This window comes from Paenibacillus sp. Y301 (assembly GCF_059445505.1).
Genome location: NZ_JCAIUL010000005.1, coordinates 173,015 through 339,685, shown reverse-complemented (window position 1 = coordinate 339,685; position 166,671 = coordinate 173,015). Strand labels below are relative to the sequence as shown.

Genomic DNA, 166,671 nt, shown 5'->3' with positions numbered 1-166,671 from the left:
ACCGTAAACGTATCCACAGTAAACTTGGTTATTTATCGCCGGTTCGCTTTGCTGCGCTCTTTCAAAAGAAGAAGAATGCATAATAAATTTCTTAACGGAGTGTCTACTTTCTTGACGGTGGTCCAGTATTCCAGCTAATTCGTTTGTATAGAGCCAAAGTGTCGGAGAATGGATGAGTTAATGGGAGAAACTCCAGTTAGAACGTGGGAAGTTGGGCTCTCGCGGAAAAGTAACAGGAGTATTGGAGGTTGTCCTCATATGAGGTGATGTATGTTCATCAGGATATAAGATTCCACCTCTGTTTGCATAAACCAGGTAGTTACTGTATCGTTTATGATGTTGGAGTAGCAGGTCTCGTCGTATGTATCCTGATAAGCCCTGTCGCATTTGGATTGGACATACTTCAATATATAGAATGAATAAATGACGTATGGGAAGTGAATAACAATGAATGGTCAACTAAGATCAACCATATCCGCAGGACTTGAAGTAGATATCGTACTGAAACAAGATCAACCAACGGGTAAGTTAACTAGAGGAATCGTTAAAGATATTCTTACGAATTCGCCGAAGCATCCTCATGGGATTAAAGTTCGTTTAACCAGTGGACAGGTTGGACGCGTGCAACATATTATCCAGAAATAACTAGGTAACGAATGAATATTTGTGAACATAACAATTACATTGATATCCGTGAACATAACAAAGGCAGATTAGAACTTGGTTAATCAAGTTCTAATCTGCCTTTGTCTTGTGCATTAAATGTGATGAGATGCTATTGCATCATCCCAAAACGTTCTAATTGATCCCACAAATTCTCTTCTATTAATATCTCTCGCTGCTTAGGACCGAGAAGATCGAAATGTGGAAACGTCGTTCGATTATGAATATATTTAGGTGGTAAGTCATGAGCGATACACCATTCCGATAGGCGATTTACATCCGCACAGCCTACTTTTGTAACGGTATTGAAATTTGGAAATCGAGGGTCGATCCAATAATGAGTCAGGTAGGCAATTTCGCCTCTGTTTACGGCAGCTTTCCACTGTAATAGTTCTTCTCTTTTTATACCAAATGCCATATCTGCTGTTCATCCCTATCTGTTTATTACTACTCATTATACATGGGTTGTATGTAAGATTCTATTTTGTATGTTCTAAGGTTCTAAAGATTCTAAAGATTCTAAAGATTCTCAAGGGTCTAAAGCTTCTGAGGTTCTATAGGTTCTAAATGCTCTAAATTCTCTAAATTCTCCAAAGACTCAAAGCTCCCACAAACATTTGTAACTTTATGAATATTATTCGCGTTATAAGGTAGATGAATTTAAGAAAGGGTAGGTGTATTCAATGTCATCATGGCATAAAAAGTGGACCAAAACAGGTATAGTATTGCTTGCTATACTAACCGTATTTCTTAACGTATTCTCCACAAATAGTACGGTATCTGCTGATAAGGCTGTCATCTCTATACAAAACTCTGTTAATAAATTAGAGGTTCCCCTGGTGATGCCAGCTTGGACTTTTACGGTAGACAAATCAACTAGTGTAAACTCAGACATGGCTCAACAAAAGGCTGTAGCTGAAGAAGGGAAAGTGTTCGCTTTCGTTAATAAAAAGTTGATTGCTGTAAATGCGGTCACAGGTAAGAAAATATGGTCATATGGTGCCCAACTGCAACCTATAATTATCTATCATCAGGGGATACTGATCGGGTTGACTCAAGATCATAAAATCTACGCGCTCGATGCCAAGTCTGGTCAGAAAAAATGGTTATCTTCCACCACAATCATGGGTGAAGGAACTCTTATACCTCGAAATGACACATTATATGTTCTCCAGTCCCAAACAACACATTCGATTGATCTGAAGACCGGAAAATTGAATTGGTCTGCAGATGAGCTATCTTCAGTGGGAGGTTCAGGAACGGATATCATAGAATCAGATGGGGTTGTGATTCGTTCTTTTGTGGTGCAAGGGGCACTATCCTATATTCAAACGGATGGGTTTGATCAACAAACGGGTAAGAAACGATGGGAGATTTCGCATCAGAGTTTCCCTATAGCCGTGAAAGATGGACTTATGTATTCGGTTTCTTATAATTACGCATTGGATACGAATACGATGTATGAGCGTCACCATATTATGAATGTATTTAATGTGAAAACAGGTGAAAAGAAGGGTGAGCGGATTTATAAATGGAAGCTCCCAGTTGATTATTATAATCCGGGTCTGCAAGGTGGAATGAACGGATCCATGTTCGTTGACGGCAATGATCTGTATGTATTTCAAGGTAACGTCATTGCGAAGTATGATTTCGCTAATTATAAGGTAGATGGTAAGCCCGTTCAGAAATGGAATGCTCCTTCTGAGGTCAAATCCCCATTACTGACACTTCATCAAGGAAGAATGTTCTTCCGAAGTTCATCTGATGTGCTTCTATCAGGGATGAAGCTTAATGATGGCCAACAGATTGGGTGGTACGGCGACAATCCGGCGGCACAAATTGATATCTATGGGAATGGGATATACAGAGCGCAGACAGATGGAGTGTTCTATGCGTATAATCTATTAACCACAAGTTCTGTATTGAGCGTGATAACAGGTTCTAGAAACTATGGACCTACTTTAAAGACGGGACAGATGGCTATCATCCAAGCAGAGGGTAAATTAATAGGAGTGACTATTCCAACCGCATTAAAGTAAGTAAGTCATTAAATAATGTCATAATAATATGTTTTGCGAGAGGAGAGGGGACAGAAACCTCTTCTTTTTTTACGTACTTCGTACTTGTGACAAACTATCCTATTTCAAATGTGAGAACGTTTCTAATCGACAAATAACTTGGGTATTCGACAACGAGGCTATGATATATTTACGGGTGCTTCTCTACAGCATTTATACGAATTAGGAGGAACATCCATTGAGTATTATTGAAGTGAGACAATTAACTAAGTCATTCCGACAAGCTGTGAAGGAACCTGGTTTGAAAGGGGCCTTGAAACATTTAGTAGTACCAAAATACATAGATAAAATAGCTGTAAAACCGCTGGATCTTACCATAGAAGCAGGAGAATCTGTCGCCTATGTTGGACCGAACGGGGCAGGTAAATCGACAACAATTAAGATGTTAACAGGCATTCTTGTGCCGACCTCTGGCACGATTGCCGTTAATGGTATTAATCCACATAAGAAAAGAATGGAGAACGCACAGCAGATTGGAGCGGTCTTCGGTCAACGGACACAGTTATGGTGGGATATTCCGATTGTAGAATCATTCTCGTTACTTAAGGATATTTATCAAATTCCTGAAGCTACATACAAATCGAATCTGGATCAGTTCATTGAGATGCTAGGAATGAATGAGTTCATTCATTTATCCGCTAGAAAACTTTCTCTGGGTCAACGTATGCGTGCTGATCTAGCTGCTTCTCTTCTACATAATCCACCGATTCTATATTTAGATGAGCCGACGATTGGATTGGATGTATCTGTCAAACAACGAATTCGCGAGTTTATCAAGAAAATTAATCAAGAGCAAAAAACGACAGTGATGCTTACTACACATGATCTGGGTGATATCGAAGATTTATGTAAAAGATTGATTATCATCGATCAAGGATCGATCATATATGACGGTACCTTAGAACAAGTGAAACGTCACTTTGCGAAAGATCGACGTATTTTTTTCCAAGTGACATCCCCTCGTCCGTTATTATTGGCAGAAATCTCAGAAATTCCAGAATTACAACTGGACGTCCTTAGTGAGTTAGAGTTCTCCATCTCATTTGATCGATACCAGTATACCGCGAGTGATATTGTCAGTCGGGTGATGAAGCATGGGGAAATACAGGATTTCCGGATGGAAGAGTCTGATATCGAACATGTCATTAAAGCGGTCTATGATGGGAATTTGGATTTAAATCAGACGTTGTAACTGTAAGGAGGACGTTAATTTCATGGTAAATATCAAAAAATATAAAAGTATCTCGAATCGTTCTCTACAAAATGTATTAGCCTATCGAACATCCTATATCATCACGGTTGCGTCTAATTTCGTGAACTTATTGGCTATTTATTTTCTATGGCAAGGTATTTATGGCGGACGAGCTGAGCTCGGAGGATACACATGGGACCAGATGAAGACGTATTTACTCGTGACTTTTCTAGCAAACTCAATTCTTTCCTGGTACTCCGAGACATCGGTATCTGGCAAAATACTAGACGGTAGTGTCGCAGCGGATTTACTGAAACCGATTGATTTTCAAAGTGCGAGATTTGCAGAAACATTAGGATCAAGTGTACTAGAAGGCGGAATGAGTGCCATCGTTATAGGTACATTCATGTTATTTACTCCGGGTGTCACGATCCCACATTCACCGTGGGTCTGGTTATTATTTCTCGTAAGTATGTTTGCTGCAATGATCGTGAAATTCGGCATCGTTTATTTAGCAGCTTTGCTATGTTTCTGGTCAACGGGTTCAATGGGGGTCGTATTAACTCGTATTGCGGTTACCAATTTACTATCGGGTGCTTTGGTACCGTTGGCATTCTTCCCAGGCTGGTTAGAGAACTTAGCGATGTTTCTTCCCTTTCAGAGTATTATTCATACACCAACGGTGATCTTCTTACAACAAACCGATAGTTATGAGATGCTGAAGCTGATCGGAGTTCAATGTTTGTGGGGATGTTTGTTATGGATGGCAGGTAAATGGATGTGGAGTTGGGCTGTTCGTCAAGTGACCATACATGGTGGTTAATAGGATAGATTACAGTCAACGCGCATATTTAACTTTTAAATACAGGTGAGATGGGGCGAGATCAGATGCAGCTTTCACGAATTCTTTTTTTGTATAAAAGAATGTATATCCAGCAACTCAAGTCAATCTTAGAGTATAACAAGGACTTCTACATATTGATGTGTTCGGCAGCCTTGACTCAGGCACTTGGTTTTATCTTCTTATGGGTCATTTATGATCGGATCCCAGATATCAATGGTTGGCAGTTCTGGGAAGTGGCATTTATGTATGCGATGATATTTCTAACAGAAGGCATTGCATCCTTATTCTTTGAAGGAACGTGGAGGATGGGTGGGCTTGTGAACCGAGGAGAGTTGGACCGATATTTATTGCGTCCTGTCCCGGTGATTTTGCAAATTTTCTGTACGGGAATTGGTATAAACGGCATGGGGAATTTACTTATTGGAAGTGTGATTGTGTGGCAAGCGTTTAGCCATGGTAATATAGATTGGTCCGTGGCCAAAGTAGGGATTATCCTTCTGCTCATGATCACAGCGATTATCATTCGTGTATCTATTAATCTAGCAGGCAATTCAGCAGCGTTCTGGACTCGAAATGCGGGAAATGCCTTCCCATTAATGGTGCATAGCTTAGCCGATATGGCTAAGTATCCGATTACCATATTTAATCAGGGAATACGTATCTTTATTACGACGTTCATTCCTTATGCATTTATTAGCTTCTATCCTGCTACCTATATTTTTGATAAAAGTGACTGGTACGGTTGGTGGATGTTAGCACCCGTAGTAGCTGTAATTAGTGCGTTCGCGGCATATGGCATATTCCGTGTGGGACTTTCACGATATGAAAGCACAGGGAATTAGAGCGATTTTGATGGATTTATGAATGCTTGCTTAAGATCTTGAATCCTTAGGGGGGAGGACTAATATCGATGAAATATATTCAACTAGTAAAGGAAATTATGGATTGTGCACAGGTTCGTAAGGACCTCGACCTTGTTCGGGAATTGAACCTTCCACAGAGTTGTATCGCTGCAGGATATGTACGAAATCGTGTATGGGATGCTCTGCATGGGTATGAGCATGAGACACCGTTGAATGATATGGATGTGATCTATTATGACCCTACAGATCTATCCGAGGAGAGGGACAAGTTTCTTAGCTTAACGTTGATTATGAAGGATAAGAAAGAGGGTTGGTCCGTGAAGAATCAAGCACGCATGCATCTACGGAATCATGTACCTCCTTACGATTCAACAAGTGACGCTATGAGTTGTTGGCTAGAGACAGCAACGGCTGTTGGAGTGTATCTTGATGGGTTAGATCATATACAGGTTATTTCTCCATTGGGTCTGGATGATCTATTTCAATTAAAGGTAAGGCAATCTCCAAGATACTTCGATACAGCTCATTTCATGAAAAGAGTGACAGAAAAGCAATGGCTGACACAATGGCCGAATCTTACTTTATGTGAATAATGAGATAGGAAAGTCATGGTGGAAGAGGTTGAGAAATTTGCCTCTTTTTTGTTGTTTTTGAATATCATTTTCATTAACTGTTAAATGTTGTTAGAATGATTAAAGGGAATTACCTCCTATCAGCGAAACTATATTAGTGATAAGGAGCATAAAAGGAAGGGAGCCGATTGATTTGAGTAAATTCACCAGATTGTTCAAAAGTGAAAAAAAGATGGTCGAAGCAAAGCCAAGTCTTGTGGTATCTTCTTTAGAAAAAAGACATATCGCTATATACTTAGATGAGCAACCACTTGTTGTCATAACAGGAGAGACTGCAGACGCTCGTCATTTACTTTCTAAGAGAATGAAAGAGCTATGTAGGAAGAGTGGGTATACGTTCCTGGAGGATACTTCAAGAGAAGAAATGACGGTCCTTACGAAAGACAATACATACAAACTAATAGTCGATTATTATTATGAAGTTCATGAAGGGGAAGTTAAGCTTCATATGAATGAAATGGTGATATTGTTTCCGCAAAAAGATAATAAAGTAGATTTTTCAAGTGCTCATCACTTTCTAAGTTCTACCTTTTTTCATAAACTATAACATGATGAAGAACATGTACAGAGCATGTTCTTTTTTGTTTTGATTCAGACAATATATGAGAAGTTCAATCACATAAGGTGCGTCTTAGTTGATATTCTCCATCAAACCCTTTAAAGTAACGTAATGGAGCTATTGTGATTTGAACCCATTTGCTGGAGGTATACACCATATGTTAATTAACGTGAAATCATATATTCACAAACCGGAAGTAGCAGAACTACTCTCTTACGCTGTTTTTCCAGATGATAAGTCCTTAAGAACTGCGGTACAACATTATGAGGAGACGGACTCATTGAAGTTGTATGGCTTTGAGGATGAGGAGCTATTAGTTGGATTAATCGGCTTTGAGATGGATGGGGATAGAGTCCTCACGGTTCACCATTTGGCTGTCTTGCCAGAGAATAGACTGAAGGGATATGGACGGGGAATATTCTTTGAGTTAATTAAAGCTCAGAAGCCATCTCAGATGATCGCAGAAACCGATGAGGATGCCGTAGACTTTTATCGTAATATTGGATTTGTGGTTATCAGTCTAGGTGAGACATATCCGGGTGTGGAACGATTTAGATGTATTTATGATGTTGAGGACGAAGACGAAGAATAATCATAGGATAGAAGAATTAGACCGAAGGAGAGTACTCTGGATGGTCTTTTTTTTTGTTCTGATAAGCCCTTTAGTTTAGATGTTTGTAAACGATTTTTCAGATTTTTTTCTGAAAAGGGGTGGAATCATTTATAAAAACGTTAATAAGTAATTTATATTCATAAATACATGAACTAATTAATATATATGTTTTCATAAACGTTATTTTATTTTGAAAGCGAATACATCTAGCGTGACTTGAATGATTATCTAGATGGCATTACACAATGTGATATCACAATTATTAGGAGGGTTATACATGAAACAAAAGTGGTTGATTGGGGTTATGGTTATCTCCATGTTGCTGTTTCTAGCGGGTTGTGGCAAGTCATCCAATAATGCGGGTGGGAAGACTTCAGTTCTAGATGGTGGAGCAGGCGAGACGGCAACTGAGCTATCCTATTGGACATTTGTAGAGTTACATGGACAACATTTTGAAGAGATGCTTAAGAAATGGAATACAGCCAACCCAGACCGTCAGATCAAGTTGAATGTTACTGTCATGCCTTATGATGATATGCATAATAAATTGTCCATTGCTGTTCAGACGGGTGTAGGTGCACCAGATATCGCAGATATTGAGCTTGGGAAATTTCCAGATTTTTTGGCAGGAACACCGCAGTTAGAAACGTTGAACGATGTAGCTGAGCAATATAAAGAATCGGTTGTCCAATCTCAATTGGATCTGTACAGCAAAGAAGGAAAACTCTATGGATTGTCCACTCATGTAGGAGCAACCGTCGCCTTTTATAATACCGAAATATTGGAGCAAGCAGGCGTCAATTATAAGGATATTGTGACATGGGGTGATTTTAAAAAAGCAGGGATCCAAGTATATGAAAAAACCGGGAAGTACATGGGTACAGCAGATACAAGTGCAGGATGGCAGGCTTCGTTGTTGCTAGCGCAACAAGGTGTTGATTTCGTAGATGATTCTGGGAAACCGAAAGTTAATTCAGAACAAATGATTAAAGCTATGAGCATGCTGAAAGATCTGCAAGAAAACAATGTTGTATCTACAATCGCCGGTGGCCAACCGGATACGGAAGAAGCGTATGGTGAATACAATGCGGGGAATTACGTTACAGCTTTCATGCCTTTGTGGCAGATGTCGAGATATACGAATTACATGGCTGATCTGCAGGGTAAGATTGCTTTAGCACCACTTCCGGTATTTGAAAAAGGAATGCCTAGATCATATGGTGGTGGCGGAACGGGGACTGTGGTGACCAAAACAGCTAAAGACGTTAAGTTGGCAAAAGAATTTACAGCGTATGCCAAATTATCACTAGATGCCAATATCGAAATATGGAACACGCTCGGGTTCGATCCGATCAATATGAGTGTGTGGGATATGAAAGATGTTACACATAATCCTGATAATCAGTTCGTGAAATATTTTGTGAATAATCCGTTTGATGTATTAAATGAAATTCGAGATGAAATCAAGTTGATTAAGTCCACATCCGTATCACCAACGATTAATAACGTTCTTAATACAGTTACATTCAATGAAATCTTTGAAGATGGTAAAGATATTACACAATCATTAAATGATGCCCAAGCGCAGATTGAGCAAGAGTTGAAATAACAGGATTGCAAAAAAAAAAAAAGGGGCTACTCTTAATCAGGGTAGCTATATTATAAAGGAGTAAGGTGATGATAAAAAGATTCCTATACTCACAGAAGGTCGCTCCTTACGTATTTGTGTTGCCTTTTATCATTATATTCATCGTATTCTGGGTATACCCTCTAGCGAATTCATTCCAAATGAGTTTTCAAAAAGTAACACTTGGTCAAGAAGCAAGTTGGATAGGTGTAGATAACTACACCAAATTGATGGGTGACAGCATTTTTTTTAAATCGGTTTATAACAGTGCCATATATATGATCTTGACATTGGTAGTTTTAATTCCATTTCCGATGCTCTTTGCAGTACTGATTAACAATAAATTCATGTGGGGTAGGGGATTGTTCAAATCGGCTTTTTTCTTTCCGGCCCTTACTTCAGTGGTTGTAGCTGGAACGATCTTCAGATTGATGTTTGGGGAAATGGAAGGGTCGATGATCAACAATATACTAGGTATATTCGGAATTGAGCCCACGAAATTTCTGAAGGGACAGGTGACAGGATTTATTGCGTTACTGTCGCTAGCCACTTGGAGGTGGACAGGTGTTAATATGCTCTATTTTCTATCAGGATTGAAGAATATACCGGATGAATATTATGAAGCTGCTTCTATTGACGGAGCATCCGCATTCCAGAAGTTCACGAGAATAACGATGCCTTTATTGAAACCTACCACAATCTATGTGCTAACGATCAGTATCTATGCCGGTCTATCGATGTTTATCGAGAGTATGATGCTGTGGAATGGAAATAACTCTCCCAAGAATATTGGACTTACCATCGTAGGTTATTTATATCGTCAAGGGATTGAGAAGAATAACCTGGGATATGCCGCAGCTGTGGGGATTGTACTATTGGTCATTACGATGATCATTAATCTAACACAACTATCCTTTAGTGGCATGTTTAAGAAGGAGGATTAATATGAAAAAGGAGAATGTAATTCGAATAATCCTCTTCATTTTCTTTGTAATTCTTAGTGTTCTGATTCTATTACCATTTTACGCAGTTACCATATCTTCTTTTAAGCCAGGTGAAGATTTGATCCGATATGGGCTTAACTTGAAGTTTGATCTATCCGTTATGAATTTCGATAACTTTAACTATTTATTTACGGGAAATCATTCGTACTTTACATGGTTTGTTAATTCGATTGTATTAACGGTTGTACAAGTAGCCTTGACGTTGATCGTAAGTGCTACAGTAGCTTATGGGTTTGCAGCATATGACTTTAAGGGCAAGAACTTTCTATTTATATGTGTCTTGCTAATCATGATGGTTCCTTTTGAGATATTGTTATTGCCTCTTTATACTTTGACCTACAAGCTGGGGTTGATGGACAGCTATGCTGCTATTATTCTACCGGGGATTGCGAATGCGGCAACGATTTTCTTTTTCAGACAATATTTAAGAGGAATTCCTAGAGAATTGATTTCAGCCGGTAGGGTAGATGGGGCTAGTGAATATGGAATCTATATTCGGTTGATTCTGCCTATTATGAAGCCGTCCTTTGCGGCTATGGCGATTCTAAATGGAATGAATAGTTGGAATAATTTCTTGTGGCCATTTATGGTTCTGAGCAGCGATACGAAATATACACTTCCGATAGGTTTGAAGACGTTACTTACGCCGTATGGGAACAATTATGATCTGCTTATCGTAGGATCGTTTTTTTCTATTCTGCCTATCTTTATTCTATTCGTAGCTTTCCAAAAGTACTTTATCGATGGCATGACAGCAGGTGCGGTGAAAGGATAAGTTGATCTGGATTTGTATGTATAGATATGTCTCGAGTAATTAAGGTGGCGACTTGAACAAAGGAGAAATCATATATGAGTACAAATAAGAACTATATCAATCCACTAGTTGAGCAACGAGCGGATCCATGGGTATATAAGCACACAGATGGTTACTATTATTTCACGGCTTCTGTGCCGGAATATGACCGGATCGAAGTGCGGAGAGCAACAACGATTCAGGAGTTACCTGAGGCACAGCCAGTAGTCGTATGGTATAAGCATGAGTTCGGCCCAATGAGTATCAATATATGGGCACCTGAAATTCACTTTATTGATGGTAAATGGTACATATATTTCGCAGCTACTCATACAACAGAGACGAAGGATGGGGTATTCGACCATCGTATGTATGTATTGGAGAATGAATCTTTCAACCCTTTGGAAGGAACGTGGAATGAGAAGGGACAAGTGATAACAGCTTGGGAATCCTTCGCTCTGGATGCGACTTCGTTTGAACATCAAGGTATCCAGTATTTCGTATGGGCGCAGAAGGATCCAAATATTCCAGGTAACTCTAATCTCTATATTTCAAAAATGTGTAATCCCTGGACATTAACGGGACCGCAGACTATGATCTCTACCCCCGAACATGCATGGGAGAATATCGGGTACAAGGTAAATGAGGGTCCAGCTATACTGAAACGTAACGGGAGCATATTCATCAGTTTCTCGTGTAGTGCAACTGACTTTAACTACTGCATGGGACTGTTGGTAGCGAATGAAGATACTGATCTATTGAACCCCTCGTCGTGGACCAAATTGCCAGATCCCGTATTCCAGACGAGTGAAGAGAATGGACAATATGGTCCAGGCCATAACAGCTTCACAGTCAATGAGGACGGAGAAGATGTGATCATCTACCATGCTCGTAATTATAAAGAAATCATAGGTGACCCTCTTTATGATCCAAACCGCCATACCCGTGCTCAAGTCTTCCATTGGAATGAGGATGGCTTCCCGGATTTTGGGGTGCCTGTTCGAGATGGGAATGAGGAATGAAATGAGGCATTAGATACAAAATCCCGGTGGAGAAGATCCCACCGGGATTTTGTAGTAATAGAACGATTGAAACTTAAATAAACAATCGAATAATATCATTTACCGTTTCGGGGTCATTAATTGATCTCCAAATAATCAATGTAAGCATCCCATGTTCCGTCATCCGCTGTTACAACGAGCTCAATCTCTTGATTTCCAGTGCCGTGGCTAACATTGTTTAGGGAATACACCGCAGGGCTGCTCCCACCGAAGTAAAAGGTACCCTTTGTCTGTCCACCGATTTTCAAGTCGACTCTGGCCATACTGGAGTTATTCGAAGCGCCGCGGAGTGAGAAATTATGGGTGCCGTTCGCGAAATACTGTGTGTATTTTACCAAGTCGTTGTTAGCGTATAACGCAACTCCTGAGAACGGAGAGCTGATATTTCCAGTGTACTGGCCGCTTTTGGTCATACTTTCGGCTTCCTTTTTGGTACCTGTACTTGGAGGATTTGTTCCTCCGTCTCCACCTCCGTCGTCAGGAGCGACTGCCCTTCCGGTACTCGGCGAGATCTTACCAGAACAAAAGCCGCGGCTCTTGAGATTCTGAGCGATCTGTGGGATCGCTTGGAGTGTAGTCTGATACTGATCATGCATCAGAATCACATCACCGTTTTGTAGTCTACCTGCAGCGGCTACGATCTGGGCGGTGGTGGCGCCATTCCAGTCCTGGGAGTCAACGTTCCATAACACTTCGGTAAGGCCATTTTGGGCCAAGATGGACTTCAAGGTCGCATTAGTCTCGCCATAAGGCGGACGGAATAGATTCGGTGTGGTTCCACTAGCTGACTGGATCGCCTGCTGCGTTCGTGTTATTTCTGAAGTTATTTGTGAGCTGCTCAGTGTAGTCAAGTGTGGGTGTGTATAGGAGTGGTTACCAATCCACATGTTAGCACTTACTTGGGCCTGTACCAGAGACGGGTTATTCTGCGCATTTTGCCCGAGATTGAACATCGTTGCTCGCAAACCTGACTGTTTCAGCGCATTGAGTAGATTAGTCGTGTTGCTGCTATTGGGGCCATCGTCGAACGTAAGACCTACGTAACCATTTGGGCAATTGGCATCGGCAGCATTAACGATAGGCATCATTGGACTAGAGAATAATGGACATAAGAGTGCCAAGGCAGCCACCCCTTTTACTAGAATTGATTTGAACATAAAATTATACCTCCTCTTAATAAATTGCCAGTATAGTTGCTCAGGTCACTCCGTACCGATTCAACTTTCTTTACTAGATTAGGTTGTAGGCAACATCTCCTTCCGAATATTCAAATTAAAAGAGCGCTTACAATAAATAACTGCTAACTCTACCTTTTCGTTGGTGAGAATAACTTGTGCAAGGTGAACAAAGTATAAATGATGCGAATATGAAAGTAAACTTCCAATTTAAACATTTTATAGTAGTTTTTAATCTTTGTTATTTTCAACTTTTAAATACAAAGATCTATACTTTTCACTGTATAATCTTTAATTTGTTAATGGATGAATAAGGAAAAATTTGATAAATTTATATTTGTAAACGCTTACAAGTAAAGTGTTAAAAGGAGGTGATGACGTTAGCGGTTGCCTAGTACAGGCAGCACAGCATTATAGTAACACTAAATGCAATTTAATTCATAAGGAGGACTGTTTAATGAAACCAAAGAGATTGAGGTTAATGGTCGCGATTTTAACTTGTTTTGCGCTTATATTACCTGCAGTAAGCGTACAGGCGGCAACAACGATCACCAGCAATTCAGTTGGCACCCATGAGGGCTACGATTATGAATTCTGGAAGGATAGCGGTAATGGAAGTATGACTCTCAATAGTGGTGGTGCGTTCAGTGCCGATTGGAATAATATTAATAATATTTTATTCCGTAAAGGCAAGAAATTTAACGAGACGCAGACACATCAGCAAATTGGGAACATATCCATAAACTATGGTGCCAACTACCAGCCAAACGGTAATTCATATTTGACTGTCTATGGGTGGGCGGTTGATCCACTCGTAGAATATTACATCGTCGATAGCTGGGGCAGTTGGCGTCCGCCAGGAGGAACGTCGAAAGGCACTATTAATGTAGACGGGGGTACTTATGATATATATGAGACTACCCGAGTAAACCAGCCATCTATAAAAGGTACTGCAACTTTTAAACAGTACTGGAGTGTTCGGACATCGAAACGCACAAGTGGTACCATATCTGTTAGCGAACATTTTAATGCGTGGGAGAGCAGAGGAATGTCGATGGGTAAGATGTATGAAGTCGCGCTTACGGTAGAAGGTTATCAAAGTAGTGGAACTGCTAATGTATATAGTAATACTCTAACTATCGGTGGTAGCTCAGGAGGAGGAGATGGTGGTACAACTCCCCCAAGTACGAAAAAAGAAGCCGAAAGTATGACCAAAAGCGGTCAGTACACCGGAAACATCAATTCCCCGTTCTCCGGAGTAGCTTTATACGCCAACAACGACTTGGTGAAATACACGCAAAATTTTGCGAGCGGCACGCATAATTTTTCACTCCGCGGCTCTTCGAATAATTCCAATATGGCTAGAGTCGACTTGAAAATTGGTGGGCAAACGAAGGGGACCTTTTACTTCGGCGGGAGCAATCCTGCGGTATATACTCTAAACAATGTTAGTCATGGTACAGGAAATCAAGAGATTGAGCTCGTTGTAACCGCGGATGACGGAACATGGGATGCATATATTGATTATTTGGAGATCAATTAATTTCCCAGAAGAGGTAAATGATCTTTGAGTTATTGATCTGAATTCATATCGTGTTTTCAAACAAAAGTCCGGGCGGAATTTTCTCTGCTCGGACTTTTGTGGTATCCCCGCAAGAAGATATACTGACTTTTCTTAATGAATTTCTTACTTTTGTTTATGTTTATTATCACTTATCTTTCCTATAATGAAAGCGTAGTCAAAGTTGAAGGAGGGTTGGTACATGTCACACAAAAAATGGATTTCGATGTTTATGATCGTTCTAGTACTGCTAGTATCTGCTTGTTCTAATGCTGCAAACAAAACAAACAAGGAGAGCGCATCACCGTCAACTACACCTGCATCAACCACAGCTGAGAGCACTCCACCTGATGAATCGGCCAAGTCAGTAGAACTTCGTATGTCTTGGTGGGGTTCAGATGAGAGACATGAAAAAACACTAAAAGCAATCGAACTATTCGAACAGAAAAATAACGGCATTAAGATTACAAGTGAATACTCAGGATTTGATGGGTATATGGATAAGCTGAACACTCAGATTGCTGCAGGTAATGCACCCGATTGGATCGAGCAATGGGTGATCCAATCCTGTTATTCTCTGCGCAAGATGCATCATGGGTAGAACCAATTAAGGGTGGTTCTGCTTACGTTACAGACGGCCCTTACACTTATCTATGCGATAATGGTACATTGTTATTATTATGGTCTAGTTTCAGGCATGGCAGGTATGCTCAAGGAATTGCTAGTTCGGCCGCCTCTGGTAACATACTTGGACCTTGGATTCAGGAGACTGCCCCTATTTTCGAGAACGATGGTGGTCATGGTATGATCTTCCGAACGTTTGATGGGAAAATGATGTTAGCGCTACATACTCCCAACGAAACACCGAACGAGCGCCCGGTGTTTATTAAGCTAGTAGAAGAGAACGGGCGAATAAGCGTACGGTGATACACCTATGAAGATGAAGAATAATTAGAAGTAAGTCGGGTTAAAGAGCAAGAATCGTCGAGTGTTGGATATGAATTTTATAATAAGATTGGCTGGTGATTGGAGTGAATATATGGATTACTCAAAAGATGTTTCTTACGCATTAAATTATATTGAGCAGAATTTGGAAGACGATTTATCATTGAAGTCCTTATCCCAAATCTCACTTTTGTCTCAATACCATTATCATAGAATATTCTTAGCTCATATGGGTACATCAATAATGAATTATATTCGAACTAGGAGAGTTGTTAGAGCATCTTATCAGTTAATTTTATCGGATAGTACAATTACTGATGTTGCATTTAATTCAGGATTTGAATGTATAGACACATTTACAAGAGTATTTAAAAGATTGTATGGAATTACTCCTTCTGAGTATCGTACTTTTCACTTGAAAAACAATAGTTATATTCAACAGGAGGTTCTATTAATGAGTGAGCAACAAATATTTAGTAAGTTAGAGAATTGTACCTTAGAAGAAAAGAGGGAATGTTTGAATGTGCTAGAAAGGGTAATTGATTTATCTAAAAAAGCACACAAACATGGCTTGCTATCGCTAGAAAGTGAACTGAATATCGGGCAAAGTTTATTTCTGAATAAGGGATTAGAACTACTATTAGCGGGAATAAAACCTAATCAACTAAAAGAGATCTTATGGAATTATGTTAAAGTTGGTAAGTATACTTCAAAGGAAGTCCTTGAAAGAATGATAGTACTTCATGGAATACTTCTCATTCAAAAGGGAGAATATCCTTGGATAATCAGAGAACAATTAAGTTCATTTTTTGGTGAATATTTTATTGGAGAGATCGATGATTGGTATGGTATTAATGAGAACAGAAGTAATCGTATTTTGGAATTCAAAGATAAAATAGGAGGCAAGAAACCTTTTTCAGATGAAACAACGATACTTGAAAAAGAAATTAAGCATATGGATGTAAGGTCGATCCAACGTCTAGTAAGAGAATTAGACATTATTATACTAGCATTTGCGATTGAAGGGACTAGTGGAGAAGTGAAGTTGAAATTAATGAATGGCCTTTCAAAGCAGAATCAACAGATTCTACTAGAAACGTTCGAACTACTTTCAGATATTTCAATAGCACAAATCGTTGATAGTCAAAAAGAAGTATTAAAAATCATTAAAGCATTACGATTAAGCAAAGATATTAAGTGAGTTAAGACTATACATAAAACACACAAGACATTTATGGATATGGAATCGAAGAAGAAAGGGTAGCGAATTAAATTCTTAGCATTACAACTACCCGAAAGAGTATATAATATTGACGACTTACCGTGGGTACCATTCGATGATGGGACGTACCATTTTGAACTCATTGAAGGTCGGACATCTTATAACACAGTGTTTCTACTGCGGGCATTCGCTCTTGATCGCCAAGAAGGATTTTCAAGGAGATGATTCATGCGATTCATTCAACCAGCTAAGTCTAACGACTCGTTCCCTTTGGTCACTTAAGCTGCTTGAACGTCAGGAATGCGCGAACGTTATGCGCCATTACCGGAATTATTAAAGATAATATTTAAGGAGATAATTTATGAAAGGTAAGATACTCTTATTATTTTTTATAACGATAGTGTTTTCATCTTGTCAAAATAGTAGTCAATCAACTACCTTGAACAGCGAAACTAAATCAATAATAAATTCTGAAATGCCTCCTGATGTAGTGAGTACAGGTAATGGAACAGAATCGAAAGAAATAACTGAAGGTCGATCAGTTCCTTCTAACAATGAAGTGTTATCCATGAGCATTGGGAACTATGATTTGACTGGAGATTTTTATGATGAAATGCTTCGAAATCCTATAGATCATGATTATGAAGTGGAATTTAATGAATTTCAAAATTCCAAAGAGATTATTACAACATTGGGATGGGGGGCGTTGGAAGGTAAATATACAGAGATTTGGGATAAAGAGTTGAATCAAATATATAAAAAGCTTCTTTCTAAATTGGATAGCGAACCAAGAGAAGCACTAATTGAATCGCAGAAAGAATGGTTACAGTATCACTTAAGGGAGACGAAGTTTGTTGAGAAGACATTTATTAATAATGGTTACCTTGGAACACAAGGATCGGTAAGCCTAGCTACGGTTATACGGGAGCGAATTAGAGAAAGAACAATGCAATTATTTGAATATCGATATTTGCTAGATGGTGAAGTTGAGTTTTTATACCAAAATAAAAAGTAGAGTTGGAATCTTGATCAAAGGTTTTTAGGTAATGCTTCGAAGACATTAACGGCGCATAACGCTGTATTCACGCTGCGGGGCTACCACCCTTTGGTTGTCAGATGTATAATCATGGAAGAACACTCAGACAACAAACGACCCAGCCTAAGATAAGAGCTATCTAAGGCTGGATCGTTTCGTGAATAAAGAACGTTATGTTCAAATCTTGCAAAGATATTAATTAAACTTGTTTACCTCTTCGTCTGAATAAGAACAAATCAGAATAAAGCTATTAGTTACGCTGACTTGGTTCTTCTAGATTTTCATAAAGATTAATGCGCCAATCGTTGCATTGCATAATGCTCTCTGGCGGGTATTCGAAGGAGCACTCGGTGACGAACGAGAAGTTGAGTTTCCTGCATATTGCGTTTGAGGCAGGATTATCGACTGACGGAAATGCATGAATGAACCTATGTTTCTGCTCAGCACTTGCACTTGTGAGAGCAGCCATTGTAGCGGCAGCTGCTATACCTCTGCCCTGGAAAGGCGGCAAGACACCCCAACCGATTTCATAAATGGTTTTCTCCTGCCAGATACGCTCCCAGTACCCAATGTTGCCGACCTTTTCGTTTTCAGGAAGTAGAATGATGGAGAACATACGTCCAGTCCCCTTCCCAGCAATCTCAAGGTACCGTTTATGGCGTGTAAGGACTTGTTCCTCGGTTTCCAGACCTCCCAGATGTTCTAGCATTTCCGGTATATTGAGACGATAAAGCAGAGCAAGGTCGGAATCTGACCAAGGATCAATTCGTACGTTAATTTGCATTGTTTCCTCCTGCGACTGGAATCACAAAACTTCTTATATATCAAGAAATGGAACGCGTGTTCGGTATATTGTATCATCATTTCCTTAATTTGTCTTGAGGATAATAAAAATTTGTATAAAAAGAGATCGGAACTGTATGCAAGGCTATAAAAAGGGAGTTTGAACTTGGTGATTTAACTACCTTGATTCAGGCGACACATCAACCAGCTAAGTCTGACGACTCGTTCCTTCGGTCACTTAAGCTGTTTGAACGTCAGGAATGCGAAACATTAGATGAAATCTTTAAAAATATATAGAATCAAAAGGAATATACCAATGACATATACTATGTACCACTATTTTGAGACTAATTTAGGACCTTTCAGAAACCTCTCAAAGCTGTCGATGGATGATGCAATAGAAATTTCCACAAAAATAAGAGAAGTGGGGGAAATATTTGCAAGCCAAAGAGCTGAAGACTATATGTTTGTGAGAAGGGACCTTGAACGACTTGCACGAGAAGCATTTATTAGTAAAGGGGGAAAGCCCATAAATAATTTTCCTCATTATATGACTTTAGAGTCCTGTGATTGGCTTGCCACATGGTATAAAAAACCTAGTAATATAACGATTGATTGGAATGATATTTCCCAAGAATTAATTAGTTTTACATATGGGGATTTATTTCCTACAATGAGGTATCAAGACGAGAAACCTTATCGTAAGCAAGTATATACAAAGAAAGAAATAGTAGAAGTGATCAAAGAGTTTGGAATGCCTCAAGTATGGAATAAGAATGGTGAGGGGCCAGAAAGATATATTGAAGTGCAAATATGGGATGAAGAGTTTATAAAGAAACGTTGTAAGTTGGACTGAGGATCGAAGACTTCATCGCGTTCGCTCCTCGGTCGCAAGAGGGATTTCGGAGAAGTGGAATCATGCAACACATCTAACCGACTAAATCTAATGGTCCGGACCTGCGGTTCTTAAGCCGTACGGATTCAGGAATATACAACATTATCAAAAGATATGCAGATCTAAATTAGAAGGGAAGTCAATTATAATGATCAGAGTCGATGTAGCTTACTCCCTAATTACTGATCCAACCAATTCCAAAATATTAATGGTCAGGAATGTAGATGAATCTAGTGACCGATGGTCACTTCCAGGCGGTACTGTTGAAAGAGAAGAATCATTAGATCAAGCAGCAATAAGGGAAGCTAAAGAAGAAACTGGACTAGATATTAAAGTTCATGGAATAGTGGCAGTAAATGAATGTGAATTTCCGAAAAAAGAAGAGCATGTATTATTTATAACATTTAAAGGTGAGGTAATCGGTGGGAATGAAGAAATAGTTAGACCTAATGAAATTTCTGAAATAGCTTGGATTGATATAGAGAAGGCTGAACAATTAATGCCTTACTATAAAGATGGATTAAGAAGATTAATAGATGGGCATGAAATAACATATTTTAACGAAGGTAATAAGTGATTTTGGCGTCGAGAACACACCAACGGGACCATGAATTTGCCTGGAAATCGCACACACGGTAGCCTGGTAAAGAGCTGTTCGGAGGTACGAAGAGCCCCGTTTAGATATTCGATTCTTTTTAGATTTGAAGGTTCCTGATTCGTGAACAGCTGAATCGGGGTATGAACAAAATGCGAGGGCATAAAACACTTTATGCGACGGGATCTATGTCCCAACAAAACATGCGTTTTCAGCCCAGTGTATCCTCCAGTATAAAGAAAAGTTCATCCCCGAGCCAGTCGGGTATGAACTGAGAATACCAACAAAATATTCCTAGGTCGTCGCTTACGCTCCTTGGTCGTCAGGAATGCCAAACATTAGCTGAAATCAACGAAATATTATTAATAAATCGAAAGGACTATTTTAATGAAAATGAATCAAATCCTTATAGAACCAGTTAATAAACATAATTGGGAAGTTGCAATCTCGATATCTTTACTGGAGACTCAAGTGAAACTTGTACCAACTGTTATCGAATCTCTTGCGTATGCTTACATTAAACCGTGGGATGAAGCTTTTGATCCATATATATTGTGTCAGGGTGATAAAACATTTGGATTTTTCTATTTATCCTATACACCAAATAGTACGAATAATTACTGGATCGGTGGCTTTCAGATAGATAAGGAATATCAAGGGATGGGATTAGGAATACAATCTCTTAAAAGAATACTAGAATTCATTCAGGAAATACATAAACAATGCGAAGTAATCTCTCTAACAATCGAAAAAAGTAACGATCATGCCAGAAAGCTTTACGAGAAATTAGGATTTGTAAATCAAGATAAAGAGAACCAAGATGGCGAGATTATATATAAATTAAAGTTGAAATAATACTAATAAGAATTTACTAGGTTAATCATAAAAAACACAAGCAAGACACCCATTTGCCTCTTAAGATTGTTATACCCACCTATCCATTCATTTTTCATGTTTGTTTCAATTCTCAAAATAATTTTACTCCCCTCGATATACATATTATTTTAAATAGAAGAAAACGATCATCGCGAACTTATCTAATGAAGGAAACATTAAAATTGATAGTAGATCATAAAAGGGATTCCGTCGTCTAGCGTGAATGTGTTCCTGACGACCACCATAAGGTGGATATGTCATTTGAATCTACTTCTTGAGATCCCTCTGATGGACCAAGGGGCTTAGCCCTGCAGTAGGAGAATGCTCTTTCGTTCAGAGAAAGGTAGTGAAAGAGTACTGAGAGATTTGATCTAAAATCTTCTATAGAATAATAAAATCCAAAAGAAATGGGGGAGAATTATGAATGCAATCACTGTATTTGTGTTCATACTCATAGGACTACAGTTCTCATTGGACAAAGTAATATTAGAGTCTAAACGTAAAATAAGCGATACTGAAGTTGGGTATTACTTTTGATAGCTTCAACATTTTTAACACCAATGAATAGGCCAAATCTAATTTTTGCTCTTTTGATGACATTCATTTGTGCTTATCGTGCCTTCATGGAATGGAAATATAATAAAGAGTCAAAAGGTTATATCGTTCAATTAGCTTTATTGATAGGATCAATTTTATTTACCATCATCGCTTTAGTTGTTGGTTAATTTTCTTAATTTAAGAGCGATTGAGATTAAAGGTTTATCATTTATGGACTTCCGTCTTAGCATAAAGTGATAAAAAAAGTAGGAATAAGAATTGATGTAGTGATTAATATACAGACACAGATACAGTTTAAATATATAATCCGTATAACTAAAGAATTTGAGATAAATGTGTAGGGAAATTCACAGAAATCAATAACTTCATCTAACATTGCATTATCACAGTGTGGTCACCAAGAGGACTCTTGTCGAAGTGATTTCAGGTGAACACATCCAACCAGCTAAGTGGAGAAGCCACCCGGACCTAAGGTTCTTAAGCCGATTGGACATCGGTAATGCGCGAACGCTAGACGAAATCTCTACAAGGAATAAAAAAGAATCAGGGGTTGAGTCAATAACTCAACCTTTGCACCTAGAAAATAAGTCGATCCTTGGATGCCAATGATATCAAAGGTTCTGCCATCGTACACACCACCTGTGGTTTGCCTGTGAAGATTGTCTTTGTGCGCAACAGGAATAAAAAACGGGAATGGCTTGCGATTTTGAGTACTGATGTAACGCTAGATGCTGCTGGAATCGTAAGAATCTACGGCATGCGCTGGAGTATTGAGACCGTTTTCAAAGTCACTAAAAGCTATTTGACATGAGTTTAATTCTCGAAATGTCGCAAGCGAAAACTAAGAAGAACAAAACAGCTGTTTTGGGTCAACTACAGGATTGGATCTCTAGTTTACCCAGCTATATCACGGGTTTGTTTAGAGATTTGAGCTGCGAAAGTTGAGCTGTGTAAATATTATATTTAATGTTGAAGGAGAGTAGATAATGAAGATAGATCGTAGATATCACTATGTTAACAAAGTAATCGCTTGTGTTCTGTCACTCGTATTGATAATTATGGCATTCGCGGTACCTGTCCACGCTGAGGTAGAGAGTATTGAGACTACGCCCTCCAGGATTCCGTTGTCATCGCTAGAGGGAACGATTGATTCTTATGTGGCCACGTATCAGAAGAATACCGCTGCTGTTTCGGTTGTGGCTATAAAGAACGGTGAGACTGTTGTTAATAAGGCATATGGCTTCGCAGATATTGAGCAACAGAGAAAGGCGGATACATCTACTGTTTTTGAATGGGGTTCAGCCTCTAAACTGTTGGTCTGGACTAGTGTGATGCAGCTTGTCGAGCAGGGGAAGCTTGATTTGGATACAAATATCCTGGAATATCTGCCAAAAGGATTATTAAAGAAGCTGGAATACGATGCTCCCATTACCCTCATGAACCTTATGCATCATAATGCGGGTTGGGAGGATAGACTGATCGACTTATGGTATTCATCTGAGAATGAAATTGTGGATTTAGGAGAGGCCTTGCAGAAATTTGAAGCGAGACAGATTTATGAGCCAGGGGACGTAGTGGCTTATTCGAACTTTGGTGTTGCTATGGCAGCTTACATCGTGGAAGTGCAAAGCGGACAACCCTTTTATGAATATGTAAATGAACATATATTTAAAGCGTTGAATATGAAAGACACTTCGATTCATCCGTCACAACAAGATCGTCCAGACGTAGTGTTAAGAAGAAATGAAATTCAAGGTTATACTACTAATTTGAAACTCATCCCCAAAAACAGAGTATACATGAGCTTTTATCCTGCAGGAGGGGCCATTGGCACAGCAGAAGATGCAGCAAAATTCCTTGCAGCTCTGATACCTGTTGATAGTAGCAATTTATTATTCACTAATAAGGATACGTTAAACGAAATGCTGTCAACAAGTTTATATTATGATGGAACATCTCAACCTCGAATTGCACATGGCCTCTTTGAGGTAGAGTACTGGGAATCTGCACTGGAGCACGGTGGAAATACGGCGGCATTTTCAAGTAAGTTTGTTTTTGACCCGGAATCCAAGTTTGGGTTAGTGGTGATGACAAATCAGCTAAATGAAATGGCTTATTGTGTTGGTCTTGTTAATAAAGTGTTTGGAAATAGTTTTAACACTAGTTCTGTTGCATCAGAGAATGGAGGATATTATCTGCCTGCACGACGGGTTACTTCCGGATTTTCTAAGGGATATTCGCTGTTAGGTTTGCAGAAGTATTCAACATTTGATCTTAGTAACTTTACAAATGTTGTTGAGAGTAATGGTACTATTGAGAAAGTTTCCATTCCGTATTATGACTATTTGCCCGTATCAAACATAACAATAAACTTGATCAAAGTATCCTTAATTTCTCTCGCAATAGCCATCATTTTAAATTTAAGAGCTGTGATTGGCTATTTAATTCGGTTATTAATTTACAAATCGAAAAAATGGGAAAAACCTGGCACTATGTTTGATAAATATCATGTTGCTATTAATATCGCAGGTCTGGCATTTATTCTGAATACTATCCTATTGTTCATGCGCGCATTAGGTTTCTCTTCCTATGCTTCATTACGCATCCATTTCATCTTAAACATAGTTTATATGATTCTTGCTGTAGCGTATCTGGTCATGCTTATCTACAAGATGAGAAAGCTAAGTTGGAGCAAAAAGCAAAAATCAGTATACATCATGTCTGGAATTTCGGCTTTATTGTTTGCTATTTTTATTGTGGAATGGGATTTGTATTTTTAGGAAAACGAATGACACTTCCAGTTATATAAGGTTTTTTTGAAGATTTGAGTTGCGAAAGTTGAGTTAATAAGTATCATGATCAATCTGAATAATCGATATATGTTGGCCCAAGTTTGTTGAAGTAGAAGAGTGTATTCTAATTCAAAAGAGTTTAGAAAGTACCTTCAGAAGGACTATAATTTGCAAAGAGATCCAATTGGCTAAGTGGAAGAGCAACGCAGACCTTCGGTCTTAAGCCGTCTAGACGTCGGTAATGCGCGAACGTTATCTGAAAGATCAGAAGATTGGAATCATATTTATTCAAGTACTTTAATCAATGGACATGAGAACTGCACGACTGCACAAAACATCTTGAGGTTTTTTTTATTAGTCCGAGAAGCCACCGGCATCTGATAACAATACATTTGTGCGTCGTCGCTAGTGCTCTTAGGTCGCCAAGAGGTTTTTCGGAGAGTTGGAATCAGGCAACACATTCAATCAGCTAAGTCTGACGACCCGGTACGGATATTATTGAAAGAAAGTATAGGAGAATGAAAATGAGAAAAGTAGTTGTGTCTGAGTTTGTCTCGTTGGATGGCGTCATGGAGAATCCGCAGTGGACGATCCAATTTCGTAGTGAGGAAACAAAGCAATTCAAGTTCGATGAACTGAAAGCAAGCGATGCTCTTCTGCTTGGTCGCGAAACATATGTAGATTTTGCAGCGGCTTGGCCTAATATGATTGAGCAAGAAAGGGAATATGGCCGGATGATGAATGGTTACCCCAAGCATGTGATTTCAACAACTCTGAAAAAAGTGGAATGGAACAATTCATCGCTGATCAAGGGCAATATCGTGGAGGAAATATCCAAGATGAAGCAGCAGCCTGGTAAGGATATCTTGGTATTTGGTAGCTGTAAGCTCGTTCAAACTCTAATCCAGCTTGATCTCATCGACGAATATCGACTCATGGTTTTCCCAGTTGTGCTTGGGAAGGGAAAGCGTCTCTTTGGAGAAGGGATCGATAAGAAAGTATTGAAACTGGCGGAAACAAAGACTTTCGGTTCAGGCGTAGTTGTTCTGACTTATCTTCCGGATAAGTGAGAATGATCAGGAAATTAACTAAGAGCTTGCGGGAAAACTGCCTAAATAAACCTATCCAGTAGAGAACGTTTTGTTGGATGTTAATTTCCAATTATGAACTCGAGAGTTTTAAAAGCTTGACCAGACGTCCGTCCACATTCCAAAGGCTTGGGCATGGTTTCCCTTCGAAGGGAGGTGAAGCCATGGAAATAAAAGATGCATTAACGATAATGTTCCTATTTGGGATGTTTATCCTTGCTCTTTTAACATCAATAATAACAACAAGAGAAAATAAAAACCCACCCATAGATTAAGAGCCTAAGGTGGGTTTTGGTTCCTGAACGACTTAGAAGGGAATATACCATCCAAGTCAATTGTACTGACCAAGTGTATCAGCACTTGGTCTTTATTAAAAATATAATAACACACTTAAAAACATGTATCCAAACAGAAAATGAAAAAAATAATAAATAATATTAAAGAAAGATATATCCCCATTATATAACATTACATATTTGCGTGGTCGCTACGCACCCTTGATCACCAAGAGGAATATCGTAGAAGTTGATATTGATGATTGATGGCATATCCAACCGACTAGGTGGCAGAACCACCCGGATCTACGGTTCTTAAGCTGTTTGGATGTTAGAAAAGCGCAATGTTTTCGGAAATCTGTACAAATAAGGAGATAAAGATGAATAAGAAACTTGTTTTGTTTCTTATTACAATAACTGTAACAACCGTAGCAATTGTTATATTTATGTATTTTTATCCCAAGAAGATTAATATTAATGCACAAGGTTTCAAATACCGTTTAGGAACTGAGCTTTTAGAGTCAGAAAAACATGTAAATGTAAATATTGAAGGAAAGTTATACAAAAGCATCTTCGGGGAAAGAAAATTTGAAGGTATTATAGACATAACGGGTGAAGAAATACCTGTTCCATTAGATCAGAGAAAACTAATTATATTAATTACAAATGAAGGTTGGGGTGCTATTAACTATCCGTATTTTAAATATAGAGAAGAGGATAATGCAACAGAAAGTTCTCATAATTATCAATATGGATCTCTAGTGATAGATAACGATTTCACTAAGGTAACAATATTAGTTTCGGATCAAAATCAATCAAAGGATAAGAGTGGTATTATTGGATGGAATTCAGAGAGTGGTCAAATGATAACAGCTCCAGCCAGTAGTAGAATTGAAGCAATTAGTATAACCAATGAGATAACAAAAAAATTTTTAAAAGGATTAAAACTAAAGTGATTAAAATAAGTGGTAGAAAAATCAGGATGGCACATCCGATAACAGCATAATCTCAACAAGATCAGTGTCAAAGATAGTTGTGGAGCATCCAGTATCCAAATGAGCAAAACGATTAATAGGAGACATTCGCTATACAAGTATTATTCATAATAATGATGATGTTGATTTCGGGAGTTACATCATCTTCCGAGTATAAATATTATAGTGCGGAGTGGCCATCCATGGCTCCAACCATTGTATCAAAGGATCGTCTAACAGTTGATTCAACCTATTATAACGAACATATCATAGAGCGTGGCGACATTATTGTATTTACTGACTCAATTAATGGATCGGACTTCGTAAAGAGAGTAGTAGGATTATCGGAAGATACAGTAAAGATAACTGATAATAAACTTTATGTTAATGATGTAATACAAGAAGAGAAATATACACAGGCTGAAATTAGAATGAGCTTTTGATAGTAAAAATCTAGTAATGACAAAAATATTAAAAGATACTAAAGATACTCACGTTGGATGTATGTACATTGAAGCAATGGAATAGTTGGTCTACATCAAGCACAGGTACCACAATTGTTCTTAGTTGTGAGTGGTGAAGGAATCGTTAAGGGTAAAGAGGATAAATAATTAATTATTAAGGCAGGATTTGCAGCATATTGGGAAGCAGAGGAATGGCATGAAACAAAAACAGAAAAAGGATTAACAGCTATTGTTATTGAAGGTAACTCATTAGAACTAATGAGGGAAGAGAAAGAATGGTTATAAACTAATTAATTCATCTCAAGGAGGTTTTGTATGAAGACCACTATTTATATGGTTAGACATGCCGAGTCACCATACAATGAAGGAAGCGAAAGGACAAGAGGACTTACCCCTAACGGTAAAATGAAAATTGAAAATGTAACAGAGATTTAAATAAATGAAGGAGTAGACATTATTATATCTAGTCCTTATGCTCGGGCTATTCTAAGTGTCGAGGGATTAGCTCAACAGTTAAACTTAGATATACATATATTTGAGGATCTCAGAGAACGACATTTTGCTGGAGAAGATTATAGGATTGATAATACAGAGTTATTGTCAATGATCCGAGAGAAATTTAATGAACCTGATTATTCTTTACCCGGAGGAGAGTCCAATACGGTTTGCCAGAATAGATCAGTCGCAGTGCTAACAAGCATATTGAAAGAATACGAAGGGAGAAAAATTGCTGTTGGAACGCACGGTCTTGTAATGACCTTGATGATGAATCATTTTGATTCAAATTATGGTTTAGATTTTTTAAATCAACTAAAGAAACCAGATATCTATAGAATGGAATTTGAAGATTCTAAATTGAAAGAAGTAACAAGATTATGGAATGATACCAACATAGAAGCCCACTTAAGATAAGAACTATCAAGGTGTCTGTCGTATATCTAATTAATATGAGGAGTAGAGGTGAGTCTATGAATAAAGGTCATTTTATAATCACGGGTACATCAAGAGGGATCGGTGAACAGTTAGCTAGAATGCTCCTTAATCAAGGTAATGTTGTTTATGGGATTTCACGTGGCGATTCTAATGGTTTAGATAAGTACAAGAATTACATTCATCATCATTTCGATCTGAGTAATATATTAGGAATCGAACGTATGTTGAAGGGGATTTTCAATCAAATGAACTTACATGATTCGGAAATGATATGCCTTATTAATAATGCTGCCATGCTCGAACCGTTAAAAACGATCGACAACTGTTGCGCTGAAGAGATGAATAAGAATATAGAAATTAGTCTAATTGCTCCTATGGTTATGACATCTTACTTTATAAAGCAATTCAATTCTGTCCCAATAAGGAAAAAGATAATTAACATTTCTTCCGGATCTGGGACATACCCAGCACCTGCCATGAGCGTGTATTGTACAGCAAAAGCTGGAATAAATATGTTTACTCAATGTATTGGAGCTGAGCAATCGAAACAACCATACCCCATAGAAATAATCGCTGTAGAACCAGGTATGGTGGAAACGGAATTACAAGTAACGGCCAGAGGAAAGAATGATCAAGATTTTGAAATGGCGAAGTTCTTTAGACAAGCACATGAAACAGGACAGTTACAATCAACAGAAGAGCTTGGGAAATACTTACTACATATTATTGATCAGAAGATGGAGTCGGGAAAGTTGATTCAAAGGCATATTAGCATATAGCGTATTAACCCTTTTGCACATCGAGGATAAAGAGACGGCATTAAATAATATTTACAATTCGCTTAAAATAACGGTTTATTTGTATTATCAGTTAGCAAAGATGATGACTGGTTTGACTATGGTGACAGGAGGATAAAGCTTTATCCTATGGAATTAGATGAATATGTTCATCTTTTTCAATCCGTTGGTTTTCAAATTCAATCGATTCAGGAAACGGAAGGTAAATATGCAACAATCATGATTGGGAAGAAATAATATAAGGATGTTAAGGAGAATTGATATGCAAATCGAGACTCAAAGATTAATCATTCGCGACTTTAATAAGGAAGATTGGATAGATGTACATAAATATGCTTCGCTCCATGAAGTGACTAAATTCATGATCTGGGGACCTAATAGCGAAGATGAGACCAAGATGTACATACAGGAACAACTTGAGAAGCAACAATCGGTCGACAGAAATGATTATGAATTTGCTGTAATTCTAAAGGAATCTAATGTACTTATTGGTGGATGCGGGATTTATATTAAACAGCATAATGCTGAGATTGGGTATAGTTTCAACCCCGAATATTGGGGGGGTGGATATGCCACAGAGGCATCACAAGCATTGCTACTCCTAGGTTTTGAAGAATTTAACGTTCATAGAATGTTTGCGACTTGTCGTCCTGGAAATGTACCTTCTGCAAATGTACTGAGAAGAATAGGAATGAAACAAGAAGGACATCTAAGAGAACATATGTGGTTTAAGGGAGCATTTCATGATTCCTTTTTATTCTCAATCATTGTCAGTGAATTTTCTGAAATCATATAACTTCATATACTGACTAGGGGTAGCTTGATCCTATAATCGGAAGAAGGTAGCTATATGAGAAAAGTATTGATACTTTTGTTCACAGTATTAGTGGTTATCACTTTGTTTATTGGTATAAATCATGCCCATAACAATGAACCAGATATATGGGGGTCCATTAATCATGTTGAATGGGATTATAACGATAGTTTCCCAGGCTCAGGTATGTATTTTTTTGAAGAAAACAATAAAAAGTATTGTATGTTTATGCTCTATGGAAGTGGAGTCTATGTCATGGCACACCACCAATCTGAAGTTAAGATCATAAATAATCAGGAAATAGAGATCGAAATTCCTAATCATTTTATTCATTTAGCGGAATCGATCATGAGAATTAATAAACATAGAGTTAGATTAAAACAAGGAAATTTGATTATGGATAAGAAGATTTACAAAGCTTCCGAAACACCCAATAACTATAAACATATTTTGAAGTGAATTAATGGTTTTTTTTAAAATGATAGAAGGTAGAGGGGATTTATATGAGTTTAGATGAAATTCTATGCTTCCACATCGTACACTCATTTATTTCATGAAGGCGTTAGAGCAGTAGTTGAAGAATATAATTATAAATATACAGGTTGTTACCAATGTGGGAAATGTAAAGATGCTTGGAGGGTTGTTCCAGAAATACTACAGTTACTTAAAAATCAGCATGAACATTACTTATCGAAACTATAACAATTAATGAATTTTACTCAATTAAAAGGATGTGCAAGTGTTGTCTATTAAAACAATTCCAACCGAAAATTTTCAAAATCATTTTAGTGCAGACTGTGAAAAGTGTTTTGGTATATGTTGTGTGGCACTACCCTATGCCAAATCTGCTGATTTTGCTTTTAACAAACAGGGTGGGACACCTTGTTCAAATCTGCAAGCTAATTATCGTTGTAGTATTCATGACAAACTAAGAGTAAATGGTTTCCGGGGCTGTACGGTATATGAATGCTTTGGGGCAGGACAAAAAGTTTCACAAACCACATATAACGGAAAAGATTGGCGAGATCATCCCGAGACGGCTAAGGAAATGTTCGATGTATTTCTCATCATGCAACAACTTCATGAAATGTTATGTTACTTACATGAAGCACTTCACATAGCGGACGCTAAGCCTATTAATAAAGATTTACAAAAAGCCTTAGAGGAAACAGAACAACTTACATATCAATCCCCTAGCGCTATATTAGACCTACATGTACCAACACACAGGGCAATTATAAATCATTTACTTCTAGAAACAAGTGAATTAGTCCGTGTACCATTTAAGGAGAACATCGAGTACTGGAACCAGAAGGGAATAGGTAAGGGGAAAGACCACATTGGAGCAAGTTTAAGAGGTGCTAATCTTAAGGGTGTCAATCTGAGAGGCGTTTTATTTATAGCTGCTGACCTCAGAGATGCTGACATGAGGATGACGGATCTGATTGGTGCAGATTTGAGAGATGCTGATCTATGTGGAGCTAATCTTAATGGAAGTATCTTTCTCACACAAGCACAAGTGAATTCGGCAAATGGCGATATAAATACGATATTACCAGCACATCTAAGTAGACCACATCATTGGGTTAAGGAACAACTGGATAGCCTAATCCTATCTAAGAACCAGAAATAACATGATTCATGGGATTTTTGAGCCCTGAAGAGATATTAAAGAAGCTAATGAATACATACAATACTACTATACTAAAGAAATGAGACAGTTTTCTGACCATATTTGGAGGTGTAGTATGATTAGAGTAGGGATCGTCGGGGGTACAGGGAAACTGGGAAGTGATATTATTAGATTGTTAATGGATCATAACGAAATAACATTAGGTGCCGTTATCGCTCGAAAGAACAACCCCTTCGTTGGGAAAGATATCGGTTCTATCATTGATAATCAGAATACGGATATTAGAATCCAGGATGATGTTCTTGGATCAAGAGAAAAATGTGATGTATATATTGATTGTACAAATGCGGATTCATTTATAAATAATTATGAGGCATATGTTCTTAGTAATAAACCCGTGATCATTGCAACTACAGGGTTTGATTCCAACCAGATGAGAAAGATTCATGAGCTTGCTGAATCGATTCCTGTTGTTATATGTCCTAACTTTTGTATCGGAGTATACAAATTCCTTAAATTAATCAGATTGGCAGCTATAGAGTATGGATTAAATGCAGATATTGATATTTTTGAGTATCATCATAAACATAAGAAAGATAAGCCAAGTGGAACTGCTATGGCCATAGCTTCTACAATAAGAGACACAGGGCGTGAAGAACACATTAATTTGCATAGCGTAAGGGCAGGAAACATTATTGGTGAGCACAGTATTTTGTTTACCAATGATAACGAAAGAATCGAGATTTCACATAAAATATATTCCCGAGAAGGCTTTTCAAGGGGAGTTATTGAGACCATTAAATGGATGATCCATCAAGAGGCCGGTTTGTTCGGGATCGAAGATATTATTAGATAAGATTCATACAGCGAAAGGGACACAAAAATGAGTGATATCCAATATAATATACAATTTGAAAAATTATGTAGTCTTTTGCAAATTGGAGATATAGTCGGTGTACCTGAAGCAATATCGGGTGGGTTCTTACATAGAATGTACGCTCTTGAGACCACCCTTGGAAAATATGCAATTAAAGCATTAAACCCTCATATCATGCTTAGACCTGTGGCACGACAGAACTTTATCAATTCAGAACGAATCGCTCATATCGTTGCAAATAATAGGAATATACCTGCTATCCCAGCTACAATAATTCATGGAGCTTGTATACAAGAGATAGATAACCAATGTTATCTTGTATTCGATTGGGTAGAAGGTAGAAGTCTAAAGCCTAATGAAATCAATAGAGTCCATTGCTTACACATAAGTGCTATTCTTGCTGAAATACATATGACGGATTTTATAGAATCAGGTATAACGATAGAATGCTCGGATCATGAACAACATACAGATTGGAACTACTATTTGCAAAAAGGACAAGAGAATCATGCGACGTGGGTTGATTTACTTCTCGAACATATGGACATGCTGTACGATTGGAATGTCCAAGCCAATCATGCAGCAAAAGTGCTGTCATCAGAACGTGTGATTAGCCATAGGGATTTGGATCCAAAAAATGTGATGTGGAATCAAGATAAGCCGATGATTATAGATTGGGAGGCGGCTGGCTATATAAATCCGATGCAGGATGTAATTGAAACAGCTATTTACTGGTCTGAAAATGAACGAGGAAACATTGATAAAGATAGATTTCTGGCTTTTATCGGTGGATATAAAGAGAGAAACGGAACAGTGCAAGCGAATTGGAGAATGGTCTTGGTACATGGTTTTTTAGGTAAATTAGGTTGGCTGGAGTATAATTTGAAACGGTCTTTATGGATTGAATGTACGGATCATCAAGAACAGCAGATGGGTACAGCCGAAGTAATAGCAACAATTCATGCGCTTAGACGGTATGCAGAGATGATTGATGAAATAGAAGTATGGTTGAACGTCGTCTAACATAATGTAAATACCGTTATTACGATGCTGGCTTGGGTACATGCGACATATATGTTACGATTCAAGAGACATGTATTCGTTGACCGGCCATTGAAGCACCATCTTTAGCATGTTAACAGATTGTCCCTAATGATATATAGAGAGCAGGTTTATAGTGAATGGCAGAAAATAGACAGCAGAGCTTTCGTTTCAGCGAAGCACCCATCTGGGATTTGCAACGGACGTATTTTGAAGAACAAGGAATGCAAGCGTGGAATAATGACCAGGTTCCGCAATATATCACGAGTAACCCCATGATTGCCAATGCCTACGCAGAAATGATATTTGGATTCCTTCAAGACTGTGCCGGAAGAGGCAACACTACAGACCCCGTTATCATTCTAGAACTAGGAGCGGGAGTAGGACGTCTTGCATTCCATGTATTGCATAAGTTGTGCGAGCTTAGAGATTATGCAGGTATTGCGTTACCCCCTTTCTGTTATGTGATGACAGATTTGGCTTCAAAAAATGTTGTTGGTTGGCAGAATCATCCTGCTCTACAATCTTTTGTTCAACAGGGAGTGCTGGATTTCGCACGTTTTGATGCCGTGCATGATACGGAGTTGAATCTGGTTGAATCCCATACAACGATCTCACCGGGTGATCTGAAGCAGCCGTTACTGATCGTCGCTAATTATTTTTTTGACAGTATTCCGCAAGAGCTGATCTATGTGGGTGATGGTAAGATTTTTGAATGCGATGTGTTAATTGAGTCCCCGGAGAATTCCGAGCTACTTAAGCCATCAGAAGCATTGGAACAAATGACACTGAGTTACGAGCATCGCCGGGCGCCTGAATACGAAGAAGATTCCTACTTGTATAAAGATGTGATTTCACTTTATCAACAGGAACTTGAGGATTCGCATATTCTATTTCCAGTGGCTGGATTGACATGCTTGGAGCGGCTGAATCAGCTATCACAGGCCGGATTCATGTTGCTTACAGCGGATAAAGGTGACCACCGATTAGATAACTGGAAGTTTGCAGAACCACCTCAGTTAATTCTACACGGTAGTTTCTCTTTGACGGCTAATTATCATGCTATTCAACATGTGTTTGAGCAACGAGGTGCACAGACACTCTTTACAACACATCATTATAAGAATATAAATGTGGGATGTATTCTCATGTTGAAAACACCAAATAGCTATACGAATACTCGATTGGCTTATCGTCGTTTTATCGAACGTTTTGGACCAGATGATTTCTTCACTATGAAAGAATGGGTAGATCAGCAATTCGAGACGATGGGATTGCAGCATATTTTGGCCTTTTGGCGTTTGGGTGGGTATGATGCGGAGTTCTTCATCCAGAGTACGAAATGGTTCTCGTCTCTGATGCTTGAAGCGAGCGATGAAGAGATGTTAGATATCCAAAAAGGTATACACATCATGTGGTCATCCTATTATGCGATGGAACAGCGTTATGATTTAGCTTTAGACGCAGGGTTACTGTTGTTTGAGATGGAGATGTACGAGGATGCGAAATTGTTCTTGGAAAGCTCACTTCATGCAGACGAAGATGAGCCCGTGCCAACGGTCTTATACTGTTTGGCAATATGTAGTTATGAGCTTGAGTTGGAAGAAGAAGCACTGGCATACACACGTGCAGCCCTTGTTCTGGAACCTGAGCATGAAGAGGCTTTAGCGTTACTGAAATGTTTTGAATGATGTAATACTATAATCAAGTAAAGGGGCTACGGCCCCTTATTGGTTAGAAGAATCCACTTGATTTATTGAATCAAAAAAGGATAATATAGTATTTCAATGTATAAAAAGTTCTTATAACAACGATAATTAAACATCTATGATAGTGCTAGGAGTGTTAATATGAAAGAATTAATTGATTGTCATCCCTTGAACTGGATCGAGGCCAATACGTTACAACCATTATCATATGAATCGGATAAATATGAGTATAAAACGGTAGAAGGTGCTATTCCGAGAGGGTTTCAAGCTTACTGTAAAATACTACACGCTATGTACATAGACGAAACTGTGAGTGATAAGAGTGAATTGTGGGACACTTATGAGGATGTGGAACCTACCCTTTCAAGGCGAATCTATTGGAGTGATATCTCCAAAGAACTAGGGATCCCACTGAAACCTGAGATCAATGGATTTACCTTTTGGTGTCATTTTAATAAGAATTGGCCAAGGTATCTTGTCAGTGCTGAAGTCGGTACGATGGATAGTGATTCTTTTGAACAACTTATTGAACTACTTCCCAATGATGAGAGCTGCTATTATTACTATCATTTATTGAAATCAGAGAGTTATCATCCTCGTCTATTTCGGGGGAATCTATCGGAAGTGAATCCATTGATCCAACAAGATGACCTAAGAGGAACTCCCACATATATATGGTCTGAAGACAAACATTGGTGCGTGTGTACGGACTATGATTTGGATTTCACGATTGTTGGTGGAACGGAAGAGTTAATCGAAGAAATTTGTGCAAATGAAACGTTGGAGACACTACGAGTTGAGCTTACGACTCGAATTGATTATAAGTCATATGTTGTATAAAAAAAGAGATCCGAAGATGGTTAGTCTTATATTTCAACGCTAAACGTTTCTTCGCCGCTAAAGGACGGCGAGGTCGTTTATGCTTGCTATCTTTTTTATTTGAAAGAAGCAAATCCTTCATCAGCCATTACAACACTTCCGTTAATTGCACTAGCTTCTGGCAGAGAGAGTAAATACACCGTATCTGCTATTTGTTCAGGTTGAGTTAATTTGTTACCCATGACTTTTTTCTTCATATCATTAATCATTCCTTGGTCTTTATATCCTTGAATAATGGGGGTATCAACAGCACCTGGTGATGCCAAGAATCCAAATACAGAAGCGGTATTAATGATAACACCTTTGATTCCAAGCTCACGCATTTTTTTACCTGCAGCAATGATACCATGGGCTACACCGTGCTGATTGACATTAATGACACAATTTAATGGCGGTTTCTTTTCTGATTCCACTTGCTCCACCTGTTATTACGGCTACTCTTTTTTCTGTTATTTGAGTTTCCTCCTTGTGAAATATAGTTATACTAGGTATGAAAGGTTACTTGCTAACTAATTAAAATTTTAACATTAACAAATCTTAAATAAAATTTAACTATATTTAATAAGTATTAAGTAATAATTAATACCAGGAGAATGCGATCTATGAATTTAGAACAGTTAGAGAATATCGTTGAAGTTGCAAAAATAGGCTCACTTACCAAAGCTGCGCAGAACCGTCATATCACGCTATCTGCTATAATATGGACCTGTTAATGTCTTATTTGTAAGCAATAATACTCGGGCGATTGAGAATGCAGTGGCAGGGGGTATAGCGATCACGATTGGTCTAGATTATTCCTTTCTAAAAACATCCGGAGTCACGCATCAAATTATGAAAACCATTGAACTTCGTTCTCCTGATTGCGATACGAAATACTTCGCGTCTGTGATACCCACGGGTAAACATGCTTCGCAGATTGCGCGAAGGTTTATCCATAGGCTTAAATATGAATTTGAGGAAGTCTTAAGAGGTTAACGTTCGTCAATCTAGCATTTGTGAGAATACAGAAGGAAAATATCAGAGTTTGTCGAAATACTTATGATGATAAAACCTCCTAAATATTCCTTTATATTTAAAAGTGAACATAAAAGATGAGTAGCTAGCTGCTTTATGTTTTTTTTGGAGAGGTAAATACGAAGGTCAGATTACTAGAAATGAATAACGAATCATATGTTGTAGGTGTAGGAGGTACGGAGGTCAGTGACTCAATGGCTCAGCTTACATAAGTAATAAAAATGGAGATGAATAACACATGGTTAATAATTTGATTATCGTGTTTGTGTTGACAATGATCATACATACGGCAGAAACCTTATCTTATTCTGTTCGATATGCAGGAGTCAAGATTAATAAAATCACGGTTGCATTAGCGTTAACAGGTATTATTGTACTGGTATCAAGAACGGCTAACTTAATACAGGCACCAATGACGGCTACATTCGTTGACTTTGCTAAGGCTAATCCTTCTTTTGACTTAATGCATAATTTAAGAATTATCATATTGGCTTCATCTGTAGGTACATTACTGGCTATTGTTCTATTTCCTACATTCGTTAATATTTTTGTTAGAGTTATTTCTAAACTTGAAGTTGCCGGTTCACTTCCGAGATTAATCTCGAGTGTGACGATAGGACAATTGAAAAATACGAAATACTATTTAAAAAAGCCTTCATTTAAAGTTCATCAATTCAGGTACTTAGGGATCCCCAAGAGGTTTTTACTTTTAAACGTGTTTGTAACCGCATTTTATACGATAGGTGTTTTGTCTTCATTATATGCCGCTCACCTATTGCCTGAATTAAGTACAACTGCTTCACAAGCCTCTGGGTTAATTAATGGAATTGCAACGATCATCCTGACTATATTTATTGACCCTCAGTTAGGACTCATCACGGATAAAGCACTACATAACGAGAAATCTAAAGATCAACTGGGCAAAATATATGTATTGTTAATGGTATCGCGATTCTTCGGGACCCTGTTGGCACAAGCATTTATCATACCCGCGGCTTATTTAATTAGTATGATCGTAAAGTTGATGTAATCGGAATAAATTAGTTAACAACGGGGATTGGGAGGTTCTAATGATGAGTAGACCGCAGATCGTACTTGATGTTGCAGGAGTATTAATTACTAATCTAACTCTCGCATGGCAAGAAATAGCTCATCAAGCTGGGATGACTCTTGGATCCTTAAGTGAGGTATTCAAGAGAGAAGTGCGTGAACCTTTATGGAAAGGAGAGATGACTGAGAGTGAGTTCTGGATATGGCTTACTAGCTATTGTCCAACATTGGATACTACATATGCACGAAGGTTGATTGATATACACATGGCTCCGCTACCTGCTTTTGAACAGTTAGTATATTGGAGCCAGATTGCAGACATCCATCTTCTTAGTAATCACAGAAAAGAATGGATAGATGATATATTGAAACCTATTAAACCTTATATTAAGAGCATCACTATTTCTAGTGAAGTAGGCTTGTGCAAACCAGATCCTTCAATATATACACTTGTAAGTTCTCAATTTGATAGTGATAGTCAACTCATCATTTATGTGGATGACCAAGAGAAAAACCTGGTGCCAGCAAATGACCTAGGCTGGATGACTTGCATTGCAGATGATGAGGGGTTATGGATCGATGAAATAACCACAATATTTGACGTGTCCGATTAAGGAGAGAGGTAAATGATAGATATTTCTGAAATACTTGAAACAGAACTAGTAAAGATTATTATTGGTGCCTCTTCACAATCGTATCCGGGTTGGATTCAGACACAAGAAAATGAACTGAATTTATTAGTAAGAGATGATTGGAATAGAAGCTTCGGAACAAGAAGAATTAACACCATTTTGTCTGAACATGTATGGGAACATTTAACCTATGACGAAGGCGTAGAAGCTGCACGGAATTGTTATGATTTCTTAGATGTTGGTGGATATATTCGTTGCGCTGTACCAGATGCCTACTTCCGTAATGAATGGTATCAAAATATAGTCCAGATTGGTGGTCCAGGACCGAAGGATCATCCCGCTGCTAGTCATAAGATTGTACATAACTATAAGACGTTAATGAGAATGTTCGAAGAGGTAGGGTTTGAAGTTCATTTACTTGAGTATTGTGATGAAGACGGTGAATTTCATTATCATGAATGGAATGCTGAGGAAGGCTTTATTTATAGATCATACAGGTTCGATCATAGAAACCAAGGGGGAGAACTAGGTTTTGTCTCGCTCATCGTAGATGCAAAGAAGCTAGTGTAAGTATTAGATATGCAGGAATCATCATTTAGTCCAATATGATTTCAGAACAACTCGAAATGTAACTTAATACCTTATATAACGTTATATCATTAGTGATTCCAAGTCAGTGGTCACGAAGAATATTTCTCATAGGAGGAGATCAACATGTCTAATTTTAATGGACCCCCTGGTTTTTTTAGTGGTGTACCTATCTTTTTCATCATCTTTGCAGGAATCATCATTTCTGGATTCGCTTATGTAATTATTAAAGGAGTTACGTCTTGGAGTACAAATAATGCTGCTGAAATAGTAACACAGAGATGTAAGGTTGTAGATAAGCGAACGGAGGTCTGGGGAGGATCAGGTGATTCCAGTGCCAGTACGAATTATTATATTACTTATGAATTTGAAGATCACACACGAAAGGAATTGCATGTTAGAGATAACTATTATGGATTAATCACTGTAGGAGATCAGGGTGAGTTAACCTATCAAGGAACTAGATTCAAGGAGTTCTTAAGACAAACTAATAACTGAAGAGGTGCGCTAAAATGAAGACTAAGAGCTTATTTTTCATTATTGCGTTCTTATTATGTACGAATAGCATTACCCTCTCGTTATTAACAAAGTCAGAACCATTCATTGAGGGAACACAAAGTAATACTCCTGAGTTCGAACTATATCAATTAGAGGGAAAAGGGACTAAGTGGGAAGTGGATAATTATAAGGTTATTAAAACTCCTAAGCAAATAATAAGAACCTCTGCAAGATTAGCATATCTGGGTGATGTTAAAGAAATAGAGCAATCCACCTATTATAGTGTTGATATTATTGAAGATCATAAGGTTGTCTATTCTAATACTGCTTCCGGTGAGGGTGGACCGGTCGGTGTAGTATTAAATATTGATGATATAGGATCTATAGAAAATGACTTGACAGAGTTCGATAAGAACATCAATCGAGGGACAATTGATAACACCCAATTAAAAATAACTTGGAAAGATAGTAAGGGGCATATCAATGAAGAGACGGTTAAACTGTCAATCATTGATGAGTTAATTGATGTTACCTCAGACCAAGGAAGTGGTTCCTAGTGTGTACAAGTTTTATGGTACATAAGGATAATACAATTATCGGAATGAATTTTGATATATCCAAAAGACCGATCAAGATGATATTACAGAAGAATAATCAATTCTTGATTCTTCAGTATGAGGATGGAGAGTTTCTTCCTGCGTTTGGATTCAATAATAGTGGTACGTTCATGAATTTATTAATGGTGGATCCGAACGAAGAAGGCAAGTATAGACGTGGCAAACATTGTGTTAATATCATGAAGTTATTTGATGAAGTTTTATCCGAAAAGATTGAATTATCTTCATTACATGAGTATCTACAGGATCATTCGATTGTGAATGTTCCTAATTTCAGTGTGCACAGTATGATTGCGGGGATGAATCGGAATTCTTTTATTATTGAGCCCGGTAGAAGCAATGTGAACATGAGTGAACTGGAACAGGACTTTATGGTATTAACCAATTTCTCCTTATCTGATCAGAGCCATGAGGATTATAGAGAAGTTATAGGACCTGGAAATGAACGTTATACACAAGCATATGAAACTATTCTGAGAAATAAAGAAACGTTTAATAAGGATGTTGGGTTCTCTGTACTAAAAAAAACAGCACAGCATGATGGTGAGTATCCTACTCAATTATCGGTTATATCAGTTCCTGCAGAAGGTCTCATTTATTTTACTTTAGACGGAGATTTTAATAAGACTTTTGAATTCTCATTCACTGATCTTCAGATCCGCACAAGTAAGGGATTCGTAAATTCGAAATATTGCACACTTACTAAAAAAGGAGTCCTACTTGAAGAACTTAAAGGATGGTAAAGGTTTAAGAAGGAGCTTAGCATAATGGGAGTTGGAGTTATCATCCTTATCGCAATCGATGATGATAAATTTATCCGATATACGGATAATTGGACCAATCGGTAAGAAAAGAGGCGGATTTTCGTTCGATTTATGAACGGAGGGTCGCCTTTCTTTAAGCTTTACTTTACGAAGTAGCGAAGAGAACGGAATTGTCCTGAAGAAGCGTTAGCGTTCGGCTACAAGATTTCCGTAGGAAATCTACATCGGAAGCATAATCTGACCATCGGATTTCAACTGATATTTGGGTTATACAATCAAGAAATCTGAGGGCAATAGCGATCGTAAGGACAATCCGTTATCGTAGCGGTAATTTTTAAAAAGGAGTGAAATCATGATCATTATGATTAACGGAGCTTTTGGTTCAGGAAAGACAACTACAGCGAATAAGCTTCTTCCATTGATTCCAAATAGTATGATGTTCGATCCAGAAGAAATTGGATACATGCTTCGAAATATTATTCCTGAAGCGATCCGATTAGATGTTGAGAGAACGGATGATTTTCAGGATATAGAATTATGGAGAGTTCTAACGGTACAAACAGCGGAGGCATTACAACATCAGTATAACAAGCACCTCATTGTGCCAATGACGATATATAAACCTCAGATTTTCGAATACATCGTTCATGGATTTCAGAGAATGGATAACCAAGTTCACCATTTCTTCCTTATGGCATCAGAAGATACTATACATAAAAGATTGACAGGGCGGGGAGATGAAGCCCATGGTTGGACCTTTCAGCAAACAGTCAAATGTGTGGAGGCTTTTAAAAATGCTAGATTTGAAGAACATATTATAACGGATGAAATGACGTCAGATGAAGTTGTGAATACCATTTTATTAAGGACGTTACCACAAATCGAAGAAAAATAGTTTGAATAATAGAATGCCATATATGTATATGTGTTTTCCAAAGAATATTGACAGAATTAGTGTTAATATTACATAAAGGGACAAAATATATGAAAATAAAGACTTTTTTATTAATATCTGTTATTGTAATGTTTGCTCTATTCATAGTTCTCAAGATAGGTAATCAGCCAAAGGATTCCATGGTAGAGTCCATAATCGACACAACAAAGGATAATCACTATGGAGACACCTTACAAATTCAAGGGAAATGAACTGCTCTATACGAATTTATAGTGAGTAAGTTGTCAGGTAGTTACGGTATATACACGAATTATTTGGATAGTGATCAGAATCCCAACATGGCTACTGGACACGAGGTATTAAGCGAGTCGGAAGGGTTAATGCTGCGTTATTATGTGATGACCCGACAGCAGGATGCTTTCGTTTAGGAATGGGCGCTCGTTGAACACAACCTCAATCTTTCATCAGGATTCAGTTATCGATATAGTCCCAAATGACTTACGAATTATTCGTGCGCTCTATGAAGCAGGGGTTGTTATGATATATTAACTTAACAACTCTGGAACAACTTCCACTTTCATCCGATCACATCCAGCAAATCTCCACGAATATGCTTGAAATTATACAGAATGGGTATTTGTCTGATAGCTTTCCACTATACGAGACTCGCTATCAATATGAGACAAACTCCTATAACTCAGAGAACATAAACACCGCTGAATCTTTACTTACTATACTTTCCCTTGCTGAAGTGAAGCAACAGAACCCATCGAGTATTCGGTATCTCAAAGAGCTTGTTAAAAAAGGTACATTATATGGCTAATACACCCGTGAGGGAACTCCAACAAATGATATTCAGTCCACTGCCATTTACGTTATTACATCGATGATCGGTTCTCAGATCGGAGATAAGGAACTTATGGTAATGGACTATATTTCAATGCGCCTGATTATGATAGTCAAATAGTACGGATGTTGTCTCGTCACAATCATTATTCATTGATTTGAATTTCTATAGTAAATATGGGTTCATATCTATTCTGGAATATTACATGGCGAGTCCAGACCAAGCGGGTAAATTGTTCGATCTTAGTGCGAAAAGTGCGTTTATTATCCGACCTCCTGCTATGGGGAATTACGAGAAATCGGTAGGTCATACTCCAGGGGAACAGACGACTTTCTTCTCAGGATATAGCCTATTGAAGAAAAGCATAACCCCTAGAACTTTTGGATTCATTGTCATTTGGATCGTTGTCATCATCGGTCTGTATAAACCAAGTTTTATTACAGCTTTAAAGGCAAAAAGAATAAGAGAGGCTAGTCGACTACCGTTTAGTCTTACATTTATTTTATTTGGTTTATCGGGCATATTGGTTTCGATTATTGGAGCTCATAGCAGATATCATCCGGCGTCGTTTGTTGCGTGGAGATCAAGAAGGTGAGGAATAACATGTTTCTCTCAGTAAAATGGAAAATGCTCGTTATAACCTTAGTTTTTATTATGGGGATTTCGTGTTCTAATGTACATGCATCTGAACAAGTGCCAAGTCGTGTCCTTCTTCTTTATGATAGTTTGGCGAAAGGTACATCCAAAGAGGGTAATATTGAGTCTATGCAAAGGTTGCTATCCTCCTTTGGATTACAAGTAACCCAATCGACGTTCGACACCTATAAACAGGGCTCTTTATCACGGTATACTAAGGTCATTGGAATTCGGAATTTGGATGAACTTACAGTGAATAACAAAGACTTTTTGGATGACTTTAAGACCTACGAAGGTGATTATCTCCATATAGGAACATCGGTACCTAGCAAAGTAGAAGATGAGCTGGATATTCAAACGGTAAGCGCTAGCGATCTTTATATTAAGCTCTCTATTGATCAATTCTCAGAATCAAGAATTCATCTGTTGAATGTTCCTTATATTTTAGAAGCTGAGGGAATGGCTTATGGTCGTATTACGTCTGATCATGGTGATGTTCATTCACCCTATGGGGTTCGAGGTGAGCGTTATGCATACATCCCTTACTATGAACAAGGTAACCTCAGTGAAGTTGCTATATCTTATATTATAAGGGATTGGTTAGATACCACGAAACAGGGACAAACATACCTTATATTCAAAGAAATCTATCCATTCTCAGATTTGAAATTGTTAGAGTCCATGGCGGATAAACTCTATGGAGCAGGAATCCCGTTTATGGTCAGTACTAGACCTGTATTTAGTAACACGGATTATCCGGCTATGTTGCGCTATATGGAAACGTTAAAGTATGTACAATCTCGGAACGGAAGTATCATCGTGAATACACCCGTTGTATCATCGATCACGAGTGATAATGGACCCGTTTTACAAGCTCAAATGGAGTCCTATGTAGATGTACTAGCAGATTATGGTGTTGTACCTTTAGGTATTGGTGCGGAAATGTACTGGTCTTATGATCAACTATATGCTGAATATGGTATGGGATTGTTCGATTCTTCCGTTCTATTTCCAAATGAGAATGTTATATATCGATCTCAGAGTGATTCATCGCAGTCCTTCCGGTCTTCTTTGTACAGTGTGCCGTTAGCTTTTCTGAAGCAATTAGACCATTCTGATAAAATACTGCCCAATCCTCCAATGGACTCCGTGATCACTTATGATTTCCCAGGCAATGAGGAACAGCAAAATCAGGTGGTTCAAGAACTCATAGATAGTTGGATCACGTTCTCCGACTATAAATACGGGAATCACAACGTTATTACACAGAAGAATAGTCTTTCATCAAATAGCGGTTTTCTGACTGTAAATGGTCATAGAGTAGATTTGAATGATGCATATAGCAATATTGATTCTGATTATACGTATACGGTTAAGGAAGAGCAAAGTTTTACGAAACTATTTAGTATTCAAAATAAAATTTTCATCGTGCTTATTGTTATAACGTTGATCATGTTCGGAGGGCTATTTATTATTGGCTATCGATTTTATTTACGTAAATACATCAACCAGAGGAGAGATTTATGACAATTGCAGATGTCTTAATGTTACTTTCTGTAATCTGTAGTTGATCTCTTTTACTCGTGAATGTGGCTCTCATTGTGGCTGGTTACCTTTACTATGTTCAATGTGAAGGTGAGGAGATTCCAGAATTCCTCGGTGAGATTCCTTTTGTCTCTATTATGGTACCTGCACACTATTCTGGATATAATGATCGGGATCTTTCTCTGTGTTGGGTTATTGAATACAGCGGTTGGTGTCTCGGTCACCTTTGTGATACTAAATCTATTCGGATGGAACTATTGGATATCGACATTTATGGGGAATTCGATCGGGGCGGTTGTTAGTTATTTTCTAAATAAACATTTTACGTTTAAAAGTAAGGTATCCAATAAAGAGAACATGTGGAAATTCGCAATCGTCATTCTATTATGTTATCTCGTGTCGTATTCTGTCAGCTATATTCTATTCGAATTCATGTTTGGGCAACTCATTCATAATAATGTCATTCATACCAATCTAACCGCTTTAGTTGGAGCGGGAATCTATACCATGATGAACTATTTTACGCAAAAGTATGTTGTGTTTAAAAGAAGTGATGATATATAATAAAACCGTTAATGCCCTGTCCTTGTAGCCTTTTGCGAGCTATCTGGTGGGGCATTATGTAATTTAAGAGATCAGAATCAACATCCTATTAAAATTATTTGAATAAGTATCTATCAATCAAGATTAAACCATGTTAATATAAATTGTGACAGCAATTACTAAATATGGTTATAAAACCTATTTATTGATTTCTCGACCTCTGACATTATTATTCTATTACAATCGCACTACCATAAATCCTTTACTCCTCTTGAAATTAGCTTTTCTCGCCATGAAAAACCTACTGAATCTTCACAGGTTATAGGTTGCCTCACTCATTTCACTCAAAATAAAGTCATTAATTATCATCTTTTGTAATACACTCTACTCTTCTTTTACATTTTACAATCATAACGTAGGTTAATAAACTAAAATTTGAATTTGGGATAATAATAGGGGCCTATAACAGGTTTGTTTTCGTTAATTGTAGATTCTTGAGAGGGGGTGATAAGAAAATTCGTTCAATTTGGAAGGAGGATAAGTGATGCACCTTTGAAAGTAATGATGTACATGATCATTGAGAAAGGAAGGAACGGATGGGTTTGAAAGCGGTTACTTGTCTTAAGAGGAATTATGTGGAAAGTACTCTAGTTTTGAAAATGCTCTATATTAATAATATGAAGGAGCTGAAGACATGACAAGTATATTTAGGAAGAAGTCTTTTAAGCTGTTTGTTCTCTTAACGTTCCTTATTGCGACTTGGGTACCTTTCGGAAGTGATAATAGTTATGCTGCTGAAGCCCATGTGGATAATCCTTTTGTTGGCGCAACACAATATATTAACCCTGACTATGCCAATCTGATTGACACTTCGATTGCGCAAGTTAATGATCCAGATCTTATTGCTAAAATGAACACCGTTAAAACTTACCCAACAGCCATTTGGTTAGACCGCATCGCGGCGATCTATGGTGGTGAGGCTAATGGTGGACGGAAAAGCTTAGAAGAAACATTGGATCATATCCTGACACAGAAACAAGGGAACACGCCGATCTCGGCAACCTTTGTTATCTATAATCTGCCAGGTCGCGATTGTCATGCATTGGCGTCGAATGGGGAACTCCCATTGACACAGGCTGCGTTGCAGACTTACAAGACGGATTATATTGATGTTATTGCGGATTTATTCGCTAAACCTAAATATGAAGGAATCCGAATCGTGACGGTCATCGAACCGGATTCCTTACCTAACCTAGTAACGAACTTAAGTACTCCTGCTTGTGGAGCAGCTAACTCGACGAACATCTATCGTGATGCTACTCGTTATGCACTTGATCAGTTACACGCAGTACCGAACGTATACACATACATGGACATGGGTCACTCTGGTTGGCTTGGATGGGATACGAATCTAGGACCATCTGTTGATCTGTTCACAACAGTCGTTGCTGGAACAACAGCAGGACTTAGTAGTGTAGATGGGTTCATTACGAATACAGCTAACACGACTCCAACGGTAGAACCGAACTTACCAGATGCAAGTCTGAGTATTGGGGGACAACCACTAAGATCTGCTAAGTATTATGAATGGAATCCATACTTTGATGAAGTAGACTTTACAGCAGCATTGTACGCTTCTTTTGTATCCAAGGGTTGGCCAAGTAGTACGGGCTTCTTGATTGACACTTCACGGAATGGATGGGGTGGTGTCAACCGACCAAGTACTGCAAGTGGAACTACGCCCACTGCGTATGCAGATTCCGGTCGTATCGATAAACGGTATCATCGTGGTAACTGGTGCAATGCAAGTGGTGCTGGTATGGGGATTCCACCAACCGTCGCACCAGCTGGGTATGCATCGTCACATCTTGATGCATTCGTATGGGTGAAACCACCTGGAGAATCCGATGGTTCTAGCTCTGCCATTCCTAACGATGAAGGTAAAGGCTTTGATAGAATGTGTGATCCTACGTTCACGAATGTGAATGGGACGTTGACTGGCGCATCAGCAAATGCTCCTGTATCCGGTCATTGGTTCCACAGTCAATTCGTTGAACTCGTTACCAATGCTTACCCGGTCATTCCAGCTAGCAATGGTGGCGGCACACCACAAATCCCTGCAGCACCAACAGGATTGGTTGCAACTGCAGGTGACGCTCAGGTGAGCATAAGTTGGGCAGCAACCACAGGAGCTACGAGTTACACGGTGAAACGTGCAACGACTAGTGGTGGGCCATACACAGATGTAGCAACGGCTGTAACCAGCACAAGTTATGTGGATACAGGATTAAGTANTGGGCAGCAACCACAGGAGCTACGAGTTACACGGTGAAACGTGCAACGACTAGTGGTGGGCCATACACAGATGTAGCAACGGCTGTAACCAGCACAAGTTATGTGGATACAGGATTAAGTAATGGCACGACGTATTATTATGTCGTAAGTGCAACGAATACGGCTGGTTCTAGTGTGAACTCAGCTCAAGTCAGTGCAGTACCTGCCTCACTTGTAACAGTCCCAGCAGCACCAACAGGATTGGTTGCAACTGCAGGTGACGCTCAGGTGAGCTTAAGTTGGGCAGCAACCACAGGAGCTACGAGTTACACGGTGAAACGTGCAACGACTAGTGGTGGGCCATACACAGATGTAGCAACGGCTGTAACCAGCACAAGTTATGTGGATACAGGATTAAGTAATGGCACGACGTATTATTATGTCGTAAGTGCAACGAATACAGCTGGTTCTAGTGTGGATTCTGCTCAGGTCAGTGCAGTACCTGAAGGTACAATTACTACATCTGATCTAGCTGTACAATACAGAACAAATAGCTCAAACAATGCAGGTAATACTATTCAAGCAAATTTCAATGTTAAGAACACAGGTACAACGGCTGTAAACTTAAGCGATTTGAAACTTCGTTATTACTTTACGAATGAAGGTAGTTCTGCACTTAGCTTCTGGTGTGATTGGGCACAAGTGGGTACTAGCAATATAAGTGGCACTTTCGCAACGATCACACCAGGTAGAACTGAGGCTGATACGTATCTGGAGATCTCATTTGGACCTTCGGCAGGATCTATTGCAGCTGGTGGCCAATCAGGAGATATTCAAGTTCGTGTGTCTAAGAATAACTGGTCTAACTTTGATTTCTCTGACGATTACTCATTTGACAGTACAAAAACATCGTATACGGACTGGAACAAGGTAACTTTGCACCAAGGTAGTACGCTTGTATGGGGTATTGAACCATAAAAGCATAAAAGATAAACAGAGCTAATGTGTCCGAGCGGATATGATCCACTCGGACATATCTGATGATAAAGGGGTACTGCATAATGGATTAGCGTATGCCGATATATATGTTATGTCATAGAATTAGGAGATGAGTGCATGTCTATATTGAAAAGACGCGCTAGGTGGCTACCAGTATTTCTGTCAGTAACCATGATGGTAGGACTGTTCTTGGTGTTAGGTGAAGATAAGAGCTATAGTGCTGCTACTTCAGGGTATTATCATACGTCGGGCAATCGTATTGTTGATTCGAATGAAGAGCCTGCCGTATTTAATGGCTTGAACTGGTTCGGATTTGAGACAGCTAATTATTCACCACATGGATTGTGGCAAAATTCACTTGACTCGTTCTTTGATACCATTGAGGATCATGGCTACAATCTGATTCGGTTACCTTATAGTAACCAAATGTTTGATGCGGGTTCTATGCCTGTAAGTCTTAACACGGTGACTAATGCAGACCTGATTGGACTTACTCCCATTCAATTAATGGATAGAGTTGTTAAAGAAGCTGGAGACCGTGGCATAAAAATTATACTTGATCGCCATCGTCCTGATTCTGGTGGTCAATCGGACCTGTGGTATACCGCTCAGTATTCAGAAGAACGTTGGATTAGTGATTGGGTGATGCTTGCGAATCGTTACGTTAATAACCCTACGGTTATTGGTGCAGATTTGCATAACGAACCACATGGAGCGGCAAGTTGGGGAACAAATAATGTAGCGACAGATTGGCGGCTTGCTGCAGAGAGAGCAGGAAATGCTATTCTTGCAGCTAATCCGAATTGGCTTATCCTTGTAGAAGGAATTGCTAGTAATGTGCAAGGGGAGAGCGGGAATTACTGGTGGGGCGGTAATTTGAAAGGAGTAAAGAATAACCCTGTAAGATTGAATGTTGCCAACAGAGTTGTCTATTCTCCACATGACTATGGACCTGGTGTTTCACCACAAACATGGTTTGAAGATGCTAATTTCCCGAATAACATGACAGCGATTTGGGATGAGTATTGGGGTTATATTCACAAACAAAATATAGCACCATTACTTATGGGCGAATTCGGTGGTCGCAATGTGGATACGGTTAGCAAGGAAGGGAAATGGCAGAACAAACTCGTTGATTATATCAAAGCTAATGACCTTTACTGGACATATTGGAGCTTGAATCCCAATAGTGGAGATACAGGTGGTCTGCTATTAGATGACTGGAATACGTGGAATGAGCCGAAGCAAACGATGCTTAGTCGTATTATGAAGCCATTATCAGATGGTGGAACGATACCAAATCCAACAATCCCAGTAGCACCCACCGGGTTAACGGCAACGGCTGGTCATACTAGTGTTAGTCTGAGTTGGACCGCTTCGAGTGGTGCAACAAGCTATATTGTAAAGCGTGCAACGACTAGTGGGGGACCATACATTAGTGTGGAGACCGGAATTACGGCGAATACTTATGTGAACACGGGATTAAGTAATGGAACGACGTATTATTACGTTGTAAATGCAGTAAACGCTGTAGGGCAGAGTACCCCTTCGTCACAGGTTAGCGCAACACCAGCGGAAGCTCCTGTTCCTACGAGTAATCTTGCGGTTCAGTATAAATTGAATAACGCTAGTGCTACAGGCAATACAATTAATGCTTCGTTTAATATTAAGAATAACGGAACATCTGCGGTGAATCTTAGTGATCTAAAGATTCGTTATTATTTAACAAAAGAAGGTGGGGCAACACCTACCTTCTGGTGCGATTGGGCGCAAGTGGGAACGAGTTCCATTAGTGGCTCATTCAGCACAATCAACCCTGCTAAGATAGGGGCTGACACATATTTAGAGATTGGCTTTAATCCTACAGCAGGTTCAATAGCAGCGAGTGGTCAAAGTGGTGATATTCAGATTCGCATCACCAAATCCGATTGGTCCAACTTCGACCAATTGAATGATTACTCGTTCGATTCTACTAAAACAGCGTATACGAACTGGAACAAAGTGACGTTGTTACAGAATGGTTCATTATCTTGGGGAATTGAACCCTAACCAGTGTTATCACCTTGAAAATGTCCGAACAGTGGTTATCTGTTCGGACATTTTTTAAAAATATAAGAATTTATAAGTATTTCTGCTTATAAATAGGATTATATTTCAACGCTAAACGTTTCATCGCCGCTAAAGGACGGCGAAGCCGTTTATGCTTGTATAGTAAGGTCATTGGACATGGATGAAGTAGGTGATATTATTCCTTATTCATGAAGGTTTGATAATAAGCTCTACGAAAATTCGTTGGTGTTATTCCTTCATACGCTTTAAATACTTTCATGAAATACTTCTCATCAGGTATACCGACTTCATGAGCGATTTGCTGTACCGTAAGGTTGCTTCGAGAAAGAAGCTCTTTCGCTTTTAATAGTTTTTGACGATGAATATACTCCTGTAGATTGATGCCGGTATGTTGCTTGAAGAAACGAGATAGATAGTCTCGATTATAGTTGAAATAGTTCGCCACATCCTGCACATTCAGCTTATCTCCACAGTGTACACGTGTCCACTCGATGATACTTGATATTTGATGCTCTTGTTTTCCTCCTGCTAGTACCCCTCGTATGTGTTGTAAAGCCTGTTCTGATACTTCAATCATCAATGATGTTAGTAAATAATGTGCGGCATAGGCATGATAATCGGGTGAGTTCGCTACGTGCATCAACTGACGAAATTGAATGTGAATTCGATCTATAATAGGTGGTGAGAAGAAGAAAGGGATATAGATGAATGGATTCTCATTTCTTGACGATGAATCTACAGAAGATTGTACTAGGCAGGTCTCTTGAATAACTTGCTCTTCATCGAGAATTTCTGTGGCCCCCTTAGCGTGGAAATGCACCCAATCAAAGGCTAGCCCAGGACGACATTCCTGATATCCTTTATGAGGACGAAAAGGTTCAAGGAGCATCGTATCACCTGGAGTGACTTCATGAGGGTTCTCCTCTTGCTGCATGTATAGCGTTTCTTTCATCCCGATAATGAACTCATAGGTATCTATTATTCGTTTAGAGTGAGTCCACGCATTAGGGGAAGTGAATTGACCTCCCCATGTGAATTGTAATGGATTTGAAATATTTATTTTAAGAAATTGCATGGATCAATGCCCCTCATATCATTATTAGGAAGGTCAGTATTATCTACCTAAAGTATTGCTGTGTCTACCGACAATGTCAATGTCTTTATGATAAGATCAAAGCATAAATGGATGAATTAATATGCAGTTTAACAACCTATATGATTCTAATACATGAAAAAGGATGTGGCTAGTTTTGAAATCTCCGTATACTTCTGTACCCTTAAAAAATGTAAGAATTGAAGACCTATTCTGGTCGCAATATGTACAGCTTGTTCGTGATGTCGTCATCCCCTATCAGTGGGATGCTCTGAATGATCGTATTGATGGTGCAGAACCAAGTTATGCCATACGTAATTTTCGGATTGCCGCGGGGAAAGAAGAAGGAGATTTCGGAGGTTTTGTGTTTCAGGATAGTGATCTAGCCAAATGGTTGGAAGCGGTAGGGTACTCGTTAACGATTCATCAGGATCCGTCTTTAGAAAGAATAGCAGACGAAGCTATTGAACTCATCGCAGATGCCCAACAGGAAGATGGATATATCAATACATATTTCACGATTAAAGCACCAGAGAAACGTTGGACTAATCTTACAGAATGTCACGAGCTGTATGTGGCGGGCCATATGATTGAAGCGGCTGTAGCTTATTATGAAGCGACGGGAAAACGTAGATTTCTAGATGTTGTTAGTCGATTCGCAGATTATATTATAAGTGTATTCGGGACAGATCCTGGTCAAATTCAGGGTTATGATGGACATCAAGAGATTGAGCTTGCGCTCGTGAAACTGTACAAAGTAACAGGACAAGAGAAGTATGTAAAGCTTAGTCAATACTTTTTGGATCAGAGGGGACAAGAACCACACTTTTTTATAGAAGAGTGGGAAGCTAGGGGCCGCCAATCATTCTGGGCAAGTCAAGATGGACCTTCATCTCAACCTAACCTGAAGTATCATCAGAGCTATGCACCTGTTCGCGAGCAAAAAGAAGCACATGGGCATGCCGTTAGAGCTGTATATATGTATACTGCAATGGCAGATATCGCAGTACAGACGGGTGACGAAGGGTTGCTTCAAGCATGCCGGAATCTGTGGGATAATATCGTTCATAAACAAATGTATATTACGGGAGGCATTGGATCTACTCACCATGGGGAAGCCTTCTCATTTGACTACGATCTTCCAAACGATACGATATACGCAGAGACCTGTGCCTCTATAGGTCTAATCTTCTTCGCTCAACGGATGCTACAGATTGAGCCTAATCGTGAGTATGCAGATGTGATAGAGAGAGCATTATACAATAATGTCATTGGGAGTATGTCAAAGGATGGGAAACATTACTTCTATGTTAATCCTTTAGAGGTCTGGCCAAAAGCATCGGAAGGGAATCCAGACAAACATCACGTCAAATCTGAGCGTCAAAAATGGTTCGGATGTTCTTGTTGCCCGCCCAACGTTGCACGATTAGTGTCATCATTAGGAGCGTATATGTATACGGTTAGTGATTCTGAGGTATACATTCATCAGTACATTGGTGGGGTAGCGAACGCTTCAGTTGGTGGACAGAACATAGAGATTCAACAAGAAACGAATTATCCGTGGGATGGTCGAATTAAGATTCAAGTGACCCCTGAGACGGAGGAACATTCATTTACATTAGGACTCCGTATTCCTGGTTGGTGTCAAAGTAGCAAGCTTTATATCAATGGAGAAGAGGAACGAATGATAGATTCGATGCGTGATGGATATGCTCTGATCAAGAGAACATGGCAAACCGGAGATGTCGTACACCTTGAATTGGCTATGGATATTCAACTTATTCAGTCCCATCCTGAGTTACGGGCTAATGCAGGCAAAGTTGCGATACAACGGGGACCATTGGTTTATTGTATTGAGGAAATAGATAATCAAGCCCCATTAGCAGCCATCACTCTTTTGACTGATCGTCCACTAACGATTCGTTTCGACCCGGATCTTCTTGGGGGAACGACAGTAATTGAAGGTGAAGCTTTACTAGATGAACAAGAACATTGGAGTAATGAATTGTATCGACCTTTCAAGTCTGAGTCTAATCCTGTGAAACTTCGTGCCGTACCCTATCATAGTTGGGGGAACCGCACTTCGGGTGAAATGTCCGTATGGATTCGTAGACAGTCATAGGTGGAAGATTCAATCCATGAGTACCTTTTATCTAGTAGGGTATAGCATGGTAATTATAGTTTATGGTCAATAGTCAGTAATACAAATACAGGTAGATCAAGATAGTTATCTTGGTCTGCCTATATTTGTGTTTGTATATGATTTGTTCTATTTTATTCTACGAGACCATGGACATTCTGCAGTTGCAGAACAGAATCAACATTCATAAACTATGGTAACCAGTTTTAATAGACATATTCAGGAGGTTGAATAATGTGGTATTCCATTACTCGGCGCTAGGAGATTCATTGACAGTTGGCTTCGGTGCATTACCGGGGAATGGATTTGTCCCTGTATATAGAGGGTTGTCGGAGCGTTATCTAGGAGCATTTATTGCTTATGACAATCTAGGTATCAATGGTTTAACTTCACAAGGTTTATACGACTATATAAGTAGAAACCCTTCTTTCAGACAATCCGTTACCGAGGCAGATATCATTTCAATATCCATTGGAGGTAATGATCTGATCCGGACAGCAAGGTCCTCGGGAGGAAATATATCAGCTCGTGAATTTAATCAAGCACTTGATAACTGTGAAGCCAACTTTGCCAAAATCATAAAAACGATTTACCAATTGAAGGGTAAATCGAATCGTCCCTATATCATCCGTGTAGTAGGACTATATAATCCTTTTCCTCAAATCGAAGCGGCATCCTATTATGTTCAGCAATATAATCGTTACTTAGAGAGTTACGTGAATGGTACATTTGCTGTTGCTAATATCTATGCTTCTTTCCGTGGTCGAGAAAGAATGTTGCTATCATTTGATCATCTCCACCCTAACGGACATGGATATAGTGTCATCGCAGAACAGTTATATCGGTTAGGGTATGGTTCTCTTGTTTAGAAAGTCTAACCTATTTTTCGGAAAATGCTTCGAACGGCCCATTTTCGTTCTTGGCGTTTTTTGTATTTAGGGAGTGAACGGTAAATTTCAATGGATTCACGGAAAGCATCGTTTGCTTCCTGTTTACGGCCCATTTCTTTATACATTACCCCTAATAGATACGAGGCTTCACAAGATGAGGAATGGATTTCTTGAAACTGTCTAACATATTGTTCTGCTTTTCTTTGATCGGTGTGCTGATATATTCCTGCTAAACGTAAGTAGGGTTGCCCATATTTCACGCGAGGATTAATAGCTAGTGCTTTAAGAATGTATTCTTCACCCTTTTGGACATGACCAAGTCGTAGATTGACCGTACCTAGATCATCCCAATATTCTGCGGAATGATCGAATTGTACCTGTATAGAATCAAGCAATTTGAGTGCTTCTTGGTATTTCTTGCGTTCGATGAGTAGTCGTGAAAGTTCATTCTTAGCTGTAACATCATTAGGATTCATTCGAATTTCTCCGCGAAGTGTAGAAATTTTCTTCATTCGTTTGTAAGGCTTCGTTAAGCTAGGAAAGACACCCACATAACGTCGATCCAATAAATAGACGACTGCTAGAATAATAATAATTGCTAGAATAGGATTGCCTATTATTCTCCACAACAACATAAACCCAATAAATTTAATCATATTAGCCTCCTAAGTTTACACAAAGTTATTCGTACATAAAGAACGTTATAGCTGTGTTAAAGCATTTCGTACACTTAAAATGTATTTTGACTGATCAAGTGGATCGACTCCCCGTCTAGGGCGAATCACATGGACATCGGAAGGGCATTCCTGATATCTAGCAAAAGAAGAAGACATGATTCCTCTTCCACCGGTCATGGAGCGAAGCTTCACAGGATATTCAAGCGAAGTAGCAACAGGCAAAATGCCTTCTACCATGAATCTTCCCTGAAGAATAGATGGGGGTTCAAATTCTGCCCTCATCTGAACGAGATCACTAAGAATTTTTCCACCATACTCTTCTGGTGTAGTAATTCTAAATTTTAACATGGGTTCAAGGAGATTTGTATCTGTATTGGCTAACCCATTCATAATTCCCATTGGAGTTGCCACTACGAAATCAAGTGGATGGGTATGCCACACGTGATGTTGTCCTTCCGTTAGCGTCACTTTTAGATCTGTAACTTCCCAGCCATGAAGACCTTGTCGTAGCGCCTCGGGAACTCGATGAGCTACTTCATTCTGATAGCGTATAAGAAGATCATCAGATCGAACTTGCGAATGATACACAAGGCCACTACCACGAGGAAGAGGCTCAATGTGGAAACGAAGAACTGCCCAACAAGGTTTAGGCATCGTATAGGCAATAAATCCTTCGCCAGATTGTTTGGGAGTCTCCTTATATATGACAGATGGCTGATCAAATATTACCTCAAGATCGAAACGACTCCTTAATAAACTTGATAGAATCTCTAATTGTATAGCCCCCATGACCTTAAGGTGAAGTTCTCGTTCTTCTTGGAGCCATTGTAGATCAAGTAATGGGTCTTCATCTGTTAACTCTTGTAGTGCTTCTACTAACTCAGGGAATCGGTGGTTATCTTGGATATGTACTTGAACGGTTAGTAATGGAATTGCTATTTCAGATAAGGGAGGTATACCTACAGAACTACCCAGAATATCACCTATTTTACTTTGAGTTAGTCCATATACCGCAGCTATATCTCCAGAGAATAGCTGTCCGAGATCCGTAGATTTTTGTCCCTCTACTTTTCGGATTTGTGTTATTTTCTCATGGAAATCTCTTGTGACGTTATGAATTAAATCCCTATTTTGAAGATAACCATTATAGATTCGAACATATGTAGCTCTTCCCATAGTCTTATCTCGTTCAATTTTATAGATGATTCCAGATAAAGGAGCTTCGTTATTTCCTGATGGTGATGGTAAATAATCGATGATGGTATCCATTAGTTCAGACACACCAATGGATTTCTGGGATGAGCCGAAGCAAAGAGGGAACAACTTTCCCTTCTTCGTGAGGGTCTGGAATTGCTCCTGTAGTTCTTCAATGGGGATATGGTCACCTTCGATATAACGCTCCATAAGTTGCTCATCTTGCTCTGCAATAGATGCTAGCACATGAGCTATATCGATTCCAAATTGCTGGGTATCTTGTACCGTATTCCATACGGGTAGGACACCTGAGAAATACTCGCCTTCACCTTGTGGTACCTGTAGTGGAACAACGGAGGGAGAAAGGAGTCGTGTAATTTGATTCATCACATCCTTGACGGATACCCCCAGACGATCCATTTTATTGACAAATAGAATGGTGGGTATACCAAGGGAAGTTAGCGCATGCCATATGGTTTCAGTCTGTGCTTGGATTCCTTCTGCCGCAGATATAATTAATATTGCGCCATCCATTACTCTTAATGAACGTTCCACTTCGGACAGGAAATCAACATGTCCTGGTGTATCTATTAGATTGATATTAACATCTCGCCAGATGAGAGAAGTGGAGGCAGCACGAACCGAGATTCCCCGTTGGCGTTCGATGTCTAAGTTGTCTGTTTGCGCCGTTCCAGTATCGACACTACCCAGCTTCCGAATCATGCCACTATGAAATAACATTTGTTCTGTTGTCGTTGTCTTTCCCGCATCCACATGAGCGAAAATACCGACGTTCCTCATTATTTGACTAGCCATGTATACATCCCCGTTGATTACAATTTATAGTTAATTTTATTAATTATATCACAGGGGTGGGAGTGTACGAACAGAATTTCGGTATATAATCTTCCCTTGGACCTGAACTCTTCCATTGGTATGATCAGGATTTGTTATTTTGTCCATGATTGTTTTCAATGCTAATTGTGCCATCTTCTCAATATCAACTTCTACCGTCGTAAGTTTAGGCGTGGTCAACGTCGCGTATATATCGTTATCAAACCCAACAACGGAAAAGTCCTCAGGAATGCGATAACCCAATGCATTTAATCTGTCGTATAAATTGTAAGCAACCTGATCGCAATTGCAGACAAACGCGGTTGGTGTTTCTTCAGGTATGACAATGTCGATGTACGTTCCACGTTCATCTCTATCATTAAGAATAAGGTTTGGGTCTAATACTAAACCATGTTCTAGCAGGGATTTATAGTAACCTAAGAACCGATCCTGAATGCTACTAGTGGAGTAAATGTTACCAACGTAAGCAATCCTCTTATGGTTATTTTGAATTAAATAGTTGGTGATTTCGTAGGCTCCATAGAAATTATCGCTGACGATTGAATCAATAGAAGAATGTTCATCATAAAAGTCTAAAAATATTTTGGGAAGATCCATGCTTTGGATCGTCTCAATATAAGGTTTACTGATCTGACCTAAGATAATGATGCCATCTACTTTTTTCTCATTATATATTCTAGGGTAACTAAGACTCTCTTCTTCATCACTGCTTAAGATATTCAATATCCCAAAATAGCCATATTGTTCGAGATGTAGAGAGATATGCTGATATACCCTCATGTAGAAGGAATGGGATATGCCAGTAAATCGTTCTGGGATCAATACACCTATATTATAAGATAGTCCATCTTTGATAGATTTGGCGGCAGTATTATAGCGATAACCCATTTCTTCAGCTAAATTTTTTATTTTGATTTTTAAATCATCGCTGACGCCTTCTTTATTGCTAAGTGCTTTAGACACCGTTACACTACTAACCCCAAGTTTCTTCGCTATATCTTTCATCGTAATGTTACTTTTCAACGTATTCACCTTCCTAATTTGCAATTCCTTTAGTTAGTTCAAGTTCATTTTACTAAGTTTGCTAAGTAATTCATACAACAATATTAACAAAGTTAATTAATTAACTTTACCGTTAACCTTATATTTTAACCATTAACAGCGTTATTCATTATATTATTAACCTTATAATGAATTGAAATACAAAGGAAAAATATTATTATATATACATACATATATGGCTATTTATCTACACTTTTATGAGTTTTTACTATGATTTGGAAAATAGTAATTGACTAGAAAGCGTATTCAATATAAGATAATTTTGTAGTTTATCGATAACTTAATTTTTATTGAGAGGGGTTAAGGTATGAGAAAAAGCAAACTGCTTGTGGGGTTAATGGCACTAGTACTTGTATTTACAACGGCTGCGGGTTGTTCGAAGAACAACAATGAGGGACAAAATGCAACAAAGAATGCAACCGGTAACAACGAAACAACGAAAGAAGATACGGACAAAAAGGTTTCTGGGGATATCACAGTTATCACACAGAGAACGGATATCGTTGATACAGTCTTCAAAGATTACGCTGCGGAGTTCAATAAGGAATATCCTGACGTGAAGGTTAATTTCCAAGCGTTGTCTGATTATGAAGGTCAGATTAAGATTCGTATGAACTCTGACGATTATGGTGACGTATTATTGTTACCTACAAGTATTCCACTAGCGGATACACCTCAATTCTTCGAGCCACTTGGAGAGTTGGAACAAATGAAGGCCCAGTACATTGGATTAGAAGAAAGATCAGTTGATGGGAAAACTTACGGAATTCCAATGACGGTGAATTTCTCGGGAATTCTTTATAACAAGAAGGTGTTTAATGACGCGGGTGTAACAACGACGCCAAGAACGCCAGATGAGTTCCAATCTGCTCTTCAAAAAATTAAAGACAAAGGTGATGCAGTTCCGTTGTATACCAACTATGCTGATAGCTGGCCTTTAACTCAATGGGAAGCTGTATTAACAACATCTGCCGGAAATGTTGATTATGTAAATGTGACACAGCCTAATACGGACGAAAACTTTGTACAAGGTCAACCACACTATGAGCTTTATAAAGTAATGTATGATGCTGCAAAGAATGGTCTAATTGAGAAGGATCCTACGACAACGAACTGGGAAGCATCTAAAGCCGATCTTGCTAATGGCAAAATCGGAGCTATGGTTCTTGGGTCATGGGCAATTGGTCAAGTGAAAGGCATTGCAAGTAATCCAGATGATATCGCATTTATGCCATTCCCTACGAATGCTAAAGAAGTGATTATGCCATTGGCTGATGACTATACTCTTGGAATAAGTGTTCATAGTAAGAATAAAGAAGCTGCAAAAGCATGGGTTGATTGGTTTATTAACAAATCTAGTTACCCTACAACAGAGGGTGGAGGTATGAGTCCTATCGTGGGTGCTGAACTTCCAACAACATTGAAACAATTCGAAGGTACCGATGTGAAATTCTTATTGCAGACTCCAGCTCAAGCAGGTCAAGAAGGCTTGGTTGATAAGATCGACAAGGATTCTGAAATTGGACTTTGGCAAGCTGACTTTAAGAAACGTATTATTGAAGCTGCCATTGGAAATAGAAGTGAATCTTATGATGATATTATGAAAGATTTGAACGATGCATGGGTGAAATCTCGCGCTAAAGCAACAAAATAGTTAGTAGATGATTGGATATCAAAAGAAGATAAGGGTGCACACCAGGGTGCGTATCCTTATCTTCCCAATATAGATAGAGGTATGACATATGGAGGTGTGAGATGTTCAGAAACCTTAGCTACAAGTCACAACGTATCATTATTATCTTGGCGTTCTCTATAATTCCTGTAGCTTTACTGTTTACATTAGCTTATCTACCTGTAATTAATATGTTCAAGTATAGCTTTACGAACTGGAATGGATACAGCAAACAGTTTGATTATGTAGGATTTGAAAACTATAAAACGATCTTTACTGATCCCAAATACTTCTCAGTATTTAAGGTCAGTTTATATTATTTCGTAGGTTCCTTTATACAATTAGGTTTAGCATTATATTTTGCTACGATATTAAGCTTTAACGTCCGTTTTAAGAACTTTTTTAAAGGGGTATTATTTTTTCCTTATCTATTAAATGGTGTTGCAATCGGGTTTATCTTCTTATTCTTCTTTAGACCAGATGGCACATTTGATACGTTACTTCAAGCTATTGGGCTTGCTGATCTAACGCAAGGATGGCTTCTCAATCCTAAAATTATTAACGTTTCATTAGCGGGTGCGTCCTTATGGAGATATATGGGTTTTAACCTTATTATTTTTCTAGGAGCCATCTCATCTATAGGTAAAGATGTCTATGAAGCCGCAGATATCGATGGGGCTAATCGATGGCATCAATTCCGCCATATTATTCTTCCGAGTATCAAGAAAATTGTTCAACTCAACATGATCCTTGCGATAAGTGGTGCAATCAGTGCATTTGATATTCCATATATCATGACGGGTGGTTCTAATGGTAGTAACACATTCGTAATACAAACCGTAGACGTGGCGTTTAAATATGGTAAATTGGGTCTGGCTTCTGCGATGGCGGTTGTCCTGCTCATTATCGTTATTATCGTTACGCTGCTTCAGAAGTTCTTGATTAAAGGGGAGGATTAAATATGTATAAACTCAAATATCGTGCGGCTAGCATATTTAAATACCTCACATTAGTATTGGGCGCATTTATGGCTCTAATGCCAATTGTAGTTGTATTCTTCGCCTCCTTGAAGACAGGAACGGAATATAGTTCTACAAGTCCGTTATCTCCCCCAGCCGATTGGTTGAACTTTGCCAATTACACGAAGGCATTTGTGAACGGTAAAATGCTTCTAGGCTTTGCTAATACCATCTTTATTTTAATTGTTTCTATAGTGGGAGCAACGTTAACAGGTTCAATGATTGCCTATGTATTAAGTAGATTTAAATTTCGTGGGAAAAAGTTGCTTATGGGTGCTTTCTTGTTAGCAACGTTGATTCCTAGTGTAACTACGCAAGTAGCAACATATCGGATTATTAACACATTTCATCTAGTAGATACGCGGTTTGCACCCATTCTGTTGTATTTAGGAACAGATATCATTGCGGTGTATATATTTCTACAGTTTCTGGATTCTATATCAGAATCACTGGATGAATCGGCCATGCTAGATGGTGCTTCATACTTCACCATTTTCTTTAAGATTATTCTACCTTTATTGGTCCCTGCAATTGTGACAGTTGTAATTATCAAAGGTGTCGGAATTTATAATGACTTTTATACGCCTTTCCTGTATATGCCGAGCGATAACTTACAAGTCATATCGACAGCCTTATTTAAATTCAAAGGACCATATGGTTCACAATGGGAAGTTATCTGTGCAGCAATTATGATCACTATTATACCGATTACACTCGTATTTGTTAGTTTACAGAAGTACATTTACAACGGTTTTGAAGGGTCAGTTAAGTAATCCATACTAATGAATTGAAAGGGGAATTGATATGAATAAAGTAAGAATTATTGGAGAAAATCTAGCAAATATGCCTTGGGAAGATAAACCAGAGGGAGCGGTGGGACCTGTATGGAGACATAGTGAGAACCCAATCGTGAAGAGAAACCCTGCTAAAGGAATTGCCCGAATATTCAATAGTGCCGTAGCTGCATACGAAGGTCGGTTTGTCGGTGTGTTTCGGGCTGAGACTATTAATGGTCGTCCTCATCTTCACTTAGGTTGGAGTGATGATGCCTTGAATTGGTCGATTGAAGAACAACGAATTGACTTTGTGAATGAAGAGGGACAACCTTTTCAACCTAATTATGCGTATGATCCTCGCTTGGTTAAAGTGGAGGATACATACTATATTATCTGGTGTACCGATTTCTACGGTGCTGCCATAGGGGTAGCGAAAACCGAAGAATTCAAAACATTCGTTCGTTTAGAAAATCCATTCTTACCGTTTAATCGTAATGGTGTACTATTTCCTAGAAAAATCAACGATAATTTCGTCATGCTGTCTCGTCCAAGTGATAGTGGGCATACACCATTTGGTGATGTGTTCCTAAGTGAAAGTCCTGATTTTGTATATTGGGGTAAACACCGTCATGTGATGAGTAGGGGTGGTCAAGGTTGGTGGCAATCTGTGAAAATTGGAGGAGGACCTGCTCCGATTGAAACGACGGAAGGTTGGCTTATGTTTTATCATGGTGTAACCGGAACATGTAACGGACTTGTTTATAGTATGGGTGCTGTCATATTAGATCTTGATGAACCATCTAAAGTGAAATATCGTTCTTCTAATTATGTGCTAACGCCTGAAGAATGGTATGAAGAACGTGGATTTGTTAGTAATGTTGTATTCCCATGTGCGACCTTACACGACGCAGAGACTGGGAAAATTGCTATTTACTACGGAGCAGCAGATACCTATGTTGGACTGGCTTATACGACCATAGATGAAATTGTTAAGTATGTTATCGATACGACAGAAGTCATCGGCGACGATGAGGAAATCGGCACAATTTAATAATCAACATGAAGAACGGGTGATTGTCTATTGATTACCCGTTTTTTTTGTTTTATTGATAGTAAAATAAAGGAATATATTATATATTATTCTTGTGGGTCTATATACATAGATATTTATGAAAAGAAAGTAGTGATCAGGATGGGTAGAAAGACAAAGTCAACAAAAGATGATACCAAAGTGGCTGGTAGAAAGTCTTGGTTACATGTCATATTAATGAAACCATCTGAGTCTGTAGGGGTTCGCTTATTTCTTATTTTTTTCATAGGTTCGATGATATTTGTCCTATCACTAGGTATTATATCCTATCAAATGTCCAAAGCAACAATCCAGAATAATGCTAAGATATCCAATCAACAGATGATCAATCAGACAGCGGAGAGACTTAACTTAATACTGAATAATTATGAAGAATCGATTGAGAAATCATTGTTCACCCCAGCGTTTAAGGATTGGGTTAGACAAGCATCTTTATCGAGTCTCGAAGATAACGAACGTGACCTATTGAAGAATAAATTATCTAATGAATTGGGCAACTGGGTATTTGCAAATAAAGGAGTATTAGGGGTCTATTTAATACCTTCTAATGATCAAGTGGTAAATATCGCAACAGGGACTACGGTAGACCATTTTTTAGATCATGTGAAAGAAAAAGATTGGTATAAGACTCTTCAAGAAGCGGGTAGTTCAACTTGGATGAGCGATGAGCTAAAGGTAGATGACGTGGAGAACTCTTCTGTGTTTCGATTTGCTAAATCGTTGTTTGGTAAGTCGGGATACATGATTGTAGTAGACTTCAAAACAAGCATAATTACAGCTGAGCTGGAAAAAATTGATTTAGGAGACAACACAGCCATCCAACTTGTCGCAACAGATAACCAATTAGTGGCCTTTTCAGGTGCTAACAAGAAACTTTCTACTGATTTGGTTGCTAAGGATGGGCAGGAAGATATGGGAAGCATACAAGCTAAAGATGCTAATGGGAATGCTGTACTAACCGTTTACAGTACGTTGGATAGTTCGGAGTGGAAGCTTCTAAGTATTGTTCCAATTGCCAATTTAGTAAAAGACGCAAAAAAAATATTGCTGACTACGTATATAACCGCAGCGATCGTTGCACTTATTGCTATACTAGTAGGCCTATGGATGGCTAGAGCGATATCCCGCCCATTAGGTTTAATGGGGAGTTTAATGAACGAAGCAGCTAAAGGTAACCTGAAAGTTAGAATGAAAGCCCAAAGTCGAGATGAAATTGGTAGATTGTCAATTTCATTTAATAGCATGATGGAACAAATCACGGCCTTGGTAAGCAAAACCAATCAGACGGCACAGGTAGTGCTTGAGACAGCAGGAGAACTTGGCGATGCATCTAGAAAGACAGCGATATCAGCACAAGAGATTGCAACAGCTACGGAGGAAATTGCTATTGGAGCTACCAAGTTAGCTGAGGAAGCAGAAGATGGAAATGAACTCACAGAGCAGATTTCTAGTCAAATGTGTCATGTTATGGCTACTAATCGTGAGATGGGAGAAGCTGTTCAAAATGTAAGTGAGTCAAGTGGACAAGGCATGATGCAGCTTGAAGAACTTCTGAAAGTAACGAATGCTACAGAAGAAATGACAGGGAAGTTAGTGGATAAGGCGATGGGTCTTAAGGAAACAGCATCATCTGTTATTAAGGTGTTAGATGTCATGCATGATATTACGAAACAGACGAATATATTGTCACTCAATGCTACAATCGAAGCAGCACGTGCAGGAGCGGCTGGTAAAGGGTTTATGGTGGTAGCTGATGAAATTCGGAAACTTGCTGAGCAATCCAGACAATCGATTGACATCGTGGGTCAGATTACAGATCAGATTATGAACGAAGTGAACGAGACGGTTATTGTTTTATCTGAAGTTACACCGATGTTCGGTCAGCAAGTGACAGCGGTGAAGGATACGAACCATATTTTTGCATCCGTACAAGATGAAATGATGAATTTGGTTAACCACCTTGAAGTTGTAACGGTATCCATTGAAGGCTTGAATCAATCTCAAGTGGTACTGACGGAAGCCATGGGTAACGTGAGTTCTGTAGCAGAAGAGTCTTCTGCAACATCCGAAGAAGTAGCATCACTTAGCAATGAACAACAGATCATCAGTGGGATACTCGTTACTCTCTCAGAGAATCTAGAGAATGCCTCCAATCAGCTTAAAGAAAAAATGGAGCAGTTCACGATTTGAGGATAAATTAGGATATCAATTATATAGAACTTATAGGGGCTGTTCCATAAGTACATTTTCATCATTCTCAATCAGTAAAAAAGTCAACAGAGTAGCGATTCTCCCATTATTGGAGGATCGCTACTCTGCGTTTTTGATCAATCGCGGCGTGTTTCAGTAGATTGTGGGTAAGTGAAAACCACCCGACCTAGCGTTACTTTTTCCATGCCATGAAGCAGTAATCTCCGCCGTAAATTTTGCAATTTGACGGGAAGAATAGATACGCTGGGTGTTGGTGTGAATGACTTGGGTAAGCATTTTAAGATGGTAGCTGTCCCTTCCACCACCGGAATAGGCTACGTCAAAGATCATCGTCCAGCCGATTTACGGCTGCATTGACGAGACGAACGAGGTGATTCTGTGGAATATCTTCTTCTAAATCCAGTTGGTCGAACTTCCATTTTGTCAAAAATGGGCAATTTTCTTTTATTACGGTTGAGAAGTTGCAAAAATATGCTTAAGGTAGCGCAGAGGACGGAACGATTTCGTAAAAGCGATAGCGGTACCGTCGTACCTAAAGATAATATGCTTCGTCAAATGAATGACCTCGAGCAGAACATAAATAAAGGCGATTTCCCATTCAATTCTGAATGAAAAGTCGCCTTTATTTTTGATTATTTGTTATTTCATTTCTAAAATCTGTACACCTCGACCTGCGATTTGGACCGAACCTTTAAGATCTGTCTCTGTAAGCAAATCACGAGCTTGAAGTTGTCCGAGTTCGAATGATTGCTCTGTTGCATTATGATTCATTACGAATAGATAATCTTGACCCTCTTTGGAACGACGACTCACTTCAACACCTGCAGGAGTCACTAGTAATGGTTCAATTCCTTTCGCATCACAAAGTGATTTCAGAAGGCCGTCAATGAAGCTATCTTCTGGATCAGATGCCACATACCATGCTTCACCTTTGCCAAATGAATTGCGAGTTAATACAGGCATGCCTTGATAGAAGTCTTCGCCATATTCAGCTAATACTTCAGCGCCTTCACTATGCAATAAATCGCATAACAAGCTACAGTTGTAATCGCCTTGAAGATCTCCAAGGGTATTGGTCATGACAATCTTGTTGCGTGCATCAGGGAATAGGGCATCAATTTCTTCTACCCAAATTCCTAACAACTTGCGAAGTTCACCTGGGTAACCACCTAAAGTAACCAAATCTGTTTCGTTAACAATTCCACTGAAGAATGTCGTTAAAAATGTACCCCCAGCTTGAACAAAGTCTTCTAGTTTCTTAGCTACACCTGGTTTAACCATGTATAGGACTGGTGAAATTACGATATCGTATTTGCTGAAGTCACTATCTACACTGATGATATCTGTAGAAATGTTACGACGGAAAAGAGCAGCGTAATATTTGTGAACTTGATCTACATAATTGAGTGCAATGGTAGGTCCGCTAGATTTCTCTACTGCCCACCAGTTCTCCCAATCGAATAGAATTCCAACTTTGGATTCTGTCACCGTATCTAATGTTTTATCTCCTAGTAATTGAAGTTCTCTACCTACTTCAGCTACTTCGCGGAATACACGAGTATTCTCATGACCGACATGTTCGATTACCGCACCATGGTATTTCTCACAAGCACCTGCAGAGCGACGCATTTGGAAGAACATGATTGTATCTGCACCATGAGCTACAGCTTGGTAACTCCACAAACGCATAATGCCTGGACGCTTGAGGGAGTTATAGGCTTGCCAATTCTGTTGGCTTGGTGTCTGTTCCATCAACATGAAGGGTTGTCCGTCTTTAAGTCCACGCATGAGGTCATGAGCCATCGCTGTGAAGCTTACAGGGGTATCAAGGCCTGGATAACTGTCCCATGAGATGATGTCCATGTATTTAGCCCACTTGAAGTAATCAAGAGGCTTGAAGAATCCCATTAGATTCGTTGTAATCATAGAATCTGGAATGACTGATTTGATCGCATCGTATTCCAAACGGTAGCAATCCAGAATTCCATCCGAGTTAAATCTAGAATAATCAAGTGAAATGCCTTGGAAGGTGGAATTGTTATTACCCCAATGCTCACTGAGGTTCGTTGGCGGAACTATTTCTTCCCAATCATAGAAAGTATGTCCCCAGAAGTTAGCATTCCAAGCCCGGTTAAGGTTCTCTATAGTACCATACTGTTCTTTCAACCATACACGGAATCCAGCTGCACAGTTATCGCAATAACATTCGCCACCATACTCATTGGATACATGCCATACGAGAATGGCAGGGTGATCCTTGTAACGCTCTGCTAATTTATGAGCAATACGTTCGGAGTATTTACGGTAAGTAGGACTGTTTGGACAAGAATTGTGACGTCCACCAAATTTCCGTTTATGTCCATCTGTATCTACGCGTAGAACGTCAGGATATTTGGTCGCCATCCAAGCGGGATGTGCTGCTGTACTTGTTGCTAAACAAACATAGACGCCACTGTTATATAGACTATCGATTAATTCGTCAAGCCATTCGAAGTTATATGTATCTTCATCAGGTTGATTAAGTGCCCAAGAGAATACATTAATCGTAGCAATGTCAATTCCAGCTAATTTAAACATGCGTAAATCTTCTACATGGGTTGCCTGATCGTATTGTTCAGGATTATAATCGCCGCCGTAGAACATTTTGGGTAGTTTATTACTGATCAAGTCCTTCACCTCTTCATATAAGAATAATACTATCTTATAGTATTTATATTCCCTTTAAAATATAATAAAAGGTATACCTTATATAACAATTCGGAACTTTAATGTTGTATTTTTGATGAATTGGAAAGGGGAATTGTATGCACGCTCAGCATCGTCGATTTTTTACCAACTTTAGAGAACGACAGCTACCACTATATATGGAAAGTATTGGATTCAATCAAGCGCAAGAGGACTTTAATAGACCTAGTGGTTATCCTTGTTATCACTGGTTGCAGACGGTTCGTGGAGAAGGTGAATTTACTTTTGGTGGAACCACATTATTATTGAAGGAACATTCAGGCGTTCTATTACTTCCAAATGAACCTCATGAATATAAGCCGACTATGAACACATGGGAGACAGTGTATATCACCTTTATGGGTTCACAAGCAAACGTAATCCTGTCCTCTCTAGGGTTGAATCAATCTTCCTTTTACCAGTGGGATCAGAAAAGTGAGTTGCAGAACTATGCTTCACGGGTATTAGATTCCATTGCTAGCGACCGGGAAGTATCTGAACTTGATGTGTCGGGAGATATCTATCGATTCCTCATCTTATTGAAGAAACATGGTCAAATTAATAATTTACCGTCCATTTCACATGCGATCGAGCGGCTTACACCAGTTCTCTCTTTAATGGAACGGAACTATGGTGATCCGAATCTAGGACTTGAACGTATGGGACTCGAGATAAGAATTAGTTCGCGTCATTTGAACACCATGTTTAAACAGAGTTTTGGTATGACAGCATATGCTTATTTAATTATGCTTCGAATTCGTAAAGCGAAGGAAAGAATGACAGGTGACTCTAGCGTTACAGTGAAGGATACAGCCCACTACGTCGGGTTTAGGGATGTTAGTCATTTTGTGGCGACATTTCGGCGAATTGAAGGAGTGACACCTGAGCAATACCGTACATTATACTAACTTATTGTCTTTATTATATTAGTTATAGACTGGGACAACTTCCCATATTAAAATGTAAGTGGTTTCATATAGAGAATAATATAATGATGATGATTAAGGAGAGGAATAAAAGATGAAGCTTACAAAGAATGATACGCTTTTATTTATTGGAGATTCAATTACGGATTGTGGACGCCAGTTTCCTGTAGGGGAAGGTGGATTTAATCAACTTGGGTATGGGTATGTAGCTCAAGTAGATGCATTATTGAATGCTGTTTATCCAGAGCTTATGATTCGTACGTTAAATACGGGCATAGGAGGAGATACAGTACGTCATTTGAAGACACGTTGGCAAAGTGATGTGCTAGATTTAAAGCCAGATTGGTTATCTATAATGATTGGGACGAATGATGTATGGCGTCAATTCGACCAAGCGTTAAATCCGAAGGAACACGTCTATCTTGATGAATATGAGAATACTCTTCGAGAACTTGTTCGAGATACATTGCCATTAGTGAAAGGACTAGTGTTGATGAGTCCTTATTATTTGGAACCTAATTTGAATGATCTCATGCGTGCCACGATGGATGTGTATGGTGGTATAGTGAAGAAAATTGCTGAAGAATTTGATGTTATATTTGTGAATACACAACAAGTATTCGATCAGTTATCTGAACACGTATATCTATCATCACTATCGACAAGCTGGGATCGTGTACACCCTGGTCAGAGAGGCCATATGACCCTAACACATGAATTTTTAAATGCTATAGGATTCTCATGGAATCGAGACAACAACTAAGGATTTGTTAAAAGGAGGTTATTACGTATGGAACCATTGAAAGTCGTTGTTCCTACAAATGCTACATTAGGAGAAGGTCCAAGTTGGGACGCAGAAGGGAATAGATTGTTGTGGGTGGATATCGAGAGTCATCAATTACATATCTATTATCCTGATTCGGGAGAAAATGTTACTTATGAAGTGGGGCAGTTAATTGGTGCTGTTGTTCCTTATCGTGAAGATGAGGTTATTGTAGCATTATATGAAGGTTTTCATAAATATCGGTTATCTACAGGAGAACTTACATTTATTGTTAACCCTGAACAGGATCACCCTAACAATCGATTTAATGACGGGAAATGCGATCCGTTTGGCCGATTCTGGGCAGGGACGATGAGTCTTGAAGATCAGAAGAACCGTGGGTCGCTTTACTGTCTAGATCATGACTCATCCATTCGTAAGGTATTATCTAATGTGTCAACGTCGAATGGATTAGGATGGAGTCCAGATGGTTCAGTAATGTATTATATTGACACACCGACTAGTCAAGTAGATGCCTTTGATTATGATGGAATTACGGGTTCGATCAGTAACCGCCGAGTAGCATTTAAGATGCCAGAAGATGCTGGCTTCCCGGATGGAATGACAGTGGATTCGGAAGGAATGCTGTGGATTGCAGAGTGGGATGGAGGAAGGGTGGGACGTTGGAATCCACATACGGGTGATCTTTTAGATACCATTGAGGTACCGGCTGGTCATGTGACTTCATGTGTATTTGGCGGTAGTGATTTGGAAGATCTATACATCACAACAGCCTGCGCCGGAATGAAAGATGAAGATATGGAAGCGCAACCTCTATCCGGAAATCTTTTTCGAGTCCATACAGGTATTAAAGGCCAACCAACAGTTCCTTTCAAACAAATATGAAAGATCTTATTCTAAACGACGGTATGAAAAAGATTATATAATGACCTCTTGTGTCCGATAAATATCTTGAGGTGATTATATTGGCTAAGAAAGGACAAGTATTTAGTTCTTATAGTCTGGATACGAAGAAAAAGGCTGTAGATATGCGTCTTCAAGGTATGACCAAGAAAGAGGTCGCTGCTATACTTGGAATTGCCGATATTGGACGACTCAAGGTGTGGATGAGGAAATATCGAGAGCTAGGAGATTTAGGTCTTGTCGATCAAAGAAAACGTGATCAAGAGCCGAAAGAATTGTGAAACTGTGGTTGGTAATTGAATTGTTAACATGGGGAGGCTCTGCATAGGGTCTCCTTTTGAATGGCCATTTTCGGTTGTGATTGTTGAAATGGGCGTAAATCGCTCTTTAAAATGGGGGAATGACTAGACCGCGGGGACCCTCTGCTACATATCCTACAATATGTTAAAGGGAAGGGAGGAATTGAAATGAGCGAAGTTGGCTATGGAGTTGGCCCGAGTCCTTTCACATCAACTGGTGCAATTTTGGTTCTGTTCATCTTATTGGTTATTATTACACGTGCGTTTATTCTCTAAGCTTCATGGAATAATTCAAACATCACGATCGACCAAAATGTAGAATATAATTGCCTGTCCTGAACTTTAACAGATGGTAAGATTTAATTTCCTTTGAAAGGAGGAAAATACATGAGCGGTTATGGAGCAGTTGGAGGAGTTGGAGCTGGATGTGGTTCACCTTTCACATCAACAGGAGCAATTCTTGTACTCTTTATTCTATTGGTCATCATTACGTTAGGTCTAGGTCTTTGTTAATAATCCTATAATATAAATAACCTGGGGCGTCTGCTCCCAGGTTATTTTGGTCTGATGCCTCAATAAAGAACGCTAGCAGATTATATTACATCTGAGAATCGGAGGGCTAATATTGAATCCATTTGAATCATATAGACAAACGAGCCCATTCGGATTGCGTATGCATCCAGTATATAAAGTACTTAAATTTCACAAGGGAATCGATCTTGTTACTATCCCATCCAACGGACCGATATACGCATTTGTTCCTGGTGAAGTCATTTATGGTAAGGAAGGTGTGAAGGGTTCGGGATTTGGAGGATATGGGATCGTGGTGGCGATCAAAGACGTGAATGGTTATTTGCATTGTTATGCTCATCTGTTGAAAGCGTCTGTCAAAGTGGGTGATCGGGTACGGAGAAATCAGGAGGTGGGACTTCAAGGTAGTACGGGACAGAGCACGGGTGAACATCTGCATTATGAGATCCGCAAGGCAGATTCGCCTTTATTTGGTTACACGGAAACAGAGATCGGAGTGGTAGATCCAACGAAGTACTTGCAAAATTTTTATTCAAAAAAAGAGGAGTTACCCAAAGTGGATATGAAAGATGCTAACGCCATTATTGATAAATATTTAAAACCAGCATGGGGAGCTGCTAAAACACCAACGGAAAAAAAGGAAATAGGGCGATTAGCGGATATCCTGCGGGAAGCGTCAGGGCAACCGAAACAAAATGGTTAAGAAATTGGTTTTGGAATCAAAAAAAATTGGACGCCCCTTGCAGGGCGTCCTCATGGGAGAGGAGAAACCGGACGAAGAGCTTATGGGGAAACGTAAGTCTTCTACGGTTGTCTACGACATTCTTTTGATGCCGATAAAGTAAGCATTCCCTGTACGGTCTTTTTTATACATAATAGATAAATAAACCTACATCCAAATGTTGATGGTTTTTCAAAGTAAGCTATTGTGTGGTACGATATCGTCATAAAAATGCTAAATAAAGCATTGGACTTCAGATAGAGAATGGGTGAATAGAACTAGTGAGAGTGGTATCGGGAAGCGCAAAGGGGAGACCTTTAAAGAGTGTTCCTGGAACGGGAACAAGACCGACGACAGATAAAGTGAAAGAAGCTGTGTTCAGCATGATTGGTCCTTATTTTGAAGGAGGGACTGTACTGGATTTATTTGCTGGAACAGGAGGCTTGGGCATTGAGGCTCTGAGTCGAGGTATGGAACACGGTATATTCATTGATATGGATCCCAAAAGTATTGAGACAATCCATGCGAATCTTAAGGCTACTCGATTGGAGAGTCAAAGTGAAGTGTTCCGTAATGACGCGGAGAGAGCGATCAAAGTTCTTGCTAAGCGTGGCGTTCTTGTGGATGCCGTATTTCTAGATCCCCCGTATCGCATGAAGAACGCGGACGATTTACTACAGCAAATGCACGAGAGATCGTTACTTCAAGATCTAGCAACTATCGTCATTGAACATGAGTCGAAATACGAATATCCAGATGAGTTTGGTCATTTCTTTTGTACTCGTAAAGCGTTGTACGGGGAATCTGCCATTACTATTTATGAGTATAACTTAGGTGAAAAGATCGAGGAGGAACATCATGAAAGAACAGATTAATGTACCACGCGTAGGAGTATATCCGGGAAGTTTCGATCCGGTTACTCTAGGACATATGGATATTATATTACGGGCTTCAAAGCAATTCGATATTCTTATTGTGGCTGTGTTGAATAATCTCAGTAAGAATGCATTGTTTACTGTTGAAGAACGTAAGGAACTGTTGAGACAGGTAACAGCCAATATTCCAAATGTGCAAGTGGATAGCTTTCGTGACCTCCTAGCTAATTATGTAAGAGATAAAGATGCACATGTTATTGTACGCGGTATTCGGACGGTGACGGATTTTGAATATGAGCTACAACTCGCTTCTACAAATCATAAATTGAACCCTGATGCAGAGACGATATTTATGATGACAAATCCTAAATACTCCTATTTAAGTTCAAGTCTGGTCAAAGAGATTGCCCATTTCAATGGTGACCTGACAGAATGGGTTTCTCCAGAAGTTGGACAAGCCTTACATCAGAAGTTTAATGGGAACGACGAGAAGTAAATAAGACGATTCCTAATGATGCTAGAAGTAAGCTAAGTAATACGAGAACTTGCCATTCTAACATGACAGGTATGCTAGACCACAGACCGGAAGTTTCTCTTGTGTGCGTGGAGTAGCTAGGCAAATAAGAGAATGCGGGCTCGGATTCAAGAACAAAGCGTTGTAGGGGCTTCCATATGAGTAATGTTAGTCCGAAAGCATAAGCGCCATGTAACAATCTAATTATAATAAAAGGTAAGCGTCTTATCCCTATTTTGGCTAGGGGTGAGATCGATTGTAACAGAGCACATACCCCGCTCCATCCAAGCATGGCTGACAGTAACGACCATTGGATAGCGGGTGTTAGAACCGTGCTTGAGCTGATCGCCTTCGCTCCCAAATGAAGTTCAAATATTCCAGCTACGTAATATGAAGGGACTCCGGGGATCATATAATAGCTTACCAGATGAATGATGACGGCCATGATGATAATATATCCTCCAACGACCATCAGTGTCTGAACGGCGTGACTTACCGACTCACCCAGAAGTTTGCCGAAGCTTCGACCATCCCGAACGTGGGCCTTATCCATGGCAATCCATACTCTTCGGATCAGAGGAGGCTGAGAATGTTGAATACCCCCTTGGACGATGACTGGGTTTGCTGATTTATGATGTCTAATACGTTTGCTGAGAAATGTGTATGTTAAAAAAGCAAGAATACCAGTAATCCAATGGATACCTAGTAGCCAATAACCTGCTGATGGTCTATTAAATAAACCGATTCCGACGAAAATAATGAGCGTCATGGGGTTACAGAAGTGAGATAGCCAAGTGACCCGTTCCGCTTCACGTGGGGTGAGCTCGCCTTGATCGACCAATTGTAATGTGGAATGAGCACCACCAGGGAAACCTGTTGTCATTCCCATAGTTAGCGCCCATCCACTAACTCCAGGTAGGCCGAACACTTTTCTCATAAGGGGTTCTAATAGGACTCCAATCCCATGAACCCATCCATAGGCTATAAGCATTTCGGAAAGTACGAGAAAAGGAAGCAATGAGGGGAAAACAATATGCCACCACATCGATAGTCCCTGTAATGATGCTTGAAAGGTCTGTTCAGGAGAACTAACGATTCCCACGACAAGTAAAAAGGAAAGAATGCCTAATAAGAACGTGATCGAAGAAGGCCTGAATAGATATTTGCTGCGACTAAACATGGTCATTATCACCTCATGTAAATAAATATTGCAGAGCCGTATCGCAATGAAACAAGCTATGTAATACCCAATTTATGCGTTGATGAGGAACATAATACCAGCTTGGATCTGAAAGATGCAGGGGGAAGAGAAGAATATGAAGGGTTCTAATAATAAATCACAAGCCATAAGGGTGTTCAAGTATATCTTTATAATCGTCCTTGTTTGTTATGTTGTGGTCTACATGCCGACACCGTATATCGTATACCAGCCAGGTAGTGCAGAAGAGGTAAAGCCTATGATTACGGTAAAAGATGGCGATAGTACGGAGCAAGGAACCTTTATGATGACAACGGTATCAGCAAGTTACGCTAATATTGCACTACTGGCATTCTCTGCTTTTAACTCGCATGCGGAAGTGGATAAGAAGGAAACTAGATTAGGTGATAAGAGTAAAGAGGAATATGCAGCGGAACAGTTGTTTTATATGAGTGACTCACAATCATCTGCTGTTGAAGCTGCATATGAGGAAGCTGATGTACCTTATGAAATATTAACGGATTATCTATTTGTATTCTCTACACCTAAAGATTCTACGAATAGCCAGTACTTCCAACCGGGAGATAAGGTTCTTGAAGTCGACTTGAAGCCGATCGGTAATAATGTGGACTTAGCAACGCTCTTAAAGAGCAAGAATATCGGTGATATTGTATCGGTGAAGTTAGAGAGAGCCGGAAAAATGATTGTTGAGAAGGTTCCCTTAGTATCTATCCAAGATAGTGAGACAAACACCACTCGACCTGGACTGGGTATTATGATTGGTGCGATGCAGAAAGTGACTGCGAAAGATCCTCAAAAACAAGTTGAGTTTCTGAATACGAAGGTGGGTGGCCCTTCCGCAGGACTTATGTTCACGATGGAAATCTATAATCAATTGACACCTGGGGATTTGTCAAAAGGTTACCGTGTTGCCGGTACAGGTACAATTTCAGCAGATGGCACTGTAGGGCCTATTGGCGGAGTCAAACATAAAATCGTTGCAGCAGATCGTGAGAATGCACAGTTCTTTTTCGTTCCTAAAGACAACTACAACGAGGCCAAGATTAAAGCGGATGATATTGGAACCAAGATGAAGCTGATTCCAGTATCAACTTTGGATGACGCTTTGCATTATATGGATCAACTTCAGACTACTTCCTAATAGGTGGCTCATAATAATCTCTGAATATTTCACGAGTGTTGGGTTGATTGTAGGCGTTGGCATATGCATTTGCGGCTTGTAAGTCTCGTTCAAGATGATGATGAGTGAGAGTAGAAGCTTTGATTACCATTGGCAAAGTTGCGGTTTTCTTCATACGTTTTAGCAGTTGTTGACCATGACTATTAAAACCGAGAATCCGTAAATATCCAGGTCCCTCTAATAAATTGGTGGGTGACATCTCTTCTTTTGTATGCTGAAGTAAGATGTGCGTCAACATACGTTGTAATTTTGTATGGGTATAACGCTTTGTTTTCAAGCTATGGAGTAGTTCCATGATAGTTACTTGGGATAGAACAGGCAGAAGCTTCTTAATTCGGTATTCTAAGCCTTCTGTAACTTCATGCAATAGAGACAGCTGGGATGTCGTGTGTGTCATTAATAGATGCATTAGAGGCTGTCTGAACGACTCCCAATGAATGGGCCCGCGCCCGGCTGCAAATTCTCTACGCATGATCTCTAACGTGTATGGCGGAACATACGAAGTTGCCGTATCTAAGTCGTTATCTAGAATGAGCTTTCGAACAGCAGTAGCACTCGCGATGTTAGAATGTGAAGGAGTAATATCATGATAACCCGCTTTTTCTCTTGGGATGGTTAGGGGAACAATGGCACTACCGAGACGTTCAAGCGCTATAAGGTAGTGAAGAGCCAACGTGTGATTAGGCTGTAGAAGGAGTTGACGAATATTCTCCTTTTCTTCATCACTAGTAAACAGTGCACCTGCTGCTGAGCTATACGCGGTCGGGTAATTGATACCTTGATCTAATAATCGGGTAAGCTCCTGCTTCAACGTGTTATTCTCATTAGCAAGTTCCTTTGCAAGGGGTAGAAGTTGAGTAAGCGTGCCACTCTCTGTTCCAAAACAAAGACTATCCACGATACCCGTAGCTTCTAGTAAGGACACAGCACCATACGCGAACCATTCTGCTGGCTGAACAGCATAATGGATGGGTAACTCTATAACTAAGTCCACACCCATCTCGAGGGCCATCTCTGCACGTGCATATTTACTCAGAAGTGCAGGTTCACCACGCTGTAAGAAAGGGCCACTAAGAATAGCGATGGAATGTTCTGCTCCCGAAATCTCTTTGGCTCTGTTATAATGATGGACATGACCGTTATGTAATGGATTGTATTCCACAATAATGCCTACAACTGTACCCAATTTGAGCTCAACTCCTTGATAAATTTATTGATCTATAACGACAGCGAAGTCGTTATTACTTAATTATAGGGTTCTTTAAAAATATATCATAATTATGATCAAGTTCAGAAAGAATAACGGTGTGTAATGTGATTCTTGTTGACAAACCTACTCATATCTCGGTATAATAATTTTTGTTTGTTTGGAGTGATAAAAGTGCATTTTGAATTTCGTAAAATTGTAAAGTTAGACGGACCCTTACATTTTCAAGAACAAGTGAATGTAGATCGTGCCATTGAAGGTCGCAAAGATATTATTGCTGCAGAATCGGTTCATGTCGATTTAGAAGCGTCTTTTGTGGGTGATGACACGGTAGAGGTTCAAGGTAAGCTTACTGGACAAGTTGATATGGCGTGTTCGCGCTGTTTGACAGAAGTTCCTGAGCAATTGTACATTCCGTTTCATGAAATCTTCAAGTTGGTGAAGCAGTCTGAAGAGATTCAGGATGAAGATAGTGATATCATTTACGTGGAAGATGATGTTGTGGATCTTGTCCCATTTGTGGAAGAAGCTTTTCTGCTGTATCTGCCTCAGATTCCGTTATGTAAGGCATCCTGCAAAGGACTTTGCCAGAAGTGCGGGACAGACTTGAATGTAAGCACATGCAACTGCGACACGAAAGTAGTCGATCCACGGCTTGCGGCGCTGAAAGATTTTTTTGAACAACAATGATGTAACATTCTTCTCGTTATTGACGAGTTGATTGAAATAAGGAGGTGGGAACATGGCAGTACCTCAAAGAAGAACGTCCAAAACACGTCGTGACAAACGTCGTACTCACTTTAAACTGGCAGTGCCGGGTATGGTGAAATGTGAACAATGCGGAGAATTGAAGCTTGCTCACCACGTATGTAAAGTGTGCGGAACGTACAAATCGAGAGAAATTATTTCGCAGTAATTAACAAACAAGTAGTACTTCATCTTTGGTGAGGTGCTATTTTTTTTGAAATATAAGAAAGTATAGGTATACTAGAGGATTACGAGGGGACTTTCTTTTTAAGGCATCATGATTTATACTACATATTAGTACCAGGTTCTAAAATAAAATAATTTTATATATTTCTATAAATGGTTGTAAGCTTCTATTTAAAAGATGTAAGGAGGTGTACCGTCATCGAACGATTACCTAAGAAGATGCGCCATCGGCAGTTGATGGAGTTGATCGAAGCGAATCCATTTGTCACGGATCGTGAACTGACACGAGAATTAAAAGTTAGCATCCAAACGATTCGTTTAGATCGAATGGAACTAGGAATACCGGAGCTACGCGAACGGATGAAGCAGATGGCGGAGCATTCGCATGATCAAGTCCGCTCCTTACCTTTGAATGAAGTGGTGGGGGAGATCGTGGACTTGCAGTTGGACAAGAGCGGCATTTCCATATTTGAAATTCGAGATGAACATGTATTCTCCCGAACACACATTGCCCGTGGGCATTATGTATTTGGACAAGCGAACTCGTTAGCAGTAGCTGTCATTAATGATGAGATTGCATTGACAGCGTCGTCTGATATTCGATTCCTTCGTTCTGTTCATTTAGGAGAAAAGTGTATAGCTAAAGCCTATGTCAGAAATATGGCTAATCATAAAGGTAAGGCCAAAGTTGAAGTGTTTACCTACGTGGGTGATGAAATGGTCTTCCAAGGCAATTTCCTTATTTACAGATCCACTGTGGAAGAGAACAACGAGGGAGGAATGCAGCATGAGGATCGCCATTGATGCTATGGGTGGAGACCATGCTCCTCAGTCTAATATAGATGGGGCGCTAGCGGCTGCCGCTGAATGGAAAGACATAGAGATTATTCTCGTAGGAGACCGAGCTCAGATAGAGTCGTTACTTAATGGTCAGACATTACCTGCTAATGTTATCATCGAGCATGCGAGTGAAGTAATCAACTCTGAAGATGAGCCTGTTAAAGCAGTGCGTCGTAAGAAAGATGCCTCTATGGTCGTTGCGGGACGGATGCTGAAGGAAGGTAGTGCAGATGCTTTGATTTCCGCTGGCAATACGGGGGCACTTATGACTACAGGATTACTCGTCGTCGGTCGCATGGAAGGCATAGAACGTCCAGCATTGGCCCCTATGATTCCTACGTTAGATGAGGTTGGGGTGCTTGCCTTAGACCTAGGTGCTAATATGGATTCTAAGCCACAACATTTGGCTCAATTCGGCCTAATGGGTAGCTTATACCGTCAGAAGGTACAGGGTATCGCTAAACCACGTGTAGGTCTTCTTAATGTGGGAGTTGAACCAGGTAAGGGTAATGAGCTGACGAAGGAGGCTTTTCCTCTTTTACAGGAGATGCCGATTCACTTTGTGGGTAATGTTGAAGCACGTGATGTCATGTCTGGTAATTGTGATGTGCTTGTATGTGATGGATTTGCCGGAAATATTCTACTGAAGAGCATTGAAGGAACTGCTGGAGCTATGTTCAGTTTACTGAAGGAGCAATTTAGCCAATCTTTTAAGAGTAAGATGGGGGCTGCATTATTGATGCCTCAGTTAAAAGCACTAAAGAAGAAATTAGATTATACTGAAGCTGGAGCTGCGCCTCTGCTTGGATTAAGTAGTCTAGTAATGAAAAGCCACGGCTCTTCAGATGGAAATGCCATCAAGAATGCAGTAAGACAGACAAGAATTGCCCTTGAGAATGAATTGGTACCGAGTATATCAAAGGAAATTAGCGGGAAGTGAGTGACGGGATGAAGGAATTACGTGCGGTAGGGATACTAGGTACAGGGAAGTATGTTCCAGAGAAGATTCTTACGAATAGTGATCTGGAGAAGATGGTTGATACCAATGACGAATGGATTGTAAGTCGTACAGGTATAAAAGAACGGCATATTGCTGCACCAGAGCAGGCTACATCGGATCTTGCCTATGAAGCTGCTATAAAAGCATTAGAATCCGCTGGGATGACAGCAGATCAACTTGATTTGATCATTGTGGCTACTGTTACACCGGATACATTCTTTCCATCGACAGCTTGTATACTTCAAGAGAAGTTAGGGGCTAAGAAGGCAGCGGCATTCGATCTATCAGCAGCTTGTTCTGGATTCGTATATAGCTTAGCTACAGCTACGAATTTTATTAAAACTGGGATGTATAATAATGCCCTTATCATTGGTGCTGATTGTTTATCGAGAATTACAGATTATACGGACCGTAATACTTGTGTATTGTTTGGAGACGGAGCTGGCGCGGTTGTTATAGGTGAAGTGCCAGAAGGAAGAGGTTTCTTATCCTTTGATCTGGGAGCTGAAGGATCAGGCGGTCACTTGCTAAATCTTGCAGCTGGGGGTTCACGTGAACCAGCATCATCTGCAACGATTGAAGACAAGAAGCATTACATTTACATGAACGGTCGCGAAGTGTTTAAATTCGCGGTACGTGTTATGGGTTCCGCAACTGAGGCAGTTATGGCTAAAGCTGGGAAGACCAAGGAAGAAATTGATCTATTTGTACCACATCAAGCGAACATACGTATTATTCAATCTGCTATGAATCGATTGGATTTACCACCAGAGAAATGCGTTATTAATGTGGATAAGTACGCGAATACGTCAGCAGCCTCTATTCCACTTGCACTTGTAGAAGCAGCAGAGCAAGGCCGAATGAAAGAAGGCGACACGGTCTTAATGGTCGGTTTCGGTGGCGGATTAACTTGGGGAGCTTGTGTTCTTGTTTGGTAATATTATGATAAACAAAGAAGAAGTTTGTTCTTGAGGAGATGGACCATGGGGAAAATGGCATTTGTATTTCCGGGACAAGGAGCTCAAACGGTAGGCATGGGAAAAGATCTATATGATGCCGTTCCTCCTTCTCGAGAGGTCTTTGAAATTGCTGATAAAGTATTAGATTTCGATCTATCGACGATGATCTTTGAAGGCCCAGATTCAGAATTGAAGCAGACCTTTAATACACAACCGGCTTTATTAGCTACAAGTATTGCCTATTTAGAAGCTTTACGGCTAAAAGGGATACAACCAGACTTTGTTGCTGGGCATAGCTTAGGTGAATATAGTGCTCTTGTAGCTGCGGGGGTTCTTTCCTTAGAGGATGCGGTAGCGATTGTTCGTGCGCGTGGTCATTATATGGAACAGGCCGTTCCTGGCGGCGAAGGTGCTATGGCAGCAGTACTAGGGGCTGATCGTGAGGCATTATCACAATTATGTGCCCAAGTTAGTGAGAGTGGACATATTGTTGAACTAGCCAATATTAATTGTCCTGGACAGATTGTTATTTCGGGTTCTCAGTTAGGTGTTACAGCTGTAAGCGAGCGGGTCAAGGAAGCGGGTGGCAAAAGGGCAATCGCGCTTGAAGTGAGCGGTCCTTTCCATTCATCGATGATGAAAGTAGCAGCGGAACAGCTTGCTGTTGAGTTGAATGCCGTTCCTTTCCATGAACCTAAAGTCCCAGTCGTAGCTAATGTAACAGCAGAGTTGGTTACTAGTGGGGATCGTATTCGTGAACTCTTAGTTGAACAAGTTTACTCACCTGTTCTATGGGAAGATAGTATTCGCTTTCTAATTGAGCAAGGGGTAGATACGTTTGTTGAAATTGGGCCAGGTAATGTATTGACAGGTCTAATTAAGAAAATCGATAAAACGGTGAAGTTAATTAACATCAATAGTCTAGAAAGTCTCGAAATGGTATTATAGAAGTTCTACAGTTTACAAATGTATACTTGGAGAAAGGAGGAACTTTGAAATGTCCAAACCTTTAAGCGGACAAGTTGCACTTGTAACGGGGGCTTCACGTGGTATAGGGCGTAGCATAGCTCTTAATCTAGCCAGTTTAGGTGCAAATGTCATAGTTAATTATTCAGGTAATGAGGTCGCTGCACAAGAAGTTGTTGCTGAGATTCATGCTTTGGGAGTAGAATCAGTAGCTCTGAAAGCGAATGTCGGTAATAGTGAACAGGCAGAGAATTTGATTAAAGAAACGATTAATGCCTTGGGACGTATTGACATTCTGGTGAATAATGCTGGTATTACTAGAGATAATCTAATTATGCGTATGAAAGAGGAAGAATTCGATTCTGTTATTGAAACGAACCTCAAAGGTGTGTTTAACTGTTTAAAAGCGGTGACCCGTCCCATGATGAAACAACGTTATGGTCGGATTATTAATATTTCATCCGTTGTAGGCGTTCTTGGTAATGCAGGTCAAGCCAATTATGTTGCAGCGAAAGCAGGTGTGATTGGGCTTACCAAATCATCTGCTCGTGAGCTTGCTTCGCGAGGGATAACCGTTAACTGTGTAGCTCCTGGTTTTATTGATACGGATATGACCAAGGAGTTGTCAGAAGACTTGCGGGGCAAGCTTATAGCTGATATCCCACTAGCACGCCTTGGACAGCCAGAGGAGATCGCCAAAGTGGTGGCTTTCTTGGCTTCTGATAGCGCGTCCTATATGACAGGCCAGACCTTACATGTGGATGGCGGAATGGTGATGTAGCATTTTGAAAAAAATTCTCGTATAATACCAAAGAGGAGGAGGTGAACCGGATGTCCGATGTATTGGAGCGTGTAAAACGCATCGTCGTCGATCGCTTAGGTGCTGACGAAGCCGAGGTTACATTAGAATCATCTTTTAAAGATGATCTTGGTGCTGATTCTCTTGACGTTGTTGAATTAGTTATGGAATTGGAAGATGAATTTGATATTGAAATCTCTGATGAAGATGCAGAGAAAATTACAAGCGTGGGAGAAGTTGTTAACTACATACAATCTCACACCTAAAATCCTTCATTGGTAAGTCCCGATCCTGCTTATAGGCGGGACTTCTCCATATCTTCGGGACGTTACTGATGTACAAGCGTTCTTAGTTCAAAGTTAAATAACGAAAATTATGCATATGCAGTCTATTATAGAGGTGAATGCGTTGAATCATAGAGTAGTGATAACCGGTATGGGCGTTGTGACTTCATTAGGTCAAGATTTAGATAGTCTATGGAGTAACCTCATGGCTGGCAAATCTGGAGTTTCTCAGATAGAGTCTTTTGATGTTAGTGATTACAGCACAAGAATTGCTTCTTCAGTGAAGGAATTTAATGCCGAAGACTACGTAGATCGTAAAGAAATGCGTAAGATGGATCGGTTCGTTCAGTTTGCGTCAGCAGCTGGAATGATGGCGGTACAGAACAGTGGTCTCGATATTGCTAATGATTCCGATCCGGAACGTGTCGGTGTAATTATTGGTTCTGGTATTGGGGGCTTAGGAACGTGGGAAGATCAACATAACATTTTGTTGGAGAAAGGTCCCAAACGTGTAAGTCCGTTCTTTATTCCTATGATGATCGGTAATATGGCGTCAGGTCATTTATCTATCTTACTAGGTGCTAAAGGGCCGAATCTAGCTTCTGTATCCGCTTGTGCATCAGGTTCACATGCCATTGGAGACTCTGTTAGATGGATCCAGAATGGTGAAGCCGATGTAATGATCTGTGGTGGTGCTGAAGCAACAATACGCCCCACGGGCGTAGCGGGATTCTGTGCTATGCGTGCGATGTCTACACGTAATGATGAACCCGAGAAAGCAAGTCGTCCTTTTGATACAAACCGTGATGGATTCGTCATGGGAGAAGGGGCTGGCGTGCTCGTCTTGGAATCGTTAGAGCATGCACAGAAGCGCGGTGCGAATATTATTGCAGAAGTTCTTGGTTATGGTCTGAGTGCAGATGCTCATCATATGACAGATCCAGATCCTAATGGTCCTGCTCGTTGTATGAAGATGGCGATGAGAACGGCGGGAATTCGTCCTGAAGACGTCGATTATATCAATGCTCATGGCACATCAACGGGTGTAGGCGATATATCAGAGACGAAAGCCATCAAGATGGCTCTTGGAGATCACGCATATAAGGTAGCGGTTAGTTCTACTAAATCCATGACAGGACATTTACTTGGTGCTGCGGGTGGTGTAGAAGCTGTCATATGTGCTCTCGCTTTGCGTAATCAAACGATACCTCCTACGATTAATTTGGATGAGCCTGATCCTCAATGTGATTTGGATTACGTTCCAAATGTTGCTAGACCAGCAGATTTAAATATTGTAATGTCCAACTCTTTTGGATTTGGTGGACACAATGCATCGATTATATTAAAAAAATATGAAGTTTAAGGGGACAGTTTGTTGAGCGGTGATCTGAAGCATTTACAGCAACAACTTCATGTCCAATTTCATAATAAACTTCTCTTGAAGCAAGCCTTTACTCACGCTTCTTATGTCAATGAGCACCGTTTCAGCCAGCATCATGATAATGAACGCCTAGAATTTCTAGGAGATGCTGTGCTGGAACTTACGGTATCCGAATTCTTGTACAACCTGTTTCCAACGAAACCGGAGGGTGAACTTACTAAACTTCGTGCAGCGATTGTATGTGAGCCATCTCTTGTTAAGTTCGCTGAAGCTTTGAGCTTTGGTCAATATGTATTGCTAGGTAAAGGTGAAGAACTAACAGGGGGACGTACGCGTCCAGCTTTACTTGCTGATGTTTTTGAAGCTTTTATCGGGGCATTATATTTGGATCAGGGAATTGAAGCAGCTCGCTTATTTTTGGAACGATATGTATTTCCGCAAGTATCTGAGAGCGGAAAGCTCCAAATGAGTGATTATAAGACTGAACTACAAGAATTCACCCAACATCACAATATGGGACAGTTAGAATATCGAATCGTTGAAGAACGAGGCCCGGCACACGAACGTGAATTTGTTTCTGAAGTTTATATGGGCAATGAACGTATCGGAAAAGGTAACGGTAGATCAAAGAAAGAAGCTGAGCAGCAAGCTGCGGCAGTTGCACTCAGTCAGTTGAAGCTAACCGAATCATAAGATTCGTAAGTTAGAACATTCATAACTTAAGAGCAAAGAGCAGTCGTGCAAGATGGGCAGATGTATGAGCCAAAGACTGCTTTTTGCTCTTTATTTAATGAAATGGTTGAAGTGGAATTAATAATGTTGGAGAATGAAGCCATGTTTAACTTTTGAAGTTAACCAAATGCTTTTTTTAGTAGTGTTTTCACTTGAAGAAGTTGTGGTATTATAAGGTTTAGAGGTGATTTAGGGAATATGTTTTTGAAACGGATTGAATTAGCAGGTTTCAAATCTTTTGCCGATAAAACAGAAATGGAATTCGTCAGAGGCATAACGGCTGTAGTCGGCCCTAACGGTAGCGGTAAGAGTAACATTTCTGATGGTATTCGTTGGGTTTTGGGAGAGCAAAGTGCTAAATCACTACGTGGTGGCAAGATGGAAGATATCATATTTGCCGGTAGTGATTCACGTAAAGCTGTTAATTTTGGTGAGGTTTCACTGACGTTAGATAATGAGGACCACGTCCTGCCATTAGACTTCAACGAAGTAACGGTTACACGCCGAGTACATCGTAACGGAGACAGTGAATATCTAATTAATAAGCAATCATGCCGTCTCAAAGATATTACTGAATTGTTTATGGATACAGGGATAGGTAAAGAGGCTTATTCCATCATCGGACAAGGTCGTATTGAAGAAATTCTTAGTACACGCTCAGAGGATCGTCGGGGGATATTTGAAGAGGCTTCTGGGATCGTAAAGTATAAATCTCGCAAAAAAGATGCGATGCGTAAACTAGATGAGACGGAACAAAATTTGTTGCGTATTCATGACTTAGTGAGCGAATTGGAAGTCCAGATTGATCCTTTAAAAGAACAGTCGGAGAAAGCAGTACATTTCAAGCAACTTCGTGAACAATTGAAAAGTAAAGAAATTTCGATGTATGTTCATCAAATAGAACAAATCCATACGAATTGGACCGAAGCTACGAACAAGCTTACAGGCTTGCAGCAACAACAACTTGAACTATCTACTGTTGTATCTGCTCATGATGCGATGTTAGAAAGTGATCGTTCAAAACTTCGGAAGCTTGAGCAAGAAGTTGAGACATTACAAGATGAGTTGTTGCAATATAGTGAAGCTTATGAGAAGAGTGAAGGACAGGGTGAAGTTCTTAGGGAGCGAAAGCGAAATCTAGAAGGACATCGGGAACAGTTGGTGGAGACGTTATCGACTGGGGATGAGAGAGTCGAGGACAGACGAGCTGAATTGTCCCTCATGAAGAGTAAACTGGAAGCATTACAGGAAGAACTTAAGGAACTACGTCATCATTTGTCCGGTGAAGAAGCGAAGTTGGTTGGAGTCACAGGTGGAATTAGTCAACAACAAGAAGAGACTCTAAAAGGTTCACTACTTGAACTGATGAATGAAATGGCACAAGCCCGTAACGAAATCCGTTATGCAGACCAGCAGAAGGAAACACTTTCTCGTCGAATGAACCGTGCTGAAGAAGAGACGGGGAAATGGGAAGGTCAGAAGGAAGAGCTGTTGGAACGCAAACTGCATCTCGATAAGGCTATAGAGAAATTTGCAAATGAGATCAGAGAGCTACGTGGAGGATATATAACTGAGAGCGAACGTTATCAATCTGTACAGAAGCTCTTAGAAGAAACCCAAGGTACATTACGTAAATGGGAACAGAAACGTGAAGCACAGACTTCACGTCGTGATACCATGAAGGAAATGCAAGATGACTTCGATGGATTTATGTTGGGTGTAAAAGAAGTCCTGAAGGCTTCCCGTAAATCTCTACTTAGTGGTGTGCACGGAGCTGTCGCTGAACTTATTACCGTACCAGAGAAGTTAGAACTTGCCATGGAGACGGCGATGGGTGCATCTCTTCAACATGTTGTTATGGATAATGAATCTGTATCCCGTCAGGCCATTGCCTTTCTGAAACAGCGTCAACTTGGACGTGCGACTTTCTTGCCTTTGGATGTTATGAGAGCAAGAAATATCTCGGCAAGTGATCGCTCTATTATTGAAGGAGCGGGTGGGTTTGTAGGTATAGGAGCAGATTTGGTACAGTACGATGCAACCTATGCTTCAGTTGTAGGTAGTTTGCTTGGGAATGTTATTATTGCGGAAACGTTAGAAGACGCAAATAAAATCGCTTCCAGATGTCAATACAGATTCCGAGTAGTTACCCTTGAAGGTGATGTAGTCAATGCGGGCGGATCAATGACAGGTGGTAGTCAACATAAGAAGAATAACAACTTACTTAGTCGTAAACGTCAGTTAGATTCCCTGGATCAAGAGATTGCAGAGACAGAGAAACATTTAATTAAACTTCAAGAGAATATTCAACAACTTAAGAATCAATTAACCAAGACCCAGAAGAAGCTCGATGATCTTCGACAAGCTGGTGATGATAAGCGGATAGAAGAACAACAAGCTGCAGGAGACCTGAAGCAACTCCAGCATGAGTTACGTCATGTGATGGAACAGGTTGAAGTAGCAGGTCAAGAGAAGACTGGATTTACAGAAGAGAATAAAGTGCTAGACCAGAGTCGTGAACAGGCTGTGAAGAAACTTGCTGAATTAGAAGAACGGGAACAGTCTGCTCATCAGGCACTTCAAGCGGCAGAGTTCGCTCGTAAAGCCAGTGAATCTGCGAAAGACGAGCTTATGAGTCAGTTAACGCAGCTCAAAGTAAAAGAAGGAAAGCTTGATCAGGAATGTTTCTCACTGGAAGAACAACTTCTACGTTCGCAAACAGATTTCGATTCTCAGGACCGAGATTTACGTCAAACTAAAAATTTGTTAGCTTCTATTGAAGCGGACCTAGTTACGAATGCTAATGAAGCAGCCCAGCAAATTGAGAACATGAACCAGTACAAGCTGAAGAAGGAAGAGTCATCTCAACAACTTGATTTCAAACGAGCTTCCCGGATGCAGTTATCTAAAAAACTGGAATTACAAGAGAACGAAACGAAGGAACAACGGACACAACTTCGCACGGTAGATGAACAACTTCGTCAGACGGAGGTTGGCGTAAATCGACTGGATGTAGAGTTAGATAATATCCTTAAAAAGCTTAGTGAAGACTATGAACTGAGCTACGAATTGGCTAAGCAACGTTATCCTATACCAGACGATGTGCCTGCGGTTCAGAATGAAGTTCGAGATCTGAAACGTAGTATAGCATCTCTTGGTGAGGTGAATCTGGGAGCTATCGAGGAGTATCAACGCGTCAATGAACGCTACGAATTCTTGAGTGAGCAGAAGGAAGATCTCATAGGCGCCAAGACAACATTATATGAAGTGATCCGTGAAATGGATGACGAAATGTCCAAGAGGTTCAAAGCGACATTTGATGCGATCCGACGTGAATTCGGTACGGTGTTTATGAAGCTATTTGGGGGAGGTAGAGCAGATCTTGTTCTCCTTGATCCAGAACATATGTTGGATACTGGTATTGATATTGTAGCTCAACCACCAGGTAAAAAGCTTCAGAATCTACAACTCCTCTCTGGAGGGGAACGTGCTTTGACTGCTATGGCACTCTTGTTTGCTATTCTACAGGTTAAGCCGGTACCTTTCTGCGTATTGGATGAAGTAGAAGCTGCGTTGGATGAATCCAATGTCGTTCGGTTTGCACAATATTTGCGTGAATTCTCGGAACAGACCCAGTTCATTGTGGTTACCCACCGTAAAGGAACCATGGAAGAAGCCGACGTACTTTATGGCGTAACGATGGAAGAAGGCGGCGTGTCCAAGCTGGTATCTGTGAAGTTAGAGAATGATGAAGCTGAAATTGCTTAATTAGAGGTAGATATAGAGATGGAGGAAGCATATGAGTTTTTTTAAAAAACTGAAAGAAAATATTTCGAACAAAACAGAAGCTGTAACGAAGCAGTTTCGTGATGGGCTTGAGAAAACACGCAAGGGATTTGTAGAGAAGGTATCGGATCTAATGATTCGACGTAAGAAAATAGATGAAGAATTCTATGAAGAACTCGAAGAAATCCTGATTGGTGCAGACGTAGGAATTAACACAGTCATGACTTTGATCGATGAGTTACGTGCTGAAGTGAAGAAACAGAGAATCGAGAATGCTTTGGAACTACAGCCTATCTTGTCTCAAAAGTTGATGGAATTGCTCCGTGGGGATGATGATAATGCCCTAACAATGAATAAAGATGGTATAACTGTCATTCTATTTGTTGGCGTAAATGGCGTAGGGAAAACAACGACGATTGGAAAAATGGCTTATCGCTTTAAACAAGAAGGTAAAAAGGTGCTATTAGCAGCAGGGGATACCTTCCGTGCGGGAGCTATTGAGCAATTAGAAGTATGGGGTCAACGTGCAGGAGTAGATGTGATTAAACAGCAAGCGGGTTCAGATCCTGCAGCTGTTATGTATGATGCTGTTCAAGCGGCGAAGCAACGTCAGGTGGATGTGCTTATCTGTGATACAGCAGGACGCTTACAGAATAAATCTAATCTAATGGAAGAGCTGAACAAAATATTCCGTGTTATTCAGCGTGAGATTCCAGGTGCGCCTCATGAAGTCTTGATGGTATTGGATGCTACAACAGGACAGAATGCCCTGAGTCAAGCTAAGCTCTTTGGCGAGAAGAGTGGTGTGACGGGTCTTGTTCTTACGAAGTTAGATGGTACGGCTAAGGGTGGGATTGTTGTTGCCATTCGTCAGGAAATGAACATTCCAGTGAAGTTAGTAGGTCTAGGTGAGAAAATGGAAGACTTACAACCCTTTGATTCGCAGCAGTTCGTTCATGCCTTATTTGCAGGATTGATTCAAGAAGAAGAGGATGCAGATGAGTCTTCTCATCCGGAGGCATAACTACATGTTGTTATAATAGATAGGCATTTGCAGATTTCAGAGCTGCAGATGCCTTTTTAAATTGACATGTGTGATGTGGATTCTAATGTTTAGCAGGTGTATAATTAATATATAAGTATCTATTGAAAGGATCTTTCATTTATGGCTAATACGCATGTTTACACACGCCGTGAGGAAGTGGCTAATGCGATCACTCATGGCATTGGAACGGTTCTTAGTATTGTGGCACTTGTATTACTGATTGTGTTCTCAAGTTTGAAAGGGACGCCGTGGCATGTTGTAAGTTTCACCATCTACGGAGCATCCATGCTCATTTTGTATTTAAACTCGACACTAGTTCATAGCTTCAGGGAAGGTAAAGTAAAGGATCTGTTTGAAATCTTTGACCATTCGTCAATTTATCTTTATATAGCAGGTTCTTATACACCCTTTATGCTTGTTGCCATTCGAGGACCCTTGGGATGGTCTTTATTCGGAATTGTGTGGGGGTTTGCCATTCTAGGTTGTTTCTTCAAGGCATACTTTGTCAAAAGATTTCTATTCATGTCGACAATCTTCTATATCTTGATGGGTTGGATGATTGTGATCGCATGGGTTCCGTTAACAGCCGCTATACCTTCGGGAGGAATCATACTCCTAGCTCTTGGCGGAATCATGTTTACATTGGGAACGGTATTCTACGTATGGAGGGGATTTCCTTATCACCATGCCATATGGCATCTGTTCGTATTAGCTGGAAGTATACTTCATTTCTTCTCTGTGTTTCTGTATTTACTGCCCAATCAGTGAGCATTCTTAGGCAGTTGAAGTAGGGAAAACCTTTGGTGAGAGATGACAAGGATATTTGCTTGACATCTCTCTTTATTTTATGTATTATTAGGGACGTTGAGTGTAAAGTGTTTTTCCTTGACGAAGGGAGTGTTCTTAATGAGTCAGGATGATAGGCTCGAGAAGACAAACCGAATAAATCGGCTGTTTGATTTCTATGAACACCTGCTGACTGAGAAGCAGCAGACTTTCCTTAAGTATTACTTTCATGATGATTTTTCCCTTGGGGAAATTGCTGCTGAGTTTGAAATAAGCCGGCAGGCAGTCTATGAACACATTAAACGTGCAGAACAAGTTCTAGATATGTATGAAGAGAAATTAAGTCTTCTACAAAAGTATGAACAACGTAATTATGAACTAGAACAATTAAGACATCTACTTACTACGGTGGATGTTTCAACAGAAGATATGGATAAGATCGTTACAATATTAGATCGTTTGCAAGTATATGAATAGTTGTAGGGAGGTGGCAGCGAATGGCATTTGAAGGATTAACAGGTAGGCTGCAGAACGTGTTTAGTAAGCTTCGCGGCAAAGGCAAAGTGTCTGAGGACGATGTAAATGAAGCGATGCGTGAAGTACGTCTTGCTTTATTGGAAGCAGACGTTAATTTCAAAGTAGTCAAGGAATTCGTTGCCAAAGTGAAAGAAAAGTCCATTGGCAAAGAAGTTATGGACAGCTTTACTCCAGGCATGATTATAATTGACATTGTTAATAAAGAATTGACTGAACTAATGGGTGGAAGTCAGGCTAAGCTTGCGAAGTCCAATAAACCTCCTACTGTGATTATGATGGTTGGTTTACAGGGTGCAGGTAAGACAACAACCTCTGGTAAATTAGCTAAGTTGCTTCAGAAGCAGAATAGTCGTCCTTTACTTGTAGCTGGAGATATTTATCGACCTGCAGCCATTAAGCAGTTGGAAGTGTTGGGAGAACAAATCAAAGTTCCCGTATTTTCACTCGGAGACAAGGTTAGTCCTGTTGAGATTGCTAAACAAGCCTTGCAGCATGCTAAGGATCATGGACATGATTATCTGATTGTAGATACAGCCGGACGACTTCATATTGATGAAACCTTGATGGAAGAATTACGTCAGATTCATGCTGAAGTTAATCCAGATGAGGTCTTGCTTGTGGTAGATGCCATGACTGGACAGGATGCGGTAAACGTTGCGGATAACTTTAATAATCAACTTGCACTCACAGGGGTTGTACTCACCAAGTTAGATGGTGATACACGTGGGGGTGCTGCTCTCTCAGTCAAAGCAGTAACGGGTTGCCCGATTAAATTTGCTGCACTAGGTGAGAAAATTGATGCTTTGGAGCCTTTCCATCCAGAACGGATGGCTTCACGTATTCTAGGTATGGGAGATATGTTATCTCTAATTGAGAAAGCCCAGTCTAACATCGACGTTGAGAAAGCGAAGGAAATGGAACGTAAGATGCGTAATTCAGAATTTACGTTCGATGATTTCCTAGAGCAAATGGATCAAGTGAAGAAGTTAGGACCGCTTGACCAAATTATGGACATGATTCCTGGTATGGGCAAGATGAAGCAGGCTAAAGATATTAAAGTAGACGATAAACAAATGGGTCGTATTGAAGCCATTGTGTTCTCAATGACGAAACATGAAAAGCAACATCCTGAGATTATTGACCATAAACGACGTAAACGGATTGCAGTAGGTAGTGGAACCAATATTGCCGAAGTAAACCGACTGATCAAACAGTTTGATGAGATGCGCAAAATGATGAAACAATTCTCAGATATGATGGGACCTAAAGGTCCAAAAGGCAAAGCAATGAAGCAGTTAAAAGGATTAGCAGGCAAAGGCGGCATGAAGTTTCCTTTCCGTTAAAATACTAAATCATGAGTTTATTTTTTGAAGGAGGTGAATTTTGTGGCAGTACGTATTCGTCTTAAACGCATTGGTGCTCATAAAGCGCCGTTCTACCGTATCGTGGTTTCGGATTCCCGTTCCCCGCGTGATGGTCGTTTTATCGAAGAAATTGGTTACTACAATCCAGTTGAACAACCGGCGGTAGTTAAGATTGATGAAGATAAAGCTTTGGCATGGCTTCAAACAGGTGCACAAGCATCAGATACAGTTCGTAACTTGCTTAGTAAAGCAGGCGTTATGAAGAAATTCCATGAACTTAAGTTACAGAAATAATGACTGATCGTGAGGGGTATCTATGGAAGAATTAGTTAGTGTTATTGCTAAGGCTTTGGTGGATCATCCTGAAGATGTGACCGTGAAGACGGTGGAGAAGGATCATCTTGTTGTCTATGAATTGTCCGTTCATCCTGATGACGTGGGTAAGGTTATAGGTAAACAAGGTAGAATTGCCAAAGCCCTTCGCTCAGTAGTCACATCTGCAGCAGTCAAAATGGACAAACGCGTAACCGTGGATATCATATCTTAAAGATTTACGAAAGTGGGTTAGGATGCATGTCCTAGCCCTTTTTCGTACATGCTGAAGATGTAAGATTAAGCATGAACTAAAGTATTCTGCGCGTAAGAACGCTTTTTTTGTAGGAGGAGAATATGTCTGAGCAATTATTAACAGTTGGTAAATTGGTGAATACGCATGGAATTAAGGGTGAAATCAAAGTATTGCCGATCACAGATTTTCCAGAAGAACGTTTCGCAAAAGGGAAACGTTTATTCTTGATTCCTGGGGACGGAACACCATCATTCTGGATTACTGTAGAGTCCGCACGTTTCCATAAGAATATGTACGTTCTCAAGTTAGAAGGCTTTACAAACATAAATCAGGTTGAGAAATACAAAGGAAGTATGCTTAAAGTATCTCAGACTGATCTTGTTGAACTGCCAGACAATGAATACTATTATCATGAAATCATTGGATGCAGTGTGTTTACGGATGAGAATGAAGATAAGCCACTTGGCATAATTACTGAGATCATATCTCCTGGTGCAAATGATGTGTGGGTAGTTAAACCAGCTTCTGGTCCAGATATTCTAATTCCAGTGATCGACGATGTCGTGTTAGATGTGGATGTTAGTAATAAGAAGGTTAAGGTTTACCTCATGGAAGGATTGTTATAATTATGAAGGTAGATGTGCTTACCTTATTTCCTGAGATGTTTACAGGGGTATTCGAGAGTAGTATTTTAGGCAAAGCGAACGACAAAGGAATCGTGTCTTTGAATGCCATCAATTTCAGAGACTTCTCTTTAAGTAAACATCATACGGTCGATGATACTCCTTATGGTGGAGGAGGCGGTATGGTGTTGAAGCCGGAACCTATTTTTGCTGCTGTAGAACATGTTATGACTTCTAGCGATAAGCCGGCACGTGTGATCCTAATGTGTCCACAAGGAGAAACATTTACACAGAAAAAGGCTGAAGAATTATCACAAGAGGAACATCTCATCTTTATATGTGGACATTATGAAGGATACGATGAACGAATTCGTGAACATCTAGTCACGGATGAGTTGTCTGTAGGTGACTATGTTCTTACAGGTGGAGAGATTCCTGCTATGACTGTTATCGATGCTGTAGTACGATTGTTACCAGGTGTATTAGGTAATGAGATGTCAGCCGTGACAGATTCATTCAGCACAGGTCTTCTAGAGTATCCACACTACACAAGACCTGCTGAATTTCGTGGCTGGAAGGTTCCGGACATGCTGTTGAGTGGTCATCATGCTAATATAGATGTATGGCGTAGACAGCAAGCGTTGAAGCGAACTTTTACACGTCGTCCGGATCTACTTGATAAGCTTGAGCTTACAGCGCAAGATAAGAAGTATCTGAAGGAGCTCCATAATACTAATCATTTATAGAATGGAAGGGGAGGAACAAGATGGATTATAAAGTCTATTTTGAAAACCTAAGAGAACAACATTTAAATGAATTAAAAGAATGGTTATCCATACCGAGTATCTCTGCCCTATCTGAACATAAGTCAGATGTTATACGTGCGGCAGACTGGCTTGCAGATTCGTTAACGAAAGCAGGCCTTGAGAATGTAACCATTCATCAAACTGCGGGACATCCGATTGTAACGGCTGACCATTTACATGCTCCAGGTAAACCGACTGTACTTGTATATGGACATTATGATGTACAGCCAGTTGACCCGCTAAATCTGTGGGAGACACCTCCATTTGAACCAACGATTCGTGGAGATAAGATCTTTGCTCGCGGAGCAACAGATGATAAAGGTCAAGTATTTCTACATATCAAAGCCGTGGAAGCACTTCTTAAGCAAGAGAAAGAGCTTCCTGTAAATATTAAATTCTGTATCGAGGGTGAAGAGGAAGTAACAAGTCCGAACTTACCATCCTTCTTGGAAGAACGCAGTGCGGAATTGGCAGCAGATGTAGTGCTAATCTCGGATACATCGTTGCTTGAAAAAGGTAGACCTGCGATATGTGTCGGCTTACGTGGACTTTGTTCTCTAGATGTTCAGATCACAACAGCCAATACTGACCTACATTCGGGTACGTTCGGTGGAGGCGTTCCTAACGCACTACATGCGATTGTGACACTTCTAGCTACGCTTCATGATGATCAAGGTCGTGTGAACGTGGAAGGGTTCTATGAGGATGTACCTGAGTTGTCACCTGAGATGCGAGCTGAATTTGTAAAACAATCGATTGATGAGAATAAATTACAACAAGATCTAGGTCTAGATGCCCTTTATGGAGAGGAAGGATACTCCTTTGTGGAAAGAACAGGAGCTCGTCCAACTCTAGAGCTAAACGGCGTATATGGTGGATTCCAAGGTGAAGGATCGAAGACTGTTATTCCGAAGGAAGCACATGCGAAGATTACTTGCCGTCTTGTAGGATATCAGAAGCCACAAGATATTCTTGATAAAATCGAACGACATATTCATGCCAATGTACCTGTGGGTGCTAATGTGTCTGTTATTCAACGTGAAAAAGGAAATCCGTTTACGATGGATACGACTACACCTGTTCTACAAAAGGCTGCAGAAGCATTTAACGAGGTATATGGGGTTCGTCCCGTATTCACAAAAGATGGAGGTTCCATTCCAATTGTCGAAACATTTGGCCGTTTGTTAAACGTTCCTGTTGTATTGATGGGTTTTGGATTACCTGATGAGAATCTACATGCACCAAATGAACATTTCAATTTGGACAACTTCGATAAAGGTCTTCTGACCATTGTAGAATTTTTGAAACAGGTTTAAGAAGCAACATGTAAATAAAAAAGCCACCTTGATCTGATGTGCTACTAACATCATGTCTTCGGTGGCTTTTTTATATAATATGTATGATTAGGACAATTTGTCCTGATTAGTGGATTTCTCCTTGACTATGGATGTAAAGAATTCGTATTTATCTTGCTCGTTGTGAGGTTGTGGTTGTTTATGTGTCTCATAGAATTGATTAATCATCTCCAAGAATTGTTCGACTTCCTCTTTCGTCAGGTAGACGGTTTGATTGCTGATATGGGCTTTACTGTTATTATCGATACTAACCATGCTGAGAAATCGTTGTTTATTCTTTTCATATATGTCCCCAAGTAATTTCTGTGTTTCAGATAGAACATTGTGAGTAGGAGTATCGGTTTCACTACGTTTAACAGCAATCGTGCCCTGAAAAGCTTGATAATACTTCGCTGTAATACCGTTGATTTGCTGTGTATGGTCCAGTGTAAGTAGTCCAATACTCATTAGTTTTTTGGCGTGATAATATACCTTAGCAGGTACTTCACCCATAATATCTGCAATTTCCTTAACGGTGGCGGGTCGATTTAACCTCTGAAATTCATCGATGATATCCATTCTGTAAGGGTCTGAAAATATTCTGATTTCCTCAAGAGTTGTTAATGTTATTGTCTCCATCCACGTGCACCTCAATCATAAGATCCTGTATTTATGCAAGCTCTGCACTTACTCATTATAGTCTGCACGTGGATAAAGTTCAAAAAATTGAATTATACTTTCATGAAACTCTTCTGAGTCACTAAAAAGATAGCTGGAATCATCAGAAATCCACCTAATATGAGATATATGATATGCACGGGTATGAGTTCTGCAACTATTCCTGCTAATAGACTTCCTACAGGCATAGCACATGTGCAGACCACGTTGAATAAAGAACCAACTCTTCCAAGCATTTCTTTGGGTGTAACCTCCATTAAATAGGTTCCTGTAGGTGTGCTTACAAGAGGAGTGGCAATACCCATTCCAAAGCTAAAGAGTGCAGCTGAATAAAGGGAATAGGTAGGAAAAGCTACGGGTATGAATAATAATGCGTAATTTATGCCGAGTAGTATGAACCCACATACGATCAGAACGCTTTTTCTATAAGAGGAACCTTTAACACTTACCCATAGACCACTGGCAACCATACCCGTCATTAGCGCGATTCCAAGTATAGATAACCCAATAGGTCCTGCGTGAAGCAGTTCTTTTACATAGACAGTGTTCAGTACATTGAATGGAGCAAGGCAAAAGTTAACAAAGACGGCTACAAACATAATGATCAGTAGGAGTCTATGAGAAGCGATGAATGTAAATCCTTCTTTAAATTGTTGAAAGTAGGATGTAGGTTGTCTATTCGATGGACTCGAGGCAGTAGAAGGTTCAGAAGGTATAGCGATACAAGCGATTAGAATTGCTGAAACTATAAAGGTTAATCCATCGAGGATAATGGCTCCTGATATTCCCAACAGTCCAATGAGTGCTCCTGCAGTCGCGAGTCCAGCCAATTCAGCTATCCGTCCAGCAGAAGAACTGAGGGAATTGCCGCTGAGTAGAAGTGCTTTGGGAAGAATACGAGGAACAAGTGACATTTCTGCAGGAGAAGCAAAAGATTCAAACGTGGAGTTGATACATGTGAACAAGAATAAATGCCAAGGTTGTAAAAGGCCTGACCAGTATAGTAATCCCGTTACAATCACCATAGTACCTCGGCTTATATCAGCGATCATGATGATTATACGCGGATTCCATCGATCTACAAATACACCAGTGAAGATGCTGAAGAGAATCCCTGGTATGAAATTTATGGAAAATAAGGTGCCCATGAGAACTTTAGATCCCGTGAGTAAATAGACCATCCAACTATAAGCAATCGAATCAATGGAATCACCAAAGCGCGAAATGACTTTAGCTACAAGAAGAAGCATAAAAGGTCTGTTAACTTTTAATTCTTTTAGTCCTGGTTTTTTGGATAGGGCAATCTCAGCCATGTGAATCACTCCTACAAATTTTTGTGAACGTTATAATTATTTTGACGTTATATTTATTTTATTCAATATCCATGATTTGTCAATGGGTTTATCATTTTTTAGTTTAAAAATACAATAGTGAAAAAGTGTGAATCTTTATATGTTCATAGAATATAAAAAATCTTGCATGGAGATAGAAACCTATGCTATACTTAATCCTGTTGTGTATGAATACGGTGGTCCTCTGTCGATAATGAAAGAGAATGTTATTTCTTTGGAAGAGGCAAGAACACCTGTATGGAAGGAGGGAATTCTAATATGAATATCCTACAAGCGATTACTCAAGATCAACTTCGCACAGATTTGCCAAACTTTCGCCCTGGAGATACTTTGAAAGTACATGTAAAAGTTATCGAGGGAACACGTGAGCGTGTCCAATTGTTCGAAGGTGTTGTCATTCAGCGTCGTGGTGGCGGAATCGGAGAAACTTTTACAGTACGTAAAATTTCTTACGGTGTTGGTGTGGAAAGAACTTTCCCACTTAACTCGCCTAAACTCGAGAAAATTGAAGTGACTCGTCGTGGTAAAGTGCGTCGTGCTAAACTCTTCTATCTTCGCGATCTACGCGGTAAAGCAGCAAGAATTAAAGAAATTCGCCGTTAATAAACGGACAACGTTAAGGGGCTTGATTTCAAGTCCCTTTCGTTTTAGGATAAATATGGTATATGGTTAAATTATGCCTTTATTTATGAGGTAATTAAGCTCCTGCAAGGAGCTTTTCTTTTCGAGAATGTTAAAAAGACGTTTTCTATCCTTTTTCCAATTGCATTTCATTAGGTTTAGAGAGGGCGATGAATGATGCAGCAGGACTTGGAAGTTCAGCCAGATACAGCTGAATTGAAAGAGCATGATGATAAACCAGCGAAAAAAGGAAACAATGAAATAATGGAGTGGCTTAAGGCGATTATTATCGCTGTGATTCTGGTTGTACTTATTCGTTGGCTTCTTTTTAAACCATTTATTGTAGATGGACCTTCTATGAAGCCTAACTTTCACACGGGAGAACGTTTAATTGTGAATGAAATTCTGTTTGATATTCGAGATCCTAAGAAGGGCGAAGTTATCGTGTTTCATGTTCCCTCTGAAGGTAGAGATTTTATTAAACGAGTTATTGCCGTTGCTGGAGACACCGTTAAGGTGGTTGGGGATACCGTTTACGTGAATGGGGAACCTATTGATGAGCCCTACATACAGGATGAGATCGACAGCAGACACAAAGAAAACATGACATATAACAATAAAGATTTCCCTAACGAAAAGTTTCCGGATGGTACAGTGCCTGAAGGACATGTATTTGCGATGGGAGATAACCGATCAGATAGTACTGATAGTCGGATGATTGGATATGTTCCACTTGGTGATATTGTAGGCCGTGCGGATGTAATTTTCTGGCCAGTGAAAGATATGGAATGGATTAACCATTAACACCATGAGATTCATGGATTCGTTGTGGTAAAGAAGATGAGGTGATGACGGTGACGATTCAATGGTTCCCTGGTCATATGACTAGAGCCCGCCGCCAAATTCAAGAACAATTAAAGCTAATAGATGCGGTTATTGAACTGGTTGATGCACGACTTCCGCTATCAAGCCGCAATCCGATGATTGATGAAATACTTGGGGGGAAACCTCGACTTATTATTCTCAATAAAGCGGATTTAGCAGATGCGGAAGTAACAAGAGAATGGTTAGATTATTTCAAAAAAGAAGGACATCTAGCTTTCCCTGTTGATGCATCAACAGGTACAGGAATGAAAGAAATTCCAACACAACTTAAAGTATTGTTGAAAGCAAAGCTTGATAAGCAGATTTCTAAAGGCATGAATCCAAGAGCTATTCGTGCATTGATTGTAGGTATTCCTAACGTAGGTAAATCTACATTGATCAATAAGCTTGCGGGACGAAGTGTTGCTATAACAGGAGATCGTCCAGGTGTGACTAAAGGTCAACAATGGATTAAAGTGAGCAAGGAAATGGAATTACTGGATACACCAGGGATACTATGGCCTAAGTTTGAAGATATGAATGTAGGTTATCGCCTAGCGGTAACTGGAGCGATTAAAGAAGAAACCCTAAATGCAGAGGATGTAGCTTTTTTTGCAATTAAATATCTTGCGAAATACTATTGGGTTCCTTTCAAAGAACGGTTTGATCTTCAATGTGAACAACCAACGGATTACGAGAATCCTGACGAAATTGTTTCGATCATGGAGGAAATTGGTCGTAAACGTGGTTGTATTGTTAGCGGCGGAAGAGTGGACTTGGAGAAAGCTTGTCGTACGTTACTCCGGGAACTCCGTGCTGGTAAATTAGGCCGTTTTTCAATGGAAGCACCATATTAAAGACGAAGTTTGAAGCCTCCGATATCCTTCGGAGGTTTTTTTTTGGACGACATTACCATGTCATGAGTTATCGCAGTTCTAAATAGATATGGTAAGCTAAGTGAGAAATAGTATACAAGAATGTGTGAGATATGTAGAAAGGAACGTGTGAATCTAGTGAGTAAAACAGAAGGTGACAAGATTAACATGCTCCAATATGAGACAAATTACTGGGAACAATGCTATTCATATATTGCAGGCATCGATGAAGTTGGAAGAGGTTGTCTATTTGGTGATGTAGTCGCAGCAGCCGTTATTCTTCCACAAGGTCTGTTGATTGATGGCGTTAATGACTCTAAGAAACTAAGTGCGAAAAAACGTGATTATTTATACGATGTCATTATGGAGAAGGCTATTGCAGTAAGTGTTGGATATGCAGATGCAGCTACCATTGATCGAATTAATATTAAGCAGGCATCCAGATTAGCTATGAAAAAGGCCCTAGAAGGCTTATCAGTGACACCTAACTTTTTACTTGTGGATGCAGAAAAGGTGGATTCTGATATTCCACAGCTTTCCATCATTAAAGGAGATGCTAACAGCCAGTCCATAGCAGCAGCTTCTATTGTTGCAAAAGTGACGCGCGACAGACTGTGTGAAGGAGCTTGGGAAGCTATGTATCCCGAATACGGAATCGCGATCCATAAAGGGTATGCAACGAAACTACATAGAGGGCAAATTATGGATTTAGGAATAACACCGATGCATCGTCGTAGCTTTCTTAAGAACCTTGAGGCAGAGAAACAAACATTGTTTTAAAAAAGAAGTGCTTAAGCGAATTGGGTAAACGGCCGATATAGAGAGAAAGAGCGATTTGAAAACGGAGGAAGAACTGTGAATATCGGATCATTAATACGAGGTTTGTTGGGTGACAGCAAACCGGGGGATATGAAACAATTAGATGTAAAGACGGGACAAGTAGTTCGTGGCGTAGTTCTAAACGTCTCTGAGGATGGTACAGAAGCAGATATCCAAATTCAGGGTGTGAAAGTTCATGCTAAGGTAGAAACACCCCTACAACAAGGACAGGCTACATTATTGCAAGTCCAACCTCCAGCAGAGGATGGAGCGATGGTATTAAAGCCTTTAAGTGATTCTCCTTATACATCAATCTCTGCCAAGTCTATGGGCGAGGTATTAACGGCGGTAGGTCTAACTGATACAAAAGCTAATCGTGAAATGATTCAGACGCTTCAAGCCAGTGGTGTACCTCTTACGAAGGATAATGTAACACTATTTAAAGGTATTATGATGGAGAAGCCACCAGGGGTATCTTCAGAGCAATGGCTTCAATCCGCCGCTATCGCTTTTCAACGAGGACTTCCCATGAGTGGGGAAAGTGTGAGAGGGTTGCAACAGGCTGTCTTTGGTCCTCCACTACACCAACTGTTATCCGGTCTAAGTGAACAGCTTACCTTGCTAGTTGCTAATTTAGGCGAGGCAGCTCAACCCAATGGAAAAGCAGAACTTCAATCATCCTTAGGAGCAACACCATTGCCTGGAACGTTAGGGAATCAGGATGCGACTGGGAAGTCAGGGAATCTAGTAGGGGCTCAGACCGCCCAAGGAACGCAGACGCAAACTGTCGGTGATGCCGGGCAGAGGAACACTACGGCAGCGACAACCTTGGGAACAGCGGTATCGAATAGCACCGCTGTTGCAACACCGTTGCAGCCACTTCTAGCGAAGCTGCAGGATGTGTTACAGCAGCTTCGCTCGTCGCCGCAGGGCACAGCAGCGGCGACGACACAACCCGCCACGGCTACGCCAAGTGGCGGCGGTGTAGTGCCGCCAGCTACGCAGTCGGCGGCGCTACAGCCCGCGCCTACCCAAGGCGAAGCCCCTTGGGTAGGGCGCATGTTGAAGTTGCTCGGTGCGGAGCACGAGCAACAGGCTGTGCGCAGCGGCACGACGTCGCCGCAAGCGCAAGCCCCGCAGGGGCCAGCCGCGGCGGGGAGTGCGCCGCTAGGCACTACGGCTGCAGCGCTTCAATCGAACGCTGCTACACCAACAGCTAACGCACCGTTAGCTGCTCAAACACAAGTAACTCAGGCTGCAAACGATGCGAACCTAGCCCAACTGGCTAAAAATATGCCAGAAGCGGTGCTTCGCGGAGTTAACTCTATGCCTACTGTAGCTGGACAGGGGGTAAGAACAGAGATAGCCGGTCTGAATCAGGACTCATTAAAGGGTCTTCTTCTACAATTGGTGGATCGTACAGATCTTCCTCCTGCATTGAAGGAAGCTGCTCAACAGCTTGTTCAGCATATGACCGGTCAGCAGTTGTTGTTAAATACAGACCGCACAGCTCCATTTGCACAAGTCACGATGTTTATTCCTCTGAATGGACAGGATGGTCAGGAGACAGCGTCTGTTCATATTCAGGCTCGTCGGGGTAAAAAAGGAGAACTAGATGCATCTAATTGTCGTTTATGGTTTGATCTAGATATGAAACATCTAGGTAGTACGCTTGTAGATGTCCAAGTGGTCGACAAAATCGTTAGTCTGAAAATCCATAATGATCATGAATGGATGACATCCCTTATCGAAGATCGTCGTGAAGAAATATCTCAAGCTATGCACTCCATTGGCTACCAGTTACTTAGCCTCAAAGCGGAACCGTTGCCTATACCTAAAGTATCTGAAATAGATAGTAAACAGGGTAGCGTGACGTCGGAGTATATTCCTCCTACCTATAAAGGAGTGGATATGCGGATATGAGTGAAATGTCTAAGGAAGAAGTTGCGCTCTCTAAGAAAAGAGCAGTTGCACTGAAATATGTACCTGGCGAATCCGAAGCTCCTATTGTTGTAGCCAAAGGGAGTGGTAGACTAGCAGAGACTATTCTTGAGAAGGCGAAAGAGCATGGTGTTCCTGTACAAGAAGACGCAGCTTTAGTAGAAGTCTTATCTCAACTAGATCTTGATCAACAGATTCCTGCTGAATTATATCAACTTGTGGCTGAAGTACTCTCGTATGTCTATCGAACAGATAGCTTAGCCAAAGAAGGAAGGCACCGCCATGGACGTTGATCATGGACGTACAAAAGATAAACGTAAGGAAAAAGGTGCTGTCGCGGAAGAACAAGCTGCTAGTTACTTACTAGAACAAGGATATGAAATAATAGATCGCAATTGGCGATGCCGAAGTGGTGAGTTAGATATTGTGGCTCGCAAAGATAATTTCTTAATTTTTATAGAGGTAAGAAGCCGTAGTGGAAATTCAAGGTATGGTACACCGGCAGAGTCTGTGAATGTGCACAAAATTAATCAAGTGCGTAAAACAGCTGAAGTCTACCTATTGTATAAACAAGCTGATTTAGTTACTACAATGATACGTTTTGATGTGATCGCCGTTCTGTTACATGCTGATATGACTGTAGCTAACTTGGAGCATATTACAGAAGCTTTTTAATATTCAATGCATACATACAATGCTACACATGGGTTTGTTGGTCCAACAGAAAGGCTCGTAAGCCTGCAATCCCTACTGTGTTAGGAGTTCCTGCTTCATAACGATCTGGACGAAGAGTTAGCTGTTCTTTCTCTTCAGACTGACTTCCAGTCCCGTCATGAACTAGCGGTTCCAGGTCCACATTTCTGACATCTTCTTTGAAGTGTGTTATCAATATTAGACATGTGACAGTAGCAGTAGAATATACAACAGAAATCCCCGTACTGAATACATATTCAGTACGGGGATTTCTTGCTTTAGTCTTACCAAGTAAACATCTTACACCATTATATACGAATACTATTCGTTTATTTCAATTTGAGAATAGTTAATAAGGCAATGTAAGTAAGGTGAAAAGGAGTGAATAGTATGAATCAATTATGCATTGGTATATATATAACCCATCAGGACGCCTCTATAGCGGTGGAAGCCCTAAAAAAAGAAGGGATTAACGAGAAAAAAGACATATCTTTCCTTTCAAGAGATATTAGAGATTTGGAATGGTAAGCAAAGATAGCGGGGTGAAGAAGCCAGAAGCCGGTGCAGGCAATTCAGGTATTTGTGGTTATGTGAAAGGTTTGGTCTCACAATTAGATGTTACTCCTGAAGAAATTGCTGTCTCGGGACCAGCAGTGTACATCGAACATGAGATTCATTTGTCAACCAAGGAATAGGTCACACTTCCTCACCCGAATTCTGTTGGCGATCCAAATTCCGATATTGAATAGCCTCTGCAACATGTGAGGCCGAGATTGTGTCTTTGGCATCCAGGTCTGCAATCGTTCTGGCTAACTTCAGAATTCTGTCATACGCTCTCATACTGAGACCCAATGCTTCTAATGTATCTTGCAGCATGGAGGCTGTATCTGACGATAGCGCAGCAAAATGCCGAAGATGTCTTCCTGCTAATTCACTGTTATAGGAGAATGGTAAATGCCGATACCGTCGTTGTTGTATACTATGGGCTTGTAATACTTGCTCTTTCATTTCTTCAGAAGATAAGCTTGAGCTCTCCTTTGTCCATTCTTTAGGGCGAGGAACATCTACTTGAAGATCGATTCTATCCAGTAATGGACCTGAAATTTTGGCTCGATAATTAGCGGTACGTGTGTCGCTGCATGTACAGCGATTCTCAGGATGATCAGACCCAAGATAGCCGCACGGACATGGATTCATGGAAGCAGCTAGCATGAAGTGAGCTGGGAATGTATGAACTGCTCTCGCCCGGCTAATCGTTACAGCTCGATCTTCTAAGGGTTGGCGTAACACTTCTAACACATTTCGTGAGAATTCAGGAAGCTCATCGAGGAACAAGATTCCTCGATGGGCAAGACTGACTTCTCCTGGTTTAGGGATTGTACCTCCGCCAATGAGTCCCCCAGCTGAGATCGTATGGTGAGGTGAGCGGAAAGGTCGTCGCTTCAGTAAGCCCGCGGAAGGTTCTTTTAGTTTACCGGCCGCGCTAAAGATCTTGGTTGTCTCTAGAGCTTCTTGTTCAGATAAAGAAGGTAGTATAGTAGGTAGACGTTTAATTAGCATTGTTTTTCCAGTTCCTGGAGGGCCGATTAGCAGAATGTTATGCATGCCTGCAGCTGCAATCGTAAGAGCTCGCTTCACATGTTGTTGTCCCAGAACATCGCTATAATCTTCATAATTGGCAACATGGAAGTCGGAAGCTGACGTTATAGGAATTGAGGTAGAGGGCTTGTAAAGGAAATCCAATGATTCAAGGATGACAGGAGGATCGGTGTCCTTTCTACCTGTCTTCGCCTGAATGCCGCTCGGATACAATAGTTCTCTTAGGTGTCCAAGACTAAAAACATGCATATCTTTGATTAGAATAGCCTCCGCACCATTCTCTTCTGGCAATAGAACCGCATTGAAACCTTCTTGTTTTGCACGATCTACCATAGAGAGAACACCGGACACGGGTCGTAATGTGCCATCTAATGCAAGCTCACCGATCATTAGTAATCGGATGTCTGAAGGAAGAACAATCTGACCACTAGTTACTAGAATACCTAATGCTATCGCTAGGTCGAATGCAGAACCTTCCTTTCTGAGATCAGCTGGGGCTAAGTTAATCGTAACTCTTTGCATTGGGAATCGAAATCCGCAGTTCTTAATGGCAGCTCGAACACGTTCAACAGCTTCACGAATTGCAGAGTCAGGAAGACCAATAATAGCAGTCTGTGGTAACCCATTAGATATATCCACTTCCACTTGAATTATTACGCCATCAATACCATATAAACACGCACTATGCATTTTTCCATACATAAATAAAACACCTCTCTTCTATATAATGGATACGTGATTAACTCGTATTTCTCATTAGAAAAAGGTGCTTCCTTTTTTACAAATATATAATTATTACATAAATCTTAGATTGAATAAGTTGATTTGTCAATTAAGAAGCACTTCAATCTGAATTACTAAAGAATCAATTTGCTATATATTCCCAATTATTCGCAATAAGGGATGAAATCGATATCAAAAGAGTGTCTATTCCATATGGGTATATTAAGGTAAGCGTTTTAAAAACGTGATACAATGAGTTGGGCTTATATTTATTTCCAATTTAAATGTAAGGAGTATCCATTTATAATGGTATATAACCTTATATTTCTTGCAGAAAGGGACTTTCTTTTCTCTAAAGAAGAGTTAGTCACTTCTACTTGGGAGTCTCGACTTGTTGCAGTCATGTTGATAGGAGGATCCATTAATGAATATCCATGAATATCAAGGAAAGCAAGTTTTGAAACAGTATGGTGTTTCCGTTCCTAACGGAAAAGTTGCCTATACCGTTGAAGAAGCGGTAGAAGCTGCAAAGTCTTTGGGAAGTCCGGTAACGGTCGTAAAGGCCCAAATTCATGCAGGAGGCCGTGGGAAAGCTGGCGGTGTCAAAGTTGCTAAAAATTTGGATGAAGTACGTACTTACGCAGAAGAAATTCTTGGTAAAGTATTAGTAACTCATCAGACTGGGCCTGCAGGTAAAGAGGTTAAGCGCCTCTTAATTGAAGAAGGCTGTGATATTAAGAAAGAATATTACGTAGGTGTTGTTGTTGACCGTGCAACAGGGCGTGTTGTGATGATGGTGTCAGAAGAAGGCGGTACTGAGATTGAAGAAGTAGCTGCTGAAACACCAGAGAAGATTTTTAAAGAAGTCATTGATCCAGCGATTGGCTTACAAATGTTCCAAGCTCGCAAATTGGCGTATGCTATTCATATTCCGAATGGACAAGTGAACAAGGTTGCTAAATTCATGATGGCGTTATATAGCGCTTTTGTGGATAAAGATTGTTCTATTGCTGAGATCAACCCTCTTGTAATTACAGGTGGCGGGGATGTTATTGCACTGGATGCGAAACTAAATTTTGATTCTAATGCATTATTCCGTCATAAAGACATTCAAGAGCTACGTGATTTAGATGAAGAAGATATGAAGGAAATCGAAGCCTCTAAATACGACCTAAGCTATATTGCATTAGATGGTAATATTGGTTGCATGGTTAATGGAGCAGGTCTTGCGATGGCGACGATGGATATCATTAAGTATTATGGTGGAGACCCGGCTAACTTCCTCGATGTAGGGGGCGGTGCAACGAAGGAGAAAGTGACAGAAGCCTTCAAAATTATTTTATCTGATGAGCAAGTAAAAGGAATATTTATTAATATATTTGGTGGAATTATGCGTTGTGACGTTATCGCTGATGGTGTCGTTGAGGCAGCTAAACAGCTTGGACTAACTCGTCCACTGGTTGTGCGATTAGAAGGAACGAATGTTGAACTTGGTAAGAAAATATTAGCCGAGTCGGGACTTAACATCGTATCTGCGGATTCCATGGCTGATGGTGCACAAAAAATTGTTTCGCTCGTAAAATAGTTACTTTTTAGAGGTTGTTCAAAAAGACGTCTATTGATCACGAAGTAACGTCTATAGAATATTCGGCATCAAATCTTATTTCATTCCTCGAAGTCCGTTGCTCATGTAGGTTACCTACACTCCGCTACTCCTTCTTCGGTCTGAACTAACCTTTTCGGTGCTGAATAGCCGACTTTTTGAACAGTTACTTTTAAATCGATAGGGGATGTGAAGTAATCGTGAGCATTTTAGTCGATAAACATACAAAAGTCATTACCCAAGGTATTACGGGTGCGACAGGTCTTTTCCATACCAAAGGGGCCTTGGATTATGGTACCCAAATGGTGGGTGGTGTTACTCCAGGTAAAGGGGGTACTAATGTAGATATTACATTAGAAGATGGCCAGGTTGTTAGCTTACCCGTGTTCAACACGGTTGTAGAAGCGAAACAATCAACCGGTGCGACAGCAAGTGTAATCTATGTCCCACCTGCTTTTGCTGCAGATTCGATCCTTGAAGCCGTGGATGCGGAATTAGATCTTGTTATTTGTATTACTGAAGGAATACCTGTATTGGATATGATCAAGGTATCGCGGTATCTGGAAGGTAAGAAGACTGTTCTAATTGGACCGAACTGTCCCGGAGTGATCACGCCTGGGGAATGTAAAATTGGGATTATGCCAGGTTACATCCACCGTGCAGGACATGTTGGGGTTGTTTCCAGAAGTGGAACCTTAACTTATGAAGCTGTCCATCAATTGACGACGCGTGGAATAGGCCAATCTTCTGCAGTAGGGATCGGTGGAGACCCTGTTAAGGGATCCGAATTCATTGATATTCTGAATCTTTTTAATGAAGATCCTGATACGTATGCAGTTATCATGATTGGTGAGATTGGTGGAACGGCAGAAGAAGAAGCTGCTGAGTGGATTCGTGAGCATATGACTAAACCTGTCGTTGGGTTTATTGGCGGGGTAACTGCCCCTCCTGGCAAACGGATGGGACACGCAGGTGCAATCATCTCCGGAGGTAAGGGAACTGCTGCTGAGAAAATTGCCAAGCTTGAGGAGTGTGGCATCAAGGTAGCACCTACACCATCAGAAATGGGATCTACATTGGTGAGTGTTCTTGAATCACGTGGTATGTTAGATAAATGCATGACACAGTAATATTTCTTCATGTATAATGAGCTTACTAGGTAAGCAACCTTTTATTCCCCTTGGGGTATGAAAGGTTGCTTTTTTTTGCGTTATTTTTGCTGAGATCCGTTAAAGGGTAGGTCTCACGCACCAATTAAAGGAGGAGAATATGAGTATGATTAGTGAAGAGCAATCGCTACTTGTAGCACTGCATGAGTTAGATGGGATTGGATGGAAAAGTATTGAACGGATATTGAATCAAGGTTCTCTCTCGCATGAAATGTTGAAGTATAGCAATCAGGATTGGGAAAATGCCGGATTAACGAAAGATAAGGCAGAATCTGTCGTAAGACAATTGTCGAAAGAACGGATGGAGATCCGATCGGAACAACTGTTCAAACGAGGCATTGAAGTGATTACTATTTTAGATGAGCAGTATCCTAAATTGTTAAAAGAAACCCATCAGCCACCATGGGTATTATACTGTCTCGGTCAACGTGAGCTTCTTAACACGCTTGCTATAGCTATGGTAGGGACACGTATCCCTACAGCTTACGGACGAAAGGTAGGATCCATGCTAGCTGAACAATTCTGTGATGCTGGTTTGACCGTTGTAAGTGGTATGGCCAAAGGAGTGGATAGTATTTGTCATGAAGCTGCATTGAACTGTAGCGGGAATACAATTGCGGTTATGGGAACAGGAATGGACATGATTTACCCTGCAGAAAATCGTTCTTTATTTGAGAGAATTGCCAAAAGAGGGTTAATTGTGACAGAATATCCATTAGGTACCCCATCACATCCCGGTCTCTTCCCACAACGAAATCGAATCATAGCAGGGTTGAGTGTAGGAACTTTGGTTGTTGAGGCAGATGTACGAAGTGGATCACTAATTACGGCAGATGCCGCAATGGAAGCAGGGCGCGATGTCTACGCTGTTCCAGGACCTGTAACTTCACCTAAGAGCAAGGGTACTCTTGAATTGATCAAACAGGGAGCAAAAATGGTAACGTGTGGGAAAGATGTGCTGGAAGAGTATGAATCTCTTCTATATAAAGCAAGCAAAGTAGGGACCATAGGAGAGGAAAAAAGTTTTTGTTCATTATATAAGGATTTGACAACTGATGAGGTTGAACTATACCATATACTCGAGCAGGGACCTTTTACATTGGATCAATTGCTATGCTTAAGCCACTGGGATTTTGGACATTTGCATTCAGTTCTGTTATCTTTAATCATAAAAAAGCAAATTACCCAATTAACTGGTGCTAAATATAAGATCATATAATGTGGTGTTTGAGATCGAAGGTTTTATTGTTGGAGAGGAGATGAGTCAATGGCAGCAGATTCACTAGTCATCGTAGAGTCGCCTGCTAAGGCGAAGACGATTGGCAAATATCTAGGAAGTAAATATATTGTTAAAGCCTCCATGGGTCATATACGGGATTTACCCAAAAGCCAGATTGGCGTAGAGGTTGAGAATGACTTTAATCCTAAATATATTACGATTCGTGGAAAAGGTTCTATTTTAAAGGAATTAAAAGATGCTAGTAAAAAAGTTAAACATGTCTATCTCGCAGCTGACCCTGACCGCGAAGGAGAAGCTATTGCATGGCATTTGGCACATGCACTTGATGTTGATGTGACAGAGAATTGTCGTGTTGTGTTTAATGAAATTACAAAGCAAGCCGTGAAGGATGCTTTTAAAACACCACGTAAAATTAACATGGACCTGGTGAATGCACAACAAGCTCGAAGAATTCTAGATCGATTAGTAGGGTACAAGATTAGCCCTCTATTATGGAAGAAAGTCAAAAAGGGATTGTCTGCAGGACGTGTTCAATCCGTAGCTGTTAAGATTATTATGGATCGTGAGAATGAGATCGACGCCTTTGTACCTGAGGAATATTGGAGCATTACAGCACAGTTGGCCAAGGGTGATACCTCTTTTGAAGCGAAGTTTCACCGTCTTCATGGGGTAAAGAAAGAATTGTCTAGTGCCGCTGATGTGCAGGAAGTAATGGATGAGATCGAGGGAGCATCATATACAGTTAGTGATGTCAAAGAGAAGGAACGCCAAAGACATCCGTCTGCACCGTTCACGACTAGTTCATTGCAGCAAGAAGCAGCAAGAAAGCTTAACTTTCGCGCAGCCAAAACGATGTCTGTTGCTCAGCAACTTTATGAAGGTGTCGAATTAGGTAAAGAGGGTACTGTGGGTCTTATCACTTATATGCGTACAGATTCCACTCGAATTGCGACGTCCGCAGCGGAAGAAATTAAAGAACTGATCGGAAGCAAATATGGAGAAGATTTTGTTCCAGAAACGCCAAGACAATTCTCTAAGAAATCTGCCAATGCGCAAGAAGCGCATGAAGCTGTTCGTCCAACATCAATTCTAAGAGAACCTGAGAGTGTTAAAGCCTATTTAAGTCGCGATCAATTACGACTATATAAGCTAGTCTGGGAACGCGCTGTTGCTAGTCAGATGGCATCTGCCATACTGGATACGCTTTCTGTGGATATCACGGTAGGTAAGGCAACTTTTCGAGCTGTAGGTTCTAAGGTGAGATTTCCTGGCTTCATGAAGGTATATGTCGAAGGTAATGATGATGGAACAACGGATGATGATAAATTCTTGCCAGCTCTTGAACCTGGTAATCAGTTGGTCAAAAAAGATGTTGAACCTAAACAGCATTTTACACAACCTCCTCCAAGATATACGGAAGCTCGGCTCGTTAAGACATTAGAAGAACTAGGTATAGGACGTCCAAGTACATATGCCCCAACGCTTGAGACGATACAAAAACGTGGTTATATCGCGATGGAAGAAAAAAAATTCATGCCAACGGAGTTGGGTGAATTAATTATTGAACAGATGGAACAATTTTTTCCTGAGATTCTAAATGTGGAATTTACGGCTCATATGGAAGACGATCTGGATCATGTTGGTGATGGCTCACAAGATTGGGTGAAAGTTCTAGCGCAATTTTATGAATCATTTGAGAAACGTCTAGCAGTCGCTGAGGAAGAAATGAAGGAAATCGAAATTGAAGATGAAGTATCTGATGAAATCTGCGAGAAATGTGGCAAACACCTCGTATATAAATTAGGTAGATTCGGTAAATTTTTAGCATGTTCAGGGTTCCCTGACTGTCGGAATACGAAACCTATTATCAAAGATATAGGTGTTACTTGCCCTACATGTAAAGAAGGACACGTCGTAGAGAGACGTAGCAAGAAAGGACGGATTTTCTTTGGATGTGATCGTTATCCTGAATGTGATTTCGTATCATGGGATCGTCCATCACTGAAGCCATGTCCAATATGTAATGCTCTAATGGTAGAGAAACGTAATAAACAAGGAAATAAACTGAAGTGTACAGCTTGTGACCATGTTGAATTGGTTGAAGACAACGATGATAACGCAGAATGAAGAATCGCAGGGGGTAATGAAGTTGACAGAACCACAAAGAGTAACCGTAATTGGTGCAGGACTTGCCGGTAGTGAAGCCGCATGGCAAATTGCTAGTCGAGGTGTTCCTGTAAGGTTGTATGAAATGCGTCCAGTAGTTAAGACACCGGCACATCATACAGATCAATTTGCTGAATTAGTATGTAGTAACTCTTTACGTGCTAATGGATTAACGAATGCAGTAGGTGTTTTGAAAGAAGAAATGAGAATGTTGAATTCTCTAGTTCTTGGAGCGGCGGATCGAAATGCAGTGCCAGCTGGTGGGGCACTCGCAGTAGATCGAGATGGTTTTTCAGGAGAGATTACGCAGACACTTCATAATCATCCTTTAATAGAAGTCATTAATGAAGAATTTACACATATACCTGATTCTGAGATCGTTGTTATGGCGACGGGGCCACTCACATCTCCTGCGTTGTCAGCACAGATTCGCGAATTGATGGGTGAGGAGTACTTCTATTTCTATGATGCAGCAGCCCCAATTATCGAAAAAGATTCCATTGATATGGATAAAGTATATCTGGCATCTCGTTATGATAAGGGTGAGGCGGCATATTTAAACTGTCCTATGAATGAAGAAGAGTTTAATGCATTCTATGACGCTTTGATTGCTGCAGAGGTAGCTGAACTTAAAGAATTTGAGAAGGAAGTATATTTCGAAGGTTGTATGCCTATAGAAGTCATGATGAAACGTGGTAAACAAACGGCTCTGTTTGGCCCAATGAAACCCGTAGGTTTGGTGAATCCACACACAGGTGAACTTCCGTTTGCAGTTGTACAGCTTCGTCAGGATAACGCTGCAGGAACACTTTATAATCTGGTTGGGTTTCAGACTCACCTTAAATGGGGTGAACAGAAGCGTGTGTTTGGTATGATTCCTGGCTTAGCAAATGCTGAAATCGTCCGTTATGGCGTAATGCATCGGAATACTTTCATCAATTCTCCTAGACTTCTTAGACCAACCTACCAAACCAAGGGAAATGAGAAGCTGTATTTTGCTGGACAGATGACTGGGGTGGAAGGTTATGTTGAATCTGCTGCTTCGGGCCTTATAGCCGGCATTAATGCAGCCAGAATGGCACTTGGTGAAGAATGTCTAGTGTTCCCACAGTTGAGTACATTGGGCAGTATGGCGCATTATATTACGACAGCAGACCCAGAGCATTTTCAACCCATGAATGCGAACTTTGGTTTGTTGCCTAATCTTGAGAAGAGAATGCGGAGCAAGAAAGATAAGAATGAAGCACTTGCTGCGAGAGCTATAGAGAGTATCCAATCCTTCAAAGAGCAAACAGGCTTAGCAAAAGAATAAAAATGCATTCATTGATGTTATTTTTTAAAATATGTTGGTTAGGCTCAATACTTTTTAGGAGGCCATAGAAATGGATCTAACATTTCATGCGACAACGATCTGTGCAGTACGGCATGATGGTAAAGCGGCCATAGCAGGAGATGGTCAAGTTACCTTTGGTGAGAGCGTCATTATGAAGACAACGGCTAAAAAGGTTCGTCGACTTTATCGTGGTCAAGTTATTGCTGGCTTTGCAGGTTCTGTGGCTGATGCCATTACCTTGTTTGAGAAATTCGAAGGTAAACTGGAGGAGCATCATGGTAATTTACAACGTGCAGCTGTCGAATTAGCAAAAGATTGGCGTCAAGATCGTATTTTACGCAAATTAGAAGCTCTTATGATCGTTATGAACAAAGATGGAATGCTACTTATATCCGGTGGTGGAGAAATCATTGAGCCTGATGATGACGTTATTGCGATAGGATCAGGCGGTAATTTTGCGTTGTCAGCAGGTAGAGCTCTTAAGAGACATGCGCCTCAACTTGAAGCTAAAGAAATTGCTAGGGAAGCACTACAGATTGCTTCGGAGATATGTGTATATACGAATGGGAATATTGTGGTGGAGGAATTGTAAGTTTGTGAGTGATATTACCCAATAGGGTGGAGGAAACCATAATGGACAATCAATCTTTGACGCCCAGACAGATTGTAGCGGAATTAGATAAATATATTGTTGGACAAAAACAAGCAAAGAAATCTGTTGCAGTAGCTCTTCGTAACCGATATAGACGTAATAAGCTTCCTGAACATGTACGAGATGAGATTGTTCCTAAGAACATCCTCATGATCGGCCCTACAGGTGTGGGGAAGACCGAAATCGCAAGAAGACTTGCAAAACTAGTAAACGCTCCTTTTGTGAAGGTAGAAGCAACTAAATTTACTGAGGTTGGTTATGTTGGCCGTGACGTGGAGTCTATGGTGCGAGATTTAGTCGAAACTTCTATTCGCATGGTTAAGTTGGAACGGACGGAGAAAGTCCATGAACAAGCCGTAGAATTGGCTAACGAACGCATCGTAGAAATTATAGTACCTTCAAGTTCAAATCATAAGAGTCAGAAGAACCCTTTCGAAATGTTTTTTGGAGGGAATAACAATCAGCAGACTCCACCGGAAGAGAAAGATAACGATGGTAGTGTGACAGAGCGTAGAAGAAAAGTGAAATTTAATTTACTCTCAGGAAATTTAGAGAACGATACAATCGAAATTGATGTTGAAGATAGTAGTTCATCTATGATGGATCTATTTGCGGGTCAAGGCAATGAACAAATGGGCATGAACATGCAAGAGATGTTTGGAAACTTGATGCCACGCAAGACGAAGAAACGCAAGCTCCCAATTAAAGAGGCACGAGAGGTTCTCATTCAAGAAGAGGCAACCAAGCTTATAGATATGGATGAAGTTATAACAGAATCAGTGTATCGTGCGGAGCAGTCTGGTATTATTTTCATCGATGAGATCGATAAGGTTGCTAGTCAAGGAAAAGGTTCTGGACCTGATGTGTCACGAGAAGGAGTTCAACGTGATATTCTTCCGATCGTGGAAGGATCGACTATTATGACAAAGTATGGTCCAGTGAAGACCGACTTTGTTCTCTTTATTGCAGCTGGAGCTTTCCATATCGCTAAACCTTCAGATCTAATACCTGAATTGCAGGGACGTTTTCCAATTCGTGTAGAACTGAGTAGTTTGTCACTGGAAGACTTTATTTCTATTCTGACTGAGCCGGAGAATGCACTAACGAAACAATATGTTAATTTGCTAAGAACAGAGGATATAGAACTTGAGTTTGATCCAGCAGCTATCCGTGTCATTGCAGAAATGGCAGCTTCAGTGAACCAGAATACAGAAAACATCGGTGCAAGAAGACTTCATACGATTCTAGAGAAATTATTGGAAGATTTGTCCTTTGAGGCTCCTGAATTAACTCTTGAAAGTCTAACGATCACTGCGGAGTATGTGCGTGAGAAACTTGGCGATATCGCTCAAGATCGAGACCTGAGTCAATATATATTGTAAATGTCGAAGTATGTATAAATTATGGTTTTTGTGGGCAAATAGTCCTCGTTTTTCACCAGTGCGCACTGTTTTTTAGCGAAAATAATACAAATTTCGACATAATTTAGTTAAAAAATTTGCTGTGTGAGACCGATTCACCCCATCACTGACCTATTGTGAAACTAAAATAAATTATGACATGTGTAACTATGAATAAAGCCCTCTCTTTTTGTAAAAAGATAGGGCTTTTTTCTTATTGTAATAAACCCTAATCTCTAAGAAACTTAGGTTATACGAAAAACGCGGTTTTTTTTCACTCAAGTACCAGCTTTTTCTACTTTATTTTTATTTTTGTCGAAAAAAAGAGGGTTTTAGCTTTTGATGTAGAATTTAATGTTCTGCAGTTGTAAAAATTCAAGCATATATTTGGAAAATTCAGAAAAGAGGGGATCAGGTTTGGAATTGTTGAATGGAGCAGCCTTTTATAAATTACAAGGTGCTTTGGATGCCGCAAATACAAGACAGCAAGTTATTTCAAATAATATTGCTAATAATGACACGCCTTATTTTAAACGTTCTGAAGTATCGTTTGAAAGCTTGCTTCAACAAGAGATGAACGGAGATTTTCCGGCTCTCAGAGGAAATAGGACTGATGCGCGTCATTTCACTATTGGATTTAACTCATCAGTACCTAAATCTGTTGTTTCTCAGGATAATTCGACAGTTATGAACAACAATCTTAACAATGTCGATATTGATCAGGAAATGTCATTATTAGCAGATAACCAACTCCGCTATAATTCTTATATTTCACTGGTGAACGAGAAGATCGAAATGATGCGAACAGCTGCGAAAGGGTGATAGATAACAATGACGATCAGTAATAGTTTTGGTATTAATGCATCAGCTTTATCGGCACAACGACTTAGAATGGATGTTATATCATCTAATATTGCTAACGCAGAAACAACAAGAGCAAGTGTAGTGAATGGTAAAGTAGTACCTTATCGCCGCAAATTAGTTGAATTAACACCAGACCAAACTAGTTTTTCTAGTATGCTTCAGTCTCAGATGAGTGTAGATTCTTCAAAAGGTACAGGTACAGGAGTTAGAGTGAAGGCGATTACAGAAGATAGCTCAGATTTCAAGCTTGTGTATAATCCAACACATCCAGATGCTAATGTTGAAGGATATGTATCTATGCCTAATGTTGATATGGCGAAAGAAATGGTTGATATGATTTCGGCATCACGTTCTTATGAAGCTAACATAACAGCAATTAACGCGTCTAAATCAATGGTCATGAAGGCTTTAGAGATTGGTAGATAAATTGAACTCTTTTGTAAATTGAGATAAGGAGGGGAATTAATGATACAAAACACAATGTTTAACACTCAGACGATTAAACCGCTTGAATTACAAAGTATCAGTGAGAAACAAGTTGCTAGTACACCTTCAGAGTCACTCAGTGATTTTGGTTCGTTTTTAGAAGAGGCTATTCAAAAAGTATCTGATCAAGAAAAAGACGCTAATACTATGAGTGAGAAATTGTTACTTGGACAAGTGAATGTAGATCAAGCTATGATTGCTTCCGAACAAGCTTTACTAAGCTTACAACTTACAACGCAAGTTCGAAACAAAGTGATAGAAGCATATCAAGAGATTATGCGAACACAACTATAATTGTAACTAGCTAAGCTTCGGGTGGGGTGACAATGTGAACGAAAGAATTTCCCAATACAAGGATAAGGGTATCCAATATTGGCATCAATTTAGTAAAAAACAAAAAATCATATTTATATCTACAATAGCATTAATCATTATTGCTATAGTCATTGTAACTATGATGTTCTCTAAGACAGAATATGAAGTCGCATTTACAGAATTGGACTCAAATGATGCAGCAGGGATTATGACCTATCTGGATGGAAGTAACATTCCATATAAATTGAGTTCGGATGGAACAAGTATTTCAGTACCAAGTGCCGAGGCTTCTCGTGCTAAGGTAGATATTGGATCTCAGGGTATTATCGAGAACGGATCTATCGGATATAAAATCTTTGAACAAAGCTCATCTGCGATTGGTATGACAGATAGCGAGTTTAATGTTAAGTATAACAATGCAATAAATGGTGAAGTTGAACAGCTCTTGAAGAGAATGAATGGTATTCAAGATGCTAAGGTGCTTATCAACTTACCAGAAGAAAGTGTCTTTGCTGGTACTGAGGATCAGGATAAGGCTTCTGCTTCTGCGGTACTGAAGTTTAAAGTGGGTTATCGTCCTACGCAAGAAGCAATTGACGGTTACTACAATCTTATGAAAACAGCCATACCAAACTTGCCTATAGAGAATATTACAATTTCGAATGATGAAGTTGAACTTGTATCTACAGCTAAGGGTGGAGAAGGTGTCATGGCGACAGCCATTGAGGCTAACTTTGCACTACAAAAGAGATTTGAAAATGATGTTCGTCAAAATGTAAAACAATTCTTAACTAAATTAATGGGTGAGAATAAAGTAGAAGTTCTTGTAGCTTCAAAGCTTAATTTCGATAAAATCCAAAGTAATGAAAATGTAGTCACTCCTGTCAATGAAGAAGACATGAAGGGTATCGAAATCAGCGTACAAAAGATATCTAAAAATTATTCCGGTACAGGTGCTCCAGATACAGGTGTCCCAGGAACTGGTGAAGAAGAAATTCCTGGATATCCAAGTAGTACTAATTCAGGTGACACCAATTCTGAAGAGTTATCTGAAACAGTGAACTATGAAGTAAATAGAATTACAAGAGATATTATATCTAGTCCTTATTCTGTTAAAGATTTAACCATTAATGTAGCGGTTGAACCACCTACAGGACAAACTACTCTAGATGATGACACAAATAAAGCGATTATGAATATTTTAAAGAATATCGTTAGAGCATCTGTTGCAGATTCTGGTATTACATATACAGACGCTGAATTGACCAATAAAGTTTCGGTCTATTCCAAAAATATTAATGGTAAAGATTCCGCGACCTCAGGATTCAAGTTCTCCACAAGTAGTTTTTGGGGTATTGGGTTAGCTGCATTAGCTATATTAGCAATAGGTGGATATCTAATTTATCGTCGTCTTAAACGAAAAGAAGAGTTTGAAGAGGATGTTCCTTTTCAAGTTCAAACAGAGTTTCCTTCGATTAGCTTGGAAAGTATGACCAATGAAAGTCAAGTGCGTAAACAGCTCGAAACTCTGGCGAAAAAGAAACCAGACGAATTCGTCAACTTACTGCGTACATGGCTGGCTGACGAATAGAGGTGAGTGTATTGGCAAAGTCAACTAGTACAGGGTTGAGTGGTCGTCAGAAAGCGGCGATCCTACTCATCACCTTGGGACCAGAAGTTTCTGCACAAATATTTAAACATTTACGTGATGAAGAGATTGAACAACTTACACTTGAAATTGCGAATGTTCGTAAAGTGGAGAGTTTAGATAAAGACAATATTATGGGTGAATTTCATCAGATTTGTCTTGCTCAAGAATATATTTCTCAAGGCGGGATTAACTACGCTAAAGAAATTTTGGAGAAAGCTCTTGGACCACAAAGGGCGCTGGAGATTATTAATCGTTTGACTGCTACTCTTCAGGTTCGTCCGTTTGATTTTGCCCGGAAGGCTGATCCAAATCAGATTATTAACTTTATTCAAAATGAAAGCCCTCAAACTATAGCGTTGATACTTTCATATCTACAATTTGAACAGTCATCGATTATTCTTTCTTCCTTACCACAAGAGAAGCAAGCAGATGTGGCTAGAAGAATCGCGACGATGGATAGTACCTCTCCTGAAGTCTTGTATCAAGTTGAGAAGGTCTTGGAACAAAAACTCTCTTCGACAGTTACGCAGGATTACACAAATGCGGGTGGTCTAGAGTCCATAGTTCAAATATTGAATGGGGTTGACCGTGGTACAGAACGTACTATACTCGATTCATTAGAGATACAGGATCCAGAATTGGCAGAAGATATCAAGAAACGTATGTTTGTATTTGAGGATATCGTTAATATCGATAATAGATCCATTCAACGAATCATTAGAGATATTGAGAGCTCGGATCTTCAACTTGCACTTAAAGTGGCTAGTGAAGAAGTTCGGGATGTTATTTTCCGAAATATGTCAAAACGCATGGTGGAAACTTTCAAAGAAGAAATGGAATACATGGGTCCTGTGCGATTACGTGATGTTGAAGAAGCACAAACTCGTATCGTAGGAACCATCCGTAGATTGGAAGAAGCCGGTGAAATTATTATTGCACGCGGTGGAGGGGATGACATCATTGTCTAATTTGATTAAGCATTCCCGGTACGTGTCTGTGGAAGTGCTCAAGGAATTGGATTTGGCTAAACAGTACAACTCCTTAGTAGAAGAACCTTCATCTGATGAAGAAATACTTGAGCAAGAAGAGGTAGTTATCAAAGTAGATGAAGAAACAAAGCGATTAAAGGACGAAATGTTACAAGACGCTAAGGAATTTGCAGAACGACTAGTTCGTGAATCATCTGAAGCGGCTGAACGTACATTGTTAGAGTCAACTGAAACCATCGATCTTTGGTGGAAGGAGCGTCGAGAGCAAGACGAACATTTAGTTGATGCACTCAAGTCCGAAGGATATGAACAAGGATACAATGAAGGTCGTGTAAAGGCAGAAGAGGAACTTCAGATTAGAGTAGAACAAATGATGGCTGAAGCTCAAAAGGTTTTGGAAGAGGCCTATCATGCGAAAGAACAAATCATTCAAGAAGCAGAACCATTCTTAGTTGAACTAAGTACTGCAATTGCTGAAAAAGTCATTGATAAGCAACTGACATTAGAAAGTGATTATGTGATTGATTTGATCAGAAGCAATTTAACTCGAAAAAGAGAACAAGGGACTATTATTCTTTGTGTAGCTGTGTCCCAGTATGCCTTTGTTCAAGCAGCACGCGAAGAACTTAGTCTTGCCATTGATTCTCAGGCTGAACTCAAGATATTGCCAGATGCGACTGTGAAAGATCGTGGATGTGTGATTCGCTCATCATTTGGAAGTGTAGATGCACGAATTGATACGCAGCTAACTGAGATTAAGAAAGAGCTGATTCGTATCGCACTAGACAATGAGGATCGGAGAAACCATGATGAAGGTGCTTGATAGTCAGCGGTATATGGATCATCTAGATCAATTAGATCCTGTTAGAGTCAATGGAAAAGTGACACAGGTCATTGGATTGATGGTTGAGTCTGAAGGTCCTGATGCAAACATTGGGGATGTCTGTTATATCTATCCTAGTAAAACGACTAAGCCGCTACAAGCTGAAGTTGTAGGTTTTAGAGATAATAAGGTGCTATTGATGCCATTGGGTGATCTTCAGTCCATTGGACCTGGATGTGATGTAGTCGGAACAGGAAAACCTCTAACTGTACAAGTTGGTTCGGAATTATTAGGCAAAGTGTTGGATGGATTAGGTCAACCTCTTGATGGATCGTTAATTCCAACAAGAATGGCCTATAGTTCAACATTTAGACCTCCTTCAAATCCATTGAACCGTCCTAGAGTGCTAGAACCAATTAGTATTGGTGTAAGAGCTATTGATGGATTACTTTCTATTGGTAAAGGACAACGTGTCGGTATATTCGCTGGTTCTGGTGTTGGTAAGAGTACATTGATGGGAATGATAGCTCGAAATACCTCTGCTGATGTTAACGTTATAGCTTTAATTGGAGAACGTGGACGAGAAGTATTGGATTTCATCGAACGGGATCTTGGTCCTGAAGGATTAAAACGGTCTGTGGTCATCGTAGCCACATCTGATCAACCTGCTTTAATTCGTATTAAGGGTGCTCTTATCGCAACTACCATCGCTGAATATTTCCGTGATCGTGGTATGAATGTCATGTTAATGATGGATTCGGTAACTCGATATGCTATGGCACAACGCGAGGTTGGTCTAGCAATAGGTGAACCTCCAGCGATGAGAGGGTATACTCCATCTGTTTTTGCTAATCTACCTAAACTGTTGGAAAGAGCTGGGACGGGCCCTACAGGTTCTATTACAGCCTTTTATACCGTGTTGGTAGATGGTGATGACATGAATGAACCTATCGCAGATGCTGTTCGCGGTATTCTTGATGGTCATATCGTTCTAAATCGAAATATTGCGAATAAGGGACATTTTCCAGCGATTGATATTTTAGCAAGCATCAGCCGTGTTATGAAGGATATTTCATCGGATGAACACACAGAAGCTGCTGAGAATTTAAAACGATTACTCGCAGTATATACAGAATCCGAGGATTTAATTAACATCGGTGCATATCAACGTGGGTCTAATGAAAGCATTGATGAATCTATTGATTTTATCCAGAAGATCTGGGATTTTAGTAGACAAAAAGTAGACGAGAAAGTCACGTTGGATGAAGTACAAGAACGTTTGATTTCTGAATTTTCAAGGAGTTGACTACTAAAGCATGAGATTTCATTATGCGTTTCAGAATATTGTGAATCTGAAGGGGAATGAGAAGACCCAAGCAGAATGGTTGTTATCGAATGCAATCGCTAAACTTCAAGAAGAAGAGAAGTCATTACATGAATATCAGAGTATTCGTAAAGATATGACGGACCAACTCCAAATTGAGGTTGAGAATGCTGCTTCAGTTGCTAAAATTCAAGAAATTCAGAGTTTTGTTGAACATCTAGATCAGTGTATCATCAATAAAAATATGGATGTTCGCAAAGCAAACGTTGTAGTTCGTAAGAGTCAGAGTCATTTGACTGATAAAATGCTAGATGAAAAAGTATGGATGAAATCGCGTGAGAAAGCAAAAGACAAGTTTCAACATGAAACGCTCCTCCGGGAACAAAACGAACTTGATGAAATAGCAACCGTAAGATTTGCTATGAATGTTCGCTAGATATACATTCGGAGGGTGTCTAAATGTATTGCCCCTTAGGGAGGAATAATAGTGGCTCGTAATTATAATGAATTTAAAGTTGAAAAAGAATCTGTAGGGGGTTTTGAACGATTCCTAGTGTTAATGATCCCTATAGTTTTCACAATTGTTCTCATAGGCGTATTACTAGTTTTATTTAATGTGAATATGCGTAACTCTTTTCTTGAATTGGCTAACAAAATTCCCATTGTACAGAATTGGGTACCTGCTCCCAATCTGGATCCGGAACAAACAAAACTAGAAAAGAGTAAAAATGAGATAAAAAGTGCAGAAGCTACTATTAAGGAACTTAAAAGTAAGCTGAGTGCTCAAGAAATGGAACTGAAACAAGTAACAGAAGGCAAAACAAAACAAGAAACTGTAATGAAAGATTTACAGGAGCAGATAAAAACCTTAGAGAATGAAGGTACTCTGGCTGAAAATCCAGAAGAAACTGTTGATGTCTACCAAAAAGAAATCAATGGGTTAGCTAAAATGTACGGAAATATGAGTCCAAGTAAAGCTGCACCGATTATACAGAACCTGGAGAAGGAAGAGATGGTTCTGGTATTTAAATCGATGAAGATGGATAAGCAAACATCCATTATCGAGAAAATGAATCCCAAAGTTGCAGCAGAAGTAACCATGATGATGAAGGATAATAAGTCTGCAGATGAACTACGAGCTGCCGCTCTAGAAGCTCGAAAGAAGAAAGATACCGAAGCTGAAGTTTTAGAAATAAAAATTAAGAATAAGAGTGAGTTAAAGCAGACATTTGCAAATATGACACCCAAATATGCTGCGGATCTTTTGTTCGAGACATACAAGATTAGCCCTGACAAGGCGTTAAAGATTTTGAAAGATATCGATGATAAGACACGTTCAGCCATTCTCGATAAGATGTCATCTGATGATTCCATCACGACAGCTAAGATTCTCAATAAGCTTATGACAAAGTAGGAACTGTCATCAACGCTAGGAAGGAGGTGAAAAATAAAATGACATTACTTTCTCGAAATGTGGCAGTGAATTCTTCTAGTACGAGCAAAGCTGGAACGACAACTGGAAAAGCAACTAATAATGCTTCTGTAAATGAAACCGGAAAGTCTGGATCTGTAGTCGATCAATCGTTCTCTAAACTATTGGGTGAAGAGACATTGACGACACAAGAGAGTACTTCTCAGTCAGATGCAGCTAGGTTATTGGAAAAGTTACTACAGGATGCTTCTCTAAAAGAGACCCCAGTAGCAGATGCATTGGCACTACTCCTTCAGGGACTTACTGAAGACATGGATAAACTTGATGAAGCTATAACAGAAGACCCTGCACTTATGGTGATGCTTCAAGGGTGGCTTCAACAAGTGAATGCATTGTTAAACTCTAATGAAGTGGGATCACAGAATGTTGGCCAGGAAGGGTCCACAGCGTTATCTGGACTTGCAGAAAACGCTGCAACGATAAGATTTGCGTTGCAAGATGGACTGGGTCAATTAGTAGCTTTGTTACAGAATAAAGCGAGTTCTGCGAATAATGCATCTCAGGCTCTTCAATTGTTGGCATCTTTCCAAAATGTATTGCAAGAAGCAGGCGTTGTCGATAAACAGAGCATATCTGCTCAGAATCGAGAGCAAGTCTTGAATGCTGCCACACCGACTACATCAGTGTTAGTAAATGCTTCTGCCAAAACAGTACAAGGAGTGTCACTAACTCAAAGTAACCAAATGAATACGACCTTAGTAGAAGAGGATCCTTCTGTTAGTCAGGATGATTCACTAAGCCCAAGTCAAGGGACATTTACTGCTGGAGAACTCCTTATGAGAGAAGGCATAAAGAATCCTTTGAAAGCAGCTGCAGCTTCGGTGCCTGTTGAACAATTTGCAAAAGAAATGACTAGTTTTGTAGTGAATAAGCTAGATATTGTGAAGCAAAATGGCATGACTGAAGCGAAGATATCACTTTATCCAGAGCATTTAGGACAAGTTGACATCAAAATTACAATGTTGAATGGGCAATTGGTAGCTACTTTTATGACAGAGCGTTCAGGAGCAAAAGAATTGCTAGAACAGCAAATGTCACAACTTCGGATTGCTTTGCAATCTCAAGGATTGCAAGTCGAGAAGTTAGTAGTGACGCAGAACCAATCGCTTGAATCACATATGTACCAAGATGGACGCCAATCTAATGCAGGTCAACAACAATCCAATCGGAGAGCTAAGGAACGTGATGCTCAATCTGATGATTCATTAGTTGTTGCGGAGCTTACAGAGGAATGGAACGATTGGTTATCTGAACGAATTGAACTTGATAAGGGTAGTACGTTTACAGCGAAAGCTTAAAAATAGGAGGTGAAACAATATGGCTTCAAATAATATATCAACAACTAATATTTGGCCTAATTATTCTGCTAGTAATGTAGCGACAGCTAGTAAAAAAGATAATACAACGATGGGCAAGGATCAGTTTCTAAAGATCATGATGGAACAACTTAAGAATCAAGATCCGATGCAACCTATGGAAGATAAAGAATTTATTGCACAGATGGCGCAATTTACTTCTGTTGAGCAATTGATGAACATCTCTGGTCAATTAACGACATTAAACCAATCACTTGGTAGTGTATCCGGACTTATTGGTAAAGATATTAGTTGGATTGATGCAACACCTGGAAGTACCTCGGAGATAAAAACAGGTACGGTTGGTTCAATCGTTATTAAAGATGGGATACAGTATGCAACAGTAGGAAAAGAAGCTATTCCAGTTAATCTAATACTTGAAATAGCAGCTCCAAATACAAATGCAAACGTAAGTGGAGCAACTGGGACAGTAATATGAGTGATCGTATGATTATTGGACAGTTATATCCTGCCAAAATATATCCCACTTCAACTCCCAGTAGGGGCAATAACCGTCACTCGAATGTAGAAACAGCTAGTGTTTCCTTTGATCAGATATTACAGCAAAATATGCTTAAGTTCAGCAACCATGCTGTAAAGCGTTTAGAACAACGAGGAATTGAGATTCCTAGTGAGCAGTTGTCACGCATATCGGATGCAATCGATCAAGCGGCAGCAAAAGGTAGTAAAGAATCACTGATATTAATGAATGATATGGCATTGATTGTAAATGTAAGAAATCGTACGGTTGTAACGGCGATGGATGGCGGATCAATGAAGAATAACGTGTTCACCAAGATTGATAGTGCCGTAATCATTTCATAACTGGCTGGCCCGAACTGGAAGCCAGTGGACCGTTGATCGATTGATATGGTCCATGTACTTAATAAGGGGGAATAATAGAATGTTAAGATCTATGTATTCAGGGGTTTCTGGGATGAAAGGCTTTCAAACCAAATTGGACGTTATTGGTAACAATATCGCCAATGTTAATACGATTGGATTTAAATCTGGCCGTGTTATGTTCAAAGATGTCATGAGCCAAACGGTTTCAGGCGTAACACCACCCTCGGATACTCAAGGTGGAGTCAATGCGAAACAAATCGGTCTAGGCGTATCTATTGGATCAATAGATACATTGCATTTAGCAGGAAGTGCAATGACAACGAACAATCCAACGGATGTACGTCTTGATGGCGATGGATTTTTTCTAGTATCCATGGATCCTACGGCGCAAGAAACACCGTTTCTGACACGTGCGGGAGACTTCCATATTGATGCAGCACGTAATCTAGTAACATCAGATGGATTGTTTGTGGTCGGTGAGGATGGGGGAATTATCACTATAGGTGAGGAAACGACGTCTTTCTCCATTGCACAAGATGGTAGCATTGTTGAAAAGTTATCAACTGGAGATACACAATCACTACTTAAACTTGGTGTAACGAAAGTGGTTAACCCCGAAGGTCTTGAGAAAATTGGTGGTAACTTATATCGCATCACTTTGAATGCGGAACCAGATGGTGATTTAACCATAATGACAGCAAATGATGCTACCTTAGGAACAGGAGCCATCATCTCTGGTCAATTGGAAATGTCTAACGTAGATCTAACCAATGAGTTTACTGAAATGATTGTTGCACAACGTGGATTCCAAGCCAATTCTCGAATTATTACGACATCAGATGAGATCCTTCAAGAAGTGGTTAATCTGAAACGATAATAATTTAGTGGGAGGGGAGGATAACTCCTCTCCTAAATTTTCATAGGAGGCATACAATGATCTCTGTCACAAGGATAAACGGTTCAAAAATGTGGTTGAACGCTCTTTTGATTGAAATGGTAGAAGAGACACCAGATACTTACATTACTTTAGTCACCGGAAAAAGATTAATTGTACTTGAAAAGGCTTCTGAAGTGATCTCTCTCGTGAAGAATTACAGCCAAGAGATTGGTCTGAATAATGCGACTATTAAAGTACAACAAACGGAGGAAACCCCATGAAAAAGATGATGCCTTGGTTGATTACAATTCTATTAGCCATTACTTTGATAGTGCTAGCAGCCTTCTTGCTTATGGCAAATTTGTTTGATGACGACAAGGATGAAGTCTCTTCGACTGTAAATTCCGTTGAAACTAAACATTTGTCAGCAGATCAAATTGTAGAAAGGACTTCTGAAATAAAAGATATCAAAACAAACCTTTCGGATCCCGATTACATCGTATTGATGAATTTTGCGTTTCAATTGGATACCAAGAAGTCTAAGGAAGAGTTTGACAAGATCAAAGATATTAAAATCAAGCCGATCATCCTCAAAACGCTGGCTGATTCGAAACCTGAGGACTTAGAAGAGGCGTATGGTAAAGATCAATTAAGCGCAAAATTGATCAATTTGATTAATAAAACCTTAACCAAAGGGAAATTGACTCAAATCGAGATCACTGATTTCTATTTACACCATAATATTTGAAACATTGGGAAAATCCTGTAAGGGGGTGAGATGATTGGTAGATGTATTATCACAAAACGAAATTGACGCCCTGCTCGCTGCACTATCTTCTGGTGAAATGGACGCTGAAGAGCTCAAAAAGGAAGACACACAGAAAAAGGTCCGTTCGTATGATTTTAAGAGAGCGGTACGATTCTCTAAAGACCACATACGTAGCTTAACTCGTATCCATGAAAATTTTGCTAGGTATCTTACAACTTACTTTTCAGCGCAGTTAAGAACTTTTGTGCAAATAAACGTTGTACAGGTAGAACAGCTTCCGTACGATGAATTTATCCGATCTATACCAAAGATGACGATTCTCAATATATTTGAGGCTGAGCCACTTAAAGGTAGAATGGTCATGGAAGTTCATCCGAATGTAGCTTACGCTATGTTGGATCGGTTACTTGGAGGTGTGGGAAATGCGCCTTCCAAAATTAATTCACTCACAGAAATAGAAACAACTATTATGGAGCGAATATTTGGTAGAGCTTTCGAAAGTTTGCAAGAAGCTTGGAAGACGGTATTAGACATCACTCCTCGTTTGGAAACTATGGAGACTAATCCGCAGTTTATGCAAATCGTATCTCCGAATGAAACGATAGCTCTAATATCACTAAGCACCAAAATTGGAGATACCACGGGAATGATCAACCTTTGTATACCACACGTTGTTCTAGAACCGATAATGTCCAAACTATCGGCGCATCAGTGGTTTGTATCAGAGAAGAAAGTAAGTGAAGCAGCAGAAGTAGAATCATTAAAGCAAAATGTGAGACTAACGAAGTTGAATGTTGTAGCAGAACTTGGAGAATCAAAATTATCGATTTCTGAATTTTTAGGGTTATCTATAGGAGATGTCATCAGTTTGAATAAACCGCTTCACTCAGGGTTATCGATCAAAGTCGGAGATAAACTGAAGTTTATTGGTAGTCCTGGGACATTGAAGGATCGTATTGCAGTACAAATCGATGAAATTGTCAGTGAAGGAGTTGAAGAACATGACGAGTAAGGATTATTTATCTCAAGAAGAAATAGATGCTCTACTTAGCCAATCTGATTCTGATAGTTCAGAAGAACCTATTACAGTAGATGATTATCTGATACCGCTTGAACAAGATGCATTGGGCGAAATTGGAAATATTACATTTGGTAGCGCTGCAACAGCGCTGTCTACATTGTTAGGAAAAAAAGTAGAGATTACGACACCTGCAGTGTCTATTATTACTAGATCACAATTTGAAGATGAGTTCCCTAAACCCCACGTTGCTGTTCATGTGACTTATGTGGCTGGATTTGAAGGAATTAATTCACTTGTAATCAAAACTAAAGACGCGCAAGTTATTGCTGACTTGATGCTTGGAGGGGATGGTAATCCCACTAATGAAGAATTAAATGATATTCATATTAGTGCTGTTCAAGAAGCTATGAATCAAATGATGGGTTCATCAGCAACATCCATGTCAACTCTCTTTAATCGATTTGTAAATATTTCACCTCCATGTATAAATATTTTAGATATGGCAAGTGGTGAAGGCGTCGCAGGTCTTCCACCTGAAGAAACACTCATTAAAATTTCTTTCCGATTGACGATTGGAGATATAATCGATTCGACTATTAGACAACTCCTTCCAGTGGATTTTGCAAAAGACATGGTGAGTTTATTAATGCAAGGTAATGAGGAACATGCACGGGTTGAAGTGTCAGCATTAGAGGTCCCAGTACAAGCGGAAGTGAATCATGTGGCACCGAATTCATCAGTTGGATACGGGCAACAATCTTCCATTCCAAATCAAGAAAGACCTTATCAAAGCACAACAGGAGGCGTGCCTACAGTGGATCCGAACATGCAAATGCCTTATGGAACACCATCACCACAGTATTATGGATCACCCAATCGCAATGTGAGTGTTCAGCCTGTACAATTTTCGAATTTGCAGTCTGTTCCAAATAATCCGGTTGATCATAACAATTTAGATTTATTAATGGATATTCCTCTTAAGGTCACCGTAGAATTAGGGAGAACCCAAAAGCAGATTAAGGATATTCTTGAACTATCCCAAGGATCTATCTTCGAACTAGATAAGCTTGCAGGCGAACCAGTTGATATTTTAGTGAATAACAAATTGATCGCCAAAGGTGAAGTTGTTGTTATCGATGAGAACTTTGGTGTGCGTGTGATAGATATCGTTAGCCAGTGGGACCGTCTACAAAAATTACAATAAGCATAGTTTAGGGAGGATTTTTACCAAATGGCAAATCGAATTCTTATCGTGGATGACGCAGCTTTTATGAGAATGATGATCCGTGATATTTTAACAAAAAATGGTTTTGAAGTAGTTGGAGAAGCAGAAGATGGTAATCAAGCAATTGAGAAATTTAAGGAAGTCCGTCCTGACTTGATCATGATGGATATTACAATGCCAGAAATGGATGGTATTGTTGCACTAAAAGAAATTAAGAAAATTGATCCAAGTGCAAAAATTATTATGTGTTCTGCAATGGGTCAGCAGACTATGGTTATTGATGCTATTCAAGCTGGTGCCAAAGACTTTATCGTTAAGCCATTTCAAACTGACCGTGTTATCGATGCGATTAATAAAACACTAGGAATTTAGGAATATATATGCCTAATAGTGGGAATTCTGGGTTGAATATTGTATATGTAATTATTGTATTGGCCGTTATCATTGGACTCATAATTTTGTTGATTCGTTTCTTAGGCACTAAAAACAAATCTTGGTTCAGTAATCCAACAATACGAATTATTGGTGGTGTTGGACTCGGGCCAAACAAAACATTACAAGTGATTGAAGTGGGAAATAGTGTGTATTTAATCGGCGTAGGTGAAAATATTAACCTTGTTGATAAAATTTCCGATCCAGATGAGGTTACATCTATATTGGCTTCACTACAGGATGAAGCAGCTATGAGGGGCAATGGGCTGTCTGTGTTCTTGAGTAAATTAGTCAGTAAATTGCGTAGGGAACAACCTTCGCAAGAGATTGAACTGGAAGATGGAACTTCCTTTCACGAAGTGTTTGACTCCAAGGTGCGTCGGATGTCTAACCGAAAAGACAAAATGGAAGAACTGCTCCGAGAAGATAATAATACAGATCGGTTGAGGGATCCATGAAAAAAAAGCTTATATTAGTATGTTTATTATTGGGAATTATCAGCATATTTTCTGTTACGGCGGCGTTTGCTGATCCTATTCCTAATATTGATATTCAGATCGGGAACGCTGCTGATGGCAAACCAGCTACAAGTACATTATCGATAATACTCCTAACTACAGTGATCAGTATTGCTCCGGCGGTACTGGTACTAATGACGAGTTTTACTCGTATCGTAATTGTCCTTGGTTTTGTTAGAACGTCCCTTGGGACACAGCAGATGCCCCCGAATCAGGTATTAGTCGGATTAGCGCTGTTCATAACACTATTTGTCATGTCACCAACGTTATCAACGATGAATGAAGTCGCCCTTCAGCCTTATATGAAGGGAGAAATTACACAGACACAGGCGTTAACAAAAGCTTCTGAACCGATTAAAAAGTTCATGTTTTCTCATACACGCGAGAAAGATCTGTTATTGTTCATGAACTATACCAAAATGGAGAAGCCAGCTACATACAATGATATTCCGCTTACGGTGTTGGTACCTTCATTTGCGATAAGTGAACTTAAGACAGCATTTCAAATGGGATTTATGATTTTTATTCCATTTCTAATTATTGATATTGTTGTTGCAAGTACATTAATGGCAATGGGGATGATGATGTTACCACCCGTCATGATATCACTCCCATTTAAGATTCTATTATTTGTACTCGTAGATGGATGGTATTTAGTTGTCAAATCACTTCTATTAAGTTTTAACACATAGCGCATAGTATGACGTATATGTGGTGAGGGAGATCAGTCATGAACTCGGATTTTATTATTGGACTGGCTGGACAAGCAATTTTCACAGCACTTAAAATAAGTGCACCGATGTTACTATTGGGACTAGTAGTTGGTTTGATTATTAGTATATTTCAAGCAACCACCCAGATTCAGGAGCAAACACTTGCTTTTGTTCCAAAAATAATTGCTGTATTGTTAGCGTTATTGTTGTTTGGTCCTTGGATTTTAACGACACTCGTAGACTTTACCTTTAATATATTAGACAATTTGTATAAATATATAGGTTAGGCTGAATGTCAATGGAATTAATAATGCAGAGTTTTCCGGTTTTTTTACTTGTTTTTTGTCGAATTACATCTTTTTTTGTCGTAGCTCCAGTGTTTTCATCGAAAGGTGTGCCTACACAATTTAAGGTAGGGATATCATTTTTTATCAGTATGATTATTTTTCTGACTTATGGTGTTAATCAGTCTGTTCCACAAGATCTGACCTATGTTCTACTTATTATTAGTGAAATCTTAGTGGGGTTACTACTTGGATTTGTGGGGTATCTGTTGATTACTGCAATTCAGACAGCTGGGGCATTCATAGATATACAGATTGGCTTTGGGATTGCAAATGTATTAGATCCTATGTCCGGTGCTTCTATACCTATGCTAGGGAATTTTAAGTATATGATCGCTATGCTGCTATTTTTAAGTATGAATGGTCATCTGCACTTAATTGACGCTATCGTTCACAGTTATGAATGGATTCCATTATCCAACGATGTCTTTATGAAAATGAATGATGGTAGCATTTCTGAGTTTTTAATTAGAACCTTTAGTCAATCCTTTGTGTTAGCTTTTCAAATGTCAGCCCCGTTAGTTGTAGCATTATTCTTAACTGATGTCGGGCTGGGCTTCTTAGCGAGAACAGCACCTCAATTTAACATCTTTGTCATTGGTGTTCCGCTGAAAATTTTCTTAGGCTTAGCAATGTTATTGTTGCTAGTCCCCAGCTTTTCTTATGTATTCGGCAATTTGTTTGAAGTATTGTTCGATTCTATGAATAACCTGCTAGGGATCATTGGGAATCAGCCAAATTGAGCAGGATGGAGGAAAGGATCGTGTCTTTTAGGTATCCTTTGGACTTACAGTTATTTGCTCAAGAGAAAACAGAGAAGGCATCTCCTAAAAAACGCCAAGATACACGCAAAAAGGGACAGGTTGCGAAAAGTATGGAAGTATCGGGTTCTGTAACGCTTCTTTCTGCTTTTCTATGCCTCCTTATATTTAGTGGATACTTCAAAGAGAGACTTACTCATTTGTATACTGATGTTTTTATGAATAGAATGTTGACAGAAGTTACTATAAGTAATGTCATGATGATGTTCCGAGCCTATGGTATTCAAGTGTTGTTGATGATGGCCCCCATTTTTTTAACGGTGGTCGTCATGGCACTAATAGCAAATCTTATGCAGGTAGGTTTCCTATTAACTGGTGAACATTTAAAAATGAAAATGAGTAAACTTGATCCTATCAAAGGATTCAAAAACATATTTTCAATGAGATCATTAGTAGAATTTGCTAAGTCAATCATCAAACTTACGGTTATAGGTTATCTGGTTTACAGTACATTGTGGGGTAAAAAGGTAGAAATCGCATCACTGTCTGAAATAAACATGGATAATATATTATTGTTTATTGCTAGAATGACTATGAATTTAGGACTTAAAATTGCAATTGCATTATTTATTCTAGCTGTCTTGGATTATATGTATCAGCGTTATGAATATGAAAAAGGGATACGAATGTCAAAACAAGATTTGAAAGATGAATACAAAAAAATGGAAGGCGACCCGCTCATAAAAGGGAAAATAAGAGAACGTCAACGAAGGATGGCCATGCAGCGAATGATGCAAGAAATTCCAAAGGCAGACGTAATCATTACGAACCCGACACACTTTGCGATCGCTTTGCAATATGATGGAACCACTATGGAAGCACCAACCATAATTGCTAAAGGTCAAGATTATATGGCTTTACGAATTAAAGAAATAGCCAAGGAGCATGGCATCATTACTATGGAAAATAAGCCTCTAGCCCGCGCATTGTTTCAAAGGGCAGAAATCGGGGATTCGATTCCTGCCGATTTGTTTCAGGCGGTGGCTGAAGTACTGGCCTATGTATATAAACTCAAAGGTAAGACTCAATAATTGAGGGATTGGAGGCAAAGATTTTCGTGAAAATTAAAGATATCACTGTCCTGACAGGAATCATCGGTATAGTTCTAATGATGATTCTTCCAATCCCGTCGTGGCTTCTAGATATTTTACTCGTTATTAACATTTCACTAGCGCTCATGATTTTATTGGTATCTATGAATACCAAGGAAGCATTACAGTTTTCTATTTTCCCATCACTTCTTCTTATTACGACGTTATTTCGCCTTGCACTGAACATTTCAACAACAAAGTTGATTCTATCAGATGGTGATGCGGGTACAGTTGTAGCAACATTCGGTAGCTGGATTGCAGGCGGTCAAATTGCAATAGGATTTGTAGTATTCTTAATTCTAGTAGTTGTGCAATTTATCGTTATCACCAAAGGATCTGAGCGTGTTGCTGAAGTAGGTGCTCGATTCACATTGGACGCAATGCCTGGTAAACAAATGAGTATCGATGCGGATTTGAATGCTGGTTTGATTAATGAGAAACAAGCTAAAGAAAGACGAAGTAAAATTGAACGCGAAGCAGACTTCTATGGTGCTATGGACGGTGCCAGTAAATTTGTTAAAGGTGATGCAATTGCAAGTATCATTATCTTGATCATTAATTTGGTTGGCGGATTTATAATTGGAATGACGATTCATGGTATGTCATTCGGAGATGCAATTTCTACATATTCAATCCTTACTATAGGTGATGGATTAGTTAGTCAGATTCCAGCCTTACTAATTTCAACTGCCTCTGGGTTGATCGTAACGCGTGCTTCATCCGAAGGTAACCTTGCAGAGGATTTAACAAGTCAATTGTTTGCTTACCCTAAGTTAATTTACATTGTGGGTGGGACCATTGCCATGCTTGGTTTCTTCACACCGATTCATGTTATCACAACGTTACCATTAGCATTTCTATTAATTTTCTCGGCAAGAAAAATGCAACAGAATTTAGATAAGAGACAATTAGCTGATGAACAGATGGAAGTTGAGCAAGAAATTGAAGAGGTTCGAAGTCCAGAAAGTGTTATTAACTTACTTCAAGTAGATCCAATTGAATTTGAATTCGGGTATGGTCTTATCCCCCTAGCAGATACACAACAGGGTGGTGATTTATTAGACCGGATTATCATGATTCGTCGACAATGCGCACTTGAACTAGGACTTGTGGTACCTGTTATTCGTATTCGCGACAATATTCAACTAAAACCGAATGAATATGTCATAAAAATTAAAGGAAATACAGTCGGTGGTGGTGAATTGTTACTTAATCACTATCTGGCTATGAGTCCTGGTTATGACGATGAGTCCATATCTGGGATTGAGACTTTGGAACCTGCATTTAGTCTTCCAGCACTGTGGATTGATGAAAGTACTAAGGAGCGTGCTGAATTATCTGGGTACACCGTAGTAGATCCACCTTCTGTGGTAGCAACGCACTTGACAGAACTTATTAAGAAGCATGCTCATGAGTTAATCGGACGCCAAGAGACGAAGACACTTATCGACAATTTAAGAGAAAATTACCCAGTTCTTGTCGACGAATTAATTCCTTCAGTGTTATCTGTAGGTGATGTTCAAAAAGTGTTAGCTAAATTACTTCGCGAGAAAATCTCTATACGTGATTTGGTGACGATTTTCGAGACTCTTGCAGACAGTGGGACCTATTCGAAAGATCCTGATGTTCTAACAGAGTATGTGAGACAGTCACTATCGAGACAGATTACTCAGCAATATTCTCGAGAAGGAGAGACATTGAAAGTAATAACTGTTGGACCTACGTTAGAAAAGAAAATCTCAGATAGTGTACAACAGTCTGATCAGGGAAGTTATCTTGCTTTGGATCCGATGTCTACACAGACGGTATATCAGAAGTTGAATGAACAAATCAATCGATTGTTACAATCAGGACAACAGCCTATTTTCTTAACTTCTCCAACCATTCGTATGTATTTACGACAAGTTATTGAACGTACTATGCAAGATATACCGGTTCTTTCTTATAGTGAATTAGAACCTAATGTAGAAATTCAAAGTGTCGGAGTGGTGAACTTATGAGAGTGAAGCGGTACATAGTTGAGAATATGCCGGATGCTATGCAACGAATCCGCAGCGAACTAGGTAGAGATGCTGTCATTCTTAGTACTAAAGAAATAAAAATAGGCGGTTTTCTTGGTATGTTCCAACAGAAGAAGATTGAAGTAGTCGCTGCTGTGGAGAATGATTCATCAGTGAAAGCAAAGCAAAAGCGCTCAAAGAGACCACAGGAAGAGTATGTTGGGGAAAATAGGGATGATTATTCCCTAAAAAGTACTCAAGATGTAGTAGTTCCGACGATGAATGTGCCTAAAAAGGCGGTGCCGGAAGCTTATAAACGTACGAATGATGTTCTTAAAGCAGGAATGAATGGGCCTAACCTACAGCATGGGAACGATATTGACTTGGTGTCTAAAGCTGCTGTTGCAGCAACGTCAGAAGAAATAGAAGAGATTCAGGTCAATAATAGTCTGAATATGGATGTGGTTGAAGGGCGCACGCTAGCGTCTCTATCTCAGACATCTTCAGATGATTCAATTCTTCAGGAAATGAAAGAAATGAAATTGTGGATGGCTAAAATGGCTAAGCAATCTATGATGAATCAAGAATTTCCCGAACCACTACAGAAATTGCAGGAACAACTGATTCAGCAAGAAGTAGATGTGAATTTGAGAGAAGAGTGGATAGAGGGTGCTTTGGAAGAATGGGAGGAGAGTGGGAAATCACTAACAGATGACCAACTCCAACAATATATTTATGACAAAGCCGCTTCCTTACTTTCGGATCGATTTGGTGGTGGAATTAATAGTGGCACTAGAATTGTATACGTCGCAGGACCAACTGGCGTAGGTAAAACAACAACCATTGCAAAACTAGCAGCAGAGCAGTTGTTTAAGTACCAGCGTAAGGTGGGGTTTATAACTTCTGACACATATCGTATATCAGCTGTAGAACAACTTCGGACATATGCTTCTATATTGAATATACCGTTAGAGGTAGTACAATCATCTGGCGATATGCAACGCGCTATGCAGCATCTTGATTACTGTGATCTAATAATCATGGATACGGCTGGTAGAAATTATCGGAATGAATTACTGGTTTCAGAGCTTCAGAGCTTGTTCGCACATGCTGGAGAAAGTGAAACCTATCTGGTATTAAGCTTGGCATCAAAGACTCAAGACATGATGAAGATAACGGAGCACTTCAGTAAGTATGATCTAGATAAGATCATCTTCACTAAACAAGATGAGACTGGAAGTTATGGAGCTATATTTAATTTGATTCATTCCTTTCCACTTCATCTCTCTTATATGACAAATGGGCAAAATGTTCCTGATGATTTGATGTTACCTGATCAAAAAATGCTATGTGACCTCTTATTAGGGGAGAGAGAAGTGGAGTCATGAATGATCAAGCACACTCCTTGAGAAAGCTCGTATCGATCCGTGAGAAATTCCGTTCTCTAGATCAACAGAAGGTTCAAGGTTCGCGCTTAGCTAAATTCATTACTGTTTCCAGTGGTAAGGGCGGTGTAGGGAAATCTAATTTTTCCCTGAACTTTGCTCTTTCTTTACAATCAATGGGGAAGAAAGTTTTGATCTTCGATGCTGATATTGGGATGGCTAATATTGATGTTCTTATGGGAACTTCTTCTCAGTATAACCTTCATCATTTGTTACAACGTGAGAAAAGCATTCAAGAGATTGTCGCCAAAGGCCCTAATGGTCTGTCTTACATTTCAGGAGGATCTGGTATGACTAATCTTATATCACTGTCTGAGCATGATATACAGTACTTTACTGCTCAGATTGAACTGTTAGCAAGTCAAATGGATTATATTATTTTTGATACTGGTGCAGGATTATCCAAAGAAAATATACAGTTCATTACTTCTGCTGATGAATGTATTGTTGTAACGACACCAGAGCCAACAGCAATTACAGATGCTTATGCATTGATAAAGGTTATTCATGGAGTCGATCAAGATGTAGCATTTCAATTGGTTGTAAATCGAGCGAATGATGAAAAAGAAGCGATATTTACCGCCAACAAAATCAGACTCGCAGCTCAAAATTTTCTGAATGTTAACATCCCAATGCTTGGATATATAAGTGATGATTCGCATGTGGTTCAAGCGGTAAAAAGACAAGTTCCTTTTTCAATGGTCTTTCCTAATAGCGTGGCTTCTAAAGATATTCAACGACTTGCAAAGCGTTATGCAATAGTCCCTTCCGGTTTAGAAAGAGAAACTTTGACAGGAATCAAAGGATTTGTGCATAAGTGGCTACAACGTTCAAAATGATTCTTCTGTAAAGAGAAATAGGGAGGTATGAAACATAATGCATTATAAGGTTGTTGTCGTGGATGACTCTCCTTTTATGCGGAAGATCATTTCTGATCTAATTGAAAAGGATCCCTCCTTTCAAGTGGTTGGAACTGCAGTTAATGGTTGGGAAGCATTAATGAAAATAACGGAACTAAAACCTGACATTGTTACCATGGATGTGGAAATGCCAGAAATGAATGGTTTAGAAGCTTTAAAAGCCATCATGAGGGACAATCCTTTGCCTGTGATTATGTTATCTGGAATTAATGAGCAAGGTATGAGAGAGACCATTCTTGCATTGGAGTCAGGAGCATTTGACTTCATACGAAAACCTTCTGTAAACGTCTCAAATGATATTAATCAAGTTAGTGAGCTACTCCTTGGAAAAATGAAGGTCGCCATGCATGCTAAAGAAAGAAGAGCAGCCTGGCAAGCGGAAGAGCTTATAAGATCTGAAAAAACAAAAGAACATAGTAATAAACGAGAAATAGAAAAAGCGGCGTCAAATCATATTCTCCCTGAGAAACCTACGATTGACCGATCTAAGTTATTAAAATCAGTCACAGAAGACATAAATACTGTGAAAGGAAACACAAAACGTACAACCGAATCTCCCAAGCAAGAAAAACAAACAAACGACCATAGGACACAGACAGTATCTAAACCGCCTTTGGATCAGAAAACGGTAGTTCATAAAATTGCAGTTCATAAAATTGCAGATACAACTAAAGGGATTAAGCAAGCTAACTTGAGAGATGCTTCGGGTACTTCATTTCAACATCTTGTTGCTATTGGTTGTTCAACCGGTGGGCCCAGAGCATTAAAGGAATTGTTAGAACGGATTCCAGAGGGATTCCCAGCCCCTATAGTGATCGTGCAGCATATGCCGCCCAAATTCACTAAATCTTTAGCACAAAGACTAAACACTTTCAGTACCCTCGAAGTTGTAGAAGGTGAGAATGGTATGGTCTTACATAAAAGATACGCTTATATTGCACCAGGTGGATTCCATATGAAGATTGTACGGGCGTCCGATGGCCGTTATGAGATTTCTTTAACAGAGGAAGAGCCACGTAATGGGCATCGGCCTTCCGTTGATACATTGTTTGAGTCATTGATCTCATTCGAAAAGCTAAATCGTCATATTGTTCTGCTGACTGGCATGGGAAGTGATGGGGCCAAAGCAATGAAGCATTTATATGACTCAGGTGTAAAAGACACGTATGCTGAAAGTGAAGAAACTTGTATTGTGTATGGTATGCCTCGTTCTGCTGTGGAACTTCATTGCGTGAGTCATATTTTGCCTCTTCAAGAGATTCCAAGCAAACTTGTTCGAATGATGAAATAATGTAAAGTGATTACATAAGGGGGTGCATCTCAATGGACATGAGTCAATATTTATCAATGTTTATTGATGAGTCGAATGATCATCTGCAATCGCTAAACGAAAAAATGCTTGAATTGGAGACCAACCCAACGGATTTAAGTGTTGTACAAGTCATATTTAGATCAGCACATACGCTTAAAGGTATGGCTGCAACAATGGGATATGAAGACCTTGCATCATTAACGCATCAAATGGAGAATGTACTTGATTTGGTACGTAATGAAAAGCTTACAATGCATGATTTTATCTTTGATACGTTATTTAGAAGTTTGGATGCCCTTGAATCTATGGTTGAGGATATTACAAATGGGGGCACAGGAAAAGCGGATGTCACAGTCATTGTAACGTCATTACAGGCGATTGTACGTGGTGAGTCAATATCCTCTCCCAATGAAAGTGAGATTGAGGATCAATCTGGAAATAGTATGAATCAATCGATACAGTTGGATGAATTTCAATATTCAGTTTTAGATCAATCCATTTTAGAGGGGCAACGTGTACTTTATGTGGAAGTATTCATTCGTGAAGATTGTCACTTGAAAGCTGTTCGTTCCTATATGGTATTTGATTTGTTAGAAAGATCTGGAGAGGTCATTAAGTCTTATCCTTCAGTTGAAGATATTGAGCAAGAGAAATTTGATCATAGTTTCACCTTATATTTCATAACACAAAAAAGTGTGGAGGAAATGGAACGTTTGATCATGAACTTATCGGAAATCGATAAGGTTAGTATCGTGGAACTGGATCACGAATCTTTAAAGTTAATGGGTGAAATTAATAACGTAGTTCGAGAAGTTGCTGTTACTGCAGAGTTAACAAAACCAATGGTAACAAACGTGAACTCTACGCAAACAACCAATCAAGTTTCGAAAAAAACGCCAAAAGAAAAAACTAAAATAGTAACGGGTACACCTTCACGTACCATTCGGGTTGATATTGAAAGACTGGATGTCTTAATGAATCTTTTTAGTGAACTATTAATTGATCGAGTTCGTTTGGAACAGTTGGCAAGTGAAGCTCGCAATCATGATTTGACAGAAACAGTAGAGCATATGAGTCGTGTAAGCTCTGATCTGCAGAATATTGTATTGAAGCTGAGAATGGTTCCAGTAGATACGGTATTTAATCGATTCCCACGAATGATACGCGATTTAGCTAAGTCATTAGACAAGAAGATTGATTTATTTATTACAGGATCTGAGACAGAGTTGGATCGTACCGTTATTGATGAAATTGGTGATCCCCTTGTACATTTACTGCGAAATGCTGTGGATCATGGTATTGAATCTGTTGCAGAGCGTGTGGCTGCAGGGAAACCAGAAACAGGAACAGTGAATTTGAGAGCTTTTCATAGTGGTAATCATGTGTTTATTGAGATTGAAGAAGATGGGCGTGGGATTAACCGTCAGAATGTTTTAAACACAGCTGTCAAAAAGGGTGTTGTGACTGAAGCGCAAGGAGCAGCAATGACAGATGAAGAAGTTCATCAACTTCTTTTTGCAGCTGGATTCAGTACGGCTGCAGTAATCTCAGATGTGTCTGGGCGAGGCGTTGGTTTGGACGTCGTGAAAGCGAAGATTACAGCTCTTGGTGGGCACGTCTCAATTATTTCTTCACCTGGAAAAGGAACGAATTTCTCAGTTCAATTACCTCTAACGTTATCTATTATTTCTGCTATGTTAGTTCAATTGGGCTCAGAAAAGTATGCAATTCCACTAACCTCTATTGTGGAGACAGGTGTCATTAAGCAAGATCAGATTCGTACAGTTCACGGTAATAAGATAATAGAATTCCGTGGGACTCATATTCCTTTGATTTCTCTGAGTAAATTATTCAGCATACCTGATTTCGATGAGAGTAAAGAGGAAGAAACAGAGATCATTGTTATTCGAAAAGGTGATCGTATGACTGCTTTAGCTATTGAAGACTTTATTGGTCAAAGTGAAATCGTTCTGAAGAGTTTAGGAAAATATCTACCTCAAATTAAAGGTGTGTCTGGAGCAACTATACTTGGAGATGGACAGGTCGCGTTGATCCTGGATCCAAATGCATTTATCAAATAACTATTTTGATGAAAAAGATATAGACATCAGAAAATTATTAGGAGGTTGTTTTAATGGGAGAAGATATTAAGGTCATCGTGTTTAAACTAGGAAACGAAGAGTATGGTATCGAAGTCGATAAGGTTCAGACTATTGAACGTATGACGTCTATCACACGTGTTCCAAAGACATACACTTTTGTGAAAGGTGTAATTAATCTACGTGGTGTTGTTATTCCTATCATTGATTTGCGAGGGCGATTTAACCTTCCAACGATAGAGTATACCGAGAATACTCGTATTATTATTGTCGCTGTGAATGACTTAGAGGTAGGATTTATCGTAGATTCCGCTAATGATGTTATCGACCTTAATACGGATAAAATTGAGAATCCGCCTGAGGTTGTTGGTGGAATAAAGGCGAAATATCTGCAGGGAGTTGCCAAGCTTGATGAAGAACGCCTTCTCATTATGCTCAATCTATCCGAAGTATTAAATAAGAAAGAGATTATTCAATTGGAAAGTATAGAGGATTAATCATAGATGGGAGTCTTTAAGAATTTTAAAGATTTTAAAATGGACGTACTAAAGGAAGTAGGTAACATTGGTGCTGGGAATGCGGCTACTGCCCTTTCTCGGCTTCTAAATAAACCTATAGATATGTCAGTTCCTAAAGTGCAGATTCTTCACTTTGAAGAGGTATCCGATAAGGTAGGTGGAGCAGAGCAAGTTGTTGTGGCTATATTTTTAAGGGTCAAAGGTGAAGCACCAGGCAATTTGTTTTTCATTTTAAGCCCTGAATCCGCTAAGAGGCTACTGAAATATCTAGTAGGAAATGATATGGATAACGATGATGCTTTTAATGATATGGAGATTTCAGCTCTGAATGAAATTGGAAACATACTATCAGGTTCATATCTTTCATCACTAGCTGATTTGACCAAGTTATCCATGACCCCTACAGTTCCTTCGTTAGCTATTGATATGGCGGGAGCAATATTAAGTTATGGACTTCTTCAGTACGGACAAATGGGAGACAATGTACTTCTCATTGACACCACATTTTTAGAGGGGAATCATGATGTGGAAGGTCAATTTCTCCTTATACCTGACCCAGAATCTCTTTCTAAAATATTCGAATCTTTAGGAGTGCCTCTCGAGAATGATTGAGCAAGATATTGTGAAAGTAGCCATGGCTGACCTGAATGTTATTAAACAAAGTGGGTTAATCCGTACTTCTGGATTAGGTTCTTGCGTAGGACTTACAATGTATGATCCAATTCTTCAAATAGCGGGCATGGCACATGTTATGTTGCCCTCCTCCGAAATTGCACGAGAAGGTGAGCTGAATATTGCTAAATACGCAGATACAGCCATACCAGCATTGTTAGAGAAACTTATGAAATTGGGCTCTTTGAAGACTAATCTTGTAGCTAAAATGGCGGGTGGATCGCAAATGTTTGCTCTTGGAGGACATAACGATACCATGCGAATTGGCCCTAGAAATACGGAGTCATGTAAAGCAATACTACACGAGCTAGGGATTCTACTTGTTGGGGAAGACACGGGCGGGCATTATGGACGTACCATTGAACTTGATTGCAAGACAGGCATACTATTTATCCGGAGTGTACAAATGGGCGTAAAGGAATTGTAGCGAATATGAAAAATATACGATTTAATCTACTGATTGCTGGGTTTGGATTTGTACTTACTTTCATTACTTCATCATTAAATAATCTATATACAACAAGTTTAATAAGAGCGGTGTTTGCTTTTGTAATCTTGTTTGTACTCGCTTTTGTTTTTAGATGGATATTGGGAGGTGTGACTGCACAAGCAGTTGGAAAGGCTGAGGGAGATAGTGAAGTAGGTCAAGATATTACTCAAAAGGGTGCACGGTTTGACTTAAGATTACCAAATGACAATGAAGAATTTAATGACCTGTTAAAACCAAAGCCTGAATCATCTACTGGAGACGACACCGGATTTACGCCGTTAAATCTACCCAAATTGGTTTCCGCGCAAGATCCTGAGCATTTGGCTAAGGCCGTTCGTCACCTGACAGAAAAATAAGGAGGGTGAAAGCATTTGAACGAGCAGAAAGTTTCTAATTTGAATCATACAGACTTGTGGGAATTATGGAAAGAGCATGGCGACATTGAAGCTAAAAAAAAGCTCATAGAGAGTTATTTGCATATCGTTGACTACGTATCTAGTAGATTGGCTATAGGCCTTCCAAAGAATGTTTCTAAAGATGATTTGGCTAGTAACGGTGTAATGGGCCTGATTGATGCTATCGATAAATTTGATTATAAACGAGGCTTCCAGTTTGAAACTTATGGTTCGTGGCGTGTTCGGGGCGCCATCCTTGATTCATTACGTCAGGGTGATTGGGTTCCAAGATCTGTTCGTGAAAAAGCGAAGAAAATTGAAGATGCTTTTCAATATTTGGAGCAAAATTATCTACGTACGGTAACTGATTCAGAAATGAGCCAATATTTAGAGGTTTCTGAAAAAGAATATCAAAGTATGTTACAAGAAGTAGCTGTGATGACATTATGTTCGTTAGAGGATCCCATTCGAGAAGAAGAATCGGAGACTCGGTTGAGTATGATGGTTGATGAAAAGGCAAAGAATCCTGATTATAAGATTAATGAATTTTATATGAAGGAATCTTTATTAAGAGGTATTGAAAAACTTACAGATAAAGAACGAACTGTTGTATCACTTCTATATTATGAAGATCTTTCTTTAAGTGAAATCGCAGAAGTCATGTCTCTTTCTCCATCGCGCATTTCGCAACTTCATTCCAAAGCTATTTTTAGATTAAGAGGAACATTACAGAAAAATAGAGGGTTGCTAATGGAAAGCGATTAATGAGTGCTAAATATAAGCCAAGGATATACAAGAGTTAATAAGGAGGGGTAAGCATGACTGATCACTTTTCGCTTAAATCTAATTTGATAATAAGTATTTCTGATGACAAAACTGAGGCATACCTCCAGTTCTCTAAGCGAGACGAAAAATTCAGTTGTACCTTGGAAGAGCTTGAGAAATTCCTTCATAGTCAGCACGTTAAGCATGGAGTTGAACGTAATGCTCTTCAACAGATTGTGGACAAACCTGAGGATTACTTCTCAGCAAAGACACCTATAGCATTTGGAGAAGCTCCAGTACACGGTGAAGATGGACGAATTGAGATGCTTATGAAAGTAGCGGATAATACAAACCATAGTCCATTGGAGTCGGGAAATGGAAAGGTAGATCATAAGGAAGTAAATAACCTAAGCAATGTTCGCAAAGGTCAGATCATCGCTAAGCGTATTCCACCGATTCCCGGCAAACCAGGAATATCAGTTTCGAACGAAGTCATACCCTTTAAAGCAGGGAAAGATGCAAATTTTAAAGTAGGAAAAAATGTCGTTCTTGATTCAGAGAAAGCAGCTATGTATGCAACCATTGATGGAATGATAACTATCGTAGATCAGAGTAGAATCAATGTATTTCCAATATACGAAGTAAATGGGGATGTAGATTATAGTATTGGGAATATTGATTTTGTTGGATCGGTTATTATTCGAGGTAATGTGCTAACTGGTTTTAGAATTAAGGCAGCTGGAGATATTCGTGTAATCGGAGGCGTTGAAGGAGCCGAACTTGACGCAGAAGGTTCTATTGAGATAACAGGCGGAATTATTGGGTACAATAAGGGCCATGTAAAAGCAGGTCGTAGTGTGAAAAGCTCCTTCGTACAAGAAGGTAACGTGATCGCTGCAGAGGAAGTGGTTGTTTCCCAAAGTATAATGCATTCTAATATAAGGGCAGGCAGAAATGTTATATGTAGGGGTACCAAGGGCTTAATCGTTGGTGGGAGTATTCAGGCCGGTGAGAGAGTTATTGCAAGGACTATAGGGAATACGATGTCTACCGTTACAACAATTGAGGTAGGTATAGTTCCTGACCTAAGAAATGAACTATCTGATCTGCGTACTCAACTTAAGTTACAAACAGATAGCTTACTGAAAACAGAAAAAGCTTTGAATTTGTTGAATCAATTAGCTTCTTCTGGTCAATTGACAGCTGATAAATTGGCTTTACGACTTAAACTGAATGTCACTCTTAAATATCATCTTAAAGAACAAACTCGAATCAAAGAACGTATCTTAGATATTGAGAAGATGCTTGAAGAGACGAACAAAGCAAGAATTGATATTATCAAAACGATTTATGTGGGTTCTAAAATTGTCATTGGCAGGAATACACGATTTGTGAAGGATACATCGGAACGGGTTTCCTTTTATTATTCAGATGGTGATATATCTATGGTCGCTTACATATAAACCTATTAAATTAATTTATTCGAGAGTGAGGTGGATATCGTGAGTATGAAATCGGTAGAACTACAAATTGCTGTACCGAGAACCCAAGAAATAGGGAAAATACAAAACGAACTTCATCAGAGAAGCGCTCAAGAACAAACATTATTAATGAATCAAGAAGTAAAAGATAGCCGTGAGCTACGACATCGTAGCTCGGGTATTGATGAAACAAAGAATTCTTCTATTCGAGAAGAGGGAAAGCAACAACATTCTTCTCAAAGTGATGGACGACAAGATAACAATCAACAAGAACAAACGTCAGAGAAACATGCAGCTGAGCACCCGTATAAGGGACATCATATCGATCTGTCTCTATAAATATCATGTTGAACAGATCAAAGGAGACTAGAATCTTTTGGAACCATGGATTATTATCATCATGTTAGGGGCCGCGGCCTTGATATATGCTGTGATGTTGCCTAGAAAACAAGAAGGAAAAATTTCTTCAGAGCAAATGGTCAAAGAAGTGGAGGCCACTTTGGAGCAGTATATGGCTGATATAGAAGAAGAAAATGATACATTGGTAGATTTAGTTGGACAGATGAAGAATGATACTACGGCTAAGCAGGTAGCCATGGAAGAGCAAATGAGAGAAATGCATCAGAGATTACTTCAGGTTGAACATCAATCGGAACAACAAGCTGCTCTTATAATGGAAGCAGAACAAGAAAGACGTCTTCATGTTTCCGCTTTAGCGGAGTTGAGCAGTGTTAAAGCAGGTGTGATTGATACACACGAAGATGAACAGTCTATTAAGATGGCTGTACTTGAGAATTCCATTAAACACCGTTATGTAGAACTGTTTGAACTGTACGATCAAGGTAAGTCTATTGATCTAATCGGAAAATCAGTGGGACTTCAGCGTGGTGAAGTTCAGCTTATTCTTCAATTAGCGAAACAGGAGGAGTCACTGTGATGAAGAATCGTTCATTTATGAGCGGCTTAGGCATGGGACTCATAATAGGTGCAGTTTTGCTTCAGCTAATGATCATTGGTGAGGGGCAATTGTCTTCAAGTAAAGAAGAAACTACAAGTAACTTGACTAGGGAACAGATTGAAGAGCAAGCTAAAGCGTTAGATTTAAAAGTAACAGAATCATCGCAACAATTATTGACAGTTGAAGAATGGAAACAGCAAATGATTGAAGAGAGTTCCCAACCACAGGGTGAGACTACAAAGGCTCCTGTAAAGGCTACAAAAGCTGCAGAACCCAACCAACCTTCAATTCCGGACAAACCTGTAGAGAAGGCCGATAGCACGACAACTAATATTCAGAAGACGGTTCCCGTGAAGACACCCGTAGCACCTTCGAAGAATGAAGTCACTAAGTCAATAGCGTATAAGCTAAAGAGTGGAAGTAATTTAACCGATGTTGCGGAAGACCTTATGAAAATAGGTGTGATTACTAACAAGGACCAATTTATTAAGGATGCCGTGGCTAAAAAGATAAACAGAAAGATTCGTGCTGGAAGTTATACCTTTATAAAAGGTGAAAGTAATGAATCCGTTATATCTAAAATTCAAATGCAATCATCTCGCTAATGACATTTTTAGCAGATGGTTGTATTTTCTTTAAGTTCAAAATATTCCAAATCAAAATTCAAGCCTATTTCGACATGAAAAAGTATTGCATCAGTATATAACTTGTGGTATATTAATTGTCGGTGTTAAAAACACACGCCAAGTGATCCCTGTAAGGGTGCTTTCTTTTGAAGAAAGTCTTTAAGGGAGATGACGGTTGGCGGAGGACACAAAAAACCAATTTATAGGAGGCGCTTAAAATGGGAGTAATATCCATGAAGCAACTTTTGGAAGCAGGCGTACATTTCGGTCACCAAACTCGCCGCTGGAATCCAAAAATGGATCGTTATATTTTCACAGAAAGAAACGGAATCTACATCATTGACTTGCAAAAAACAGTTAAAAAGGTAGAGGAAGCTTATAACTTCGTGAAAAGTGTTTCTGAAGAAAACGGAACAATCCTTTTCGTAGGAACAAAAAAACAAGCACAAGATTCAGTTAAAGAAGAAGCTGAACGTTGTGGAATGTTCTACATTAACCAACGTTGGTTGGGTGGAACTCTAACTAACTTCGAAACGATTCAAAAACGTATTTTCCGCTTGAAAGAGCTTGAAAAATGGGAAGAAGATGGAACATTCGCTGTTCTACCTAAAAAAGAAGTTATCATTCTTCGCAAAGAGAAAGATCGTCTTGAAAAATTCCTAGGCGGAATCAAGAACATGAAGGGCCTTCCAAGTGCCTTGTTCATCATTGATCCTCGTAAAGAACGCATCGCGGTTGCAGAAGCTCGCAAATTGGGTATTCCAATCGTAGGTATCGTAGATACTAACTGTGATCCAGACGAAATTGACTACGTTATTCCTGGTAATGACGATGCAATTCGTGCTGTTAAACTCTTGACTGGTAAAATGGCTGATGCCATTGTTGAAGCTCATCAAGGTGAAGAAACAACAGCCTAATATCCGATTAGGTAATTCATATATGAATGAATTAAAATGAAAAGGGTGGTTGGCAGGTGGATAACCTCTCACTGCCCTTTTTTTAAAATATTACGAAAATATAGGTTATACCCATACTTTCGTAATATTGATCGCGGAATTAGGTATTGGCTCTTCTGAGCGATTATTAAATGGATGAACAAAGTGAAAAAAACAATATCATTTTTGGAGGGAATAACCAATGGCAGTTAATGCTAGTGCAGTAAAAGAGCTTCGTGAAAGAACGGGCGCAGGAATGTTGGATTGTAAAAAGGCTCTTGATGAAACTAATGGTGATGTATCTAAAGCGATCGAGTTTCTTCGTGAAAAAGGATTGGCAGCAGCAGCTAATAAGGCTGGACGTACAGCTACTGAAGGTACTGTAGAATCTTACATTCACGCTGGAGGAAAAATTGGTGTGCTTGTAGAAATTAACTGTGAAACTGACTTCGTTGGTAAAACAGATCAATTCAAAGAATTTGCTCGTGACATCGCGATGCAAATTGCAGCAGCTAACCCACGTTATGTTCGTCGTGAAGAAGTGCCACAAGAAGAAGTTGAGAAAGAAAAAGAAATCTTGAAAGCACAAGCACTAAATGAAGGAAAACCTGAAAAAATCGTTGAAAAAATGGTTGAAGGTCGAATCAGCAAGTACTATGAAGAGTTCTGCTTGATGGAACAATCCTTCATTAAAGATCCTGACAAAACCATTTCTATGATGTTGAATGAAAAAATCAGCAAAATTGGTGAAAACATCACAATTCGTCGCTTTGTTCGTTTCGAACTTGGTGAAGGCTTAGAGAAAAAAGTAGATAACTTCGTTGAAGAAGTAATGGCGCAAGTTAATAACTAAATCTTACTTAAATGGCGTTATAATCATAGACATAAAGAAGAGTGGAACACAATGTGTTCCTTCTTTTTTAACATAAAAGAAGTATAAGTTGAAGAATAGTTGCTTTTATTTCTTGAAACGGATATAAAAACTGGCGCGGACTTATTAGCGCCTTCTCAAAGTGGAGGGTTAACATGGAACAGCCAGTATTTAAAAGAGTGGTCTTAAAAGTAAGTGGTGAATCTCTCTCAGGTCAAAATGGTTACGGCATTGACGCGGACACTATAGCTTCTATAGCAGACCAAGTTAAAGAAGTAGTGGAACTTGGTGTTGAAGTGGCTATCGTATGTGGCGGTGGTAACATATGGCGTGGAATCGCTGGTAGTGCGAATGGATTTGATCGTGCTACTGCTGATTATATGGGTATGCTAGCAACAGTCATGAACTCGTTAGCGTTGCAGGATGCATTAGAACAGATTGGTGTTCCTACTAGAGTTCAGACATCTATTGCAATGCAGCAGATTGCTGAACCTTATATCCGACGTAGAGCTATTCGTCATTTGGAAAAAGGTCGCGTTGTTATTTTTGCTGCAGGAACAGGAAATCCGTTCTTCTCAACAGATACAACTGCTGCTTTACGTGCTGCTGAAATCGAAGCTGAAGTGATCTTGATGGCGAAGAACAAAGTGGACGGTGTATATTCGGCAGATCCTTTCAAAGATGAAACGGCTGAGAAGTTTGAACAGTTGACCTATATGGACATGCTTAACAAAAATTTAGGTGTTATGGACTCCACTGCATCGTCCTTATGTATGGATAATAATATCCCACTTATCGTATTTGCAATCACGGAACAGGGAAACATTAAACGTGTTGTACTAGGTGAGAAAATAGGAACCATTGTTAAAGGGAGTGTAGACTGATGCCACAAACTATTAAAAAAAGTGCTGAAGAGCGCATGGAAAAAGCAATTCTTGCTTTAAAACGTGATTTAGCTTCATTGCGTGCAGGTCGTGCAGCACCATCTTTGCTTGATCGAATTCAAGTGGATTATTATGGTTCGCCGACACCAATTAGTCAATTAGCCAACATTAATACTCCGGATTCTCGTACGTTGATGATTCAACCTTGGGATAAATCTTCGTTATCTGAAATCGAACGAGCAATTTCAAAGTCTGATATTGGAATTACACCTTCCAATGACGGAACGATGATTCGTTTGACTATACCAGCTCTAACTGAAGAACGTCGGATTGAATTGGTTAAGACAACCAAAAAATTTGGTGAGGAAGCCAAAGTGGCTGTACGTAACATAAGACGTGATGCAAACGATGATATTAAGAAACTTGAAAAGACTGATATTACCGAAGATGAATCCCACAGACATCAAGAAGATATTCAAAAGATGACGGATAAATATAGTGCCGAAGTCGACAAGGTTCTCTTGGTGAAAGAAAAAGAGATCATGGACGTATAAGAGACTTATGGCCCCTCCTATTATGGTGGGGTTTGTCTCTTTTTTTACAGTAGTAACTTATTGATAATTATATGTGCGTTATATCAGTTTCAACTTGCAGAAAGTGGCTTGGAGGAAATGGAATGATCAAACGAATCCGATCATGGTGGATGCATAAAGATAGTCCGAAACCGATGGAAATTACGGCGGATAATATTCCTGAACACGTTGCTATCATTATGGATGGGAATGGAAGATGGGCTAAACGGCTTGGGTTACCACGTGTTGTTGGACATCATAACGGCATGAAAGCTGTTAAACGTGCTACTATCGCGGCAGATGATCTTGGCATTAAATATTTAACAATGTACGCTTTCTCGACTGAGAACTGGAAACGACCTAAAGATGAAGTTGATTTTCTAATGCGGCTTCCCCAAGAATTTCTCGCAATTGAATTGGACGAATTAATAGAAAGAAACGTACAGATTCGGATGATGGGCGATAAGGATGGATTACCTAGCCATACTTTGAAAGCTATGGATGATGCAGTAAATCGGACGGCGAATAATGACGGTCTTGTACTTAATTTTGCCCTGAACTATGGTGCTCGTAAGGAATTAACAGATTCAATGATTGAGCTTGGACGTGAGATCGAAGCAGGTAGATTAAAAGCGGATGCTATCACTGCTGAATCCATAGGAGTCCATTTGAAAACGAATGGTATGCCTGATCCGGATTTATTGATTCGTACAAGTGGTGAAATGAGAATAAGTAATTTTATGCTATGGCAGTTAGCTTATAGTGAATTATGGTTCACCGATATTTACTGGCCTGAGTTCAATAAGGAGCATTTACATCATGCTGTTGCTGAGTATCAGCGGAGAACTAGGCGTTACGGTGGACTGTCATAACTCAAGAAGAGGATGAAAACCGTTGAAACAACGACTTATTACCGGAATTTTTGCGGGTGCTATTTTTCTAGGGGTTTGTGTGATCGGTGACTTATCATTTCATTTGCTTATTCTTGCTATGTCTTTAATAGGATATTATGAATTTGTGAAGATGATTAAAGTACGCCCTTTTAGTTCAGTAGCATTTATGGGGTTTCTTGGTGTACTAATGATCATGTTCCCTTGGAAGCTACTAAATATCACTTATTCCCCTGGTGGAGAGATGGTATGGATCCTTCTCTTTTTGTTGATGTTAATGACGGTCTTTACTAAAAATCGCATAAATATTCAACAAGTATCCTTACTACTATTAGGTGTGTTATATATAGGAGTCGGATTTTATTTTATCGCGGAATCTAGGCACGCTCCGGATGGACATGGGCTATTCTGGACTTTCCTGTTACTTTCTTGTATTTGGGCAAGTGACGCGGGTGCATACTTTGTTGGTAAACAATGGGGACGTCATAAGCTTTGGCCTGCCATTAGTCCCAATAAGACCATTGAGGGTGCGCTCGGCGGTGTAGTGATAGCAATGCTGGTTGCCATTGTATTCTCAATGCTTTCTGGAGACATACTTGGTTTAGGAAGAGCGTGCCTTATCGGTGTCGCTTGTGCTGTAGTAGGACAACTAGGTGATTTAATGCAGTCCGCTTACAAGCGAGTGTACAATATTAAAGATTCAGGTAAGCTATTACCAGGTCATGGCGGGATATTAGATCGTTGTGATAGTTGGATTATTGTTTTCCCTTTTGTACATATCGTGATGCTATTGCCTTACTAACACGAGAGAAGGTGCATTATGAAAAAAATAAGTATCTTAGGTTCTACGGGATCCATAGGGACGCAGACGTTGGATGTGGTGTCCACGCATAGAGATCAATTTCAAGTCGAAGGGCTTGCTGCTGGGACAAACACTGAATTATTAATTCGCCAGGTGAATGAGTTCCAACCAAAGAAAGTATCCGTGGCTACGAAGGAATTAGCTGAGAAAGTTAAACCACATTTACCTGCTACTACTCAAGTTTATTATGGAGACGAAGGTCTTGTAGAAGTGGCGGCGTGCACGGATGCGGAGATGGTGGTTACGGCTGTTATGGGTAGTGTAGGATTACAATCTACATTGGCTGCAATTGAAGCTGGTAAACATATTGGATTGGCAAACAAAGAAACCTTGGTAACTGCGGGTCACTTGGTGACTTCACTTGCTGTCGAAAAAGGTGTGAAGTTGTTCCCGATCGACAGTGAACATAGTGCAATTTTTCAATGCATGAATGGAGAAAATAGAGCAGATGTTGCTGGGATTACGATCACTGCTTCTGGTGGATCATTTCGAGATTTAACTCGTGAAGAACTAAAAGGTGTTACGGTTGAAGATGCGTTAAAGCATCCAAACTGGTCTATGGGTTCCAAAATTACAATTGATTCAGCAACGATGGTGAATAAGGGACTGGAAGTTATAGAGGCCCATTGGCTATTTGACTTACCCTATGATCAAATTAACGTACTTCTACATCCAGAGAGTATTATCCATTCTTTTGTGGAATTCTGTGATAGCAGTATTATTGCTCAATTAGGTAATCCAGATATGAGAGTCCCTATTCAATATGCGCTTACCTATCCCGAACGCTGGACATCTTCAACACGCAGTTTGTCTCTTGCAGAAGTGGGTAGTCTCCATTTTAAAGAGTTGGATTTTGTTAGATTCCCGTGTCTACGGCTTGCGTATGAGTGTGGCCGAATGGGTGGTACAGCAACAACTGCGTTCAATGCTGCTAATGAAGTTGCTGTTGCGCGGTTTTTACAACGAGAAATATCGTTCCTGCATATCGAAGAGATTATTGAACAAGTGCTTGAACAACACGATAATATCTCTCTACCTGATTTAGGTTCCATTCAAGAGTGTGATCAACGTTCGAGGGAACTCGCTCTTAGAATTTAAATCTTACAATCTTCTCCTTTCAAAAAAAATGCTTCAAAAGTGATTCTCTTGTGTTGGATCGGAGAATAATGATAATCTATAAGGACATACTTCGATCTTAGACAATGAAAGGGGATGAGATGCTTTGGAAATGGTTCAGATTGTTTTTCTGACAGTGTTAATGTTTTTTGTTATTGTAACGGTACATGAGTGGGGACATTACTATTTCGCTAAGCGTGCGGGTATATTGGTTCGTGAATTCGCTATCGGTTTCGGCCCGAAACTGTTCTCCTATAGACGTAATGAAACTCTATTTACGCTTCGCTTGCTACCATTTGGTGGTTACGCACGTATGGCCGGTGAAGATCCAGAACTTGTGGAAATACAGGTCGGACAGACGATTGCTGTTCGTATAGTGAACGACGAAGTGAAAAAGATCTATCTAGATCAGTTGGATAACCGTAAGAATGTGATACGGGGTGAAGTAGAGTCTATTGATTTAGACCAAGCTCTAACTATCAAACTTAATGTAGACGAAGATGTACAACAATATCGAGTTCATCCTCAAGCCATGATGGTTACCAAAGGGCAAGAGACGCAAATCGCTCCAAGAAATCGCCAATTCGGTAGCAAGACTGTAGGGCAACGTGCTCTATCCATCTTTGCAGGTCCTGTGATGAACTTTATTCTTGCATTTATATTGTTCGCCATACATATCCAGATGGCGGGTATACCTTTGGAAAATCCAACGTATGTCCAGATCGGTAATGTATCAGATGGCATGCCAGCCTCTGAAGCGAATTTGAAAAAGGGAGATATTGTTGATTCCATCAATGGTACGCCGATTGGTGCAGATTATCAGAAGATGATCGCGTTAACGGCAGAATCTCAAGATAAACCTATGGAGTGGACTATTCGCCGTGGCAGTGAAACTTTTAATGTAACACTTGTTCCACGCACGATGGAAGGACAAGAAGGCGGTAAGGTAGGTATTACACCAGAACTTCCTTCTCGTAAGGCGACTTTCGGTGAGACGATTTCCAATTCAGGTAAAACTATGGTGAGTACGACTGAAGTGATCTTCCAAGGGTTCAGTCAGTTAATTAACCAATTCTCCATGGATGATCTAGGAGGACCTGTAAGAACGTTTGAGGTTACGGGTCAGATTGCGAAGCAAGGAATTGAGCAACTTACGTATTGGGCAGCTATATTAAGTCTGTATTTAGGGATTTTCAACCTACTTCCAATTCCAGCACTTGATGGTAGTCGACTTGTGTTCCTTGGTGTTGAATGGGTACGTGGTAAACCACTTGATCCGAATCGTGAAGGAATGGTTCATTTTATTGGGTTCGCCATGCTATTCCTACTGATGATCGCTGTTACCTATAATGATATATTAAGATTGATTAATGGATAACAAAGTTCCAACTCCAGCATATACAGCTACGATATCGGATTGTCCTTACGATCGCTGTTGCCATCCGATTTCTTGATTATATACCGCTCTTAGCGGTAGAAATCCGATGGCAAAGCCGAGCGCTTAAGCTTCTTCAGGACAATTCCGCTCCCTTTGCTAAGTATATGCATGAGTGGACCTTCTCGAAGGTTCGAAAGAAGTAACAACAAAAACTTAGATTATGCTTCCGATGTGAATTTTTCAGAAGCATAACAAGTAGTAGCACAGAAAAATTTTAGGAGGACATTCATCCTTATGTCAAAAGATAAGCAGTTCGTGACGGAAATTACACCGCAAGGAGAAGATTTCTCCCGGTGGTATATAGATGTAATTAAGAAAGCGGAGTTAATGGATTATTCACCGGTTCGTGGGTGTATTGTGTTCCGTCCAGACGGTTATGAAATTTGGGAACATATTCAGACTGAAATGGATCGTCGTTTTAAAGAAACGGGACATCGTAATGCGTATTTCCCTCTATTTATCCCAGAGAGCTTCTTCCAAAAGGAGAAAGATCATATCGAAGGATTTAATCCGGAATTACCATGGGTAACGGAAGCTGCTGGAGAGAAGCTGGAAGAACGTCTTGCGATTCGTCCAACTTCTGAAACGATGTTTGGGCATATGTATTCCAAATGGATTCAATCTTATCGTGACTTGCCTGTTTTGATTAATCAATGGGCGAACGTCGTTCGTTGGGAAAAGCGGACATTGCCTTTCATTAGAACTAGTGAATTCTTGTGGCAAGAAGGTCACACTGCTCATGAGACAGAAGAAGAAGCGCGCGAAGAAACAATGAAAATGCTTGAAGTATATCGTACCTTTGTAGAGGAATTCCTTGCGATCCCCGTTATTACGGGTCAAAAGACGCCATCGGAGCGATTTGCAGGGGCAGTGGATACCTTCTCTATTGAAGCGATGATGAAAGATGGGAAAGCGGTACAAGCCGGTACATCTCATTATCTAGGAACGAAATTTGCGGAAGCATTTGAAATACAATATTTAAGTCGTGATAATACACAAGAATTTGTGCATACGACATCATGGGGTACAAGTACAAGACTGATTGGATCATTAATTATGGTTCATGGAGACGACCGTGGGCTTGCGCTACCTCCAAAAGTAGCACCTACTCAGGTTATCATGATTCCTATTGGACCTGCTAAGACACGTGATGCAGTAGTCGGACGTACAGATGAATTGTTCAGTGAATTGAAGAAAGCAGGCGTGCGCGTTAAGGTCGATGACCGTAGTGATGTGACTCCAGGCTGGAAGTTTAATGAATATGAGATGCGTGGTGTTCCTGTTCGTTTAGAACTTGGTCCTCGTGACATGGAGAACGGTGTCTGCGTGTTAGTATCTCGTATCACGGGTGAGAAGAAGATTGTTCAACAAGATAATCTAGCTGAAGAAGTTAAAGCTATGCTTGAACAAGTGCATCAGGAAATGTTTGACCGTGCGAAGCAATTCATGACGGACCACTTCTACTCCGTGGATAATCTTGAGGAAATGAAGATGAGAATGGAAGAATCTCGTGGCTTCACATTAGCTGGATGGTGCGGTACAGTAGAATGTGAGAGTAAGGTTAAAGAAGAAACGGGAGCAACAAGCCGCAACATTCCATTTGATCCTGCTGAAGTGAAAGAAACATGTATCGCATGTGGACAACCGTCTAAGCATACAGTTGTATTTGCTAGAGCGTATTAAGAGATCTTAGAATAGGTCTATATCTAGAACTAATAGAGCCATGGTGGAGAGCTTCTGGCAGAAATGAGTCGGTGGGTAAGAGATCGAGAACATTTTTGTATACAGAAGCTTTTCCCATTTTAACTGTTATTGCAAGGTGGTCAAGGGGGAGGAAAAATGAGCAACTTGGAAGATAAAAGAACACGATTTGAGCTTTTGATGAAACAAGGTGCAGTTCCACCTGCTCTAATCGATCCCCACTTTTTGGATGGCTATATAGAACAGGTGGAAATTAGCCGTAGTAGCCAAGAATGGGCAATTCAAATTGTGAAGGATACGATAGTCCCTGGTGAAGTGTATCGAGCCTTTTGTCTTAGAATTCAAGAAAAGATGCAACATATTGCTAAGATATCATTTGTTTTCAAATATACGGATCGTGTATCAGTCGAAGATATAGTGAATGCGTATTGGGCTTTGTTCACAGAGTGGGTACATCGGGAAATTCCTTCTGTAAATGGTTGGATGGCGAGAGCATCCCATGAGCTAGAAGGTGATCAGTTACTTTTAAGACTTACAGATGCCACTTCACTAGAACTAGCTAAGAAGAAACAAATCGATCAAGCGATCACACGTTTCTATGCTCACTATTTTGCTCTTCCCCTTCGCGTTAAATTGGGCGTTGGAGATAACGGGCAAGAGGCTATTAAGGAGTTTGAAAAGAAGAAGATCGAAGAAGAGCGTGAAGTTGTTCAGAACATGATGAGTAGCATTGAGGCAGAAAGTAATTTCGACGAAGATGCTGGAGATGTTCGTCTTCATATGGGATACGATATCAAGGAACAGCCAGTACCAATCCAAGATATTCAGGATGAAGAGAAGAAGATTACGATTCAGGGAGCTGTGTTTGGTCTTGATAGCAAAGAACTACGAAATGGTATGACGTTGTTTACATTTAACGTAACTGATTTTGGGGATTCGATGCAAATGAAGATGTTTGCTAAAACAAAAGATGACGTTAAAGTACTAAGCCAATTGGAAAATGGAAAATGGATTAAAGTACGTGGTCGGGTAGAATACGATCGGTTTATGCAAACGCCTGAACTGGTTATGATGCCATCGGATTTAAATGAGGTACAAGCACCTCCTGAACGCAAAGATAATGCACCGGTGAAACGAGTAGAATTTCATTTGCACTCGACGATGAGTACAATGGATGCCATCACACCTATCGATAAGTATATTAAGACAGCGGCAAGATGGGGACATACTGCTATTGCCATTAGCGATCATGGGGGTGTTCAAAGCTATCCTGAAGCAGCTAAAGCGGCCAAAAAGAATGGATTAAAGATGATCTATGGCGTTGAGGCTAATGTTGTGAATGACTCTATTCCTATCGTACTCCAACCTCAATCGATTGAACTGAGTAGTGCTACTTACATTGTATTTGATATAGAAACTACAGGCCTATCAGTTACGGCTAATAATATTACAGAGCTTGCAGCGGTGAAAGTGAAAGATGGTAAAGAAATTGATCGCTATGCCACTTTTGTTAATCCACACGAGAAAATCCCTTATCATATTCAGCAACTTACGAATATAACGGATGAAATGGTGAAAGATGCACCAGATCTGGAACCTGTTTTACATGAGTTTTTGAAATTTGCTGGAGACGGCATTCTTGTAGCTCACAACGCAAGATTTGATGTTGGATTTATCCAAGCTTCGTTAAAAGAATACGGTTTACCTGAGATGCCTAATCCAGTGCTTGATACCCTTGAGTTAGCACGGTTACTTTATCCTGGGATGAAGAATCATAGACTTAATACGATGGCTGCTAAGTATAAAGTATTGTTAGAGAGTCATCACCGAGCGATTGATGATACGATTGCATTGGTAGGGATCTTGAGTGGACTTCTAACCGATGCTGATAAAATGAAGGGTATAACGATGTTAGATCGTCTTAATGACTATGTCGGTCAAGATTTGTCTAATACGCGCCCATTTCATTGTGGAATATATGCGTTGAATTTGGTTGGGAAGAAGAACTTATTTAAGTTAATATCATTGTCCAATACGGAATATTTCAAGAAAGTGCCTTGTATTCCGAAATCTAAGCTCGTGGAGATGCGTGAAGGATTACTTGTGATTTCGGGTTGTGAAAAAGGAGAATTCTTTGAAGCCGTATTGAATAAGTCCGTTGAAGAGGCGGAGGAGATTGCACAGTTTTACGATGTGTTAGAAATTCAACCATTGACGATGTATATGCATTTGGTTGATAAAGGTTTTGTGGCTAGCCCGATTGAGTTAAAGACGGCATTGAAACGGGTCTGCGAAATTGGTGAGAAATTGAGTAAACCCGTTATTGCAACCGGGAATGTTCATTATCTAGAACCTCGCGAGAAGTTATTCCGTGATATTGCCATTAATGGGATTACTGGATTTAGTCCATTGAAGGATATCCGCAAACCAGATGCACATTTTCGTACGACAGACGAGATGCTGGAGGAATTTGATTTCTTAGGTAAAGAGAAAGCAACAGAAGTAGTGATTACCAATACCGTTGAACTTGCAGATCGTTTCGAAGACTATCCATTATTCCCTTCTAAGCTGTATACACCGATCATGGAAGGTGCTGACGAAGAGATTCGGAAGACTTGTTATGATACGGCTATGGGTTTATATGGGGAAGACTTGCCTGATGTCGTGATAAAACGGCTTGAGAAAGAGTTAGAGCCTATTATCAAGTATGGATTCTCAGCTAACTATTTAATATCTGAACGTCTTGTTAAGAAATCCAACAGAGATGGTTATCTAGTTGGGTCACGGGGATCTGTTGGGTCATCTGTAGTAGCTACCTTTTTAGGGATATCAGAAGTTAATCCGTTACCTGCTCATTACGTATGTAAGAATTCGGACTGCAAATATAATGAATGGTTTCTGGATGGTAGTATTCCGAGCGGATTTGACCTTCCAGAGAAAATTTGTCCACATTGCGGTGGAATGCTGAAAGGGGAGGGACAAGATATCCCGTTTGAGACTTTCCTTGGATTCAAAGGAGATAAAGTTCCGGATATTGACCTTAACTTTTCAGGGGAATATCAGTCGGTCGCGCATAACTTTACTAAAGAGATTTTTGGTGAGAAATGTGTATTCCGTGCCGGCACGATAGGTACAATTGCGGAGAAAACGGCTTTTGGTTATACCAAAAAGTACGAAGAAGAACATGATAAGAAATGGCGTGGAGCTGAGGTAAGTCGTCTTGCTGCTGGATTTACAGGTGTCAAAAGAGGTACGGGTCAGCATCCAGGGGGAATTGTGGTAGTACCGGATTATATGGATGTAGAAGATATCACACCGGTTCAATACCCTGCAGATGATACTGGAGCTGAGTGGAAGACAACGCACTTTGATTATCATGCTTTTGAGTCTAACTTACTTAAACTTGATATTCTGGGTCACGATGATCCAACGATGATGCGAATGCTGCAGGATTTAACAGGAGTAGACCCTACATCGATACCTATGAATGATCCTAAAGTGATGAGCTTATTTAGTTCTACAGAGGCACTAGGGGTTACACCTCAACAAATTAGAACGCCTGTTGCTACATATGGTGTACCCGAGATGGGAACTAAATTTGTACGACAAATGTTAATTGAGTCATTGCCAACGTCCTTTGCCGATTTACTTCAAATTTCTGGATTGTCTCATGGAACGGGGGTATGGCTTGGAAATGCGCAGGATCTCATCAAGAATGGGACATGTAATATCAAGACAGTTATTGGTTGTCGTGATGATATTATGCTCTATCTGATCTATAAAGCTGGGATGGATGCGGGGTTGGCTTTTACCATTACGGAAAGTGTTCGTAAAGGTAAGGGGCTAACACCTGAATGGATTGAAGAGATGAAGAAATGTAAAGTACCTGCTTGGTATATTGATTCCTGTCTCAAAATTCAATACATGTTTCCAAAGGCACATGCTGCAGCATATGTTATATCTGCCGTGCGTACTGCTTATTTCAAATTGTATTATCCAATTGCGTATTATGCGACTTATTTTACGGTTCGGGCCGAGGATTTCGATATTGAACTCTGTTGTCAAGGTTATGAAGCCATAGGTCATCAAATTGTGGAAATTGAGCAGAAGGGTTTCCAAGCAACGACCAAGGAGAAGGGCATGTTAGCTATTCTTGAAATGGCGTTGGAAATGACTGCACGTGGATTTACTTTCAAAAGCATTGATCTATACCGTTCAGATGCTACGAAGTTTACAGTAGATGGAGATTCCTTAATCCCACCGTTCTCAGCGATGCAGGGGATTGGTGACAACGCTGCCCGTAATATTGCAGCAGCACGTGAAGCGGGAGAATATTTATCGATTGAAGACTTCCAGCAGAAATCAAAGGCAAGTAAGACCATAGTTGAATTACTCACACAGATGGGGTGCTTCCGAGGGTTACCAGAAAGCAATCAACTTTCCCTATTCTAAAAGAGGAATGACACTCGATAATCCCTTCATATCTCGTGTAGACGCAAGGGTAGTCAAGGACTGATACTTGTCAGTGTTGCCAGACTATGTTATAATTTTTTGTAGTAATCATGGAGATAAAACCGTTGTGTAAAGAGTGGGGCAACCCACTCTTTACTCTTTGGTATATAGGATAATGAAAGTCTTGGAGGTTATAGTCTTTGAGCACACCTAAGATAAAAAGTATCGTAGAAGAAATGGTCCAACCTTATTTGGATGAACATAACTTCGAACTAGTTGATGTGGAATACGTGAAAGAAGGAAGTAGCTGGTTCTTACGTATTTATGTTGACAAAGAAGGCGGTATTGATATTGATGACTGCGGCTTGATTAGTGAATATTTGAGCCAGCAGCTGGATCTGAATGATCCAATTACTGATGTTTACTTCCTGGAAGTATCGTCTCCCGGTGCGGAGAGACCATTAAAGAAAAGCACAGATATTACTAAGGCCGTTGGTAAGGATGTGTTTGTTACTGTATACGAAGCACTGGACGGTCTCAAAGAATTTGAAGGCCGGCTTCTTTCGTTTGAGGACGATATTCTTGTCATTGTTATAGGTAAGAAGCAGTACAGTATTCCGTATGCTAAGGTTGCGAGCGCGAGATTAACGATCATTTTTTAAAGAACTGGATAAAGAGAGGGGGAATTGAATTCCAATGAGTATGGATTTTATTGAAGCAATGAATGAATTGGAACGAGAAAAAGGGATCAGTAAAGAAATTATTTTTGAAGCTATTGAGGCAGCACTAATCTCAAGCTACAAACGTAATTTCAATACAGCCCAAAATGTACGAGTAGACATGAACCGCAATACGGGGGTTATTAAAGTATATGCCCGTAAATTAATTGTTGAAGAAGTGTTGGACCCTAGAATGGAGATTTCACTTCCCGCAGCACGAGAAATAAATCCTCATTTCCAATTGGAGGATATTGCAGAGATTGAAGTTACTCCTCGTGACTTTGGTCGTATTGCTGCACAGACAGCAAAACAAGTCGTTACACAACGTATTCGTGAAGCAGAGCGTGGTCTAATCTATAACGCCTTTGTGGACAAAGAGGAAGATATTGTAACGGGAACGGTTCAACGCCAGGACCCTCGTAATGTTTATATTGACTTAGGTAAAGTTGAAGCGTTACTTCCTTTGAACGAATTAATGCCGAATGAGAAATTTAAACATGGCGAACGAACAAAAGCTTACATTACAAAGGTTGAGAACACGACAAAAGGTCCACAAATTATGTTGTCACGTACTCATCCCGGCTTGCTTAAACGTCTGTTTGAACTGGAAGTGCCTGAAATATTTGACGGGGTTGTTGAGATTCGTTCCGTTGCACGTGAAGCAGGTTTCCGTTCCAAAATAGCCGTTTATTCTCGCAATGATGAGGTGGATCCAGTAGGTTCTTGTGTTGGACCTAAGGGTGTCCGTGTTCAGACTATTGTTGGTGAACTGCGCGGAGAGAAAATTGATATCGTGCGTTATTCCGATAAAGTTGAAGAATATGTTGCAAATGCACTTAGTCCTTCCAAAGTACTGGAAGTTGAAGTGTTTGAGAATGAGAAGATGGCACGTGTCGTTGTGCCAGATTATCAATTGTCTCTTGCTATCGGTATTAAAGGACAGAATGCAAGACTTGCAGCAAAATTAACGGGTTGGAAAATTGATATCAAAAGTGAGACTCAAGCGGAACAGGAATTCGGTAGACCAAAAACATTCTCTGATGAGATGCCTCAAGATTCTGTCTCCGTCGATTAATTTTCTAATTAGGACGGAGGGTGCAGTATGAAGACAAGGAAAGTGCCAATGCGTAAATGCGTGGCATGTCAGGAAATGATGTCGAAGAAACAGTTAATACGTATTGTGAAGACGCCAGAAGATGAGGTACTTATTGATCTCTCAGGTAAGAAGTCTGGTCGCGGAGCTTATCTGTGCGGTAAAGTTGCCTGTTTCAAACTAGCTCAAAAGAATAAGTCATTGGATCGTGCCTTGAAACATCATGTAAAGTCAGAAATTTATGAACAATTGGCAGATGATTTTGTTGCTGCGGAAGATGAATTTCTAGACATGAAGGAGAAGTCCAATGATGAATAAGACGCTTTCTCGTCTGGGTCTTGCGATGCGTGCAGGAAAAGTAGTTACAGGTGACGAAGTCGTGCTCAAAACTATTCGTTCTTCAGAAGCTAAGCTGGTTATTTTAGCTGGCGATGCCTCACCAAATACACAAAAGAAGTTTCGTGATAAATGCGGAACATACAAAATCCCTCTGGTGATCGGATATGACCGGGAAAGTCTGGGCACAAGTATTGGGAAACCACATCGTGTTGTGCTGGCAATTACGGATCAAGGATTCGCGGAAATGATCTCCAAATCAATGGAGACAATGTCGGAGGTGGAGTATATTGACTAAACAAGAAAGTAATAAGGAAAAATTGCGCGTATATGAGTATGCTAAATCGCTAAACATGAGTAGTAAAGAAATTATTACGATTCTTAAGCGTTTGGATTTACCTGTTAATAACCACATGAGTGTAATGGAGAATGATTCTGTCACTAAAGTGGAGCAATTTTTTAAGAATATTAAGTCCAATGCAGCCGCTAAACGAGATAGCGGAGATAGCCCAGCAGTGGCAGCAACGTCATCTGTTAAGAAGGATGTCGATGTGATTAAACCAACGGAAGAGTCTCTTCCTCGTCAAGAGAATAGTTCCGTAACGGTGCAAGATGAAACCAAAAAACAACAGGAAAAGCAGGTAGGTATGAATAATAATACGAATAATAACAATGGTACAGGTACAGTAACTTCAAGACCTCAAAGTAGTAGTAATGGATCACAAAGTAGACCACAGAATAGTACAGGTTCTCAAAGACCTCAAAGTACTGGAGGTACTACAAGACCATCTTCATCTCAGGGTAGCCAAAGACCAAGCGGTCAGTCTCAAGGCGGAGGACAACGTCCAAGTAGTCCAACAGCACGTCCACAGACTCAGAACCGCGGGACAGGAGCTCCAACACGTGATGCGTCACGTAGTGAAGGTGCTGGCCAAGGTGGAGCTAACAAGAATAGATCTAACAACAATGGATCTAGACGTTTCGACGACAACAAGGGTGGTAACTACAGAAATAACCGTGGTGGCAAGAACAATAGAGGTAAAGCTCAATACCAAGCTCGTGAAAAAATTGACAATACCCCTAAGAAAATTATTGTTCGTGGTGTAACTACAGTCGGTGAATCTGCTAAATTACTTCATAAAGATGCTTCGGAAGTTATTAAAAAGCTGATTACGATGGGTGTTATGGCAACGATCAATCAGGAATTAGATGTTGAAACAGTACTCCTTCTTGCCGCTGAATTTGGTGTGGAAGTTGAAGTGAAGATCGCTGTAGAAGACGATCGCTTCGAGACTCTTGAAGAGGTCGATGAAGAAACAGATTTGAAACCGCGTCCTCCAGTAGTAACGATTATGGGTCACGTTGACCATGGTAAAACTACGTTACTTGATGCTATTCGCTCTACGAATGTTACGGGTGGCGAAGCAGGCGGAATTACGCAGCATATTGGTGCTTATCAGGTTGAAATTAACAATAAGAAAATTACGTTCCTTGATACACCAGGTCACGAAGCTTTCACAGCTATGCGTGCACGTGGAGCTCAAGTAACAGATATTACGATTATTGTCGTTGCTGCAGATGATGGTGTAATGCCACAGACTGTGGAAGCAATCAGCCATGCTAAAGCTGCTGAACTACCCATTATCGTTGCTGTTAACAAGATCGATAAACCGGGTTCAGATCCTGATAAAGTGAAGCAAGAGTTAACAGAATATGGTCTGGTTCCTGAAGAATGGGGCGGAGATACAATATTCGTTAATGTATCTGCTAAACAAAGAACAGGACTTGAAGATTTGCTTGAAATGATTCTGCTAGTAGCAGAAATGAACGAATATAAAGCTAACCCTGATAAACGTGCACGTGCGACAGTTATCGAAGCTGAGCTAGATAAAGGCCGTGGTCCAGTAGCACGAGTATTAGTACAACACGGAACACTTCGTGTAGGGGATGCATTTGTTGCAGGTAACTGCTTCGGACGTATTCGCGCAATGGTTAACGATAAGGGACGTCGTTTAAAAGAAGCAGGCCCATCAACACCTATAGAAATTACAGGTTTGACTGAAGTGCCAAAAGCGGGAGATCCGTTTATGGTGTTTGAAGATGAACGTAAAGCTCGTTCTATTGCAGATAAACGTGCTATCACTCAGCGTCAGTCTGAAATGGGTAGCAACGTTCGTGTAACTTTGGACGATCTATTCCAACACATTAAAGATGGTGAAATTAAAGGACTTAACGTCATCATCAAGGGTGATGTTCAGGGTACAGTTGAAGCTCTTAAGAGTTCACTTGAGAAGATTGAAGTAGAAGGCGTTCGCGTTAAAATACTTCACAGTGGTGCGGGTGCGATTACAGAATCCGATATTATTTTGGCTGCTGCTTCAAGTGCAATTGTTATCGGATACAACGTTCGTCCTGATCATCAGGCTGCTCTAACTGCAGAACAAGAGAAAGTAGATATTCGTCTACATCGTGTTATTTATAATGTTATTGAAGAAATTGAGCAAGCTATGAAGGGCATGCTCGACCCAATTTATAAAGAAACCATTATCGGCCATGCTGAAGTCCGTAATGTATTCACAATCACGAAAGTGGGTACTGTTTCAGGATGTATGGTTACTTCAGGAAAAATTACGCGTAATGCGGAAATTCGCTTAATTCGTAACAGCATTGTCATTCATGAAGGCAAGATTGATTCATTGAAGAGATTTAAAGATGATGCCAAAGAAGTTGCTCAAGGTTATGAATGTGGGATTACTTTGGAAAACTATAATGACGTTAAAGAATTTGACGTTATTGAAGCGTTCATCATGGAAACAGTTGAACGTAAGTAGAGAGGTGAAATAAACATGGCTAAAATTCGCACAGGACGTGTTTCAGAACAGATCAAGAAGGAATTGAGTGTTCTCATCCAAAGTGAACTCAAAGATCCTCGGATAGGCTTCGTAACCGTAACAGGGGTCGAAGTTCCAAATGATTTTGCACAAGCAAAGGTGTATCTCAGTGTGCTTGGCGACGAAGAACAAAAGAAAAACACGCTTATTGCTCTCGATAAAGCTAACGGTTTTCTTCGTTCGGAGCTCGGCAAAAGAATTCGTTTTCGGCATACGCCGGAACTTATATTTAAGTTTGACGAATCTATTGCATACGGGAGTCATATTGAAAAGTTGTTAAGCGAGATTGATAAGAATCAATGATCAGGTTTTCATAAAGGAGACGGCTATGCAGACCTACGAACAATGTCTTGATGAAGCAAAGGGATATTTGCTCAAGCATGATGATTTTCTTGTAGTGTCGCATGTTCAGCCAGAC

The 166,671-nt window shown here is 39.8% G+C and carries 167 protein-coding genes and 9 pseudogenes (1 of these 176 running past the window's edge); 159 read left to right on the top strand and 17 right to left on the bottom strand.

Going from position 1 to position 166,671, the window contains the following annotated elements; genetic code table 11:
- Nucleotides 1–447 precede the first annotated feature (447 nt).
- On the top strand, nt 448–645 hold the full coding sequence (locus tag AC1D69_RS11970) for a YwbE family protein (RefSeq protein ID WP_068531721.1): 198 nt from the start codon (nt 448–450) through the stop codon (nt 643–645).
- A 130-nt stretch (nt 646–775) separates the two neighbouring features.
- On the opposite strand, the gene AC1D69_RS11965 is transcribed toward AC1D69_RS11970, so the two are convergent.
- Nucleotides 776–1,081, bottom strand: coding sequence for a hypothetical protein (locus AC1D69_RS11965; RefSeq protein ID WP_495456377.1), 306 nt, complete (start codon nt 1,079–1,081; stop codon nt 776–778).
- Between the two features lie 265 nt (nt 1,082–1,346).
- Here AC1D69_RS11965 and AC1D69_RS11960 point away from each other — a divergent pair, with 265 nt between their 5' ends.
- The 11 genes from AC1D69_RS11960 (at nt 1,347) to AC1D69_RS11910 (ending at nt 11,890) form a co-directional block, all read left to right on the top strand.
- A complete protein-coding gene (locus tag AC1D69_RS11960) occupies nt 1,347–2,702 on the top strand; it encodes an outer membrane protein assembly factor BamB family protein (RefSeq protein WP_495456376.1) in 1,356 nt (451 codons plus the stop codon).
- Between the two features lie 217 nt (nt 2,703–2,919).
- Nucleotides 2,920–3,933 (top strand): ABC transporter ATP-binding protein, encoded by a 1,014-nt coding sequence (locus tag AC1D69_RS11955; protein WP_495456375.1) that lies wholly within the window; start codon nt 2,920–2,922, stop codon nt 3,931–3,933.
- A gap of 22 nt (nt 3,934–3,955) precedes the next feature.
- Entirely contained in the window at nt 3,956–4,756 is an 801-nt protein-coding gene (locus tag AC1D69_RS11950; RefSeq protein WP_495456374.1) for an ABC transporter permease, read from the top strand.
- An 89-nt stretch (nt 4,757–4,845) separates the two neighbouring features.
- Nucleotides 4,846–5,619, top strand: a complete 774-nt coding sequence (locus AC1D69_RS11945) for an ABC transporter permease (protein WP_495456373.1) — start codon at nt 4,846–4,848, stop codon at nt 5,617–5,619.
- Between the two features lie 68 nt (nt 5,620–5,687).
- Complete coding sequence (locus AC1D69_RS11940; protein ID WP_495456372.1) at nt 5,688–6,233, top strand: nucleotidyltransferase family protein; 546 nt, start codon at nt 5,688–5,690, stop codon at nt 6,231–6,233.
- A 172-nt stretch (nt 6,234–6,405) separates the two neighbouring features.
- Nucleotides 6,406–6,819: a hypothetical protein gene (locus AC1D69_RS11935; protein ID WP_495456371.1), complete on the top strand. Its 414-nt coding sequence runs from the start codon at nt 6,406–6,408 to the stop codon at nt 6,817–6,819.
- Between the two features lie 169 nt (nt 6,820–6,988).
- A complete protein-coding gene (locus AC1D69_RS11930; RefSeq protein ID WP_495456370.1) occupies nt 6,989–7,423 on the top strand; it encodes a GNAT family N-acetyltransferase in 435 nt (144 codons plus the stop codon).
- A gap of 298 nt (nt 7,424–7,721) precedes the next feature.
- Nucleotides 7,722–9,053, top strand: coding sequence for an ABC transporter substrate-binding protein (locus tag AC1D69_RS11925; protein ID WP_495456369.1), 1,332 nt, complete (start codon nt 7,722–7,724; stop codon nt 9,051–9,053).
- Between the two features lie 68 nt (nt 9,054–9,121).
- Nucleotides 9,122–10,015: a carbohydrate ABC transporter permease gene (locus tag AC1D69_RS11920; RefSeq protein WP_495456368.1), complete on the top strand. Its 894-nt coding sequence runs from the start codon at nt 9,122–9,124 to the stop codon at nt 10,013–10,015.
- A gap of 1 nt (nt 10,016) precedes the next feature.
- Complete coding sequence (locus AC1D69_RS11915) at nt 10,017–10,850, top strand: carbohydrate ABC transporter permease (RefSeq protein ID WP_495456367.1); 834 nt, start codon at nt 10,017–10,019, stop codon at nt 10,848–10,850.
- Nucleotides 10,851–10,924: 74 nt separating this feature from the next.
- Nucleotides 10,925–11,890: a glycoside hydrolase family 43 protein gene (locus tag AC1D69_RS11910; RefSeq protein WP_495456366.1), complete on the top strand. Its 966-nt coding sequence runs from the start codon at nt 10,925–10,927 to the stop codon at nt 11,888–11,890.
- 116 nt (nt 11,891–12,006) lie between these two features.
- Here the strand turns inward: AC1D69_RS11910 and AC1D69_RS11905 are convergent, their stop codons facing one another.
- Complete coding sequence (locus AC1D69_RS11905) at nt 12,007–13,086, bottom strand: polysaccharide deacetylase family protein (RefSeq protein WP_495456365.1); 1,080 nt, start codon at nt 13,084–13,086, stop codon at nt 12,007–12,009.
- A 475-nt stretch (nt 13,087–13,561) separates the two neighbouring features.
- Here AC1D69_RS11905 and AC1D69_RS11900 point away from each other — a divergent pair, with 475 nt between their 5' ends.
- The 5 genes from AC1D69_RS11900 to AC1D69_RS11880 all read left to right on the top strand — a co-directional run bounded on the left by AC1D69_RS11900 (nt 13,562) and on the right by AC1D69_RS11880 (nt 17,847).
- On the top strand, nt 13,562–14,647 hold the full coding sequence (locus AC1D69_RS11900; protein WP_495456364.1) for a glycoside hydrolase family 11 protein: 1,086 nt from the start codon (nt 13,562–13,564) through the stop codon (nt 14,645–14,647).
- Nucleotides 14,648–14,867: 220 nt separating this feature from the next.
- A complete protein-coding gene (locus AC1D69_RS11895) occupies nt 14,868–15,266 on the top strand; it encodes an extracellular solute-binding protein (protein ID WP_495456363.1) in 399 nt (132 codons plus the stop codon).
- The gene (locus AC1D69_RS11890) at nt 15,218–15,592 is read left to right on the top strand and encodes a glycoside hydrolase family protein (RefSeq protein WP_495456362.1); all 375 of its coding nucleotides are present in this window, start codon (nt 15,218–15,220) and stop codon (nt 15,590–15,592) included. Before AC1D69_RS11895 ends, AC1D69_RS11890 begins: the two co-directional genes overlap by 49 nt.
- Before the next feature lie 70 nt (nt 15,593–15,662).
- Nucleotides 15,663–16,811, top strand: coding sequence for a helix-turn-helix domain-containing protein (locus AC1D69_RS11885; protein ID WP_495456361.1), 1,149 nt, complete (start codon nt 15,663–15,665; stop codon nt 16,809–16,811).
- Nucleotides 16,812–17,193: 382 nt separating this feature from the next.
- Nucleotides 17,194–17,847 carry a lysozyme inhibitor LprI family protein gene (locus tag AC1D69_RS11880; protein ID WP_495456360.1) on the top strand — a complete coding sequence of 218 codons (654 nt, stop codon included), beginning with the start codon at nt 17,194–17,196 and terminating at the stop codon, nt 17,845–17,847.
- Between the two features lie 271 nt (nt 17,848–18,118).
- On the opposite strand, the gene AC1D69_RS11875 is transcribed toward AC1D69_RS11880, so the two are convergent.
- Nucleotides 18,119–18,652 (bottom strand): GNAT family N-acetyltransferase, encoded by a 534-nt coding sequence (locus AC1D69_RS11875; protein WP_495456359.1) that lies wholly within the window; start codon nt 18,650–18,652, stop codon nt 18,119–18,121.
- A gap of 273 nt (nt 18,653–18,925) precedes the next feature.
- Between AC1D69_RS11875 and AC1D69_RS11870 the strand changes: the two genes are divergently transcribed.
- Together AC1D69_RS11870 and AC1D69_RS11865 are read left to right on the top strand one after the other, a co-directional pair.
- Nucleotides 18,926–19,507 carry a hypothetical protein gene (locus AC1D69_RS11870; RefSeq protein ID WP_495456358.1) on the top strand — a complete coding sequence of 194 codons (582 nt, stop codon included), beginning with the start codon at nt 18,926–18,928 and terminating at the stop codon, nt 19,505–19,507.
- 187 nt (nt 19,508–19,694) lie between these two features.
- Nucleotides 19,695–20,123 (top strand): NUDIX hydrolase, encoded by a 429-nt coding sequence (locus tag AC1D69_RS11865; protein WP_495456357.1) that lies wholly within the window; start codon nt 19,695–19,697, stop codon nt 20,121–20,123.
- Between the two features lie 24 nt (nt 20,124–20,147).
- Here the strand turns inward: AC1D69_RS11865 and AC1D69_RS11860 are convergent.
- Nucleotides 20,148–20,279, bottom strand: a pseudogene (locus AC1D69_RS11860) (transposase); the annotation flags it as partial.
- A gap of 255 nt (nt 20,280–20,534) precedes the next feature.
- Between AC1D69_RS11860 and AC1D69_RS11855 the strand changes: the two are divergent.
- The 17 genes and pseudogenes from AC1D69_RS11855 to AC1D69_RS11775 all read left to right on the top strand — a co-directional run bounded on the left by AC1D69_RS11855 (nt 20,535) and on the right by AC1D69_RS11775 (nt 35,812).
- A complete protein-coding gene (locus tag AC1D69_RS11855; protein ID WP_495456356.1) occupies nt 20,535–20,996 on the top strand; it encodes a GNAT family N-acetyltransferase in 462 nt (153 codons plus the stop codon).
- A gap of 581 nt (nt 20,997–21,577) precedes the next feature.
- A complete protein-coding gene (locus AC1D69_RS11850) occupies nt 21,578–21,742 on the top strand; it encodes a DUF4181 domain-containing protein (RefSeq protein WP_495456355.1) in 165 nt (54 codons plus the stop codon).
- 461 nt (nt 21,743–22,203) lie between these two features.
- Nucleotides 22,204–22,520, top strand: a pseudogene (locus tag AC1D69_RS11845) (hypothetical protein); the annotation flags it as partial.
- A 41-nt stretch (nt 22,521–22,561) separates the two neighbouring features.
- The gene (locus tag AC1D69_RS11840; protein ID WP_495456354.1) at nt 22,562–24,355 is read left to right on the top strand and encodes a serine hydrolase domain-containing protein; all 1,794 of its coding nucleotides are present in this window, start codon (nt 22,562–22,564) and stop codon (nt 24,353–24,355) included.
- A gap of 536 nt (nt 24,356–24,891) precedes the next feature.
- Nucleotides 24,892–25,437, top strand: a complete 546-nt coding sequence (locus tag AC1D69_RS11835) for a dihydrofolate reductase family protein (protein WP_495456353.1) — start codon at nt 24,892–24,894, stop codon at nt 25,435–25,437.
- Nucleotides 25,438–25,619: 182 nt separating this feature from the next.
- Nucleotides 25,620–25,730 carry a putative holin-like toxin gene (locus tag AC1D69_RS11830; protein ID WP_495456352.1) on the top strand — a complete coding sequence of 37 codons (111 nt, stop codon included), beginning with the start codon at nt 25,620–25,622 and terminating at the stop codon, nt 25,728–25,730.
- A gap of 380 nt (nt 25,731–26,110) precedes the next feature.
- On the top strand, nt 26,111–26,686 hold the full coding sequence (locus AC1D69_RS11825) for a hypothetical protein (RefSeq protein ID WP_495456351.1): 576 nt from the start codon (nt 26,111–26,113) through the stop codon (nt 26,684–26,686).
- 131 nt (nt 26,687–26,817) lie between these two features.
- A complete protein-coding gene (gene lepB, locus AC1D69_RS11820; protein ID WP_495456395.1) occupies nt 26,818–27,147 on the top strand; it encodes a signal peptidase I in 330 nt (109 codons plus the stop codon).
- Nucleotides 27,148–27,483: 336 nt separating this feature from the next.
- Nucleotides 27,484–28,080 (top strand): annotated as a pseudogene (locus AC1D69_RS11815) (histidine phosphatase family protein).
- Between the two features lie 56 nt (nt 28,081–28,136).
- Entirely contained in the window at nt 28,137–28,880 is a 744-nt protein-coding gene (locus AC1D69_RS11810) for an SDR family NAD(P)-dependent oxidoreductase (RefSeq protein WP_495456350.1), read from the top strand.
- Between the two features lie 280 nt (nt 28,881–29,160).
- The gene (locus tag AC1D69_RS11805; protein WP_495456349.1) at nt 29,161–29,694 is read left to right on the top strand and encodes a GNAT family N-acetyltransferase; all 534 of its coding nucleotides are present in this window, start codon (nt 29,161–29,163) and stop codon (nt 29,692–29,694) included.
- 54 nt (nt 29,695–29,748) lie between these two features.
- Nucleotides 29,749–30,171, top strand: coding sequence for a hypothetical protein (locus tag AC1D69_RS11800; RefSeq protein WP_495456348.1), 423 nt, complete (start codon nt 29,749–29,751; stop codon nt 30,169–30,171).
- Between the two features lie 283 nt (nt 30,172–30,454).
- A complete protein-coding gene (locus AC1D69_RS11795) occupies nt 30,455–31,345 on the top strand; it encodes a pentapeptide repeat-containing protein (protein ID WP_495456347.1) in 891 nt (296 codons plus the stop codon).
- Between the two features lie 115 nt (nt 31,346–31,460).
- On the top strand, nt 31,461–32,201 hold the full coding sequence (gene dapB / locus AC1D69_RS11790) for a 4-hydroxy-tetrahydrodipicolinate reductase (protein WP_495456346.1): 741 nt from the start codon (nt 31,461–31,463) through the stop codon (nt 32,199–32,201).
- Nucleotides 32,202–32,228: 27 nt separating this feature from the next.
- Nucleotides 32,229–33,245, top strand: coding sequence for an aminoglycoside phosphotransferase family protein (locus AC1D69_RS11785; RefSeq protein ID WP_495456345.1), 1,017 nt, complete (start codon nt 32,229–32,231; stop codon nt 33,243–33,245).
- A 158-nt stretch (nt 33,246–33,403) separates the two neighbouring features.
- A complete protein-coding gene (locus AC1D69_RS11780; protein ID WP_495456344.1) occupies nt 33,404–34,954 on the top strand; it encodes a class I SAM-dependent methyltransferase in 1,551 nt (516 codons plus the stop codon).
- 159 nt (nt 34,955–35,113) lie between these two features.
- Nucleotides 35,114–35,812 (top strand): hypothetical protein, encoded by a 699-nt coding sequence (locus AC1D69_RS11775; RefSeq protein WP_495456343.1) that lies wholly within the window; start codon nt 35,114–35,116, stop codon nt 35,810–35,812.
- A 95-nt stretch (nt 35,813–35,907) separates the two neighbouring features.
- Here the strand turns inward: AC1D69_RS11775 and AC1D69_RS11770 are convergent.
- Nucleotides 35,908–36,231 (bottom strand): annotated as a pseudogene (locus AC1D69_RS11770) (SDR family oxidoreductase); the annotation flags it as partial.
- Between the two features lie 222 nt (nt 36,232–36,453).
- Between AC1D69_RS11770 and AC1D69_RS11765 the strand changes: the two are divergent.
- The 15 genes and pseudogenes from AC1D69_RS11765 to AC1D69_RS11695 all read left to right on the top strand — a co-directional run.
- Nucleotides 36,454–36,549 (top strand): annotated as a pseudogene (locus tag AC1D69_RS11765) (LysR family transcriptional regulator); the annotation flags it as partial.
- 554 nt (nt 36,550–37,103) lie between these two features.
- Complete coding sequence (locus AC1D69_RS11760) at nt 37,104–37,895, top strand: lipid II flippase Amj family protein (RefSeq protein ID WP_495456342.1); 792 nt, start codon at nt 37,104–37,106, stop codon at nt 37,893–37,895.
- A 40-nt stretch (nt 37,896–37,935) separates the two neighbouring features.
- The gene (locus tag AC1D69_RS11755; RefSeq protein WP_495456341.1) at nt 37,936–38,529 is read left to right on the top strand and encodes an HAD family hydrolase; all 594 of its coding nucleotides are present in this window, start codon (nt 37,936–37,938) and stop codon (nt 38,527–38,529) included.
- 12 nt (nt 38,530–38,541) lie between these two features.
- Nucleotides 38,542–39,117: a class I SAM-dependent methyltransferase gene (locus AC1D69_RS11750; RefSeq protein WP_495456340.1), complete on the top strand. Its 576-nt coding sequence runs from the start codon at nt 38,542–38,544 to the stop codon at nt 39,115–39,117.
- Between the two features lie 144 nt (nt 39,118–39,261).
- A complete protein-coding gene (locus AC1D69_RS11745; RefSeq protein WP_495456339.1) occupies nt 39,262–39,633 on the top strand; it encodes a DUF2500 domain-containing protein in 372 nt (123 codons plus the stop codon).
- A gap of 14 nt (nt 39,634–39,647) precedes the next feature.
- A complete protein-coding gene (locus AC1D69_RS11740) occupies nt 39,648–40,190 on the top strand; it encodes a hypothetical protein (RefSeq protein ID WP_495456338.1) in 543 nt (180 codons plus the stop codon).
- A 14-nt stretch (nt 40,191–40,204) separates the two neighbouring features.
- The gene (locus AC1D69_RS11735; RefSeq protein WP_495456337.1) at nt 40,205–40,993 is read left to right on the top strand and encodes a hypothetical protein; all 789 of its coding nucleotides are present in this window, start codon (nt 40,205–40,207) and stop codon (nt 40,991–40,993) included.
- A 373-nt stretch (nt 40,994–41,366) separates the two neighbouring features.
- On the top strand, nt 41,367–41,909 hold the full coding sequence (locus AC1D69_RS11730; protein WP_495456336.1) for an AAA family ATPase: 543 nt from the start codon (nt 41,367–41,369) through the stop codon (nt 41,907–41,909).
- Nucleotides 41,910–42,181: 272 nt separating this feature from the next.
- Nucleotides 42,182–42,337, top strand: a complete 156-nt coding sequence (locus AC1D69_RS11725; protein ID WP_495456335.1) for a hypothetical protein — start codon at nt 42,182–42,184, stop codon at nt 42,335–42,337.
- A gap of 182 nt (nt 42,338–42,519) precedes the next feature.
- Nucleotides 42,520–42,732 (top strand): hypothetical protein, encoded by a 213-nt coding sequence (locus AC1D69_RS11720; protein WP_495456334.1) that lies wholly within the window; start codon nt 42,520–42,522, stop codon nt 42,730–42,732.
- 166 nt (nt 42,733–42,898) lie between these two features.
- A pseudogene (locus AC1D69_RS11715) lies at nt 42,899–43,351 on the top strand (YfdI family membrane protein); the annotation flags it as partial.
- Nucleotides 43,352–43,359: 8 nt separating this feature from the next.
- Nucleotides 43,360–44,919, top strand: coding sequence for a hypothetical protein (locus AC1D69_RS11710; RefSeq protein WP_495456333.1), 1,560 nt, complete (start codon nt 43,360–43,362; stop codon nt 44,917–44,919).
- Between the two features lie 183 nt (nt 44,920–45,102).
- Nucleotides 45,103–45,501: a GtrA family protein gene (locus AC1D69_RS11705; protein WP_495456332.1), complete on the top strand. Its 399-nt coding sequence runs from the start codon at nt 45,103–45,105 to the stop codon at nt 45,499–45,501.
- Between the two features lie 673 nt (nt 45,502–46,174).
- Nucleotides 46,175–48,732, top strand: a pseudogene (locus tag AC1D69_RS11700) (glycoside hydrolase family 6 protein).
- Nucleotides 48,733–48,870: 138 nt separating this feature from the next.
- Nucleotides 48,871–50,802 (top strand): cellulase family glycosylhydrolase, encoded by a 1,932-nt coding sequence (locus AC1D69_RS11695; protein WP_495456331.1) that lies wholly within the window; start codon nt 48,871–48,873, stop codon nt 50,800–50,802.
- A 196-nt stretch (nt 50,803–50,998) separates the two neighbouring features.
- Here the strand turns inward: AC1D69_RS11695 and AC1D69_RS11690 are convergent, their stop codons facing one another.
- Nucleotides 50,999–51,898, bottom strand: a complete 900-nt coding sequence (locus tag AC1D69_RS11690) for a helix-turn-helix transcriptional regulator (RefSeq protein WP_495456330.1) — start codon at nt 51,896–51,898, stop codon at nt 50,999–51,001.
- Between the two features lie 163 nt (nt 51,899–52,061).
- Here AC1D69_RS11690 and AC1D69_RS11685 point away from each other — a divergent pair, with 163 nt between their 5' ends.
- Complete coding sequence (locus AC1D69_RS11685; RefSeq protein ID WP_495456329.1) at nt 52,062–54,038, top strand: glycoside hydrolase family 127 protein; 1,977 nt, start codon at nt 52,062–52,064, stop codon at nt 54,036–54,038.
- A 254-nt stretch (nt 54,039–54,292) separates the two neighbouring features.
- On the top strand, nt 54,293–54,925 hold the full coding sequence (locus tag AC1D69_RS11680; RefSeq protein ID WP_495456328.1) for an SGNH/GDSL hydrolase family protein: 633 nt from the start codon (nt 54,293–54,295) through the stop codon (nt 54,923–54,925).
- A gap of 5 nt (nt 54,926–54,930) precedes the next feature.
- On the opposite strand, the gene AC1D69_RS11675 is transcribed toward AC1D69_RS11680, so the two are convergent.
- The 3 genes from AC1D69_RS11675 to AC1D69_RS11665 are packed head-to-tail and all read right to left on the bottom strand — an operon-like array spanning nt 54,931 to nt 58,695.
- Nucleotides 54,931–55,602, bottom strand: coding sequence for a tetratricopeptide repeat protein (locus AC1D69_RS11675; protein ID WP_495456327.1), 672 nt, complete (start codon nt 55,600–55,602; stop codon nt 54,931–54,933).
- A gap of 45 nt (nt 55,603–55,647) precedes the next feature.
- A complete protein-coding gene (locus AC1D69_RS11670) occupies nt 55,648–57,633 on the bottom strand; it encodes a GTP-binding protein (RefSeq protein WP_495456326.1) in 1,986 nt (661 codons plus the stop codon).
- Nucleotides 57,634–57,681: 48 nt separating this feature from the next.
- Nucleotides 57,682–58,695 carry a substrate-binding domain-containing protein gene (locus AC1D69_RS11665; RefSeq protein WP_495456325.1) on the bottom strand — a complete coding sequence of 338 codons (1,014 nt, stop codon included), beginning with the start codon at nt 58,693–58,695 and terminating at the stop codon, nt 57,682–57,684.
- A gap of 346 nt (nt 58,696–59,041) precedes the next feature.
- Between AC1D69_RS11665 and AC1D69_RS11660 the strand changes: the two genes are divergently transcribed.
- The 5 genes from AC1D69_RS11660 to AC1D69_RS11640 all read left to right on the top strand — a co-directional run bounded on the left by AC1D69_RS11660 (nt 59,042) and on the right by AC1D69_RS11640 (nt 65,481).
- Entirely contained in the window at nt 59,042–60,388 is a 1,347-nt protein-coding gene (locus AC1D69_RS11660) for an ABC transporter substrate-binding protein (protein WP_495456324.1), read from the top strand.
- Between the two features lie 101 nt (nt 60,389–60,489).
- Nucleotides 60,490–61,365, top strand: coding sequence for a carbohydrate ABC transporter permease (locus AC1D69_RS11655; protein ID WP_495456323.1), 876 nt, complete (start codon nt 60,490–60,492; stop codon nt 61,363–61,365).
- Between the two features lie 2 nt (nt 61,366–61,367).
- Nucleotides 61,368–62,198 carry a carbohydrate ABC transporter permease gene (locus AC1D69_RS11650; RefSeq protein WP_495456322.1) on the top strand — a complete coding sequence of 277 codons (831 nt, stop codon included), beginning with the start codon at nt 61,368–61,370 and terminating at the stop codon, nt 62,196–62,198.
- A 31-nt stretch (nt 62,199–62,229) separates the two neighbouring features.
- Nucleotides 62,230–63,252: a glycoside hydrolase family 130 protein gene (locus AC1D69_RS11645; protein WP_495456321.1), complete on the top strand. Its 1,023-nt coding sequence runs from the start codon at nt 62,230–62,232 to the stop codon at nt 63,250–63,252.
- 141 nt (nt 63,253–63,393) lie between these two features.
- Nucleotides 63,394–65,481 (top strand): methyl-accepting chemotaxis protein, encoded by a 2,088-nt coding sequence (locus AC1D69_RS11640; protein WP_495456320.1) that lies wholly within the window; start codon nt 63,394–63,396, stop codon nt 65,479–65,481.
- A 222-nt stretch (nt 65,482–65,703) separates the two neighbouring features.
- Here AC1D69_RS11640 and AC1D69_RS11635 read toward each other — a convergent pair.
- Nucleotides 65,704–65,929: pseudogene (locus tag AC1D69_RS11635) on the bottom strand (transposase); the annotation flags it as partial.
- Nucleotides 65,930–65,973: 44 nt separating this feature from the next.
- On the opposite strand from AC1D69_RS11635, the gene AC1D69_RS11630 reads away from it, so the two are divergent.
- Complete coding sequence (locus tag AC1D69_RS11630; protein WP_495456319.1) at nt 65,974–66,114, top strand: hypothetical protein; 141 nt, start codon at nt 65,974–65,976, stop codon at nt 66,112–66,114.
- A gap of 27 nt (nt 66,115–66,141) precedes the next feature.
- Here AC1D69_RS11630 and AC1D69_RS11625 read toward each other — a convergent pair whose 3' ends face one another.
- The gene (locus tag AC1D69_RS11625) at nt 66,142–68,169 is read right to left on the bottom strand and encodes a beta-galactosidase (RefSeq protein WP_495456318.1); all 2,028 of its coding nucleotides are present in this window, start codon (nt 68,167–68,169) and stop codon (nt 66,142–66,144) included.
- A gap of 137 nt (nt 68,170–68,306) precedes the next feature.
- On the opposite strand from AC1D69_RS11625, the gene AC1D69_RS11620 reads away from it, so the two are divergent.
- The 9 genes from AC1D69_RS11620 (at nt 68,307) to coaD (ending at nt 73,761) form a co-directional block, all read left to right on the top strand.
- On the top strand, nt 68,307–69,134 hold the full coding sequence (locus AC1D69_RS11620) for an AraC family transcriptional regulator (protein WP_495456317.1): 828 nt from the start codon (nt 68,307–68,309) through the stop codon (nt 69,132–69,134).
- Nucleotides 69,135–69,246: 112 nt separating this feature from the next.
- Nucleotides 69,247–69,915, top strand: coding sequence for an SGNH/GDSL hydrolase family protein (locus AC1D69_RS11615; protein WP_495456316.1), 669 nt, complete (start codon nt 69,247–69,249; stop codon nt 69,913–69,915).
- A 27-nt stretch (nt 69,916–69,942) separates the two neighbouring features.
- On the top strand, nt 69,943–70,821 hold the full coding sequence (locus AC1D69_RS11610; RefSeq protein WP_495456315.1) for an SMP-30/gluconolactonase/LRE family protein: 879 nt from the start codon (nt 69,943–69,945) through the stop codon (nt 70,819–70,821).
- Nucleotides 70,822–70,901: 80 nt separating this feature from the next.
- A complete protein-coding gene (locus tag AC1D69_RS11605) occupies nt 70,902–71,120 on the top strand; it encodes a helix-turn-helix domain-containing protein (protein WP_495456314.1) in 219 nt (72 codons plus the stop codon).
- A 186-nt stretch (nt 71,121–71,306) separates the two neighbouring features.
- Nucleotides 71,307–71,414: a YjcZ family sporulation protein gene (locus tag AC1D69_RS11600; protein WP_495456313.1), complete on the top strand. Its 108-nt coding sequence runs from the start codon at nt 71,307–71,309 to the stop codon at nt 71,412–71,414.
- A 111-nt stretch (nt 71,415–71,525) separates the two neighbouring features.
- The gene (locus AC1D69_RS11595) at nt 71,526–71,651 is read left to right on the top strand and encodes a YjcZ family sporulation protein (protein WP_495456312.1); all 126 of its coding nucleotides are present in this window, start codon (nt 71,526–71,528) and stop codon (nt 71,649–71,651) included.
- Nucleotides 71,652–71,763: 112 nt separating this feature from the next.
- On the top strand, nt 71,764–72,372 hold the full coding sequence (locus tag AC1D69_RS11590) for a M23 family metallopeptidase (RefSeq protein WP_495456311.1): 609 nt from the start codon (nt 71,764–71,766) through the stop codon (nt 72,370–72,372).
- Nucleotides 72,373–72,671: 299 nt separating this feature from the next.
- Nucleotides 72,672–73,265, top strand: coding sequence for a 16S rRNA (guanine(966)-N(2))-methyltransferase RsmD (gene rsmD, locus AC1D69_RS11585; RefSeq protein ID WP_495456310.1), 594 nt, complete (start codon nt 72,672–72,674; stop codon nt 73,263–73,265).
- A complete protein-coding gene (gene coaD / locus AC1D69_RS11580; RefSeq protein WP_495456309.1) occupies nt 73,249–73,761 on the top strand; it encodes a pantetheine-phosphate adenylyltransferase in 513 nt (170 codons plus the stop codon). The genes rsmD and coaD overlap by 17 nt, the downstream gene beginning before the upstream one ends.
- Here coaD and AC1D69_RS11575 read toward each other — a convergent pair.
- Nucleotides 73,739–74,959: a nucleoside recognition domain-containing protein gene (locus AC1D69_RS11575; protein ID WP_495456308.1), complete on the bottom strand. Its 1,221-nt coding sequence runs from the start codon at nt 74,957–74,959 to the stop codon at nt 73,739–73,741. The genes coaD and AC1D69_RS11575 overlap by 23 nt on opposite strands.
- Nucleotides 74,960–75,095: 136 nt before the next feature.
- On the opposite strand from AC1D69_RS11575, the gene AC1D69_RS11570 reads away from it, so the two are divergent.
- Nucleotides 75,096–76,139, top strand: coding sequence for a SepM family pheromone-processing serine protease (locus AC1D69_RS11570; RefSeq protein ID WP_495456307.1), 1,044 nt, complete (start codon nt 75,096–75,098; stop codon nt 76,137–76,139).
- On the opposite strand, the gene AC1D69_RS11565 is transcribed toward AC1D69_RS11570, so the two are convergent.
- Entirely contained in the window at nt 76,129–77,364 is a 1,236-nt protein-coding gene (locus tag AC1D69_RS11565) for a nucleotidyltransferase (protein ID WP_495456306.1), read from the bottom strand. The genes AC1D69_RS11570 and AC1D69_RS11565 overlap by 11 nt on opposite strands.
- A gap of 195 nt (nt 77,365–77,559) precedes the next feature.
- Between AC1D69_RS11565 and AC1D69_RS11560 the strand changes: the two genes are divergently transcribed.
- The 20 genes from AC1D69_RS11560 (at nt 77,560) to AC1D69_RS11465 (ending at nt 96,110) form a co-directional block, all read left to right on the top strand.
- Nucleotides 77,560–78,075, top strand: a complete 516-nt coding sequence (locus AC1D69_RS11560; protein ID WP_495456305.1) for a YceD family protein — start codon at nt 77,560–77,562, stop codon at nt 78,073–78,075.
- A gap of 52 nt (nt 78,076–78,127) precedes the next feature.
- Nucleotides 78,128–78,301 (top strand): 50S ribosomal protein L32, encoded by a 174-nt coding sequence (gene rpmF, locus AC1D69_RS11555; protein ID WP_036645943.1) that lies wholly within the window; start codon nt 78,128–78,130, stop codon nt 78,299–78,301.
- A gap of 170 nt (nt 78,302–78,471) precedes the next feature.
- Nucleotides 78,472–79,122: a transcription factor FapR gene (gene fapR, locus AC1D69_RS11550; RefSeq protein WP_495456304.1), complete on the top strand. Its 651-nt coding sequence runs from the start codon at nt 78,472–78,474 to the stop codon at nt 79,120–79,122.
- Nucleotides 79,106–80,098 carry a phosphate acyltransferase PlsX gene (gene plsX / locus AC1D69_RS11545; RefSeq protein ID WP_495456303.1) on the top strand — a complete coding sequence of 331 codons (993 nt, stop codon included), beginning with the start codon at nt 79,106–79,108 and terminating at the stop codon, nt 80,096–80,098. Before fapR ends, plsX begins: the two co-directional genes overlap by 17 nt.
- 8 nt (nt 80,099–80,106) lie before the next feature.
- On the top strand, nt 80,107–81,096 hold the full coding sequence (locus AC1D69_RS11540) for a beta-ketoacyl-ACP synthase III (protein WP_495456302.1): 990 nt from the start codon (nt 80,107–80,109) through the stop codon (nt 81,094–81,096).
- Between the two features lie 45 nt (nt 81,097–81,141).
- Nucleotides 81,142–82,065 carry an ACP S-malonyltransferase gene (fabD, locus tag AC1D69_RS11535; protein ID WP_495456301.1) on the top strand — a complete coding sequence of 308 codons (924 nt, stop codon included), beginning with the start codon at nt 81,142–81,144 and terminating at the stop codon, nt 82,063–82,065.
- 49 nt (nt 82,066–82,114) lie between these two features.
- Nucleotides 82,115–82,864 carry a 3-oxoacyl-[acyl-carrier-protein] reductase gene (gene fabG / locus AC1D69_RS11530; RefSeq protein ID WP_495456300.1) on the top strand — a complete coding sequence of 250 codons (750 nt, stop codon included), beginning with the start codon at nt 82,115–82,117 and terminating at the stop codon, nt 82,862–82,864.
- Between the two features lie 50 nt (nt 82,865–82,914).
- Nucleotides 82,915–83,148: an acyl carrier protein gene (gene acpP / locus AC1D69_RS11525; protein WP_044877691.1), complete on the top strand. Its 234-nt coding sequence runs from the start codon at nt 82,915–82,917 to the stop codon at nt 83,146–83,148.
- 142 nt (nt 83,149–83,290) lie between these two features.
- Nucleotides 83,291–84,529, top strand: a complete 1,239-nt coding sequence (fabF, locus tag AC1D69_RS11520) for a beta-ketoacyl-ACP synthase II (protein WP_495456299.1) — start codon at nt 83,291–83,293, stop codon at nt 84,527–84,529.
- 12 nt (nt 84,530–84,541) lie between these two features.
- The gene (gene rnc, locus AC1D69_RS11515; RefSeq protein WP_495456298.1) at nt 84,542–85,240 is read left to right on the top strand and encodes a ribonuclease III; all 699 of its coding nucleotides are present in this window, start codon (nt 84,542–84,544) and stop codon (nt 85,238–85,240) included.
- A gap of 237 nt (nt 85,241–85,477) precedes the next feature.
- Nucleotides 85,478–89,047, top strand: a complete 3,570-nt coding sequence (gene smc / locus AC1D69_RS11510) for a chromosome segregation protein SMC (RefSeq protein WP_495456297.1) — start codon at nt 85,478–85,480, stop codon at nt 89,045–89,047.
- A gap of 31 nt (nt 89,048–89,078) precedes the next feature.
- Nucleotides 89,079–90,089, top strand: coding sequence for a signal recognition particle-docking protein FtsY (gene ftsY, locus AC1D69_RS11505; RefSeq protein WP_495456296.1), 1,011 nt, complete (start codon nt 89,079–89,081; stop codon nt 90,087–90,089).
- A gap of 141 nt (nt 90,090–90,230) precedes the next feature.
- Nucleotides 90,231–90,878 carry a PAQR family membrane homeostasis protein TrhA gene (trhA, locus tag AC1D69_RS11500; protein ID WP_495456295.1) on the top strand — a complete coding sequence of 216 codons (648 nt, stop codon included), beginning with the start codon at nt 90,231–90,233 and terminating at the stop codon, nt 90,876–90,878.
- A gap of 138 nt (nt 90,879–91,016) precedes the next feature.
- Entirely contained in the window at nt 91,017–91,373 is a 357-nt protein-coding gene (locus AC1D69_RS11495) for a putative DNA-binding protein (RefSeq protein ID WP_495456294.1), read from the top strand.
- 20 nt (nt 91,374–91,393) lie between these two features.
- The gene (ffh, locus tag AC1D69_RS11490) at nt 91,394–92,776 is read left to right on the top strand and encodes a signal recognition particle protein (RefSeq protein ID WP_495456293.1); all 1,383 of its coding nucleotides are present in this window, start codon (nt 91,394–91,396) and stop codon (nt 92,774–92,776) included.
- 42 nt (nt 92,777–92,818) lie between these two features.
- Nucleotides 92,819–93,091: a 30S ribosomal protein S16 gene (gene rpsP / locus AC1D69_RS11485; RefSeq protein WP_495456292.1), complete on the top strand. Its 273-nt coding sequence runs from the start codon at nt 92,819–92,821 to the stop codon at nt 93,089–93,091.
- Between the two features lie 22 nt (nt 93,092–93,113).
- Nucleotides 93,114–93,344, top strand: coding sequence for a KH domain-containing protein (locus AC1D69_RS11480; RefSeq protein ID WP_495456291.1), 231 nt, complete (start codon nt 93,114–93,116; stop codon nt 93,342–93,344).
- Between the two features lie 122 nt (nt 93,345–93,466).
- Nucleotides 93,467–93,991 (top strand): ribosome maturation factor RimM, encoded by a 525-nt coding sequence (gene rimM / locus AC1D69_RS11475; protein ID WP_495456290.1) that lies wholly within the window; start codon nt 93,467–93,469, stop codon nt 93,989–93,991.
- 2 nt (nt 93,992–93,993) lie between these two features.
- Entirely contained in the window at nt 93,994–94,734 is a 741-nt protein-coding gene (gene trmD / locus AC1D69_RS11470; protein WP_495456289.1) for a tRNA (guanosine(37)-N1)-methyltransferase TrmD, read from the top strand.
- A 20-nt stretch (nt 94,735–94,754) separates the two neighbouring features.
- Nucleotides 94,755–96,110, top strand: a complete 1,356-nt coding sequence (locus AC1D69_RS11465) for a dipeptidase (RefSeq protein WP_495456288.1) — start codon at nt 94,755–94,757, stop codon at nt 96,108–96,110.
- 87 nt (nt 96,111–96,197) lie between these two features.
- On the opposite strand, the gene AC1D69_RS11460 is transcribed toward AC1D69_RS11465, so the two are convergent.
- The gene (locus AC1D69_RS11460) at nt 96,198–96,767 is read right to left on the bottom strand and encodes an ArsR/SmtB family transcription factor (protein ID WP_495456287.1); all 570 of its coding nucleotides are present in this window, start codon (nt 96,765–96,767) and stop codon (nt 96,198–96,200) included.
- 92 nt (nt 96,768–96,859) lie between these two features.
- Entirely contained in the window at nt 96,860–98,119 is a 1,260-nt protein-coding gene (locus AC1D69_RS11455) for an MFS transporter (RefSeq protein ID WP_495456286.1), read from the bottom strand.
- Nucleotides 98,120–98,416: 297 nt separating this feature from the next.
- Between AC1D69_RS11455 and rplS the strand changes: the two genes are divergently transcribed.
- The 7 genes from rplS (at nt 98,417) to AC1D69_RS11420 (ending at nt 103,953) form a co-directional block, all read left to right on the top strand.
- A complete protein-coding gene (gene rplS, locus AC1D69_RS11450; RefSeq protein WP_068531820.1) occupies nt 98,417–98,761 on the top strand; it encodes a 50S ribosomal protein L19 in 345 nt (114 codons plus the stop codon).
- A gap of 282 nt (nt 98,762–99,043) precedes the next feature.
- Complete coding sequence (gene lepB, locus AC1D69_RS11445) at nt 99,044–99,583, top strand: signal peptidase I (protein WP_495456394.1); 540 nt, start codon at nt 99,044–99,046, stop codon at nt 99,581–99,583.
- 50 nt (nt 99,584–99,633) lie between these two features.
- Entirely contained in the window at nt 99,634–100,500 is an 867-nt protein-coding gene (gene ylqF, locus AC1D69_RS11440) for a ribosome biogenesis GTPase YlqF (RefSeq protein WP_495456285.1), read from the top strand.
- Nucleotides 100,501–100,656: 156 nt separating this feature from the next.
- Nucleotides 100,657–101,298 (top strand): ribonuclease HII, encoded by a 642-nt coding sequence (gene rnhB / locus AC1D69_RS11435; RefSeq protein ID WP_495456284.1) that lies wholly within the window; start codon nt 100,657–100,659, stop codon nt 101,296–101,298.
- A 75-nt stretch (nt 101,299–101,373) separates the two neighbouring features.
- Nucleotides 101,374–103,260, top strand: a complete 1,887-nt coding sequence (locus tag AC1D69_RS11430; RefSeq protein ID WP_495456283.1) for a TP0910 N-terminal domain-containing protein — start codon at nt 101,374–101,376, stop codon at nt 103,258–103,260.
- The gene (locus tag AC1D69_RS11425; protein WP_495456282.1) at nt 103,257–103,571 is read left to right on the top strand and encodes an EscU/YscU/HrcU family type III secretion system export apparatus switch protein; all 315 of its coding nucleotides are present in this window, start codon (nt 103,257–103,259) and stop codon (nt 103,569–103,571) included. Before AC1D69_RS11430 ends, AC1D69_RS11425 begins: the two co-directional genes overlap by 4 nt.
- Nucleotides 103,561–103,953, top strand: coding sequence for a YraN family protein (locus AC1D69_RS11420; RefSeq protein ID WP_495456281.1), 393 nt, complete (start codon nt 103,561–103,563; stop codon nt 103,951–103,953). The genes AC1D69_RS11425 and AC1D69_RS11420 overlap by 11 nt, the downstream gene beginning before the upstream one ends.
- A 52-nt stretch (nt 103,954–104,005) precedes the next feature.
- On the opposite strand, the pseudogene AC1D69_RS11415 reads toward AC1D69_RS11420, so the two are convergent.
- Nucleotides 104,006–104,137: pseudogene (locus AC1D69_RS11415) on the bottom strand (cysteine desulfurase); the annotation flags it as partial.
- Nucleotides 104,138–104,361: 224 nt separating this feature from the next.
- Here AC1D69_RS11415 and AC1D69_RS11410 point away from each other — a divergent pair.
- Together AC1D69_RS11410 and AC1D69_RS11405 are read left to right on the top strand one after the other, a co-directional pair.
- Nucleotides 104,362–104,499, top strand: coding sequence for a hypothetical protein (locus AC1D69_RS11410; protein WP_495456280.1), 138 nt, complete (start codon nt 104,362–104,364; stop codon nt 104,497–104,499).
- A complete protein-coding gene (locus tag AC1D69_RS11405; protein WP_495456279.1) occupies nt 104,493–104,666 on the top strand; it encodes a hypothetical protein in 174 nt (57 codons plus the stop codon). The genes AC1D69_RS11410 and AC1D69_RS11405 overlap by 7 nt, the downstream gene beginning before the upstream one ends.
- A 1-nt stretch (nt 104,667) precedes the next feature.
- Here AC1D69_RS11405 and AC1D69_RS11400 read toward each other — a convergent pair whose 3' ends face one another.
- Entirely contained in the window at nt 104,668–106,272 is a 1,605-nt protein-coding gene (locus AC1D69_RS11400) for a YifB family Mg chelatase-like AAA ATPase (RefSeq protein ID WP_495456278.1), read from the bottom strand.
- Nucleotides 106,273–106,717: 445 nt separating this feature from the next.
- On the opposite strand from AC1D69_RS11400, the gene sucC reads away from it, so the two are divergent.
- The 61 genes from sucC to AC1D69_RS11095 form a co-directional block, all read left to right on the top strand.
- The gene (gene sucC, locus AC1D69_RS11395; protein ID WP_495456277.1) at nt 106,718–107,878 is read left to right on the top strand and encodes an ADP-forming succinate--CoA ligase subunit beta; all 1,161 of its coding nucleotides are present in this window, start codon (nt 106,718–106,720) and stop codon (nt 107,876–107,878) included.
- Nucleotides 107,879–108,096: 218 nt separating this feature from the next.
- Entirely contained in the window at nt 108,097–109,026 is a 930-nt protein-coding gene (gene sucD / locus AC1D69_RS11390; RefSeq protein ID WP_495456276.1) for a succinate--CoA ligase subunit alpha, read from the top strand.
- A 148-nt stretch (nt 109,027–109,174) separates the two neighbouring features.
- Nucleotides 109,175–110,284, top strand: coding sequence for a DNA-processing protein DprA (gene dprA, locus AC1D69_RS11385; RefSeq protein ID WP_495456393.1), 1,110 nt, complete (start codon nt 109,175–109,177; stop codon nt 110,282–110,284).
- A gap of 48 nt (nt 110,285–110,332) precedes the next feature.
- Nucleotides 110,333–112,432, top strand: a complete 2,100-nt coding sequence (gene topA, locus AC1D69_RS11380) for a type I DNA topoisomerase (RefSeq protein WP_495456275.1) — start codon at nt 110,333–110,335, stop codon at nt 112,430–112,432.
- 22 nt (nt 112,433–112,454) lie between these two features.
- Nucleotides 112,455–113,783 carry an FADH(2)-oxidizing methylenetetrahydrofolate--tRNA-(uracil(54)-C(5))-methyltransferase TrmFO gene (trmFO, locus tag AC1D69_RS11375; RefSeq protein WP_495456274.1) on the top strand — a complete coding sequence of 443 codons (1,329 nt, stop codon included), beginning with the start codon at nt 112,455–112,457 and terminating at the stop codon, nt 113,781–113,783.
- A 70-nt stretch (nt 113,784–113,853) separates the two neighbouring features.
- Nucleotides 113,854–114,396 (top strand): ATP-dependent protease subunit HslV, encoded by a 543-nt coding sequence (gene hslV, locus AC1D69_RS11370; RefSeq protein WP_495456273.1) that lies wholly within the window; start codon nt 113,854–113,856, stop codon nt 114,394–114,396.
- A gap of 41 nt (nt 114,397–114,437) precedes the next feature.
- Nucleotides 114,438–115,838, top strand: a complete 1,401-nt coding sequence (hslU, locus tag AC1D69_RS11365) for an ATP-dependent protease ATPase subunit HslU (RefSeq protein ID WP_495456272.1) — start codon at nt 114,438–114,440, stop codon at nt 115,836–115,838.
- Nucleotides 115,839–116,273: 435 nt separating this feature from the next.
- A complete protein-coding gene (flgB, locus tag AC1D69_RS11360) occupies nt 116,274–116,678 on the top strand; it encodes a flagellar basal body rod protein FlgB (RefSeq protein ID WP_495456271.1) in 405 nt (134 codons plus the stop codon).
- 9 nt (nt 116,679–116,687) lie between these two features.
- On the top strand, nt 116,688–117,146 hold the full coding sequence (gene flgC, locus AC1D69_RS11355; protein WP_495456270.1) for a flagellar basal body rod protein FlgC: 459 nt from the start codon (nt 116,688–116,690) through the stop codon (nt 117,144–117,146).
- A 39-nt stretch (nt 117,147–117,185) separates the two neighbouring features.
- On the top strand, nt 117,186–117,500 hold the full coding sequence (gene fliE, locus AC1D69_RS11350) for a flagellar hook-basal body complex protein FliE (RefSeq protein ID WP_495456269.1): 315 nt from the start codon (nt 117,186–117,188) through the stop codon (nt 117,498–117,500).
- Between the two features lie 34 nt (nt 117,501–117,534).
- A complete protein-coding gene (gene fliF, locus AC1D69_RS11345; protein ID WP_495456268.1) occupies nt 117,535–119,112 on the top strand; it encodes a flagellar basal-body MS-ring/collar protein FliF in 1,578 nt (525 codons plus the stop codon).
- Nucleotides 119,113–119,123: 11 nt separating this feature from the next.
- Complete coding sequence (gene fliG, locus AC1D69_RS11340; RefSeq protein WP_495456267.1) at nt 119,124–120,140, top strand: flagellar motor switch protein FliG; 1,017 nt, start codon at nt 119,124–119,126, stop codon at nt 120,138–120,140.
- Entirely contained in the window at nt 120,133–120,984 is an 852-nt protein-coding gene (locus tag AC1D69_RS11335; protein ID WP_495456266.1) for a FliH/SctL family protein, read from the top strand. Before fliG ends, AC1D69_RS11335 begins: the two co-directional genes overlap by 8 nt.
- The gene (fliI, locus tag AC1D69_RS11330) at nt 120,971–122,290 is read left to right on the top strand and encodes a flagellar protein export ATPase FliI (protein WP_495456392.1); all 1,320 of its coding nucleotides are present in this window, start codon (nt 120,971–120,973) and stop codon (nt 122,288–122,290) included. The genes AC1D69_RS11335 and fliI overlap by 14 nt, the downstream gene beginning before the upstream one ends.
- Before the next feature lie 10 nt (nt 122,291–122,300).
- A complete protein-coding gene (gene fliJ / locus AC1D69_RS11325; RefSeq protein ID WP_495456265.1) occupies nt 122,301–122,744 on the top strand; it encodes a flagellar export protein FliJ in 444 nt (147 codons plus the stop codon).
- A gap of 51 nt (nt 122,745–122,795) precedes the next feature.
- Nucleotides 122,796–123,722, top strand: coding sequence for a kinesin (locus tag AC1D69_RS11320; RefSeq protein ID WP_495456264.1), 927 nt, complete (start codon nt 122,796–122,798; stop codon nt 123,720–123,722).
- Between the two features lie 38 nt (nt 123,723–123,760).
- Nucleotides 123,761–125,098: a flagellar hook-length control protein FliK gene (locus AC1D69_RS11315; protein ID WP_495456263.1), complete on the top strand. Its 1,338-nt coding sequence runs from the start codon at nt 123,761–123,763 to the stop codon at nt 125,096–125,098.
- Nucleotides 125,099–125,117: 19 nt separating this feature from the next.
- Complete coding sequence (locus AC1D69_RS11310; protein ID WP_495456262.1) at nt 125,118–125,594, top strand: flagellar hook capping FlgD N-terminal domain-containing protein; 477 nt, start codon at nt 125,118–125,120, stop codon at nt 125,592–125,594.
- On the top strand, nt 125,591–125,980 hold the full coding sequence (locus AC1D69_RS11305) for a TIGR02530 family flagellar biosynthesis protein (RefSeq protein ID WP_495456261.1): 390 nt from the start codon (nt 125,591–125,593) through the stop codon (nt 125,978–125,980). The genes AC1D69_RS11310 and AC1D69_RS11305 overlap by 4 nt, the downstream gene beginning before the upstream one ends.
- A 79-nt stretch (nt 125,981–126,059) precedes the next feature.
- The gene (flgG, locus tag AC1D69_RS11300) at nt 126,060–126,878 is read left to right on the top strand and encodes a flagellar basal body rod protein FlgG (protein ID WP_495456260.1); all 819 of its coding nucleotides are present in this window, start codon (nt 126,060–126,062) and stop codon (nt 126,876–126,878) included.
- Between the two features lie 56 nt (nt 126,879–126,934).
- Nucleotides 126,935–127,159 carry a flagellar FlbD family protein gene (locus tag AC1D69_RS11295; RefSeq protein ID WP_495456259.1) on the top strand — a complete coding sequence of 75 codons (225 nt, stop codon included), beginning with the start codon at nt 126,935–126,937 and terminating at the stop codon, nt 127,157–127,159.
- The gene (locus AC1D69_RS11290) at nt 127,156–127,626 is read left to right on the top strand and encodes a flagellar basal body-associated FliL family protein (RefSeq protein ID WP_495456258.1); all 471 of its coding nucleotides are present in this window, start codon (nt 127,156–127,158) and stop codon (nt 127,624–127,626) included. Before AC1D69_RS11295 ends, AC1D69_RS11290 begins: the two co-directional genes overlap by 4 nt.
- Nucleotides 127,627–127,660: 34 nt before the next feature.
- Nucleotides 127,661–128,659 carry a flagellar motor switch protein FliM gene (gene fliM, locus AC1D69_RS11285; RefSeq protein WP_495456257.1) on the top strand — a complete coding sequence of 333 codons (999 nt, stop codon included), beginning with the start codon at nt 127,661–127,663 and terminating at the stop codon, nt 128,657–128,659.
- Nucleotides 128,649–129,872 (top strand): flagellar motor switch phosphatase FliY, encoded by a 1,224-nt coding sequence (gene fliY / locus AC1D69_RS11280; protein WP_495456256.1) that lies wholly within the window; start codon nt 128,649–128,651, stop codon nt 129,870–129,872. Before fliM ends, fliY begins: the two co-directional genes overlap by 11 nt.
- 27 nt (nt 129,873–129,899) lie before the next feature.
- Nucleotides 129,900–130,265 (top strand): response regulator, encoded by a 366-nt coding sequence (locus AC1D69_RS11275; RefSeq protein WP_495456255.1) that lies wholly within the window; start codon nt 129,900–129,902, stop codon nt 130,263–130,265.
- 8 nt (nt 130,266–130,273) lie between these two features.
- Nucleotides 130,274–130,783 carry a flagellar biosynthetic protein FliO gene (locus tag AC1D69_RS11270; RefSeq protein ID WP_495456254.1) on the top strand — a complete coding sequence of 170 codons (510 nt, stop codon included), beginning with the start codon at nt 130,274–130,276 and terminating at the stop codon, nt 130,781–130,783.
- Nucleotides 130,780–131,535 carry a flagellar type III secretion system pore protein FliP gene (gene fliP, locus AC1D69_RS11265; RefSeq protein ID WP_495456253.1) on the top strand — a complete coding sequence of 252 codons (756 nt, stop codon included), beginning with the start codon at nt 130,780–130,782 and terminating at the stop codon, nt 131,533–131,535. The genes AC1D69_RS11270 and fliP overlap by 4 nt, the downstream gene beginning before the upstream one ends.
- Before the next feature lie 38 nt (nt 131,536–131,573).
- A complete protein-coding gene (gene fliQ, locus AC1D69_RS11260) occupies nt 131,574–131,843 on the top strand; it encodes a flagellar biosynthesis protein FliQ (protein WP_495456252.1) in 270 nt (89 codons plus the stop codon).
- Between the two features lie 11 nt (nt 131,844–131,854).
- Nucleotides 131,855–132,643 (top strand): flagellar biosynthetic protein FliR, encoded by a 789-nt coding sequence (fliR, locus tag AC1D69_RS11255; protein ID WP_495456251.1) that lies wholly within the window; start codon nt 131,855–131,857, stop codon nt 132,641–132,643.
- Between the two features lie 20 nt (nt 132,644–132,663).
- On the top strand, nt 132,664–133,752 hold the full coding sequence (gene flhB, locus AC1D69_RS11250; RefSeq protein WP_495456250.1) for a flagellar biosynthesis protein FlhB: 1,089 nt from the start codon (nt 132,664–132,666) through the stop codon (nt 133,750–133,752).
- 26 nt (nt 133,753–133,778) lie between these two features.
- Nucleotides 133,779–135,812 carry a flagellar biosynthesis protein FlhA gene (gene flhA, locus AC1D69_RS11245; RefSeq protein ID WP_495456249.1) on the top strand — a complete coding sequence of 678 codons (2,034 nt, stop codon included), beginning with the start codon at nt 133,779–133,781 and terminating at the stop codon, nt 135,810–135,812.
- A complete protein-coding gene (gene flhF, locus AC1D69_RS11240; RefSeq protein WP_495456248.1) occupies nt 135,809–137,200 on the top strand; it encodes a flagellar biosynthesis GTPase FlhF in 1,392 nt (463 codons plus the stop codon). Before flhA ends, flhF begins: the two co-directional genes overlap by 4 nt.
- Nucleotides 137,197–138,096 (top strand): MinD/ParA family protein, encoded by a 900-nt coding sequence (locus tag AC1D69_RS11235; protein ID WP_495456247.1) that lies wholly within the window; start codon nt 137,197–137,199, stop codon nt 138,094–138,096. Before flhF ends, AC1D69_RS11235 begins: the two co-directional genes overlap by 4 nt.
- A gap of 37 nt (nt 138,097–138,133) precedes the next feature.
- Nucleotides 138,134–139,468 (top strand): protein-glutamate methylesterase/protein-glutamine glutaminase, encoded by a 1,335-nt coding sequence (locus AC1D69_RS11230; RefSeq protein ID WP_495456246.1) that lies wholly within the window; start codon nt 138,134–138,136, stop codon nt 139,466–139,468.
- Between the two features lie 32 nt (nt 139,469–139,500).
- Nucleotides 139,501–141,570 (top strand): chemotaxis protein CheW, encoded by a 2,070-nt coding sequence (locus AC1D69_RS11225; protein WP_495456245.1) that lies wholly within the window; start codon nt 139,501–139,503, stop codon nt 141,568–141,570.
- A 53-nt stretch (nt 141,571–141,623) separates the two neighbouring features.
- The gene (locus AC1D69_RS11220; RefSeq protein WP_495456244.1) at nt 141,624–142,085 is read left to right on the top strand and encodes a chemotaxis protein CheW; all 462 of its coding nucleotides are present in this window, start codon (nt 141,624–141,626) and stop codon (nt 142,083–142,085) included.
- Between the two features lie 6 nt (nt 142,086–142,091).
- On the top strand, nt 142,092–142,718 hold the full coding sequence (locus tag AC1D69_RS11215) for a chemotaxis protein CheC (RefSeq protein WP_495456243.1): 627 nt from the start codon (nt 142,092–142,094) through the stop codon (nt 142,716–142,718).
- Entirely contained in the window at nt 142,711–143,205 is a 495-nt protein-coding gene (locus AC1D69_RS11210; RefSeq protein ID WP_495456242.1) for a chemotaxis protein CheD, read from the top strand. The genes AC1D69_RS11215 and AC1D69_RS11210 overlap by 8 nt, the downstream gene beginning before the upstream one ends.
- Nucleotides 143,206–143,210: 5 nt before the next feature.
- Complete coding sequence (locus AC1D69_RS11205) at nt 143,211–143,624, top strand: hypothetical protein (protein ID WP_495456241.1); 414 nt, start codon at nt 143,211–143,213, stop codon at nt 143,622–143,624.
- Between the two features lie 15 nt (nt 143,625–143,639).
- Nucleotides 143,640–144,428 carry a FliA/WhiG family RNA polymerase sigma factor gene (locus tag AC1D69_RS11200; RefSeq protein WP_495456240.1) on the top strand — a complete coding sequence of 263 codons (789 nt, stop codon included), beginning with the start codon at nt 143,640–143,642 and terminating at the stop codon, nt 144,426–144,428.
- Nucleotides 144,429–144,481: 53 nt separating this feature from the next.
- Nucleotides 144,482–145,891, top strand: coding sequence for a flagellar assembly protein A (locus tag AC1D69_RS11195; protein WP_495456239.1), 1,410 nt, complete (start codon nt 144,482–144,484; stop codon nt 145,889–145,891).
- 45 nt (nt 145,892–145,936) lie between these two features.
- Entirely contained in the window at nt 145,937–146,248 is a 312-nt protein-coding gene (locus AC1D69_RS11190) for a hypothetical protein (RefSeq protein ID WP_495456391.1), read from the top strand.
- Nucleotides 146,249–146,285: 37 nt separating this feature from the next.
- The gene (locus AC1D69_RS11185; protein ID WP_495456238.1) at nt 146,286–146,846 is read left to right on the top strand and encodes a hypothetical protein; all 561 of its coding nucleotides are present in this window, start codon (nt 146,286–146,288) and stop codon (nt 146,844–146,846) included.
- Nucleotides 146,843–147,472, top strand: coding sequence for a hypothetical protein (locus tag AC1D69_RS11180; RefSeq protein ID WP_495456237.1), 630 nt, complete (start codon nt 146,843–146,845; stop codon nt 147,470–147,472). The genes AC1D69_RS11185 and AC1D69_RS11180 overlap by 4 nt, the downstream gene beginning before the upstream one ends.
- 239 nt (nt 147,473–147,711) lie before the next feature.
- Entirely contained in the window at nt 147,712–148,410 is a 699-nt protein-coding gene (gene rpsB / locus AC1D69_RS11175) for a 30S ribosomal protein S2 (RefSeq protein WP_495456236.1), read from the top strand.
- Nucleotides 148,411–148,630: 220 nt separating this feature from the next.
- Nucleotides 148,631–149,281: a translation elongation factor Ts gene (gene tsf / locus AC1D69_RS11170; protein WP_495456235.1), complete on the top strand. Its 651-nt coding sequence runs from the start codon at nt 148,631–148,633 to the stop codon at nt 149,279–149,281.
- Between the two features lie 173 nt (nt 149,282–149,454).
- Nucleotides 149,455–150,183, top strand: coding sequence for a UMP kinase (gene pyrH, locus AC1D69_RS11165; protein WP_495456234.1), 729 nt, complete (start codon nt 149,455–149,457; stop codon nt 150,181–150,183).
- Nucleotides 150,183–150,737, top strand: coding sequence for a ribosome recycling factor (gene frr, locus AC1D69_RS11160; protein ID WP_495456233.1), 555 nt, complete (start codon nt 150,183–150,185; stop codon nt 150,735–150,737). Before pyrH ends, frr begins: the two co-directional genes overlap by 1 nt.
- A 122-nt stretch (nt 150,738–150,859) precedes the next feature.
- Complete coding sequence (gene uppS / locus AC1D69_RS11155) at nt 150,860–151,627, top strand: undecaprenyl pyrophosphate synthase (RefSeq protein ID WP_495456232.1); 768 nt, start codon at nt 150,860–150,862, stop codon at nt 151,625–151,627.
- Nucleotides 151,628–151,649: 22 nt separating this feature from the next.
- Nucleotides 151,650–152,447 carry a phosphatidate cytidylyltransferase gene (locus tag AC1D69_RS11150; RefSeq protein WP_495456231.1) on the top strand — a complete coding sequence of 266 codons (798 nt, stop codon included), beginning with the start codon at nt 151,650–151,652 and terminating at the stop codon, nt 152,445–152,447.
- 18 nt (nt 152,448–152,465) lie between these two features.
- Nucleotides 152,466–153,605: a 1-deoxy-D-xylulose-5-phosphate reductoisomerase gene (locus AC1D69_RS11145; protein WP_495456230.1), complete on the top strand. Its 1,140-nt coding sequence runs from the start codon at nt 152,466–152,468 to the stop codon at nt 153,603–153,605.
- Nucleotides 153,606–153,729: 124 nt separating this feature from the next.
- A complete protein-coding gene (gene rseP, locus AC1D69_RS11140; RefSeq protein ID WP_495456229.1) occupies nt 153,730–155,001 on the top strand; it encodes an RIP metalloprotease RseP in 1,272 nt (423 codons plus the stop codon).
- Nucleotides 155,002–155,295: 294 nt separating this feature from the next.
- The gene (proS, locus tag AC1D69_RS11135) at nt 155,296–156,744 is read left to right on the top strand and encodes a proline--tRNA ligase (RefSeq protein WP_495456228.1); all 1,449 of its coding nucleotides are present in this window, start codon (nt 155,296–155,298) and stop codon (nt 156,742–156,744) included.
- A 156-nt stretch (nt 156,745–156,900) separates the two neighbouring features.
- Complete coding sequence (locus tag AC1D69_RS11130; RefSeq protein ID WP_495456227.1) at nt 156,901–161,214, top strand: PolC-type DNA polymerase III; 4,314 nt, start codon at nt 156,901–156,903, stop codon at nt 161,212–161,214.
- Between the two features lie 200 nt (nt 161,215–161,414).
- Entirely contained in the window at nt 161,415–161,876 is a 462-nt protein-coding gene (rimP, locus tag AC1D69_RS11125) for a ribosome maturation factor RimP (RefSeq protein WP_495456226.1), read from the top strand.
- 34 nt (nt 161,877–161,910) lie between these two features.
- Nucleotides 161,911–163,008: a transcription termination factor NusA gene (gene nusA, locus AC1D69_RS11120; RefSeq protein WP_495456225.1), complete on the top strand. Its 1,098-nt coding sequence runs from the start codon at nt 161,911–161,913 to the stop codon at nt 163,006–163,008.
- Between the two features lie 27 nt (nt 163,009–163,035).
- Entirely contained in the window at nt 163,036–163,344 is a 309-nt protein-coding gene (gene rnpM, locus AC1D69_RS11115; protein WP_495456224.1) for an RNase P modulator RnpM, read from the top strand.
- Nucleotides 163,337–163,660 carry a L7Ae/L30e/S12e/Gadd45 family ribosomal protein gene (locus tag AC1D69_RS11110; RefSeq protein WP_495456390.1) on the top strand — a complete coding sequence of 108 codons (324 nt, stop codon included), beginning with the start codon at nt 163,337–163,339 and terminating at the stop codon, nt 163,658–163,660. Before rnpM ends, AC1D69_RS11110 begins: the two co-directional genes overlap by 8 nt.
- The gene (infB, locus tag AC1D69_RS11105) at nt 163,653–166,193 is read left to right on the top strand and encodes a translation initiation factor IF-2 (RefSeq protein ID WP_495456223.1); all 2,541 of its coding nucleotides are present in this window, start codon (nt 163,653–163,655) and stop codon (nt 166,191–166,193) included. The genes AC1D69_RS11110 and infB overlap by 8 nt, the downstream gene beginning before the upstream one ends.
- A 15-nt stretch (nt 166,194–166,208) precedes the next feature.
- Entirely contained in the window at nt 166,209–166,556 is a 348-nt protein-coding gene (gene rbfA, locus AC1D69_RS11100; RefSeq protein ID WP_495456222.1) for a 30S ribosome-binding factor RbfA, read from the top strand.
- Between the two features lie 25 nt (nt 166,557–166,581).
- On the top strand, nt 166,582–166,671 hold the 5' end (the start) of the coding sequence (locus AC1D69_RS11095) for a DHH family phosphoesterase (protein ID WP_495456221.1). 888 nt of this gene lie beyond the right edge of the window; the window shows 90 of its 978 coding nt (coding positions 1–90); it begins with the start codon at nt 166,582–166,584; its stop codon lies beyond the right edge, outside the window.

Coding starts and splice junctions, on each gene's coding strand:
- AC1D69_RS11970 (WP_068531721.1), top strand. CDS start 448: ATGAATGGTCAACTAAGATCAACCATATCCGCAGGACTTGAAGTAGAT.
- AC1D69_RS11965 (WP_495456377.1), bottom strand. CDS start 1,081: ATGGCATTTGGTATAAAAAGAGAAGAACTATTACAGTGGAAAGCTGCC.
- AC1D69_RS11960 (WP_495456376.1), top strand. CDS start 1,347: ATGTCATCATGGCATAAAAAGTGGACCAAAACAGGTATAGTATTGCTT.
- AC1D69_RS11950 (WP_495456374.1), top strand. CDS start 3,956: ATGGTAAATATCAAAAAATATAAAAGTATCTCGAATCGTTCTCTACAA.
- AC1D69_RS11940 (WP_495456372.1), top strand. CDS start 5,688: ATGAAATATATTCAACTAGTAAAGGAAATTATGGATTGTGCACAGGTT.
- AC1D69_RS11930 (WP_495456370.1), top strand. CDS start 6,989: ATGTTAATTAACGTGAAATCATATATTCACAAACCGGAAGTAGCAGAA.
- AC1D69_RS11925 (WP_495456369.1), top strand. CDS start 7,722: ATGAAACAAAAGTGGTTGATTGGGGTTATGGTTATCTCCATGTTGCTG.
- AC1D69_RS11920 (WP_495456368.1), top strand. CDS start 9,122: ATGATAAAAAGATTCCTATACTCACAGAAGGTCGCTCCTTACGTATTT.
- AC1D69_RS11915 (WP_495456367.1), top strand. CDS start 10,017: ATGAAAAAGGAGAATGTAATTCGAATAATCCTCTTCATTTTCTTTGTA.
- AC1D69_RS11910 (WP_495456366.1), top strand. CDS start 10,925: ATGAGTACAAATAAGAACTATATCAATCCACTAGTTGAGCAACGAGCG.
- AC1D69_RS11905 (WP_495456365.1), bottom strand. CDS start 13,086: ATGTTCAAATCAATTCTAGTAAAAGGGGTGGCTGCCTTGGCACTCTTA.
- AC1D69_RS11900 (WP_495456364.1), top strand. CDS start 13,562: ATGAAACCAAAGAGATTGAGGTTAATGGTCGCGATTTTAACTTGTTTT.
- AC1D69_RS11895 (WP_495456363.1), top strand. CDS start 14,868: ATGTCACACAAAAAATGGATTTCGATGTTTATGATCGTTCTAGTACTG.
- AC1D69_RS11890 (WP_495456362.1), top strand. CDS start 15,218: ATGGGTGATCCAATCCTGTTATTCTCTGCGCAAGATGCATCATGGGTA.
- AC1D69_RS11885 (WP_495456361.1), top strand. CDS start 15,663: ATGAATTTTATAATAAGATTGGCTGGTGATTGGAGTGAATATATGGAT.
- AC1D69_RS11880 (WP_495456360.1), top strand. CDS start 17,194: ATGAAAGGTAAGATACTCTTATTATTTTTTATAACGATAGTGTTTTCA.
- AC1D69_RS11875 (WP_495456359.1), bottom strand. CDS start 18,652: ATGCAAATTAACGTACGAATTGATCCTTGGTCAGATTCCGACCTTGCT.
- AC1D69_RS11870 (WP_495456358.1), top strand. CDS start 18,926: ATGAAATCTTTAAAAATATATAGAATCAAAAGGAATATACCAATGACA.
- AC1D69_RS11865 (WP_495456357.1), top strand. CDS start 19,695: ATGATCAGAGTCGATGTAGCTTACTCCCTAATTACTGATCCAACCAAT.
- AC1D69_RS11855 (WP_495456356.1), top strand. CDS start 20,535: ATGAATCAAATCCTTATAGAACCAGTTAATAAACATAATTGGGAAGTT.
- AC1D69_RS11850 (WP_495456355.1), top strand. CDS start 21,578: ATGAATAGGCCAAATCTAATTTTTGCTCTTTTGATGACATTCATTTGT.
- AC1D69_RS11840 (WP_495456354.1), top strand. CDS start 22,562: ATGAAGATAGATCGTAGATATCACTATGTTAACAAAGTAATCGCTTGT.
- AC1D69_RS11835 (WP_495456353.1), top strand. CDS start 24,892: ATGAGAAAAGTAGTTGTGTCTGAGTTTGTCTCGTTGGATGGCGTCATG.
- AC1D69_RS11830 (WP_495456352.1), top strand. CDS start 25,620: ATGGAAATAAAAGATGCATTAACGATAATGTTCCTATTTGGGATGTTT.
- AC1D69_RS11825 (WP_495456351.1), top strand. CDS start 26,111: ATGAATAAGAAACTTGTTTTGTTTCTTATTACAATAACTGTAACAACC.
- AC1D69_RS11810 (WP_495456350.1), top strand. CDS start 28,137: ATGAATAAAGGTCATTTTATAATCACGGGTACATCAAGAGGGATCGGT.
- AC1D69_RS11805 (WP_495456349.1), top strand. CDS start 29,161: ATGCAAATCGAGACTCAAAGATTAATCATTCGCGACTTTAATAAGGAA.
- AC1D69_RS11800 (WP_495456348.1), top strand. CDS start 29,749: ATGAGAAAAGTATTGATACTTTTGTTCACAGTATTAGTGGTTATCACT.
- dapB (WP_495456346.1), top strand. CDS start 31,461: ATGATTAGAGTAGGGATCGTCGGGGGTACAGGGAAACTGGGAAGTGAT.
- AC1D69_RS11785 (WP_495456345.1), top strand. CDS start 32,229: ATGAGTGATATCCAATATAATATACAATTTGAAAAATTATGTAGTCTT.
- AC1D69_RS11780 (WP_495456344.1), top strand. CDS start 33,404: ATGGCAGAAAATAGACAGCAGAGCTTTCGTTTCAGCGAAGCACCCATC.
- AC1D69_RS11775 (WP_495456343.1), top strand. CDS start 35,114: ATGAAAGAATTAATTGATTGTCATCCCTTGAACTGGATCGAGGCCAAT.
- AC1D69_RS11760 (WP_495456342.1), top strand. CDS start 37,104: ATGGTTAATAATTTGATTATCGTGTTTGTGTTGACAATGATCATACAT.
- AC1D69_RS11755 (WP_495456341.1), top strand. CDS start 37,936: ATGATGAGTAGACCGCAGATCGTACTTGATGTTGCAGGAGTATTAATT.
- AC1D69_RS11750 (WP_495456340.1), top strand. CDS start 38,542: ATGATAGATATTTCTGAAATACTTGAAACAGAACTAGTAAAGATTATT.
- AC1D69_RS11745 (WP_495456339.1), top strand. CDS start 39,262: ATGTCTAATTTTAATGGACCCCCTGGTTTTTTTAGTGGTGTACCTATC.
- AC1D69_RS11740 (WP_495456338.1), top strand. CDS start 39,648: ATGAAGACTAAGAGCTTATTTTTCATTATTGCGTTCTTATTATGTACG.
- AC1D69_RS11735 (WP_495456337.1), top strand. CDS start 40,205: ATGGTACATAAGGATAATACAATTATCGGAATGAATTTTGATATATCC.
- AC1D69_RS11730 (WP_495456336.1), top strand. CDS start 41,367: ATGATCATTATGATTAACGGAGCTTTTGGTTCAGGAAAGACAACTACA.
- AC1D69_RS11720 (WP_495456334.1), top strand. CDS start 42,520: ATGCTTGAAATTATACAGAATGGGTATTTGTCTGATAGCTTTCCACTA.
- AC1D69_RS11710 (WP_495456333.1), top strand. CDS start 43,360: ATGTTTCTCTCAGTAAAATGGAAAATGCTCGTTATAACCTTAGTTTTT.
- AC1D69_RS11705 (WP_495456332.1), top strand. CDS start 45,103: ATGATCGGGATCTTTCTCTGTGTTGGGTTATTGAATACAGCGGTTGGT.
- AC1D69_RS11695 (WP_495456331.1), top strand. CDS start 48,871: ATGTCTATATTGAAAAGACGCGCTAGGTGGCTACCAGTATTTCTGTCA.
- AC1D69_RS11690 (WP_495456330.1), bottom strand. CDS start 51,898: ATGCAATTTCTTAAAATAAATATTTCAAATCCATTACAATTCACATGG.
- AC1D69_RS11685 (WP_495456329.1), top strand. CDS start 52,062: ATGTGGCTAGTTTTGAAATCTCCGTATACTTCTGTACCCTTAAAAAAT.
- AC1D69_RS11675 (WP_495456327.1), bottom strand. CDS start 55,602: ATGATTAAATTTATTGGGTTTATGTTGTTGTGGAGAATAATAGGCAAT.
- AC1D69_RS11670 (WP_495456326.1), bottom strand. CDS start 57,633: ATGGCTAGTCAAATAATGAGGAACGTCGGTATTTTCGCTCATGTGGAT.
- AC1D69_RS11660 (WP_495456324.1), top strand. CDS start 59,042: ATGAGAAAAAGCAAACTGCTTGTGGGGTTAATGGCACTAGTACTTGTA.
- AC1D69_RS11655 (WP_495456323.1), top strand. CDS start 60,490: ATGTTCAGAAACCTTAGCTACAAGTCACAACGTATCATTATTATCTTG.
- AC1D69_RS11650 (WP_495456322.1), top strand. CDS start 61,368: ATGTATAAACTCAAATATCGTGCGGCTAGCATATTTAAATACCTCACA.
- AC1D69_RS11645 (WP_495456321.1), top strand. CDS start 62,230: ATGAATAAAGTAAGAATTATTGGAGAAAATCTAGCAAATATGCCTTGG.
- AC1D69_RS11640 (WP_495456320.1), top strand. CDS start 63,394: ATGGGTAGAAAGACAAAGTCAACAAAAGATGATACCAAAGTGGCTGGT.
- AC1D69_RS11630 (WP_495456319.1), top strand. CDS start 65,974: ATGCTTAAGGTAGCGCAGAGGACGGAACGATTTCGTAAAAGCGATAGC.
- AC1D69_RS11620 (WP_495456317.1), top strand. CDS start 68,307: ATGCACGCTCAGCATCGTCGATTTTTTACCAACTTTAGAGAACGACAG.
- AC1D69_RS11615 (WP_495456316.1), top strand. CDS start 69,247: ATGAAGCTTACAAAGAATGATACGCTTTTATTTATTGGAGATTCAATT.
- AC1D69_RS11610 (WP_495456315.1), top strand. CDS start 69,943: ATGGAACCATTGAAAGTCGTTGTTCCTACAAATGCTACATTAGGAGAA.
- AC1D69_RS11600 (WP_495456313.1), top strand. CDS start 71,307: ATGAGCGAAGTTGGCTATGGAGTTGGCCCGAGTCCTTTCACATCAACT.
- AC1D69_RS11595 (WP_495456312.1), top strand. CDS start 71,526: ATGAGCGGTTATGGAGCAGTTGGAGGAGTTGGAGCTGGATGTGGTTCA.
- coaD (WP_495456309.1), top strand. CDS start 73,249: ATGAAAGAACAGATTAATGTACCACGCGTAGGAGTATATCCGGGAAGT.
- AC1D69_RS11575 (WP_495456308.1), bottom strand. CDS start 74,959: ATGTTTAGTCGCAGCAAATATCTATTCAGGCCTTCTTCGATCACGTTC.
- AC1D69_RS11570 (WP_495456307.1), top strand. CDS start 75,096: ATGAAGGGTTCTAATAATAAATCACAAGCCATAAGGGTGTTCAAGTAT.
- rpmF (WP_036645943.1), top strand. CDS start 78,128: ATGGCAGTACCTCAAAGAAGAACGTCCAAAACACGTCGTGACAAACGT.
- fapR (WP_495456304.1), top strand. CDS start 78,472: ATGGTTGTAAGCTTCTATTTAAAAGATGTAAGGAGGTGTACCGTCATC.
- plsX (WP_495456303.1), top strand. CDS start 79,106: ATGAGGATCGCCATTGATGCTATGGGTGGAGACCATGCTCCTCAGTCT.
- AC1D69_RS11540 (WP_495456302.1), top strand. CDS start 80,107: ATGAAGGAATTACGTGCGGTAGGGATACTAGGTACAGGGAAGTATGTT.
- fabD (WP_495456301.1), top strand. CDS start 81,142: ATGGGGAAAATGGCATTTGTATTTCCGGGACAAGGAGCTCAAACGGTA.
- fabG (WP_495456300.1), top strand. CDS start 82,115: ATGTCCAAACCTTTAAGCGGACAAGTTGCACTTGTAACGGGGGCTTCA.
- acpP (WP_044877691.1), top strand. CDS start 82,915: ATGTCCGATGTATTGGAGCGTGTAAAACGCATCGTCGTCGATCGCTTA.
- smc (WP_495456297.1), top strand. CDS start 85,478: ATGTTTTTGAAACGGATTGAATTAGCAGGTTTCAAATCTTTTGCCGAT.
- ftsY (WP_495456296.1), top strand. CDS start 89,079: ATGAGTTTTTTTAAAAAACTGAAAGAAAATATTTCGAACAAAACAGAA.
- trhA (WP_495456295.1), top strand. CDS start 90,231: ATGGCTAATACGCATGTTTACACACGCCGTGAGGAAGTGGCTAATGCG.
- AC1D69_RS11495 (WP_495456294.1), top strand. CDS start 91,017: ATGAGTCAGGATGATAGGCTCGAGAAGACAAACCGAATAAATCGGCTG.
- ffh (WP_495456293.1), top strand. CDS start 91,394: ATGGCATTTGAAGGATTAACAGGTAGGCTGCAGAACGTGTTTAGTAAG.
- AC1D69_RS11480 (WP_495456291.1), top strand. CDS start 93,114: ATGGAAGAATTAGTTAGTGTTATTGCTAAGGCTTTGGTGGATCATCCT.
- rimM (WP_495456290.1), top strand. CDS start 93,467: ATGTCTGAGCAATTATTAACAGTTGGTAAATTGGTGAATACGCATGGA.
- trmD (WP_495456289.1), top strand. CDS start 93,994: ATGAAGGTAGATGTGCTTACCTTATTTCCTGAGATGTTTACAGGGGTA.
- AC1D69_RS11465 (WP_495456288.1), top strand. CDS start 94,755: ATGGATTATAAAGTCTATTTTGAAAACCTAAGAGAACAACATTTAAAT.
- AC1D69_RS11460 (WP_495456287.1), bottom strand. CDS start 96,767: ATGGAGACAATAACATTAACAACTCTTGAGGAAATCAGAATATTTTCA.
- AC1D69_RS11455 (WP_495456286.1), bottom strand. CDS start 98,119: ATGGCTGAGATTGCCCTATCCAAAAAACCAGGACTAAAAGAATTAAAA.
- rplS (WP_068531820.1), top strand. CDS start 98,417: ATGAATATCCTACAAGCGATTACTCAAGATCAACTTCGCACAGATTTG.
- lepB (WP_495456394.1), top strand. CDS start 99,044: ATGGAGTGGCTTAAGGCGATTATTATCGCTGTGATTCTGGTTGTACTT.
- AC1D69_RS11425 (WP_495456282.1), top strand. CDS start 103,257: ATGAGTGAAATGTCTAAGGAAGAAGTTGCGCTCTCTAAGAAAAGAGCA.
- AC1D69_RS11420 (WP_495456281.1), top strand. CDS start 103,561: ATGGACGTTGATCATGGACGTACAAAAGATAAACGTAAGGAAAAAGGT.
- AC1D69_RS11410 (WP_495456280.1), top strand. CDS start 104,362: ATGAATCAATTATGCATTGGTATATATATAACCCATCAGGACGCCTCT.
- AC1D69_RS11405 (WP_495456279.1), top strand. CDS start 104,493: ATGGTAAGCAAAGATAGCGGGGTGAAGAAGCCAGAAGCCGGTGCAGGC.
- AC1D69_RS11400 (WP_495456278.1), bottom strand. CDS start 106,272: ATGTATGGAAAAATGCATAGTGCGTGTTTATATGGTATTGATGGCGTA.
- sucC (WP_495456277.1), top strand. CDS start 106,718: ATGAATATCCATGAATATCAAGGAAAGCAAGTTTTGAAACAGTATGGT.
- topA (WP_495456275.1), top strand. CDS start 110,333: ATGGCAGCAGATTCACTAGTCATCGTAGAGTCGCCTGCTAAGGCGAAG.
- hslV (WP_495456273.1), top strand. CDS start 113,854: ATGGATCTAACATTTCATGCGACAACGATCTGTGCAGTACGGCATGAT.
- hslU (WP_495456272.1), top strand. CDS start 114,438: ATGGACAATCAATCTTTGACGCCCAGACAGATTGTAGCGGAATTAGAT.
- flgC (WP_495456270.1), top strand. CDS start 116,688: ATGACGATCAGTAATAGTTTTGGTATTAATGCATCAGCTTTATCGGCA.
- fliE (WP_495456269.1), top strand. CDS start 117,186: ATGATACAAAACACAATGTTTAACACTCAGACGATTAAACCGCTTGAA.
- fliI (WP_495456392.1), top strand. CDS start 120,971: ATGAAGGTGCTTGATAGTCAGCGGTATATGGATCATCTAGATCAATTA.
- fliJ (WP_495456265.1), top strand. CDS start 122,301: ATGAGATTTCATTATGCGTTTCAGAATATTGTGAATCTGAAGGGGAAT.
- AC1D69_RS11315 (WP_495456263.1), top strand. CDS start 123,761: ATGACATTACTTTCTCGAAATGTGGCAGTGAATTCTTCTAGTACGAGC.
- AC1D69_RS11310 (WP_495456262.1), top strand. CDS start 125,118: ATGGCTTCAAATAATATATCAACAACTAATATTTGGCCTAATTATTCT.
- AC1D69_RS11305 (WP_495456261.1), top strand. CDS start 125,591: ATGAGTGATCGTATGATTATTGGACAGTTATATCCTGCCAAAATATAT.
- flgG (WP_495456260.1), top strand. CDS start 126,060: ATGTTAAGATCTATGTATTCAGGGGTTTCTGGGATGAAAGGCTTTCAA.
- AC1D69_RS11295 (WP_495456259.1), top strand. CDS start 126,935: ATGATCTCTGTCACAAGGATAAACGGTTCAAAAATGTGGTTGAACGCT.
- AC1D69_RS11290 (WP_495456258.1), top strand. CDS start 127,156: ATGAAAAAGATGATGCCTTGGTTGATTACAATTCTATTAGCCATTACT.
- fliY (WP_495456256.1), top strand. CDS start 128,649: ATGACGAGTAAGGATTATTTATCTCAAGAAGAAATAGATGCTCTACTT.
- AC1D69_RS11275 (WP_495456255.1), top strand. CDS start 129,900: ATGGCAAATCGAATTCTTATCGTGGATGACGCAGCTTTTATGAGAATG.
- AC1D69_RS11270 (WP_495456254.1), top strand. CDS start 130,274: ATGCCTAATAGTGGGAATTCTGGGTTGAATATTGTATATGTAATTATT.
- fliP (WP_495456253.1), top strand. CDS start 130,780: ATGAAAAAAAAGCTTATATTAGTATGTTTATTATTGGGAATTATCAGC.
- fliQ (WP_495456252.1), top strand. CDS start 131,574: ATGAACTCGGATTTTATTATTGGACTGGCTGGACAAGCAATTTTCACA.
- fliR (WP_495456251.1), top strand. CDS start 131,855: ATGGAATTAATAATGCAGAGTTTTCCGGTTTTTTTACTTGTTTTTTGT.
- flhF (WP_495456248.1), top strand. CDS start 135,809: ATGAGAGTGAAGCGGTACATAGTTGAGAATATGCCGGATGCTATGCAA.
- AC1D69_RS11235 (WP_495456247.1), top strand. CDS start 137,197: ATGAATGATCAAGCACACTCCTTGAGAAAGCTCGTATCGATCCGTGAG.
- AC1D69_RS11230 (WP_495456246.1), top strand. CDS start 138,134: ATGCATTATAAGGTTGTTGTCGTGGATGACTCTCCTTTTATGCGGAAG.
- AC1D69_RS11225 (WP_495456245.1), top strand. CDS start 139,501: ATGGACATGAGTCAATATTTATCAATGTTTATTGATGAGTCGAATGAT.
- AC1D69_RS11220 (WP_495456244.1), top strand. CDS start 141,624: ATGGGAGAAGATATTAAGGTCATCGTGTTTAAACTAGGAAACGAAGAG.
- AC1D69_RS11215 (WP_495456243.1), top strand. CDS start 142,092: ATGGGAGTCTTTAAGAATTTTAAAGATTTTAAAATGGACGTACTAAAG.
- AC1D69_RS11210 (WP_495456242.1), top strand. CDS start 142,711: ATGATTGAGCAAGATATTGTGAAAGTAGCCATGGCTGACCTGAATGTT.
- AC1D69_RS11205 (WP_495456241.1), top strand. CDS start 143,211: ATGAAAAATATACGATTTAATCTACTGATTGCTGGGTTTGGATTTGTA.
- AC1D69_RS11195 (WP_495456239.1), top strand. CDS start 144,482: ATGACTGATCACTTTTCGCTTAAATCTAATTTGATAATAAGTATTTCT.
- AC1D69_RS11190 (WP_495456391.1), top strand. CDS start 145,937: ATGAAATCGGTAGAACTACAAATTGCTGTACCGAGAACCCAAGAAATA.
- rpsB (WP_495456236.1), top strand. CDS start 147,712: ATGGGAGTAATATCCATGAAGCAACTTTTGGAAGCAGGCGTACATTTC.
- tsf (WP_495456235.1), top strand. CDS start 148,631: ATGGCAGTTAATGCTAGTGCAGTAAAAGAGCTTCGTGAAAGAACGGGC.
- pyrH (WP_495456234.1), top strand. CDS start 149,455: ATGGAACAGCCAGTATTTAAAAGAGTGGTCTTAAAAGTAAGTGGTGAA.
- frr (WP_495456233.1), top strand. CDS start 150,183: ATGCCACAAACTATTAAAAAAAGTGCTGAAGAGCGCATGGAAAAAGCA.
- uppS (WP_495456232.1), top strand. CDS start 150,860: ATGATCAAACGAATCCGATCATGGTGGATGCATAAAGATAGTCCGAAA.
- AC1D69_RS11145 (WP_495456230.1), top strand. CDS start 152,466: ATGAAAAAAATAAGTATCTTAGGTTCTACGGGATCCATAGGGACGCAG.
- proS (WP_495456228.1), top strand. CDS start 155,296: ATGTCAAAAGATAAGCAGTTCGTGACGGAAATTACACCGCAAGGAGAA.
- AC1D69_RS11130 (WP_495456227.1), top strand. CDS start 156,901: ATGAGCAACTTGGAAGATAAAAGAACACGATTTGAGCTTTTGATGAAA.
- nusA (WP_495456225.1), top strand. CDS start 161,911: ATGAGTATGGATTTTATTGAAGCAATGAATGAATTGGAACGAGAAAAA.
- rnpM (WP_495456224.1), top strand. CDS start 163,036: ATGAAGACAAGGAAAGTGCCAATGCGTAAATGCGTGGCATGTCAGGAA.
- AC1D69_RS11110 (WP_495456390.1), top strand. CDS start 163,337: ATGAATAAGACGCTTTCTCGTCTGGGTCTTGCGATGCGTGCAGGAAAA.
- rbfA (WP_495456222.1), top strand. CDS start 166,209: ATGGCTAAAATTCGCACAGGACGTGTTTCAGAACAGATCAAGAAGGAA.